Annotated in this window: 219 protein-coding genes, 2 tRNA genes and 1 riboswitch (2 of these 222 cut by a window edge); of the genes, 152 read left to right on the top strand and 69 right to left on the bottom strand. The window is 72.3% G+C overall.

Going from position 1 to position 225,666, the window contains the following annotated elements; all coding sequences use genetic code 11:
• On the top strand, window positions 1–697 hold the final stretch of the coding sequence (locus KM427_RS22350) for a molybdopterin-dependent oxidoreductase (RefSeq protein ID WP_215525345.1). It extends 872 nt beyond the left edge of the window; only the last 697 of its 1,569 coding nucleotides appear in the window; the start codon falls outside the window, past its left edge; it ends in the stop codon at window positions 695–697.
• Window positions 690–1,469 carry an SDR family NAD(P)-dependent oxidoreductase gene (locus KM427_RS22345; RefSeq protein ID WP_215525344.1) on the top strand — a complete coding sequence of 260 codons (780 nt, stop codon included), beginning with the start codon at window positions 690–692 and terminating at the stop codon, window positions 1,467–1,469. Before KM427_RS22350 ends, KM427_RS22345 begins: the two co-directional genes overlap by 8 nt.
• 105 nt (window positions 1,470–1,574) lie before the next feature.
• Here KM427_RS22345 and KM427_RS22340 read toward each other — a convergent pair whose 3' ends face one another.
• Window positions 1,575–2,786, bottom strand: a complete 1,212-nt coding sequence (locus KM427_RS22340; protein WP_215525343.1) for a C39 family peptidase — start codon at window positions 2,784–2,786, stop codon at window positions 1,575–1,577.
• 23 nt (window positions 2,787–2,809) lie between these two features.
• On the opposite strand from KM427_RS22340, the gene cysS reads away from it, so the two are divergent.
• The 3 genes from cysS to KM427_RS22325 are packed head-to-tail and all read left to right on the top strand — an operon-like array spanning window position 2,810 to window position 6,735.
• Complete coding sequence (cysS, locus tag KM427_RS22335) at window positions 2,810–4,195, top strand: cysteine--tRNA ligase (protein WP_502887142.1); 1,386 nt, start codon at window positions 2,810–2,812, stop codon at window positions 4,193–4,195.
• A gap of 21 nt (window positions 4,196–4,216) precedes the next feature.
• Window positions 4,217–5,161, top strand: a complete 945-nt coding sequence (rlmB, locus tag KM427_RS22330) for a 23S rRNA (guanosine(2251)-2'-O)-methyltransferase RlmB (protein WP_183591978.1) — start codon at window positions 4,217–4,219, stop codon at window positions 5,159–5,161.
• Between the two features lie 2 nt (window positions 5,162–5,163).
• A complete protein-coding gene (locus KM427_RS22325) occupies window positions 5,164–6,735 on the top strand; it encodes a metallophosphoesterase family protein (protein WP_215525341.1) in 1,572 nt (523 codons plus the stop codon).
• Window positions 6,736–6,744: 9 nt separating this feature from the next.
• On the opposite strand, the gene KM427_RS22320 is transcribed toward KM427_RS22325, so the two are convergent.
• Window positions 6,745–7,953: a DUF4032 domain-containing protein gene (locus KM427_RS22320; RefSeq protein ID WP_215525340.1), complete on the bottom strand. Its 1,209-nt coding sequence runs from the start codon at window positions 7,951–7,953 to the stop codon at window positions 6,745–6,747.
• Window positions 7,954–8,307: 354 nt separating this feature from the next.
• Window positions 8,308–8,757 (bottom strand): redox-sensitive transcriptional activator SoxR, encoded by a 450-nt coding sequence (soxR, locus tag KM427_RS22315; RefSeq protein ID WP_183591976.1) that lies wholly within the window; start codon window positions 8,755–8,757, stop codon window positions 8,308–8,310.
• A 144-nt stretch (window positions 8,758–8,901) separates the two neighbouring features.
• On the opposite strand from soxR, the gene KM427_RS22310 reads away from it, so the two are divergent.
• The 3 genes from KM427_RS22310 to KM427_RS22300 all read left to right on the top strand — a co-directional run bounded on the left by KM427_RS22310 (window position 8,902) and on the right by KM427_RS22300 (window position 10,204).
• Window positions 8,902–9,360, top strand: coding sequence for a nuclear transport factor 2 family protein (locus KM427_RS22310; protein ID WP_215525339.1), 459 nt, complete (start codon window positions 8,902–8,904; stop codon window positions 9,358–9,360).
• A 24-nt stretch (window positions 9,361–9,384) separates the two neighbouring features.
• Complete coding sequence (locus KM427_RS22305) at window positions 9,385–10,107, top strand: SDR family NAD(P)-dependent oxidoreductase (RefSeq protein WP_215525338.1); 723 nt, start codon at window positions 9,385–9,387, stop codon at window positions 10,105–10,107.
• Between the two features lie 24 nt (window positions 10,108–10,131).
• Window positions 10,132–10,204: transfer RNA gene (locus KM427_RS22300), tRNA-Thr, on the top strand.
• Between the two features lie 20 nt (window positions 10,205–10,224).
• On the opposite strand, the gene pdxY is transcribed toward KM427_RS22300, so the two are convergent.
• Window positions 10,225–11,076 (bottom strand): pyridoxal kinase PdxY, encoded by an 852-nt coding sequence (gene pdxY / locus KM427_RS22295; protein ID WP_215525337.1) that lies wholly within the window; start codon window positions 11,074–11,076, stop codon window positions 10,225–10,227.
• Between the two features lie 92 nt (window positions 11,077–11,168).
• Here pdxY and KM427_RS22290 point away from each other — a divergent pair, with 92 nt between their 5' ends.
• From KM427_RS22290 to KM427_RS22275, 4 genes are all read left to right on the top strand, one after another.
• On the top strand, window positions 11,169–12,794 hold the full coding sequence (locus tag KM427_RS22290; protein WP_215525336.1) for a GMC family oxidoreductase: 1,626 nt from the start codon (window positions 11,169–11,171) through the stop codon (window positions 12,792–12,794).
• An 18-nt stretch (window positions 12,795–12,812) separates the two neighbouring features.
• Window positions 12,813–14,372: a succinic semialdehyde dehydrogenase gene (locus KM427_RS22285; RefSeq protein ID WP_215525335.1), complete on the top strand. Its 1,560-nt coding sequence runs from the start codon at window positions 12,813–12,815 to the stop codon at window positions 14,370–14,372.
• An 18-nt stretch (window positions 14,373–14,390) separates the two neighbouring features.
• Window positions 14,391–14,876, top strand: coding sequence for a cupin domain-containing protein (locus tag KM427_RS22280; protein WP_215525334.1), 486 nt, complete (start codon window positions 14,391–14,393; stop codon window positions 14,874–14,876).
• 214 nt (window positions 14,877–15,090) lie between these two features.
• Complete coding sequence (locus KM427_RS22275; protein ID WP_252274762.1) at window positions 15,091–15,792, top strand: aldo/keto reductase; 702 nt, start codon at window positions 15,091–15,093, stop codon at window positions 15,790–15,792.
• Between the two features lie 361 nt (window positions 15,793–16,153).
• On the opposite strand, the gene KM427_RS22270 is transcribed toward KM427_RS22275, so the two are convergent.
• Genes KM427_RS22270 through KM427_RS22245 form a run of 6 tightly spaced genes read right to left on the bottom strand, consistent with a single transcriptional unit; the run spans window position 16,154 to window position 23,320 of the window.
• Window positions 16,154–16,933, bottom strand: coding sequence for a dioxygenase family protein (locus tag KM427_RS22270; protein WP_183591969.1), 780 nt, complete (start codon window positions 16,931–16,933; stop codon window positions 16,154–16,156).
• Window positions 16,934–16,961: 28 nt separating this feature from the next.
• A complete protein-coding gene (locus tag KM427_RS22265) occupies window positions 16,962–17,654 on the bottom strand; it encodes a uracil-DNA glycosylase (protein WP_215525332.1) in 693 nt (230 codons plus the stop codon).
• Between the two features lie 50 nt (window positions 17,655–17,704).
• The gene (locus KM427_RS22260) at window positions 17,705–19,165 is read right to left on the bottom strand and encodes a pyridoxal phosphate-dependent decarboxylase family protein (RefSeq protein ID WP_215525331.1); all 1,461 of its coding nucleotides are present in this window, start codon (window positions 19,163–19,165) and stop codon (window positions 17,705–17,707) included.
• Entirely contained in the window at window positions 19,162–20,535 is a 1,374-nt protein-coding gene (locus KM427_RS22255; protein WP_215525330.1) for an MFS transporter, read from the bottom strand. The genes KM427_RS22260 and KM427_RS22255 overlap by 4 nt, the downstream gene beginning before the upstream one ends.
• Window positions 20,536–20,554: 19 nt before the next feature.
• Window positions 20,555–21,835, bottom strand: coding sequence for an alpha/beta fold hydrolase (locus KM427_RS22250; protein WP_215525329.1), 1,281 nt, complete (start codon window positions 21,833–21,835; stop codon window positions 20,555–20,557).
• Between the two features lie 45 nt (window positions 21,836–21,880).
• Window positions 21,881–23,320 (bottom strand): alpha,alpha-trehalose-phosphate synthase (UDP-forming), encoded by a 1,440-nt coding sequence (locus tag KM427_RS22245; RefSeq protein ID WP_215525328.1) that lies wholly within the window; start codon window positions 23,318–23,320, stop codon window positions 21,881–21,883.
• Between the two features lie 101 nt (window positions 23,321–23,421).
• Here KM427_RS22245 and KM427_RS22240 point away from each other — a divergent pair, with 101 nt between their 5' ends.
• The 3 genes from KM427_RS22240 to KM427_RS22230 all read left to right on the top strand — a co-directional run bounded on the left by KM427_RS22240 (window position 23,422) and on the right by KM427_RS22230 (window position 26,708).
• Window positions 23,422–24,744, top strand: coding sequence for a sensor histidine kinase (locus tag KM427_RS22240; RefSeq protein ID WP_215525327.1), 1,323 nt, complete (start codon window positions 23,422–23,424; stop codon window positions 24,742–24,744).
• On the top strand, window positions 24,741–25,382 hold the full coding sequence (locus KM427_RS22235; protein ID WP_215525326.1) for a response regulator: 642 nt from the start codon (window positions 24,741–24,743) through the stop codon (window positions 25,380–25,382). The genes KM427_RS22240 and KM427_RS22235 overlap by 4 nt, the downstream gene beginning before the upstream one ends.
• Window positions 25,383–25,496: 114 nt before the next feature.
• On the top strand, window positions 25,497–26,708 hold the full coding sequence (locus tag KM427_RS22230; protein WP_215525325.1) for a hypothetical protein: 1,212 nt from the start codon (window positions 25,497–25,499) through the stop codon (window positions 26,706–26,708).
• A 13-nt stretch (window positions 26,709–26,721) separates the two neighbouring features.
• On the opposite strand, the gene KM427_RS22225 is transcribed toward KM427_RS22230, so the two are convergent.
• Window positions 26,722–27,771: a Gfo/Idh/MocA family protein gene (locus KM427_RS22225; protein ID WP_215525324.1), complete on the bottom strand. Its 1,050-nt coding sequence runs from the start codon at window positions 27,769–27,771 to the stop codon at window positions 26,722–26,724.
• Window positions 27,772–27,900: 129 nt separating this feature from the next.
• Here KM427_RS22225 and napA point away from each other — a divergent pair, with 129 nt between their 5' ends.
• The 7 genes from napA (at window position 27,901) to KM427_RS22190 (ending at window position 34,766) form a co-directional block, all read left to right on the top strand.
• On the top strand, window positions 27,901–28,197 hold the full coding sequence (napA, locus tag KM427_RS22220) for a nucleoid-associated protein NapA (protein ID WP_183591959.1): 297 nt from the start codon (window positions 27,901–27,903) through the stop codon (window positions 28,195–28,197).
• Window positions 28,198–28,200: 3 nt separating this feature from the next.
• Window positions 28,201–28,695: a LytR C-terminal domain-containing protein gene (locus KM427_RS22215; protein ID WP_183591958.1), complete on the top strand. Its 495-nt coding sequence runs from the start codon at window positions 28,201–28,203 to the stop codon at window positions 28,693–28,695.
• Window positions 28,696–28,746: 51 nt separating this feature from the next.
• Window positions 28,747–29,598, top strand: coding sequence for a trehalose-phosphatase (gene otsB, locus KM427_RS22210; protein WP_215525323.1), 852 nt, complete (start codon window positions 28,747–28,749; stop codon window positions 29,596–29,598).
• Between the two features lie 224 nt (window positions 29,599–29,822).
• Window positions 29,823–32,078 carry an endopeptidase La gene (gene lon / locus KM427_RS22205; protein WP_252275439.1) on the top strand — a complete coding sequence of 752 codons (2,256 nt, stop codon included), beginning with the start codon at window positions 29,823–29,825 and terminating at the stop codon, window positions 32,076–32,078.
• A 101-nt stretch (window positions 32,079–32,179) separates the two neighbouring features.
• A complete protein-coding gene (locus KM427_RS22200; protein WP_183591956.1) occupies window positions 32,180–32,935 on the top strand; it encodes a hypothetical protein in 756 nt (251 codons plus the stop codon).
• Between the two features lie 90 nt (window positions 32,936–33,025).
• Window positions 33,026–33,173, top strand: a riboswitch (SAM riboswitch).
• 9 nt (window positions 33,174–33,182) lie between these two features.
• Complete coding sequence (thrC, locus tag KM427_RS22195; protein WP_215525321.1) at window positions 33,183–34,463, top strand: threonine synthase; 1,281 nt, start codon at window positions 33,183–33,185, stop codon at window positions 34,461–34,463.
• Between the two features lie 27 nt (window positions 34,464–34,490).
• Window positions 34,491–34,766 (top strand): MoaD/ThiS family protein, encoded by a 276-nt coding sequence (locus tag KM427_RS22190; RefSeq protein ID WP_183591954.1) that lies wholly within the window; start codon window positions 34,491–34,493, stop codon window positions 34,764–34,766.
• Between the two features lie 74 nt (window positions 34,767–34,840).
• On the opposite strand, the gene KM427_RS22185 is transcribed toward KM427_RS22190, so the two are convergent.
• The 3 genes from KM427_RS22185 to KM427_RS22175 form a co-directional block, all read right to left on the bottom strand.
• Entirely contained in the window at window positions 34,841–35,902 is a 1,062-nt protein-coding gene (locus tag KM427_RS22185) for an RNA polymerase sigma factor (RefSeq protein ID WP_252274759.1), read from the bottom strand.
• Window positions 35,903–36,036: 134 nt separating this feature from the next.
• On the bottom strand, window positions 36,037–36,387 hold the full coding sequence (locus KM427_RS22180; RefSeq protein WP_252274757.1) for a YciI family protein: 351 nt from the start codon (window positions 36,385–36,387) through the stop codon (window positions 36,037–36,039).
• Window positions 36,384–36,749, bottom strand: coding sequence for a YciI family protein (locus KM427_RS22175; RefSeq protein ID WP_215525320.1), 366 nt, complete (start codon window positions 36,747–36,749; stop codon window positions 36,384–36,386). The genes KM427_RS22180 and KM427_RS22175 overlap by 4 nt, the downstream gene beginning before the upstream one ends.
• Before the next feature lie 114 nt (window positions 36,750–36,863).
• Between KM427_RS22175 and KM427_RS22170 the strand changes: the two genes are divergently transcribed.
• The 19 genes from KM427_RS22170 to KM427_RS22080 all read left to right on the top strand — a co-directional run bounded on the left by KM427_RS22170 (window position 36,864) and on the right by KM427_RS22080 (window position 56,454).
• Window positions 36,864–37,883, top strand: coding sequence for a LacI family DNA-binding transcriptional regulator (locus KM427_RS22170; RefSeq protein WP_215525319.1), 1,020 nt, complete (start codon window positions 36,864–36,866; stop codon window positions 37,881–37,883).
• Between the two features lie 39 nt (window positions 37,884–37,922).
• Complete coding sequence (locus KM427_RS22165) at window positions 37,923–38,789, top strand: ATP-grasp domain-containing protein (protein ID WP_215525318.1); 867 nt, start codon at window positions 37,923–37,925, stop codon at window positions 38,787–38,789.
• 370 nt (window positions 38,790–39,159) lie between these two features.
• Window positions 39,160–40,785, top strand: coding sequence for a chaperonin GroEL (groL, locus tag KM427_RS22160; RefSeq protein ID WP_183591950.1), 1,626 nt, complete (start codon window positions 39,160–39,162; stop codon window positions 40,783–40,785).
• 276 nt (window positions 40,786–41,061) lie between these two features.
• Window positions 41,062–41,610, top strand: a complete 549-nt coding sequence (locus KM427_RS22155) for a Uma2 family endonuclease (RefSeq protein WP_246390000.1) — start codon at window positions 41,062–41,064, stop codon at window positions 41,608–41,610.
• A gap of 33 nt (window positions 41,611–41,643) precedes the next feature.
• Complete coding sequence (locus tag KM427_RS22150; protein WP_215525317.1) at window positions 41,644–42,171, top strand: RNA polymerase sigma factor; 528 nt, start codon at window positions 41,644–41,646, stop codon at window positions 42,169–42,171.
• Window positions 42,168–42,803, top strand: a complete 636-nt coding sequence (locus KM427_RS22145) for a hypothetical protein (protein ID WP_183591947.1) — start codon at window positions 42,168–42,170, stop codon at window positions 42,801–42,803. Before KM427_RS22150 ends, KM427_RS22145 begins: the two co-directional genes overlap by 4 nt.
• A 26-nt stretch (window positions 42,804–42,829) precedes the next feature.
• Window positions 42,830–43,393 (top strand): nucleotidyltransferase family protein, encoded by a 564-nt coding sequence (locus KM427_RS22140; protein ID WP_183591946.1) that lies wholly within the window; start codon window positions 42,830–42,832, stop codon window positions 43,391–43,393.
• Between the two features lie 22 nt (window positions 43,394–43,415).
• A complete protein-coding gene (locus KM427_RS22135) occupies window positions 43,416–44,360 on the top strand; it encodes an endonuclease/exonuclease/phosphatase family protein (protein ID WP_215525316.1) in 945 nt (314 codons plus the stop codon).
• Window positions 44,361–44,428: 68 nt separating this feature from the next.
• Window positions 44,429–45,316, top strand: coding sequence for an AAA family ATPase (locus KM427_RS22130; protein WP_183591944.1), 888 nt, complete (start codon window positions 44,429–44,431; stop codon window positions 45,314–45,316).
• Window positions 45,313–46,455, top strand: a complete 1,143-nt coding sequence (locus KM427_RS22125) for a vWA domain-containing protein (RefSeq protein WP_183591943.1) — start codon at window positions 45,313–45,315, stop codon at window positions 46,453–46,455. Before KM427_RS22130 ends, KM427_RS22125 begins: the two co-directional genes overlap by 4 nt.
• A complete protein-coding gene (locus tag KM427_RS22120) occupies window positions 46,448–47,575 on the top strand; it encodes an XdhC family protein (RefSeq protein ID WP_183591942.1) in 1,128 nt (375 codons plus the stop codon). The genes KM427_RS22125 and KM427_RS22120 overlap by 8 nt, the downstream gene beginning before the upstream one ends.
• On the top strand, window positions 47,575–47,916 hold the full coding sequence (locus tag KM427_RS22115) for a cupin domain-containing protein (RefSeq protein WP_183592270.1): 342 nt from the start codon (window positions 47,575–47,577) through the stop codon (window positions 47,914–47,916). The genes KM427_RS22120 and KM427_RS22115 overlap by 1 nt, the downstream gene beginning before the upstream one ends.
• A 4-nt stretch (window positions 47,917–47,920) precedes the next feature.
• Window positions 47,921–48,976, top strand: a complete 1,056-nt coding sequence (locus tag KM427_RS22110; protein ID WP_215525315.1) for an alpha/beta hydrolase family protein — start codon at window positions 47,921–47,923, stop codon at window positions 48,974–48,976.
• 77 nt (window positions 48,977–49,053) lie between these two features.
• Window positions 49,054–50,280 (top strand): helix-turn-helix domain-containing protein, encoded by a 1,227-nt coding sequence (locus tag KM427_RS22105; protein WP_215525314.1) that lies wholly within the window; start codon window positions 49,054–49,056, stop codon window positions 50,278–50,280.
• Between the two features lie 115 nt (window positions 50,281–50,395).
• Entirely contained in the window at window positions 50,396–51,736 is a 1,341-nt protein-coding gene (locus KM427_RS22100) for an FAD/NAD(P)-binding protein (protein ID WP_215525313.1), read from the top strand.
• A 144-nt stretch (window positions 51,737–51,880) separates the two neighbouring features.
• Window positions 51,881–52,366 carry a (2Fe-2S)-binding protein gene (locus KM427_RS22095; RefSeq protein ID WP_221199540.1) on the top strand — a complete coding sequence of 162 codons (486 nt, stop codon included), beginning with the start codon at window positions 51,881–51,883 and terminating at the stop codon, window positions 52,364–52,366.
• Entirely contained in the window at window positions 52,363–54,819 is a 2,457-nt protein-coding gene (locus KM427_RS22090; RefSeq protein WP_215525312.1) for a xanthine dehydrogenase family protein molybdopterin-binding subunit, read from the top strand. The genes KM427_RS22095 and KM427_RS22090 overlap by 4 nt, the downstream gene beginning before the upstream one ends.
• The gene (locus KM427_RS22085) at window positions 54,816–55,670 is read left to right on the top strand and encodes an FAD binding domain-containing protein (protein ID WP_215525311.1); all 855 of its coding nucleotides are present in this window, start codon (window positions 54,816–54,818) and stop codon (window positions 55,668–55,670) included. The genes KM427_RS22090 and KM427_RS22085 overlap by 4 nt, the downstream gene beginning before the upstream one ends.
• A gap of 7 nt (window positions 55,671–55,677) precedes the next feature.
• The gene (locus KM427_RS22080) at window positions 55,678–56,454 is read left to right on the top strand and encodes an SRPBCC family protein (RefSeq protein WP_215525310.1); all 777 of its coding nucleotides are present in this window, start codon (window positions 55,678–55,680) and stop codon (window positions 56,452–56,454) included.
• Window positions 56,455–56,467: 13 nt separating this feature from the next.
• Here KM427_RS22080 and KM427_RS22075 read toward each other — a convergent pair whose 3' ends face one another.
• Complete coding sequence (locus KM427_RS22075; RefSeq protein ID WP_183591934.1) at window positions 56,468–57,808, bottom strand: MFS transporter; 1,341 nt, start codon at window positions 57,806–57,808, stop codon at window positions 56,468–56,470.
• 78 nt (window positions 57,809–57,886) lie between these two features.
• Here KM427_RS22075 and KM427_RS22070 point away from each other — a divergent pair, with 78 nt between their 5' ends.
• A complete protein-coding gene (locus KM427_RS22070; RefSeq protein ID WP_215525309.1) occupies window positions 57,887–59,635 on the top strand; it encodes a DUF2207 domain-containing protein in 1,749 nt (582 codons plus the stop codon).
• 38 nt (window positions 59,636–59,673) lie between these two features.
• Window positions 59,674–60,234 carry a LemA family protein gene (locus tag KM427_RS22065; RefSeq protein WP_183591932.1) on the top strand — a complete coding sequence of 187 codons (561 nt, stop codon included), beginning with the start codon at window positions 59,674–59,676 and terminating at the stop codon, window positions 60,232–60,234.
• Window positions 60,235–60,299: 65 nt separating this feature from the next.
• Here the strand turns inward: KM427_RS22065 and KM427_RS22060 are convergent, their stop codons facing one another.
• The gene (locus tag KM427_RS22060) at window positions 60,300–60,914 is read right to left on the bottom strand and encodes an alpha-ketoglutarate-dependent dioxygenase AlkB (RefSeq protein ID WP_215525308.1); all 615 of its coding nucleotides are present in this window, start codon (window positions 60,912–60,914) and stop codon (window positions 60,300–60,302) included.
• Between the two features lie 105 nt (window positions 60,915–61,019).
• Here KM427_RS22060 and KM427_RS22055 point away from each other — a divergent pair, with 105 nt between their 5' ends.
• The 3 genes from KM427_RS22055 (at window position 61,020) to KM427_RS22045 (ending at window position 65,151) form a co-directional block, all read left to right on the top strand.
• Window positions 61,020–61,793 (top strand): ABC transporter ATP-binding protein, encoded by a 774-nt coding sequence (locus tag KM427_RS22055; protein ID WP_183591930.1) that lies wholly within the window; start codon window positions 61,020–61,022, stop codon window positions 61,791–61,793.
• Window positions 61,790–64,354 (top strand): ABC transporter permease, encoded by a 2,565-nt coding sequence (locus KM427_RS22050; protein ID WP_215525307.1) that lies wholly within the window; start codon window positions 61,790–61,792, stop codon window positions 64,352–64,354. The genes KM427_RS22055 and KM427_RS22050 overlap by 4 nt, the downstream gene beginning before the upstream one ends.
• Window positions 64,355–64,431: 77 nt before the next feature.
• A complete protein-coding gene (locus tag KM427_RS22045; RefSeq protein WP_252274754.1) occupies window positions 64,432–65,151 on the top strand; it encodes a GntR family transcriptional regulator in 720 nt (239 codons plus the stop codon).
• 11 nt (window positions 65,152–65,162) lie between these two features.
• Here the strand turns inward: KM427_RS22045 and KM427_RS22040 are convergent, their stop codons facing one another.
• Complete coding sequence (locus KM427_RS22040; protein WP_183591928.1) at window positions 65,163–65,507, bottom strand: DUF8819 family protein; 345 nt, start codon at window positions 65,505–65,507, stop codon at window positions 65,163–65,165.
• Between the two features lie 84 nt (window positions 65,508–65,591).
• Between KM427_RS22040 and KM427_RS22035 the strand changes: the two genes are divergently transcribed.
• Together KM427_RS22035 and KM427_RS22030 are read left to right on the top strand one after the other, a co-directional pair.
• Window positions 65,592–66,311 (top strand): copper homeostasis protein CutC, encoded by a 720-nt coding sequence (locus KM427_RS22035; protein ID WP_183591927.1) that lies wholly within the window; start codon window positions 65,592–65,594, stop codon window positions 66,309–66,311.
• On the top strand, window positions 66,308–66,574 hold the full coding sequence (locus tag KM427_RS22030) for a DUF4031 domain-containing protein (RefSeq protein ID WP_183591926.1): 267 nt from the start codon (window positions 66,308–66,310) through the stop codon (window positions 66,572–66,574). The genes KM427_RS22035 and KM427_RS22030 overlap by 4 nt, the downstream gene beginning before the upstream one ends.
• Before the next feature lie 46 nt (window positions 66,575–66,620).
• Here the strand turns inward: KM427_RS22030 and KM427_RS22025 are convergent, their stop codons facing one another.
• Complete coding sequence (locus tag KM427_RS22025) at window positions 66,621–67,229, bottom strand: HD domain-containing protein (RefSeq protein WP_215525306.1); 609 nt, start codon at window positions 67,227–67,229, stop codon at window positions 66,621–66,623.
• An 81-nt stretch (window positions 67,230–67,310) separates the two neighbouring features.
• Here KM427_RS22025 and KM427_RS22020 point away from each other — a divergent pair, with 81 nt between their 5' ends.
• Complete coding sequence (locus KM427_RS22020) at window positions 67,311–67,682, top strand: nuclear transport factor 2 family protein (RefSeq protein ID WP_183591924.1); 372 nt, start codon at window positions 67,311–67,313, stop codon at window positions 67,680–67,682.
• 3 nt (window positions 67,683–67,685) lie between these two features.
• Here the strand turns inward: KM427_RS22020 and KM427_RS22015 are convergent, their stop codons facing one another.
• Window positions 67,686–68,942 (bottom strand): MSCRAMM family protein, encoded by a 1,257-nt coding sequence (locus KM427_RS22015; protein ID WP_215525305.1) that lies wholly within the window; start codon window positions 68,940–68,942, stop codon window positions 67,686–67,688.
• 1 nt (window position 68,943) lies between these two features.
• A complete protein-coding gene (locus KM427_RS22010) occupies window positions 68,944–69,813 on the bottom strand; it encodes an oxygenase MpaB family protein (RefSeq protein ID WP_183591922.1) in 870 nt (289 codons plus the stop codon).
• A 30-nt stretch (window positions 69,814–69,843) separates the two neighbouring features.
• Here KM427_RS22010 and KM427_RS22005 point away from each other — a divergent pair, with 30 nt between their 5' ends.
• On the top strand, window positions 69,844–71,436 hold the full coding sequence (locus tag KM427_RS22005) for an alpha/beta fold hydrolase (protein ID WP_215525304.1): 1,593 nt from the start codon (window positions 69,844–69,846) through the stop codon (window positions 71,434–71,436).
• A gap of 3 nt (window positions 71,437–71,439) precedes the next feature.
• On the opposite strand, the gene serA is transcribed toward KM427_RS22005, so the two are convergent.
• Window positions 71,440–72,639 carry a phosphoglycerate dehydrogenase gene (serA, locus tag KM427_RS22000; protein WP_215525303.1) on the bottom strand — a complete coding sequence of 400 codons (1,200 nt, stop codon included), beginning with the start codon at window positions 72,637–72,639 and terminating at the stop codon, window positions 71,440–71,442.
• 153 nt (window positions 72,640–72,792) lie between these two features.
• Here serA and KM427_RS21995 point away from each other — a divergent pair, with 153 nt between their 5' ends.
• A complete protein-coding gene (locus KM427_RS21995) occupies window positions 72,793–75,504 on the top strand; it encodes an alpha/beta hydrolase (RefSeq protein ID WP_215525302.1) in 2,712 nt (903 codons plus the stop codon).
• A gap of 1 nt (window position 75,505) precedes the next feature.
• Here KM427_RS21995 and KM427_RS21990 read toward each other — a convergent pair whose 3' ends face one another.
• A complete protein-coding gene (locus KM427_RS21990; RefSeq protein ID WP_215525301.1) occupies window positions 75,506–76,861 on the bottom strand; it encodes a TrpB-like pyridoxal phosphate-dependent enzyme in 1,356 nt (451 codons plus the stop codon).
• A 42-nt stretch (window positions 76,862–76,903) separates the two neighbouring features.
• Between KM427_RS21990 and KM427_RS21985 the strand changes: the two genes are divergently transcribed.
• The 3 genes from KM427_RS21985 (at window position 76,904) to KM427_RS21975 (ending at window position 80,142) form a co-directional block, all read left to right on the top strand.
• A complete protein-coding gene (locus KM427_RS21985) occupies window positions 76,904–77,557 on the top strand; it encodes an aspartate/glutamate racemase family protein (protein ID WP_215525300.1) in 654 nt (217 codons plus the stop codon).
• Between the two features lie 452 nt (window positions 77,558–78,009).
• On the top strand, window positions 78,010–79,404 hold the full coding sequence (locus KM427_RS21980; protein ID WP_215525299.1) for an HNH endonuclease: 1,395 nt from the start codon (window positions 78,010–78,012) through the stop codon (window positions 79,402–79,404).
• 9 nt (window positions 79,405–79,413) lie between these two features.
• The gene (locus tag KM427_RS21975; protein ID WP_215525298.1) at window positions 79,414–80,142 is read left to right on the top strand and encodes a hypothetical protein; all 729 of its coding nucleotides are present in this window, start codon (window positions 79,414–79,416) and stop codon (window positions 80,140–80,142) included.
• Between the two features lie 332 nt (window positions 80,143–80,474).
• Here KM427_RS21975 and cas6e read toward each other — a convergent pair whose 3' ends face one another.
• The 9 genes from cas6e to KM427_RS21930 all read right to left on the bottom strand — a co-directional run bounded on the left by cas6e (window position 80,475) and on the right by KM427_RS21930 (window position 90,309).
• A complete protein-coding gene (cas6e, locus tag KM427_RS21970) occupies window positions 80,475–81,125 on the bottom strand; it encodes a type I-E CRISPR-associated protein Cas6/Cse3/CasE (protein WP_183591915.1) in 651 nt (216 codons plus the stop codon).
• A complete protein-coding gene (gene cas5e, locus KM427_RS21965; protein ID WP_215525297.1) occupies window positions 81,125–81,829 on the bottom strand; it encodes a type I-E CRISPR-associated protein Cas5/CasD in 705 nt (234 codons plus the stop codon). Before cas5e ends, cas6e begins: the two co-directional genes overlap by 1 nt.
• A complete protein-coding gene (cas7e, locus tag KM427_RS21960) occupies window positions 81,826–82,956 on the bottom strand; it encodes a type I-E CRISPR-associated protein Cas7/Cse4/CasC (protein ID WP_215525296.1) in 1,131 nt (376 codons plus the stop codon). Before cas7e ends, cas5e begins: the two co-directional genes overlap by 4 nt.
• A complete protein-coding gene (gene casB / locus KM427_RS21955) occupies window positions 82,953–83,567 on the bottom strand; it encodes a type I-E CRISPR-associated protein Cse2/CasB (protein WP_215525295.1) in 615 nt (204 codons plus the stop codon). The genes cas7e and casB overlap by 4 nt, the downstream gene beginning before the upstream one ends.
• Complete coding sequence (gene casA, locus KM427_RS21950; protein WP_215525294.1) at window positions 83,564–85,174, bottom strand: type I-E CRISPR-associated protein Cse1/CasA; 1,611 nt, start codon at window positions 85,172–85,174, stop codon at window positions 83,564–83,566. The genes casB and casA overlap by 4 nt, the downstream gene beginning before the upstream one ends.
• Before the next feature lie 231 nt (window positions 85,175–85,405).
• Window positions 85,406–87,046 (bottom strand): DNA repair helicase XPB, encoded by a 1,641-nt coding sequence (locus tag KM427_RS21945; protein ID WP_215525293.1) that lies wholly within the window; start codon window positions 87,044–87,046, stop codon window positions 85,406–85,408.
• Between the two features lie 30 nt (window positions 87,047–87,076).
• A complete protein-coding gene (locus KM427_RS21940) occupies window positions 87,077–87,481 on the bottom strand; it encodes a VOC family protein (protein ID WP_215525292.1) in 405 nt (134 codons plus the stop codon).
• A 22-nt stretch (window positions 87,482–87,503) separates the two neighbouring features.
• The gene (locus tag KM427_RS21935) at window positions 87,504–88,028 is read right to left on the bottom strand and encodes a CGNR zinc finger domain-containing protein (RefSeq protein ID WP_215525291.1); all 525 of its coding nucleotides are present in this window, start codon (window positions 88,026–88,028) and stop codon (window positions 87,504–87,506) included.
• 7 nt (window positions 88,029–88,035) lie between these two features.
• On the bottom strand, window positions 88,036–90,309 hold the full coding sequence (locus KM427_RS21930) for a helicase C-terminal domain-containing protein (RefSeq protein WP_215525290.1): 2,274 nt from the start codon (window positions 90,307–90,309) through the stop codon (window positions 88,036–88,038).
• Between the two features lie 39 nt (window positions 90,310–90,348).
• On the opposite strand from KM427_RS21930, the gene KM427_RS21925 reads away from it, so the two are divergent.
• The 6 genes from KM427_RS21925 (at window position 90,349) to KM427_RS25770 (ending at window position 96,413) form a co-directional block, all read left to right on the top strand.
• Entirely contained in the window at window positions 90,349–91,311 is a 963-nt protein-coding gene (locus tag KM427_RS21925; RefSeq protein WP_215525289.1) for an FHA domain-containing protein, read from the top strand.
• Window positions 91,308–92,213, top strand: a complete 906-nt coding sequence (locus KM427_RS21920) for an RDD family protein (protein ID WP_215525288.1) — start codon at window positions 91,308–91,310, stop codon at window positions 92,211–92,213. Before KM427_RS21925 ends, KM427_RS21920 begins: the two co-directional genes overlap by 4 nt.
• A 46-nt stretch (window positions 92,214–92,259) precedes the next feature.
• A complete protein-coding gene (locus tag KM427_RS21915) occupies window positions 92,260–92,673 on the top strand; it encodes an SRPBCC family protein (RefSeq protein ID WP_183591904.1) in 414 nt (137 codons plus the stop codon).
• A 56-nt stretch (window positions 92,674–92,729) separates the two neighbouring features.
• Window positions 92,730–94,346, top strand: coding sequence for an AMP-binding protein (locus tag KM427_RS21910; protein WP_215525287.1), 1,617 nt, complete (start codon window positions 92,730–92,732; stop codon window positions 94,344–94,346).
• A 200-nt stretch (window positions 94,347–94,546) separates the two neighbouring features.
• The gene (larE, locus tag KM427_RS21905) at window positions 94,547–95,962 is read left to right on the top strand and encodes an ATP-dependent sacrificial sulfur transferase LarE (RefSeq protein ID WP_215525286.1); all 1,416 of its coding nucleotides are present in this window, start codon (window positions 94,547–94,549) and stop codon (window positions 95,960–95,962) included.
• Window positions 95,963–96,017: 55 nt separating this feature from the next.
• Entirely contained in the window at window positions 96,018–96,413 is a 396-nt protein-coding gene (locus KM427_RS25770) for a cold-shock protein (RefSeq protein WP_183591902.1), read from the top strand.
• Window positions 96,414–96,421: 8 nt separating this feature from the next.
• Here KM427_RS25770 and KM427_RS21895 read toward each other — a convergent pair whose 3' ends face one another.
• The gene (locus KM427_RS21895) at window positions 96,422–97,783 is read right to left on the bottom strand and encodes an MFS transporter (RefSeq protein WP_183591901.1); all 1,362 of its coding nucleotides are present in this window, start codon (window positions 97,781–97,783) and stop codon (window positions 96,422–96,424) included.
• Window positions 97,784–97,852: 69 nt separating this feature from the next.
• On the opposite strand from KM427_RS21895, the gene KM427_RS21890 reads away from it, so the two are divergent.
• On the top strand, window positions 97,853–98,629 hold the full coding sequence (locus tag KM427_RS21890) for a DUF3027 domain-containing protein (protein ID WP_252274752.1): 777 nt from the start codon (window positions 97,853–97,855) through the stop codon (window positions 98,627–98,629).
• 4 nt (window positions 98,630–98,633) lie between these two features.
• On the opposite strand, the gene KM427_RS21885 is transcribed toward KM427_RS21890, so the two are convergent.
• Window positions 98,634–98,903 (bottom strand): DUF2530 domain-containing protein, encoded by a 270-nt coding sequence (locus KM427_RS21885; protein WP_252274749.1) that lies wholly within the window; start codon window positions 98,901–98,903, stop codon window positions 98,634–98,636.
• 49 nt (window positions 98,904–98,952) lie between these two features.
• Here KM427_RS21885 and KM427_RS21880 point away from each other — a divergent pair, with 49 nt between their 5' ends.
• From KM427_RS21880 to trmB, 9 genes are all read left to right on the top strand, one after another.
• A complete protein-coding gene (locus KM427_RS21880; protein ID WP_252274747.1) occupies window positions 98,953–100,410 on the top strand; it encodes an NCS2 family permease in 1,458 nt (485 codons plus the stop codon).
• A gap of 375 nt (window positions 100,411–100,785) precedes the next feature.
• A complete protein-coding gene (locus KM427_RS21875) occupies window positions 100,786–101,235 on the top strand; it encodes a MarR family winged helix-turn-helix transcriptional regulator (RefSeq protein ID WP_246389997.1) in 450 nt (149 codons plus the stop codon).
• A 12-nt stretch (window positions 101,236–101,247) separates the two neighbouring features.
• Window positions 101,248–102,636 (top strand): MFS transporter, encoded by a 1,389-nt coding sequence (locus KM427_RS21870; protein WP_215525284.1) that lies wholly within the window; start codon window positions 101,248–101,250, stop codon window positions 102,634–102,636.
• Window positions 102,637–102,792: 156 nt separating this feature from the next.
• Complete coding sequence (gene rpsL / locus KM427_RS21865) at window positions 102,793–103,167, top strand: 30S ribosomal protein S12 (RefSeq protein ID WP_011757353.1); 375 nt, start codon at window positions 102,793–102,795, stop codon at window positions 103,165–103,167.
• A gap of 1 nt (window position 103,168) precedes the next feature.
• Entirely contained in the window at window positions 103,169–103,639 is a 471-nt protein-coding gene (gene rpsG, locus KM427_RS21860) for a 30S ribosomal protein S7 (RefSeq protein ID WP_183591896.1), read from the top strand.
• A gap of 135 nt (window positions 103,640–103,774) precedes the next feature.
• Window positions 103,775–105,835, top strand: coding sequence for an elongation factor G (gene fusA / locus KM427_RS21855; RefSeq protein ID WP_221199782.1), 2,061 nt, complete (start codon window positions 103,775–103,777; stop codon window positions 105,833–105,835).
• Between the two features lie 72 nt (window positions 105,836–105,907).
• The gene (tuf, locus tag KM427_RS21850; RefSeq protein WP_183591894.1) at window positions 105,908–107,101 is read left to right on the top strand and encodes an elongation factor Tu; all 1,194 of its coding nucleotides are present in this window, start codon (window positions 105,908–105,910) and stop codon (window positions 107,099–107,101) included.
• Between the two features lie 192 nt (window positions 107,102–107,293).
• The gene (gene ilvA / locus KM427_RS21845) at window positions 107,294–108,550 is read left to right on the top strand and encodes a threonine ammonia-lyase IlvA (RefSeq protein WP_215525283.1); all 1,257 of its coding nucleotides are present in this window, start codon (window positions 107,294–107,296) and stop codon (window positions 108,548–108,550) included.
• Window positions 108,551–108,566: 16 nt separating this feature from the next.
• A complete protein-coding gene (gene trmB, locus KM427_RS21840) occupies window positions 108,567–109,301 on the top strand; it encodes a tRNA (guanosine(46)-N7)-methyltransferase TrmB (protein ID WP_215525282.1) in 735 nt (244 codons plus the stop codon).
• Here trmB and KM427_RS21835 read toward each other — a convergent pair.
• Window positions 109,286–110,302: a LacI family DNA-binding transcriptional regulator gene (locus KM427_RS21835; protein ID WP_215525281.1), complete on the bottom strand. Its 1,017-nt coding sequence runs from the start codon at window positions 110,300–110,302 to the stop codon at window positions 109,286–109,288. The two genes, trmB and KM427_RS21835, sit on opposite strands and share 16 nt — an antisense overlap.
• Window positions 110,303–110,349: 47 nt before the next feature.
• On the opposite strand from KM427_RS21835, the gene KM427_RS21830 reads away from it, so the two are divergent.
• Window positions 110,350–111,753 carry a GH1 family beta-glucosidase gene (locus KM427_RS21830; RefSeq protein WP_215525280.1) on the top strand — a complete coding sequence of 468 codons (1,404 nt, stop codon included), beginning with the start codon at window positions 110,350–110,352 and terminating at the stop codon, window positions 111,751–111,753.
• On the opposite strand, the gene KM427_RS21825 is transcribed toward KM427_RS21830, so the two are convergent.
• From KM427_RS21825 to KM427_RS21810, 4 genes are all read right to left on the bottom strand, one after another.
• Window positions 111,743–112,699 (bottom strand): carbohydrate ABC transporter permease, encoded by a 957-nt coding sequence (locus KM427_RS21825; RefSeq protein WP_215525279.1) that lies wholly within the window; start codon window positions 112,697–112,699, stop codon window positions 111,743–111,745. The two genes, KM427_RS21830 and KM427_RS21825, sit on opposite strands and share 11 nt — an antisense overlap.
• On the bottom strand, window positions 112,696–113,664 hold the full coding sequence (locus KM427_RS21820; protein ID WP_215525278.1) for a carbohydrate ABC transporter permease: 969 nt from the start codon (window positions 113,662–113,664) through the stop codon (window positions 112,696–112,698). The genes KM427_RS21825 and KM427_RS21820 overlap by 4 nt, the downstream gene beginning before the upstream one ends.
• A gap of 94 nt (window positions 113,665–113,758) precedes the next feature.
• The gene (locus KM427_RS21815) at window positions 113,759–115,147 is read right to left on the bottom strand and encodes an ABC transporter substrate-binding protein (RefSeq protein ID WP_183591888.1); all 1,389 of its coding nucleotides are present in this window, start codon (window positions 115,145–115,147) and stop codon (window positions 113,759–113,761) included.
• A 225-nt stretch (window positions 115,148–115,372) separates the two neighbouring features.
• Window positions 115,373–116,182, bottom strand: coding sequence for an RDD family protein (locus KM427_RS21810; protein WP_183591887.1), 810 nt, complete (start codon window positions 116,180–116,182; stop codon window positions 115,373–115,375).
• 24 nt (window positions 116,183–116,206) lie between these two features.
• Here KM427_RS21810 and KM427_RS21805 point away from each other — a divergent pair, with 24 nt between their 5' ends.
• Window positions 116,207–117,202, top strand: a complete 996-nt coding sequence (locus KM427_RS21805; RefSeq protein WP_215525277.1) for a stage II sporulation protein M — start codon at window positions 116,207–116,209, stop codon at window positions 117,200–117,202.
• Between the two features lie 9 nt (window positions 117,203–117,211).
• On the opposite strand, the gene KM427_RS21800 is transcribed toward KM427_RS21805, so the two are convergent.
• The 7 genes from KM427_RS21800 to KM427_RS21770 are packed head-to-tail and all read right to left on the bottom strand — an operon-like array spanning window position 117,212 to window position 123,964.
• Complete coding sequence (locus tag KM427_RS21800) at window positions 117,212–118,498, bottom strand: DUF58 domain-containing protein (RefSeq protein WP_215525276.1); 1,287 nt, start codon at window positions 118,496–118,498, stop codon at window positions 117,212–117,214.
• Between the two features lie 10 nt (window positions 118,499–118,508).
• Window positions 118,509–119,486, bottom strand: coding sequence for an AAA family ATPase (locus KM427_RS21795; protein ID WP_215525275.1), 978 nt, complete (start codon window positions 119,484–119,486; stop codon window positions 118,509–118,511).
• The gene (locus KM427_RS21790) at window positions 119,483–120,580 is read right to left on the bottom strand and encodes a DUF4350 domain-containing protein (RefSeq protein ID WP_215525274.1); all 1,098 of its coding nucleotides are present in this window, start codon (window positions 120,578–120,580) and stop codon (window positions 119,483–119,485) included. The genes KM427_RS21795 and KM427_RS21790 overlap by 4 nt, the downstream gene beginning before the upstream one ends.
• Entirely contained in the window at window positions 120,577–121,200 is a 624-nt protein-coding gene (locus KM427_RS21785) for a DUF4129 domain-containing protein (RefSeq protein WP_215525273.1), read from the bottom strand. The genes KM427_RS21790 and KM427_RS21785 overlap by 4 nt, the downstream gene beginning before the upstream one ends.
• The gene (locus tag KM427_RS21780; protein ID WP_215525272.1) at window positions 121,197–122,309 is read right to left on the bottom strand and encodes a hypothetical protein; all 1,113 of its coding nucleotides are present in this window, start codon (window positions 122,307–122,309) and stop codon (window positions 121,197–121,199) included. Before KM427_RS21780 ends, KM427_RS21785 begins: the two co-directional genes overlap by 4 nt.
• Window positions 122,310–122,321: 12 nt before the next feature.
• Window positions 122,322–122,825, bottom strand: coding sequence for a carboxymuconolactone decarboxylase family protein (locus tag KM427_RS21775; protein WP_183591880.1), 504 nt, complete (start codon window positions 122,823–122,825; stop codon window positions 122,322–122,324).
• Window positions 122,822–123,964, bottom strand: coding sequence for an NAD(P)H-dependent amine dehydrogenase family protein (locus KM427_RS21770; protein WP_215525271.1), 1,143 nt, complete (start codon window positions 123,962–123,964; stop codon window positions 122,822–122,824). The genes KM427_RS21775 and KM427_RS21770 overlap by 4 nt, the downstream gene beginning before the upstream one ends.
• 587 nt (window positions 123,965–124,551) lie before the next feature.
• Between KM427_RS21770 and rpsJ the strand changes: the two genes are divergently transcribed.
• The 26 genes from rpsJ to KM427_RS21640 all read left to right on the top strand — a co-directional run bounded on the left by rpsJ (window position 124,552) and on the right by KM427_RS21640 (window position 139,311).
• Window positions 124,552–124,860 carry a 30S ribosomal protein S10 gene (gene rpsJ / locus KM427_RS21765; protein ID WP_008360994.1) on the top strand — a complete coding sequence of 103 codons (309 nt, stop codon included), beginning with the start codon at window positions 124,552–124,554 and terminating at the stop codon, window positions 124,858–124,860.
• A gap of 10 nt (window positions 124,861–124,870) precedes the next feature.
• On the top strand, window positions 124,871–125,545 hold the full coding sequence (rplC, locus tag KM427_RS21760) for a 50S ribosomal protein L3 (protein WP_183591878.1): 675 nt from the start codon (window positions 124,871–124,873) through the stop codon (window positions 125,543–125,545).
• 2 nt (window positions 125,546–125,547) lie between these two features.
• Window positions 125,548–126,162 (top strand): 50S ribosomal protein L4, encoded by a 615-nt coding sequence (rplD, locus tag KM427_RS21755; protein ID WP_183591877.1) that lies wholly within the window; start codon window positions 125,548–125,550, stop codon window positions 126,160–126,162.
• A complete protein-coding gene (gene rplW / locus KM427_RS21750) occupies window positions 126,159–126,464 on the top strand; it encodes a 50S ribosomal protein L23 (protein ID WP_183591876.1) in 306 nt (101 codons plus the stop codon). The genes rplD and rplW overlap by 4 nt, the downstream gene beginning before the upstream one ends.
• A 28-nt stretch (window positions 126,465–126,492) precedes the next feature.
• Window positions 126,493–127,329, top strand: coding sequence for a 50S ribosomal protein L2 (gene rplB, locus KM427_RS21745; protein ID WP_183591875.1), 837 nt, complete (start codon window positions 126,493–126,495; stop codon window positions 127,327–127,329).
• 5 nt (window positions 127,330–127,334) lie between these two features.
• A complete protein-coding gene (rpsS, locus tag KM427_RS21740; RefSeq protein WP_183591874.1) occupies window positions 127,335–127,616 on the top strand; it encodes a 30S ribosomal protein S19 in 282 nt (93 codons plus the stop codon).
• Window positions 127,613–128,050, top strand: coding sequence for a 50S ribosomal protein L22 (gene rplV, locus KM427_RS21735; protein ID WP_183591873.1), 438 nt, complete (start codon window positions 127,613–127,615; stop codon window positions 128,048–128,050). The genes rpsS and rplV overlap by 4 nt, the downstream gene beginning before the upstream one ends.
• Entirely contained in the window at window positions 128,050–128,886 is an 837-nt protein-coding gene (gene rpsC, locus KM427_RS21730; RefSeq protein WP_183591872.1) for a 30S ribosomal protein S3, read from the top strand. Before rplV ends, rpsC begins: the two co-directional genes overlap by 1 nt.
• Before the next feature lie 3 nt (window positions 128,887–128,889).
• Window positions 128,890–129,309, top strand: coding sequence for a 50S ribosomal protein L16 (gene rplP, locus KM427_RS21725; protein ID WP_183591871.1), 420 nt, complete (start codon window positions 128,890–128,892; stop codon window positions 129,307–129,309).
• Complete coding sequence (gene rpmC / locus KM427_RS21720; protein ID WP_183591870.1) at window positions 129,309–129,548, top strand: 50S ribosomal protein L29; 240 nt, start codon at window positions 129,309–129,311, stop codon at window positions 129,546–129,548. The genes rplP and rpmC overlap by 1 nt, the downstream gene beginning before the upstream one ends.
• Window positions 129,545–129,826, top strand: coding sequence for a 30S ribosomal protein S17 (gene rpsQ / locus KM427_RS21715; RefSeq protein ID WP_183591869.1), 282 nt, complete (start codon window positions 129,545–129,547; stop codon window positions 129,824–129,826). The genes rpmC and rpsQ overlap by 4 nt, the downstream gene beginning before the upstream one ends.
• Before the next feature lie 68 nt (window positions 129,827–129,894).
• On the top strand, window positions 129,895–130,263 hold the full coding sequence (gene rplN, locus KM427_RS21710) for a 50S ribosomal protein L14 (RefSeq protein ID WP_157341741.1): 369 nt from the start codon (window positions 129,895–129,897) through the stop codon (window positions 130,261–130,263).
• A 3-nt stretch (window positions 130,264–130,266) separates the two neighbouring features.
• Window positions 130,267–130,632 (top strand): 50S ribosomal protein L24, encoded by a 366-nt coding sequence (gene rplX / locus KM427_RS21705; RefSeq protein ID WP_215525270.1) that lies wholly within the window; start codon window positions 130,267–130,269, stop codon window positions 130,630–130,632.
• Window positions 130,632–131,222: a 50S ribosomal protein L5 gene (gene rplE, locus KM427_RS21700; RefSeq protein WP_183591868.1), complete on the top strand. Its 591-nt coding sequence runs from the start codon at window positions 130,632–130,634 to the stop codon at window positions 131,220–131,222. Before rplX ends, rplE begins: the two co-directional genes overlap by 1 nt.
• A 1-nt stretch (window position 131,223) precedes the next feature.
• A complete protein-coding gene (locus KM427_RS21695) occupies window positions 131,224–131,409 on the top strand; it encodes a type Z 30S ribosomal protein S14 (protein ID WP_011757321.1) in 186 nt (61 codons plus the stop codon).
• An 82-nt stretch (window positions 131,410–131,491) separates the two neighbouring features.
• On the top strand, window positions 131,492–131,899 hold the full coding sequence (gene rpsH, locus KM427_RS21690) for a 30S ribosomal protein S8 (RefSeq protein WP_183591866.1): 408 nt from the start codon (window positions 131,492–131,494) through the stop codon (window positions 131,897–131,899).
• 29 nt (window positions 131,900–131,928) lie between these two features.
• The gene (gene rplF, locus KM427_RS21685; RefSeq protein ID WP_183591865.1) at window positions 131,929–132,468 is read left to right on the top strand and encodes a 50S ribosomal protein L6; all 540 of its coding nucleotides are present in this window, start codon (window positions 131,929–131,931) and stop codon (window positions 132,466–132,468) included.
• A 2-nt stretch (window positions 132,469–132,470) separates the two neighbouring features.
• A complete protein-coding gene (rplR, locus tag KM427_RS21680; RefSeq protein WP_183591864.1) occupies window positions 132,471–132,854 on the top strand; it encodes a 50S ribosomal protein L18 in 384 nt (127 codons plus the stop codon).
• A gap of 33 nt (window positions 132,855–132,887) precedes the next feature.
• Window positions 132,888–133,505: a 30S ribosomal protein S5 gene (gene rpsE, locus KM427_RS21675; RefSeq protein ID WP_183591863.1), complete on the top strand. Its 618-nt coding sequence runs from the start codon at window positions 132,888–132,890 to the stop codon at window positions 133,503–133,505.
• On the top strand, window positions 133,505–133,687 hold the full coding sequence (gene rpmD / locus KM427_RS21670; protein ID WP_165228353.1) for a 50S ribosomal protein L30: 183 nt from the start codon (window positions 133,505–133,507) through the stop codon (window positions 133,685–133,687). Before rpsE ends, rpmD begins: the two co-directional genes overlap by 1 nt.
• A 1-nt stretch (window position 133,688) precedes the next feature.
• A complete protein-coding gene (rplO, locus tag KM427_RS21665) occupies window positions 133,689–134,129 on the top strand; it encodes a 50S ribosomal protein L15 (protein WP_183591862.1) in 441 nt (146 codons plus the stop codon).
• Window positions 134,130–134,313: 184 nt separating this feature from the next.
• Window positions 134,314–135,627, top strand: a complete 1,314-nt coding sequence (gene secY / locus KM427_RS21660; RefSeq protein ID WP_183592263.1) for a preprotein translocase subunit SecY — start codon at window positions 134,314–134,316, stop codon at window positions 135,625–135,627.
• On the top strand, window positions 135,628–136,203 hold the full coding sequence (locus tag KM427_RS21655; protein ID WP_183591861.1) for an adenylate kinase: 576 nt from the start codon (window positions 135,628–135,630) through the stop codon (window positions 136,201–136,203). It abuts the gene before it with no gap.
• 14 nt (window positions 136,204–136,217) lie between these two features.
• A complete protein-coding gene (gene map, locus KM427_RS21650; protein ID WP_502887141.1) occupies window positions 136,218–137,036 on the top strand; it encodes a type I methionyl aminopeptidase in 819 nt (272 codons plus the stop codon).
• A gap of 168 nt (window positions 137,037–137,204) precedes the next feature.
• On the top strand, window positions 137,205–138,236 hold the full coding sequence (locus KM427_RS21645; protein ID WP_252274744.1) for a TerC family protein: 1,032 nt from the start codon (window positions 137,205–137,207) through the stop codon (window positions 138,234–138,236).
• Between the two features lie 28 nt (window positions 138,237–138,264).
• The gene (locus KM427_RS21640; protein WP_252274742.1) at window positions 138,265–139,311 is read left to right on the top strand and encodes an LLM class flavin-dependent oxidoreductase; all 1,047 of its coding nucleotides are present in this window, start codon (window positions 138,265–138,267) and stop codon (window positions 139,309–139,311) included.
• 85 nt (window positions 139,312–139,396) lie between these two features.
• Here the strand turns inward: KM427_RS21640 and KM427_RS21635 are convergent, their stop codons facing one another.
• Entirely contained in the window at window positions 139,397–139,558 is a 162-nt protein-coding gene (locus KM427_RS21635) for a sigma factor (RefSeq protein ID WP_215525268.1), read from the bottom strand.
• A gap of 532 nt (window positions 139,559–140,090) precedes the next feature.
• Between KM427_RS21635 and infA the strand changes: the two genes are divergently transcribed.
• From infA to rplQ, 7 genes are all read left to right on the top strand, one after another.
• A complete protein-coding gene (gene infA, locus KM427_RS21630; RefSeq protein WP_011757309.1) occupies window positions 140,091–140,312 on the top strand; it encodes a translation initiation factor IF-1 in 222 nt (73 codons plus the stop codon).
• Window positions 140,313–140,368: 56 nt separating this feature from the next.
• Complete coding sequence (gene rpmJ, locus KM427_RS21625; protein WP_011757308.1) at window positions 140,369–140,482, top strand: 50S ribosomal protein L36; 114 nt, start codon at window positions 140,369–140,371, stop codon at window positions 140,480–140,482.
• 273 nt (window positions 140,483–140,755) lie between these two features.
• Entirely contained in the window at window positions 140,756–141,130 is a 375-nt protein-coding gene (gene rpsM / locus KM427_RS21620; RefSeq protein ID WP_183591858.1) for a 30S ribosomal protein S13, read from the top strand.
• 68 nt (window positions 141,131–141,198) lie between these two features.
• Window positions 141,199–141,606 (top strand): 30S ribosomal protein S11, encoded by a 408-nt coding sequence (gene rpsK, locus KM427_RS21615; RefSeq protein WP_028644819.1) that lies wholly within the window; start codon window positions 141,199–141,201, stop codon window positions 141,604–141,606.
• Between the two features lie 64 nt (window positions 141,607–141,670).
• Window positions 141,671–142,279, top strand: a complete 609-nt coding sequence (rpsD, locus tag KM427_RS21610) for a 30S ribosomal protein S4 (protein WP_183591857.1) — start codon at window positions 141,671–141,673, stop codon at window positions 142,277–142,279.
• 113 nt (window positions 142,280–142,392) lie between these two features.
• The gene (locus KM427_RS21605; protein WP_183591856.1) at window positions 142,393–143,409 is read left to right on the top strand and encodes a DNA-directed RNA polymerase subunit alpha; all 1,017 of its coding nucleotides are present in this window, start codon (window positions 142,393–142,395) and stop codon (window positions 143,407–143,409) included.
• 201 nt (window positions 143,410–143,610) lie between these two features.
• A complete protein-coding gene (gene rplQ, locus KM427_RS21600; protein ID WP_215525267.1) occupies window positions 143,611–144,180 on the top strand; it encodes a 50S ribosomal protein L17 in 570 nt (189 codons plus the stop codon).
• A 55-nt stretch (window positions 144,181–144,235) separates the two neighbouring features.
• On the opposite strand, the gene KM427_RS21595 is transcribed toward rplQ, so the two are convergent.
• Together KM427_RS21595 and KM427_RS21590 are read right to left on the bottom strand one after the other, a co-directional pair.
• The gene (locus KM427_RS21595) at window positions 144,236–145,129 is read right to left on the bottom strand and encodes a ketopantoate reductase family protein (RefSeq protein ID WP_215525266.1); all 894 of its coding nucleotides are present in this window, start codon (window positions 145,127–145,129) and stop codon (window positions 144,236–144,238) included.
• Window positions 145,130–145,135: 6 nt separating this feature from the next.
• A complete protein-coding gene (locus tag KM427_RS21590) occupies window positions 145,136–145,498 on the bottom strand; it encodes a GntR family transcriptional regulator (RefSeq protein WP_353846977.1) in 363 nt (120 codons plus the stop codon).
• 22 nt (window positions 145,499–145,520) lie between these two features.
• Here KM427_RS21590 and KM427_RS21585 point away from each other — a divergent pair, with 22 nt between their 5' ends.
• On the top strand, window positions 145,521–146,399 hold the full coding sequence (locus tag KM427_RS21585) for a carbohydrate kinase family protein (RefSeq protein WP_215525265.1): 879 nt from the start codon (window positions 145,521–145,523) through the stop codon (window positions 146,397–146,399).
• On the opposite strand, the gene KM427_RS21580 is transcribed toward KM427_RS21585, so the two are convergent.
• Window positions 146,396–148,057 (bottom strand): NAD(P)/FAD-dependent oxidoreductase, encoded by a 1,662-nt coding sequence (locus tag KM427_RS21580; protein WP_215525264.1) that lies wholly within the window; start codon window positions 148,055–148,057, stop codon window positions 146,396–146,398. The genes KM427_RS21585 and KM427_RS21580 overlap by 4 nt on opposite strands.
• Before the next feature lie 38 nt (window positions 148,058–148,095).
• Between KM427_RS21580 and truA the strand changes: the two genes are divergently transcribed.
• Both truA and KM427_RS21570 read left to right on the top strand, forming a co-directional pair.
• Window positions 148,096–148,902 carry a tRNA pseudouridine(38-40) synthase TruA gene (gene truA, locus KM427_RS21575; RefSeq protein ID WP_183591851.1) on the top strand — a complete coding sequence of 269 codons (807 nt, stop codon included), beginning with the start codon at window positions 148,096–148,098 and terminating at the stop codon, window positions 148,900–148,902.
• The gene (locus KM427_RS21570) at window positions 148,899–149,495 is read left to right on the top strand and encodes a class I SAM-dependent methyltransferase (RefSeq protein ID WP_215525263.1); all 597 of its coding nucleotides are present in this window, start codon (window positions 148,899–148,901) and stop codon (window positions 149,493–149,495) included. Before truA ends, KM427_RS21570 begins: the two co-directional genes overlap by 4 nt.
• Here KM427_RS21570 and KM427_RS21565 read toward each other — a convergent pair.
• Window positions 149,492–150,286, bottom strand: a complete 795-nt coding sequence (locus KM427_RS21565) for an SDR family oxidoreductase (RefSeq protein WP_183591849.1) — start codon at window positions 150,284–150,286, stop codon at window positions 149,492–149,494. The two genes, KM427_RS21570 and KM427_RS21565, sit on opposite strands and share 4 nt — an antisense overlap.
• Window positions 150,287–150,365: 79 nt before the next feature.
• Here KM427_RS21565 and KM427_RS21560 point away from each other — a divergent pair, with 79 nt between their 5' ends.
• From KM427_RS21560 to mgrA, 4 genes are all read left to right on the top strand, one after another.
• Window positions 150,366–150,980 carry a TetR/AcrR family transcriptional regulator gene (locus tag KM427_RS21560; RefSeq protein WP_183591848.1) on the top strand — a complete coding sequence of 205 codons (615 nt, stop codon included), beginning with the start codon at window positions 150,366–150,368 and terminating at the stop codon, window positions 150,978–150,980.
• A gap of 77 nt (window positions 150,981–151,057) precedes the next feature.
• Complete coding sequence (locus tag KM427_RS25765) at window positions 151,058–153,115, top strand: acyltransferase family protein (RefSeq protein WP_215525262.1); 2,058 nt, start codon at window positions 151,058–151,060, stop codon at window positions 153,113–153,115.
• Window positions 153,116–153,197: 82 nt separating this feature from the next.
• Window positions 153,198–155,249, top strand: a complete 2,052-nt coding sequence (locus KM427_RS21550; protein ID WP_215525261.1) for an acyltransferase family protein — start codon at window positions 153,198–153,200, stop codon at window positions 155,247–155,249.
• A 135-nt stretch (window positions 155,250–155,384) separates the two neighbouring features.
• The gene (gene mgrA, locus KM427_RS21545; RefSeq protein ID WP_215525260.1) at window positions 155,385–156,428 is read left to right on the top strand and encodes an L-glyceraldehyde 3-phosphate reductase; all 1,044 of its coding nucleotides are present in this window, start codon (window positions 155,385–155,387) and stop codon (window positions 156,426–156,428) included.
• An 18-nt stretch (window positions 156,429–156,446) separates the two neighbouring features.
• Here mgrA and KM427_RS21540 read toward each other — a convergent pair whose 3' ends face one another.
• Together KM427_RS21540 and KM427_RS21535 are read right to left on the bottom strand one after the other, a co-directional pair.
• A complete protein-coding gene (locus KM427_RS21540; protein WP_215525259.1) occupies window positions 156,447–158,342 on the bottom strand; it encodes an FG-GAP repeat domain-containing protein in 1,896 nt (631 codons plus the stop codon).
• A gap of 93 nt (window positions 158,343–158,435) precedes the next feature.
• Entirely contained in the window at window positions 158,436–159,425 is a 990-nt protein-coding gene (locus KM427_RS21535; RefSeq protein WP_215525258.1) for a phosphatase PAP2 family protein, read from the bottom strand.
• A gap of 91 nt (window positions 159,426–159,516) precedes the next feature.
• Here KM427_RS21535 and KM427_RS21530 point away from each other — a divergent pair, with 91 nt between their 5' ends.
• Complete coding sequence (locus tag KM427_RS21530) at window positions 159,517–161,202, top strand: ABC-F family ATP-binding cassette domain-containing protein (RefSeq protein ID WP_215525257.1); 1,686 nt, start codon at window positions 159,517–159,519, stop codon at window positions 161,200–161,202.
• A 5-nt stretch (window positions 161,203–161,207) separates the two neighbouring features.
• Window positions 161,208–162,221, top strand: a complete 1,014-nt coding sequence (locus tag KM427_RS21525; protein WP_353846989.1) for a GNAT family N-acetyltransferase — start codon at window positions 161,208–161,210, stop codon at window positions 162,219–162,221.
• A gap of 100 nt (window positions 162,222–162,321) precedes the next feature.
• Here the strand turns inward: KM427_RS21525 and KM427_RS21520 are convergent, their stop codons facing one another.
• Both KM427_RS21520 and KM427_RS21515 read right to left on the bottom strand, forming a co-directional pair.
• Window positions 162,322–163,653, bottom strand: coding sequence for a S1C family serine protease (locus tag KM427_RS21520; protein ID WP_215525255.1), 1,332 nt, complete (start codon window positions 163,651–163,653; stop codon window positions 162,322–162,324).
• A 74-nt stretch (window positions 163,654–163,727) separates the two neighbouring features.
• Entirely contained in the window at window positions 163,728–164,258 is a 531-nt protein-coding gene (locus tag KM427_RS21515; RefSeq protein ID WP_183591839.1) for a MarR family winged helix-turn-helix transcriptional regulator, read from the bottom strand.
• Between the two features lie 58 nt (window positions 164,259–164,316).
• On the opposite strand from KM427_RS21515, the gene KM427_RS21510 reads away from it, so the two are divergent.
• Together KM427_RS21510 and KM427_RS21505 are read left to right on the top strand one after the other, a co-directional pair.
• On the top strand, window positions 164,317–165,579 hold the full coding sequence (locus KM427_RS21510; RefSeq protein ID WP_252274740.1) for an MFS transporter: 1,263 nt from the start codon (window positions 164,317–164,319) through the stop codon (window positions 165,577–165,579).
• Window positions 165,580–165,616: 37 nt separating this feature from the next.
• Window positions 165,617–168,103, top strand: a complete 2,487-nt coding sequence (locus tag KM427_RS21505) for a choice-of-anchor A family protein (RefSeq protein WP_215525254.1) — start codon at window positions 165,617–165,619, stop codon at window positions 168,101–168,103.
• A gap of 9 nt (window positions 168,104–168,112) precedes the next feature.
• On the opposite strand, the gene KM427_RS21500 is transcribed toward KM427_RS21505, so the two are convergent.
• Window positions 168,113–168,739, bottom strand: coding sequence for an HAD family hydrolase (locus KM427_RS21500; RefSeq protein WP_215525253.1), 627 nt, complete (start codon window positions 168,737–168,739; stop codon window positions 168,113–168,115).
• Between the two features lie 136 nt (window positions 168,740–168,875).
• On the bottom strand, window positions 168,876–170,165 hold the full coding sequence (locus KM427_RS21495) for a citrate synthase (protein ID WP_215525252.1): 1,290 nt from the start codon (window positions 170,163–170,165) through the stop codon (window positions 168,876–168,878).
• 305 nt (window positions 170,166–170,470) lie between these two features.
• Here KM427_RS21495 and rplM point away from each other — a divergent pair, with 305 nt between their 5' ends.
• From rplM to KM427_RS21465, 6 genes are all read left to right on the top strand, one after another.
• The gene (gene rplM, locus KM427_RS21490; RefSeq protein ID WP_183591835.1) at window positions 170,471–170,914 is read left to right on the top strand and encodes a 50S ribosomal protein L13; all 444 of its coding nucleotides are present in this window, start codon (window positions 170,471–170,473) and stop codon (window positions 170,912–170,914) included.
• A 37-nt stretch (window positions 170,915–170,951) separates the two neighbouring features.
• The gene (gene rpsI, locus KM427_RS21485; protein WP_215525251.1) at window positions 170,952–171,449 is read left to right on the top strand and encodes a 30S ribosomal protein S9; all 498 of its coding nucleotides are present in this window, start codon (window positions 170,952–170,954) and stop codon (window positions 171,447–171,449) included.
• A gap of 23 nt (window positions 171,450–171,472) precedes the next feature.
• On the top strand, window positions 171,473–172,834 hold the full coding sequence (gene glmM, locus KM427_RS21480) for a phosphoglucosamine mutase (RefSeq protein ID WP_183591834.1): 1,362 nt from the start codon (window positions 171,473–171,475) through the stop codon (window positions 172,832–172,834).
• Between the two features lie 75 nt (window positions 172,835–172,909).
• Window positions 172,910–173,809, top strand: a complete 900-nt coding sequence (locus tag KM427_RS21475; RefSeq protein WP_215525250.1) for an ABC transporter ATP-binding protein — start codon at window positions 172,910–172,912, stop codon at window positions 173,807–173,809.
• Window positions 173,806–174,606, top strand: a complete 801-nt coding sequence (locus KM427_RS21470; RefSeq protein WP_183591832.1) for an ABC transporter permease — start codon at window positions 173,806–173,808, stop codon at window positions 174,604–174,606. Before KM427_RS21475 ends, KM427_RS21470 begins: the two co-directional genes overlap by 4 nt.
• A gap of 10 nt (window positions 174,607–174,616) precedes the next feature.
• Window positions 174,617–175,228 (top strand): DUF8017 domain-containing protein, encoded by a 612-nt coding sequence (locus KM427_RS21465; protein ID WP_215525249.1) that lies wholly within the window; start codon window positions 174,617–174,619, stop codon window positions 175,226–175,228.
• Here KM427_RS21465 and coaA read toward each other — a convergent pair.
• The gene (gene coaA, locus KM427_RS21460) at window positions 175,215–176,198 is read right to left on the bottom strand and encodes a type I pantothenate kinase (RefSeq protein ID WP_183591830.1); all 984 of its coding nucleotides are present in this window, start codon (window positions 176,196–176,198) and stop codon (window positions 175,215–175,217) included. The two genes, KM427_RS21465 and coaA, sit on opposite strands and share 14 nt — an antisense overlap.
• Window positions 176,199–176,264: 66 nt before the next feature.
• Between coaA and glmS the strand changes: the two genes are divergently transcribed.
• From glmS to tsaE, 6 genes are all read left to right on the top strand, one after another.
• Complete coding sequence (gene glmS / locus KM427_RS21455; protein ID WP_215525248.1) at window positions 176,265–178,109, top strand: glutamine--fructose-6-phosphate transaminase (isomerizing); 1,845 nt, start codon at window positions 176,265–176,267, stop codon at window positions 178,107–178,109.
• 7 nt (window positions 178,110–178,116) lie between these two features.
• The gene (locus KM427_RS21450; RefSeq protein ID WP_215525247.1) at window positions 178,117–178,467 is read left to right on the top strand and encodes a holo-ACP synthase; all 351 of its coding nucleotides are present in this window, start codon (window positions 178,117–178,119) and stop codon (window positions 178,465–178,467) included.
• Between the two features lie 78 nt (window positions 178,468–178,545).
• Complete coding sequence (locus KM427_RS21445) at window positions 178,546–179,925, top strand: NAD(P)H-hydrate dehydratase (RefSeq protein WP_215525246.1); 1,380 nt, start codon at window positions 178,546–178,548, stop codon at window positions 179,923–179,925.
• A gap of 17 nt (window positions 179,926–179,942) precedes the next feature.
• A complete protein-coding gene (gene alr, locus KM427_RS21440) occupies window positions 179,943–181,106 on the top strand; it encodes an alanine racemase (protein WP_215525245.1) in 1,164 nt (387 codons plus the stop codon).
• The gene (locus KM427_RS21435; RefSeq protein ID WP_183591825.1) at window positions 181,103–182,170 is read left to right on the top strand and encodes an alpha/beta fold hydrolase; all 1,068 of its coding nucleotides are present in this window, start codon (window positions 181,103–181,105) and stop codon (window positions 182,168–182,170) included. The genes alr and KM427_RS21435 overlap by 4 nt, the downstream gene beginning before the upstream one ends.
• A complete protein-coding gene (gene tsaE, locus KM427_RS21430) occupies window positions 182,167–183,087 on the top strand; it encodes a tRNA (adenosine(37)-N6)-threonylcarbamoyltransferase complex ATPase subunit type 1 TsaE (RefSeq protein WP_215525244.1) in 921 nt (306 codons plus the stop codon). The genes KM427_RS21435 and tsaE overlap by 4 nt, the downstream gene beginning before the upstream one ends.
• Here the strand turns inward: tsaE and KM427_RS21425 are convergent.
• Both KM427_RS21425 and KM427_RS21420 read right to left on the bottom strand, forming a co-directional pair.
• A complete protein-coding gene (locus KM427_RS21425; protein WP_215525243.1) occupies window positions 183,084–183,653 on the bottom strand; it encodes a hypothetical protein in 570 nt (189 codons plus the stop codon). The genes tsaE and KM427_RS21425 overlap by 4 nt on opposite strands.
• An 11-nt stretch (window positions 183,654–183,664) precedes the next feature.
• Window positions 183,665–184,765, bottom strand: coding sequence for an ATP-dependent DNA ligase (locus tag KM427_RS21420; RefSeq protein WP_215525242.1), 1,101 nt, complete (start codon window positions 184,763–184,765; stop codon window positions 183,665–183,667).
• A 180-nt stretch (window positions 184,766–184,945) separates the two neighbouring features.
• Between KM427_RS21420 and KM427_RS21415 the strand changes: the two genes are divergently transcribed.
• From KM427_RS21415 to KM427_RS21400, 4 genes are all read left to right on the top strand, one after another.
• Window positions 184,946–185,272: a GNAT family N-acetyltransferase gene (locus KM427_RS21415; protein ID WP_215525241.1), complete on the top strand. Its 327-nt coding sequence runs from the start codon at window positions 184,946–184,948 to the stop codon at window positions 185,270–185,272.
• A 286-nt stretch (window positions 185,273–185,558) separates the two neighbouring features.
• Window positions 185,559–185,637, top strand: a tRNA-Gln gene (locus KM427_RS21410).
• 1 nt (window position 185,638) lies between these two features.
• Window positions 185,639–187,117 (top strand): bifunctional UDP-N-acetylglucosamine diphosphorylase/glucosamine-1-phosphate N-acetyltransferase GlmU, encoded by a 1,479-nt coding sequence (gene glmU, locus KM427_RS21405; protein WP_252274738.1) that lies wholly within the window; start codon window positions 185,639–185,641, stop codon window positions 187,115–187,117.
• A 44-nt stretch (window positions 187,118–187,161) separates the two neighbouring features.
• Entirely contained in the window at window positions 187,162–188,133 is a 972-nt protein-coding gene (locus KM427_RS21400) for a ribose-phosphate diphosphokinase (RefSeq protein WP_183591810.1), read from the top strand.
• An 18-nt stretch (window positions 188,134–188,151) separates the two neighbouring features.
• On the opposite strand, the gene KM427_RS21395 is transcribed toward KM427_RS21400, so the two are convergent.
• The 4 genes from KM427_RS21395 to KM427_RS21380 form a co-directional block, all read right to left on the bottom strand.
• Window positions 188,152–188,775, bottom strand: a complete 624-nt coding sequence (locus tag KM427_RS21395) for a helix-turn-helix transcriptional regulator (RefSeq protein WP_215525240.1) — start codon at window positions 188,773–188,775, stop codon at window positions 188,152–188,154.
• Window positions 188,776–189,017: 242 nt separating this feature from the next.
• Entirely contained in the window at window positions 189,018–190,487 is a 1,470-nt protein-coding gene (locus KM427_RS21390; RefSeq protein ID WP_252274736.1) for an exopolysaccharide biosynthesis polyprenyl glycosylphosphotransferase, read from the bottom strand.
• A 245-nt stretch (window positions 190,488–190,732) separates the two neighbouring features.
• Entirely contained in the window at window positions 190,733–191,419 is a 687-nt protein-coding gene (locus KM427_RS21385; protein ID WP_183591807.1) for a response regulator transcription factor, read from the bottom strand.
• The gene (locus KM427_RS21380) at window positions 191,416–192,837 is read right to left on the bottom strand and encodes a sensor histidine kinase (RefSeq protein WP_215525239.1); all 1,422 of its coding nucleotides are present in this window, start codon (window positions 192,835–192,837) and stop codon (window positions 191,416–191,418) included. The genes KM427_RS21385 and KM427_RS21380 overlap by 4 nt, the downstream gene beginning before the upstream one ends.
• A gap of 438 nt (window positions 192,838–193,275) precedes the next feature.
• Between KM427_RS21380 and KM427_RS21375 the strand changes: the two genes are divergently transcribed.
• Window positions 193,276–193,941 (top strand): helix-turn-helix transcriptional regulator, encoded by a 666-nt coding sequence (locus KM427_RS21375; protein WP_215525238.1) that lies wholly within the window; start codon window positions 193,276–193,278, stop codon window positions 193,939–193,941.
• Here the strand turns inward: KM427_RS21375 and KM427_RS21370 are convergent.
• Together KM427_RS21370 and KM427_RS21365 are read right to left on the bottom strand one after the other, a co-directional pair.
• Window positions 193,927–194,697 (bottom strand): response regulator, encoded by a 771-nt coding sequence (locus KM427_RS21370; protein ID WP_252274733.1) that lies wholly within the window; start codon window positions 194,695–194,697, stop codon window positions 193,927–193,929. The two genes, KM427_RS21375 and KM427_RS21370, sit on opposite strands and share 15 nt — an antisense overlap.
• A 286-nt stretch (window positions 194,698–194,983) precedes the next feature.
• Window positions 194,984–195,616 (bottom strand): acyltransferase, encoded by a 633-nt coding sequence (locus tag KM427_RS21365; protein WP_183591804.1) that lies wholly within the window; start codon window positions 195,614–195,616, stop codon window positions 194,984–194,986.
• A gap of 318 nt (window positions 195,617–195,934) precedes the next feature.
• Here KM427_RS21365 and KM427_RS21360 point away from each other — a divergent pair, with 318 nt between their 5' ends.
• From KM427_RS21360 to KM427_RS21345, 4 genes are all read left to right on the top strand, one after another.
• Window positions 195,935–196,588, top strand: a complete 654-nt coding sequence (locus KM427_RS21360; RefSeq protein ID WP_215525237.1) for a 50S ribosomal protein L25/general stress protein Ctc — start codon at window positions 195,935–195,937, stop codon at window positions 196,586–196,588.
• A 50-nt stretch (window positions 196,589–196,638) separates the two neighbouring features.
• Window positions 196,639–197,235 carry an aminoacyl-tRNA hydrolase gene (gene pth / locus KM427_RS21355; protein WP_183591802.1) on the top strand — a complete coding sequence of 199 codons (597 nt, stop codon included), beginning with the start codon at window positions 196,639–196,641 and terminating at the stop codon, window positions 197,233–197,235.
• Between the two features lie 73 nt (window positions 197,236–197,308).
• The gene (locus tag KM427_RS21350) at window positions 197,309–198,097 is read left to right on the top strand and encodes a 3'(2'),5'-bisphosphate nucleotidase CysQ (protein WP_183591801.1); all 789 of its coding nucleotides are present in this window, start codon (window positions 197,309–197,311) and stop codon (window positions 198,095–198,097) included.
• Window positions 198,098–198,107: 10 nt separating this feature from the next.
• Entirely contained in the window at window positions 198,108–198,713 is a 606-nt protein-coding gene (locus KM427_RS21345; protein WP_183591800.1) for an HAD family hydrolase, read from the top strand.
• A 754-nt stretch (window positions 198,714–199,467) separates the two neighbouring features.
• Here KM427_RS21345 and KM427_RS21340 read toward each other — a convergent pair.
• A complete protein-coding gene (locus KM427_RS21340; RefSeq protein ID WP_215525236.1) occupies window positions 199,468–200,544 on the bottom strand; it encodes an LCP family protein in 1,077 nt (358 codons plus the stop codon).
• A gap of 197 nt (window positions 200,545–200,741) precedes the next feature.
• Between KM427_RS21340 and KM427_RS21335 the strand changes: the two genes are divergently transcribed.
• From KM427_RS21335 to KM427_RS21290, 10 genes are all read left to right on the top strand, one after another.
• Window positions 200,742–201,617, top strand: a complete 876-nt coding sequence (locus KM427_RS21335) for a glycosyltransferase (RefSeq protein ID WP_215525235.1) — start codon at window positions 200,742–200,744, stop codon at window positions 201,615–201,617.
• A 38-nt stretch (window positions 201,618–201,655) separates the two neighbouring features.
• Window positions 201,656–206,419, top strand: coding sequence for a DUF4082 domain-containing protein (locus KM427_RS21330; protein ID WP_215525234.1), 4,764 nt, complete (start codon window positions 201,656–201,658; stop codon window positions 206,417–206,419).
• Window positions 206,420–206,566: 147 nt separating this feature from the next.
• Window positions 206,567–207,637 carry a Gfo/Idh/MocA family protein gene (locus tag KM427_RS21325; protein ID WP_215525233.1) on the top strand — a complete coding sequence of 357 codons (1,071 nt, stop codon included), beginning with the start codon at window positions 206,567–206,569 and terminating at the stop codon, window positions 207,635–207,637.
• On the top strand, window positions 207,634–208,632 hold the full coding sequence (locus KM427_RS21320) for an NAD-dependent epimerase/dehydratase family protein (RefSeq protein ID WP_215525232.1): 999 nt from the start codon (window positions 207,634–207,636) through the stop codon (window positions 208,630–208,632). Before KM427_RS21325 ends, KM427_RS21320 begins: the two co-directional genes overlap by 4 nt.
• Window positions 208,629–209,771 (top strand): DegT/DnrJ/EryC1/StrS family aminotransferase, encoded by a 1,143-nt coding sequence (locus KM427_RS21315; RefSeq protein WP_215525231.1) that lies wholly within the window; start codon window positions 208,629–208,631, stop codon window positions 209,769–209,771. The genes KM427_RS21320 and KM427_RS21315 overlap by 4 nt, the downstream gene beginning before the upstream one ends.
• The gene (locus KM427_RS21310) at window positions 209,768–210,418 is read left to right on the top strand and encodes a NeuD/PglB/VioB family sugar acetyltransferase (protein ID WP_215525230.1); all 651 of its coding nucleotides are present in this window, start codon (window positions 209,768–209,770) and stop codon (window positions 210,416–210,418) included. Before KM427_RS21315 ends, KM427_RS21310 begins: the two co-directional genes overlap by 4 nt.
• Entirely contained in the window at window positions 210,415–211,524 is a 1,110-nt protein-coding gene (locus tag KM427_RS21305) for a DegT/DnrJ/EryC1/StrS family aminotransferase (RefSeq protein ID WP_215525229.1), read from the top strand. The genes KM427_RS21310 and KM427_RS21305 overlap by 4 nt, the downstream gene beginning before the upstream one ends.
• 1 nt (window position 211,525) lies before the next feature.
• The gene (locus KM427_RS21300; protein WP_215525228.1) at window positions 211,526–213,031 is read left to right on the top strand and encodes a lipopolysaccharide biosynthesis protein; all 1,506 of its coding nucleotides are present in this window, start codon (window positions 211,526–211,528) and stop codon (window positions 213,029–213,031) included.
• Window positions 213,028–215,463: a glycosyltransferase gene (locus KM427_RS21295; RefSeq protein ID WP_215525227.1), complete on the top strand. Its 2,436-nt coding sequence runs from the start codon at window positions 213,028–213,030 to the stop codon at window positions 215,461–215,463. Before KM427_RS21300 ends, KM427_RS21295 begins: the two co-directional genes overlap by 4 nt.
• Window positions 215,460–217,328: a hypothetical protein gene (locus KM427_RS21290; RefSeq protein WP_215525226.1), complete on the top strand. Its 1,869-nt coding sequence runs from the start codon at window positions 215,460–215,462 to the stop codon at window positions 217,326–217,328. The genes KM427_RS21295 and KM427_RS21290 overlap by 4 nt, the downstream gene beginning before the upstream one ends.
• Here the strand turns inward: KM427_RS21290 and KM427_RS21285 are convergent.
• The gene (locus KM427_RS21285; RefSeq protein WP_183591789.1) at window positions 217,241–218,140 is read right to left on the bottom strand and encodes a glycosyltransferase family 2 protein; all 900 of its coding nucleotides are present in this window, start codon (window positions 218,138–218,140) and stop codon (window positions 217,241–217,243) included. The two genes, KM427_RS21290 and KM427_RS21285, sit on opposite strands and share 88 nt — an antisense overlap.
• 59 nt (window positions 218,141–218,199) lie before the next feature.
• On the opposite strand from KM427_RS21285, the gene KM427_RS21280 reads away from it, so the two are divergent.
• The 5 genes from KM427_RS21280 (at window position 218,200) to KM427_RS21260 (ending at window position 224,188) form a co-directional block, all read left to right on the top strand.
• Window positions 218,200–219,468: a glycosyltransferase family 4 protein gene (locus tag KM427_RS21280; protein ID WP_215525225.1), complete on the top strand. Its 1,269-nt coding sequence runs from the start codon at window positions 218,200–218,202 to the stop codon at window positions 219,466–219,468.
• Complete coding sequence (locus KM427_RS21275) at window positions 219,459–220,244, top strand: hypothetical protein (RefSeq protein ID WP_183591787.1); 786 nt, start codon at window positions 219,459–219,461, stop codon at window positions 220,242–220,244. The genes KM427_RS21280 and KM427_RS21275 overlap by 10 nt, the downstream gene beginning before the upstream one ends.
• 1 nt (window position 220,245) lies before the next feature.
• Window positions 220,246–221,568 (top strand): O-antigen ligase family protein, encoded by a 1,323-nt coding sequence (locus tag KM427_RS21270; protein WP_183591786.1) that lies wholly within the window; start codon window positions 220,246–220,248, stop codon window positions 221,566–221,568.
• Window positions 221,565–222,221: a hypothetical protein gene (locus KM427_RS21265; RefSeq protein ID WP_215525224.1), complete on the top strand. Its 657-nt coding sequence runs from the start codon at window positions 221,565–221,567 to the stop codon at window positions 222,219–222,221. The genes KM427_RS21270 and KM427_RS21265 overlap by 4 nt, the downstream gene beginning before the upstream one ends.
• A gap of 275 nt (window positions 222,222–222,496) precedes the next feature.
• Window positions 222,497–224,188 carry a DUF4082 domain-containing protein gene (locus KM427_RS21260; RefSeq protein WP_183591784.1) on the top strand — a complete coding sequence of 564 codons (1,692 nt, stop codon included), beginning with the start codon at window positions 222,497–222,499 and terminating at the stop codon, window positions 224,186–224,188.
• A gap of 84 nt (window positions 224,189–224,272) precedes the next feature.
• On the opposite strand, the gene wecB is transcribed toward KM427_RS21260, so the two are convergent.
• Together wecB and wecC are read right to left on the bottom strand one after the other, a co-directional pair.
• Window positions 224,273–225,415 carry a non-hydrolyzing UDP-N-acetylglucosamine 2-epimerase gene (wecB, locus tag KM427_RS21255; RefSeq protein ID WP_183591783.1) on the bottom strand — a complete coding sequence of 381 codons (1,143 nt, stop codon included), beginning with the start codon at window positions 225,413–225,415 and terminating at the stop codon, window positions 224,273–224,275.
• Window positions 225,416–225,441: 26 nt separating this feature from the next.
• On the bottom strand, window positions 225,442–225,666 hold the final stretch of the coding sequence (wecC, locus tag KM427_RS21250; RefSeq protein ID WP_183591782.1) for a UDP-N-acetyl-D-mannosamine dehydrogenase. Its footprint extends 1,032 nt past the window's final position; 225 of the gene's 1,257 nt are visible here — the last part of the coding sequence; its start codon lies beyond the right edge, outside the window; it ends in the stop codon at window positions 225,442–225,444.

The following is a 225,666-nucleotide window of genomic DNA, read 5'->3' as shown; positions in this document are numbered from 1 at the left end:
CGGCGGCGACCTGATCGGCAACGCGTGGTGGAGCGGCGTCCGCATCGCCGACCTGCTGCGCGAGGCCGGGGTCCAGCCCGGTGCCGACGCGGTGCTGCAGACCTCCGACGACGGCTGGACCTGCGGTACGCCGCTCGCCGCGCTCACCGACGGCCGCGACGCGATGCTCGCCGTGGCGATGAACGGCCACCCGCTGCCGATCGACCACGGCTTCCCGGTGCGCACGATCGTGCCGGGCCTCTACGGCTACGTGTCCGCGTGCAAGTGGGTCGTGGACCTGGAGGTGACCAGGTTCGACGACATCGAGGCCTACTGGACCCAGCGTGGCTGGGCCGAGCAGGGCCCGGTCAAGATCGCCTCGCGCATCGACGTACCCGGCGACGGCGGCGAGATCGCGGCGTCCGGAGGCCGGGTCGGTGGCGTCGCGTGGGCCCAGCACGACGGCATCTCCGCCGTCGAGGTCTCGGTCGACGAAGGGCCCTGGCAGCGCGCCGAGCTCGGTCGGGTGCCGAGCGCCGACACCTGGGTGCAGTGGGCCGCGACGCTCGACGTCGAGCCGGGCGAGCACACCCTGGCGGTGCGGGCCCGCGACGCGCACGGCGAGGCGCAGACCGGCGAGGTGCACGACACCGTGCCCGACGGCGCGACCGGATGGCACACGATCAGCTTCGAGGCGAAGGAGTCGGTGGATGGGTGAGTTCAGCGATCGGCCCGGCGCGGCGCTCGTCGTCGGCGGGAGCGGCGGGCTCGGCCTCGCGATCGCGCGGATGCTGGCCAGCCGGGGCTCGCACGTCGCGGTGACCTACCGCTCCCGGCCCGAGGCTGGGGAGCAGGTCGTCGAGGCCGCGCGGGAGTGGGGCGTGCACGCGTCGGCGCACGCCCTCGACCTCGCCGCGCCGACGGCGGCCGCCGACGCCGCCGGGGTCGTCGACGCGGTGGCCGAGTCCCGGGGCGGCCTGCACACGCTGGTGTACGCCGCGGGGCCGCACATCCCGATGACCCACCTGTCGGCCGTCGCCCCGGCGACGATGGCCGAGCAGCTGGCCGCCGACGCGGCCGGATTCTTCGCCGTCGTACAGCCCGCGCTGCGGCACCTGCGTGAGAGCGAGGGCTCGATCGTCGCGGTGACGACCGCCGCCACGACGCGCTTCCCCGTGCGCGACGGGCTCTCCTCGGCGCCCAAGGCCGCGGTCGAGGCGATGGTGCGCGCGCTCGCGGTCGAGGAGGGCCGCTACGGCGTCCGGGTCAACGCCGTCGGACCCGGCATGCTCACCGACGGCATGGCCGCCCGCCTGATCGACTCCGGCGAGCTCTCCGAGGAGGCGCTCGGCGTCGCCCGCCGCAACATCCCGCTGCGCCGCTTCGGCACCGCCCACGACATCGCCGAGGCGGTCTGCTTCCTGGCCTCCGACCGCGCCGGGTTCGTCAGCGGGCAGAAGCTGGATGTGGATGGGGGTTACGGCGCCTAGGCTGCTTTGCGACTCCCCGGGTTTCGACGCGCTCCGCGCGAGTTCGCAAGCTCACTCGCGGTCGCTTGCTCAACCACCGGTAGCGGATCCGCCGGCGCGGTTCCGCTACCAGTTTCCTCGCGGGCTGACCGGCAGCGGGTGGGCGGAGTCGGCGATCACGTAGACGGTGCCGCCGGAGGCGGGGAGCCAGACGTTCTCGAACTCGCCGCGGTCGTAGGTACGCCGCACGGCGGCGTCGCTCGCGGCGGCCGGATCGTTGATGACCACGTCGCCGGTGTCGGTGAAGCCGCTGATCACCAGCAGGTGCCCGTTGGACGACGAGATCGGCGCCCCGGTCAGCTGACCGCGTCCGAAGGCGATCGACGCCACCAGCGGGATGCCCGCCTGGATGAAGAGCTCGGCCTCGCGCAGCGACCGCAGCCGGGTCACGAAGGCGCGGTCGACCAGCGTCGCGGCGTACGCCGTGTTGAACGGCCAGTTGCCGGTGCCCCGGTAGGCGTAGTCGTAGGTCATCCGGGCCGCGTGGTCGACCCACGGGTCGACGTGGTTCGCGGGCACCGAGGCGTACGCCGCGGCGTCCGGCAGCGCGCCGTAGTAGCCGAGCACCATCGACGTCGACGTGGGCGAGCACCACGCCTCGCCGCCCGCGCCGTACTCCGGGTAGTGGCCGCGATGGATCATCTGGGAGTACCCCGGCACGTCGAGCACGATCCCGCTCGCCGGACCCGGCTTCGAGGTCGGCACCGACGAGACGTCCGGCAGCCGGGACGCCACCGCGCCGACCGTGTCGACGAAGGGCGAGCGGGCCTGGCCCGCCCGCCGCACCAGCGTCACCCGCAGCTGGTACGCCGTGACGCCGCCGGGCACCGCCCACGTGTCGACGCTGACCGACCCGAGGTCGTCGCGCTGCGCGCCCTTGGTCGTACGCCGGAAGAACCGGTCGTGCTCGGCCCAGACGCCCAGCGTGTCCCAGCTCGACGTCGTCGTGCCGGTGCGGCCGCGCACGTCGATGCGGATCCGGCTGTCGCCCGGCGTCCGCGCGTCCCACGACGCGATCAGCCGGGTGAGCCGGAAGCCGGGCTCCGCCCAGGGCGACCGCCAGATGCCGGCACGGGTGCCCGGCGGCAGTGAGATCCGGCCGCCGGCGCCGACGCGCACCCCGACGAGGGTGCCGGAGCGCAGCTCCGTCGCGGTGTCCCACTGGGCGTAGTCGATCCGTCGCGCCGGCGCGCCCGAGGCGGGTGCGGCGGCGACGAGCGGCGCCACCAGGGCGCCGGCGAGGACGGTGGCCAGGATCGGCAATGTCGGGCGGCTCACCCACAAACCCTAGACTTCCCGGTGTGACCTTCAGGCTGTACGACACCGCGACCCGCGAAGTCCGTGACTTCGTTCCCCTCGAGGAGGGGAAAGTGGGCCTCTACGTCTGCGGCCTCACCGTGCAGTCCGAGCCGCACGTCGGCCACGTCCGCTCGGGCGTGAACTTCGACGTCCTGCAGCGCTGGCTGCGCCACCTCGGCTACGACGTGACCTTCATCCGCAACGTCACCGACATCGACGACAAGATCCTGACCAAGTCGGCCGACCAGGGCCTCGCCTGGTACGAGCTCGCCTACCGGATGAAGCGCGAGCTCGACCGGGCCTACGACGCGCTCAACGTCGCGCCGCCGACCTACGAGCCGGCCGCCACCGGCCACGTGCCCGAGATGATCGAGCTGATCCAGCTGCTGATCTCGAAGGGCCATGCGTACGCCGCCGCGGACGGCTCCGGCGACGTCTACTTCGACGTCCGCTCCTGGCCGCAGTACGGCGAGCTCACCCACCAGCGCATCGACGACATGGAGGCCGCCGAGGACGCCGACCCGCGCGGCAAGCGGGACCCACGCGACTTCGCGCTCTGGAAGGGCCGCAAGGACTCCGAGCCCGAGACCGCGTCGTGGCCGAGCCCATGGGGCCGCGGACGCCCGGGCTGGCACATCGAGTGCTCGGCGATGGCCGGCAAGTACCTCGGCTCCGCCTTCGACATCCACGGCGGCGGCGTCGACCTGCGCTTCCCGCACCACGAGAACGAGCAGGCCCAGTCGCGCGCGGCCGGCCAGCGGTTCGCGTCGTACTGGATGCACAACGCCTGGATCACCACCGCCGGCGAGAAGATGAGCAAGTCGCTCGGCAACTCGCTGACGATCCCCGCAGTGCTCCAGAAGTACCGGGGCATCGAGCTGCGCTACTACCTGGTGGCCGCCCACTACCGCAGCCACGTCGAGTTCAGCTTCGACGCGCTCGACGAGGCCGCCGCCGGCTTCCGCCGGATCGAGAGCTTCCTTGACCGCGCCGGCGACGTGGCGGCGGGCGAGCTGCCGGAGGCCTTCGTCGCGGCGATGAACGACGACCTGGGCACGCCCGCGGCCATCGCGGTCGTCTACGACACGGTGCGACAAGGAAATGCCGCGCTGGGCAACCGGGACGACGCGGCGCCGTACGCCGCGCAGGTGCGGGCGATGCTGGGCGTGCTCGGCCTCGACCCGGCCGACCCGGTCTGGGCCGGCGCCGCCGACGACCAGCGGCTCACCGACGCGGTCGACGCGCTCGTCGCCGGGCTGCTCGAGCAGCGCGCACAGGCCCGCGCCGCCAAGGACTTCGCGACCGCCGACGCGATCCGCGACCGGATCAAGGCGGCCGGCGTCGAGGTGGAGGACACCCCCGACGGACCGAAGTGGAGCCTGGCCTGATGACCGGTGGAAGGCACTGACGTGGCTGGCAATTCGCAGCGCAAGGGCGCGATCCGCAAGAGCAGCAAGGGCAACCCGACCGCGGGGTCGGGCGGCCGGGTGCGCCGCGGCCTCGAGGGCAAGGGGCCGACGCCGAAGGCCAAGGACCGGCCGTACCACGCCGCGCACAAGGCGGCGAAGCGTGCCGAGAAGGATCAGGCCCGTCGGCCCAAGCGGCGCACGTCGAGCGACGCCGAGTGGGTCGCCGGCCGCAACTCCGTCGTCGAGGCGCTGCGCGAGGGTGTGCCCGTCACCGCGCTCTACGTCGGCGAGGGTGCCGAGCGTGACGGCCGCATGCGCGAGGCGTTCCAACTCGCGGCCGACCGGGGCATCAAGCTGCTCGAGGTCTCCAGGTCCGAGCTCGACCGGATGACCGGCGGCGCGGTGCACCAAGGCCTCGCGGCGCGGATCCCGGCGTACGAGTACGCCCACGCCGACGACCTCCTCGACGCTGCCGCGGTCAACGCCGAGAAGCCGCTCATCGTCGCCCTCGACCAGGTGACCGACCCGCGCAACCTCGGCGCGGTCATCCGCAGCGCCGCCGGCTTCGGCGCCCACGGCGTACTCATCCCCGAGCGCCGCGCGGCCGGCATGACCGCCGCCGCCTGGAAGACCAGCGCCGGGGCCGCGGCCCGGATCCCGGTCGCGCAGACCGTCAACCTGGTGCGTCAGCTCAAGGCCTACCAGGAGGCGGGCTGTATGGTCGTCGGCCTCGCGGCCGACGGCGACGTCAGCCTGCCCGACCTCGACCTCGCCGACGGGCCGCTGGTCGTCGTGGTCGGCTCGGAGGGCAACGGCCTATCGCGCTTGGTCTCCGAGACCTGCGACCAGCTGGTGTCGATCCCGATGGCCAACCAGCTCGAGTCCCTGAACGCCGGCGTCGCGGCGTCCGTGGCGCTCTACGCGATCGCGGAGGCGCGTCGCTGACCGTGCCGGCGATCGGGCGACCAGCGCTCAGGGCCCTGGCCTACGCCGGGGCCTGGCTGATCTGTGCGGTCGTCGTCACCGCGGCGGTGTTCTTCACCAGCAGCCGGCAGGTCGAGCTGGCGAGCCACGACGCCGTCGTGCGCCCGACCCTGAGCGGCGAGGCGGTGCTGTTCACCGGACCGGTCTTCCCCGACGTACGCGTCCCGGGCATCGGGATGCTCGGCGTCGACATCCGCCTGGACAAGACCGACGTCACCTCCACCGACGAGCTGGTGCGCCGCTACGCCTACATCGCCAGCCAGCCGGAGGGCCAGATCGCGAAGGTCGCCGACGCGGTCGAGGGGATGCTGCTCAACGCGGCGCTGCGAGGCGCGATCATCGGCCTGCTGCCGATCGGCGTCTGGCTGCTCGTCGGCCGGGCCCGGCGCCGTGAGCTCGCCGACCGTGTCCACCTGCCGCAGGTGCTGATCGGGATCGGCGTCGTGGTCGTGCTGGGCGTGGGACTCCTCCAGCCGTGGACCGAGGGTGAGGCCGTCGAGGACGAGGACGGCGACTGGGTCTCGCTCCAGGACTTCCTCGGTCCGCAGGTGCCGCTGCCCGACGGCCTCGAGGAGGTCGAGGTGCGCGGCGACGTGACCACGGCGCAGACCCGGCGACTGGTCGAGAGCGCCATCGACACCTACGACAAGAGCAAGGTCTTCTACGCCGAGGCGGCCGAGGAGGCCGCGACGCTCGACCTGCGCCAGCCGCGCGAGGGCGACACGGTCGTCGCGTTCGTGTCCGACCGCCACGACAACATCGGCATGGACCGAGTGGCCCGGGCGATCGCCGACCGGGCCGGTGCGACCGCGGTGTACGACGGCGGCGACGACACCTCGTCCGGCAAGAGCTGGGAGGCGTTCTCCCTCGACTCGGTCTCCGAGGCGTTCAGCGGGCTCGACCGCTGGGCCGTCGCCGGCAACCACGACCACGGCGACTTCGTCCACGACTACCTGGCCGACCACGGCTGGACGATGCTCGACGGCGAGGTCGTCGAGGGGCCGGGCGGCACCACGCTCCTCGGCGTCGACGACCCGCGCTCGAGTGGGCTCGGGTCGTGGCGCGACGAGACCGGGTTGAGCTTCGACGAGGTCGAGCACCGACTGGCCGACGCCGCCTGCGACGCCGACGAGCGGCTCACCACGATGCTCGTCCACGACGCGAACCTGGGCCGCGAGGCCCTGGCCCGCGGCTGCGTCGACCTGGTGCTCGGCGGCCACCTGCACGTGCGCGGCGTGCCGACGCGCGTCGACGGACCCGACGGCGAGGTCGGCTACACCTACACGACCGGGACGACCGGCGGCGCGGCGTACGCGATCGCCATCGGCAGCAAGCCGCGCCGCGCCGCCGACGTCAGCCTGGTCACCTACCGCGACGGCCGGCCGGCCGGCATCCAGTGGGTCACGCTGCAGCCCAACGGCGTCTTCCAGATCGGCACCTACGTGCCGCTGCTGTACCCCGAGGCGGACGCCGACTCCGGCGCGGACCGGGGGCGGGACTCCGACGGCGGCTCGTCGGAGGCGCCCTCCGACTGACGTCCAGGCTCAGGTGTCCTCGGCGGTGACCTTCTCCTCGGGCTTGCCCATCAGCACGGTGTCGATGTAGTCGCGGGCGGTCTCGAAGATGCCGACCTCGTGGCCGGCCCGCTCGGAGAGGTACCAGCGGTGCACGAGGATCTCGTGGAAGATCTCGGCGGGCTCGAGCTTGCCGCGCGCCGCGGGTGGCACCATCGCCATGATCGGGTCGTAGATCTGGGTGAGCCAGCGGTTGGCGACCAGCGAGCGGTCCTCGCGACCGAGGCCGAGGTACGCCGTGTAGGCCGCGATGTCGTTGAGCATCCGGCGAGCCTGGCCGTCCTCGACGTTCAGGCCGGTGAGCGCCTGCAGCTCGCGCCGGTGGTGCCCCTCCTCGACGACCTTGGGTTGGATCTGCACCCGCTCGCCGTCCCAGTCGGTGACGATGTCGAGCTCGTCGACGTCGAAGCCGAGGTCGTTGAGCCGCTCCACGCGCTGCTCGATGCGCCACATCTCGTGCGTCGAGAACTCCTCGGCCTCGGTCAGCTCCGACCACAGCGCGTCGTACCGCTCCTGGAGCATCTCGACGATGTCGAGCGCCTGAACCTCGTGATCGAGGGAGTCGCTGGCCTGGAGGTCGAGCAGTTCGGCGAAGACGTTCTCGGTCGCCACGGTGATGTCGTACTCACGCAATCGGTCGGACAGGTGGGACTTGAGCTCGCCGGTCTCGGCGTCGACCAGGTACGCCGCGAAGCCGCCCGCGCTGCGGCGGAACAGCACGTTGGACAGCGACACGTCGCCCCAGTAGAAGCCGGCCAGGTGCAGCCGGACCAGGAGGACCACCATCGCGTCGACCAGCGACGGCAGGTTGTCGGCGGTCAGGCCGTGGGAGAACAGGCTGCGGTAGGGCAGCGAGAACTGCAGGTGTCGGGTGAGCAGCGCCGCGGGCAGCGGCTCGCCGCGCGCGTCGACGCGCCCGGTGACGACGCCCTGCGGCACGACGGCCGGCAGGCCCATCCGCTGGAGGTCGCGCAGCATCCGATACTCACGGAACGCGATCTCCTCGACCGTCTCCTTGACGGCGTAGGTGTTCTCGCCGAGTCGCACGATCCGCACCACGTGGCGGGAGAGGCCGCGGGGCAGCGGCACGACGTGCTCGGTCCACTCCTCCAGTGGCAGTGACCAGGGCAGGGTCAGCAGCGCCGGGTCGGCGCGGTTGGCGATGATGCGGAGCGCCATGTCGTTCAGGCTAAGCCTCGGGTGCTGCCGGGCGGCGGTGAGCAGGCAACCGTTTGCTCGGTCCGACCGGTTGCTGGGGCACCGCTGGGGTGGGTCGCTCGGTGTGGCGGTGAGCAGGCAACCAGTCCGGGTCGCGATTCGGTTGCTCACGCACCGCCGGCCCGGATCGCCGCGGCGTCCGGAGGCTAGGGGCCCGGTGCGTCGGCTCCGCGTCGTACGTCGTGCGGATCCACACCTGCGCCACGGGGTCGACCGGGTCGGTGCGCAGCCGGACGGTGACCACGGAGCCGGGTGCGGGCGCCTCGTCGTCGACGTACAGCGGGGAGCCGTCGTGGTGCGGCTCGCGCAGCAGGCTCATCGCGCCGCGCCACCGCCCGGCTCGAGGAAGACCGGGCCGGTGCCGTACTCGCCCGCTTCGTCGCCCGGGTTGCTGAGCGCGCAGGTGCGCAGGCTCAGGCAGCCGCAGCCGATGCAGCCGTCGAGCCGGTCGCGCAGCCGCTGGATCCGCTCGATCTGCTCGTCGAGCCGGGGCCGCCAGGCCTTGCTGAGCCGGTGCCAGTCCGACTTCGTGGGGGTTCGGCCGTCGGGCAGCGTCGCCAGCGCCTCGCCGATCTCGTCCAGGCTCAGCCCGACCCGCTGCGCCGTCCGGATGAACGCGATCCGGCGCAGCGTCGACTGCTCGTAGCGACGCTGGTTGCCCGCGGTGCGCACCGACGAGATCAGCCCGCGCGACTCGTAGAACCGGATCGCCGAGGTCGCCACCCCCGCGCGCTCGGCGAGGTGCCCGATGGTCAGCTGGGTCATGGCCTCCACCCTGGCCGGACTTCAAGCGTCATTCAAGTTCCGTTTTGGGATAGTCCGTCACGTTTCGGTTGCTCGATCGACGGATCGACGACCGAAACGTGACGGACTATCCCAAATAGAACGCGTTCTAGTAACGTCCTCCTCATGCAGCTGACCGATGGCGACCGCATCCGCGGCCTGCTCGCGACGTACTGCCGGCTCATCGACGCCGGCGACTTCGCCGGCGTGGGCGCCCTGATGGCCCATGCGGTGCTGAAGACCGAGGACGGCACGGTGATCGCGACCGGTGCGGCCGAGGTCGAGCGGTTGTACGCCGGGCTCGTGAAGCGCTACGACGACGGCACGCCGGGCACCCAGCACGTCGTCGCCAACGCGATCTTCGACGAGGCCGACGTCGACGGCTCGGTGACCGTCACCTCGACGTACCTCGTCTTCCAGGCGATCCCCGAGGTGCCGCTCCAGCCGATCCTCACCGGCACCTACGTCGACCGCTTCGAGCCGGTCCAGCTCGAGGGCGGCCAGGACGGCTGGCGCTTCGCCGAGCGCCGCTTCGGCATCGGGCGCTCGGGCGTCATCGAGCACCACCTCTCGATCACCCTCTGAACGCACCCTCCCGAAAGGCCGCAGATGAACCAGCCCGGCAACCGCGTCGTCGTCATCACCGGAGCCGCGTCCGGCATCGGGTACGCCACCGCGGAGCTCTTCCGCGACCTGGGCGACACCGTGTACGGCCTCGACATCAACCCGACGGTCCCCGACGGCGTGACCTACGTCGAGTGCAACGTCGGCGACCGGGCCGCCGTCGAGGCGGCGATCACCACCTGCGCCGCCGAGGGGCGCATCGACGTGCTCGCGAACGTCGCGGGCATCGTGCAGTTCGGCCGCATCGAGACCGTCACCGAGGCGGAGTGGGACCGCGTGCACGCGGTCGACCTCAAGGGCCCGTTCTTCCTGATCCAGGCCGCGCTGCCCCACTTGCGCGCCTGCACCGGCACGATCGTCAACGTCTCGTCGGTCGCCGGCAACGCGCCGCAGCCCTACGCCACGGCGTACGCCGCCGCCAAGGGCGGGCTCACCCAGTTGACCAGGTCGCTCGCGCTCGAGCTGTCGCCGGAGGGGATCCGCGTGAACGCGATCTGCCCCGGCACGGTGGACACCCCGATCGTCGAGCAGGTGTTCCACAAGATCACCGATGACCTCGACACTCGGGTCGCCGACCGGCTGATGATGATGCTCCCGGGTGGTGCGATCAAGCCCGCCGAGATCGGCGAGACCATCCTCTGGCTGGCCTCGCCGGCGGCCCGGATGATCACCGGCGCCGTGATCGCCCACGACGGCGGGATGAGCTGACTTGTCGACTAGCATGTGCGCGCTGCCGGTGTAGCTCAGTTGGTAGAGCGCCTCACTTGTAATGAGGATGTCGCGGGTTCGACTCCTGTCACCGGCTCTGTCTGCCGGCGTCCGTCGTCAGCGCAGCCGCCGCACCTCGAAGCTCATCGGCGGCTCGGCGATCGCGTCCTGCGCGGCGATCAGCTGGATCTCCCGGGTGCCGGCGGCGAGCGTCTCCTCGAGGATCGCGAACATCGAGGACGTCGTGCGCGCCAGCGCCTCGGCCGCCGAGCCGGTCGTGCGCAGGTGGGCGAGGTAGAGCGCCGCGGTGACGTCGCCGCACCCGTTGGGCAGGATCGGCAGCAGCGGGGTCTCGACCGCCCAGGCGCCCTCGTCGGACACGGCCACCACGTCGAGGCGGCCCTCCGGCACGTCTCCGTGCAGCACGCTGGTCACGAGTACGTCGCGGGGTCCGCGCGCCCGGACGTCGTCGACGGCGTCCAGGATCTCGGCGAGCGTGGTGGTCTCCCGGCCGGCGAGGAAGTCGAGCTCGAAGTGGTTGGGCGTGAGGATGTCGGCCTTCGGCACCACGGTGTCGCGCATGAACTCCGGGATGCCGGGGCGCACGAACATGCCCCGCCCGACGTCGCCCATCACCGGGTCGCAGCAGTAGACCGCGTCGGGGTTGAGCTCCTTCACCCGGGCGACGGTGTCGAGGATGATCCCGCCGACCGCCGGGTCGCCCTGGTAGCCGGACAGCACCGCGTCGGCCTCGCCGAGCACGCCGCGGTCGCCGATGCCGGCGATCACCTCGCGCACGTCGTCGGCGGCGAGCAGCGGCCCGCGCCAGGCGCCGTACCCCGTGTGGTTGGAGAAGTGCACGGTGACCACCGGCCAGACCTCGTGCCCGAGCCGCTGCAGCGGGAAGACCGCGGCGGAGTTGCCGACGTGGCCGTAGGCGACCGAGGACTGGATCGACAGGATCTTCACGGAGCGATCCTCCCGAGGCGGGGCCTGTACGAGCAAACTAGAACAAGTTACAGTGGCGGTTCACATTCTCTCGGTATGTAACAGGGGTGGCCGTGGCGCGGAAGCCGTCGTACGCAAGCGAAGCCGACTACGTCGTGGTCGGCTCGGGCAGCTCGGGAGCCGCGATCGCCGGCCGGCTGGCCGAGTCGGGCGCGAGCGTGATCGTGCTCGAGGCCGGCAAGAGCGACGAGCAGTACCTGGTCAAGAAGCCCGGCATGATCGGGCCGATGCACGCCGAGCCGAAGCTCAAGCGGCGCGTCGACTGGGGCCTCTACTCCACGCCGCAGAAGCACCTGCTCGACCGCACGATGCCGGTGCCGCGCGGCAGGGTCGTCGGCGGATCGAGCTCGATCAACGGCATGGTCTACGTGCGCGGCAACCGCGCCAACTACGACTCCTGGGCGGCCGAGGGCAACACCGGCTGGTCGGCCGACGAGGTCAACGCGGCGTACCGCCGGATGGAGGACTTCGAGGACGGCGCCAACGAGTTCCGCGGCGCCGGCGGCCCGATCAAGGTGACCCGCAACGCCGCGCCGCAGGACGGCACGCTGCAGTTCCTCCAGGCCACCTCCGACGCGCTCGGCGTGCCGGTGCTCGACGACTACAACGCCGCCTCGCAGGAGGGCGTGAGCCGGATGCAGCAGAACGCCGCCGGCGGGCTGCGCTACTCCGCCTCCCGCGGCTACCTCCACCATCTCGCACCCCGCACGCTGGAGCTGCAGACCGAGGTGCTGGTCCGCAAGGTCGTCATCGAGGGCGGCCGGGCGACCGGCGTCGAGGTCACCGACCGCGACGGCTCCCAGCGCACGGTCCGGGCCGGCAAGGAGGTCATCCTCTCGGCCGGGTTCGTCGGGTCGGCCCAGCTGCTGATGCTCTCCGGCGTCGGGCACGCCCAGCACCTGCGCGACCACGGCATCGACGTCGTCGCGGACCTGCCGGTCGGCGACAACCTGCACGACCACCTCTTCCACGCGCTGACCTTCCACGTCACGTCGACGAAGATGAAGGGCACCCCGGCGTACTTCGCCAAGGGCGTGCTGATGGAGGCGCTGCGTCCGGGCCGGACGTTCCTGGCCAACTCCGTCTTCGAGTCGGTCGCCTTCGTGCGGACGTCGCAGGCGACCGACGTACCGGACCTGCAGCTGCACCTGCTGCCGTGGGCCTACGTCTCGCCCAACCAGGACGCGCCGATCCGCCACGACGTCGACCCGCGGACCGCGATCACCATCCTCACTACGCTGATCTACCCGCGCAGCCGCGGCACGCTGCGGCTGGGGTCGGCCGACCCCACGGCCGCGCCGCTGATCGACTTCCAGTACCTCGCCGACCAGGCCGACCTCGACGTACTCACGGAGGGGTCGGAGATGGTGCGGGAGATCATGGGCGGTACGGCGTTCGGCGGGTCGGTCAAGGAGGAGATCCACCCCGGTGCCGGCGTCCGCGGCCCCGAGCTGCGACAGGCGATCCTCAACCGCGCGACGTCGGTCTACCACGGAGTCGGCACCTGCCGGATGGGCGTCGACGAGCTCGCGGTCGTCACGCCGGACCTCAGGGTCCGCGGCGTCGAGGGCCTGCGGGTCTGCGACGCCTCGATCATGCCGTCGATCACCGGCGGCAACACCAATGCACCCGCGATCATGATCGGTGAGCGCGGGGCCGACCTCGTGCTCGGCCGATGAAGGGGAGGGCCTGAGCCCATGACACTGCAGCGACCCGCATCCCTGACCGACGAGTTCCTGCAGGGGCTGGTCGCGCGCGTCCCGTCGAGCGGCGGCGCCAGCTGGAAGCTCACCGAGGTCTACACCGGCGAGCTGCTCGTCGAGCTGCCGCAGTCGACGCCGGCCGACATCGAGCGGGCCTTCGCGGCGGCGCGGGCGGCGCAGCGGGTGTGGGCGGCGTGGCCGTTGCGCAAGCGGCTCGCGGTATTCAAGCGAGCCCACGCGCTCTTCCTCGACCGGGCGCACACCACCACCGACCTGATCCAGGCCGAGAGCGGCAAGAACCGCCGGATGGCGATCGAGGAGACCTGCGACCCGGTGATGGTGATGAGCCACTACCTCAAGCGGGCCCCCCACCTGCTCAAGCCGGTCCGGCGCGGCGGCCCGATCCCGGTGCTCTCGACCTCCACCGAGATCCGCCAGCCCAAGGGCGTCATCGGCATCATCGCGCCCTGGAACTTCCCCTTCGCCACCGGCATCTCCGACTCGATCCCGGCGTTGATGGCCGGCAACGCGATCGTGCTCAAGCCGGACAACAAGACCGCCCTGTCGCCGCTCTACGGCATCCAGTTGCTCGAGCAGGCGGGGCTGCCGAAGGGCCTGTTTCAGGTGGTCTGCGGCGAGGGTCCCGACGTCGGGCCGACGCTGATCGACAACGCCAACTACGTGATGTTCACCGGCTCGACGGCGACCGGCCGGGTGATCGGCGAGCGGGCCGGGCGCAACCTGATCGGCTGCTGCCTCGAGCTGGGCGGCAAGAACCCCATGATCGTGCTCGAGGACGCGCAGCTCGACGAGGTCGTGCAGGGAGCGATCTTCGGGGCCTTCGGCAACACCGGCCAGATCTGCATGCACATCGAGCGGATGTACCTGCCCGAGTCGCGGTACGCCGAGTTCCGCGACGCGTTCGTCGCCGCGACCCGGCGGCTGGTGCTCGGCGCGGCGTACGACTTCGGTCCGGACATCGGCTCGCTGGTCTCGCCCGACCACATGGAGCGGGTGCGGTCGCACGTCGACGACGCGGTCGCCAAGGGCGCGACCGTGCTCACCGGTGGCCGGCCGCGCCCCGACCTCGGTCCGGCGTTCTTCGAGCCGACGATCCTCGAGGGCGTCACCCAGGACATGCTCGCCGGCGTCACCGAGACGTTCGGCCCGGTGGTCGCGCTGCACCGCTACCGGACCGTCGACGAGGCGGTGGCGCTCGCCAACGACACCGACTACGGCCTCAACGCCTCGGTGTGGGGCGGCGACCTGGCGGCGGCCTGCCAGGTGGGCCGGCGCATCCAGTCCGGCAACGTCAACGTCAACGACATCCTCGCCACGGCGTACGCCGCCAAGGGCACGCCGTCCGGCGGCGTGAAGCAGTCGGGCGTCGGCGCCCGGCACGGTGACCAGGGCCTGCTCAAGTACACCGACGTGCAGAACCTCGCCGTGCTCAAGAAGCAGGTGCTCGGTGCGCGGCCCGGTCAGGACTACGACGAGTACGTCAAGGGGATGCTCGGCGGGCTCAGGATGATGCGCAAGACCGGCATCCGCTGAACGTCGTACGTTGGTGGCATGTCGCTGCCGCGCCCCTACCCGCCCGACACCTACCACGGCGAGGGCGGTGAGGTGTCCGCGTGGATCCGTCGTGGCGACGAGCCGCCGGAGATCACCTACGGCAGTGGCGGCACGTGCGAGTACATCGCGACCGGCGACCGGACGGAGGGCCGGTTCGGGCTCTACCGCTGGACGTTCGGGGAGGCCGAGACCGGCCCCGACCCGCACTTCCACCGGTCGATCTCCGAGCAGTTCTACGTGCTGTCCGGCGAGGTGAGGCTGTACGACGGGCGGGCGTGGGTCACCGCGCGCTCCGGCGACTTCCTCTACGTGCCCGAGGGCGGGCTGCACGGCTTCCGGGGCGGCGGTGGGGCGTCGATGCTGCTGATGTTCGCTCCGGGCGGCCCGCGCGAGGACTATTTCGAGACGCTGGCCCGGGGCGAGGAGATGAGCGAGGAGCAGCGGGTGGCGTTCATGCTGCGACACGACACGTTCTGGGTGTGACTGCGCGGCTCCGCGGTGGTTGAGGAGGTCGCGCAGCGACCGTCTCGAAACCTCGATGGCTGGGTGCACTGCCAGGGTCAGCGCCGATTCTCGGCTGCGGGAGTTTCGACGCGCTCGCGCGACTTCGTGCCTCAGTCGCTTCGCTTGCTCAACCTGGCCGCGCCCACGCGTCGCGCTCGTGCCTCGCGCGCCGCTGCGCGGCTCAAAGTTCGGCATGGACATGCGGGGCGCCAACGGCGCCGACTTCGGCGCGCGAGGATCGCGGCGCTACGTGCGTCGCGCGGTCGAGGCGTCGCTGCGGCGGCTGCGGACCGACCACATCGATCTCTACCAGCTGCACCGGCCCGACGAGGTGACGCCGATCGAGGAGACGCTCTCGGTGCTGACCGACCTGGTCCGCGAGGGCAAGGTTCGCTACGTCGGCTGCTCCAACTTCGACGGCTGGCAGGTCGCCGACGCCGCCTGGACCGCCCGCACCGCCGGCCTCGAGGGCTTCGTGTCGGTGCAGAACCGCTACTCGCTGCTCGACCGCACCGTCGAGGCCGAGGTGCTGCCGGCGTGCGAGGCGTTCGGGCTCGGCGTCCTGCCGTTCTTCCCGCTGGAGTACGGCCTGCTCACCGGCAAGTACCGCCGCGGCGCCTCGGCGCCGGCCGGGTCCCGCGCCGCGCTCGACCCATCGCGGTCCTCGTGGCTGGCCAACGCCGACTGGGACCGGATCGAGGCCGTCGAGACGTACGCCGAGGCGCGCGGGCTCTCGACGCTCGACGTCGCGATCGCCGGCCTCGCGGCCCAGCCCGCCGTCGCCTCGGTGATCTCGGGAGCGACGTCGGGCGACCAGGTGCGGACGAACGCCGCCGCGCTGCGGTGGTCGCCCTCCGCCGACGACCTGGCCGAGCTGGACGAGATCACGGGCTGAGGGTCTTTCAGAATACCCGGTGAACCGGGGAAGCCGGCACTTCTCGGGGAATGCCCGAGAAGTGCAGGAACACCCGGTGCATCGGGTATTCCTGCGGATCTGCGGGTGGGGTGCCCGAGTCGAGGTGGGTCGTTCGGGGCGAGCGGGAGCTTCGTCGGCCGGCCGACGAAACTCCCGTCCGGACGACGAAGCTTCGTCGTCCCAGTGTGACTACGTCCTCCCGGCGAGACGCCCGCCATCGAGGTGCCGCCCGTCCGGATAGTCCGTCACGAAGTGGCTGTCGACCAGCGAAACGACAGCCAGAACGTGACGGACTATCGCCGACGGCGGGCCCCGCAGGCCGGACCGGACCGGGGCCTACTCAGGCGACCTGGAGCGACCGCTTCGACAGCCCCATCCAGAACCCGTCGATCACCTGGAGTCCGGGTGACTCGGGGTCGGTGGCCGCGCCGAGGGTGACGAAGAGCGGCGTGTAGTGCTCCACGGTCGGGTGCGCGTAGGGCATGCCCGGCGCCTTGGTGCGGTAGCGGGCGAGCTCGTCGACGTCGCCGCGGGCGAGGGCCTCGCCGGCCCAGGCATCGAAGTCGGTCGACCAGCCGGGTGCGGCCGCGTCGATGCGCCACTCGGTCAGGAAGGGCAGGCCGTGGGTGAGGAAGCCGGAGCCGATGATCAGCACGCCCTCGTCGCGCAGCGGTCGGAGCCGCTTGCCGAGCTCCATGAGCTTGACCGGGTCGTCGGTCGGCAGCGACATCTGGAGGACCGGGATGTCGGCACCGGGGTACATGATCCGCAGCGGCACCCACGCGCCGTGGTCGAGGCCGCGGCTGGCGTGCTGGTGCACCGGCTCGGAGGCCGGCATCATCGCGGCCACCCGGGTCGCGAGCGCCGTGGCGTCGGGGGTCTCGTAGGTCATCCGGTAGTACTTCGCGTCGAAGCCACCGAAGTCGTAGACCAGCGGGGCGCTGCTGGCCGACAGCATCACCGGGGCGGACTCCCAGTGGGCGCTGACGATCAGGATCGCCTTCGGGCGCGGTAGGTCCTGCGCCCAGGCGGCGAGCTGGCCCGACCACACGGGGTCGTCGAGCAGGGGCGGTGCGCCGTGCCCGATGTAGAGCGCCGGCATCCGGGTCGAGTCGTCCATGACACCCCCAATGATTCGAGATTCAACTTTATTCCATCGGGAGCGACCAGTCCACCGCCGTGCCGCCCTGCTCGGCCAGCAGTCCGTTGACCCGGCTGAACGGCCGCGAGCCGAAGAAGCCGCGGCTGGCCGAGAGCGGCGAGGGGTGCACCGACTCGACGTACGGGATCGGCGCCAGCATCGGCTTGAGTCCCTGCGCGTCGCGGCCCCACAGGATCGCTACGCACGGTCCGCCACGTCGGGCCAGCGCCTGGATCGCGCAGTCGGTCACCTGCTCCCAGCCCTTGCCGCGATGCGAAGCCGGGGTGCCCGGACGGACCGTGAGCGACCGGTTGAGCAGCATCACGCCCTGGTCGGCCCAGGCGGTGAGGTCGCCGTGCGGGGGCGTGTCGAGACCGAGGTCGAAGCGCAGCTCCTGGTAGATGTTCGTGAGGCTGCGCGGGATCGGCCGCACGTGGGCGTCGACGGCGAACGACAGCCCGATCGGGTGACCCGGCGTCGGGTACGGATCCTGGCCGACGATCAGCACTCGTACGTCGGCCAGGGGTCGCTGGAACGCCCGGAACACCCGGTCCCCGGCGGGCAGGTAGGCCCGGCCGGCGGCGATCTCCTCGCGCAGGAACCGGCCCATGCCCGCGATCTGCTCGTCGACCGGCGCGAGGGCCGCTGCCCAGTCCGGGGCCATCAGGCCCTTGTCGACGAGTCCGGCGAGCGCGCTCATGGCGGGAGGCTATCGGTGCGGCGGTCGCGCATCGACCGGCGCGAGAGGGGTCAGCCGCGGCTGGGCCGCTGCAGGCGGTCGAGGAACGCGACCAGCAGGGCCTCGCGCATCCGCGGTGAGGCCAGGTCGAGCATCGCGTTGACCTCGGCCATCCGCTCGGGGAGGGCGAGGTCCCCACCGCCCGCGAGGCCGGCCGCGGCCAGCAGCCCGTCGAAGTCGGCGTCGGTGAGGGTGTTCGGATCGAGGACCCCGATGAACGCCGCGACCTCCGGGTCGACCGTCACCGGTCCGGCCGCAACCGCCGCCGCCACCGAGTCGCTCAGGGCGGTGAGGAGGTCGTCGACCCCCGCGAGCGTCGCGGCGCTCACGGAGAGGTGGATGGTCGCGGGCTGGCCGGCGTAGGACAGCTGCGGCTGGACGTACCACCCGCGCGCACCCATCTCGTCGCAGACCGTGAACGGGTCGCAGGAGCCGTCGGTCACCAGTGCCACCAGCGTCGAGTCGGGAGGCGTCAGCACGCTCATCCCGGCGATGTCGGTGGCGCCTGCCACGATCGCGTCGACGGCTTCGAAGACCTCTCGGGAAAGGAGCTCGTAGCCCGTGTCACCCAGCGACCGCACCACCGCCCAGGCGCCCGCCAGGGGCCCGCCCGACTTCGTCGACTGCAGGGTCGAGTTCAGCATCGTGTAGCCCGGCCAGTCGGCGTAGGCGAAGTACTGCGGCCGCCGGTGCTCCGGAGTCCGGTGCAGCAGCAGCGACGTGCCCTTGGGTGCGTAGCCGTACTTGTGCAGGTCCGCCGAGATCGAGGTGACGCCCTCCACCGCGAACGTCCACGGCGGCACGTCCCTGCCCAGTCGCGCGGCGTACGGCAGCACCCAGCCGCCGATGCACGCGTCCACATGGCAGCGGATCCCGCGCGCAGCGGCCGCTGGCGCGATCTCCCGCACGGGGTCCACCACCCCGTGGGCGTACGACGGCGCGGACACGACCACCAGCACGGTCCGCTCCGGGTCGGCGTCCACGGCGGCCAGCATCGCCGCGGGGTCGGCGCGGTAGTCGGCGCCCACCGGAACCACGACCGCCTCCACGCCGAAGTAGTGCGCGGCCTTGAGGAAGGCCGCGTGCACGGTCGACGGCACCACCATCCGGGGCCGGTCGACATCGGGGCGGCTGTCGCGGGCGCCCTGCACGGCGAGCAGGCACGACTCGGTGCCGCCGGAGGTGACGGTGCCGACGACGGTCGCGGGTCCGTCGAGCAGATCGGCGGCGAAGCCGACGAGGTCGTTCTCCATCTGCAGCAGGCTGGGGAACGCCGTCGGGTCGAGCCCGTTGGAGCCGGCGTACGCCGCGACCGCCTCGCGGCCGATCCGGTCCACGTCGGCGAGCCCGGAGTCGTAGACGTAGGCGAGGGTGCGGCCGCCGTGCACGGGCAGGTCGGCGGCCTGCATGGCGCGGAGGCGGTCGAGCGCGTCGCTCGGGTGGTGTGCTGGGTGGCTTCCCGTGGTGCTCATGCGGACACGCTCTCATCGAGGGCGCCGCCGGGGCCGTCGGTGCCGTCCACGTCCTCGGCCTCGAGGGAGTAGCGCCGCAGCCAGAGCAGGCTGAGCACCACGAGCACGGCCGGCAGTAGCGAGAAGCCGAGCGTGATCGCGGTCAGCGCCGAGTCGGGCTGCGCGACGCCGCCGTCGGTCGACGACCGGTAGCCGCCGAGCGCGAGCACCAGAGCGAAGACGCCGGGGCCGAGCGCCAGGCCGAGCGTCTCGCCCGCGGTCCAGACGCCGGTGTAGACGCCGGCCCGGTTGGAGCCGGTGCGCCGGGCGTCGACCGCTGCCGCGTCCGGCAGCATGGCCAGCGGGAAGACCTGGCAGCCGGCGTAGCCCACGCCGATCAGCACGACGGCGCCGTAGACGACCGCCAGCGGCGCCGACTGCGCGGTGATCGTCAGCAGCGCGCCGGCGGCGAGGAAGACCGAGCTGGCGACGTACCCGCGCTTCTTGCCGATGCGGGTGCCGATCGCCGACCAGATCGGGGTCAGCAGCAGGGCCGGCCCGACGAAGAGGACGAAGAGGATGGTGGCCGCGCCGTCGCGCCCGAGCACGTCGGAGGCGAGGTAGTCGACGCCGGCCAGCATCGCGCCGACGGCCAGCGCCTGGATGACGAAGCAGGTCAGCAACCAGCGGAAGTCACGGGCTTCGGCGACGATGCGCAGCTGGTCGCGCAGGCTCCCGGCGCCCGGCTGAGGGGCGGTGACCGGGGCACGCCGGGTGCCGACGTACGCGCTGACGACGCCGACCGCGATCAGAGCCGCCATCACGAGACCCATGACGCGGTAGCCGTCGCGGCCGCCGACCGCGTCGCGGATCGCGGGCGCGGTCGCGCCGGCCAGCATGATCGTGAAGGCGAGGATCGCGACCCGCCACGTCATCAGCCGGGTGCGCTCGTCGTACGACGAGGTCATCTCGGCCGGCATCGCGACGAACGGGACCTGGAAGAACGCGTACGCCGTCGCGCAGGCGAGGAAGAACACCAGCACCCACGCCGCCTCCAGTCCGGTCGCCATCTCGGGCGCGGCGAAGAGGAGGGCGAACCCCGCCGCGAGCGCCAGCCCCGCGCGGAGCAGCCAGGGCCGCCGCGGCCCGCGCGGGTCGGTGGTGCGATCGCTGATCCGACCGGCGATCGGGTTCAGGATCACGTCCCACGCCTTCGGCAGGAACACGATGAACCCGGCGGCGATCGCGGCGATGCCGAGGCTGTCGGTGAGGTAGGGCAGGAGCATCAGCCCGGGCACGGTGCCGAACGCGCCCGTCGCGACCGATCCCGAACCGTAGCCGATCCGTACGCCACGCGGCAGGCTGATCCTCGACGACTCGCTCGCTGGCATGCCCGGAGGTTAGCCGGGCTCAGCGCCGCAGCGCGCGCGATCCGGACGAGGAGTGGCGCCGGCGCGGGTTCGTGCCGATGGCGCCCTCCGGCACGGCGGTGGGCTCGGCCGAAGCCTTCCTCGGTGCCGCCTTCTTGGCCGGGGTCTTCTTGGCCGGGGTCTTCTTGGTGGGGGCCTTCGGGGCCGACTTCTGGGGGGTCGCCTTCTTCGTGGCGCCGCGGCGGGTCGGCCGCCGCCGACCGTCCCACTGCTCGAACCACTCGTCGAGCGCGCGCCAGGTGGTCTCCCGGGCGGCCCGGCCGGCCAGCATGCCGAGGTGCCCGCCGGGCACGATCTCGAACCGCGCCTCCCGCGCTCCGGTCAGCAGCGGCAGCGCCGCCCGCACCGACTCCACCGGGGCGATCCCGTCGGTCGCGCCGGCGAACACCAGCGTCGGCGCCGTGATCGCCGCGAGCGAGACGGGGCGGTCGCCCAGCTCGACGGTGCCGGTGGCGAGCGCGTTGCCCACCGCGAAGCGGTGGTAGAGCTGGCCGAAGCTGCGGCCGGGGTAGGCCGTCATCGACGCGGCGAACCGGTCCACCGCCTCGACCTGGGCCAGCCAGTCGGCGTCGTCGAGGTGGACGGCGACCGCGATCGGCTTGGTCACCAGCCTCTGGAACGACCCGAGCTGGAACGCCCAGCGCACCAGCGGCGGCGCGCCGCCGAGCGCGCGGTAGGTGCGGCCGACGGCCGCCGGCCAGTCCGCTGCCGTCAGCAGCGGGCGGAGCGGGGCCACCATCGGCACCGACGTCGTGTCGACCGGGGAGCCGAGCACCGAGAGCGACGCGACCGGCAGGTCGCGGGCGTCGGCGGCGGCGAGCATCGCGAAGATCCCGCCGAGGCTCCAGCCGACGACGTGCACGGGGCGGCCGCCGGCGTGCTCCGACACCGCGCGGACGGCGGCCGGGACGATCTCCTGCGCCCAGTGCTCGAGGCCGAGGTCGGGGTCGGGGAAGGAGACGTCGCCGTACTCGACGAGGTACGTCGGACGCCCGTTCCCCACAAGGTGCTCGACCAGCGAGCAGCCGCGGCGCAGGTCGAAGCAGCCGGCGGGCGCGGCGAGCGGGGGCACCAGGAGCACCGGGTCGCCCCGCTTCGCTGCGACCGGGTCGGGCCGGTAGTGGTGGACCTCGCGGAGCGTGCCCTCGTCGACCAGCGCGCGAGGCATCGGCCGCAGGTCGGCCAGCCCGCCGTGGAGCAGCAGGTGGACGGCGTTCCCGGCCGCCGCGACCAGCTGGTCCGGCTTCGGCACCAGGTCCATGGCCCCGAACCTACCGGGCCCGCGTTGAGCTCAGGTGGCTCCGGGTCACGACCGCCGGGCCGGTCGGACGCTCTTGCCGTGCGAGGGCCGGACGGCCGCGAGCTCGGTGAGGAACTTGTCGGCCCAGGCCGCGACGTCGTGCTCCATCACCTGCTTGCGCATCGCCTTCATCCGTCGGGTCATCTCGCGACCATCGGCGCGGTAGGCGTCCAGCAGCGCGCTCTTCATGCCGTTGATGTCGTAGGGGTTGATCAGCCACGCCTGCCGCAGCTCGTCTGCGGCGCCGGCGAACTCCGAGAGCACCAGGGCGCCCTCGTTGTCGAAGCGGCAGGCGACGTACTCCTTGGCGACCAGGTTCATCCCGTCGCGCAGCGGCGTGACGACCATGATGTCGGCGGCCCGGAAGTACGCCGCCATCTCCTCGCGCGGGTACGACGCGTGCAGGTAGTGGATCGCGGGCCGGCCGATCTGCCCGTGGTCGCCGTTGATCCGGCCCACCAGGCGGTCGATGTCGTCGCGCAGGAGGCGGTACTGCTCGACCTGCTCCCGCGAGGGGGTCGCGACCTGCACGAACACGGCGTCCTCGACGTCGAAGTGCCCGTCGGCGACCAGCTCGGCGAACGCCCGCAGCCGGGCGTAGATGCCCTTCGTGTAGTCGAGGCGGTCGACCCCCAGGAAGATCTTGCGCGGATTGCCGAGCGCGTCGCGGATCTCGGTCGCGCGCCGCGCGACCTCCTCGGAGCGGGCCAGCTCCTCGTAGCCGGCGGAGTCGATCGAGATCGGGAAGGCCGCCGCGCGGACCGTCCGGCCGTCGGGCAGGTAGACGACGTCGCGATGGGTCTTGTGGCCGACCCGCTGACGCACGAGCCGGACGAAGTTCTGGGCGGCACCGCTGAGCTGGAAGCCGATCAGGTCCGCGCCCAGCAGGCCCTCGAGGATCTGCCGGCGCCACGGCAGCTGCTGGAAGAGCTCGGCCGGCGGGAACGGGATGTGCAGGTAGAACCCGATCCGCAGGTCGGGCCGCAGCTCACGGAGCATGGCCGGCACCAGCTGCAGCTGGTAGTCGTGCACCCACACCGTCGCGGCCTCGTTGGCGACCTCGGCGGCGCGCTCGGCGAAACGCCGGTTGATGGTGACGTAGCTGTCCCACCACTCCCGGTGGAACTCCGGCTTGGCGACGACGTCGTGGTAGAGCGGCCACAGCGTCGCGTTGGAGAAGCCCTCGTAGAACTCCTCGATCTCCTGGGGCGTCATCGAGATCGGCACCAGGTCGAGGCCCTCGGCCTCGAACGGCGCGGTGTCGCCGTCCGCGCCGCCCGGCCAGCCGATCCAGATGCCGTCGTTGGCCCGCAGCACCGGCTCGAGCGCGGACACCAGCCCGCCGGGAGAAGGTCGCCAGCCGGGGGAGCCGTCGGGGTTCTCGATGCGGTCCACGGGCAGTCGGTTGGCAACGATGACCAGGTCTGCTCCGCCAGAGGTGGACACGCCATCACCCTAGACGAGCCGGAAAGTGTCGGGCTGGCCCGACCATGGCTGTCGGGCTGGCAGGATCGTCCCGGAGCCCCGATGTTCCTAGCGTTGGACGCATGACGGAGACGCTGTACCCAGTCGACTACCCAGGCGAGGCGATGACGACCACGATGCCCGCCGTGACCGCGCCCGTGCGTCCACGCGGCGTGCGCCGGGTGCTGTACGAGAGCGGCTACGCCCTCTCGGCGTTCCCGATCGCGCTCGTGGGCTTCCTCGTCGTGGTCATCGACCTCGCGCTGGGGGTGGCGCTCGCCGTCTTCATCGGCGGCGTCCTGCTGATCTCGGTGGGCGTGATGGTCGCCCGCGGCTTCGCCCGCTTCGAGCGGATCCGGCTGCAGGGGATGCTCGGCCGGCCGGCGGCGACGCCGAGCTACCTGTGCCCCCGCCCGGGCGACGGGTTCTGGCGGCGGTCACTCACCCCGCTGCGCGACGCCCAGTCGTGGCTCGACGTGGTGTGGGCGCTCGTCGGCCTGCTGACCGGCACGCTCGCCTTCGCGATCGCGCTGGCGTGGTGGGCGGGCGCGGCCGGCGGGCTGACCTACTGGTTCTGGCAGCGCTGGATCCCCGAGTCCGACGGCGACCACGGACTCGCCTATTACCTCGGCCTCGGCGACGGACGTACGGCGGAGAGCTGGCTCAACCTCGCCCTGGGCGCGCTGCTGCTGCTGACCCTGCCCTGGGCGGTGCGGCTGGTGGTCACCATCCACGCCAGCCTGGCCTGGGTCCTGCTCAGCAGCCGGGCCGACCTCCAGAGCGAGGTCGCCCGGGTCGAGGGGGGCCGCGAGGCCGCGCGGATCGCGGAGGCCGAGTCGCTGCGCCGGCTCGAGCGCGACATCCATGACGGCCCGCAGCAGCGGCTGGTCCGGCTCACGATGGATCTCGGCCGCGCCAAGCGACAGGTCGCCGACGACCCGACCCGCGCCGCCGCGACCCTCGACGACGCGCTGGCCCAGGCCCGCGAGACCGTGGCCGAGCTGCGGTCGCTGAGCCGGGGCATCGCCCCGCCGCTGCTGGTCGACCGTGGCCTGGCCGCGGCGCTCGAGGAGATGCTGGCGCAGAGCAGCGTGCCGGTGCGGTCCCGGATCGACGTACCGGCGCAGCTGCCCCCGCACGTCGAGACGGCCGTCTACTTCGTGGTCGCCGAGGCGATGACCAACGTCGCCAAGCACAGCCAGGCGTCGTCGGCCGAGGTCACCGTCGTCAGCCACGGTGCCGAGGTGGAGGTGCGGGTCGAGGACGACGGCATCGGTGGCGCCCATCCCGCGAAGGGGCTTGGGCTGGCCGGGTTGCGCCAACGGCTCGCCGCGGTCGACGGCACCCTGGAGGTGACCTCGCTCGAGGGCGCGGGCACCGCCGTGGTGGCGAGGATCCCCGGATGAGGATCGTGGTCGCCGACGACTCGCTGCTGCTCCGCGAGGGCCTCCAGCTGCTGCTCGCCGAGGCCGGGCACGACGTGGTCGGCTCGGTGGCCGACGGACCGGCGTTCGTGGCCGCGATGGTGGAGCAGCGGCCCGATCTCGGCATCGTCGACGTACGGATGCCGCCCAGCCACACCGACGAGGGCCTCCGGGCGGCGGTCGCCGTACGCCGGTCGTGGCCCGAGGCCCGGCTGCTGGTGCTCTCGCAGTACGTCGAGGTGTCCTACGCCGACGAGCTGCTCGCCACCGGTGACGGTGGCGTCGGCTACCTGCTCAAGGACCGGGTCGGCGACCTCGACGACTTCCTCGGGGCGGTCCAGGCCGTGGCCGCCGGCGGCACCGCGCTCGACCCGCTGGTCGTGCGGCAGCTGATGGGACGCAACCGGGACCCGCTGGCCGACCTCACGCCGCGCGAGCGGGAGGTGCTCGCGCTGATGGCGGAGGGGAGGTCGAACGCCGCGATCGCCGAGGCGCTCTCGGTCACCCTGGCCGGCGTCGAGAAGCACACCCAGCGGATCTTCGCCAAGCTCGGCCTGTCACCGGACGACGACGGCGCGCACCGCCGGGTGGCCGCGGTGGTGCGCTTCCTCAACGCCTGAGCCGAGGGCCGCCGGCGGTGCCAGCGCACGCACGCTGAGCACGCCAACCGGTCGACAACTTCCAACGCCCGACGCTAGCCTCGCCGTCCCTGCTCTCGGACCCAGGAACGCGCAATGAACGTCGTCCTCGCCTCGTCCCGCCTGCTGCTCGCGCTCGGCCTGGCGGCACCGCTGGCCGCGGCCGAGATCGCCGCGACGGCTCCGGCCGCGAGCGCCGCCGACGTCGTGGTCGAGCGGGTCGCGGACCTCACCGCTCGCGACGGCGTGGGCGTCGGCACGGGCGTGGGCGCCCAGCGCCTGACCTCGGCGTCGGTGCGGGCAGACGTCCGCGGCGAACGCGTGCAGGCGACCGTGGTCCTCGACGCCGAGCCGACGGCGGCGACCGCCGCCACCGTGGTCGTCGCGTTCGGGCCCATCGAGGCCGGCATCTGCCAGCTGGACGACGTGCTCGACGCTGACCAGTACCAGTCGTCGACCACCGACCCGGCCGCGGGCTGGACGCGCAGCGGCCGCACGCTGACCCTCGACCTGGCCGCGGAGGAGGCGGGCTACCAGCCCTGGGACTGCGCGGGTGCGATCGTCGGCGTCGGCGACCAGGTGGTGTCCTTCCTCGGCGGCGACCTGACCCCGGTCTACCTGGGGCCGGAGCTGCGCATCCAGCCGGTCAAGGTCCTGGACCGGAAGGTGCGGGGCAGGCTCGGCCTGGTGCGCGGCCAGCGGCACCTGATCCGGGTCCCGGTGCGCGGCCTCAACCAGGCCGACGCCCACGGCGTCGTCGTCAGCGGCACGGGCCGCGGCCTGAAGGTCGGCAAGCAGCAGCTCGGGACGGTCTCGTCGTCGTACGCGCCGGAGGCGGTCCTCCCGGTGCGCGCGGCCGGCCGCCAGGGTCGCAAGGTCGGTCCGCTGCGCCTCACCGTCACCAGCGAGAACGGCGCCACCGTGCGCCGCACGGTGCCGGTGCGGCTGGTCAAGCCCCCGGCCAGACCCGCGCCCGGCCGCTACCGCTCCGCCGACGGCGCCGTCACGTTCACGATCACCGGTGGCCGGGCCGCACGCCTCAAGAGCTTCCGCATCGCCACGCGCACGCGGTGCCAGCCGCCGCTGGACTACGCGACGTACACCGACAACACCTACGGCTTCCCGACCGTGCGCGTCGGCGGGGGCGGGGTCGTCGACGCCAAGCGGGTCAAGCCGCTCTACTCGGTCGTCCTCCAGCTCAAGGCGGTCGGCAGCCGGGTGACGCAGGGCTCGTTCGGCTATGTCGGGCCGAAGGGCAGCTACTGCACCGCCAACGAGGGGTTCAGCGCCCGACGCGTGGGCCGCTGACGACCGGTCCTCGTCAGGCCGGCGGACCGCCGTCGAAGGCGACGCCGACCTGACGGCGGACGTCGTCCATCTGGCGCAGGATCGTCAACGTCTGCTCGTGCGGCACCAGCGGGCTCTCGCGCAGGCCGGCCCGCAGGCAGCGGCCGACCTCGACGATCTCGTGCGCGTAGCCGCGCCCGACGACCGGCTCGGCGCCGCCGATCTCGACCGGCGTGCCGGGCTCGAAGACCCAGTGCCCCGCGCCCTCGACCTGGACGTACGGCGTGAACGTCGCCCGCGCCGGGTGGTGGAAGTCGTCGAGCTCGACGCGACCCAGGTCGGTCGCGATCGCGGCGCGCCGCGACGACCACGACGTCATCGAGGCGGTCATCGTGGCGAGCGCGCCGTCGGCGTACCGCCCCGTCATCGAGACGTCGAGGTCGATGCCGCCCGCGCCGAGCGCGGCCGTCGCGCGCACCTCCTCGGCCGGGCCGAGCATCAGGTGCGCGAAGGTCAGCGGGTAGATGCCCATGTCGAGCAGCGCGGAGGCGCCCAGCGCCGGGTTGAGCATCCGGTCCTCCGGCGGCGCGTCCACGCGGAAGCCGAGCTCCGCGTGCAGGTGCCGCGGTCGCCCGAGCTCGCCCGACCGCAGTCGCTCGGCCAGCGTCCGGACCACCGGGTGACAGGCGGTCCACATCGCCTCCATCAGGAAGCGGTCGTGCTCGCGGGCCAGGCGCACCAGCTCCTCGGCGTCCGCCGTGTCGAGCGTGAGCGGCTTCTCGCACAGCACGTGCTTGCCGGCCTCGAACGCCAGTCGGGCGTTGTCGAGGTGCAGCGCGTGCGGGGTGGCGATATAGACGACGTCGACGGCCGGGTCGGCGACCAGCTCCTCGTAGGAGCCGTACGCCGTGCCGCCGTACTCGGCCGCGAACGCCCGCGCGCTCTCAAGCCGGCGGGAGCCGACGGCGGCGAGGCGGGCACCGGCCGCCAGGGCCAGGTCGGCGGCGAAGGTGTGCGCGATCTTGCCGGTGGCCAGGATGCCCCACCCGATCTCGCCCCCGGCACGTCCCGTGTCCTCGGCCATGGCTCGGACAGTAGCCGCTGACGACTCGCCGCCGCCCGAATCACATCGATGTGGTTCGCCGCCCTATAGTGAGGTGACCAGCATTGTCGACCCGAGCCGACACCGGCCGAATCTCCGGGGAGGAGCACCATGGACGCCGCCAACGTGGTCCACGGCGACACCGGCGACGCGACGCCGGACCTGAGCGAGCGCGATCAGGAGATCCTGGCCTTCGAGCGGCAGTGGTGGAAGTACGCCGGCGCCAAGGAGAGCGCGGTCCGGGAGAAGTTCGACATGTCGTCGACGCGCTACTACCAGGTGCTCAACGCCCTGATCGACCGACCGGAGGCCCTGGCCGCCGACCCGCTGCTCGTCCGACGGCTGCGCCGGCTCCGGGCCGCCCGCCAGCGCCAGCGCTCCGCGCGCCGGCTCGGCTTCGAGGTCTGAGCCGTGGTCCGGGCACGCAACCAGCGTGGGGCGGTCTTCCCCTCCCCGGTCGTGATCCTCAGCGTGCTGGCCGTCGCGATGGCCGGCATCGCCTACGTCGCCACCCGCGGCGGTGAGCCGACCGAGCGCGAGGTGACCCCGGTCGTCCAGGAGCAGCCGAGCGAGTCGCCCTCCCCGACGTACGAGCCGACGAAGAAGGCCAAGCCCCAGAAGCCGCCGGTGCAGCGCGGCAAGGTCTACGTCGAGGTCTACAACAACTCCGGCATCACCGGCTTGGCCGGTCGGGTCGCCGACCGCGCCACCGGCATCGGCTGGGCGGTCGTCGGGTCGGACAACTGGTACGGCACGATCCCCGCCACCACCGTCTACTACCCCCAGCAGCTGAAGCGGGCGGCGAAGACGCTGGCGCTCGACCTCGGCATCCAGCGCACCGCGCCGGCCGTCGACCCGATGCGGCGCGACCGGCTGACGCTGATCCTCACCGAGGCGCTGAGCTGACCCCCGAGGTCGGCCGCCCGGTCGCCGGCCGCCTCATGGTTGGCTGGGTCCATGGAGTTCACCTCCGCCGACGCTGAGCGACGGTATGCCGAGCTGGTGCGGGCGGCGTCGCGGGCGGTGGTCGGCCTCGACTTCGACGGCACGCTGGCGCCGATCGTCGACGACCCGGCGGCTGCGCACATCCACCCGGACGCCCCCGCCGTGCTCGCCGAGGTCGCGCAGGAGGTCGCCGCGGTCGCGGTGATCACCGGCCGCCCGGCCCGCCAGGTCCTCGACCTGGGCGGCCTCGAGGACGTCGGCACACGGCTCGCCGACGCCGGAGCGGACCTCTATGTGTTCGGGCAGTACGGCAACGAGCGCTGGTCGTCGGCGAACCGCCGGATCGTCTCGCCGCGCCCGCCCCGGGGTCTCGCGACCTTCGAGCGCGAGCTGCCCGGCCTGCTGCGCGGCAGCGACGCCGCGGACGCCCACGTCGAGGACAAGGGGCTCGCGGTCGCCGTGCACACCCGGCGGCTGCCCGACCCCGAGGCCGCCTTCCAGCGGCTGCTGCCCGCGATCGGCGACCTCGCCGATCGCTATCAGCTGGCCGTCGAGCCGGGGCGGCACGTGATCGAGGTCCGCTCGCCGGGCATGCACAAGGGTCTCGCCGTCCGCACCATCGCCGACGAGCTCGACGCCGGCGCGTTCCTCTTCGCCGGCGACGACCTGGGCGACCTCGAGGCCTTCGAGGCCGTCGCGGACCTGCGCGCCGCCGGCCTGCCCACCCTGCTGGTCTGCTCGGCCTCCACCGAGGAGAGTGCCCTCGTGCCCCTCTCCGACGTCGTGGTCGACGGCCCCGACGGCGTACTCGGCCTGCTGCGCCGGCTGGCCGCGGACGCCCGGTTGTCGCGCTCGGTGGGATAGTCCGTCACGTTTCGGTTGCCTCGCGGCCGGTTCGACAGCCGAAACGTGACGGACTATCCCACCCTCCTGTTCGCTGTGGACGAACAGGAGGGGGTCTCCGGAACACCGGGGAGCCCCCAGGAGTTGAGTCGCTACCACTCAATCTTCTGACAAGGGAGGGCGTTCACGTGACCGCCACCAGACTTCCCGTTCTCTTCGTGTCCGACCTCGTCGTGCTGCCGGGCATGGTCGTCCCGCTCGCGCTCGACGAGTCCTCCCAGGCGGCGATCGACGCGGCTCGCGCCGGCTCCGACAGCCAGGTGCTGGTCGCGCCGCGGCTCGAGGACCGCTACGCGTCGTACGGCGTGGTCGCGACGATCGACCGCGTCGGCCGCTTCTCCGGCGGCTCGCCCGCCGCGGTGCTCAAGGCCGGCTCCCGGGCCCGCATCGGCAGCGGCGTCACCGGCCCAGGCGCGGCGCTGTGGGTCGAGGCCGAGCCGGTCGACGACGTCGTGACCGACCGGGCCCGCGAGCTCGCGGAGGAGTACAAGCGGCTCGTCGTCGCGGTGCTCCAGCGCCGCGAGGCGTGGCAGGTCGTCGACCAGGTCCACCAGATGTCCGACCCGAGCGCGATCGCCGACTCCGCCGGCTACGCGCCGTACCTCTCCATGGACCGCAAGCGCGAGCTGCTCGAGAACCCCGACGTCGAGGCGCGGCTCGACACCCTGATCGGGTGGACCCGCGAGCACCTCGCCGAGGCCGAGCTGACCGACAAGATCGGCGAGGACGTGCGCGAGGGCATGGAGAAGCAGCAGCGGGAGTACCTGCTGCGTCAGCAGCTCGCCGCGATCCGCAAGGAGCTCGGCGAGGGCGAGCCGGAGGGCGCCGAGGACTACCGCTCCCGCGTCGAGACCGCCGACCTGCCCGAGCACGTGCGCACCGCCGCGCTCAAGGAGGTCGACAAGCTCGAGCGGTCCAGCGAGCAGAACCCCGAGGCGTCCTGGATCCGGACCTGGCTCGACACCGTCCTCGAGCTGCCGTGGGGCGTCACCACCGCGGACTCCACCGACATCGCCGCCGCCCGCGCGGTGCTCGACGCCGACCACCACGGCCTCGACGAGGTGAAGGAGCGGATCGTGGAGTACCTCGCCGTCCGCGCCCGCCGGGCCGAGCGCGGCCTGCAGGTGATCGGCGGTCGGGGCTCCGGCGCGGTGATCCTGCTCGCCGGACCTCCCGGCGTCGGCAAGACCTCGCTCGGTGAGTCGGTCGCCCGGACCCTCGGCCGGAAGTTCGTGCGGGTCGCCCTCGGCGGCGTTCGCGACGAGGCCGAGATCCGCGGCCACCGGCGCACGTACGTCGGCGCGCTCCCGGGCCGGATCGTCCGCGCCATCAAGGAGGCCGGCTCGATGAACCCGGTCGTGCTCCTCGACGAGGTCGACAAGGTCGGTGCGGACTACCGGGGCGACCCGGCGGCGGCGCTGCTCGAGGTGCTCGACCCGGCGCAGAACCACACCTTCCGCGACCACTACCTCGAGCTGGACCTCGACCTGTCCGACGTCGTCTTCATCGCGACCGCGAACGTCGTCGAGCAGATCCCGTCGGCCCTGCTGGACCGGATGGAGCTGGTCACGATCGACGGCTACACCGAGGACGACAAGGTCGCCATCGCCCGTGACTTCCTGCTGCCGAGGCAGCTGGAGCGGGCGGCGCTGACCCCCGACGAGGTGAGCATCTCCGACGCGGCGCTGCGCGAGCTCGCGGCCGACTACACCCGCGAGGCCGGCGTACGCCAGCTCGAGCGGCTGCTGGCCAAGGCGCTGCGCAAGGCGGCGACGAAGCTGGCGTCCGGTGAGACGCGGGTCGACATCGACGAGCCGGGCCTGAAGGACCTGGTCGGCCGGCCGCGCTTCACTCCGGAGTCGGCGGAGCGTACGTCGGTGCCGGGTGTGGCGACCGGCCTGGCCGTCACCGGGCTCGGCGGCGACGTCCTCTTCATCGAGGCGTCGGCGTCCGAGGGCACGGCCGGCCTCACCCTGACCGGCCAGCTCGGCGACGTGATGAAGGAGTCCGCGCAGATCGCGCTGTCCTTCGTGCACTCGCACGCGGCCGAGCTCGGCGTCGACCCGTCGTTCTTCGAGCGGGCGATCCACGTGCACGTGCCGGCCGGCGCGACGCCCAAGGACGGTCCGTCCGCGGGCATCACGATGGTCACCGCGCTCACCTCGCTGGCCACCGGGCGGCCGGTCCGCTCCGAGGTCGGCATGACCGGCGAGGTCACGCTCAACGGCCGGGTGCTCCCGATCGGCGGGCTGAAGCAGAAGCTGCTCGCCGCCCAGCGGGCCGGGCTGACGGAGGTGTTCGTGCCGCTGCGCAACGAGCCCGACCTCGACGACGTACCCGCCGACGTGCTCGAGTCGCTGACCGTGCACGTCGTGGGCGACGTGCTCGACGTCGTCCGGGGCGCGCTCGCCGCACCCCAGGCGGCTGCCTCGGCGGCGTAGGGCCCGTCGCCAAGGGGCGGTCCGCATGGCCCGGATGGGCGATGGCGGGCCGCCCCACGCCTTCGCGACCATCGGGCGTCAGGTCACGAAAGGACGAGTAGATGCCTGGAATCCTCACCCGAGCCGTACGAGAGCTCCTCAGCCCGGCGATGGTGGTCGCGCTGCTGGCGCTCGCGCTGTCGCTGGGCGGCACGGCGTACGCCGCGAAGCTGATCACCTCGAAGGAGATCAAGAACAACACGGTCAAGTCGGTCGACATCCGCAACGGTGGCGTCGCCGCCGTCGACATCAAGAAGGGTGCCATCGGCAGCGCGGAGCTCAAGGACGGTGGCGTGGGCAGCGCCGACATCGCCGACGGCGGCGTGGGCAGCGCCGAGATCGCGGACGGGGCGGTGGGGAGTGCGGACGTCGCGGACGGCTCGATCGGCCTCGACGACCTCAGCCCCGCCGTCAAGGCGGCGATCAGTCAGACCTGGGACCCGAGCCAGACGCTCGTGTCGGGGCGGACCGTGACCGGCTCGGTCTACTACAGCATCGACTCCTCCGCCGCCGGGCAGAGCCTGCACCAGGCCATCGCGCTCCCCGCACGCGCGCCGGTGGCGATCACCTCGGAGAACTTCGCGCCGGACGGATCGGTGCGGACCAGCGACGACGACCCCTCCTGCACGGGCACCTACAACGTGCCCACGGCGCCCGCCGGCAAGCTGTGCGCCTACTACTCGTCGAGCAACAACGTCGCCACGGTGTTGATCGCGCCGCTCCAGCCCGGCCGCGACAAGGGCTTCATCGTCCAGGCCGCAACGACGGCGAGCGGCATGACGTCGATCGACTTCAGCTGGGCCTACACGGCTCCGTAGCGAGCGCGGTCACGACGACCACCGGTCCCTCATGCCCAGCATGTGGGACCGGTGGTCGCATGTTGAGACACGGCAGGTAGTGTTCTCACCAGCTCATCCAGAGGGACTGAGGGATACGGCCCGAAGACGTCCCGGCAACCGCCACGAGCCTCCGCCCCCGGCAGACCAGCCGGTCGCGGTTCGTGGAAACGGTGCCAATTCCGCCCGGCGCGACCGTCGCAGCCGGGGAAGATGAGAAGGAGGAATCATGAGCGCCGCCGTCGTCGAGACCAGCACCACTGAGGGGCCAACCCTGCGCGAGGGCGCGTTCGGGAACGCGCAGGCCCTGTCCTGTCGCGAGTGCGGACACCAGGTCGAGCTCGGCCCCCACTACGCCTGTCCGGAGTGCTTCGGTCCGCTCGAGATCGCCTACGACTTCGGCACGGTCACCCGCGAGCAGATCGAGGCCGGCCCGCGCAACATCTGGCGCTACAAGGCGCTGCTGCCGGTGCCCACCGACATCGAGTCCAGCCCCAACACCGAGCCCGGCTTCACCCGCCTGCTCAAGGCCGACCACCTCGCCGCCGAGCTCGGCATCGCGAACCTGTGGGTCAAGGACGACTCCACGAACCCCACCAACTCCTTCAAGGACCGGGTGGTCGCCTGCGCGCTGAGCGCGGCCCGTGAGCTCGGCGCCAAGGTCTTCGCCTGCCCGAGCACCGGCAACCTCGCGAACGCCGTCGCCGCGGCGGGTGCCCGCGCCGGCATCAAGACCGTGGTCTTCATCCCGAGCAACCTCGAGCAGCCCAAGCAGGTCAACTCGGCCGTCTTCACCGAGTCGCTGGTCGCGGTCGACGGCAACTACGACGACGTCAACAAGCTGGCCTCCGAGATCGCCGGCGAGGAGGACGGCTGGGCGTTCGTCAACGTCAACGTCCGCCCCTTCTACGCCGAGGGCTCCAAGACGCTCGGCTACGAGATCGCCGAGCAGCTCGGCTGGCGGCTGCCCGACCAGATCGTGATCCCGGTCGCGAGCGGCTCCCAGCTGACCAAGGTGCACAAGGCCTTCCAGGAGCTGATCAAGCTCGGCCTGGTCGAGGACAAGCCGTACAAGGTCTTCGGCGCCCAGGCCACCGGCTGCTCGCCGGTCTCGATCGCCTACAAGGCCGGCGTCGACGCGATCCGCCCGGTCAAGCCCGACACCATCGCCAAGAGCCTGGCCATCGGCAACCCGGCCGACGGCATCTACGTGCTCGACATCTGCCGCGAGACCGGCGGTGCGGTCGAGGACGTCACCGACGACGAGGTGCGCGACGGCATCGTGCTGCTCGCCCGCACCGAGGGCATCTTCACCGAGACCGCGGGCGGCACCACCGTCGCGGTGCTGAAGAAGCTGGTCGAGACCGGGCGGCTCGACACCGCGCTCGAGACCGTCGTCATCAACACCGGCCACGGCCTCAAGACGCTCGACGCGGTCTCCGGCTCCGTCGGTCCGGCCGCCACCATCGCCCCGACGTACGCCGCCTTCGCCGCCACCGGCCTGGCCTGAACCGCATTCCTGAGGAAGTCTGATCACATGAGTGTCTCCGTCCGGATCCCGACCATCCTGCGCACCTACACCGGCGGGGAGTCCGAGGTCAGCGCCTCCGGCACCACCCTGGCCGAGGTCCTCGACGACCTCGACGCGAACTTCAGCGGCATCAAGGGCCGGATCCTCGACGAGTCCGGCGAGCTGCGCCGCTTCGTCAACGTCTACGTCGGCAACGACGACGTGCGGTTCCTCGACCACCTCGCCACGGCCACGCCCGACGGCACCCAGATCTCGGTGATCCCGGCGGTGGCCGGCGGCTGATCGCGCATGTAACGCCGGGTTATCCGCTCTTCCCACCAGGTTGCAGCATGGTGGGAAGAGTCAGTAACCCGGCGTTACAGCCGACGCCGCCGCTCGATCAGGTGCTCCCGCTCGGCCAGGTTCGCGCACCGGCCGATCGCCTCGTCGTACGCCGTGGCCGCCTCGGTCGTCCGGCCGGCCCGGGCGAGCAGCTCGGCGCGGGCGGCGGGGAGCCGGTGGCCGGGCAGGGAGAGTCCGTCGAGGGCGACGAGGCCGGCGGCCGGGCCGGCCAGCTCGGCGACCGCGACCGCGCGGTTGAGCCGCACGACGGGTGAGTCGCCGAGCGTGAGCAGCTCGTCGTAGCGCTGCACGATCCGGTCCCACGCGGTCGCGTCCGACGACGGCGCGATGGCGTGCTCGGCGGCGATCAGCGCCTGCAGCAGGTACGGCGAGCCCGGGGCGTCCACCCACGGCTGCAGCAGGTCGAGGGCCTCGGCGATCTCGTCGGACCGCCACCGCGACCGGTCCTGGTCGGGCAGCAGCACAAGCCGGCCGTCGGCGACGCGGGCGTCGCGGCGGGAGTGCTGGAGCAGCATCAGCGCGAGCAGCGCGTCCAGCTCGGCCCGCGCGAGCTCGGGCGGGAGGACCGCCCGCAGCACCCGCACCAGCCGGACCGCCTCGCCGGCCACCTCGGCGCGCAGCACGTCGGGCCCGGATCCGGGTGCGTAGCCGGCGGTGAACGCCAGGTAGGCGACGTCCGCGACCACCGCCACCCGCGGGCCGAGGTCGGCCGGCACCTCGAACGACGCCCCGGTGAGCCGCTTGCGCGCCCGGGTCAGCCGCGCCGCCATCGTCGCCCGGGGCACGAGGAAGAGCCGCGCGATGTCCTCGGTCGGCACGCCCAGCACCAGGCGCAGCGTCAGCGCGGCGGCCGACTCGGGCGGCAGCGACGGGTGGGCGCACAGCAGCACCAGTCGCAGCCGCTCGTCGACCACGCGCGAGCCGTCGTCGGCCATCACCCGCTGGGCCTCCTCCTGCAGCGACGACTCCACGGCGAGCAGCGGCAGCTTGCGCGCCGCGACCGCCTCGGCCCGCAGCCGGTCCACGATCCGCTGCCGCGCGGCGGTCAGCAGCCAGGCCGGCGGGTTGTCGGGCACGACGTCCCAGGTGCGGGCGGCCGCCTCGAACGCGTCGGCCAGTCCGTCCTCGGCGAGGTCGAGGCGTCGGTACTGTGCGACGAGCAGGGCCAGCAGCCGGCCCCACTCGTCGCGCAGCAGCCGCTCGATCGGGGTCAGATCGCGACCTCGGGGACCGGCCGGACCTCGACGGTGTACTCCCGCGGCAGCAGCGCGGCCAGCTCGACCGCGACGTCGATCGAGTCGACGTCGATGACGTAGAAGCCGCCGATCTGCTCGACGGTCTCGGCGAACGGACCGTCGGTCACCGGGCGGTGCGGCCCGGGCCGCACGGTGCGTGCGGCGCCCGGTCGCGACAGCGCCTCGCCGCCCACGACCGAACCGCGCCCGGCCACCGCCGCGTCGAACGCCTCGAAGTCGGCGACCACCCGCTGGCGCGTCGCCTCGTCGGCGGCGTCCCACTTGTCGAAGTGGCCCTCCTCGGCCATCAGCAGCACGAACCTCACGCCGGCTCCTCCGCATGCACGACCGTCGAGCGCACCTCGACGGCACCCTCGCCGTCCGCGAGGACACCGCAGACCTCGAGCAGGTCGTCGAGGTCGTCGCTGTCGACGACGTAGTAGCCGGTCAGCTGCTCCACGGTCTCGGCGTACGGCCCGTCGGTCACGGCGACACCGGAGTCGATACGCCGGACCACCTTGGCCGTGCTGGAGTGGGTCAGCTCGGCGCCACCGGTCACCGTGTGCCCGCGCTCGGCGAGCAGGCGGGCGAACTCGCCGTGCTTGGCGTACATGGCGGCCCGCTCCTCCTCGGTGGCGGCCGCCCAGGTGCTCTCGTCTCCCGGGAGCAGGACGACGTACGTGGTCATGGCAGATCCTCTCGTCTGTTGATGAGTCTGGCACTGCGATGACGGGTGACGGGTGGCCGAATCGACAGTCCGTCCGAACCCGGCGGCCGGGGATGGCCTCGGCATACTGACGCCATGACCCGACCACCGCGGACCCGCCCCACGCTGGAGGAGGTGGCCGCGCGTGCCGGAGTCGGCCGCGGCACGGCCTCGCGGGTGATCAACGGCGGCGAGAAGGTCTCCGAGCGGGCCCGCCTCGCCGTGGAGCAGGCGATCGCCGAGCTCGGCTACGTGCCGAACGCCGCCGCCCGCGCCCTCGTCACCCGGCGCACCGACGCGATCGCGCTGGTCATCGCGGAGTCGGAGGAGCGCGTCTTCGGGGAGCCGTTCTTCGCCGGCGTCATCCGCGGCATCGGCTCTGCGCTCGCCGCGGCGGACCGGCAGCTGGTGCTGCTGTTCGCCCAGGCCTCGCAGCGCCGCGGCGCGCTCGACGAGTACCTCACCCGCCAGCACGTCGACGGCGTCCTCCTGCTCTCGCTCCACGACGACGACGAGCTGCCCGAGCGGATCCGCGCGCACGGCGTACCCGTCGTGGTCGGCGGCCGGTCGGGAGCCGACGTCGCCACCGACTTCGTCGACGTCGACAACGTGCAGGGTGCCCGGCTCGCGGTCGAGCACCTGCTCGGCCTCGGCCGCCGTCACGTCGCCACCATCGCCGGGCCCGCCGACATGGTGGCCGGCCGCTTCCGCTACGAGGGGTACGCCGCCGCGCTGGCCGCGGCCGGGCGCGCGGTCGACCGGCGCCTGGTGGCGCGCGGCGACTTCGGCCAGGCCAGCGGCGAGCTGGCGATGCGCGAGCTGCTCGCCGGGGGCGAGGTCGACGCCGTCTTCTGCGCCAACGACCTGATGGCGGCCGGGGCGCTGCGGGCACTGGCCGCGGCGGGCCTGCGGGTGCCCGGGGACGTCGCGGTCGTCGGCTTCGAGGACGCCCCGATCGCACAGTCGACCACCCCGCCGCTCACGACCGTGCACCAGTCGCCGGAGGAGATGGGGCGCGAGATGGCCGCGATGGTCCTCGACGCCACCCGTGCTCCGGGGCCCCCGCTGCCGGGCCGGATGCTCCCCACGAGCCTGGTGGTCCGCGACAGCGCCTGACCGAGCGGGCGGCCCGCGAAGTCATCTAGTGTCCCCGTCATGACCGACCGGCCGCTCGTCCTGCTCGTCACCTGCTCGGGCCTGCCCGAGGGGGAGTACGGGCACGAGGCGCTCGACGCCGCGCTGCGCGAGCGCGGGCTCGACGCGCGCTGGGTCGTGTGGGACGACCTGGCCGTCGAGTGGTCCGACGCCGCGGTGATCGCGGTGCGCTCGACGTGGGACTACGACACCCGGGCCGGAGAGTTCCTCGGCTGGGCCTCCGGGCTGGGTCCGGCGCTGCTCAACGGCGCCCGGGTCTTCCGCTGGAACACCGACAAGCGCTACCTGCTCGACCTCCAGGAGGCCGGGCTGCCCGTCGTGCCGACCGCGGCCGCCGACACGGTCGAGGAGGTCCGGGCACTGGCGGCCCGGCACCAGGTCGCGGTCGTCAAGCCGCGGGTCGGCGCCGGCGGCCGCGGGCTCGAGCTGCTGCGGGAGCCGGCGGCCTGGGAGCCGGACGGGGCGGGGCACGGCCCCTGGGTCGTGCAGCCGCTGGTCGACTCGATCCACCACGACGGTGAGACGTCGGTCTTCGTGATCGCCGGGCGCGCCGTGAGCCAGGTCGACAAGCTGCCCGGAACCTCCGACATCCGGGTGCACGAGGAGTTCGGCGGTACGTCGCGGGCCGTGCCCCTCGCCCCGGACGCCGCCCTGCTGGCGACGGAGGCGGTCGCGACCGTCGCCGGCCTGCTGGGCGAGGAGATCGTCTACGGCCGGGTCGACATGATGCGCCACCGCGGCCGGCTGGTCGTCAGCGAGGTCGAGCTCACCGAGCCGGGCCTCTACCTCGACGTGCTGCCCGACAACGCGGCGCCGTTCGCCGACATGGTCGCGGAGCGGGCGGGCCGGCGTACCGCGGCCGGCTGAGGCGCGCGGCGCGGGCGCCCGTGCCTCGCCCATCAGCCCCAGCCCCGGCGCTCGTGCCTCGCGCCGCGGCTGCCCTTGGTTTCGACGCGCGGTCACGCCCTCGCAAGCTCGGGCGTGCGCTTGCTCAACCCGATCGGTCCCAGCCCGGGCGCTCGTGCCTCGCGCCCGGGCTGCCGATCGCCTTGCACTCGGCAGGGGCGAGTGCTAAACATGAGGCTGGCACTCTCGACCTGAGAGTGACAAACCGGAACGGCGACGTTGAGGTCCTCATGCCCGGCGAGAAATGGTTCGTCGGGGGCGGGGTCCGTCCGTCGCGGGCAACCCGCCGCTTCCGGATACGAACTTCCGATGCGAAGGAATCGCAGGAGTTATGCCGAAGCTGATTGCATTCGACGAGGAGGCCCGGCGCGGCCTCGAGCGTGGCATGAACACGCTCGCTGACGCCGTCAAGGTCACCCTCGGTCCCAAGGGCCGCAACGTCGTACTCGAGAAGAAGTGGGGCGCCCCCACGATCACCAACGACGGTGTGAGCATCGCCAAGGAGATCGAACTCGAGGACCCCTACGAGAAGATCGGCGCCGAGCTGGTCAAGGAGGTCGCCAAGAAGACCGACGACGTGGCCGGTGACGGCACCACCACGGCGACGGTCCTCGCGCAGGCGATGGTCCGCGAGGGTCTGCGCAACGTGGCCGCGGGTGCCAACCCGATGGGCCTCAAGCGCGGCATCGAGGCCGCCGTCTCCGCCGTGTCCGAGCAGCTGCTCGGCATGGCCAAGGACGTCGAGACCAAGGAGCAGATCGCGTCGACCGCGAGCATCTCCGCCGCTGACACCACCGTCGGCGAGATCATCGCCGAGGCGATGGACAAGGTCGGCAAGGAAGGCGTCATCACCGTCGAGGAGTCGAACACCTTCGGGCTCGACCTCGAGCTCACCGAGGGCATGCGCTTCGACAAGGGCTACATCTCGGCGTACTTCGTCACCGACCCGGAGCGCATGGAGACGGTCCTCGAGGACCCCTACATCCTGATCGCGAACCAGAAGGTCTCGTCGGTCAAGGACCTGCTCCCGCTGCTGGAGAAGGTCATGCAGTCGGGCAAGCCGCTGCTGATCCTGGCCGAGGACGTCGACGGCGAGGCGCTGTCCACGCTGGTCGTCAACAAGATCCGTGGCACCTTCAAGTCCGTCGCCGTCAAGGCCCCGGGCTTCGGTGACCGCCGCAAGGCCATGCTGCAGGACATCGCGATCCTGACCGGTGGCCAGGTCATCTCCGAGGAGGTCGGCCTGAAGCTGGAGTCGACCGGCATCGAGCTGCTCGGCCAGGCCCGCAAGGTCGTCATCACCAAGGACGAGACCACCATCGTCGAGGGTGCGGGCGACGCCGACCAGATCGCCGGTCGCGTCAACCAGATCCGCGCCGAGATCGAGAAGTCGGACTCCGACTACGACCGCGAGAAGCTCCAGGAGCGCCTCGCCAAGCTGGCCGGCGGCGTGGCCGTCATCAAGGTCGGCGCGGCCACCGAGGTCGAGCTCAAGGAGCGTAAGCACCGCATCGAGGACGCCGTTCGCAACGCGAAGGCGGCCGTCGAGGAGGGCATCGTCGCCGGCGGTGGCGTCGCCCTGGTGCAGGCGTCGGCGACGGCGTTCGACAAGCTCGACCTGTCGGGCGACGAGGCCGTCGGCGCCAACATCGTGCGCGTGGCGACCGAGGCTCCGCTCAAGCAGATCGCGGTCAACGCCGGTCTCGAGGGCGGCGTCGTGGCGGAGAAGGTGAAGGGCCTCGCGGCCGGTCACGGTCTCAACGCCGCCACCGGCGAGTACGTCGACATGATCGGCGAGGGCATCATCGACCCGGCCAAGGTGACCCGCAGCGCGCTGCAGAACGCCGCCTCCATCGCGGCGCTCTTCCTCACCACCGAGGCCGTCGTGGCCGACAAGCCGGAGAAGGCCGCCCCGATGGGCGACCCGACCGGCGGCATGGGCGGCATGGACTTCTGAGCACCCCTGACCCGGGCCAGCTTGCTGGCCCGGGTCAAGCCAGGTGCCAGGTTGAGGAGCGTCGGCAGGGATCGCGCGCCAGCGCGAGACCTGCGACGCGTCTCGAAACCCAGTCGCCGGCGCTGCCCGACAGCACGAAGCAACACCCGAACGGCCCCGGTCCCACGAGGACCGGGGCCGTTCGGCCGTCTCGCGGCCAGCCCGATACGCGGGGGCTACCCCGGGGATTCGTCCTCGGTCTTGAGCTCCATGCCTTCAGCGGGCACGATGACTCCCATGATTGCCGCGTCCGGGTTCCCGCCCAGCGGTCCGCTGACGGCCGCGGACCTGGGCACGATGCCCGATGACGGGCACGGCCACGAGCTCCTCGACGGCTCCCTGATCGTCACGCCCGTGCCCGCGGTGCCCCACCAGCGTGCCGTCGGCAACCTGTACCTGCGGCTGCGCGAGGCCTGCTCCGACGACCTGGAGGTGATGCTCACGCCCCTGGACATCGCCCTCTCCGAGATCACCGTGCTCCAGCCCGACCTGCTGGTCGCCCCACGCGACGCACTCGAGGGCGAGCAGATGGTGGGCCTGCCGGTGCTCGCGATCGAGGTGCTCTCGCCGGGCACCCGGCTGATCGACCTCATCCTCAAGCGCGCGGCGTTCGAGCGCGCCGGGGTGGCGTCGTACTGGGCGGTCGACCCCGACCGTCCGTCGATCACCGCGTGGCGGCTCGACGGCGACGAGTACGTCTCGGACGCGTCCGCCAAGGGCGACGAGTCGTTCCGCACCGATGCGCCGTTCCCGATCGAGCTCCGGCCGGAGGAGCTGGTGCGCTGAGCCGCGTTGTCACCCGTGTGTGAGGGTGGTGGCGTGGACGAGAGCCGGCGTGAGCGCTTCGAGGAGATCGCGCCCGGGCTCATCGAGCCGCTGCGGCGCTTTCTCGCGCGGCGTACCGACCCCGACACGGCCGACGACGTCCTGGCCGAGACGCTGCTGGTCTGCTGGCGGCGGGTCGCCGAGCTGCCGGACGCACCGCTCCCGTGGGCGTACGGCGTGGCGGCCAACTGCCTGCGCAACGCGGAGCGGTCCGCGCGCCGCCAGCGACGGGTGGCGGCCCGGGTCGCCGCGCTGGACCCGCCACGGCCGGTCGATGCCGAGCCCGACGGCGACCCGGAGCTGACCTCGGCACTGGCTCGCCTGCGCGCCGCCGACGCCGAGCTGCTGAGACTGTGGGCCTGGGAGCAGCTGACCCCGGCCGAGATCGCCACCGTGCTCGGCGTCTCGGCCAACGCGGCGAGCATCCGCCTCCACCGCGCCCGCGAGCGGCTGCGTGCGCAGCTGCGAAAGACCGGGGCGTCGTCCGGACATGAGGAGTCGAGAGAGGGGAGGACGCCGTGACCGGCACCCACGATCCGCGCGACGAGCTGCGGGCGCGGCTGCGCGCCGCCGACCCGGCGGCCACCCTCCCGCCCGACGACCCGGCCCGGGTCGCCCGACTCGTGGAGGACGTCATGAGCACCGAGCTGACCAGCGAGAACCGTGAGACCGGGACCCGCCAGCGCGGCCCCCTCACCTGGGCGGTCGCGGCGGCCGCCGTGCTGGTCATCGCCGGGGCCGGCCTCCTCGGCCTGCGCGCGCTGACCGGCGACGACCCGGCGCCGGTCGGCACCGAGCAGGCCGCCCCCTCCGTCACCCGGCTCGAGGTGCCCGAGAGCGCAGGGTCTGCCAAGTGCCTCGTCCCGAGCGCCGAGACCCTCGCCCACGCCGACACGGCGTTCGACGGCACCGTCACCGCGATCGACGGGGACCAGGTGACGCTGGCGCCGACCCGGTGGTACGTCGGCGACCCGACCGACGAGGTGCAGGTCACCGCGCCGAGCGAGCAGCTGCAGCGGGTCGCCTCGGCGGTCGACTTCGAGGAGGGCGGCCGCTACTTGGTCTCCGCCACCCAGGGCCAGGTCTCGCTGTGCGGCCTGTCCGCGGCGTACGACGACGACCTGGCGGCGATCTACCAACAGGCCTTCGGCTGAGCGACGGGGCACGACAGAATGCGTCCGTGACCGTCCACGGGATCCTGCTCGCCGCCGGCGCCGGGCGCCGGATGGGCCGACCCAAGGCGCTGGTGCGCGGTGCCGACGGCGAGCCGTGGTTGATCCGCGGCGCCCGGGTGCTGCGCGAGGGTGGCTGCGACCAGGTCGACGTGGTGCTGGGTGCGGCCGCCGAGGAGGCGCTGCCGCTGCTCGAGGGCACCGGCGCCGCGGCGGTGATCGCCGCCGACTGGGCACACGGCATGTCGGCGTCGCTGCGCGCCGGGCTGGCCTCGGTGCAGGGGACCGACGCCGTCGCCGCCGTCGTCACGCTCGTCGACCTGCCCGACGTGGGCGCCGACGTGGTCCGGCGGCTGCTCGAGGACGCGCCCGGGGCGGGCACGCTGCGCCGGGCGGCGTACGACGGACGGCCCGGGCACCCGGTCGTGCTCGGCCGGGACCACTGGGCGGCGATCGCCTCCGGCACCAGCGGCGACCGCGGCGCCCGCGACTACCTGGCGAGCCGCGCCGTCGAGCTCGTCGAGTGCGGCGACCTCGCGGGCGGCCGGGACGTCGACACGATTGAGACGTGATGTCCTGGGTAGGAGCGTCCTCATGCGCTCTCCCGTACTCGGAACGGTCCGCTCCATCCTCGCCACGGCGACGGCCGGTGCCCTGCTGCTGACGGGGCTGCCGACCGGCCAGGCCGCCGCACAGCCGCACCGGTCGCACCAGTCACACCAGCCGCCGCAGCACCACGCCGCGGCGGAGCGGGCCACGGTCGTCCGGGTCGGCACGTTCAACATCAACGCCGGGCTGCCGGTGGACCGGTGGCGCCAGGCGGTCTACGACTTCAGCCTGCTCGTCGACGTCGGCGGCCTCCAGGAGGCCGCCGGCAAGGACAAGGCGCATGCGCTCGAGACGATGCCGGGGGTCGGCAGCTACGTGTCGAAGCGGTTCCTCCAGGAGCCGGTCATCTGGAACCGGGACGCCTTCACGCTGCTCCGCGGCCGGTCCCCGAAGATCGCCGCCGGCCGGATGGTCGAGAGCAAGACCGGTCCCGGCCTGGTCCGGCAGCCGGCGACGCTGGCGACCGTGGTCCGGCTGCGCAGCCGGACCAGCGGCGAGACGGTCTCCGTCCTCAACGTGCACCTGCTCTCCGGTGCGGTGAACGCCGGCAAGCGGCTGCCGGGCGTGCCGCGCCGGTTCGGCATGTACCGCGACCAGGTGCGCAACCTCGGCAAGCTGGTGCGGAAGGAGAAGCGCTGGGCCGGTGGCCCGGTCTGGCTGGTCGGCGACTTCAACGTCAACTACGGGCGCGACAAGGCGGTGCGCAACAGGTCGCTCGCCTACGCGACGATGCGTCGCAAGGGTCTCGTGGCCTCGTGGGAGGCCCGCAAGGGCCAGCTGAAGCCCGGTCAGGGCTCGGGCTCGCGCGGCGGCGCCTACCTCGACGTGATCTGGTCGCAGCGCAAGGCCCGGTCGGTGACCGTGCGCCGCGACGAGCGGTTCCGCGTCTCCGACCACTACCCGGTCGTCTCGGCGTACGCCGCCCCCTGAGCCCCTCGATCGGCCGGCGATCGCCGGGGCCAACCCGCCGCCAACACCGGGCGGACTAGTCTCGGGATATGGAGCCGTCCACCCCCGCAGACATCGCCGAGCGCCTCGGCGCGACCGGCTACCTGTGCGACGACGCGCTCGCCACGGTCACCTTCCTCGCCCTGAAGATGCAGCGGCCGCTGCTGCTGGAGGGCGAGCCCGGCACCGGCAAGACCGCGCTCGCCGAGGCGATCGCCGAGAGCATGGACCTGCCGCTGGTGCGGCTCCAGTGCTACGAGGGCATCGACGCGACCCAGGCGCTCTACGACTGGGACTTCCCGCGCCAGATCCTGCACCTGCGCGCGCTCGAGGCGGCCGGCACCGGCGACGGCGGGGTCGGCAGCGTCGAGGAGACGGAGAAGAGCCTGTACGACGCGCGCTTCCTGCTCGCGCGGCCGGTGCTGCGGGCGCTCCAGGAGAGCCCGGCGGTGCTGCTGGTCGACGAGGTCGACCGCGCCGACGACGAGTTCGAGGCGTTCCTGCTCGAGGTGCTGTCGACCTACCAGGTCTCCATCCCCGAGCTCGGCACGGTGCGGGCCGCGACGCCGCCGATCGTGGTGCTCACCTCCAACCGCACCCGTGAGCTCCACGACGCGCTCAAGCGGCGCTGCCTCTACCACTGGATCGACCACCCCGGCCTGGAGCGCGAGGTGGAGATCGTCCGCTCCCGCGCCCCCGAGGTCTCCGCCGAGCTGGCCCGTCAGGTCGTGGCCGTGGTGCAGGACCTCCGCGGCCGCGGCGACCTCCAGAAGCCGCCCGGTGTCGCCGAGACCCTCGACTGGGCGCGGGCGCTGACCTACCTCGGGACCGCCGAGATCGACCTGGCCGCGGCGTCGGCGACGCTCGGCGCGCTGGTGAAGTACCGCGAGGACGCCGACCGGGTGCGACACGCGCTGGACCAGATGCTGCGGGCATGAACACCGACCGGGGTGGCGACGAGCCGTCGGTAGTCGGCGGAGACGTGGTCCTGCTGGCGTTCACCAGGGCGCTGCGGGCCGCCGGCGTGCCGGTGACCCACGACCGGGCGCACGGCTTCCTCGCGGCGGCCGCGCTGCTCGGCGTCGACGACCAGCGCGGGACGTACCTCGCCGGCCGGGCCACGCTGTGCGCCGGCCCTGACGACCTCGAGCGCTACGACCAGGTGTTCACGGCGTTCTTCGGCCGCGACGGGCTGCCCCGCCCGCGGCCCGCGCAGTCCGAGGGGGTCCCCGGCTTCTCGGGGCTGCCCGAGTCCGACGGGTCGGGTGCCGGCGAGACGGCCGAGGAGGAGCTCGTGCGCGCCCGGGCCAGCGACGCCGAGGTGCTGCGCCACCGCGACGTCGCGACCCTCTCGGCGGCGGAGAAGCACCGCCTCGCCGGCATGTTCGCCACCCTGCGCCCGCGCCCGCCGGTGCGGCGCACCGCCCGACACCAGCGCTGGCACCGCGGCCAGGTCGACGCGCCCCGCACCCTGCGCGCCTCGCTGCGCCGGATGGGCGAGCCGGCCGAGATCGAGTGGCGGCGCCGCGGCGTCCGGCCGCGCCGGGTGGTGCTGCTGGTCGACGTGTCCGGGTCGATGAGCGGGTACGCCGACGCGCTGCTGCGGCTCGCGCACCGCTTCACCCAGGTCGGGCTCGAGCGGCGCGGCGTGGTCGAGACGTTCACGGTCGGCACCCGGCTGACCCACCTGACCCGGGCGATGCGGATCCGCGACCCCGAGCGCGCGCTGGTCGCGGCGGGCGAGACCGTTCCGGACTGGTCCGGAGGCACCCGGTTGGGCGAGACGCTGCGCTTCTTCCTCGACCGCTGGGGCCAGCGCGGGATGGCCCGCGGCGCCGTGGTCGTGGTGTTCAGCGATGGATGGGAGCGGGGCGACCCGACCCTGCTCGGGGAGCAGATGGCGCGGCTGCGCCGGGTCGCCCACCGCGTCGTGTGGGTGAACCCGCACCGCGGCAAGGCCGGCTACGAGCCGGTCCAGCAGGGGGTGCTGGCGGCGCTGCCCCACTGTGACGACTTCGTCGCCGGCCACTCGCTGGCGGCGTTCGCCGAACTGTCGGAGGTGATCTCGCGTGCGTGACGTGCTGCCCGAGCTGATGTCCTGGTGGCGGGCCGGAGAGACGATCGGTGTCGGCACCGTCGTCGCGACCTTCCGGTCGGCGCCGCGGCCGCCGGGTGCCTCGATGCTGGTCGGTCCCGACGGGACCGCGGTCGGCTCGGTCTCCGGCGGCTGCGTCGAGGGTGCGGTCTACGACCTCGCCGAGTCGGTGGTCGACTCCGGCGAGCCCGTGCTGCAGCGCTACGGCGTCTCCGACGACGACGCGTTCGCGGTCGGGCTGACCTGTGGCGGCATCCTCGACGTGTACGTCGAGAAGGTCAGCCGCGAGACCTTCCCCGAGCTGGAGGAGATCGCCGCGGACATCGAGGCCGGCCGCCCGGTCGCGGTCGCGACGGTGATCGAGCATCCGGACCCGGCGTGGCTGGGCCGGCGGCTCGTGGTCCGACCCGACCAGCCGTGGGCGGGGTCGCTCGGCTCGGGCCGGGCCGACGACGCCGTCCACGACGACGCGCTGGGCCTGCTTGCGGCCGGCCACCACGCGACGCTGACCTACGGTCCCGACGGCGAGCGCCGGGGCGAGGGGATGCGGGTCTTCGTCTGGGCGTTCGCCCCGAAGCCGCGGATGCTGGTCTTCGGGGCGATCGACTTCGCCGCGGCGGTCGCGAGGGTCGGCAGCTTCCTGGGCTACCACGTGACCGTGTGCGACGCCCGCCCCGTCTTCGCCACGAACAGCCGGTTCCCCGACGCCGACGAGGTCGTTGTCGACTGGCCGCACCGCTACCTCGCCGCGGAGGTCGAGGCCGGCCGCATCGACGGCCGGACGGTGATCACGGTGCTGACGCACGACCCGAAGTTCGACGTACCCCTGTTGGAGGTGGCGCTGCGGCTGCCGGAGGTGGCCTACATCGGTGCGATGGGCTCGCGGCGTACCCACGACGACCGGCTGGCGCGGCTCCTCGAGGCCGGCCTCGAGGAGAAGGAGCTCGAGCGGCTGTCGAGCCCGATCGGCCTCGACCTCGGCGCGCGCACCCCGGAGGAGACCGCGATCAGCATCGCCGCCGAGATCATCGCGGGCCGCTGGGGCGGCACCGGCGAGCCGCTAGGGTCGCTCGAAGGACGGATCCACAAGGAGCTTGCGTGATGGACGGACACTCGCTGAACCAGCTGGCCGACGAGCACTTGGCGGCCGCGCGCGAGCACGGCAGCGGGCGCAGCGCCGTCACCGTGCACGGCGGCCGGGAGCACCATCTGCGGCAGACCCTGATCGCGCTCGCCGGCGGCCGGTCGCTCGGCGAGCACGAGAGTCCGGGCGAGGCGACGCTGCACGTGCTGCGCGGCCGGGTCCGGCTGCACGCCGGCCAGGACGAGACCTGGGAGGGCGGACCGGGCGACTACGTGCTGATCCCGCCGCAGCGCCACGACCTCGAGGCGATCGAGGACGCCGCGGTGCTGCTCACCGTGGCGACCAGGCTGACCCACTGAGCCCATGAGGCGGGCGGCCGCGGCACTGACCCTGGTGCTGCTGCCGGCCGCCGCGATCGGGTGCTCGGGCGAGGAGCCGGCCCCCGCGCCGGGTCCGCCCGCCACGACGTCGCCGGCTCGCCCGGGACCTGACCCTTCGGGCCCCACCCAGCCCCCCACCCCCGCCGAGCAGCACCCGACCCTGCCGCCGGCCACCGACACCCCGTCGCTGGCCAACCTGATGCGCGCGGACTTCGACGGCCGCGGCCTCCGGGTGCTGCGCACCGAGCTCCGCACCGACGCCTACACGCGCCAGCAGGTCGCCTACCGCAGCAACGGGACGCTGGTCTCCGGCGTACTCCTCCGGCCGCACGGCCGCGGCCCGTTCCCGGCCGTGGTCCTCAACCACGGCTACATCGAGCCATCGATCTACGTGACCGGGCAGGGGATGGCCCGCGAGCAGGACTGGCTGGCGCGGGCCGGGTTCGTGGTGCTGCACACCGACTACCGCGGCCACGCCGCGGGCGACCCGGCGACCGACCGGGAGCGCGAGCTGCGGCTGGCCTACGCCCGCGACAGCGTCAACGCCGTGCTCGCCCTCGAGCGGCTGCGGTACGTCGACGCCGATCGGACCGCGATGGTCGGCCGGTCGATGGGCGGCGGGGTCACCCTCAACGCGCTGGTCGCCGCGCCCGGGCTCGTCGACGCCGCCGTCATCTACGCCAGCGTGAGCTCGCGGTTCCTCGACAACCTGCGCCACTTCACGGCCGCCAACCGGCCCGAGGCGGTGCGGGCGCTCCACGCGGCGTACGGCACGCCGGAGCGCTCCCCGGACTTCTACCGCGGGCTCTCCTCGCGGACCTACTTCGACCGCATCACCGAGCCCGTGCTGATCCACCACGGCGAGGCTGACGCCACCTGCCCGCCGCGCTGGTCGCGCACCACCCATGCGCTGCTGCGGGAGGCGGGCGTCGCCAGCCGGCTGGTCACCTACCCCGGCGAGGACCACACGTTCTACGCACGCTTCGCGGACTCGATGGCGCGGACCACGCAGTTCCTCAGGCGCCACCTGGGTGGGTGAGGGCGCCCTTCGCCGTGTGACCTGGGTCACCGACCCGGTGCTACGTTGGCCGTCACCAGGGCGCAGCGGAGGGTCCGATGGCACGCACCGATCTGCAGGCCCGGCGGCTGGACGCCGTCCGTGCCTGGACGTCGTTCGTCGAGCACGGCGACGGTGCCGCGTCGCTGGTGCGGCCCGAGATCCTGAGCAGCTGGACCCGGTCGGGCGCGGTGGTGCGGCCGGACGTCGCCGAGGCGCCGCTGGCCGACGAGTCCGAGACCGCGGCGTACTGGCAGGGGTCGGCGCTCCAGACCGCCGTCGAGCGGGTGCAGGCCGAGCTGCGGCGTACCGCCGAGGACGGCGACCTCGTGATCGCGGTGACCGACCCGCAGACCCGGATCCTGTGGACGTACGGCGGCCGGGTGATGCGCCGCAAGGCGGAGACCGTGAACTTCGTGCCCGGCGGGCGCTGGGACGACGAGTCGGCCGGCACCAACGCGCTCGACCTGGCCAACCGGCTGTCGGCGCCGGCGATGGTGTTCAGCGCCGAGCACTACGCCTCCATGGTGCACAACTGGGTCTGCTGGGCCGCGCCGGTGCACGACCCCGCCACCGGCACCCAGCTCGGCGTGATCGACCTCTCGACCACCTGGGACCGCACGCACCCGATCGGCCTGGCCACCGCCCGGGTGATGGCCCGCCTGATCGAGGCGGCGATGCCGCTGACCCACCAGTACTCCGTGCGGCTCGGCGACGCCGACGAGCCGGGCCTGGTGATGCGGCTGCTCGGCACCGCCGAGAGCTGGCTCGACGGCCAGCGGCTGCTGCTCAACCGCCGGCAGACCGAGGTCCTCGCGCTGCTCGCCATGCACCCCGAGGGGTTATCGCTGGAGCACCTGCACGCGCTGGTCTACGGCGACCAGGCCGTGACGACCTCCACGCTCAAGGCCGAGGTGTCCCATCTACGCGCCTCCCTGGGCGGTCAGCTCGCCTCGCGCCCCTACCGGCTGACCATGCCGGTCTCGACCGACGTCGACCTGGTGCTCACCCTGCTCCGGCGCGGCCGGGTCACCGCGGCCGTCGAGGCGTACGGCGGCGACCTGCTGCCCGGCACCAACTCCCCGGCCCTGGCCGAGCTGGCCGAGCTGGTCGCGGTCGCCGTCCGCGAGGCGCTGCTCGCCGACCCCGACCCGGACGCCGTGCTGCGCTACGGCGAGCGTGCGCCCTACGACACCGAGGTCGTCGAGGTCTGCCTGGCCCGGCTTCCCGACGGCCACCCCGCGATCCCGCTGCTCAAGGGCCGGCTCGCCGCCGCGGCTCGATGAGCCGGGTTGGTCGCGGGGCGGGGTTGGTCGTGCGGCGAAACTCCTCCGGGCCGGCCTCCGTTCAGCCGAAGCTCGACGATGCCGCCAAATTAGAGTTGTTCTCTAGACTTACCTCATGACAGTCGTGGACCGTGCCCAGCCCGACCCCGCCGGCTCGGCCGACCGCCGGAGCCGGGTCGCGATCGTCGGCGGCGGCGCCAGCGGCGTGCTCACCGCGCTCCAGCTGCTCGCCGGCTCCGACGACTCGTCGCTGTCCGTCACGATCCACGAGGCCAGCGGGGTGCTCGGCCGCGGGATCGCCTACGGCACTTCCGACCCGCGCCACCTGCTCAACGTGCGCGCGCGGCACATGAGCGCCTTCGCCGACGTGCCCTCCGACCTGCTCGACTGGGCGCGGCGCGCCGGCCGCGATCCCGACCCGCAGGGCTTCCTGCCCCGGATGGAGTACGCCGCGTACCTCCAGGACACGCTCGCCGCGGCGGCCGACCACCGGCTCACCATCAGCGCCGGCCGCGTCGACGACATCGTGCGCACCGCGGCCGGCTTCGAGCTGCGCACCCGCGACCGGGTGGCCGCCTCGGACGCCGTCGTCCTGGCCTACGGCAACCAGAGGCCGCAGCCGCTCGCCGGACTCGCCGACCGGCCGGGCCTGATCGCGGACCCGTGGGACCTCGCCGCGATCCGCGCCCTGCCCGGCGACGCGAACGTCGTGATCGTCGGGACCGGTCTCACCGCCATCGACACCGTCATCACCCTGCTCGAGGACGAGCCGCGCCGTCGCGTCGTCGCGGTCAGCCGCCACGGCCTGCTGCCGGAGGCGCACATCGAGCAGCAGTCGACCGCGTGGATCAGCGACGTTCCCGAGGGCCCGCTGACCGCCGACGCGATCGCGGCGTTCGTGCGCGGTCAGGTCGAGGCGGCCCGCGCCCACGGCGTCGACTGGCGCAACGTCATCGACGGCCTGCGCCCGCAGACCCAGTCGATCTGGCGGCGGCTCGGTGCCGAGGAGCGTCGCAGGTTCCTCGCCGTCCACGCCCGGGACTGGGAGATCCGCCGGCACCGGATGGCGCCCGAGGTCGCGGACCGGATCCGCGGCTACCGCCGCGACGGTCGGCTCACCCTCGTCTCGGGCGGCCTCGGGGCCGTCGACCTCGACGTGGCCGACGCGGTCGTGAACTGCACGGGGCCGCTCGCCGACGTCAGCCGCAGCGACGACCCCCTGCTGCGGGCCCTGCAGGCCCGCGGCCTGGTCGCGCCCGACCCGCTGCGCCTCGGCCTGGACTCCACGGTCGCGGGCGCGGTCGTGGGTGCCGACGGCGTCGTGGTCGACGGCCTGTACGTCGTGGGCCCGCCCCGCAAGGGCACGCTCTGGGAGTCGACCGCGATCCCCGAGATCCGTGCCCAGGCCGCCGAGGTCGCCCGGCTGGTGCTGTCGAGGGTCGCCGTCTCCGCGTAGGGGTGGTTTCGAGGCTCGGGCCTGGCGGCCCTCACACCTCAACCACCGACAGGCCCGCACCACCTCAACCACCCAACCACCAGCCAACCCGGCCGCTCCTAGCGTGACCTGCACCACAGCAGGTGACGTCCCCGAGGAGTGTCCATGACCCGGATCAGCCTGACCGTCGACGGTGCCACGGTGGCCGACGACGTCGAACCACGCATGCTGCTCGTCCAGTACCTCCGCGAGCGGCTCGGCAAGACCGGCACGGTCATCGGCTGCGACACCAGCAACTGCGGGGCCTGCACCGTCCATCTCGACGGGCAGAGCGTGAAGTCCTGCAACGTGCTCGCCGTCCAGGCCGACGGGGCCACGGTCACCACCATCGAGGGGCTGGCGCAGAACGGCACCCTGCACCCGGTGCAGGAGGCCTTCCGCGAGTGCCACGGCCTGCAGTGCGGCTTCTGCACGCCGGGGATGATCATGCAGAGCGTCGACCTGCTCAACAACAACCCGAGCCCCTCCGAGGAGGAGATCCGGCTCGGCCTCGAGGGCAACCTGTGCCGCTGCACGGGCTACCACAACATCGTGCGCGCGGTGCAGCACGCCGCCGCCCAGGGCTCGAGCACTGCGGGGGCGACGTCGTGACCGCCACCGCCGTCGACCACGAGATCGGCCGCGACCGCCGTCGCAAGGAGGACCAGCGCCTCATCACCGGCCGCACCCGCTGGACCGACAACATCGTGCTGCCCGGCATGCTGCACCTCGCGATGGTGCGCAGCCCGTTCGCCCACGCGAACATCGCCAGCATCGACGCCAGCGAGGCCCAGCAGGCCCCCAACGTGATCGCCGTGCTCACCGGCGCCGACTTCGGCGACGAGCTCGGCGTCTGCATCAACGCCTGGCCGATCACGCCCGACCAGGTCACGCCCGTGCACTCGCCGATGCCGAGCGACCGGGTGTCCTTCGCCGGCGAGATCGTCGCGGTCGTGGTGGCTCGCAGTGCCGCCGAGGCGCGCGATGCCGCCGAGCTCGTCGAGGTGGAGTACGACGAGCTGCCGGCCGCGCTCGACCTCAAGGAGGCCGCCGCCGACAGTGTCCTGGCCCACCCCGACCTCGGCACCAACAAGTCCGCGCTCTGGGTCTTCGACTCCGGTGAGGCCGGCACCGGCGGCAACGTCGAGGACGCGATCGGCAAGGCCCGCGCCGACGGCATCGTGATCGAGCGGGAGTACCGCCAGCAGCGCCTGATCCCGGCGTTCATGGAGCCGCGCTCGGTCGTGGTCGACCCGACCGGCGAGCAGCTCGTGATGTACTCCGCCACCCAGATCCCGCACATCCTGCGCTTCGCGCTGGCGGCGACCACCGGCGTGCCGGAGTCGAAGATCCGGGTGATCGCGCCCGACGTCGGCGGCGGGTTCGGCGGCAAGCTGCAGGTCACGCCGGAGGAGTGGATCGCCTGGGCGGTCGGCCGGCGGGTCGGCAAGCCGGTGAAGTACACCGAGACCCGGTCGGAGTCGCTGATGAGCGGCCACCACGGTCGCGACCAGTGGCAGAAGCTGACCCTTGCGGCAGAGAAGGACGGCACCGTCACCGGCCTCAAGGTCGAGCTGCTCGCCGACCTCGGTGCGTACGTCGCGATCGTCGGCGGCGGCGTGCCGGTGCTCGGGGCGTTCATGTTCAACGCGATCTACAAGTTCCCGGCCTACCACTTCGCCTGCCAGACGGTGCTGACCAACAAGACCTGGACCGACGCCTACCGGGGCGCGGGCCGACCGGAGGCGACGTACGCCATCGAGCGGCTGATGGACGAGCTCGCCGCCGAGGTCGGGGTCGATCCGCTCGAGGTCCGCGAGAAGAACTGGATCAAGCACGAGGAGTTCCCCTTCACCACGGTGGCCGGGCTCGAGTACGACTCCGGCAACTACGAGGCCGCGACCGCGAAGGCGCGCCAGATGTTCGGGTACGACGAGCTGCGGGCCGAGCAGATGGCCCGCCGCGCGAGCGGCGACCCGGTGCAGCTCGGCATCGGGGTGTCGACGTTCACCGAGATGTGCGGCCTCGCGCCGTCGCGGGTGTTGGGCCAGCTCGACTACGGTGCCGGCGGCTGGGAGTACGCCAGCGTGCGGATGCTCGCGACCGGCAAGGTCGAGGTGACGACCGGGGCGTCCGCGCACGGGCAGGGCCACGAGACGGCGTTCAGCCAGATCGTCGCCGACCGGCTCGGCGTGGCGTTCGAGGACGTCGAGGTGCTGCACGGCGACACGGCGGTGGCCCACAAGGGGCTCGACACCTACGGGTCGCGCTCGCTCGCGGTCGGGGGCGAGGCGCTGGTGCGGGCCGCCGACAAGGTCGTCGAGAAGGCGAAGCCGATCGCGGCGCACCTGCTCGAGGCCTCGGTCGAGGACATCGACTTCGCCGGCGGGCGGTTCTCGGTGCGCGGCACCGACCAGGGCATGGCGATCGGGGAGATCGCGACCGCGGTCTTCGCCGCCCACAACCTGCCCGACGGCGTGGAGCCCTCGCTGGACTCCGATGCGACGTACGACCCGGTGAACTTCTCCTTCCCGCACGGCACCCACCTGTGCGCGATCGAGGTCGACACCGAGACGGGGGCGCTGAAGATGCGCAAGTACGTCTGCGTCGACGACGTCGGCAACATCATCAACCCGCTGATCGTGAGCGGCCAGGTGCACGGCGGTCTGGTGCAGGGCATCGCGCAGGCGCTGTGGGAGGAGGCGGTGTACGACGACAGCGGCACGCTCGTGTCGGGCTCGTTCGTCGACTACCTGCTGCCGACGGCGGCCGACACGATCAGCTTCGACATCGACCACACCACGTCGCCGGCGACCACGCACTCGCTGGGCGTCAAGGGCGTCGGCGAGGCGGGCACGATCGCCTCCACGCCGGCCGTCGTCAACGCGGTGGTGGACGCCCTGCGCCAGTACGGCGTGCACGACATCCAGATGCCCTGCACCCCCGAGCGAGTCTGGAGGGCGATCCAGGGCGGCGGTGCCGGAGGCTCGACCGAGGGTGCGGCGATGCCGCACTTCGACCCGTCAGAACCGGGTCAGGACTCCACGGAAGGAGCGGGCGCATGATCCCCGCCCAGTTCGACTACGTCGCCCCGGCCTCGGTCGAGGACGCCCTGGCCGCGCTCGCCGAGCACGGCGACGACGCCAAGATCATCGCCGGTGGGCAGAGCCTGCTGCCGGTGCTGCGGATGCGACTCAACGCGCCCGAGTGGATCATCGACCTCGGCCGGATCGAGTCGCTGCGCGGCGTACGCGACGACGGCGACTCGATCGTCATCGGCGCGATGACGCCGCACTCGGTGGTCGGCTCGGACCCGCTGGTGGCCGAGCACGCGACGCTGATCACCAGGGCGGTCGAGCATCTGGCCGATGCCCAGGTGCGGCACCGCGGCACGTTCGGCGGCGCGCTCGCGCACGCCGACCCGGCCGGCGACCTGGGGGCCCCGGTGCGGGCGCTCGGCGCGTCGTTCGTGATCCAGGGCCCGGGCGGCACCCGGACGGTGTCGGCCGACGACTTCTTCGTCGACCTCTTCGAGACCGCGATCGGCGACGACGAGATCCTCACCGAGGTCCGGGTGCCCAAGCACACCGGGTGGGGCGCGCACTACGAGAAGTTCGTGCGCGTCGCACACCAGTGGCCGATCGTGGCGGTCGCCGCGACGGTGCGCGTCGAGGGTGGCACGATTGCGGAGGCGCGGATCGGGCTCACCAACATGGGGTCGACGCCGCTCCGGGCGGCCGCGGTCGAGGCCGCCCTGGCCGGGCAGCCCGCGACGGAGGCCGCCGTACGCGCGGCGGCCGCCCACGCCGCCGAGGGCACCCACCCGCCGAGCGACCTGAACGGCGACGCCGACTACCGCCGGCACCTCGCCACCGTGATCGCGCGGCGGGCGGTGCTCGCCGCCGCAGGAGCATGATGGCCTGATGGATCTCACTCACCGGTTCACGGTCCCGACGTCGGTCGACGACACCTGGGCGCACTTCAACGACATCGCGTCGGTGGCGGAGTGCTTCCCGGGCGCGACGGTCACCTCCGTCGACGGAGACACCTTCTCGGGGTCGGTGAAGGTCAAGCTCGGGCCGATCGCGCTGGTCTACAACGGCTCGGGCACCTTCGTCGAGAAGGACGAGGCGGCGCACCGCTTCGTCGTCGACGCCAAGGGACGGGACAAGCGCGGCAACGGCACCGCCGGCGCCAAGGTCACCCTGACCATGACCCCGTCGGCGGTCGACGGCACCTCGACCGACGTCGAGGTCGTCACCGACCTCGCCATCACCGGCAAGCCCGCCCAGTTCGGGCGCGGGGTGATGCAGGACGTCTCGGACAAGCTGCTCGGTCAGTTCGTGGAGTGCCTGGAGCGGCGTCTCTCTGCGGAGTCCACGGGGGCCCCGCAGGAGCGGACTCCCACGTCCGAGCAGGTGGCCGAGGCGGCGCCTGCGCCCGCCTCGGCCACCCCTCCGGAGCCGGCCGCCGCCGACGACGCCGCCGAGATAGTCCGTCACGAGATGGCTGCCGGTCGGTCCGACGGACAACCGGAACGTGACGGACCGTCCCAGCAGCCCGCTCCGTCGCAGGCCGACGACGCCCTCGACCTGGGCTCGGCGGTGCTGCCGGTGCTGGCGCGCACCTACTGGAAGCAGGGCCTGGGGCTGCTGGCCGTCATCGGCCTCGTGATCTGGTGGATCTCCCGGCGCGACTGACGACGCGAGCGCGTCACTCCAGCGCGCTCGCCCGGGTCTTGGGCGTGGGCTCGGGTACGACGTCGGGGTCGGCCACCAGCTCGGCCTCTCGTACGCCGTTGACGTGGGCCGGCAGCTGCGGCTCGAGCCGGACGACGGCGAGCACCGCGAGCAGCACGCAGCCCAGCACGAGCGTGCCGATGTAGACGCTGTCGAGGTGGTGGCCGATCAGGAACCCGGCGATCGGCGGCGCGATGATCTGCGCGAGCTGGAAGGATGCCGAGCTCGCCGCGTTGTAGCGGCCCCGCAGGTGATCGGGCGCGAGGTCGTTGACCAGCGCGGGCACGGTCGGCTGCAGCAGCGTCTCGCCGAACGCGAACACCGAGGCGCTGGCGGCGACCAGCATGGTTGCTGCCCAGGTGCCCGAGACGGTGCCGGTCGCACCGAGCAGTAGCCAGGAGACGGCCCAGATCGCCGCCATCACCGCGATCACCCGGGTCCGCCGTCGGCCCTCGATGCGCCGGAGCACCACCAGCTGGAGCAGCACGATCACCAGGGTGTTGGCGGCGAACGCGAAGCCGAGGCCGCGGGTCGAGACCTCGCCCACCGCGCGGGCGTAGGCCGGCATGCCGGCGTTGAGCTGGGAGTAGCCGACGTACGACGACACGAAGCCGACCACGATCGTCGAGGCGACCGCGGGCCGGCGCAGCACCTCGAGGTACCCGACCTTGGCGGCGGTCTCGTCGTGGTGCTCGACCCGGCCCGCGACGTGGCGCAGCGGCACCGTCATCAGGAAGATCGCGGGCAGGTAGCTGGCCGCGTCGCCGAGGTAGATCGCCTGGAACGTCGGCAGGTGGTCGATCCGGACGAACGCGCCCGCGACCAGGCCGCCGATCCCGATGCCGAGGTTGAGCAGCGTGAAGTTCACGCCGAAGTAGCGCTGCCGGAGCTCGGAGGGGATCACCGTGGCGATGAACGCCTGGAAGCCCGGCCACGAGACGCCGAAGGCGAGGCCGGTCAGCAGCAGTGCCATCGCCGCGATCGCCGGGGTCGACGCGAAGGCGAGCACGACGTTGCCCGCGACCTGGAGGGACAGCGCGCCGATCAGGATGCGCCGGGCGCCCCAGCGGTCGATCGCCGCCCCGCCCGGACCCACGACGAGGAAGCCGATCAGCGGGGGCAGCGCGAGCAGCAGACCGGCGTCGCTGAGCGCGAAGCCGCGCACCTCGTGCAGGTAGACGATGTTGAACGGCAGCACCAGGCCGGTGCCGATGAACTCGAACACGACCACCGAGAGGAGCAGCTTGCCCTCGCGCGGGAGGTCGTGCCAGAAGGAGCGGAGGGTGAGGCGGCTGGGCGCGGCGGTGCTGGACATCGGGGGGAGTGTTTCAAGGGAGGAGCGCCGTGAGCGAATCGTTATCAAGGAGGGCGTGGACCCCCTAGGCTCCGCGTCATGAAGCGCGTCGTCGGTGGCCTCGTCGGCCTGGTCGTCGTGGTCCTCGTCCTGCTCGCGCCGGCGCTGTTCTACGGCCTCGACCTCGGCAGCGGGGACGTCGACGAGCCGACGACGATCACCTCCTACGTCGCCGACTTCGACGTCGCCGAGAACGGCGACCTGAGCGTCGCGGAGCGCCTCACGGTCGACGTCCCGGTCTACGGCCGCCACGGCATCTTCCGCTACTTCGACACCCACGACGCCAGCGCTCCGCACGCGCGACGGGAGCCGGAGGACATCGAGGTGACCATGGACGGCGAGGACGTCCCGGTCGAGCTCCTCTCCGAGCGCCGCGGTCGTTACGTCAACGCCAGGATCGGCGACCCGAACGCCACGCTGCCGGTCGGCGAGCACGTCTTCGAGATCCGCTACCGGATCGCGGGCGTACTGGAGGAGGGCACCACCGGACAGCCGACGCAGTTCTACTGGAACCTGATCCCCGGCGGCTGGCAGCAGCCGATCGAGAGGTCCCGGCTGACCGTGCGGCTCCCGGCGCCGGCCCAGGACGTGCGGTGCGCGGTGGGAGCGGGCGCCGGCACCGGCTGCACCGCGAAGGGGGAGGGGACCCGCGAGCTCGTCGTCCGCACCCGGCAGCTCGCACCCAACACCCCCGTCACCCTCAAGGCGGGTCTCGACCTGCCCACGCCCCCGGCCGGCACCACCCTGCCGTGGCGCGGCGGGCTCGACCCGATCCTCGGCACCAGCGTGCCGGTGCTGGCCGTCGTGCTGCTCCTCGCCGCGGGCGCGGGCGCGCTCGGCTACGTCCTGGTCCGCGGCACCCGCGAGACCGACCCGCAGCTCCCGCTGATGTACGCGCCGCCCGAGGGGATCGGGCCGGCGCAGGCGGCGTACCTGGTCACCGAGGACGTCGATCAGGAGCAGTACGTCGCCACCTTGATGTACGCCGCCGAGCGGGGTGCGATCGAGCTCGACCGGTCCGGCGACGACTGGACGATCACGGACAAGGGCGGCGCCGCGGGCTGGGCCGGCCTCGACCCGGTCACCACCGGAGTCGCGCACCTGCTCAGCGGGCCGGGCACGTCCTTCGTCGCCTCCAGCCGCGACGTGCAGGCCGGCAAGCGGCTGAAGTCCGAGATCGCGTCGTTCGAGAAGAGCACCCGCTCCTGGGCCAGCGGCGCCGGGCTGATGGTCGGCAGCGGCCTCGGCGGCATCGGCGGGCTGATCATCGGCGCCTGCGGCATCGCCGTGCTCGCCGTCGCGATCTGGAACCCCTTCGACATGACCGCGATCGGGCTGGTCCCCGGCCTCTTCGCGGTTTTCGGCGCCGGGCTGGCCGCCACCGGCGCCGGCACCAAGCGCACCCGCGCCGGCCGCGACCTGTGGTCGCGGGCGGGGGGCTTCCGCCGGATCCTGTCGACCCCCTCGGCCCAGGACCGGTTCGACTTCTCCGGCCGCGAGGAGCTCTACACCGCCTACATCCCCTGGGCCGTCGCCTTCGGCTGCGCCGACGAGTGGGCGGCCAAGTACCGCACCGAGATGGGATCGGAGCCGCCGGTCCCGTCCTACCTCGGCCACGCCTACGCCGGTGCCTCGGTGGGCTCGGCGGTGTCGTCGATGGTCGACGACTTCGAGACCACCGTCAGCTCCGCGATCTCCGCCTACGAGGCCACCCAGAAGTCGTCGTCCTCGGGCGGCGGCTTCTCCGGCGGTGGCGGAGGCGGCGGCGGTGGCGGCGGCTCGTGGTGACCGCCATCCTGATCCCGACCCGTCCCGAGGAGTCCTGAATGCTCATCGCCATCATCGTCGTCGTCATCGTCGTCGCCCTGATCGGCTTCGTCGTCGTCGGCTTCAACAAGCTGCGCACCACCGACATCGGCGCCCAGGAGGCGCTGGGCGGCATCGACGTGCAGCTCACCCGCCGCGCCGACCTGATCCCCAACCTGGTCGAGACCGTCAAGGGGTACGCCGCGCACGAGAAGGGCGTCCTCGAGGAGGTCACCGCCGCGCGGGCCGGCGTCCAGGCAGCCGCGAAGGGCGACGACCCGGAGGCCAAGGCAGCCGCCGACGCCGCGCTGACCCAGGCGCTGGTCCGGGTCGACGCGGTCGCCGAGGCCTACCCCGACCTCAAGGCGAACCAGAACTTCCTCGAGCTCCAGCGACAGCTGGCCGACACCGAGAACCAGATCTCCTTCGCCCGCCAGTACTACAACGACGCGGTCGCCACGCTGAACAAGCTCACCCAGACCATCCCCTGGATGTTCCTCACCGGCATCGCCAACGTGCACCAGCGCAGGTTCTACGACGCCCCCGACGGGCAGGAGCAGGCGCCCACGGTCAGCTTCTGAGCCGTCGGCCCGGCGGGTTTCGAGGCTCGGGCCTGGCGGCCCTCGCACCTCAACCACCGCACCGCTCAGAACACGTTCAGTGGCCGGAACTGCACGGAGACCCGGGGCCCGGCGTGAGCCACCTTGGGCACCGCGTGCTCCCAGGTGCGCTGGCAGGAGCCGCCCATCACGAGCAGGTCGCCGTGGCCCATCTCGACCGAGATCGAGGATCCGCCGGCCCGGGGTCGCAGCGCCAGCCGGCGCGGGTCGCCGAGCGAGACGATCGCCACCATCGTGTCGTGGGTCCGGCCGCGGCCGATCGTGTCGCCGTGCCAGGCGACGCTGTCGCGGCCGTCGCGGTAGTAGCAGCAGCCGGCGGTCACGAACGGCTCGCCGAGCTCGGGCCGGTAGTGCGCCGACAGCGCCCCGCGGGCCCGCGCCAGGTTCGGGTGGGGGAGCGGCTCGCCCGCGGCGTACGTGTGCAGCAGCCGGGGTACGTCGACCTCACGGTCGTACATCTGCCGCCGTTCGGCCCGCCAGGGCACGTCGTGCACCAGGGTCGTGAACACCTCGTCGGGCGCGGGGAGCCAGGTGCGGCAGACGTCGATCCAGGCGCCGCCGGTGAGCGGCCGGCGCTCGACGCGGTCGAACGTCGGCGCCTCGACGGCCGGCGCCTCGAACAGCGATCCCTGGAAGTCCATGCTCCGAGCATACGTCGCGTTCGAACAGGTGTTCTAGTCGCTCGTCGGGGTGAGTTCGGGGTGATACCGGTAGCGCCCGGGCGCCCGGCACGGGAGGGTTGACCCATGACCGAGGTCTCCACCTTCTCGCCCCCGGCGGGCACCGTCCCGGCCGCCCGCGTCCGGGGCCTCACCAAGACCTACGGCACCGGCCAGGCCCTGGTCCGTGCGCTCGACGACGTGACGCTCGACATCGCCGCCGGCGAGTTCACCGCCGTGATGGGTCCCAGCGGCTCGGGGAAGTCGACGCTGATGCACTGCTGCGCGGCGCTCGACACCGCCGACTCCGGTGAGGTGTGGATCGGCGACCAGGACATCACCCGGCTCAAGGACAAGGCGCTGACCCGGCTGCGCCGCGACGAGATCGGCTTCGTCTTCCAGTCGTTCAACCTGGTGCCGACGCTGACCGCCGAGGAGAACATCAAGCTCCCGATGGCGATCGCCGGACGCCGCCTCGACCAGGCCTGGTACGACAGCGTTGTCGCGACCGTCGACCTCGGCGACCGGCTGGGCCACAAGCCCAACGAGCTCTCCGGCGGTCAGCAGCAGCGGGTGGCGGTCGCGCGGGCCCTGGCCAGCCGGCCGCGGATCGTCTTCGCCGACGAGCCGACCGGCAACCTCGACTCCCGGTCGGGGGCGGAGGTGCTCGAGCTGCTGCGCCACGCCGTCGACGACCACGGCCAGACCGTCGTGATGGTCACCCACGACCCGGTCGCCGCGGCGTACACCGACCGCGTCGTCTTCCTCGCCGACGGCCGGGTCGTCGACGAGCTGCGGGACCCGACCCGCGAGCAGGTGCTCGACGTGATGAACCGGATGGCCGAGCAGACGCCGTCATGATCCGGGCCGCCCTCAAGAGCCTGCTGGGGCGCAAGGTGCGCCTCCTGATGAGCACGTTCGCGATCGTGCTCGGCGTCGCGTTCGTCGCCGGCTCCCTGATCTTCAGCGACACGCTCAACCGCAGCTTCACCGCGCTGTTCGCCTCCACGGTCGGCGACGTCGTGGTCCGGCCCGTGGGCGGCACCACCGCCGACGGGGCGCCCTCGACGGTGACGCTGCCGGCGAGCCTGCTCGACCGGCTCCGCGACGTGGACGGCGCTGCGCGCGTCGACGGCAACGTCAACGCGTTCGGCGTCTTCGTGATCAGCGACCGGGGCAAGGTCGTGAGCGGCTTCGGGCCGCCGGCGATCGGCGGCAACTGGTCCGACGCTCCCGCCGGACACGGGCTGCAGGGCCTGGCCGTCGTCGAGGGCCACGAGCCGCACGGCCCGGACGAGGTCGTGCTCGACGAGCGCACCGCCGAGCGGGCGGGGTACGCCGTCGGCGACCGGGTCGTGATCATCCCGTCGACGGCCGTCCAACCCGAGCCCGGCGCCGACTTCGACTCGCTGCGACTGACCCCGGCGCTCGTCGGCATCGCGGGCTTCCCGAGCGGCGGATCGCTCAACGGCGCGACGTACGCCGCCTTCGACACCGCGACCGCCCAGGACCTCTTCCTCGGCGGCGAGGACGCCTACACCGACGTCTGGGTGACCGCCGCCGACGGCGTGTCCCAGGAGCAGCTGCGCGACGCCGTCGCCGAGGTGCTGCCCGACGGCGTCGAGGCGGTCACCGGCGACGACGCCGCCGACGAGTCCGCCTCCGACCTGCTCGAGGCGGTGTCGTTCCTGACGACGTTCCTGCTGATCTTCGCGGGCATCTCGCTGGTCGTCGGCGCGTTCCTGATCGTCAACACCTTCTCGATGCTGGTCGCCCAGCGCAGCCGCGAGCTCGCGCTGCTGCGTGCGCTCGGGGCCTCGAAGCGCCAGGTGATCTGGTCGGTGCAGCTCGAGGCGTTCGTGCTCGGCGTCATCGGCGCGACCCTCGGCCTCGGCCTCGGGGTGCTGCTCGCGATGGGCATCCGCGCGCTGTTCTCGAACTTCGGCCTCGACCTCGCCGGCCAGCCGCTGATCTTCGCGCCGCGCACGTTCGTCGCGGCGTACGTCGTGGGCGTCGTCGTGACGATGGCCGCGGCGTGGCTGCCCGCCCGCCGCACCGGCCGGATCGCCCCGGTGCAGGCCCTGCGCGACGACGTCGCGCTGCCGGAGTCGTCGCTGCGGCGCCGGCTCTGGATCGGCCTCGCGCTGATCGTCGTCGGCCTGGCGGTGCTGTGGCTGGGGCTGTTCAGCGACCTGCCGCACGGTGGCTGGCAGACCGGCGGCGGCATCCTCGCGATCCTCCTCGGCGTCGCGGCGGCGAGCCCGGTCATCTCGCGGCCGGTCCTGGCCGTGGCGCAGGCCGTGTTCGCGCGGCTCTTCGGGACCGTCGGCAACCTCGCCGGCCAGAACTCCCTGCGTAACCCGCGGCGTACCGCCGCCACCGCCTCGGCGCTGATGATCGGACTCGCGCTCGCCTGCACGATGGCGATCGTGGGCGACTCCGCCAAGGCCAGCGTCGACCGGTCGGTCGAGGAGAACTTCGTCGGCGACTTCGTGGTCAGCAACGTGATCGGCACCGGCTTCACCCCGGCGATCGGCGACCGGATGGAGCGGGTCGACGGGGTCCAGCGGGTGGTGCGGGAGCGCTTCGACGCCGGTGAGCGCGACGGCGAGCGGCAGGGCGTGTCGGCGGTCGAGTCCGCGGACGTCGGGTCGCTGGAGCTCGACATCACCGACGGCGACCAGAGCGGGCTGTCCGCCGGGTCGGTGCTGGTGCAGCGCAGCTGGGCCGACGACGAGGACCTCGGGGTCGGCGACGAGCTGACCTTCGAGATGCCGGCGGGCGAGCGGACCTACACGGTCGGCGGCGTCTTCGAGGACAACCCGGTGATCGTCTGGCCGGTGCTGCTCACGCTCGACGACTTCGTCGACGCCGGCTTCCCCGAGACCGACAACGTGCTGATCGTCTTCACCGACGACTCGCCCGGCATCCAGGACCGCCTCGACGAGGTGGTCGCCGACCTGCCGGTGGTGACGGTCAAGGACCAGGCGGGCTTCGCGCAGGAGCAGCGGGCGCCGATCGACCAGTTCGTGCGGATCATCTTCGCCCTGCTCGGCCTGGCGCTGGTGATCGCGGTGCTCGGCATCGTCAACACCCTCGCCCTCTCGGTCATCGAGCGGACCCGCGAGGTGGGCCTGCTGCGCGCGATCGGGCTCAGCCGCAGCCAGCTGCGCCGGATGATCACGCTGGAGGCCGTGGTGATCGCGGTGCTCGGCGCCCTGCTCGGCCTGCTGCTGGGCGTCGGCTTCGGGGTCGCACTCATGTACGCCGTACGCGACCAGGGCCTTGAGGTGATCAGCGTCCCGTTCGGCCAGCTGGCCGTGTTCCTGGTGCTCTCGGTGGTCATCGGGGTGCTGGCCGCGGTGTTCCCCGCCCGCCGGGCGGCCCGCCTCGACGTGCTCCGCGCGATCGCCACGGAGTGACGAGGATTTCACCTCAGCCGCGCACGTAACCGGCCGATCCGGGGACGCGGAGAGCTCTCACTGCCTACAGTGCAAGCGTGGACGAGCTGCTGGTGACCGAGGGGCGTGCCCTGAAACACGTCCAGGTGCGTGAGTACGTGCGCGCCCTCGTCGCGGGAGCGGCACCCGGTTCACCCGCACCGTCGGAGCGCGAGCTGGTGCACCGTTTCGGGGTCGCCCGGATGACGGTGAGGCAGGCGATGGACGCCCTCGTGGTCGAGGGGCTGCTCGAGCGCATTCCCGGGCGGGGCACCTTCGTGGCCCGCCCGCGACGTACGGCGAGCACGCTGACGAGCTTCTCCGAGGAGATGGCCCGACGGGGGCTGCTCGCGGAGTCGCAGACGCTGCTGGCCCGGCGCGAGCAGGCCGGGCCCGGGGTCGCCCGGGCCCTGAACCTGACCGAGGGCGACGCCGTGATCCACTGGCGCCGGCTGCGCCGGGCCGACGGCCAGCCGATGTGCCTCGAGGACGCCTACCTCAACGAGGTGCTGATCCCCGGCTTCCTGCAGAGCGGGATGCCCACCAGCCTGTACGACGCGCTCGAGTCGCGCGGCCTGCGCCCGACCTGGGCCGAGGACTCCATCACCGCCGACGTGGTGTCGGAGGAGGAGGCGGAGCACCTGGCGCTGTCTCCCGGCGACCCGGTGCTGCGGCACTCGCGGCGCGGTCTCGCCGGTGAGAAGGTCGTCGAGGTGTCGCGCACCGTCTACCGCGCCGACCGCTACACGATGTGGCTCCAGGTCGGCGCCGAGGGCTGATCCGGCCCCCGTCACAGCCCCCCGAGCGGCGCGACGACGTCGCCGCTCTCCTCGCAGACCCACACCGGGTCGGGACCGCCCAGGTCCGGCTGGATGTAGAGCATGTGCAGTGGTGCGCCGTTCCCGCAGTCGTGGCACAGCGGCCAGCGGCCCACGGACTCGAAGAGCGCGTCCTGCACGTCCTGGGCGACCAGCCCGGCGACGTACTGCTCGCCCTCCGGCCACTGCTCGGCCCACCACCGACGCTGGGCGACCGCCTCCTCGAGGGCCGAGACCGCGGTCGCGGTGGCATGGTCGCGCGCTTGGAGGTCGGCCAGGACCCGGGCCCGCGCGTCGAACAGCAGGGCGTTGTCCATTCCCCCATCATGCCCCGCACCGGAAAGGCGGACCGGTCAGCGCGGCTCCCGCGCTGAGGTCCCCGTCGCTCCTACCATCGACACATGGGACCGGTCCTGCTCGAGGTCGCCGTCCTCGATCCGCGCGACGTCCGCGGGGCGGAGGAGGGTGGCGCCGACCGTCTGCTCCTCGCCACCGCGGAGGGGATGTCCCCCGAGCCCGCCCTCGTCTCGGCCGTCTGCCGCGAGACCGAGCTGCCCGTCCACGTCGTGCTGCGGCTCAACGACACGTGGAGCACCACCGGCGGTGAGCTGACCCGCCTGGTCGGGCTCGGCGAGGACTACGTCGGCTCGGGTGCCGCCGGCTTCTCGTTCGGCTTCCTCGACGCCGACCTCGAGGTCGACACGGAGGTCTGCGGCTACCTCGTCGCGCAGCTCCCGCGGCTGCCCTGGACCTTCGGCCGTGCCGTCGACGACACCCTCGACCTGCGTCGCTCGTGGCGCCGGCTGACGGGCCCGTCCGGCCCCTCCGGGCTGGTCGGCGTGCGGTCCGCGGGCTCGCCGCGCGGCCTCGACGCGGGGTACGACGAGCTGCTCGCCCTCGCCTCCGGCGATCCGGTCGTGGCCCGCACCCTGCTGCCCGGCGGCGGGCTGGTCGCCGAGCAGGTGCCGTGGTTGGTGCGCGCCGGCGTCCGGCAGTTCCACCTCGACGCCCAGGCCCGGCCCGGCGGCTCCTGGCGGGCGTACGTCGACGCCGGCCACGTCCGCTCCTGGCGGCTGCTCCTCGACGACGCCGCCGAGCGGATCGCCCGCAGCGCCGGATGATCCTCATCGACCCGCCCAACGCGGCCGGGCACGGGCGGCTGTGGTCGCACCTGGCCAGCGACACCTCCTACGACGAGCTGCACATCTTCGCCGCCACCCTCGGCATCCCGCCCCGTGGCTTCGACCGCGACCACTACGACGTGCCCGCCGACTGGTACGCCGACGTGGTCGCCGCCGGCGCGGTCCCGGTCACCTCGCGCGAGCTGGTCGCCCGCCTGACCGCCGCGGGCCTGCGCAGGCGGAAGGGCCGGCCGTCGGGATAGCCACAGACGTTGTGGTCGTTCCGAGCGTGCGGGAACGACCACACTGTCACTGGGTATCGCTCGCCAGCGCCACCAGCTCGCGGTCGACGTTGGCCCGGGCGGGGTCCTCCCAGGCGGCGCGGGCGTGGGGGGTCTGGAAGAGGTGCGGTTTGGCGAGCAGGTCGCGCAGGACGGCCGAGCGGCCGGCGGCGAAGTCGGCGTCGGGCACGTGGGCGTACTCCTCGCGGATCGCCGCGGCGTACTCGGCGTACCGCTCCGGGGGTGCGGCGAGGATCGCGAGGTCGGCGTCGGAGAGCGCGCACCCGTTGCGGTCGCCGTCCTCGGGCCGGTGGTGCTCGGTCATCAGGACCAGCCGCACCACCTCGTCGACGACGGCCCGGTCGACCCACGCGGGCAGCGCCCGCGCGGCCCAGTCGGCGGAGCGTCGCTCGGCGTCGGGCCGCCCGTCGTAGACGCCGTCGTGGAACCACGCCGCCAGCGCGACCGCCGTGCGGTCGAACGCCGTGCCGTGCGCCGCCAGCTCGTCGAGCCGCCCCAGCACCTCCGCCAGGTGTCGGGTGTCGTGGTAGCGCCGGCCGGGCTCGGCGTACGCCGCCAGGATCTCGGCGCCCAGCGGCCGGGCGTCGGGCAGCGGCCAGTCGAGGAGGAGGTCCACGCCGTGCATTCAAGACCCCGGAGTTGAGCTGCCGCTACAGTGGTCGCCAACAAGAACGTGTTCTAGTTTCAAGGAGGCCCCGTGGCCGCGAGTGTGGACCGGATCCGCGAGGTCGTCGAGACGTACGTGCGGCTCGTCGGCTCCGGCACGTCGGACGAGATCGTCGCCCTGTACGCCGAGGACGCTACCGTCGAGGACCCGGTCGGCACCGACGTGCGCTCCGGGTCCGCGATCAAGGAGTTCTACTCCACCCTCGACGGGCTGGAGCAGGAGTCGCGGCTGCTGGCGCTGCGGATCGCCGGCGGCGAGGCGGTCTTCCACTTCGAGATCGTCACCCGGGCCGACGGCGCGACGTACACGCTCGCGCCGATCGACGTGATGACCTTCGACGACGAGGGCCGGATCACCGGCATGCGCGCCTACTGGGGCGACGCCGACATGGTGATCGGCTGAGCGTCAGTCGCAGGGGGCGGCCTGCCCCGGCGTCCGGCCGACGCCGATGGCGCCGAGCGACGTCTCCTTGCCCTGTGTCACGGAGACGCCCGGCAGCGAGGTCGGGTCGAACCGGCAGTAGGACACGGTCTGCGCCCACCCCCCGCTGAGCGGGTCCGGGTTGATGACCACGGTCAGGTTGCGCTGGGTGGCCAGCTGGCCGTCGAGGGTGAACGCCCCGGCGTCCGAGGCCTTCGTCTCGTCCAGCTTGGTGCCGTAGGCGTCGTAGAGCTGCACCTGCGCGCCCGGCAGGGGGTACGCCGGCGCACCCGCGTCGACGGCGCGGCCGGTGATCCAGCCGCCGCGCCTGGTGACCTTGTAGGTGCCGATCGAGGCGCGGTGGGAGCGGACGTTGGCCTTCTGGATGCGCCCCTGGCTCGCCAGCCAGTTGCCGGCACCGTCGAACTTGAGCCGGTAGCGGCCGGGGTAGACGCCCTTGAACACCGCCGTGCCGCCGCGGGCGGTCGCGGTCCACCACTGGCCGGTCTTCGCGCTGGTCACGGTGACGGTGGTCCGGCCGCCGAGCGCTGACCCGTCGGGTGTGTAGAGCAGCACCCGCAGCGAGCCCGACCGCTGCCGCAGCCGGATCCGGACGTCCTTGCCCCTCCCCGTCCGGACCTTCCCGACCCAGGTGCTCTTGCCCACCCAGTTCTTCTTCTTGTCCCACGCGAACACCGACCACGTGCCCTCGGGCAGCCCGCCGATCGCGAACTGGCCGCGGCCGTTGGCGGTGGTGTCGAAGGACTGGTCCCGGCCGTCGGGCAGCGTGCGGGCGACGGCGACGCGCGCCTTCCCGCCAGGTCCGGACCCGGTGGTGACCCGGCCGGTGACGAAGGCGCCGTGCTTCATCGTGACGTCCTTGACCGTCGGCTTGCGGGCGCTGACGGTGACCTTCACGTCGGTGGGCGCGTACTTGTCCGTGCGCCACGAGGGGCGCTGGTCGACGAACTGGAGCCAGTAGGTGCCCGGCGCCAGGTTCAGCGCGTACGAGCCGCCGTTCGCGTTCTTCTGCCCGAGGTACTGCCAGTCCTTGGTGAACCAGAGCACGCGCACGTTCGGGGCCTTGTGCTTGCCGAGGCCGGGGAAGTTGATGAATCCGGCCACGGGCCGGGTGTCGGCCGGCGCGGCGCCGACGCGCGCGGGTGCGACCAGCACGAGCGCCGAGGCGAGGAGTGCGGCGAGGACCAGCACGGCGGACCGCGAGCGGGCGTGAGCGAGCATGTCAGTCATCGTAGGTGTGCGCCCGTGGCGCCATCGCCCACCGGATCGTGCCGGTCGCGGCGCCGCCGAGGGCGCGCACGACCGTGCGCTCCGAGATCGGGAGCCACGGCAGCCGCAGCGGCAGGCGGGTCCAGCGCGGCATCAGGCCGACGGCGGCGGCCGCGATCGCGGCGTACGGCGGCCGCGCGACCAGCGGCAGCGGCGGCCGGAGCAGCAGGTAGCCGACGGTGGCGCGGGCCTCGGGGGTGCCGCGCAGCTCGGGGCGGTACGCCGCGAGCCGGGCCGCCAGCTCGGCCTCGGTGCTCGGTGGGTCGACGACCCCGAGCCGGGCGGCCACGAGCGCGGTCTGCGCGACGTACTCGTCCCGCTCCGCACCGGTCAGCGGGTCGCGGCCGTAGACGGTGTGCGCCCGCAGGAAGCTGTCGATCTCGGCGACGTGCACCCAGCCGAGCAGGTGCGGGTCGGAGGCGGCGTACGGCGTGCCGTCGGGCATCGTGCCGGTGATCCGCTCGTGGATGCGACGCACGGCACCGACGGCCTGCTCGGCGTCGTCGGCCGTGCCGAAGGTCGTCACGGCGATGAAGCGGCTGGTGCGGGCGAGCCGGCCCCAGGCGTCGTCGCGGTAGTCGGAGTGCTCGACGACGCCGCGCATCGCCGCCGGGTGCAGGGTCTGCAGCAGCAGCGCCCGGAGCCCGCCGACGAACATCGACGCGTCGCCGTGCACCCGCGCGATCGGGCTGTCCGCCTCGAACCAGCGCGGCCCCGGGCGACCGTGGATGCGCGCGGCGTGCCGTCCGCCGTCGGGTCCCGCGACCCGCAGGAAGAGCTGCTGCCCGATCCGGTCCCGCACCGTCGGCACGACGCTTGCCATACGACGACCCTACGGGTTCTGATCTACCCCATGCGCTCGAAGACGGTGGCGGCCGCGGCCGCCGGGACCCTGGCCGCAGCACTGGCGACGATCGTGCCCGCGACGGTGCCGGCGGCGGTGGGCGGGACCGCCGCTCCGGCCGCCTTCCAGGTGCAGCCGGTCGCCTGGGGCCGCTGCGCGGACAAGAGCCTGCGCTCGGCCGGGGCCGAGTGCGGCACGCTCACGGTCCCGCTCGACCACGCCGACCCGGCCGGCCCGACCATCGGGCTGGCGGTCGCGCGGGTGCGGCACACCAAGCAGCCCTACCGCGGCGCGGTCTTCACCAACCCCGGCGGCCCCGGCAGCGACGGCACCTGGGTCGCGTCGTACGGCCAGTACGTGCCGCGCCAGGTCGGCCTGACCTACGACTGGTACGGCATCGACCCGCGCGGCACCGGCGCGAGCGACCCGATCCTCACCTGCGACAGCTCGTACTTCGGCTGGGACCGGCCCGACTACGTGCCGGCCACCGCGAAGACGATGAAGCAGTGGCGGACGAGGACCGAGCGGTACGCCCAGGACTGCGGCAAGGCGAAGGCGCGCCGGCTGCTCGACCATGTCCGCACCACCGACACGGCGGCCGACTTCGACCTGCTGCGCCAGGCGATCGGGCTCGAGAAGGTCACGATCTTCGGCTTCTCCTACGGCACCTACCTCGCGCAGGTCTACGCGACGCTCTTCCCGGGTCACGTGCAGGCGCTGGTGATGGACGGCGTGGTCGACCCCGACCGGGTCTTCTACCGGTCGAACCTCGACCAGGACCCGGCGTTCCAGAAGTCCTTCGACGCCTTCCTGACCTGGGTCGCGAAGTACCCGAGGACCTACCACCTCGGCGCCAGCCGCACGGCGGTCGAGAAGCGCTACCGGCAGCTCCGCCAGCAGCTCGCCCGGAAGCCTGCCGGCGGCAAGGTCGGGCCCGACGAGCTCGACGACGCCCTGCTCAACGCGGGCTACTTCAACGGCTACTACCCGTACGTCGCCGACGCGTTCGCGGCGCTGGCCAACAAGGGCCGGGCGGCCGGCATCAAGGCGCTCTACCGCAGCTCCAACCCGACCGGGAAGGCCGCCGACAACGGCTACGCGATGTACCTCGCCACCGAGTGCACCGACGCCATCTGGCCCACGGCGTGGCAGACCTGGCGCAAGGACAGCGAGCGCCTGCACCGGAAGGCGCCGTTCCTCACCTGGGCCAACAACTGGTTCAACGCCCCCTGCCGCACCTGGCCGGTCAAGGGCACCCAGCGCGTGCAGGTGACCGGAGCCGGCCTCGACGGCGTGCCGATCCTGCTGCTCAGCGAGACCCACGACGCGGCGACGCCGTACGCCGGCGCGCTCGCGGTCCGCCGGATCTTCCCGGGCGCGTCGCTGGTCGCCGGCGTCGGCGGCTACTCCCACGCGGTGTCGCTGTCGGGCGTCGCGTGCACCGACAACGCGATCGCCGACGTGCTGGCGAGCGGGGCGCTGCCCCGGCGCAAGGCCGGCAACGGCGCCGACAAGGAGTGCCGGCCGCTGGCCGCCCCGAAGCCGCCGAAGAAGGGCGCCCGGGTGGCCCCGCCGCCCCACCGCACCTGGTGGGGCCGCTGAGCCTCAGGCGTCCCAGGTGCGCAGCCAGATGGTGTGCTCCGACTGCGCGAGCTTGGCGAGCGCCTCGGCGGGCAGCGGGTCGAGGGTGTCGGTGACGACGTAGCCCTGCTCGCCGCGGGTGGAGAGGTACTGCGCGTTGATGTTGTCGCCGCCCTCGGCGAGGATCCGGTTCACGTGGGCGAGCACGCCCGGCACGTTCACGTGCAGGTAGCCGACCCGGTGGCCGACCTGCAGCTGCGGCGCCTGCACCGCCGGGAGGTTCACCGACAGCTCGGTGCGGCCCTCCTGGGCGAAGCCCGCGAGCTTGCCCGCGACGAAGTAGCCGATCTCCTCCTGCGCCTCCTGCGTGGAGCCGCCGACGTGCGGGGTGAGGATCACGTTGTCGAGGCCGCGCAGCACCGACTCGAACGGGTCGCCCTGGGCCTTCGGCTCGACCGGGAAGACGTCGAGCGCCGCACCGGCGATGTGGCCCGAGAGGATGTTCTCGCGCAGCGCGGCGTCGTCGACGACCATGCCGCGGGCGGCGTTGATGAACAGGCTGCGGGGCTTCATCTTCGCGAACTGCTCGGCACCGAACATGCCCGCGTTGCCCGGCCGTCCGTCGACGTGGAGGCTCACGACGTCGGCCTCGGCGAGCAGGTCGTCGAGCGTCCTCATCCGCCGGGCGTTGCCGTGCGCGAGCCGGTCGGCGGTGTCGAAGAAGATCACCCGCAGGCCCATCGACTCGGCCAGGTTGGACAGCTGGGTGCCGATGTTGCCGTAGCCGACGATGCCGAGGGTGCGGCCGCGGATCTCGTGGCTGCCCTTGGCCGACTTGTCCCAGACGCCGGCGTGCATCCGCTCGGTCTTCTCCGCGAGCCGGCGGGCCAGCACGATGATCTCGCCGATCACGAGCTCGACGACGCTGCGGGTGTTGGAGTAGGGCGCGTTGAACACCGCGATGCCGCGCTCGGCGGCCGCGGCCAGGTCGACCTGGTTGGTGCCGATGCAGAAGCAACCGACCGCGACCAGGTCGGACGCGGCCTCGAGCACGGCCGGGGTCAGGTGGGTGTTGGAGCGGATGCCGAGCAGGTGGACCCCCGGGAGGGTCTTGATGAGATCCTCCTCGGAGAGGGAGCTGCTCCGCAGCTCGACCTCGAAGCCGCGGCCTTCGAGGATCTCGACGGCGACCGGGTGGATGTTCTCGAGCAGGAGCGCCTTCACGATTGTCCAGCGTAGGCGCGTGTCCCGTCCGAGCCGAACTGGCGCCACTGGGTGGACGATCCGGCCGGCCGCTCGCCCCCTGTGATCCGACCGTGATCGCGTGTCTCGACGGTTCTCGGGCGCCCGTCGGCGGCGCCGGGCATGATTCGCCGCATGCCTCGTCGTACCAAGGCGGCCGTCGCCGCCCTCGCCCTCGCGCTCGCCGCCACCGTCGTGACCGCCGGCAGTGCCGGCTCCCTGCCCCGCGACGGGGCGCGGCCGGCCGCCGAGGCTGGCGGGGCCGGCACCGGCGCCTGGGATGTGCGCCAGCTCGCTCCGGGGCGCTACGTCGTGACGTGGACCTCACCGGGCAGCCTGCCGGTCACCTCCGATCGCCCGACCGTCGTCGGGCCGGAGGGCTGGGCGATCGGGACCACGACGGTCGCCGCCGACGGCCGCACCGTGCGCGCTCGGGTCGATGCGACGATGCGACCCGACCCGGCCCGGCTCGACGTCGTGCTGTCCGGCGCCCGGCTCGACGAGGGCGACTCCCAGCGCCCCCGCCAGGTCGCCGGCCAGCCCGACCCCGCGCTCGCCCTGCCGGGCATCCGCACCCTCGACACGGACCCGGGGACCCCGGGTCCGTACGCCGTGACGAGCAGCGACTACACGCTCGCGCCCGTGGCCGTGCGGGGCATGGCCGAGCCGATCGAGATGGTCGGCCACGTGGTCGAGCCGTCGGCCGAGGCCGCCACCGGGCCGCGGCCGCTGGTGCTGTTCCTGCACGGCCGGCACAGCTACTGCTACGACCCGTCCGACGAGCAGCAGTGGTCGGACACCTGGCCGTGCCGGGCGCCGTTCCGCGAGATCCCGAGCCAGCTGGGCTACGACTACCTCCAGCGGGTGCTGGCCTCGCAGGGCTACGCGACGGTGTCGGTGCGGGTCAACGGCATCAACGCGCAGGACGGCATGCTCGACGACGGCGGCGCCGACGCGCGCGCCCGCATCGTGCAGGCCCACCTCGACCACTGGGCCGGACTGGCGGCCGCCCGCCGGGTCGATCTGGGGCGCGTCGTGCTGGTCGGCCACAGCCGGGGTGGGGAGGGCGTCAACCGCGCCGCGATCCGGATCCCGCTGAGCGCCCCCTACCGCATCGCCGGGCAGGTGCTGATCGCGCCGACGGACTTCGCGTCGCAGACCGCGCCGTACGTGCCGACCGTGACCCTGCTGCCCTACTGCGACGGCGACGTGAGCGACCTCCAGGGCCAGCGGTTCACCGACGTCGCCCGCGACCTGGCCAGCGACGACACGGCGTTCCGCAGCAGCGTGCTGATGATGGGCGCCAACCACAACTACTTCAACACCGAGTGGACCCCCGCGACCGCGCAGGCACCCTCCGACGACGACTGGTACGGCGCGGCCGACCAGACCTGTGGGCGCCGCGACCCCCAGCGCCTCAGCGGCGCCGGGCAGCGCGCGGCCGCGACGGTGTACGTCGCGGGCGCGGTGCACCTCTTCGCGAAGGACGACCAGCGGGTGCTGCCGCTCTTCGACGGATCGCGGGCCCGGGTGACCTCGCAGGGCCGGGCCCAGACCCTCAGCCACGCGATCGGCGGCGGCCGGGTGCTGCGCACCCCGGCCGGCTCGACCGCGCTCGCGCTGCCCGACGGCGCCACCACCCGCTTCTGCCAGGGCACCCTCGCCGGCAACCGGGTCTCGTCGTGCGGCTCCGGCATCGGCATGGTCGCCGCCGCGCCGATGTGGCTGCAGCCGGGCGAGGCGGCGCCGGCCCGGAGCTTCTTCGAGATGGCGTGGACGGCGGCCGGGCAGTCCGGTGGCCTGCTGCTGCGCAGCCCGCTCGACCTCTCCGAGCGCCGGCTCGAGCTCCGCACGATCGTCGACAACCGCAGCGGCGCGAGCCTGCGGGTGCGGCTCACCGACGCCGCCGGCGCCAGCGCCGTGCTCGACCCCGTCGGTGGGCCCGCACTGCCCGGCCTCGGCACGTCCTCCGAGATCCGCAAGCTGTGGGCGCAGACCGTCGTCGTCGACCCCGCCGGCGCGGGCCTCGACCTGACCCGGATCGCCCGCGTCGACCTGGTCGGCGCCAGCGGTCGCGGCCGGGTGTGGGTGGCCGACCTCGCGGCCGCACCGGCCGGCCTGTCCGCCGTACCCGCCCGGCGGCTGCCGACCGTCGACGTCGCCGCGGTGCGGATCAAGGAGGGCGCGGGTGGCGCCACGGTGGCGCGGGTGCCCTTCCGGATCAACGGCACGCTCACCGAGCCCGCCCGCCTGGTCGTCTCGACCGTGGGCCAGTCGGTGCGCGACGTGCAGCGCTTCACCGTCGACCTGGCTCCGGGCCAGACCGGCGGCTTCATCCCGGTCGCCTACGACGCCGACACGCGTGCCGACTACCCGACGCTGGTCACCCAGGTGGTGGCGTGGGGGAGCCGCAACGTGATCACCGACCGCTACGCCGGCAAGCTCACCATCGTCGACGACGACCCGCGGCCGCGGGTCACCATCGAGCGGGTCTCGGCCCGGGTCGCCGAGGGCGAGCCCGCGCAGTGGCAGGTCCGGCTCTCGCGCCGGGTCGACTACGACGTCTCCGTCACCGGCAAGGTCGTGCGCGGCCCCGGCCCGTGGGTGCAGGTGGGCGACATCGCCAAGCGCTGGACCGACCAGTACGTCGGGCCGGTTAACCCGAGGCGGCCGCTGTGGCGCGCCCACGCGTCGACGTACGACTCGATCGCCCCCGGCGCGCGGACGCTGCTCGTCACGATCCCGACCCGGGCCGACCGCGAGGCGGAGCCGCCCGAGGCGCTGACGCTGCGGCTCCAGGCCGAGCGCCGGACGGTGCGCAGCACCGTCCGGCTCGTCTCGCCCTAGCTCAGACCACCGGCACCTCGGCCAGGGCGGCGTCCAGCGCCTCCTGGGAGAGCGGGTCGTCCTCGAGGCGACCGGAGAGGAAGCTGTCGTAGGCGCCGAGCTCGAGGAGCCCGTGGCCGGAGAGGCCGATCACGATGACCTTCTCCTCGCCCGACTCCGCGGCGGCGAGCGCCTCGCGCCGGGCCTGCGCCAGCGCGTGCGACGACTCCGGCGCGGCCACGATGCCCTGGGTGCGGGCGAACTCCAGCGCGCTCTCGAAGCACTCCGACTGGTGCAGCGCGGTCGCCTCGATCAGGCCCTCGTGGACGGCGTGCGAGACCAGCGGCGCCATGCCGTGGTAGCGCAGGCCGCCTGCGTGGATCGGCGACGGGACGAAGTCGTGGCCGAGCGTGTACATCTTCATCAGCGGCGTCAGGCCAGCGGTGTCGCCGAAGTCGTAGCGGTACTCGCCACGGGTCAGCGTCGGGCACGAGGTCGGCTCGACGGCGAGGATCCGCGGGCTCTGGGTGCCCGCGAGCTTCTCGCGCAGGAAGGGGAAGGAGAGGCCCGCGAAGTTGGAGCCGCCGCCCGCGCAGCCGATCACCACGTCGGCGCCGCTCTCGCCGGCCTTGGCCAGCTGGCGCAGCGCCTCCTCGCCGATCACCGTCTGGTGCAGCAGCACGTGGTTGAGCACGGAGCCCAGGGCGTACTTGGTGTTCTCGTCCTGGGCCGCCAGCTCGACGGCCTCGGAGATCGCGATGCCCAGCGAGCCCGGGTGGTTCTCCGGGAACGCCTTGCCCGAGTCCGTCATCCGGCTCGGGGAGCGGTGCACCGTGCCGCCGAAGACCTCGATCAGCGTGCGGCGCTGGGGCTTGGTGTCGTACGACGCCCCGACCTGCCACACCTCGCACTCCATCCCGAAGAGCGAGCACGCGTAGGACAGCGCCGTACCCCACTGGCCGGCCCCGGTCTCGGTCGTCAGCCGGGTCACGCCGTTCAGGGAGTTGTAGTAGACCTGCGGCACCGAGGTGTTGGTCTTGTGCGAGCCGGCGGGCGAGACGCCCTCGTACTTGTAGTAGATCCGGGCCGGCGTCCCGAGCTTCTGCTCCCAGCGGCGCGCGCGGAAGAGCGGGCTCGGCCGGTACTGGCGGTAGACCTCGCGGACCGGCTCGGGGATCTCGACGTACCGCTCGGTCGTGACCTCCTGCATGATCAGCTCGATCGGGAAGAGCGGGGCGAGGTCGTCGGGCCCGACCGGCTCGCGCGTGCCCGGGTGCAGCGGCGGGGGAGGCGGCGTCGGGAGGTCGGCCACCAGGTTGTACCAGTGGGTGACCTGCTCGGACTCGTCGAGGGTGAACATGACCTGGTCGTCGCTCATGCTCGGTCACGCTAGCGGTCCGCGACCGGTCAGGATGTCCCTATGTCGAAGGTTGGATTCCTGCACACCGCCGAGGTGCACGTCGGCACCTTCGACGCGCTGGTCGGCACCGCCGCGACGACGGTGCACGTGGTCGAGCCCGCGCTGCTCGAGCGGGCCCGCCGCGACGGTCCCACCCGAGACGTCGAGTCGGGCGTGCGGGCCGCACTCGCCGGGCTGGCCGACGCCGGGGCGTCGGTGGTGGTGTGCACCTGCTCGACCCTGGGTCCGCTCGCCGAGGGCGCGGCCGGCCTGCCCGTCCCGGTGCTCCGCGTCGACCGGCCGATGGCCCGCCATGCCGTCGGCCTCGGCCCCCGGATCGCGGTGGTCGCCGCCGTCGAGTCGACGCTGGTCCCGACCCGCGAGCTGCTCGTCGACGAGGCCGCCCGCGCCGGCGTCACCCCGGTGCTCACCGAGGTGTGCGTGCCGGCGGCCTGGGCGCGGTTCGAGGCGGGCGACACGAGTGCCTACCTGGCGGCGATCGCGGACGCCGCGCGCTCGGCCGCCTCCGGTCCGCCTCCGGTCGACGTCGTCGTGCTGGCCCAGGCGAGCATGGCCGGCGCCGTCGACCTGCTCCACGACCCGCCCGTCCCGGTCCTCGCCAGCCCGAGGCTCGCGGTCGACGCAGCCCTGCAGGCGGCCGGCGTCGGTGGTTGAGGAAGGCGCGCCCACGGTGGTTGAGGAAGGCGCGCCCACGGTGGTTGAGGAAGGCGCGCCCACGGTGGTTGAGGAAGGCGCGCCCACGGTGGTTGAGGAAGGCGCACCCACGGTGGTTGAGGAAGGCGCGCTAGCGCCTGTCTCGAAACCACCCGCCGGTGTCGGGGGAGTGTCGGCGTCCTCCCGCGGACCCGTTCGGCGCCTATCGGGAGGACGCCGACCTGTGGTCGGGACTGGGTCGCGTTTGTGGCGGTTTCGAGACGGTTGCTAGCGCAACCTCCTCAACCACCGTCCTCGGAACTGGTCGCGTCGGGGGCACGGTGGTTGAGGAAGGCGCGCCCACGGTGGTTGAGGAAGGCGCGCTAGCGCCTGTCTCGAAACCACCACGAACCTGGGCGAAACTCGCCGCCCAACCCCTTGTGTGATCGAACAGTCGTTCGATACAATGAGGTATGGCGCTGATCTCGGACACCCACCTCGACCCCACGGTCGACCCCACGGTCGACCCCGGTGCCATGCCCGAGATGCCCGAGATGCCCGAGATGCCCGAGATACCCGAGATGCCCGATGTGTCGGGGATGAGCGAGGCGGAGCTGGTGGACGCGATCCGCGCCCTCGAGGACACCAAGGCGAGGGCCTGCGCGGTCCAGGCGCGGTTGACCCGGGTGCTGGATGCGCGGGTGAGGGCCCGGCACGCCGACCAGGGGGTGCCGGCGGCACGGCGGGGGCGGGACGTGCCCGGTCTGGTGGCCTACGCCCGCCGGGAGTCCCCCGCGCGGGGCACGCGGTTGTTGGGGTTCGCGCACGCCCTGGCCGAGCTCCCCTCGACGGAGGCCGCGCTGGCGGCCGGGGTGGTGTCGGAGTGGCGGGCGATCCTGATCGCCCGCGAGACCGCCTGCCTCCAACCCGGACACCGGGCGATCGTCGATGAGCAGCTCGCCGCCCCCGGTCCCGACGGCGCCTATCGGTTCGAGGGGTGGGGCGACCGACGACTCGTCGCGCAGACCCGGGCGCTGGTCGCCGGCCTGGACCCGGCCGCGGTGGTCGACCGCCGCGCGAAGGCGGAGGCCGACCGGCACGTGAGCCTGCGGCCCGCGCCGGACACGATGGCCCGGCTTTCGGTGCTGCTGCCGGTCGCTCAGGGTGTCGCGGCCTACGCCACCCTGACCCGGGCCGCCGACCAGGCTCGTGCCCAAGGCGACTCCCGCAGCCGGGGTCAGGTGATGACCGACACCCTCGTCGAGCTCGTCACCGGACAGGCCACGGCGGAGGCGGTCCCGGTCACGGTCAACCTGACCGTCTCCGACCACACCCTCCTCGCCGGCGGACACGAGCCCGCCTGGCTGACCGGCTACGGCCCCCTGACCGCCGACCACGCCCGCGACCTCGCCGCCACCGCCCAGGCACAGACGGCGCAGGTGGCGCTGCGGCGGCTCTACGTGGCCCCCGAGACCGGCACCCTCGTCGCGATGGAGACCCGCGCCCGGGCGTTCCCGAAGGCCCTCGGCCTGTTCCTTGACCTGCGCGACCAGACCTGTCGTACCCCCTGGTGCAACGCCCCCGTGCGCCACCACGACCACATCACCGACCACGCCGACGGCGGACCCACCTCCGCGGTCAACGGCCAAGGCCTGTGCGAGCAGTGCAACCACACCAAACAAGCCCCCGGCTGGCGCGCCAGACCACTGGCCGGCCCGCCCGATCAGCACGTCGTCGAGACCACCCTGCCCACCGGACACGTCATCCGATCGGCAGCACCACGCGCACCCACCCCCAGCCGCGTCGTACCCCTGGGCCACAGCGGACTCCACCTCATCCACCACCAGCTCAACTGGCACGCCGCATAGCCTGCTCCGGTGACTCCGGACCGCGACTCCTTCCTTGCCCTCGCGCGCAGCTCGCCGTGGCGATGGACGACGCTGCACTTCGTGCACCGCCCCGGCTATCCGGGCGCCTGTGAGGCATGGGTACGACGTCCCGGTGACCTGCTGGTGCGCGAAGCCGATGGTCGCGAGCAGCGCGTGTCCGGCCTGCCGTACACGCGAGGCGACCTGGTGGCGGTCTCCGCCGAGCCGGGGGCTGTTCCGCCGGCGCCGCCGCAGCCGATGCTCCCGCACCTCGCCGCGCCGGTGCTGCGGCCGGACGGGCTGGTCGCCGAGCGACCTCCCTCGTGGCAGGTGGACTACGACGACCCGATGTACGGCAACTACGGCTGGGTGGCGATGCTCGACCCGGTCGAGCTGAGCGACCACGTCGACGTGGCGAACCTGCGCGTCGACGAGGTCGCCGGGCGTCCCGTCTGGCGAGCCGACCTGCGCGCGCTGCCCGGCTATCAGCCCCGCTGCGGCGGCAACTGCTGCGAGCTGCTCTACAGCGAGGCGGGGCTGATGTCCGACTTCGAGGGGCCGGACGAGGTTCCGGAGAAGTGGCGTGGACGTTCCTATCCCGACCACTACGACGTCGCCCTCGACGTGCAAACCGGGATCGTCGTGCGCTGCCTGCCTGTCGGCGGCTCCGACGATGCGTCGTGGCTCGAGAACGACATCGTCGACGTCGACACCGACCTCGACGACCTCTTCGCCTAGGCCGGCCTGCTCGATCCCCGCTCAGCAGGGAGCATTCGCCGTCTCGATCGTCGAGTCCGCCGAATATCGGCTCATCCCCGCTGGCGCGAGGAGCGCACGTCCATAGTCCAACATGTTGGGTGAATCTTGTCATGTCAACGCGCGGGTCCTGGGCCGACGGCCTCGTTCATGACGAGTGAACAGGCCGGCGCATCCCCGCAGCCGCGGGGAGTACTTCATGGTCGACGACAGATCGCGGCGCCGACGGGTTCATCCCCGCGCGTGCGGGGAGCGAGGCCGGTCTCCGGGCATCCCAGCAGGAAGCCAGGGGGCATCCTCGCCTGAGATCGGCCTCACGGCGGCGCCAGGGTCAGCAACCCGCAGCCGTAGGCCTTGGCCCGTCCGAGGCCATGGCCGAGCGAGTGCTTCAGCGCGTCAACGTCCGTGACCTCCAGAGCGCCATCGAAGGTGGCGACCGAGACGGTCACGGTGCGCTCGGTGCCGTCCGTACGCCGTGCGAAGCTGAGTCGCCGACGCGAGGTGACGTCGGCGGAGGTCGTAGTGAATCCCCAGCCCGACGAACGATCGGTCAGCCACTGCTCCTGCTGGTCGACCGTGACGTGACCGAGGCGCTTGCCACGCTGGCCGGGGATGGCCACGTTGTGGACGGGGTTCGCCGTCAGCCGGAACCGCCACTGCTGCCCGACGGCCAGCCGGTCGAGCAGTCGATCCAGGGTGGCGGTCTGCCAGGTCGACTCCGACACGGGCCAGCCGGCCTGCTCGACGACGGCGGTCAGGTCGGGCCGCGCCGGGCTGCTGATGTAGAGGAGCGTGTGTGCCCGGGGGTCCGCGTCCACCCGCCACAGCACGCGTCCGCCGCCGGTCTCGACCTCGGAGTCCGGCGGGAAGGAGCCCAGGACCGCCGCGTGCATGCGCTGCGGCGACGAGAGCAACTGCCGCGTGCCGCGCCGAGCCGGGTTGAGGAACATCCGGGTGAGGTACATCAGGCCCCTCCGAGGGCGGCCATGAAGTCGGGCTCGTCGCGACCCAGGTCGTTCGCCATCTCGACGGGGGCGAGGCGGAGTACGTCGCGCCAGCCGTACTCCCGGCGTACCGGATCGAAGCTGAGCGGCACATCGCGCGTCGTCTCCGCGTCGGGAGTGCCGGGCGGAGCATCGACCAGCAGGTCCAGGTGGACCGTCCTGCCCTGCCGGCTGCGGTACCACGGGCGGGCCAGCCAGGGCTCGGAGCGAAGCGCCTCGTCGAGGGTGGTGTCCCGCAGGCCCAGCGACACCTCGGCGTCCGCGGGCGGGCAGGCACGTCGGCCGAGGTAGAGCGGGAAGGTCGGCGTCCGGAGCGCTTGATCCAGGCCGTGCAGGAGCACGGCGTCGCCCTCGACGCCCGCGACGAACGCCGCGTCGGCCAGGTAGTAGCGATAGGAGAGCGGCATCGGCGCCGGCTTGCGGCCGGTACGCCGGATCGCGGTCTGGAAGTCGCGCACGAGCCGGCCGCGCTGGTCGACGCGGACCCCGAACCGCAGGGCGGCGAGGTCCTCGATCGGGTCGGTGCGTCGGCGGCCCTGCGCGGCCGCGAGCAGCCCGATCACGCCGCTCTTCGTCGGCTCGCGGCGGGTGTGCCGGCGCACGAACCGGCTGGTGTCGCCCCACGCCTGCAGCGGTCCGTCCAGCCGGATCAGGAGCGCGGTCACGAGGAACCCCCGAGCGCCTCGACGGCGTGGTCGCGCAGCCTGGCGCCGAGCGTCTCGAGGTCGACGGGCTCGCCCACGCCGGTGAGCGCGTTGCCGGCGTCGGTCGTGCCGGCGACGACGAAGCCGGCGACCGGGGTGCCGGCGAGCTGCTCGACCTCGCCCGCTCGTCGAGCCAGTGCGCGCGCGGACAGCGTCGAGATCGCGGCCGTGTCGTCGGGCCTGATCGGCAGTTCGAACGCCCCGACGAGGTTGACCGGACGACGGTCCCGCACCTGGGCGACGACCGCGTCGGGGAGGGTGCTGTGCGCGAAGCTGTTCTGCTTGCCGGTCGGCAGGCTGACGACGAACGACCTCGCGAACGCCTCGACGGCGCGGCCGGCGACCTGGGCGTCGCCGAGGTTCTCCATCAGCTGGGTGAGATCGATGGTGGCGTAGCGGTAGAGGGTGCTGGAGTTGAACTCGATCACGCCGATCATCCCGGCGCCGGCGTCCTCGTCGTCCTTGCTGGTCTTGTCGTCGACGGCGGTGTAGTAGTCGTACTCCGGCTCGACGACGTGGGTGCTGATCGCGTGGGCCACCTGCACCGAGGCGTCGACGTTCAACGACGTGTCGTCGGCGACCATGCGTCCGAAGAGCGCGACCTCGATGCCATGGTCGCTGTCGATGGCCGTCTTGGCCGCGGCCTTGTCCACCCCGTCGTCGCCGGCATCGACCGCGAGCCGGGCGAGTCGGTCCAGCTGCTGGTTGCTGACGAACAGCAGGTACTCCGAGAGGTCGAACGGACTGGCCGCCGCATCCTTCTTCGTGCGGGCGGCCTTGAACTTCACGCCGGCGGCGGTCATCACGCCCTTCGCGTGCGCGATGGCGCCGGCCTGGGTGAGGCTGTCGTCGAGCTTGCGGATGCGTTCCACGAGCTCCTCGATGATCCGGCGGGTGCGCACGCCCCGCTCGTCCGGCGACAGGTAGCAGCCGAAGTCGTTGCGGGTCGCCCGCTTCCACGCCTGCGAGCTCACCCGGGCCCGCGGGACGCCTCCGAAGATCGCGGTCTTGGGCCGGCCGGTGTCGTCGCGGTTCATGTTGCTCGACGGGACCGTCTGCAGGACGTGGATGTCGATGAACGTGCTCATGCGGGGTCTCCTGGTGTCGGCTGGGTCTCGGGGGACCGAGGTCGGTAGAAGTCACGGCTCCAACGCATCCGCACACCGCGCAGTCCGGCGGGGCTGTGCGCCGCCGCGAGGTCGCGGGCGAGCCGTGCGTAGTCCAGCGGTACGTCGTGCGTCCGGAGCAACGAGACGAAGCTGCGAAGGTGCTCGAGGAGCGGTACGACGGACGTCGCCCGGATCATGACCTGCAGCCGCCGCTCGACCCCCTGCGGGTTCGTGCGCGTGCGCAGCACCCCCGCGGCTCGGCCGACCGCATACTGCCCGCCACGCCGATGAGCGGCGGCGGAGCGACGCGACTGCTGGTGGAACGCGTAGAGCGCCAGCGACGCCGCGACCGCCAGTTCGGCGGGTGACGGCCCGTCCCCGCGGCCGGCCAGTTCGGTCGGGAAGCCGCGCTCGAACAGCTCGAAGGACTCGGGCGCCACCTCGCCACCATGCGGGAATGTCCGCCGGAGCCGAGCCAGGGTGGCGACGGCGTCGGCCCGGTCCGCTGAGTAGTCGTGCCACAGGCGCATCACCTGGCCGTGCACGAACTCCTCCAACGGGTCGTCGACCGCAGCGGTCTGCGTCGTCATGACACAGCTCCTTCCAGGGACGGGTGGGCGAGTGGCAGCGCCTTCTTGACATCGATGTGGAACCAGCTGGCCGCGGTCGCGCCGTTGATCGGTCGGCCGCTGTCGTCGGTGCGACCGGCCCAGGCTGTCGGGGCGGCCCCGTCCAACAGCTCGTGGCCCAGCGTGGAGACCACCTGACGGACGCGGATCTGCCAGGCCGTGCGTGCGTCGTTCCGCGAGGTGTCGGCCCGCAGTCCGGCGATCCACCGGCGGAAGTCCGGGTCGAGAGCGGCGTAGCCCTGCTCGCGCGCATCGTCGCGGCTGACGCCGGCCAGCTCCCGGCCGCCGCCGGAGGCGCGCACGAGGTCGGCCGCCAGCTGGCCCAGAGCCCGGACGGCGGCGTCGGCGTCGTCCACGCCCGCCACGGCGATGCCGGTGAGGTCCTCGTCGGTCAGCACCGCCAGGCGGAGGTTCAGCGCGTCGTCGGCGATGTCGGCGATGACGGCGCTCTGCACGCCGTACTCCATGCCGATCGTGTGCAGCCGGAGTGGGTGGTCGGCTGCCAGATGACCCGCCGACCGGAGCTCTGCGAGCCATTCGAGCCAGCCGCCGGCGCGCGTGCGAGCCGCGCTGTCGTCCCGCGCGAGCAGCGCGGAGAGGCCGCGCCACACCGCCCGATCGGGTCGGTGTGTCCGCGGCATGTACACCGGAGTGGGGCTCTGGGTGGTCTTGGTCTGCGCCTCGCTGAAGCGCCAGCTCGTCATCGGCTCGGTCTCGACCAGGCCGCGCGCGTGCAGGGGATCGCCGTTCGCGATGAGTACGCCGGTCGCGCGCTGGCCGTCGTGCCCGAGCCGGATCCGGCGGCTCTGCCAGGTGAGCAGGTCCGCCGGCCCGGCCGGGAGCTCGTGGCCGACCTCGACGCCCGGTCCCTGTGGTGGTCGCTCCCAGACCGGGAGGTCGACCTCGGCCGGAGGCAGCGTGCGCATCCCCTGCAGGTTGAGCATCAGCGTCTCGAAGAGGCTGCGCCCCTCGGCGACGACCAGGCCGAGCCACCCGCACCAGGCGATGCCGATCGGGTAGCCCTTGCCGTTCTTCACCCGCTCGTCGCCGACGGCGCCGGACTTGATGCCGCTCGCGTCGTACGCCTGGCAGTGCACGATCCACCGGGCGGCCTCGGCGAAGGACATCGACCGCAGCTCGTCACCTGCTCGCGTCGTGAAGTACTGGTGGCCGGCCGGGATGTCGGGGATCAGCCGTGCGAGCTCGGTCAGCTCGCCCTTCGCCGTGCGCAGCTCGGCCACCTGGTAGAACGGCGTGGTCGGGTGGAGCAGGTCGAACCGGTCCCGATGGCCGTTGAGGTAGTCCCGCACGCGATCGATGTCGAAGCGACCGGCGTCCCAGAGCCGTGCCCACTCCCGCGGTGAGCGGACCTCCGGATAGCTGCGACGGAGCACGGCCAGCAGCAGCCGCTGCATGGCAGCGTCCTGGGTCGGGACCTCGCCGGCGAGCCCGGCGAGGTCCGGCGCCGTGCCGAGCACGTCGGCGAGCGCGTGGTCGGCGACGGAGCCGTCCAGTGCCCGCGCCCGGATCCAGGGCCGGGTCACCAGATCGAATCCCGCTGACGTCACCCGGCGAGCGTCACGTACCGTGAGTCCGCGGGCAAGGTTCTGTGGCGGGTTCTCTCCTTTTCTGTTCAAGACTTGTGATCGCGCAAACAAGAACCGATCGACCCCGCGTCCGCAGGGAGCATGTCCACGCTCGGCGGACGTTGTCCCCGTTTCGCGGATCAACCCCGCTGGCGCGGGGCTGACACAGCGTATCGGCGCATCTCAGGACCCCGGTCGCCCGCGGAGCGACGATCACGCCCCGACGTCCTCCGCATCGACGATCCGGTACGCGTACCCCTGCTCGGCGAGGAAGCGCTGCCGGTTCGCGGCGAAGTCGGCGTCGACGGTGTCGCGGGAGACGATCGTGTAGAAGTGCGCGGTCTTGCCCTCCGACTTCGGGCGCAGCAGCCGGCCGAGGCGCTGGGCCTCCTCCTGTCGCGAGCCGAACGAGCCGGAGACCTGGATCGCGACCTCGGCGGAGGGCAGGTCGATCGAGAAGTTCGCGACCTTGGAGACCACCAGCAGCCCGACCTCGCCGGACCGGAAGGCGTCGAAGAGCCGCTGCCGCTCGCGAACCGTCGTCTCGCCCTTGATCACGGGGGCGTCCAGGGCGGCGGCGAGCTCGTCGAGCTGGTCGATGTACTGCCCGATCACCAGCGTCGGCTGGCCCGGATGGGAGCGCACCAGTGACTCCACGACCGAGATCTTGTGGTGCGTGCACGACGCGAGCCGGTAGCGCTCCTCGGGCTCGGCGGTCGCGTAGGCCAGGCGCTCGCTGGTCGGCAGGGTCACCCGCACCTCGACGCAGTCGGCCGGCGCGATCCAGCCCTGCGACTCGATGTCCTTCCACGGGGCGTCGTACCGCTTCGGCCCGATCAGCGAGAACACGTCGCCCTCGCGGCCGTCCTCGCGCACCAGCGTCGCGGTCAGGCCGAGCCGGCGCCGCGCCTGCAGGTCGGCGGTCATCCGGAAGATCGGCGCAGGCAGCAGGTGCACCTCGTCGTACACGATCAGGCCCCAGTCGCGCGCGTCGAGCAGCTCGAGGTGCGGGTAGACGCCCTTCCGCTTGGTCGTCAGCACCTGGTACGTCGCGATGGTGACCGGCCGGATCTCCTTGACCGCGCCGGAGTACTCGCCGATCTCGTCCTCCGTGAGCGAGGTACGCCGCACCAACTCGTCCTTCCACTGCCGCGCGGAGACCGTGTTGGTGACCAGGATCAGCGTGGTCGCCTGTGCCTCGGCCATCGCCGCAGCGCCGACCAGGGTCTTGCCGGCGCCGCAGGGGAGCACGACCACGCCGGAGCCGCCGTGCCAGAAGGACTCCGCCGCCTCGCGCTGGTAGGTGCGCAGCGACCAGTCGACCTCCGAGAGGGCGATCGGGTGCGCCTCGCCGTCGACGTAGCCCGCGAAGTCCTCGGCCGGCCAGCCCAGCTTGAGCAGTGCCTGCTTGAGGTTGCCGCGCTCGGAGCCGTGCACGACCACGCTGTCGTCGTCGATGCGGGCGCCGAGCATGCCCGCGATCTTCTTGGCGCGCAGCACCTCCTCGAGCACCGGTCGGTCGGTCGACGACAGCACCAGCCCGTGGGTGGGGTGCTTCTCCAGGCGCAGCCGCCCGTAGCGGGCCATCGTCTCGGCGACGTCGACGAGCAGCGCGTGCGGGACGGCGTACCGGCTGTAGGTCAGCAGGGTGTCGACGACCTGCTCGGCGTCGTGGCCGGCGGCGCGGGCGTTCCAGAGGCCGAGCGGCGTGAGCCGGTAGGTGTGCACGTGCTCGGGCGACCGCTCGAGCTCCGCGAACGGCGCGATCGCCTTGCGGCAGTCGTCGGCCAGCTCGTGGTCGACCTCGAGGAGGAGCGTCTTGTCGGACTGGACGATCAGGGGACCATCGTGCACTCAGGAGATCCTACGGAACCGGCGAAGGATTCAGCTGTACAGGCAGAACGGGTGGCCGTCGGGGTCGAGCATCACCCGCACGTTGTCCTGGGGCTGGAACTCGGCCGGCGTCGCCCCGAGCTCGACCGCATGCTGGTAGGCGGACGCGAGATCCTGCACCTCGAAGTCCAGGTGCAGCTGCTGTTGCGGCCGTTCCGCCGTCGAGGGCCAGGTCGGCCGGACGTGCTGCTCGCTGAGGTGGAACCCGAGGTACGCCACGCCGTCGGGTGCCCGCAGTGTCACCCAGTCGGGGGCGTCGTCGGCGACCTCCCACTCCAGCAGGGTTGCGTAGAACCGGGCCAGTGCCCCGGGCGCCGGGGAGTCCAGGACCACGCCCCAGTAGTCCTTGCGGGCGTCGCGGTCCGGGTTGGTGTCGTGCGTGATCCGTCCTCTCATGGACCGACGCTACGTCGGACGGCTAGGTCTGCGCGACGGCCCGCCGGCGGGCGCGGTACGCCGCGACGTTGGCCCGCGACGAGCACCGGTCGGAGCAGTAGCGCCGCGACCGGTTGGGCGAGGCGTCCACGAAGACGTTGGTGCACGGCGCCGACGAGCAGACCCCGAGCCGGTCCGCCCCGAGGTCGCACACGAGCATGGCGAGGCCGAGGATCGACTCGCCGACGAGCTGCTCGGCGACGCCGACCCCGGTCGCGACGTGCAGGTGCAGGCCCTGGCCGTCGTGGTCGGAGAGCTGCGGGGTGATGGGGTGCCGGGCGAGCAGCGCGTTCAGTCCGTCGGTGACCCCGGCGACGTCGCCGGCGGTGCCCGCGTCGAAGACGGGCCGCAGCTCGCGCTGGAGGCGGCGCAGCAGTATGCAGTCGCGGTCGGTCGCGCGCTCCTGGAGCCGCGGCCGGTCGTGGAGGCACGCCGTCAGGCCGCCGACCTCCGACAGGTCGGCGTTGAGCAGCGAGGCCGCGGCCTCGGCGTACCGGATGAAGTCCACGTTTCAATCATACGGCGCTGCGGGGCACCTCCCGGACCGTCGTGATCCGGTGTACGGCGAAGGTGCGGATGTCGTCGCTGCGGTGGTCGTACGCCGTGAGCGTCCCGCCGTCGAGCGACTCCGGCTCGATGAGACGGTCGGTGCTCGCGCCCTGGTTGTCGACGTACCCGATCACCACCGCCGCCCGGGTCTCGATCGCCTCCCGCAGCGCCGCCATCGAGCCGCTCGGCGAGAGCCGGTCGGCCGGTGCGGCCGGTCGGGTCGACTCGGCGCGGTCGCCCGCGCGGATCGCGCTCACGACCTGGCCCGCGTGCGCGGACTCGCGGACGGCGCGCTGCGCCCGGCCGCGGTACTCCTTCGGGGTCCGGGCCCGGAGCAGGTCGGGGCGCGCGACGTGCACGGTGCCGTCGGGCGACTCGACGACGGGTGCGATCCCGAGGTCGCGCAGGCGCGGCAGCAGCACGTCGATCGGGGTGTCGCTGACCACCACGGTCGGCGCCAGTCGGCGCAGCCCGAGGGAGGCGGCCTTCGGGTGGTGCAGCAGCTCGGTCAGCGCGGCCTCGTCGTCGGTCCGCAGGAACGCCTCGGCGTGCCCCACCCGCACCGTGCCGAACGTGCGGGCGGTGTCGTCGACGAGGTAGGTCAGCGGCTGGGGGACCGGCGTCCGCGACACCGACGCGACGAACTCGTGCACCTCGACGGCCGTCCAGCCGGTGTCGAGCGCGCGGCGTACCGACCCCGGTGTGAAGCGGTAGACGGTGGCGCCGCCGCGCGACTCCACGTCGGCGACCAGCTGCAGCCTCCGTGCCAGCTGCGACTCGAGCGGTCCGGGCGCGACCGCGGTCAGGTCGGCCTGGAGCAGCACGTGGTCGACCGGATCGGGCAGCAGCCCGGCGAGGGCGGCGGTGGCCTCGGACCGGTCGCCGGCGAGCAGCGGACGGGCGTACGACGCGAGCCCGCCCAGGGCCGCGAGGCCGAGCGCGGTCGCCTCGTCGACCGCCCACACCACCTGGTCGGCGCGGGTGCGGGGACGCCGAGGGCGCCGCCACTCCACCCGCTGCACGAGCGACGGCACGCCGGTGCCGGACGCCAGCACGGTGCCGGGCGGCAGCTCCGCCAGCACGTCGAGCGTCAGCCCTCGGGTCTCGGCCTGGTGGATGCCGGCGAGCTCGGGGGCCAGGGCGTTCCACACCTTGCCCGCGGTGTCGCGGGAGCCGACCAGCCCCGGCAGCCGCGGGCTCTCGAGCCAGGCGACGACCAGCGCGAGCCAGCGCTCGGCGGTCGGCTTGGCCGTCCAGGTGTCGAACGCGTCGGTCGGGATCCACCGCGGGTCGCCGTTCGGCCCGGCGGCGGTCGAGAGCAGCCCGGCCGCCTGCGCGACCTCGACGAGCAACGCCGCCGCGGGCTCATCGACGTGCAGGTCCGTCGCCAGCGCGCGCAGGTCGCGCACGCCCAGCCCGCCGCTGCGCAGCGCCGCCGGCGGGTGCGAGCCCCACTGGTCGAGCAGCAGCTCCACGCGACGCACGGCCTCGAACGCCGCGCCCGCGGCGGCCCGGTCCACCAGCGCCGGGTCGCGCTCGGAGGTCGCGAGCGCGGGCGGCTCGCCGACGTCGTACGTCGTGGTGCGGCCGCCGCGCAGCGCGCGGCCGACCTCGCCGGGCAGCACGACGGAGCCGCCGCTGCGGGGGACCAGCAGGCGGTGGGCGAGCAGCTCCTCGGCGGGGTTGGCCGCCTCCTCGGGCAGCACGGTCTGGCGCGCGTTGCCGGAGGTGGCGGTGCCGCCCGAGTCGAGGACGTGTTCCAGGAGCTGTCGGGCCTGGGGCGAGAGCCGGTCCAGACGGCGCTCGATCTCGGCGGCCGGAAGCGGGTCGGTGGAGACCGGCCGGAGCCCGCTTACCCCGGGGGAGCCCGGCGTCAGCGCCTCCGCCACGGTGCTGAGCGCGCGCAGGCCCTGCGGACTCTCCCAGGCCAGCGCCAGATCGACCAGCCGGGCGCTCGCCGTCCGCACGTCCTCCGGCGCCGCCGCCACGGCGTCCACCAGCTCCTCGACGCTGGTTTGACCCAGGACGACGAGGGCATCAAGCACACAGAGCTCGAACCGGTTCAGCTGGTCGAGCGCGCGCAGGACGGAGGACCGGGTGGCCGCACGAGACGCGAGCTGGCCGGAGTCGTGAGGGGCGGGAGTGGCGAGATCGGGTCGTTCGTGGAGCAGACGGGAGAGCCGCTCGTCCGGCCAGCCGCGGAGCTGGTCGGCGAGGGTGCGGTACGCCGTCGTGGACATCCCTCCCACGCTACCGGGCCGGCCGCAGGGGCCGAGCCGGTGAGCGGCGTCGACGCGATGACCTGGTCGTTCGTCCGGGGCGACTGGTTCGGGGTCTTCGGCCCGCGTGCGATCGTCGCGCTGCCGCCGGCCGAGCGGACCCGGGCGGCCGCGCTCTGGGAGCTGGTCGACGCGGGGGCGGGCTTCGACGAGACGCTCGACGCGCTGGTCTCCGGCGGGCTGCGCGCGCTGTCCGGCTTCGTGCTGATCGGCGAGGACGACGGCGCGACCCGGGTGCTGGTCCGCGGCGCCGTCCGCGCCCACCTGGCCAGCGGCGACGAGGTCGTCCACGTCGAGGGCGAGCCCGGGCTCACCTGGGTCGAGCGCCGGGTGCCGGGCGTGGCCCGGATCCGGATCGAGGTCGGCCCGGCGCCGGACGCCGCGGCCGAGCCGGTCGACGGCGGGCTGATCGACACGGGCCTGGTCCGGATCGCCGGCGCCGAGCACCCGCCGGCGCAGCCGGAGCCGCCGCTCGCGACGCAGCCGGTGGCGGTGGTCGGGGACGACCACGACGGGCTGACCCGGCACCCCGTCGCCGACCCCGTCGAGCTGCTCCGGCCGACCGGGCCGGGCATCCCCGGCCAGCCGCCCGCACCGCCGGTGACCGCCCGCCCGGTGGCCCGACTGGTGCTGCCCGACGGCGAGACCGTCGACGTCGACCGCGCGGTGCTGATCGGCCGGGCACCCGAGCCGGCCCGGTCGACGACCGACGACGCGCCGCGGCTGGTCTCGGTCGTCAGTCCGCACCAGGAGGTCTCCGCCACCCACCTCGAGATCCGCCCCGGCTCCGGGGCCGACCACGGCGCGGCGGTGGCCACCGACCTCGGCTCCACCAACGGCACCGTGGTCGTCCAGCCCGGCCTCCCGCCGGAGGACCTGCGTCCGGGCGTCACCGTCCAGCTCGTCCCCGGAGCGCTCGTCGATCTGGGCGACGGGGTCAGCATCCGGGTCGTCGGGACATGACCGGGTCGCCCGCGGCCGATCTCGACCGCCGGCTCTACGCGTTCGCGGTCGACCGCGGGCTCGCGTGGGCGGTCGCCGCCGCGGCGGCCGTCCTCCTCGTGCGCGCGCTCGGACCCGACCGCGTCCGGCTCGCGGTGGTCGCGGCCCTGGCCGTGGCGCTGCTGGTCGGCGGCGTCCTGGCCGTGGTCCTCGGCCGGACCGGGTCCACCCCGGGCAACGCGCTCGCCGCGACCCGGGTGGTCGCCGAGGGCAGCGGTACGCCGATCGGCGTACCTGCCGCCCTGCTCCGCCAGCTGGTGCTGGGCCTCGCGGCGCTCCCGACCCTCGGGTTCGGGGTCGCCACGCTCGCCGCGACGGCGGCGACGGACCCCTCCGGGCGACGGCGCGGCTGGCACGACCGCCTGGTCGGCTCGGTCGTCGTCGACGTCCGGCCCGAGCCACCGGAACCACCGCGGGTCGAGGCCGGGCCCGAGCACGTCGTCAACCTCACCGCGCTCCGCCTGGTGCCGGTGCCGGTCGGGCCGCCGGCTCCGCGGCGGGCCGCACCCGAGGCGGAGGTGCCGATGCCGCCGCGCTGGCGGATCGGCTTCGACTCCGGCGAGACGGTCGTGGTCGAGGGCCTCGTGCTCGTGGGTCGCCGGCCCGAGCCGCGGGCCGGCGAGCAGGTCGGTCGCCTGGTGCCGCTGCCGTCGGAGGACATGTCGCTCTCCAAGACCCACGCCCAGCTCCAGGTCGCCGCCGACGGCGCCCTCGTCGTGATGGACCGCGGCTCGACCACCGGCTCGATCCTGATCCGCCAGGGCGTGCCGCGCGGGCTGCCGTCCGGCCGGGCGGCGACCCTCGTCGACGGCGACCGGGTCCGCTTCGGCGACCGGGAGATGAGCGTGGCCCGAGACCGATGAGCCGGCCCCTCCCCGCGAGCCCCGAAACGTTCTACATTGACTTGTCATGACCTTCGAGTACGAGCACTCCGTCACCACGACTGCGAGCCCGGCCGAGGTCTGGGCGCTCTGGAGCGATGTGGGCAGTTGGCATCGCTGGGATCCGGCGGTCGAGCGGGTGGCGCTGGAGGGCCACTTCGCCGAGGGTGCCGCCGGCACGATCTGTCTCTCGGGCGGCGTCGAGGCGTCGTTCATGCTCGAGATCGTCGAGCCGCAGGCCCGTTATCTCGACCGGCTCACCATCGGCGACCTCGTCGTCCGCGTCGACCACCAGGTGAGCGCCGTCGACGACGGGCGCTCCGAGGTGCTGGTCCGGACGACGGTCGAGGGGAACGGCGCCGTCGACCTCGGCCCGATGGTCACCGGCGACACCTCGAAGGCGCTCGAGGCCCTGGTCGGTCTGGCCGAGAAGCGATCCTGACGACCCGCGGCCCGCAGGCAACGCCGAGCCAACGTCGCCCGGCGTAGGTTCGCGTCATGGAGTCCTACGCCGCCGGAGACCCCCACCCGCCGCTGCTCGAGGAGACCATCGGCGCCAACTTCGAGCGCACCGTCGCCGCCCATCCCGCCGGCGAGGCCCTGGTCGAGGTCGCGAGCGGTCGGCGCTGGACCTGGTCGGAGCTGGACCGCGACGTCGACGACGTCGCCCGCGGCCTGGTCGCGGCCGGGCTCGAGAAGGGCGACCGGCTCGGCGTGTGGGCGCCCAACTGCGCCGAGTGGACGATCGTGCAGTACGCCACGGCCAAGCTCGGCGTGATCCTGGTCAACGTCAACCCGGCGTACCGCACCCACGAGTTCTCGTACGCCGTCAACCAGTCCGGGTTGCGGATGCTGGTCGCGGCGTCGAGCTTCAAGACCAGCGACTACCGCGCGATGGTCGAGGAGACCGCCGACCAGACCCCGACCCTGCAGCGGGTCGTCTATCTCGACACCGACGACTGGGCGCAGCTGGTCGAGTCCGGCCGGGTGCTGCCCGAGGGCGTCGTGGCCGAGCGGCTGGCCGCGACCGCGCCCGACGACCCGATCAACATCCAGTACACGTCGGGCACCACCGGGTATCCCAAGGGTGCGACGCTCAGCCACCGCAACATCCTCAACAACGGCTACGTCACCACCGAGCTGATCAGCTTCACCGAGCAGGACCGGCTGTGCATCCCGGTGCCCTTCTACCACTGCTTCGGCATGGTGATGGGCAACCTCGGCTGCACCAGCCACGGCGCGACGATGGTGATCCCGGCGCCCGGCTTCGACCCGCAGATCACGCTGCGCACGATCGCGGCCGAGCGCTGCACCGGCGTGTACGGCGTGCCGACGATGTTCATCGCGATGCAGAACCACCCCACGTTCGCCGACCACGACCTCTCGTCGCTGCGCACGGGCATCATGGCCGGATCGATCTGCCCGGTCGAGGTGATGAAGCGCTGCGTCGAGGAGATGCACATGGCGGAGGTGTCGATCGCCTACGGCATGACCGAGACCAGCCCCGTGTCCTGCCAGACCCGCGTCGACGACGACCTCGAGCGGCGTACCGCCACCATCGGCCGGGTCCACCCGCACGTCGAGATCAAGGTCGTGGACCCGGTCTCCGGTGCGACCCTCGAGCGCGGCGAGCCGGGCGAGCTGTGCACCCGCGGCTACTCCGTGATGCTGGGCTACTGGCAGGACGAGGAGAGGACCCATCAGGCGATCGACGCCGACGGCTGGATGCACACCGGCGACCTGGCGGTGATGCGCGACGACGGCTACTGCAACATCGTCGGCCGGATCAAGGACATGGTCATCCGCGGCGGCGAGAACGTCTACCCGCGCGAGATCGAGGAGTTCCTCTACCAGCACCCCGACGTCGAGGACGTCCAGGTGATCGGCGTCCCCGACGAGAAGTACGGCGAGGAGCTCTGCGCCTGGATCAAGCTCAAGGACGGCGCCGCCCCGCTCGACGCCGCCGCCGTCCGCGCCTACGCCACCGGCAAGCTCGCCCACTACAAGATCCCGCGCTACGTGCTGCTCGTCGAGGAGTTCCCGATGACGGTGACCGGCAAGATCCGCAAGGTGCAGATGCGGGAGGAGTCCGCGCAGCAGCTCGGCCTCGGCTGACCCGGGGTGGTTTCGAGCCGGTCGCCGCGCAACCTCCTCAGCTGCCCCCACGGTGGTCGCGAGACCGTCGCTGCGCAACCTCCTCAGCTGCCCCCACGGTGGTCTTGAGACCGTCGCTGCGCAACCTCCTCAGCTGCCCCCACGGTGGTTGAGGAAGGCGCGCTAGCGCCTGTCTCGAAACCACCTCCTAGGCTGGACTCATGCCCGATCAGATCGTCGTGGGATTCGACCTCGACATGACGCTGATCGACACCGCGCCGGGCTTCTGCGACGTGCTCGCCGTGCTGGGCGCCGAGCTCGGTGTCGACTTCCCGGTGGCGGAGATGACCAGCAAGCTCGGTCCGCCGCTCGACCTGCTGTTCGAGCCCTACCTCGAAGCCGACGCGATCGCCGCCGCCGGGGACCGGTTCCGGGCGCTCTACCCCGACCACGCGATCACGGGCACGCCGGCGCTCGGTGGTGCGCACGAGGCGCTCGCCGCGGTACGCCGCCACGGTGGCCGGGTCGTGGTGGTCACCGGCAAGTACGCCCCCAACGCCCAGCTGCACCTCGACCACCTCGCGCTCGACCACGACCTGCTGGAGGGCTGGGTGTGGGGCGTCGGCAAGGCCGACGTGCTGCGCCGCGAGGGCGCGATGGTCTACGTCGGCGACCACGTGCACGACGTCGAGGGCGCGCTGGCCGCCGGCGTGCTCAGCGTCTCGGTGCTCACCGGCGGCTGCACCCGCGCGGAGCTGGAGGCCGCCGGCACCCACGCGGTGCTGGACAGCCTCGCCGACTTCCCGGCCTGGCTCGACGAGCATCTGCTCGGCCTTCGGCTGGCGGCGCTCGAGGCCGACCTCCGCGCGCGCGGGTCGGTGCTGGTCGCCTACAGCGGGGGAGCCGACAGCGCCTTCCTGCTGGCCGCCGCGGTCCGGGCCCTGGGCGCCGACAACGTCGCCGCCGCGACCGGCTACTCCCACTCGCTGCCGATGTCCGAGCGCGACCCCGCGCGCGAGTTCGCGGCCGGCCTGGGCGTCGAGGTGCTCACCCCGCGCACCCGCGAGATCGAGCGCGAGGGCTACCGCGCCAACGGCGCCGACCGCTGCTACTTCTGCAAGGCCGAGCTGCTCGACGTGCTGACGCCGATCGCGGCCGAGCACCATTTCGCCCACGTGGCCACCGGCACCAACGCCGACGACGCGGTTGCCGGCTTCCGCCCCGGTATCCGCGCCGCCGACGAGCGCGGCGCGATCGCTCCGCTGCGCGACGCGGGGCTGACCAAGGCCCAGATCCGGGCCGCCTCGCGCGCCTGGGGGCTGCCCACCTGGGACAAGCCCGCCGCCGCCTGCCTCTCCTCCCGGATCGCCTACGGCGTGGAGGTCACCCCGCACCGGCTCGGCCGCGTGGAGCGGGCCGAGGTGGCCGTCCGTGCGGCGCTCGCCGACCGCGGGCTGGTCAATCTCCGGGTCCGCGACCTCGGCGACCGCGCCTCCGTCGAGATCGACGCCGCGCTGCTGCCGCTCGACCCGGCGACCCGGGCGGGAGTCCTCGACGCCGTCCGCGGATCGGGGTTCGGCGAGGCGGTGGTCGACCGCCGCGGATTCCGTTCGGGTTCGATGAACGAGGCCCTATAGGCTGTGCCGTCCGGCACAGCCGGCGTATCGGTACGAGCAAGAAGAGGTCAGATCCGTGCCCACTGGCAAGGTGAAGTGGTTCGACGCCGAGAAGGGCTTCGGCTTCCTGTCGCAGGAGGACGGGCCCGATGTCTACGTGCGTGCCGAGGCGCTGCCCGAGGGCATCACCTCGCTGAAGGCCGGCACCCGGGTCGAGTTCGGCATCGCCCAGGGCCGCCGCGGCGACCAGGCGCTCCAGGTCCGGATCCTCGACCGCCAGCAGTCGGTCGCCCGCGGCCAGCGCGAGGCCAAGCGCAAGAAGCCCGAGGAGATGGTCCCGATCGTCGAGGACCTGATCCGGCTGCTCGACGGCGTCGGCGAGGCCTACCGCCACGGCCGGCACCCCGACCCGCGTACGGCGCGGCCGGTCGCCAAGCTGCTCCGCGGCCTGGCCGACGAGCTCGAGGCCTAGGACGCCGGTCAGTTCCCGGTGCGCACCACGCGCGACGACCGCTTCGGGTGTCGCGTGAACACGAAGACCCCCCACGCGGCGAGCACGGCGATCGCCACCCCCAGGCCCAGCCGGGGCGGGTCGATCGGCATCGCGATGCCGACGAAGCCCCCGATCACCCACGCCAGCTGCAGGGTGGTGTCGCTGCGCGCGAACGCGCTGGCCTGCACCCGGTGGGGCACGTCGCGCTGGATGGTCGCGTCGAGGGAGAACTTCGCCAGCGCCTGGCCGAGTCCGGCCACCAGGCCGAGCAGCGCCAGCGCGAGCACGCCGTAGAAGAGGAAGCCGAACACCACGACCGCGATGTCGGCGACCAGCACGGCCGAGACGGTGATCGCCGGGTTGATCTTCTTCAGCACGGACGCGGCGACGACGCCCAGGAAGTTGCCGGTCGCGGCGCCGCCGACGACGAGCGCGGTGAGGAGCTCGACGCTCCACCCGTCGATCGGGTTCTGCCGCAGCTGGAAGGCCATGAACATGATCAGGAAGCCCGACATCCACCGCGGCCCGCAGTTGGCGCGCAGCGCGTAGGCCACCGCCGGCGGGATCCGCACGCTGCCGGTGCGGGCCTTGTCCGCGTCGCCGCGCAGCAGCAGGTCGCCCTCACCCTCGCTGGAGTCGACCCGCTTCGGCAGCCGGATCGCGCCGATGGTGGCGGCCACGAAGAGCAGGAAGGCGTAGCGCAGCACCCACTCCGGGCCCGCGAGCGAGGCCAGGCCCGCGATCGGCGCCGAGACGGCCACGCCGACGATGCCGGACATCGACACGCGCCCGTTGGCCTTGACCAGCGTGAAGTCCTGCGGGAGCAGTCGAGGCACGGCGGCGGCCCGCGTCACGCCGTACGCCTTGGACGCGACCAGCACCCCGAGCGCGGCGGGGAACAGCCACGCCGACTCGGTCACGACCGCGCCCGCGAGCACCCAGCACAGGAACGCCCGGATCGCCATCGTCGCGCCGACCGCCCAGCGCCGGCCGTGGGCGAACCGGTCGAGGAACGGCCCGATCAGCGGCGCCACGATCGCGAACGGCAGCATCGTGAGCCCGAGGAAGAGCGCGACCTGCCCGCGCGCCTCGCCCGACGGCACCGTGAAGAACAGCGTGCCGGCCAGGGCGATCGCGACCGCCGCGTCGCCGGCGGTGTTGAAGAAGTGCATCTGGATGAGCCGGGACAGCCCCGACTCGCCCGCGCCCTGTGCGTCGGCCGCCCGCTTCGCCGTGCGCATCGTGGCGCGGCCGGCCCGGCCGGCGCCCCGTGCGGTGGCGCCGAGTCCACGAGCGACCCGGGAGCCGCGCTGCTCGTCGGTCGACGAGTCGGGGTGCGGGGCGTTCATGCCCCCATCCTGCCCGGTGCTACCAGCCCCGACCTGACATCGACATCGCCCATGGGCCATGATTTCGTTGTGATCACCGTCGCTCGCCCCAAGCCCGACTCCGCCACCGTGGCGGCCGTCGACGCGGCCAGGGCCGCCCTCGAGGCGGAGGTCGGCGCCGCCGACGTGGGCGCGCACCTCGGCCACGTGGTCGAGGGTGACCGCGTGGTCACCCACCTGTTCGCCTGCGAGCGGTCTGGGTACGTCGGCTGGCAGTGGTCGGTCACGCTCGTCCGGGCCAGCCGGCAGAAGGACGTCACGGTCGACGAGGTCGTCCTGGTGCCCGGCGAGGGCGCGATCGTCGCGCCGTCCTGGGTGCCCTACCGCGAGCGGATCAAGCCGGGCGACCTCTCGCCCGGCGACCTGCTCCCGGTCGACGACGACGACCCGCGGCTGGTCCCGACGTACTCCTACGGCGACGACCCGCTCGACGCCGACGACAAGGCGCAGATCCGCCAGGTCGCCCAGGACCTCGGCCTCGGCCGGGTCCGCACGCTCTCCCCGGAGGGTCGCGAGCTGGCCGCGCAGCGGTGGTACGACGGCGACAGCGGCCCCGACGCGCCGCTGGCCCGGTCCGCCCCGGACCACTGCACGACGTGCGGGTTCCTGCTCCGCATCGCCGGGCCGCTGTCGGAGACCTTCGGCGTGTGCGCCAACGGCGACGCCAACGACGACGGCCGGATCGTCACCTTCGACCACGGCTGCGGCGCCCACTCCGAGGTGCGGCTCGCCAAGAAGCACGAGCCGAAGCCGCTGCCCGAGCCGGTGTTCGACACGCTGACCCCGACCGAGATCGAGAGCTTCTAGGCCACTAGTCCCGTCGCTTGCGCCGGCGGCGACAGTACTCCAGCCCGATCAGGCCGAGGCCGAGACCGGCCATGCAGGTCCACAGCCACCACAGCCGGCCGGACTCCTCCAGCCGTCCGTAGAACGGCAGCAGGGCCACGAACGCGACCAGCCAGAGCGCCGAGCCCACCTCGACCGTCCGCACCCCGTCGACGTCCATCGGCTCGACGTCGGCGATGAAGTAGGTGCGGTTGCCGATCTCGTGCTGCATCGGCTGGTCGTCCTGCGGCTCCACGGCGGACACGGTAGTCGACCGTCCGCAGGGTCTGCGATGCTTGCCCTCCGTGAGCAACCAGACCACGACAGCCTCGGGTGGCGTCGACCGCTTCTTCAAGATCTCCGAGCGTGGCTCGACCGTCGGCCGCGAGGTCCGCGGCGGCATCGTCACGTTCTTCACGATGGCCTACATCATCGTGCTCAACCCACTGATCCTCGGGTTCGCCCTGGACTCCGACGGTGAGGTGCTCGGCGGCGGGACCGTCCCCAACCTGGCGATGATCGCGGCCGGCACGTCGCTGGTCGCCGGGCTGATGACGATCCTGATGGGCGTCGTCGCCAACTATCCGATGGCGCTGGCCACCGGCCTCGGGCTGAACGCGTTCGTGGCGTTCTCCATCGCCAGCCAGATGACCTGGGCCGACGCGATGGGCCTGGTGGTGATCGAGGGCATGGTGATCCTCGTGCTGGTGCTCACCGGCTTCCGGGAGGCGGTCTTCCACGCCGTACCGGCGCAGCTGAAGATCGCGATCTCGGTCGGCATCGGCCTCTTCATCGCGCTGATCGGCTTCGTCGACGCCGGCTTCGTGCACCGCATCCCCGACGCCGCCAACACGACCGTCCCGGTCCAGCTCGGTGCCACCGGGCAGCTCGCCGGCTGGCCGGTGCTGGTGTTCGCGATCGGCCTCGCCCTCGTCATCGTGCTGTGGGTGACCCGCGTCCGGGGCGCGATCCTGATCTCGATCGTGGCGACCACGATCCTCGCGATCGTGGTCGAGGCGATCGCCGACCTCGGCTCCTCGCAGGACAACCCGAAGGGCTGGAGCCTCAACGTGCCCGCGTGGCCCGACAAGGTCTTCGACACCCCCGACTTCGGCACGCTCGGCGAGTTCAGCCTGCTCGGCTCGTTCGAGAGCGTCGGCGTCGTGACCGCGCTGCTGCTGGTCTTCACGCTGCTGCTCGCCGACTTCTTCGACACCATGGGCACGATGACCGCGATCGGCGCCGAGGGCGGCCTCCTCCAGGAGGACGGCACCCCGCCGAACACCCGGCGGATCCTCGTGGTCGACTCGATCGCTGCGGCCGCCGGTGGTGCCGCGGGCGTCTCGTCGAACACGTCGTACATCGAGTCGGCCTCCGGCGTCGGCGAAGGTGCCCGGACCGGCCTGGCGTCGGTGGTGACCGGCGTGCTGTTCCTGATCTCGATCTTCGCCGCGCCGCTGGTGAACATCATCCCGTCCGAGGCGGCCGTCCCGGCCCTGGTCCTGGTCGGCTTCCTGATGATGCAGCAGGTCAAGGGCATCGACTGGGACGACCTCGAGATCGCGATCCCGGCCTTCCTCACGATCGTGCTGATGCCGTTCACGTACTCCATCACCGTCGGCATCGGCGCCGGCTTCCTCGCCTACGTGCTGATCAAGATCGCCCGCGGCAAGGTGTCCGGGATCCACCCGCTCCTGTGGGTGATCTCCGCCCTCTTCCTCGTCTACTTCTGCATCGACCCGATCACCAACTGGCTCAGCTAGTGGTTGAGGTGCTCCGAGCGAGGAACGAGCGAGGAGCCTCGAAACCCGGTGAGCTCGGAGTGGTCGGCAACCACTGACGGTCCGGGCAGGCAGGGGCGGACGCGGTGGTGGTTTCGAGGCTCAGGCGCTAGCGCGCCTTCGCGCCTCAACCACCGGGCTGGCTGGCGCTAGCGCGCCTTCGCGCCTCAACCACCGGGCTGGCTGGCGCTAGCGCGCCTTCGCGCCTCAACCACCGGGCTGGCTGGCGCTAGCGCGCCTTCGCGCCTCAACCACCGGGCTGGCTGGCGTCTAGCGCGCCTTCGCACCCCAACCACCGTGATCGGCGCCACCACACGGCCGGAATAGTTAGCAAGGGTAATGAGTTACGCTAACGATATGCCTACCGTGGAGAAGGTCGCGCGCAGCGACGCCGGGCTCGCAGCAGAGCTCCGGCTGTCGGTGATGCGGCTGCGTCGCCGGCTCGCCGGCGAGCGACACCCCGACAACGAGCTGAGCATCAACCAGATGGGGGTGCTCGGCGTACTCGCCCGCCGGGGCGCGCTGACCGTCGGCGAGCTCGCCGTCGCGGAGCGGGTGCAGCCGCCGTCGATGACCCGCACCGTCAACTGTCTCGAGGAGAGCGGGGACGTCGTCAAGCGGCCCCACGAGACCGACCGCCGCCAGATCGTGGTCGAGCTCTCCGAGCAGGGCCGCGGCCGGGTCCTCGCCGACCGCGACCGCCGCGACGCGTGGCTCGCCCAACGCCTCCGGGAGCTCAGTCCCGACGAGCGCGCCGTGCTCCGCCAGGCCGCCCCGATCCTCGACAAGCTCGCCCTGAAGGACTGACACCGACACCGAATGAGCCCCACCTTCCGCGCCCTCCGCATCCCGAACTACCGGCTGTACTTCGCCGGCAGCGTCGTCTCGAACGTCGGCACCTGGATGCAGCGAGTGGCCCAGGACTGGCTGGTGCTCCACCTCCCGGGCAACAGCGGTACCGAGCTCGGCATCACCACCGGGCTCCAGTTCCTCCCGGTGCTGCTGCTGAGCCCGTACGCCGGGGTCGTCGCCGACCGGGTCCCGAAGCGCCGGCTGCTCCAGGTAACCCAGGCGACGATGGCCCTCGCCTCCCTGCTGCTCGGCCTGGTCGCCGTCCTCGGGGTGGCGCAGACCTGGATGGTCTACGTCATCGCGTTCGTCTTCGGCATCGGCGCGGCCTTCGACGCGCCCGCCCGCCAGTCCTTCGTGTCCGAGATGGTCGGGCCCGACGACCTCACCAACGCGGTCGGCCTGAACTCGGCCGCCTTCAACGCCGCCCGGGTGCTCGGCCCGGCGCTGGCCGGCCTGATGATCGGCGCGCTCGGTGGCGGTGCGGAGGCCACCGGCTGGGTCATCCTCGTCAACGCGGTGTCTTACCTGGCGGTGATCGGCCAGCTCCAGCGGATGAACACCGCACGGCTGACCTCGCCCGAGCTGCGGGGGCGCTCGCCCGGCATGCTGATCGAGGGCGTGCGCTACGTCCGCAGCCAGCCGAAGATGGTGATGATCCTGATCATCGTGTTCTTCGCGGGCACCTTCGGCATGAACTTCCAGATCACCTCGGCGCTGATGGCCACCGACGTGTTCGACAAGGGTGCGGGGGAGTACGGCATCCTCGGCTCGGCCCTCGCGGTCGGCTCGCTGACCGGCGCACTGATGGCCGCGCGCCGGGTGCGGATCCCGTTGCGGCTGCTGGTCGGTGCGGCGCTCGCCTTCGGCGTGGCCGAGATCGTCGCCGGGCTGCTGCCGACGTACCTCGCGTTCGCGCTCTTCTGCCCCCTGATCGGGTTCTTCACCCTGACCATGCTCAACTCCGCGAACGCGACCATGCAGCTGGAGTCGCCGCCGGAGATCCGGGGCCGGGTGATGGCCTTCTACTTCACGATCGTGATGGGCGGTACGCCGATCGGCGCGCCGATCATCGGCTGGATCGGCCAGCACCTCGGCGCCCGCTGGACCTTCATCCTCGGCGGCGTGCTCACCATGGCCGGCGTGCTCCTGGCCGTGGCGGTCTACGCCCGCATGTCGGGTGGCCTGCGTACCGTTTTGACCGGGGTTGGGCACCCGAGTAACCTTTTTCCTCGTGTCTGGGACAACCAGGCCGTTGCGCGTGCCCGGAATCAGCGCGAGCTGACCCAGTCCGGGGGACAGGCCCCCGACGCGGGTACGGAAAGCCCCCTCGGCGAGACCCTCTCCAGGTCCCGCTGAGGAGTGGGGAAGGGCGACACGCCCGACCTCGGGGGTGAGTGCGGCGGGTTGAGCTTGCACCATCCCAGGTCACGGGCGGGTCGTGAGACCGGCCGAGAACGATCCGCGTGGGCAAGGCGCCCGCGTGTGGGAGCGAACAAGAAGGGGAACCACCCGGTGCCCACCATTCAGCAGCTGGTCCGCAAGGGCCGCCAGGACAAGGTGTCGAAGAACAAGACGCCTGCCCTGAAGGGGTCTCCGCAGCGCCGTGGCGTCTGCACCCGTGTCTACACCACCACCCCGAAGAAGCCGAACTCCGCCCTCCGCAAGGTCGCCCGTGTGCGCCTGTCGAGCGGCGTCGAGGTCACGGCGTACATCCCGGGCGTGGGCCACAACCTCCAGGAGCACTCGATCGTGCTCGTCCGCGGCGGCCGGGTGAAGGACCTTCCCGGTGTCCGCTACAAGATCATCCGCGGCACGCTGGACACCCAGGGCGTGAAGAACCGCAAGCAGGCTCGCAGCCGCTACGGCGCCAAGAAGGAGAAGAGCTGACATGCCGCGCAAGGGTCCCGCGCCGAAGCGGCCGATCGACGTCGACCCGGTCTACGGGTCGCAGCTGGTCACCCAGCTCGTCTCCAAGGTGCTGCAGGACGGCAAGAAGCAGGTCGCGCAGCGCATCGTCTACACCGCCCTCGAGGGCTGCCGCGAGAAGACCGGCACCGACCCGGTCGTCACGCTCAAGCGTGCGCTCGACAACGTGAAGCCGACCATCGAGGTCAAGTCCCGCCGTGTCGGTGGTGCGACCTACCAGGTCCCGATCGAGGTCAAGGGCACGCGCGGCACCACGCTCGCGCTGCGCTGGCTCGTCGGCTACGCCGCCGACCGTCGTGAGAAGACGATGCACGAGCGCCTCATGAACGAGATCCTCGACGCCTCCAACGGCCTCGGTGCCGCGGTGAAGAAGCGCGAGGACACCCACAAGATGGCCGAGTCCAACAAGGCCTTCGCTCACTACCGCTGGTGACCACGGGCGCGGGCCGGCTCCGCTCCGAGCAGGGCCGCCCGCGCTCCACACCGCTATTCCTACTCTCTAAGGAACGCTGACACAGTGGCTGTCGACATCACCACGGACCTCACCAAGGTCCGCAACATCGGCATCATGGCGCACATCGATGCCGGTAAGACCACCACCACCGAGCGCATCCTGTTCTACACCGGTATCAACTACAAGATCGGCGACACCCACGAGGGTTCGGCGACCATGGACTGGATGGAGCAGGAGCAGGAGCGTGGCATCACGATCACCTCCGCTGCCACCACCTGCTGGTGGAAGGACCACCAGATCAACATCATCGACACCCCGGGTCACGTGGACTTCACCGCCGAGGTCGAGCGCTCGCTGCGCGTCCTCGACGGTGCGGTCGCGGTGTTCGACGGGGTCGCCGGTGTCGAGCCGCAGACCATGACCGTCTGGCGTCAGGCGAACAAGTACGCCGTGCCGCGGATGTGCTTCGTCAACAAGCTCGACCGCACCGGCGCGGACTTCCTGCGCTGCGTCGACATGATGGTCGAGCGCCTGAACTCCACCCCGCTGGTCCTCCAGCTCCCGATCGGCGCGGAGGCCGACTTCCTCGGCGTCGTCGACCTGGTCGGCATGCGCGCGCTGACCTGGCGCGGCGAGACCAAGATGGGCGAGGACTACGAGGTCGAGGAGATCCCGGCCGAGCTGGCCGAGCAGGCCGCGGAGTACCGCGAGAAGCTGCTCGAGACCCTTGCCGAGGCCGACGACGCCGTCATGGAGAAGTACCTCGAGGGCGAGGAGCTCTCGGTCGAGGAGCTCGAGGCGGCGATCCGTCGCGCCACGCTGGCCGACAAGCTGAACCCGGTCCTGTGCGGCACGGCGTTCAAGAACAAGGGCGTGCAGCCGCTGCTCGACGCGGTCGTCAAGTTCCTGCCGTCGCCGCTGGACATCGACGCGATCATCGGCCACAAGGTGGGTGACGAGGAGACGGAGATCTCCCGCAAGCCTGCCGACGACGAGCCGTTCTCGGGTCTGGCCTACAAGATCGCCTCCGACCCGCACCTCGGCAAGCTGATCTACGTCCGCGTCTACTCCGGCAAGCTCGAGGCCGGCGCGACCGTGCTGAACTCGGTCAGCGGCAAGAAGGAGCGGATCGGCAAGGTCTACCAGATGCACGCCAACAAGCGTGAGGAGATCGCGTCGGTCGGCGCCGGCCAGATCGTCGCGGTCATGGGTCTGAAGGACACCAAGACCGGTCACACGCTCTGCGACCAGCAGAACCCCGTCGTGCTGGAGTCGATGACCTTCCCGGCACCGGTGATCGAGGTCGCGATCGAGCCCAAGACCAAGAGCGACCAGGAGAAGCTGGGCACCGCGATCCAGCGTCTCTCCGACGAGGACCCGACCTTCACGGTCAAGACCGACGAGGAGACCGGCCAGACCATCATCGCCGGCATGGGCGAGCTCCACCTGGAGATCCTGGTCGACCGGATGAAGCGCGAGTTCCGGGTCGAGGCCACCGTCGGCAAGCCGCAGGTCGCCTACCGCGAGACCATCCGCCGCAAGGTGGAGAACCACACCTACACGCACAAGAAGCAGACCGGTGGTTCGGGTCAGTTCGCGAAGGTCGTCATCTCGATCGAGCCCAGCATCGACCCCGAAACCGGGACCGGCGCGGGCTACGAGTTCGTGAACAACGTGACGGGTGGCCGCGTGCCGCGCGAGTACATCCCGTCGGTCGACCAGGGTGGCCAGGACGCCATGGAGTTCGGCGTGCTCGCCGGCTACCCGATGGTGGACGTGAAGTTCAGCCTCGAGGACGGCGCCTACCACGACGTCGACTCGTCCGAGCTGGCCTTCAAGATCGCCGGAAACCAGGCCTTCAAGGAGGCCGCGCGTCAGGCGAAGCCCGTGCTGCTCGAGCCGATGTTCGCCGTCGAGGTGACCACGCCGGAGACCTTCCTCGGCACCGTCATCGGCGACATCAACAGCCGCCGCGGGCAGATCCAATCGCAGGAGGAGCGGCACGGTGACATGGTCATCAACGCCCTCGTGCCGCTGTCCGAGATGTTCGGGTACGTTGGCGACCTGAGGTCCAAGACCTCCGGCCAGGCTTCGTACTCGATGGAGTTCGACTCGTACGCCGAGGTTCCCACGAACATCGCCGACGAGATCATCAAGAAGGTTCGCGGCGAGTAATCGCGTCGGACCCTCGGCAGTAACACCCAGCAAGTACGAGTCAAGTAACACACCAACCAGGAGGAGCCCACAGTGGCTAAGGCGAAGTTCGAGCGGACCAAGCCGCACGTCAACATCGGCACCATTGGTCACATCGACCACGGCAAGACGACGCTCACGGCGGCGATCACCAAGGTGCTGCACGACAAGTACCCGGACCTCAACGAGGCCTCGGCCTTCGAGGACGTCGACAAGGCTCCCGAGGAGCGCCAGCGCGGTATCACGATCTCGATCTCGCACGTCGAGTACCAGACCGAGGCGCGCCACTACGCGCACGTCGACTGCCCGGGTCACGCCGACTACATCAAGAACATGATCACCGGCGCCGCTCAGATGGACGGCGCGATCCTCGTGGTCGCGGCGACCGACGGCCCGATGCCGCAGACCCGTGAGCACGTGCTGCTCGCCCGCCAGGTCGGCGTGCCCGCCCTGGTCGTCGCGCTCAACAAGTGCGACATGGTCGACGACGAGGAGCTCATCGAGCTCGTCGAGATGGAGGTGCGCGAGCTCCTCTCCGAGTACGAGTTCCCGGGCGACGACATCCCGGTCGTGCGCGTGGCGGCCTTCCCGGCCCTCAACGGCGACGCCAAGTGGGGCGAGTCGATCCTCGAGCTCATGAACGCGGTCGACGAGTACATCCCGACCCCGGAGCGCGAGACCGACAAGCCGTTCCTGATGCCCGTCGAGGACGTCTTCACGATCACCGGTCGTGGCACCGTCATCACCGGCCGGATCGAGCGCGGCATCGTCAAGGTCGGCGAGGAGGTCGAGATCGTCGGCATCCGTCCCGACGCGCAGAAGACCACCGTCACCGGTGTCGAGATGTTCCGCAAGCTGCTCGACGAGGGCCAGGCGGGCGAGAACGTCGGCCTGCTCCTCCGTGGCACCAAGCGCGAGGACGTCGAGCGCGGCATGGTCGTGATCAAGCCGGGCACGACCACCCCGCACACCAACTTCGAGGCTTCGGTCTACATCCTCTCGAAGGAGGAGGGCGGCCGCCACACGCCGTTCTTCAACAACTACCGTCCGCAGTTCTACTTCCGGACCACGGACGTGACGGGCGTCGTGACGCTGCCCGAGGGCACCGAGATGGTCATGCCGGGTGACAACACCGAGATGTCGGTCGAGCTCATCCAGCCCATCGCGATGGACGAGGGTCTGCGCTTCGCGATCCGCGAGGGTGGCCGCACCGTCGGCGCCGGCCGGGTCACCAAGATCACCCAGTGACCTGACAAAGCACCGAAGGGGTCCCGCAGCCGTCAGGCTGTGGGACCCCTTCTGCTTTGTCATCACAGGAGCCGAGTCGGCGGTACTTTCTCCGTGGCGCGAAGCGCCCGCAGCGGAAAGTAGCGCCGACTCGGCGACCCCACAGCGGACCGCGAGTCGACGTGCCGGCGCTACCCCCTAGGGTCGTGTCCCGTGAGCAACGAGCGACTTGACGCCGCCGCGGTCGAGGCCGCGGCCGAGGTGCTGCGGCCCGTCGTACGCCGCACCGAGCTCGAGCACAGCGACCGGCTGAGCGAGGAGGTCGGCGCGACGGTGCTGCTCAAGCGCGAGAACCGCCAGCTCACCCGGTCCTACAAGGTGCGCGGCGCCTATCACCTGATCAGCGGCCTGACCGACGCCGAGCGCGCCCGCGGGGTCGTCTGCGCGAGCGCGGGCAACCACGGCCAGGGGCTGGCGTGGAGCTGCGCCCGGCTCGGCGTGCAGGGGCGGGTCTACGTGCCGGGCAACACGCCCCGACAGAAGCGGCAGCGCATCCTCGCGCTCGGCCAGGGGCGGGTCGAGCTGGTCGTGGAGGGCAGCACGTACGACGCGGCCGGCGCGGCCGCCCACGCCGACTCCGAGCGCACGGGCGCGGTCTACGTGCCGCCGTTCGACGACCCGCGCACGATCGCCGGCCAGGGCACGATCGCGCCGGAGCTGGTCGAGCAGGCACCCCGGCCCCTGCACACCGTCGTGGTCCCGGTCGGTGGCGGCGGGCTGATCGCCGGCCTGGCCGTGTGGCTGCGCGAGCGGTGCCCGGAGGTCCGCATCGTCGGCGTCGAGCCGCAGGGCGCGGCGAGCATGACCGCGGCGCTCGCGGCCGGCGGTCCGGTGGCGCTGGAGCAGGTCGACACCTTCGTCGACGGCGCGGCCGTCGGCCGGGTCGGTGACCTGACGTACCCGCTGGTGCGCGACCTCGTCGACGAGGTGATCACGGTCGACGCCGGCGCGGTCTGCACCGAGATGCTCGACCTCTACCAGGTCGAGGGCATCATCGCCGAGCCCGCGGGGGCGCTGGCGAGCACCGCCGCCCGCGAGCTGGCGGGCTCGTTCCCGGCGGACGCCGTGATCGCGTGCATCGTCTCCGGCGGCAACAACGACGTCAGCCGCTACGGCGAGATCCTGGAGCGGTCGCTGCTGCACCAGGGACTGCGCCACTACTTCCTGGTGTCGTTCCCGCAGGAACCGGGTGCGCTGCGGCACTTCCTCGACGACGTACTCGGCGAGGGCGAGGACATCGTGGTCTTCGACTACGTGAAGAAGAACAACCGCGAGACCGGCCCGGCGCTGGTCGGCATCGAGCTCGAGGCCGCCGCCGGGCTGGCCGGGCTGCTGGACCGGATGGCGGCCAGCCCGCTGACCATCGAGCGGGTGCCGCCCGGCTCGCCGCTGTTCACGTTCCTGATGTGAGGGCCGCGACCGAGAGATGAGCCAGACGCCTGACGACGGAGTGCGGCCGGCGCGCCCGCACCACAAGCTGACCGAGGACGGCCGGCGGCTGCGCGAGGTGCTGACCTACGCGCGCCGCGGCAGCCGTTTCACCCCCCGCCAGGCGCAGGCCTGGGAGGCGTACGCCGACCGGTGGTGGGTGCCCGACGAGGCGGTCGACGCGCCCGGCTTCTCGCTCGCGGGCCTCTTCGGTCGGCAGGCGCCGCTGATCGTCGAGATCGGCTCCGGCATCGGGGAGTCCACGGTCGAGCTCGCGCGGACCCGCCCGGACCACGACGTCGTCGCGTTCGAGGTGTGGCTCCCCGGCGTCGCCGACACTCTCGGGCGGATCGGCGAGGCCGGGCTCACCAACGTGCGCCTGCTCAGCGTCGACGCCGTGTGGTCGATGGAGCACCTGGTCGCGCGGGACAGCCTCGCCGGGCTGTGGGTCTTCTTCCCGGACCCCTGGCACAAGACGCGGCACCACAAGCGCAGGCTGGTCACCCCGACCTTCGGTCGGCTCGCCGCGAGCCGGCTCGGGTCGGGCGCCGAGTGGCGGCTGGCCACCGACTGGGCCGACTACGCCGAGCAGATGGTCGAGGTGCTCGACGCCGAGCCGCTGCTGCGCGGCGGCGTCGTCGAGCGGTGGGCCGAGCGGCCGGTCACGAAGTTCGAGCGCAAGGGGCTCGCCGCCGGCCGCGCGATCACGGATCTGCGCTACGTGCGGGTCTGACCGGGCCGCGACGTCGTACGACGCACGACGAGCTCGGTCGGCAGGATCACCTGCTCCGGCGTCCAGTCGTCGTCGGTCAGCGCCGCGAGCACCTGGGTCGCCGCCACCCGGCCCTGCTCGTGGACGGGCTGGGCGACGGTGGTGAGGTCGAAGTACCTGGCCATCTCGTGGTCGTCGACCCCGACGACCGAGACGTCCTCGGGGACCCGCAGCCCGATCTCGCGGGCGGCCCGGAGCGCGCCGATCGCCATCTCGTCGGAGGCCGCGAAGATCGCGGTCGGCCGGTCCGGCCGGGCGAGCAGCCGCAGGGCGGCCGCCTGGCCGCCGGCCGCGGTGAACTCGCCGTCCTCCTCGAGTCCGGGCGGCTGCTCGAGCCCCGCGCGATCGAGGGTGCGGCGGTAGCCGGCGAGCCGGGCCGAGGGCGCGGTGAAGTCGAGGACGCCCGAGGTGGCGCCGCCGATGTAGGCGATCCGCTCGTGGCCGAGGTCGACCAGGTGCCGGGTCGCCGTCGTGGCGGCCTCCTCGTCGTCGATGCGCACGGTCGCCCAGCCGGGGAGGTCGGCCCCGACGATCGTCACCGGCCGGCCGAGCCGGCTGAGCCGGTCGCGCTCGCCGGGGCTCGGCTTGAGGCTGAGCACCAGTACCGCGTCGACCCGCTTCATCAGCAGGCTGGTCTCGAACACCCGGTGCCGGGCGGAGGGGTCGCCGGCGAGGTTGTAGAGGAGCAGGTCGTAGCCGCGCTCGCGCAGTACCTCCTCGGCGCCCTGGACCACGGCGGCGAAGAACCACTGGGTGACCCGGGGCACGATGACGGCGACCGTGCGGGTCTGGCCGCTGGCCAGTCCGGCGGCGCTGGGGGAGGGCACGTAGCCCAGCCGCTGCGCCGACTCCAGCACTCGGCCGCGGGTCGTCTCGGACACGCCCCGCAGCCCGCGCAACGCGCGCGAGACGGTCGCCGTGGACATCTCCACGTCGCGCGCCACGTCCCGGATGCCGGTCATTGTGGGAACGCTCCCACTTTCCCGGTAAACGCACTACCGTGGGGCCCATGACCCAGCACCTGCCCGCCGGGCCGACCCTGGCCTTCGGCGCCGCGACCGCGGCGTACCAGATCGAGGGCGCCGCGCGCGAGGACGGCCGCGGCACCTCGATCTGGGACACCTTCGCGGCCCGTCCGGGCGCGATCCGCGACGGGCGGGACGGCTCGGTGGCCTGTGACTCCTACCATCGCTTCGAGGAGGACCTCGACCTGGTCGCGGGCCTCGGCGCGGGCTGGTACCGCTTCTCGGTGGCCTGGCCCCGCATCGTGCCGGCGGGCACCGGCGCCGTCGAACCGCGCGGGCTCGACTACTACGACCGGCTCGTCGACGCCGCGCTGGCCCGGGGAGTCCGGCCGACCGCCACGCTCTACCACTGGGACCTGCCGCAGCCCCTCGAGGACCGCGGCGGCTGGCTGGAGCGGAGCACGGCCGAGGCGTTCGCCGACTACGCGATGGTCGTGCACGACCGGCTCGGCGACCGGGTGCGGGTCTGGGCGACCCACAACGAGCCGTGGTGCGCGGCCTACCTCGGCTACGCCGCCGGCATCCACGCGCCCGGCCGCCGGGAGGGCGGCGCCGGCCACCGGGCGGCCCACCACCTCAACCTCGGCCACGGCCTGGCCGCGGCCCGCCTGCACGACGCGGGTGTGACCGACCTCGGCATCGTGCACAACCTGGCGCCGTTCTGGCCCGAGTCGCCCGCGGCCGCGGGTGCCGCCGACGAGCTCGACGCCGTCCGCAACCGGATCTGGATCGGGCCGCTCGCCGAGGGCGCGTACGACGAGGGGCTGCTCCGGGTCGCGCCCGAGCTCGCCGACCCGGCGCTGGTACGCGACGGCGACCTCGCGCTGGTGCGCGGCTCCGCCGACTGGATCGGCGTCAACTACTACACGCCGTTCCGGCCGGCGCTCGCCGACCCGGGCCTCGACGTACACCCCGAGATCGAGGCCTACCCCGGGGTCACGCCGGTCTCGTTCGTGGTGCGCGAGCCCCGCACCGACATCGGGTGGGAGGTCGACGCCGCGGGCCTCGAGGCGGTCCTCGTGCAGACCCACGAGCGCACCGGACTGCCGATCGTCGTGACCGAGAACGGCGCTGCCTGTGCCGACGACGCGGTGGTGGCCGGCCCGGACGGCCGGCCGATGGTCGACGACGGTGATCGCATCGACTACCTGCGCGAGCATCTCGCCGCCACCGAGGCGGCGCGCGGGGCCGGGGCCGACGTGCGCGGCTACTTCGTGTGGACGCTGCTCGACAACTTCGAGTGGGCAGAGGGCTACACGAAGACCTTCGGCATCGTGCACCTCGACCCCTCCACCCTGACCAGGACGCCCAAGGCGTCCTACCACTGGCTCGCCGAGCACATCGCTTCCGCTCCGTCCGAGACCGGCCGCCGACCCGTCAGCCCTTGACGCTCCCGGCAAGCAGGCCACGCACGAAGTATCGCTGGAGGGTCAGGAACACGACGAGGGGGATGGCCAGGGAGATGAAGGCGCCGGACGCCAGCAGCTGCCAGTCCTGCCCCTTCTCGCCGACCAGGCTGACCAGCTGCACCGTGAGCGGAGTGACCTCCGGCGAACTGAACACCAGCGCGACCAGCAGGTCGTTCCAGACCCACAGGAACTGGAAGATCGCGAAGGCCGCGATCGCGGGCATCATCAGCGGGAGCATGATGCGGGTGAAGATCTGCACGTGGGCGGCCCCGTCGACGCGCGCGGACTCGATGAGCTCCCCGGGGATCTGGCGCATGAAGTTGTGCAACAGGTAGATCGCCAGCGGCAGCGCGAAGATCGTGTGGGAGAGCCACAGCTCGTACAGCCCACCGGCCGGTGCGTCCCGGCCGGCCAGCGGCATCAGGTTGAACGGCGGGTCGACGTAGAGGCTGAGCAGCGGCACGAGGGTGACCTGGATCGGCACGATCTGCAGCGCGAAGATCGCCACGAAGAGCACGTCGCGGCCGCGGAAGTCCATCCACGCGAACGCGTACGCCGCGAGGGTGGCGAGGCTGATCGGGATCAGCACCGCCGGGATCGTGATCACGATGGAGTTGATCAGGTTCGTGCTCAGGCCCTCGCCGCTGGCCCCGCCGTTGAGGGCGTCGCTGTAGTTCTTCAGCGTGAACGCCGGGTCGGTGAAGATGTTCCACCAGCCGTTGGACTTGACGTCCTCCTCGGGGCGGAACGACGAGACCAGCAGGCCGAAGGTCGGCACGGTCCACAGGACCGCGATGACCAGGGCGATCACGGACGCGAGCCGCCCGGACAGACCCTCCTTGGCGGCCGCGGCGGCGGAGCGCGGCCGGCCGCCCGGGCTGCCGGTGGCCTGGGGTGCGATCGTGTCGAGCTCGGTCGCGGTCATCGTGCCTCCAGCTTCCGCATCTGTCGGATGTTGTAGATGACGACCGGGATCACCAGGGCGAAGATGACCACCGCGATCGCGGTGGCGATCCCCTGGTTCCCTGCGATGAAGTTCTGGCGGTAGAACTCGTAGGCCAGCACGCTGGTATTGAAGTTGCCCCCGGTCGCGGTCTGCACGATGTCGAAGACCTTGAGCGTCGCGATGGTGATCGTGGTCAGGACGACGATGAGTGAGGGCCGGATGCTCGGCACCGTGATGAAGCGGAACATCTTCCAGCCGCCGACGCCGTCGAGCCGGGCGGCCTCGACGATGTCGTCGGGGATCGCCTTGATCGAGGCCGACAGGATCGTCATCGCGAAGCCCGCCTGGATCCAGATCAGGATCACGATGAGGAAGAAGGTGTTCCAGGGGTCGTTGAGCAGGAAGTTGTACGGGTCGACGTGCAGCCAGACGAGGATCTGGTTCAGCAGCCCGATCTGGTCCGCCTCGCCGGAGCGGTAGGCGTAGACGAACTTCCAGATGATCGAGGCGGCGACCATGGAGATCGCGATCGGCAGGAACATCAGGGCCTTGGCGATCCGCTCGAACCGGATCCGGTCGACCAGCACCGCGTAGACCAGGCCGATCCCGGTGGAGACGATCGGGGTCAGGATCACCCACAGCAGCGTGTTCCGCAGCACCGTCAGCTGCTGCTTGTCGGTGAAGAGCTTCTTGTAGTTGTCGAGGCCGACCCAGGGCGGATCGAAGCTGGAGGCGCCGTGCAGGGACTGCCAGACGGTCACGATCGCCGGGTAGAGCAGCCCGATGCAGATCAGCAGCACCGAGGGGCCGAGGAAGGCGGCCGTCTGGACGCGCTCACCCGCCCGCGACCGCAGCCGCTGGGTGAGCAGCAGGATCGCGCCGATCACCACGTAGAAGATGGCGACGGCGATCACCATCTGGACGAACTTGTCGGACGTGCTCACCCTGCCTCCTGTCTCTGCGGCTGTCTCTGCGGCCGTCTCGTGCGACGAAGCGCTGGGACGAGCGAGCCCGCCCGTCCCAGCGCCGCGTGGTCGATCAGGAGCTCGGCCAGGAGTTCTCGATGTTGGTGAGGGCGTCCTTCGTGCTCTCACCGGTGACCCAGGCGGTCATCTCCTTCCAGAAGGAGCCGGCGCCGACGGCGCTGGGCATCTGGTCGGATCCGTCGAAGCGGAAGGTCGCGTCGGGGTCCTGGAAGATCTCCGCGGAGAGCTTGTCGATCGGGCTGCTCAGGTTGGCCTCGTCCAGACCCGTGTTGGCGCTGACCCAGCCGCCACCCGGCGTGCTCTTGGCCTTCTCGTTGGCCCACACGTCGGTCGACAGGTAGGTCTGGAACGCCGCGACCTCGGGCCGGTCGTCGAAGGCGGCGACGAACTCGCCGGCGCCGAGCACCGGCTTGCCGAAGTCCTCGTTGGTCACCGGGAGGTAGAAGGCGAACACGTCGCCGTCCTCGGTCACCTTGGTGCCCTCGGGCCACTGGGCGGCGTAGAAGCTCGCCATCCGGTGCAGGGCGCACTGGTCCTTGAGGATCGGCTGGCCGGCGTCCTGGAACGCCGTCGTCGCGATCGAGTCGACGTCGCCGAAGCCGCCGTTGACGTACTTGGGGTCCTTGAGAATGGCGCCGACCTTGTCGAGCGCCTCGGCCACGGCGTCGTCGTTGAACGCGATGTCGTGGTTGACCCACTGGTCGTAGACGTCGGGTCCGGCGTCGCGCAGGAGCACGTCCTCGAGCCAGTCGGTGGCCGGCCAGCCGGTGGCGTCGCCGGACTCGATGCCGGCGCACCAGGGCTTGATGCCGGTCGCGGCGATGTCACCGGTCAGCGACATCAGGTCGTCCCAGGTCTCCGGGACCTCCCAGCCGTTCTTCTGGAACATCGAGGGGGAGTACCACACGAAGGACTTCACGCTGGCGCCCAGCGGGGCGGCGTAGAAGGTGTCGTCGACGGTGCCGTAGCCCTTCCAGTCCTCGCCGAAGAACTCGTCGACGTTGTCGGCGACCTGCGACGGGGCCTCGACGACCTGACCCGAGTCGACCACGGTCTTGAGCAGGCCGGGCTGGGGGATGTAGGCGATGTCGGGGGCGTTGTTGGCCTTCACCCGGACGACGAGCTGGGTCTCGAACTGGTCGGAGCCTTCGTACTTGACCGAGGCGCCGGTGCAGGTCGTGAACAGCTTGTAGGAGTTCTCCTGGGCCTCCTGCTCGGGCGGGAGGATCGAGGTGTAGACCGAGACCGACTTGCCGCTCAGGTCGCCGAAGTCGGCGAGCTGCTCGAGTCCCGAGCACTCGGACTTGCCGTCACCCGGCCAGGTGCCGCTGGCTTCACTGCTGCCGCCGTCGTCGTCACTCGCGCAGCTCGCGAGGACGAGTCCCGCACTCGCCAGGGCGGCGGCAGCTGCCAGGCCACGGCGCATGTTGCGTGATCGCATTCGTGCATTCCTCTCTGGATTGTCAGCAGGTCCGTCCAGGTCCGCGCGCCTCGAAACCCGCTCCGTGGGCAACGATGCAAACGTTTACGCGCGTGCCCCGTCAAGGGACCCCGGTCACGATTCTGTAACGCAGGTCACATTTCAATGGGAACGCTCCCACTGCCGGATGATAGCCCCACCGCCGGTGTTCGTGCCGGACGATCTCCACCTCGTCCTGACCCCGGGTCAGCCGCGGGCGGCCAGCCGGCGTCGCAGCTCGGCCTCACGGGCCAGCCGCCGGGTGTCGCGCTCGCGCCGCGCGGCGACCACCGCCGCGAGGTAGGCCTCGGGCGGGGTCCCGGGCGGCGGGGGCGGCGAGACGTGCCGGCTGACGGCGGAGGCGAGCCGTTCGCCGAGGGCGGCGCGCGAGCGCGGGTCGATCTCCTGGGAGCGGCCGAGGTACTGCCGCACCGCGATCGCGAGCCCGGTCGGCAGCGCGGCCATGTCGGCCTGTGCCGCCCACGCCGCGAGCGGGGGCGGCATCGGTACCGGCTGGGGGAGGGTGAGTCGGATCCGGTCGCGGACGACGTACGTCCCGGCGGCGTAGTCGCCCAGGCGCTTGCCGCGCGGGCTGAGCAGGGCGCAGAAGAAGGCGGGGCTGCCGAAGAAGAGGTAGATCTCGACCACGCCGACCAGCGCGCGCACGAACGCGTGGTGGAAGGAGATGGGTCCCGCGTCGTCGCGCACCGCGCGCAGCCCCATCGCGAGCTTGCCCAGGGACCTGCCCCGGGTCAGCGTCTCGATCGTGGTCGGGAAGACGATCCAGGCCACGATGATCGACGCGAGCATCGCCACCTGTGCCAGCGCCTCGTCGGCGCGCAGCGCCGCGATCGCCAGGCCGAGCACCAGCGCCACCAACAGCACCGAGGCGGCCACGACGTCGATGAGCCCCGAGACGATCCGGGCGCCGATGCTCGCCGGAGGTAGGTCGAGCGCGACCGCCTCGCCGGTGACGAGGTCGTCGGTCGTGAGCGTCGCGAACTCGGGGGCGGCCATCGCCGGTGAGTCTAGGCTCCGGGCATGGACCTCGACGCGTACGTCGCGGCGCACCTCGCCGAGTGGCGTCGGCTGGAGGAGCTCACCCGGCGGCGCCGGCTGTCGGGTCCCGAGGCCGACGAGCTGGTCGAGCGCTACCAGCAGGTGGCCACCCATCTCTCGGTGGTGCGCACCTCCGCGCCGGACGCGACGCTGATCGCCTACCTGTCCTCGCTGCTGTCGCGGGCGCGCAACCGGGCGACCGGCACCCGCACCGGCACCTGGGCCGGGGTCCGGCGGTTCTTCGTCGGCCGCTTCCCCGGCGCGCTCTACCGGCTGCGCTGGTGGTGGCTCGGCACGCTCGCGGCCAACGTCGTGGTCACCGGCGTGATGATCCTCTGGCTGCTCGGGCACCCCGACGTCGAGCAGAGCCTGCTCTCGCCCGAGGACGTCGAGCAGCTGGTCAGCCACGACTTCGAGGACTACTACAGCGAGTACGCCGCGAGTCACTTCGCCGCGCAGGTCTGGGTCAACAACGCGTGGGTCTCGGCGCTCTGCATCGCGCTCGGCGTACTCGGGCTGCCGGTGGTCTGGCTGCTCTTCCAGAACATCGCCAACCTGGCGATCATCGGCTCGATCATGATCCGCCACGACCACGCCGGGCACTTCTGGGGACTGATCCTCCCGCACGGTCTGCTGGAGCTCACCGCCGTCTTCGTGGCCGGCGGCATGGGCCTGAAGCTGTTCTGGTCGTGGGTGGAGCCGGGTGAGCTCACCCGCACGCAGTCGCTGGCCCGCGAGGGCCGCACGGCCGGCACCGTCGCCCTCGGCCTGGTCGCGGTGCTCCTGGTCAGCGGGGTCATCGAGGCCTTCGTGACCCCGTCCGGACTGCCCACGTGGGCCCGGGTCGGCATCGGGATCCTGGCCGAGGCGGTCTTCTTCGCCTACGTCTTCGTGCTCGGCCGACAGGCCACCTGGCGCGGTGAAACCGGAGACCTCGACGCGGTACTTCTCGAGGACCGGGTCGCCACCCAGGCCTGACTCAACCGTTCAGAGGAGGCCGCGCGCCTTGAGCGACAGGTAGTGGTCGGCGAGCACGGGCGGTAGGTCGTCGGCGTCGAGGACGTCGACGCCGAGGGCACGGAGCAGGCCGGCGGTGTGCCGGCGGCGGCCGATGGCCCGCTCGGCGGCCGCGGCGTCGTAGACCTCGTCGAGGCCGGTGCGGTCCGCCGCGAGGCGCTCGAGCTCGGGGTCGCGCACCGACGCGAGCACCACCCGGTGGTGGCGGGTCAGGGTGGGCAGCACGGGCAGCAGGCCCTCCTCGACGGCCGCCGGCTCGAGGGGCGTGAGCAGCACCAGCAGTGCCCGCTGCCGGCCGAGGCCGGTCACGGCGCCGGCCAGGGCGTCCCAGTCGGCCTCGGCGATCACCGGCTCGAGGTCGGCCATCGCCTCCTGGAGCCGCGCGGCGATGTCGCGCGCCCCGGCGAAGCGGAGCCGGCTGCGCACCCGCCGGTCGCCGGCCACGACGTCGACCCGGTCGCCGGCGCGCGAGGCGAGCGACGCCAGCAGCAGCGCGGCGTCCATCGCGGAGTCGAGCCGGGGTACGTCGCCGATCCGGCCGGCCGACGTACGCGAGGTGTCGAGCACCAGTACGACGCGGCGGTCGCGCTCGGGCTGCCAGGTCCGCACCACCACGTTGCGGCTGCGGGCGCTGGCCCGCCAGTCGATGGCACGGACGTCGTCGCCGCGCACGTACTCCCGCAGCGAGTCGAACTCCGTGCCCTGGCCGCGCACCCGCACCGCGGCCCGGCCGTCGAGATCGCGCAGCCGGGCCAGCCGGCTCGGCAGGTGCTTGCGCGACTCGAAGGGCGGCAGGGCCCGCACCGTGCCGTCGAGCGGCCGGGTGGCCTGCCGCGACGCGAGGCCGAGCGGACCCTGGAGCCGGACGGTGACACCGAGCGCGCGCAGGTCGCCCCGGCGGCGGGGCAGCAGCGGCGTCGGCAGCGGCACCCGGTCGCCGGGGCCGAGCGCGATGCGGTGCCGGTTGGCGCGCGCGCCGGCGGTCGGCTGCCAGGAGTCGCGGACGACGCCGCGCAGCCGGCGACGCGAGTCGTTGGTGGCGACCAGCACGCTGGTGGCCGGGTCGCCGAGCCGCACCGAGCCGACCGGCCGGCGCTCCAGCGGCAGCGACGACGGGGCGGGTGCGAGCAGCACGTCGAGCCCCACCAGCAGGCCGACGGCGAGCGTCCACAGCCAGGTGGTGCTGGTCTCCGGTCGCAGCAGCACCGCCACCACCCCCAGCAGGAGCAGCAGCGGGACGCGTCCGGAGATCGCCATGGCTCGGGTCCTACCGCGGCACCGGGACGGAGGCGAGCGCCGACGCGAGCACCTGGGCGACCTGGACACCCTCGAGCTCGGCCTCGGGACGCAGTCCGAGCCGGTGCACGAGCGTGGCGTGGGCGAGCGCCTTCACGTCGTCCGGGGTCACGAAGTCGCGTCCGGTCAGCCAGGCCCACGCGCGCGCCGACCGCAGCAGCGCGGTCGCGCCGCGGGGGCTGACGCCCAGGCTGAGCGACGGCGACTCGCGGGTCGCCCGGGCGATGTCGACTATGTAGCCGGCCACGTCGGGGCTGACCTGCACCCGGTCGACCGCGGCCCGGCCGGCCGTGATGTCGGCGGCGTCCGCCACCGGCCGTACGCCGGCGCCGGCCACGTCGCGCGGGTCGAAGCCGTTCGCGTGCCGGCGCAGGATCTCCAGCTCGGCGGCCCGGTCGGGCACCGGCAGCACCACCTTGAGCAGGAACCGGTCGAGCTGGGCCTCGGGTAGCGGGTAGGTCCCTTCGTACTCGACCGGGTTCTGGGTCGCCGCGACCAGGAAGGGCCGCGGCAGCGGCCGCGAGACGCCGTCGACGGACACCTGGCCCTCCTCCATCGCCTCGAGGAGCGCGGACTGGGTCTTCGGCGGGGTCCGGTTGATCTCGTCGGCGAGCAGCAGGTTGGTGAAGATCGGCCCCTCGCGGAAGGACAGCTCACCCTGCCGACTGTCGATGACCATCGACCCGGTGATGTCGCCGGGCATCAGGTCGGGGGTGAACTGCACCCGCCGGGTGTCGACGGACAGGGCACCGGCCAGGGTGCGCACCAGCAGCGTCTTCGCGACCCCGGGCACTCCCTCCATCAGCACGTGACCGCCGCAGAGCAGCGCGACCAGCAGGCCCGAGACGGCGGCGTCCTGGCCGACGACGGCCTTGGCGACCTCGGTGCGGACGGCGGCCAGCCGCTCGCGCGCCTCGGCACCGCTCGCGGGGGTGGGGGACTCGCTCATGGGCGGCGTACCTCTCTGTCGAGCTCGGCCAGCCGGTCGGCCAGCGTGATCAGGTCGTGGTCGGTGGCGGGTGGCGGGGCGTGCGGTCCGAGGAGGGCGTCGATCTCCGCCTGGGGGCGGCCGGTGTGCCGCGCGAGGTCGCGCACGAGCGCGACCGGATCGGGCCCCGAGCCGAGGCGCAGCCGCTCGGCGGTGCGCACCCGGGCCGCGGCCCGCAGCACCTCGGCGGCGTGCGCCCGGTCGCCGGCCCTGCGGTAGAGCCGGCCCCGGCTGCGGGTGGTCTCGATCGCCTTGACCGTCACCGGCAGCGGCTCGACCGCGAGCGGGCCGAGCCGGCGCGACCGCCACAGCAGCAGGGCGAGGGTCGCGACGGCGACCAGCAGCAGCCCCGGGCGCAGCCAGTCGGGCAGCAGCGACGAGAGGCTGACGCCGTCGCCGGCGCGGAGGTCCTCGAGCGAGGGCACGTACCAGACCAGCCGGTCCGACCCGCCGAGCAGCCGCAGGGCGAGGGCGGCGTTGTCGGCGCGCAGCACCTGGTCGTTGCTCAGCGCCTGGCCCGCACCGAGCAGCACCAGGCCCGGCCGCGGCTCCGCCAGCAGAGCGGCGCCGTCGCCGGTCGGGAAGCAGCCCGGGCCGGGGTAGGCGAGCGCCAGGTCGACGGCGACGGCGAGGTCGGCGTACGCCGGGTCGGCGCAGTCGGCAACGATCGCGCGGTCGGGCGCGATCCGGGTCGGCGCCGGCACACCGAGCACGTCGGCCAGGCCGGGCTCGGCCTCGACGAGCACCACGCGGGCCCCGCCCGCGTGGTCGAGCAGCCGTTCGGCGGTGCTCGTCCCGAGTCGGTCGGTCGAGGTGACGACGACGGTGGTGTCCGGCCCGGTCTCGGTGCGCTCCAGGTGGTCCGCGTCGCGGGCGACGGTGACGTCGACCCCCTGATCCTCGAGCACCCGCGCCAGCGCGCGCCCGCCGGCGGGGTCGGGGTTGTCCGGGTCGAGGAAGCCGGACCGGTGTCCGCCGCCTCCGATCAGCAGCACGACCACGACGGCGGCGACCAGTCCGACGCCGATCGCGAGTGTCGCCCGGTGCCTGCTCATCGGCGTACCCCCGCGAGGGCGTCGTCGAGCGCGAGCACCTCGACGGCCTGCTCCGGGGTGGCGGGACGCCCGCCGTAGAGCACGGCGTCGAACCGGGTCGCGCTGCCCTCGACCCGGGCGCCCAGGTCGGGGTACGCCGCGGCGAGGGCCACCGCCACCTCGTGCGCGGTCGCCCCGGGCCGGTCGTCGAGCCGGCCGCGCTCGACCTGTCGCACGGTCAGCGCGCGGAAGCCGTCGACCAGCGCGTCGGCCGGGCGCCCCGCGGCGAGCGCGTGCTCGGCCGCGGCGCGCAGTTGGGCGGCCGTGAGCGTCCGGTCCGCGACGACGGGGCCCGGCCCGCTCGCCGCCCGCGGTGCCCGACGGGCACGCGAGACCAGCCAGGCGAGCGCGAGGCCGAGCGCCAGGAACGCCGCGATCGCCAGGAACGTCGACAGCGGCGGCGCGTCGGCCGCGGCGTCGATCGTGCCGCCGAGCAGCCGGTCGAGCCAGTCCAGGAGCCGCTCGAGCACGTTGCGCTCGTGGTACTCCGGATGCAGCAGCTCGCGTCCGAGCAGCGACCGCGCCTCGTCCCCGGACGGGTCGAGCGGCGGCTCCGCGAGCAGGGCCAGCGCGCGGCTCACGGTGCGGTGATCCCCGCCTGCGTCATCAGCTCGATGTCGTAGGCCTCCTTGCGGATCCGCTGGTCGAGGTACTGCAGCGAGGCCACCGCGGCCGTGAACGGTGCGACGAAGGCGGTCGAGACGACCGTGCCGAGTGCGTTGACCACCACCATGAGTAGGAGGGCGACCTCGGGATCGCTGATCGCGACGCTGAGCACCGAGCCGACGATCGCGAACGGCACGGTCAGGATCTGCGCGGCGACCGAGGTGACCACCAGCGTCAGCAGGCCGATGCCGAACGTGCGCCAGAACTGGCGCCGGGTCAGCGCGTAGGCGCGGCCGAGGCCGGCGAACACGCCGGTCCGCTCGACCATCAGCGCCGGTACGGCGAGGTAGGTGAGCCGGATCCACAGCCAGCAGCCGAGCGCGACCACCGCCGGCCCGGTCACGACGAACCAGGCGAGCGGGAGCTCCCAGGACGACGTGGCCACCAGGACGACGACCGACATCAGGACGTACCCGAGCAGGAGGACCAGCCAGAGCAGCCCGATCAGCAGGGTGATCCCGACCAGCCGCCAGCGGCTGCCCCGGGTGGTCGCCCAGGCCTCGCCGAGGGTGAGCCGCCGGCCGATCGCCGCGGCCGCGGTGACGTGGGCGATCATCCCGGTCACGAAGATCAGCCCGACGTACTGGAGCGCCGATCCGAGCCCGAGCGCCCCGAGCGCGGTCAGGCTGCCGAGCTCGTCGGCGGTGTCGCCGCCCGACGACTCGGCGGACAGGCCGACTGCCAGCGTGACCACGGCGGTGACCAGCACCGGCAGCGCCATCGCGACCGCGGCGACCAGCACCGAGGAGCCGACGGTCGCCCGCGGGTTGAAGCGGATGATCCGGAACGCCGCGTCGTACAGGTCACCGAGTCCGAGCGGTCGCAGCGGCATCGCGCCGGGCTTGTGCGCGGCACCGAGCATCCCCGGCGCCCAGCCGGGGGAGCCACCGGGCGGCCCGGCCGGTGGGGGACCGCCGGGAGCGGGGCCCCAGAGCGGCGGAGGGGACTCCGATGGCGGCTGCCACCCCGGCGGGGGTGGGTCGCCGGGGCCGCCCGGCGACGGGTACCACGGGCTGCCCGACATGGGCCCATCCTGTCAGTGGCCGCCCTGCTGCGGGACCGCGTTGCTGGGCAGCACGCAGGCCGCGTCTAGTCCGAGCACGTGGTTGAGGCGGCCGAAGGCCAGCCACGAGCCGAGGCACATCGAGAGCTCGACGATCTCGCGGTCGCTGTAGTGGGCCTTCATCCGGGTCCAGAACCCGTCGTCCAGCCCGTGGTGGTCGACGGCGTACCGCTCGGCGTACTCCGCTGCCAGCCGGGTCCGGTCGTCGAAGTCGCCGGTGGTCCGCCAGTGGGTGACGGCGTCGGCGAAGGTGTCCTCGACGCGGACGCCGTCGCGCTCGGTGCGCCAGTCCTGGCAGAAGAGGCAGCCGTTGATCTGCGCGATCCGCAGCCGCGCAGCCTCGAACTCCCGCAGCCCGAGTGTCGTGTGCTCGTAGACGCTGGTGGCGAACGCCGAGGCGGGGATGCCGATCCCCGGCACCATCTCGCCCCACACGTAGAGGATCGGGTCCTTGTCCTCGGGCAGGTCGACGATCATGCTGTGCTCCTTCCGGTTCCGGCGATGCGGCCGCTCGCCGGCGTGAGGGGTACGTCGAGCCCGTCGTACAGACCGGGCGCGGCGCTGGTCAACCACGGGATCGCGTTGACGAGTCGGTTCGCGGCCGTCGCGTTGCCCCCGGCGGCCCGGTTGCCGCCCTCGTCGGTGGCCTCCAGGCTCAGCTCGATGCGGGGCCGGCCCTCGATGACCACGCGGTGCGCGCCCGCGCCGCCGTCGGGCGGCACCGGCCAGTCCGGGGCGCAGCCGGGGTCGATCCGGGTGACGTGCTCGACGACGATCCGCGGCACCCCCGCGACGACGCCCTGCACTTCGAAGCGCAGCGCGCCCTGGGTCCCGGCCTCGAAGAGCCCCATCGCGTTGGTCGCGCCGGCGTCGAGCGCCCGCCGGTCGACGGTCTCGCGGATCTCGTCGAGCGGCACCCCGAGCGCCCGCGCGATCATCCGCACCTGACCGCCCCAGACCATCGTCGGGACGCCGGCCGCCACCATCGGCGGCACCTGGTCCATCGGCTCGCCCATGCCGACGAGGTGCCGCACCGAGTCGGGCTGGTCGTAGGTCGAGTAGTCGAAGATCTCCTGGCAGCGGACCTCGTCGACGGTCCCCGCCACGGCGCTGAGCAGGACCGGCAGCACGTCGTTGCCCCAGCCCGGGTCGACTCCGCTGGCGAAGAGCGCGCTCGACCCCGACCGGGCCGCGGCCAGCAGGGGCGCGGTCAGCTCGGCGGGCGCGTGCCGCGGGTCGTAGAGGGCGTAGAGCGCCGGGGTCACCACGACCGCGCCGCCGCTCAGGCAGCGGGCGACGTCGGCGAGCGCGGCCTCGGGCCGCAGATCGCCCGAGGCCATGTAGGCGACGGCGCCGGCACCGTCGAGCGCGCCCAGCGCGGCGCCCGCCTCCGTGGTGGCGAGTACGCCGAGCGCCCGGTCGAGGCCGGCCAGCTCCCCGGCGTCGCGGCCGGCCTTGCCGGGGGAGGAGGTCACCACGCCGGCCAGCCCCAGGCCCGGGTGGGCGGCCACGGCGCGGATCGCCGCGCGGCCCATGTTCCCGGTGCCCCACACGATCACCGGTACGGTGGGGACCTGGCCCGGAGGCGGGAAGTAGAACGTGTTCTCGTCGCCCATGGCTGGACGATAGCCGAGTCGCCGGGTTTCGAGACGCGTCACGGTCCCGCGCTGGCGCGCGGTCCCCGTCGACGCTCCTCAACCTCGCCGGCTGGGCCCTCCCTCCTCGCAGGCTCGGAGCGAGGGACCGGGTTTCGAGACGTGTCACGGGTCCCGCGCTGGCGCGCGGCCCCCGTCGACGCTCCTCAACCTCGCCGGCTGGGCCCTCCCTCCTCGCAGGCTCGGAGCGAGGGGCCGGCGAATTGGCTTGGTGCGGGATCTTCTGCCAAGATAGTCCGGTTGCTTCGGCGGGTTGCCGGGGTGCACTGCACATCTTGACTTCTGAATCGCGTCTCCTCAGGGATAGCTCAGTGGTCTGCGTGTGTGGCCGCACCGAACCTGGAGACCCGATCTGCTCGACGAAACCGTCGGGCGCCACCAACAAAACGAATGCGAGACCCGGTCTCGTGTTGTGCCTCAACAGCGCGACACGCCCGACCGCGGGGGTCGGAGCAGGAGCGGTGGGGAGCACGGGCGGGACCTACTCAAGCCCGAGGACGTTCCGGAACACGCACGCGGCACAGAACCAGTGAGGACGAGAGAGACCTATGGCGGGACAGAAGATCCGCATCAGGCTCAAGGCCTATGACCACGAGGTGATCGACACCTCGGCGCGCAAGATCGTGGACACCGTCACCCGTACGGGTGCCAAGGTCGCCGGCCCGGTGCCGCTGCCGACCGAGAAGAACGTGTACTGCGTCATCCGCTCGCCCCACAAGTACAAGGACTCCCGCGAGCACTTCGAGATGCGCACCCACAAGCGCCTCATCGACATCATCGACCCCACGCCGAAGACCGTCGACTCGCTCATGCGGCTCGACCTGCCCGCCGGCGTCGACATCGAGATCAAGCTCTGAGGTCGAGAACATGAGTACTTTCGAACGCAATGTGAAGGGCCTGCTGGGCACCAAGCTCGGCATGACCCAGGTCTGGGACGAGAACAACCGCGTCGTCCCCGTGACCGTGATCGACGCCGGCGCGAACGTCGTCACGCTGGTCCGCACGCCCGACACCGACGGCTACAACGCCATCCAGGTCGGCTACGGCGAGATCGACGGTCGCAAGGTGACCAAGCCACAGGCCGGCCAGTTCGCCAAGGCGGGCACCACGCCGCGTCGCCACCTGGTCGAGATCCGCACCGCCCTCGCGACCGAGTTCACGGTCGGCCAGGAGCTGCCCGTCGACACCTTCGCCGCCGGCGAGGAGATCGACGTGACCGGCACCAGCAAGGGCAAGGGCTTCGCCGGCACGATGAAGCGGCACGGCTTCGCCGGTGTCTCCGCGTCGCACGGTGCGCACCGCAACCACCGCAAGCCGGGCTCGATCGGCGCCTGCGCCACCCCCGGCCGCGTGTTCAAGGGTGTGCGGATGGCGGGCCGGATGGGCTCCGACACGGTCACCACCCAGAACGTCACCGTCCACGCGGTCGACGTCGAGAAGGGCCTGGTCCTGCTCAAGGGCGCCGTCCCCGGCCCCAAGGGCAGCCTCGTGGTCCTCCGCTCGGCCGCCAAGAACTCCCTCACTTCTGGCAAGGAGGTCTGAGCATGGCTAGCGTGAAGAAGGCGAAGGTCGACCTGCCCGCCGAGATCTTCGACGTCGAGGTCAACGTCCCGCTGATCCACCAGGTCGTCGTGGCCCAGCAGGCCGCCGCCCGCCAGGGCACCCACGCCACCAAGACCCGCGGCGAGGTCCGCGGCGGTGGCCGCAAGCCCTACAAGCAGAAGGGCACCGGCCGCGCCCGCCAGGGCTCGACCCGCGCCCCGCAGTTCGCCGGCGGTGGCACCGTCCACGGCCCGCAGCCGCGCAAGTACGACCAGCGCACGCCCAAGAAGATGAAGGCGGCCGCCCTGCGCGGTGCCCTCTCCGACCGGGCCCGCAACGACCGGATCCACGTCGTCGAGTCGCTGATCGCCGCCGAGGTGCCGTCGACCAAGGCCGCGCTGGCCGCGCTGTCGACCGTCTCGGAGCGCAGCAACTTCCTCGTGGTGCTGGAGCGCACCGACTCGGTCACCTGGCTCTCGCTGCGCAACGCGCCCGAGGTGCACATCGTGGCCGTCGACCAGCTCAACACCTACGACGTGCTGGCCGCCGACGACGTCGTCTTCACCCAGGGTGCGTTCGACGCCTTCGTGAACAAGACCGAGGAGGCTGCGAAGTGAGCACCCTGCACAAGGACCACCGCGACATCCTGCTCGCACCGGTCGTGTCCGAGAAGAGCTACGGCCTGCTCGACGCGAACAAGTACACCTTCCTGGTGCACCCCGACGCGAACAAGACCGAGATCAAGATCGCGGTCGAGAAGGTGTTCAACGTCAAGGTGACGTCGGTCAACACGCTCAACCGGCCGGGCAAGACCCGGCGGACCCGCAACGGCCTGGGCAAGCGCAAGGACACCAAGCGCGCGATCGTCAGCCTCGCCGAGGGCCACCGGATCGACATCTTCGGAGGCCCGGTCTCCTGACCGGCGCGGACTAGAGGACTGAAGAGACATGGCAATCCGCAAGTACAAGCCGACCACCCCGGGTCGCCGGGGCGCGTCGGTCGCCGACTTCGTCGAGATCACCCGGACCACTCCGGAGAAGTCGCTGACGCGTCCGCTGCCCAAGAAGGGCGGCCGCAACAACCAGGGCCGGATCACCACCCGGCACCAGGGTGGCGGTCACAAGCGCGCCTACCGCATCATCGACTTCCGTCGCTACGACAAGGACGGCGTCCCGGCCAAGGTCGCGCACATCGAGTACGACCCCAACCGCACCGCGCGCATCGCGCTGCTGCACTACGCCGACGGCGAGAAGCGCTACATCATCGCGCCGAAGGACCTGACGCAGGGCACGCGCGTGGAGTCGGGGCCGAACGCCGACATCAAGCCCGGCAACAACCTGCCGCTGCGCAACATCCCGGTCGGCACGACCATCCACTGCGTGGAGCTGCGGCCGGGTGGCGGCGCGAAGATCGCCCGTTCGGCCGGCATCTCCGCCCAGCTGGTCGCCCGTGAGGGAAGTCGCGCGACGCTGCGCATGCCGTCCGGCGAGATGCGCTTCGTCGACGTGCGCTGCCGCGCCACGGTCGGCGAGGTCGGCAACGCCGAGCAGTCGAACATCAACTGGGGCAAGGCCGGCCGGATGCGGTGGAAGGGCAAGCGCCCGACCGTCCGTGGTGTCGTCATGAACCCGGTCGACCACCCGCACGGTGGTGGTGAGGGCAAGACCTCCGGTGGTCGCCACCCGGTCTCGCCCTGGGGCAAGCCCGAGGGTCGTACGCGCAAGCGCAAGGCCTCCGACTCCCAGATCATCCGCCGTCGCAAGTCCGGCAAGGGTAGGAAGTAACTGACATGCCTCGCAGCCTGAAGAAGGGCCCCTTCGTCGACGACCACCTGCAGAAGAAGGTGGACGCGGAGAACGAGAAGGGCACCCACAACGTCATCAAGACCTGGTCGCGCCGCTCGATGATCGTGCCGGACATGATCGGCCACACGATCGCCGTCCACGACGGTCGCAAGCACGTGCCGGTGTTCGTGACCGACTCGATGGTCGGCCACAAGCTCGGGGAGTTCGCTCCCACCCGCACCTACCGCGGGCACGTCAAGGAAGACAGGAAGGGACGCCGGCGATGAGCGCAGGAGACCGCCAGCGCGTCAGCGCGCGCCGCGAGTCGCTGCTCGGCGACCAGCCGGGTGCGTTCGCCAGCGCCCGCTACACGCGGATCACCCCGATGAAGGCCCGCCGTGTCGTCGACATGGTCCGCGGTCTGCCCGTCGAGGACGCGCAGTCGCTGCTGCAGTTCGCGCCGCAGGCCGCCTCCGAGACCGTCCTGAAGGTGCTGGAGAGCGCCGTCGCGAACGCCGAGACCACCGAGGGCCTCGACGCGAACGACCTGGTCATCTCCATCGCGCAGGTCGACGAGGGTCCGACCATGAAGCGGTGGCGTCCGCGTGCGCAGGGTCGTGCGACCCGCATCAACAAGCGCACCAGCCACATCACCCTGGTCGTCCAGCCGGCCGACGTGGTGGAGCAGAAGGCGACCGCCAAGAAGAGGAAGAGTGCCTGATGGGCCAGAAGATCAACCCGAACGGCTTCCGTCTGGGCATCTCGACGGACCACAAGAGCCGTTGGTACGCCGACAAGCTGTACAAGTCGTACGTCGGCGAGGACGTCGCCATCCGCAAGCTGCTCTCCAAGGGCATGGAGCGGGCCGGCATCGCGAAGGTCGAGATCGAGCGCACCCGTGACCGCGTCCGGGTGGACATCCACACCGCGCGTCCGGGCATCGTCATCGGTCGCCGTGGCGCCGAGGCCGACCGGATCCGCGGCGAGCTCGAGAAGCTCACCGGCAAGCAGGTCCAGCTGAACATCCTCGAGGTCAAGAACCCCGAGATCGACGCGCAGCTGGTCGCCCAGGGCGTGGCCGAGCAGCTGTCGGGCCGCGTGCAGTTCCGGCGCGCCATGCGCAAGGCGATGCAGACCTCGATGCGCTCCGGTGCCAAGGGCATCCGGATCCAGTGCTCCGGCCGCCTCAACGGCGCCGAGATGTCGCGCACCGAGTTCTACCGCGAGGGCCGGGTGCCGCTGCACACCCTCCGTGCCGACATCGACTACGGCTTCTACGAGGCCCGCACGACCTTCGGCCGGATCGGCGTCAAGGTCTGGATCTACAAGGGCGAGGTCGCCGGCACCCGTGCCGAGCGTCAGGCCCAGGCCGCCGCCCGCGCGGGCGTCCCCGGTCGCAGCGGTCGCCCCTCGCGGGGCGGCGACCGTCCGAACCGGGGCTCGCGCGGCGACCGTCCGTCGCGCGCGGACCGCGCCGGCGGCGCACCCGCCGAGGCCCCCGCCGAGGCTGCCGCCCCGGCTCCCGCCTCGAACGACGCAGCACCGCAGGAGGGCTGACCCATGTTGATGCCCCGTCGTGTCAAGCACCGCAAGCAGCACCACCCGAAGCGGACCGGTGCGGCCAAGGGCGGCACCCGTCTCGCCTTCGGCGACTTCGGCATCCAGGCGGTCGAGGGTCACTACGTGACCAACCGCCAGATCGAGTCGGCTCGTATCGCGATGACCCGTCACATCAAGCGTGGCGGCAAGGTCTGGATCAACATCTACCCGGACCGCCCGCTCACCAAGAAGCCCGCCGAGACCCGGATGGGCTCCGGCAAGGGCTCGCCCGAGTGGTGGGTCGCGAACGTGAAGCCGGGTCGGGTCATGTTCGAACTCTCTGGTGTGGATGAGGGAACCGCTCGCGAGGCGATGCGCCGCGCGATGCACAAGCTCCCGATGAAGTGCCGCTTCGTCTCCCGTGAGGCAGGTGAATTCTGATGGCGACCAAGGCTCACGAGCTCGACGAGCTGAACGCCGTGGACCTCGAGTCGAAGCTGCGCGAGGCCAAGGAGGAGCTGTTCAACCTCCGCTTCCAGGCGGCCACCGGCCAGCTGGAGAGCCACGGCCGGCTCCGCACGGTCAAGAAGGACATCGCCCGGATCTACACCGTGGTGCGCGAGCGCGAGCTCGGCATCCGGCCGACGCCGGGTCAGGACAACGAGGATGGTGACGCATGAGCGAGCAGGCTCCGGCGAACGCTGGTGAGCGGAATGCCCGCAAGGTCCGGGAGGGCCTGGTCGTCAGCGACAAGATGGACAAGACCGTGGTCGTGTCCGTCGAGGACCGCGTCAAGCACGCGCTGTACGGCAAGGTCATGCGGCGCACCAGCAAGCTGAAGGCGCACGACGAGAAGAACGAGTGCGGCATCGGCGACCGCGTGCTCCTCATGGAGACCCGTCCGCTGTCGGCCACCAAGCGTTGGCGCGTCGTCGAGATCCTCGAGCGCGCCAAGTAATCCACCCGTTCGGCCAGGCTCACTGCCCGCTGAGGCGATGAGAACCGGCACGACAACCAGGAGAAGAAATGATTCAGCAGGAGTCGCGACTCAAGGTCGCCGACAACACCGGTGCGAAGGAGATCCTCTGCATCCGTGTTCTCGGTGGCTCGGGTCGCCGCTACGCCGGCATCGGCGACGTCATCGTCGCCACCGTGAAGGACGCGATCCCCGGTGGCAACGTGAAGAAGGGTGACGTGGTCAAGGCCGTGATCGTGCGCACCGTCAAGGAGCGTCGCCGCCCCGACGGTTCCTACATCCGCTTCGACGAGAACGCCGCCGTCATCCTCAAGTCGGACGGCGAGCCGCGAGGCACCCGCATCTTCGGCCCCGTGGGCCGCGAGCTGCGCGAGAAGAAGTTCATGAAGATCATCTCGCTGGCACCGGAGGTGCTCTGACTCATGGGCAAGAACAGCGTGAACATCAAGAAGGGCGACACCGTGAAGGTGATCGCCGGCAAGGACAAGGGTGCCGAGGGCAAGGTCATCCAGGTGCTCCGTGAGGAGCAGCGGGTGATCGTCGAGGGTGTCAACCGCGTCAAGCGGCACACCAAGGCCGTCAACCAGGGCGGCCGGGCCGGCAACACCGGCGGCATCATCACCACCGAGGCCCCGATCCACGTCTCCAACGTGATGCTGGTCGAGGGCGACGGCGTCACCCGGATCGGCTTCCGCCGCGACGAGGTCACCAAGCGTCGGCCGGACGGCTCGACCTACCAGGCCGAGCGCAGCGTCCGCATCTCGCGCAAGACCGGCAAGGAAATCTGATGACCGAGACACTGAACGAGACCACGTCGGCCTCGGCTGCGGTCCCTCCGCGCCTGAAGACCCGCTACCGCGAGGAGATCCTCCCCGCGCTCAAGGCGGAGTTCGAGATCCAGAACGTCATGCAGGTGCCCGGCCTGACCAAGATCGTGGTCAACATGGGCGTCGGCGAGGCGGCCCGTGACTCGAAGCTGATCGAGGGCGCGGTGCGCGACCTCACCGCGATCACCGGTCAGAAGCCGCTCGTGACCAAGGCCCGCAAGTCCATCGCGCAGTTCAAGCTGCGTGAGGGCATGCCGATCGGTGCGCACGCGACGCTGCGCGGCGACCGGATGTGGGAGTTCCTGGACCGCCTGCTGTCGTTGGCGCTGCCCCGGATCCGCGACTTCCGAGGCCTGAACCCGAACCAGTTCGACGGGCGTGGCAACTACACCTTCGGTCTCACCGAGCAGGTCATGTTCCACGAGATCAACCAGGACAAGGTCGACCGGTCCCGCGGCATGGACATCACGATCGTCACCACTGCCACCAACGACGAGCAGGGTCGCGCGCTGCTCAAGCAGCTCGGATTCCCGTTCAAGGAGAGCAACTGACATGGCGAAGACCGCTCTGAAGGTCAAGGCCGCTCGCAAGCCGAAGTTCGCGGTGCGCGGCTACACCCGGTGCCAGCGCTGCGGCCGTCCGAAGGCCGTCTACCGCAAGTTCGGCCTGTGCCGCATCTGCCTGCGGGAGATGGCGCACCGCGGCGAGCTGCCCGGCGTCACCAAGTCCTCCTGGTAATCACCTCTAGCACGTTGAAGGTCGGCCGTCCCGCCCTGCAGTCGCGGAGCACGGTCGAAACCACGGCGAGAAAGAACCCATCATGACGATGACTGACCCGATCGCAGACATGCTGACCCGTCTGCGCAACGCCAACCAGGCGTACCACGACGCGGTGTCGATGCCCTACAGCAAGCTGAAGGCCGGCGTCGCGGAGATCCTTCGGCAGGAGGGCTACATCACCTCCTTCGACGTGAAGGACCCGGCCGAGGGCGAGGTCGGCAAGACGCTGACCATCACCCTCAAGTACGGCCGCAACCGGGAGCGCTCCATCGCGGGCGTCCGCCGGATCAGCAAGCCGGGCCTGCGGGTCTACGCCAAGCACACGGGCCTCCCGAAGGTGCTCGGCGGCCTGGGTGTCGCGATCATCTCGACGAGCCAGGGCCTGCTGACCGACCGCCAGGCCAACCAGAAGGGCGTGGGTGGGGAAGTCCTCGCCTACGTCTGGTGACGACGAGAACTGCGAAGGAGTAGAAGAGCATGTCGCGCATTGGCAAGCTTCCGATCGCGGTCCCGTCGAGCGTGGACGTCGCGATCGACGGCGCGCTGGTGACCGTCAAGGGCCCCAAGGGCACCCTGACCCACACCGTGGCCGCGCCGATCACCATCGAGAAGAACGACGGCGTCCTCGACGTCAGGCGGCCTGACGACCACCGGGACAGCAAGGCCCTGCACGGCCTGACCCGGACTCTGGTCAACAACATGGTCGTCGGCGTGACCGAGGGCTACGAGAAGAAGCTCGAGATCGTGGGCGTGGGCTACCGCGTCCTGTCGAAGGGTCCGACCCAGCTGGAGTTCCAGCTCGGCTACTCGCACTCGATCACCTTCAACGCACCCGAGGGCATCACCTTCACGGTGGAGGGCCCGACCAAGCTCGGCGTCCAGGGCATCGACAAGCAGCTCGTCGGTGAGGTCGCCGCCAACATCCGCAAGCTGCGCAAGCCCGAGCCGTACAAGGGCAAGGGCGTTCGCTACGCGGGTGAGCACATCCGCCGCAAGGTCGGAAAGGCTGGTAAGTGACCATGGCGATCTCGCTTTCGAACAACAAGCACACCGCGGCGCGCACCAAGTCGCGCCTGCGTCGCCAGGTCCGGGGCCGCAAGAAGGTCAACGGCACCGCCGACCGGCCGCGGCTGGTGGTCACCCGCTCGTCGAAGCACATCACCGTCCAGGTCGTCGACGACCTGGTGGGCAAGACCCTCGCGTCGGCGTCCACCATGGAGGCGGACCTGCGCGGCTTCGACGGCGACAAGACCGCGAAGGCCAAGAAGGTCGGCGAGCTCGTCGCCGAGCGGGCCACCTCGGCCGGCGTCTCGGACGTCGTGTTCGACCGGGCCGGCAACAAGTACCACGGCCGCATCGCGGCCCTGGCCGACGGCGCCCGCAGCGGCGGCCTGACCTTCTGATCGCGAAGACTTAGAGAGAAGAGGAACAGTCTCATGAGCGGAGCCCAGCGCGGACAGCGCGGTGGCGAGCGCCGGGGCGGGCGGGACGACCGTCGCGGCCAGGGCGCTGACAAGACCGCCTACATCGAGCGCGTCGTCGCGATCAACCGTGTCGCCAAGGTCGTGAAGGGTGGTCGTCGCTTCAGCTTCACCGCCCTCGTGGTCGTCGGCGACGGCGACGGCCTGGTCGGTGTCGGCTACGGCAAGGCCAAGGAGGTCCCGGCCGCGATCGCCAAGGGTGTCGAGGAGGCGAAGAAGCACTTCTTCCGCGTCCCCCGCATCCAGGGCACCATCCCGCACCCGGTGCAGGGTGAGAAGGCCGCCGGCGTCGTCCTCCTGCGTCCGGCCGCGCCCGGTACCGGCGTCATCGCCGGTGGCCCGGTGCGTGCGGTGCTGGAGTGCGCCGGCATCCACGACGTGCTGAGCAAGTCGCTCGGCTCGTCGAACCAGATCAACATCGTGCACGCGACGGTCGAGGCCCTGCGGATGCTCGAGCAGCCGGAGGCCGTGGCCGCTCGTCGTGGCCTGCCGGTCGAGCAGGTCACCCCGGCGGCGCTGCTGAAGGCCCGGGTCGAGGTTCCGGCGGGGGTCTCGGAGGAGGTGACCTCCTGATGGCGCAGCTGAAGGTCCAGCAGAAGAAGTCCACGATCGGCTGCAAGGCCAACCAGCGCGAGACCCTGCGCACGCTCGGTCTCAAGCGGATCGGCGACGTGGTCGTCAAGGAGGACCGCCCGGAGATCCGTGGCATGGTCCACACCGTCCGTCACCTGGTGACGGTCGAGGAGGTCGACTGACATGACGCTCAAGCTGCACCACCTGCGTCCTGCCCCGGGTGCCAAGACCGCCAAGACCCGGGTGGGTCGCGGTGAGGCCTCCAAGGGCAAGACCGCGGGCCGCGGTACCAAGGGCACCAAGGCTCGCTACCAGGTCCCGGTCGCCTTCGAGGGTGGCCAGATGCCGATCCACATGCGGCTGCCGAAGCTCAAGGGCTTCAAGAACCCCTTCAAGGTGGAGTTCCAGGTCGTCAACCTCGGCCGGATCAACGAGCTCTTCCCCGAGGGCGGCGCCATCGGTGTCGACGACCTCGTGGCCAAGGGCGCGGTCCGCGACGGTCACCCCGTCAAGGTCCTCGGCCAGGGCAAGCTGTCCGTCGCCGTCCAGGTGAGCGCCAACGCGTTCTCTGGGTCGGCGAAGGAGAAGATCGAGGCGGCCGGCGGCTCGGCGACCGTCGTCTGATCGGTTTGACCACCAGCATTATGGGCGCGGCGGTCCTGCACCTCGCAGGACCGTCCGCGCCCGATGTGTCTGCCGAGGTGTATTCAGACGTACGGCCGAGCGGTGTCCAGCCGCCTGTTAGGCTGCCCCGGGTCCTCGCGGTGCGATCGCCTGGGCCGCTTCGTGCTTGGAGAAAGAGGATGTCGTGCTGATCGCGTTCGCGAACGCTTTCCGGACCCCGGACCTGCGGCGCAAGCTGCTGTTCGTCCTGATGATCATCGCGGTCTTCCGGTTGGGTTCCCAGATCCCGACGCCGGGTGTGGACGTCGGCAACGTCCAGGCCTGTGTGGACATCGCTCAAGAGGGCGACAGTGCCGGGCTCTACAACCTGGTGAACCTGTTCTCCGGCGGGGCGCTGCTCCAGCTGACGGTCTTCGCGCTGGGCATCATGCCCTACATCACCGCGAGCATCATCCTGCAGCTGCTCGTCGTGGTGATCCCGCGGCTCGAGGCCCTCAAGAAGGAGGGTCAGTCCGGCCAGACCAAGATCACGCAGTACACCCGGTACCTCACGCTCGGCCTCGCGGTCCTGCAGGCCACCGGCATCGTCGCGCTGGCCCGGTCGGGCAACCTGCTGCAGGGCTGTGACCCGACGGTCTACCCGCTGCTGCACGACGACGGCACCGCCACCTTCCTGGTGATGGTCGTGACCATGACCGCCGGCACCGCCATCATCATGTGGCTCGGCGAGCTGATCACCGAGCGCGGCGTCGGCAACGGCATGTCGCTGCTGATCTTCACCCAGATCATCGCCGGGTTCCCGTCGTCGATGTGGGCGGTCCAGCAGTCCAAGGGCTGGTGGGTCTTCGGCGTCGTGATGATCATCGGCCTCATCGTCGTCGCGGCGGTCACCTTCGTCGAGCAGGCGCAGCGCCGGATCCCGGTGCAGTACGCCCGCCGGATGGTCGGCCGGAAGATGTTCGGCGGCAGCTCGACGTACATCCCCCTCAAGGTGAACCAGGCCGGCGTCATCCCGGTCATCTTCGCCTCGTCGCTGCTCTACCTGCCGGCGATGATCGTGCAGTTCAACCAGAACTCCAGTTCGGCGGTCCTGGACTGGGTCAACGCCCACCTGGTCCGCGGCGACCACCCGATCTACATGATCGTGTTCTTCCTGCTCATCGTGTTCTTCACCTACTTCTACGTCTCGATCACCTTCAACCCGCAGGAGGTCGCAGACAACATGAAGAAGTACGGCGGCTTCATCCCCGGGATCCGGGCGGGCAAGCCGACCGAGGAGTACCTCTCCTACGTCCTGTCCCGCATCACGCTGCCCGGAGCGCTCTACCTGGGCCTGATCTCCCTGATCCCGCTGATCGCGTTCGCCATGATCGAGGCCAACCAGAACTTCCCGTTCGGTGGCACCAGCATCCTGATCATGGTCGGCGTCGCCCTCGACACCGTGAAGCAGATCGAGAGCCAGCTCCAGCAGCGCAACTACGAAGGGTTCCTCCGCTAAATGAGGCTGATCATCATGGGGCCCCCGGGCGCTGGGAAGGGCACCCAGGCCCGATTCATCGCCGAGCACTTCAAGATCCCCGCGATCTCGACCGGAGACATCTTCCGCGCCAACGTCTCCGAGGGCACCGAGCTCGGCATCGAGGCGAAGCGGTACATGGACGCCGGGGAGTACGTCCCCGACGAGGTGACCAACCTGATGGTCCGCAACCGGATCGACGACGCCGACGCCGTCTCCGGGTTCCTGCTCGACGGCTACCCGCGCACGCTCGCCCAGGTCGAGGAGCTCGACGGGATGATCAAGTTCACCGGGCACCGCCTCGACGCGGTCGTGTGCCTGACGGTGGACCAGGACGAGATCGTCTCCCGCCTGCTCCAGCGCGCCCAGGTCGAGGGCCGTGCCGACGACACCGAGGACGTGATCCGGCGTCGTCAGCAGGTCTACCTCGAGCAGACCGCCCCGCTGATCGAGGTCTACAAGGCCCGCGGCATCGTGCACGAGATCGACGGCCTCGGTGAGGTCGACGAGGTCACGCAGCGGATCTTCACCGCACTCGACGTCGTCCCCGAAAGCTGACCCCGGGGCATCTGATGGGCCTGCGGGACCGCGGCGTCGAGATCAAGACGCCGGAGCAGATCGACGGCATGCGCCGGGCCGGCCTCGTGGTCGGCCGCACGCTCGAGCTGCTGCGCGGCCACGTGCGGGCGGGCGTCTCCACCGGGGAGCTCGACGGCATCGCCGAGGACAGCATCCGTTCGGCGGGCGCGAGCCCGTCGTTCCTCGGCTACCACGGCTTCCCGGCCTCGATCTGCGCGTCGGTCAACGACGAGATCGTGCACGGCATCCCCGGCGAGCGGGTGCTCGCTGACGGTGACGTCATCTCGATCGACTGCGGCGCCATCGTCGACGGGTGGCACGGCGACGCCGCGATCACGGTGCCGGTCGGCGAGGTGACCCCCGAGCTGACCGAGCTGCTGCGGGTCACCGAGGAGTCGATGTGGCGGGGGATCGCGGCCGCCCACCTGGGCGGCCGCGTCACCGACATCTCGCACGCCATCGAGCGGCACGTGCGCTCGCAGGGCCGCTACGGCATCGTCGAGGACTACACCGGCCATGGCATCGGGTCCGCGATGCACCAGCCGCCCGACGTGCCCAACTACGGTCGCGCGGGCAAGGGCCCCCGTCTGGTCGAGGGCCTCGCGCTGGCCGTCGAGCCGATGGTCACCCTCGGCACCGCCGAGACCGACCTGCTCGCCGACGACTGGACCGCCGTCACGGCCGACGGCAGCCGGGCGGCGCATTTCGAGCACACGTTCACGCTGACCGCCACGGGCACGTGGGTGCTCACCGCCCTCGACGGCGGCGAGGCCGCGCTGACCGCGCTCGGGGTCAGGTTCGGCGGACGCTGAGTCCGGGTACTCGCCCTCCATGTGACAGGATTGGCCGCGCAGTGGGGAGTATCCCTTCGCTGCGGGTTCGTCAGCACGAGGCGGTGACCGCCTCCGGGCCCGTGGGCCGCCGCGATGGTGGGAGAGACCTCTGACGGTTTCCCGTCCCCCGACCTGCAGGAGCCTTCGTTGGAGATCACGACCCTCGAGTGGGCCATCACCATCATCGCCACGTGCGCGGTGCTGTTGTTCGACGTCATCGTCATCGCGCGCAACCCGCACGAGCCGTCCTTCCGTGAGTGCGCGATCGCACTGAGCGTCTACATCGGCGCGGCGGTCGCCTTCGGCGCCTGGATCTGGATCTCCCATGGCCACGACATGGGCATCGAGTTCTACACCGGCTGGCTGACGGAGTACTCGCTGTCGATCGACAACCTCTTCGTCTTCATCATCCTGATGGCGGCGCTTCGGGTGCCACGCGAATACCAGCAGGAAGCGCTGATGGTCGGCATCATCCTGGCGCTGGTCTTCCGCGGCATCTTCATCGCGCTCGGCTACCAGCTGATCAACAACTTCAGCTGGGTCTTCTACATCTTCGGCGCGTTCCTGGTCTACACGGCGTACGGCCTGGTCAAGAGCTATCGGAGCCACGAGGACGAGCACCCGGAGGAGAACCGGATCGTCCGGTTCGCCCAGACCCACCTCAACGTGGGCGACGAGTACCACGGCCTCAAGCTCTGGTACCGCAAGAACGGCGCGCGCCTGGTCTCGCCGATGCTGATCGTGATCATCGCGCTGGGCACCACCGACCTGCTCTTCGCGCTCGACTCGATCCCGGCGATCTTCGGCATCACCCAGGAGCCGTACCTGGTCTTCACCGCGAACGTCTTCGCCCTGATGGGGCTGCGCCAGCTCTACTTCCTGCTCGGTGGCCTGCTCAAGAAGCTGGTCTACCTCTCGCTGGGCCTGGCGTTCATCCTGGCCTTCATCGGGATCAAGCTCGTCCTGCACGCGCTGCACGAGAACGAGCTGCCGTTCATCAACGACGGCGAGCACGTCTCGGTGCCGGACATCTCCTCGCTCTTCAGCCTGGGCGTGATCGTGGTGACCCTGGTGGTCACCGGCGTCGCCAGCATCATGGCCTCGCGGCGGATGTCGGAGCCGGAGATCGAGGAGCACACGGGCAACCTGCGGGCGCCCGGCGCAGACGGCACGGAATAGCCGGCCCCGGCGCGCGGGTTGCCCCGAGGTGAGCACCCGTGACCTGTCCCTGTCGGTCCTCGACCTGGTGCCGGTGCGCACCGACCAGGCGACGCCGGACGCGGTCGCGGCCTCGCTGGCGCTCGCGCGGGTCGCCGACGCGCGCGGCTACGAGCGCTACTGGCTGGCCGAGCACCACAACATGCCCGCGGTGGCGGCGACCAACCCGCCGGTGCTGATCGGTCTGGTCGCCGGGGCCACGGAGCGGATCCGGGTGGGCTCGGGCGGGGTGATGCTGCCCAACCACGCACCGCTCGTCGTCGCCGAGCAGTTCGCCCTCCTCGAGGCCGCCTTCCCCGGTCGCATCGACCTCGGCATCGGACGGGCGCCGGGCAGCGACCCGGTCACGTCGTACGCCCTGCGGCACGGGGGCGGAGGAGTCAGTGACGAGGCGGTCTCCCGGTTCCCCGAGTACGTCGACAACGTGCTCGCGATGATGGAGCCCGCCGGCGTCGGCCTCGGCATCCAGGGCCGCACCTACCCGCTGAAGGCCACCCCGCTGGCCCGCAGCGTGCCGACGATCTGGCTGCTCGGCTCCTCGGACTACTCGGCCCGGCTGGCGGCCGAGAAGGGGATGCCCTACGTCTTCGCGCACCACTTCTCCGGCAGCGGCACCGCCGAGGCGCTCGCGCTCTACCGCGACGGGTTCCGGCCCTCGCCCGAACTCGCCGAGCCGAGGACCTTCCTGACCGTCAACGCGGTCGTGGCCGAGACCGACGAGGAGGCCCGCCGGCTGGCGCTGCCGCAGCTCCAGGCGATGCTGGCGCTGCGCACCGGCGGCGAGCTCCGGCCGCAGCGGCTGGTCGAGGAGGCCGAGAAGGTCGAGCTGCCGCCCGCGCACCTGGACCTGATGGACGCGATGGCGCGGCGCTGGATCATCGGGACCCCCGACACCGCGCGGGCCCGGATCGAGGAGCTCGCCACGACGTACGCCGTCGACGAGGTGATGGTGCACCCGGTCGCGGGTGCCTTCACCGGTACCGAGGCCGGCCGCAGCCCCGCGCGCGAGCGCACGCTGGAGCTGCTGGCCGGCTGACGCGGGTCAGGAGTAGGTCAGGAGTAGAGGTCGTCGACGGTGCGGAGGACGGTGCCGGCGGCGGCGAGGAGTTCGACCGGCAGGGTCAGATCACCGCCTCGAGGCGGCGCCAGGCGATCGCGAACGTCTCGGCCACCACGTCGTCGGCCTCCGTGGGCCCGCAGTGGCGCACGGCGTAGGCGTAGACCCGCGGTGCGCACTCGTCGTACACGGCCGCCAGGCGGTCCCGGGCCTCGGTCTCGCTCACCGCAGCATCCTCATGACAGGTAATGCCCGGGGGGAGCAACGGTGCCACATCGGCATTGGGTTTCGAGACGTGTCGTTGGGCCACTCGCTGGCGCTCGTGTCCCAACCGACACTCCTCAACCTCCCCGGCTGATCGCTCCGTCTCGAGCAAGCTCGAGACGGAGCGGCCGGCATTGGGTTTCGAGACGTGTCGTTGGGCCACTCGCTGGCGCTCGTGTCCCAACCGACACTCCTCAACCTCCCCGGCTGATCGCTCCGTCTCGAGCAAGCTCGAGACGGAGCGGCCGGTGAAATTCGTGTTTCCGCGCCGGTTCCGACTAGACTGGTGCGTCGGCCCAACGTGGGTCTGTTTCGTGGTGCCTCGCGGCTGCCCGGATCACCTGAGTGGATCACTCCTCGAGTGGCTCACCCCTGTGCCCGGGATGAGGTCCCCCGAGCGGCTCTACGAGGTCCACCGCCCACCCCTTGCGTCACGGGGCGGGCGGGCGGTTCCCGGGTCACGGTAGACACCAGATCAACAGATTGTGGAGGACATGCCGAAGAAAGAAGGCGTGATCGAGATCGAGGGCACCGTCGTGGAGGCCCTTCCGAACGCGATGTTCCGCGTGGAGCTGAGCAACGGTCACAAGGTTCTCGCCCACATCAGCGGCAAGATGCGCCAGCACTACATCCGGATCCTCCCCGAGGACCGGGTCGTGGTGGAGCTCTCGCCGTACGACCTCACGCGGGGTCGGATCGTCTACCGGTACAAGTGAGCGAGCTCGCGAGCTCGCCGTCGAAATAGTCAGCCGATACCGGAAAGGGCCTGACAGTGAAGGTCAAGCCGAGCGTCAAGCCGATCTGTGACAAGTGCAAGGTGATCCGTCGCCACGGACGCGTCATGGTCATCTGCGAGAACCCGCGTCACAAGCAGCGTCAAGGCTGAAGCCACGCGCGACGAAGGAGCGCGAGGCGTCTCAGCCGCAGATTGAGCAAGCCCTCCGGCCGAGCTTGCGAGGCCGGAACGGGCGCGTCGAAGTCCCGCAAGACGGAAGACGGGCCCGACCACAACTGAAAACCAAACGTGATCGCTTAGCGGTCTCGACAGGCTCGACCACCGAGATCGCGAACCACCTCCGGAGCAGTGGCCGGAGCGTCGTCCGAGGCGGACGCCGGCGCGTCACGACTGACACCACCGCGCAACCCGAAAGGCCACCACATGGCACGCCTCGTTGGTGTGGACCTCCCGCGCGACAAGCGCATCGAGGTCGCACTCACCTACATCTACGGCATCGGCCGTACCCGCGCCCAGCAGCTCCTGGCCGCCACCGGGGTCAACCCCGACCTGCGCGTCCACGAGCTCGGCGATGAGGAGCTGGTCAAGCTCCGTGACGAGATCGAAGCCAACTTCAAGATCGAGGGTGACCTCCGTCGCGAGGTCCAGGCCGATATCCGTCGCAAGATCGAGATCGGCAGCTACCAGGGTCGCCGTCACCGTCAGGGCCTCCCGGTCCGCGGTCAGCGCACCAAGACCAACGCCCGCACCCGCAAGGGTCCGAAGCGCACGGTTGCCGGCAAGAAGAAGGCGAAGTGATCCGGCGCTGACGCGCTGATCCTCGTCGTTCACAGAGCTTCCAGACCAGAAACCTCAGGAGTTACTGCATGCCTCCCAAGAGCCGCACCGCGGCCGGCGCCAAGAAGGTGCGCCGCAAGGAGAAGAAGAACGTCGCCGTGGGCGAGGCCCACATCAAGAGCACGTTCAACAACACGATCGTCACGATCACCGACCCGACCGGTGCGGTGATCTCGTGGGCCTCGGCCGGCACCGTCGGCTTCAAGGGCTCGCGCAAGTCCACCCCGTTCGCCGCGCAGATGGCCGCCGAGGCCGCCGGTCGCCGCGCGATGGAGCACGGCATGAAGAAGATCGACGTCTTCGTGAAGGGCCCGGGCTCGGGCCGCGAGACGGCGATCCGTTCGCTGGGTGCGATCGGCCTCGAGGTCGGCACCATCCAGGACGTCACGCCCACGCCCCACAACGGCTGCCGGCCGCCGAAGCGCCGCCGCGTCTGAGGTTTCGAGACGGCGCCAGCGCGCCTGCTCAACCACCGGATTTCGAACAGGAGACTTGTAGAAGATGGCCCGTTACACCGGCCCCATGACCCGGAAGTCGCGCCGCCTCGGCGTCGACCTCGTCGGTGGCGACTCGTCCTTCGAGCGCCGTCCCTACCCGCCCGGCCAGCACGGCCGTGGCCGCATCAAGGAGAGCGAGTACCTCCTCCAGCTTCGTGAGAAGCAGAAGGCTCGCTTCACCTACGGCGTGATGGAGAAGCAGTTCCACAACTACTACTCCGAGGCGTCCCGCCGTGCCGGCAAGACCGGTGACAACCTGCTCCAGCTGCTCGAGTGCCGCCTGGACAACGTCGTCTACCGGGCCGGGTTCGCCCGCACCCGCCGGCACGCCCGTCAGCTGGTCGTGCACGGTCACTTCAAGGTGAACGGCAAGAAGGTCGACATCCCGTCCTACCAGGTCGCCGCGCACGACGTCATCGACGTCCGTGAGAAGTCGCTCGAGATGACCCCGTTCATCGTGGCTCGTGAGACCCACGGCGAGCGCGTCGTCCCGGCGTGGCTCGAGGCGATCCCGTCGCGGATGCGGATCCTCGTCCACCAGCTCCCGGTCCGGGCCCAGATCGACATCCCGGTCCAGGAGCAGCTCATCGTCGAGTTCTACTCGAAGAAGTGACCATGGTCGGCGCCGCGGAGACCGCGAGGAGTCGCGGCGCCGTCCTCACCTTCCGTCGACCCTGAAGTTCGGGCCCGTCAAATAGCGGGTGGGCCCGGAAAGGAAAGAAACAAGTGCTCATCGCACAGCGCCCCACTCTGTCGGAAGAGACCGTCGACGAGTTCCGTTCGCGGTTCGTCATCGAGCCCCTGGAGCCGGGCTTCGGCTACACGCTCGGCAACTCGCTGCGTCGTACCCTGCTCAGCTCGATCCCCGGTGCCTCGGTCACGAGCATCAAGATCGACAGCGTCCTCCACGAGTTCTCGACCATTGAGGGCGTCAAGGAAGACGTCACCGAGATCATCCTCAACCTCAAGGGCCTGGTCGTCTCCTCGGAGCACGACGAGCCCGTCACCATGTACCTGCGCAAGTCGGGTGCCGGTGACGTCACGGCCGCGGACATCGCGCCGCCGGCCGGCGTCGAGGTGCACAACCCGGACCTGAAGATCGCCACGCTGTCCGACAAGGGCAAGCTCGAGATGGAGCTGGTCGTCGAGCGCGGCCGCGGCTACGTCTCCGCCGTCCAGAACAAGGGCGCGGACAACGAGATCGGCCGGATGCCGGTCGACTCGATCTACAGCCCGGTCCTCAAGGTGACCTACAAGGTCGAGGCCACCCGTGTTGAGCAGCGCACCGACTTCGACAAGCTCGTCATCGACGTCGAGACCAAGCCGTCGATTCGTCCCCGTGACGCGATCGCCTCGGCCGGCAAGACGCTGGTCGAGCTCTTCGGCCTGGCCCGCGAGCTGAACGTCGAGGCCGAGGGCATCGACATCGGCCCGTCGCCGGTCGACGAGCAGCTGGCCGCCGACCTCGCCCTCCCGGTCGAGGACCTGCAGCTGACCGTCCGCTCGTACAACTGCCTCAAGCGCGAGGGCATCCACACCGTGGGTGAGCTCATCAGCCGCTCGGAGCAGGACCTGCTCGACATCCGCAACTTCGGCGCGAAGTCGATCGACGAGGTCAAGGCCAAGCTGGTCGAGATGGGCCTGTCCCTCAAGGACAGCGCGCCCGGCTTCGACCCGCACGCCGCCCTCGCGGCGTACGGCGACGATGACGACGATGCCTTCGTCGAGGACGAGCAGTACTGATGGAATTGCGCGAGCGTGTCGCCTTCGGCGCCACGCTGCCGCGCCGCAGTTGACGCAGTCTGTGGTTCCGGTCGCCTGGCGGCCTGAGGGTCGTGCTTCGGGTGACCGGGACGCGGATTGCTGGACAAGTGAAAATCGATCGCCATCCTGGGCGGTCGTCTACCCCGGTACCTCGTACGGCCGGAGAGAAAAGAGAGAGCAATGCCCAAGCCCACCAAGGGTCCCCGCCTCGGCGGCAGCCCGGCCCACCAGCGCCTGATCCTGTCGAACCTGGCCACCCAGCTGTTCGAGCACGGCCGGATCACGACGACCGAGTCGCGGGCCCGCGCGCTGCGGCCGTACGCCGAGAAGCTGATCACCAAGGCCAAGAAGGGTGACCTGCACAACCGTCGCGAGGTCCTCAAGACCATCCGCGACAAGTCGGTCGTGCACGCGCTGTTCACCGAGATCGCGCCGACCTTCGCCGAGCGGCCCGGCGGCTACACCCGGATCACCAAGATCGGGCCGCGCAAGGGCGACAACGCCCCGCTGGCGGTCATCGAGCTGGTGACCGAGGCCTACCAGCCGTCGGCCCCCAAGGCGAAGAAGGCCGCTCCGGCCGCTGCTGCCCCCGCCCCGGTCGAGGAGGCTCCGGTCGAGGAGGCCGTCGCCGAGGACGTCGTCGCCGAGGACGCTCTCGTCGAGAACGTCGCGGAGGAGGTCGTGGCCGAGGAGGCGGCCGAGGAAGCTCCGGCCGCCGAGGAGACCGCCGAGGACGAGGACAAGGCCTGACCCAGGTCTCGCACGTCGGCACGACGACCCGCCAGCGGCTGCTGGCGGGTCGTCGTCATTTCAGGCACTCGCGGAGCACCCGGTCGCATGCCGGGGTCGGCACCCCGTGCAGCCGCCCGAGCAGCACGAGCTCGCCGACCCGGTGGTGGATCTCGGTGGGGAGCCCCCGGGCCAGGCTCTGCGCGAGCGAGTTGCCGTGGAAGCCGGCGATGTCCGGTCGGGGCTGCAGGAGGTCGCCCCGGCGCTCGTCGTCCTCGGCCGCCGTGACCGCGCTGATCCCGGCGGCGACCAGGACGGCCTCGCCCTCCGCGGTCACCTGGTCGGCGAGCCCTGGCGCCTCGTCGCGTGGGAACAGCGTCGGCACGTCGCCGGCGGCGTTGGTGAGGAGCTTGCGGTACTTCCACGCCATGATGTCCGGCCGCGGTCGCGACTCGAAGCCGGCCAGGCCGAGGTCGGCCGCGATCGCCTCGGCGGTCGCGTCCACGCCGTGCGGGTACCGGCCCAGGTCGAGGATCCCCGGCGTCGGCCCGCACTTCTGCACCACCACGCCCGGGTCGAGGTGCAGGGCGGGCAGCATCACGCACACGGCGTACGTCGCGGCGAACCGGCGCAGGACCTCCGGCTCGTTGGCGACGCCGTTCTGGGCACACGCGACCACCGTGCTCGGCGGGGCGTGACGCACGAGGTCGTCCAGGGCGGCCGCGGTCTGGTGCGACTTCACGGTCAGCAGCACCACCGTCTCCGCGCTCCAGTGGACCTGGGCGACGGAGGAGACGACGGGTGCCTCGATGCGATGACGTCCCTCGGGCGCGTCGAGCACCAGGCCGTGCTCGCGGAGGCGGACGAAGTGCTCACCGCGCGCGACCAGGGTGACCGGCACCCCGGCGAGGTGGAGGCGGCCGCCGATGACGCCGCCGACCGCGCCCGCGCCGTAGACCACGAACCGCATGTCGCGTCACCAGGCCCGCTCGACGAGATGGACCGCCTCGGGGAGGGTGAGGCCGAGCCGCCGGGCGGCGGCGACGTACGCCGCCGCGGCGTCGCGGGCATCGGCCCCGGAGCCGGCGGCGCTGGCCGCGACGAACGTGCCCCGCCGGCCCTCGGTGGCGATCACGCCGTCGGCCTCCAGCGCCCGGTAGGCCTTGGCGACGGTGTTGACCGCGAGCCCGATCTCGGCCGCCAGGGCACGCACGGTCGGGAGGCGGGTGCCGGCGGGCAGGTCGCCGGAGGCGGCGCGCGTCGCGATCTGGGCGCGGAGCTGCTCGAAGGGCGGCACCGGCGAGTCGGCGTCGAGCGGGTGGACCACCATCTCGGTCATGACCGCATGGTAGAGACGTCCCATGTGCAGGGACGCCCTCGTGATCGGTGAAGCGCTCGTCGACATCGTGCACGCCGCCGACGGCACGACCGTCGAGCACGCCGGGGGCAGCGCGGCGAACGTCGCGGTGGCGCTGGCCCGCCTGGGCCGGCCGGTCCGGTTCGCGACCGCCTGGTCCGACGATGCTCGGGGCCGGATGCTGGCCGAGCACCTGGCCCGGGCCGGCGTGGAGCTGGCCACCGACCCGGTCGTCCTGGAGCGCACGGCCACCGCGTCGGCGACCATCGGCGCGGACGGGGCCGCGTCGTACGACTTCGACCTGGAGTGGCGGCTCGGCCCGGTCGAACCGGGGCAACCGGTCGCGGTGCACGTGTGCTCGATCGGGGTCGTGCTCGAGCCCGGCGCCGGCCAGGTGCTCGAGCTGCTCGGCGGCCTGCGCGGCACCACGACGATCAGCTACGACGTCAACGCGCGACCCGCCATCACCGGCACCGGTCCCGACGTGGTGGCGCGGGTCGAGCGGATGGCGGCGGCCGCCGACCTGGTGAAGGCCTCCGACGAGGACCTCGCGACGCTCTACCCGGCCCTCGACGTCGACGCCGCCGCGCGCCACCTCCTCGCCCTCGGCCCGACCGCGGTCGTGGTGACCCGGGGCGGCGAGGGCGCGACCTGGGTCGACGCGACGCGGGCCGTCGAGGTCGCGTCGCTGCCGGTCGAGGTCGCCGACACGATCGGGGCGGGCGACACGTTCGGTGCCGCTCTGGTCGACGCCCTGTGGGGTCGCCCGCTCGACGGCCTGTCCACCTCGGAGGTCGAGGAGGTGCTCGCGCACGCCGCCCGCGCGGCGGCGGTCACGGTCTCGCGACCCGGCGCGGACCCGCCGTACCGCTCGGAGCTCTAGGGCGCCGGCGCCAGGAACGCGTGGACCAGCGGCACGACGGAGGCGCCCTCGCCGCTGGCGGACGCGACCCGCTTCATCGAGCCCGAGCGGACGTCGCCCGCGGCGAAGATGCCGGGGACCGTGGTGGCGAGGTTCTCCGGCGGCAGGTCGTCGACCCACCGGTCGCGGGGCACGTCGCGCCCGGTGAGCACGAAGCCGTGGTCGTCGCGGGCGATCTGCTGCGGGATCCAGTCGCAGTGCGGCTCCGCACCGAGCAGCAGGAAGAGCCCGTACGCCGGCACCCGCTCCCGCTCGCCGGTGCGCACGTCCTCCAGGCCCAGCCACTCCAGGCGGCCGTCGCCGCCGCCGTCGACGACCCGGCTGCAGGTGCGCACCGTGATCCGCGGGTTGTACCGGATCTCCCCGATCAGGTACGACGACATCGTCTCGGCCAGGTCCGGCCGGCGCACCAGGATCGTCACGGAGCGGGCGAACCGGGCCAGGTGCACCGCGGCCTGGCCGGCGGAGTTGCCGCCGCCCACGACGTACACGTCCTGGCCCTCCATCTCCCGCGCGGCCGTCATCGCCGCGCCGTAGTGGACGCCGGAGCCGACCAGCTCCTCGACCGGGTCGACCCGCAGCTTGCGGTAGGCCACCCCGCTGGAGATCACCACCGCGCGGGCCCGCACCTCGCCGCTGTCGGTGCACAGCACGTGGGGCTCGCCGTCGAGGCCCGGGCGCAGCTCGTCGACCACCTGCCCGGTGTAGAACCGGGCCCCGAAGCGGAGCGCCTGGTTGCGGGCCCGCTGGGCCAGGCGCATGCCGGAGATGCCGCGCGGGAAGCCCAGGTAGTTGCGGATCATGGAGCTGGTGCCGGCCTGGCCGCCGATCGCCTCGGCCTCGAGGATCACCGTCGACAGGCCCTCCGACGCGGCGTACACGGCGGCGGCGAGGCCGGCCGGGCCACCGCCGACCACCGCGACGTCGACGACGTGGTCGAGGTCGATCTCGGTGGGCGTGCCGTAGATGTTGATCGCGACGTCGCGGACGCTCGTCGCGTGGATGACCTGGCGGTTGACCGCGCAGACCAGCGGGTACGCCGGCTCGCCGTCCCACTGCGCGAGCACGTAGCGGCCGGCGTCGCTGTCGGGCGGCCAGACCCGGCTCGGCATGCCCATCCGGTCGAGGAAGTCGCGGATCGCCAGGGTCAGCCCGTCGCGGACCGGGGAGATGATCTTGACCGCCACGACCTCCGGGTCGGGCACCGTCGAGCCCCAGTCGGAGAGCAGGTCGGTGATCGCGTGGTGGAACTCCTCGTCGCGGGTGCCGCGCGGCATCAGCAGGAACGCGTCGTACTTGCCCTTGGCCATGCCGGCGCGCAGGCCGGGCGCGTCCCGGACGAAGCGGTCCCAGTGGGCGGCGATGACCCGGCGTGCGGTCGGCACCTTCTCGCGGAGCTTGTGGAAGCAGTGCAGCACGTCGGCGTCGGGCAGCACCGACTCGCTCGCGAACATCGCGACCGTGCCGCCCTCGGCGAGCACGTCGTGGGTGACCAGGAGCGCCTCGCGGCACGACCGCGCGACGCGGACGTCGTACTCCGCGACGTAGCGTGCGAAGCCGGCGCGCATCTCGTCGGGGTGGTCCTCCGAGATGAGCACGATGGCGGGGACGGCGCTCACGACAACGAGCGTAGGCCCGGCTCATAGGATTGTCTGTCGTGCGCCTCCGCCTCGACCTCGCCTACGACGGCACCGACTTCCACGGCTGGGCCGCCCAGCCGCGACTGCGGACCGTGCAGGGCGAGCTGACCGCCGCGCTGGCGACCGCGCTGCGGCTGCCGGCGGTCGACGTGGTCTGCGCCGGCCGCACCGACGCCGGCGTGCACGCCCGCGGGCAGGTCGTGCACCTGGACGTCGCGGAGCCGCCGGAGCTCGGGTCCCTGGTGCGGCGGCTGAACGGCATCCTGCCCGCCGACGTGCGGGTGCGTCGCGCGGCCGAGGCCGCGCCGGCGTTCGACGCCCGCTTCGGCGCGCTGTGGCGGCGCTACGCCTACCGGATCGCCGACACCCCGGCCGCCGTCGACCCGCTCACCCGGTCGCACGTGCTGGCCTGGCCGCGACCGCTCGACGAGGCCGCGATGAACGCCGCGTCGCTGCTGCTCGTGGGGCGGCACGACTTCGCCTCGTTCTGCAAGCAGCGCGAGGGCGCGACGACGATCCGGACCCTGGAGGAGCTGTCGTGGCGGCGTGACGACGGCGTCCTGGTCGGCACCGTGCGCGCGGACGCCTTCTGCCACAGCATGGTCCGGTCGCTGGTCGGCTGCCTGATCGCGATCGGCGAGGGACGCCGGCCCGTCGACTGGGCCGACGAGATCCTGCGCGCGGCGGTGCGCAGCTCGTCGGTCGCGGTCGTGCACGCCCACGGCCTCACGCTCGAGGAGGTCGGCTACCCGCCCGACGACGAGCTCGAGTCGCGGGTGCACCAGACGATGGCCCGCCGCCGCCCCGAGGAGATCGACGGATGACCGACCACTACTTCAGCGCCGACCCCTCGGTGCCGTTCGAGCGCGAGACCTTCACCTGCTCGGTCTGGGGCCACGAGCTCACGCTGGTGAGCGGCTCCGGCGTCTTCAGCCGCGGCCACCTCGACCACGCGACCGGGGTGCTCTTCCGCGAGACCGAGCCGCCGGTGCAGGGCCGGTTCCTCGACCTGGGCTGCGGGTACGGCGTGATCGGGCTGGCGATCGCCGCCGCCGTACCGCTCGCCTCGGTCACGGCGATCGACGTCAACGACCGCGCGATCGCGCTCGCCAACGAGAACGCCCGGGCGATGGGCGTCGCCGGCCGCTTCGTCGCGTGCCGCCCCGAGCAGGTGCCGACGGGGGACGAGTACGACGAGATCTGGTCGAACCCGCCGATCCGGATCGGCAAGGAGGCCCTGCACGACCTGCTGCTCACCTGGCTGCCCCGCCTGGCGCCGGGTGGCCGTGCGGTGATGGTGGTCGGCAAGAACCTCGGCGCTGACTCGCTGCAGCGCTGGCTCGACGACCAGGGCTGGCCGACCGCCCGGCTCGCCAGCGCCAAGGGGTTCCGGATCCTGGAGACGCGGCGGGCCTAGCTCGTGGCTTGGTCGACCTTCTGCTGCAGCCGGCGCATCCCGGCCAGCCAGCGGTCGGTGTCGGTCGCCCGCGCGGCGTAGTAGGCCGCCACCTCGGGGTGGGGGAGCACCAGGAACCGGCCCTCCCCGATGGCGGCCACGGCGGCGTCGGCGACCTGCTCGGGCTCGAGCGCGCTGTCGCGCGAGAGCAGGTCCTGGAGCGGGCCGGCGTCCTCGAGCATCTGGGTCCTCACGCCCTGCGGGCAGATCGCGTGCACGTCGACGCCTCGGGCACCGTAGGTGACCGAGAGCCACTCGGCGAAGCCGACCGCGGCGTGCTTGGTCACGGCGTACGGCGCGCTGCCGATCATCGTCAGCAGCCCGGCGGCCGACGCAGTGACCACGAAGCGGCCGCCCCGCCCGTCCCCGAGCCAGCGCGGCACGAGCTCGCGGGCGGCGCGGACGTGGGCCAGCACGTTCACGTCGACGATCTTGTCCCACGCGTCGTCCGGCGTCTGGAGGCTGTCGGGCCCGACCGCTCCGTCGATGCCGGCGTTGGCGAAGAAGACGTCGATCCGGCCGAGCGCGTCGGTGGCGCCGTCGACCAGTGCGCGCACGCCCTCGGCCGTGGCGACGTCGCCGGGCAGGGCGGTGCCGCCGACCTCGCCGGCGACCGCGCGCGCGGTGTCGGCGTCCAGGTCGTTGACCACGACCCGCGCCCCCTCGGCGGCCATCCGCACGGCGAGCGCGCGGCCGATGCCGCGCCCGGCACCGGTCACGACGACCCCGCGGCCCTCGATCAGCGGGTGCATCCCGGTCCTCCCGTCACGCCGCCTCCACCCGGTCGGGTCCTGCTTGTCCTTGACTAAGCGCTTGCTTACCATCTCCTCCATGAGCGCGTCCACCCCCATCCCGGCGCCGGACGGTGACGCCCGCACCCGGCTGGCCCGGGCGGCGCTCGACGCGTTCGCGGCGCGCGGCTTCCACGGCACGACGACCCGCGACATCTCGACGGCGGCGGGCATGAGTCCGGCGGCGCTCTACGTGCACCACCGCTCCAAGGAGGAGCTGCTCTTCGGGCTCTCCCGCGACGGGCACGAGCGGGTGCTGGAGCTGGTGCGCGCCTCGGTCGCGCGCTCCGTCGACCCGGTGCGGCAGCTGGGCGATCTGGTCGAGGACTTCGTGCGCGACCACGCCGTCGCGCACACCGGCGCCCGGGTCGTCAACTACGAGCTGGCGGCGCTCAGCGAGGAGCATCGCGCCCAGATCCTCGAGATCCGGCACCAGATCGACCTGGTGGTCCGCGAGGTCATCGACCGCGGCGTCGCCAGCGGCGCCTTCGCGACGCCCGACCCGCGGATGACCGCCTCGGCCGTGCTCTCCCTCGGCATCGACGTCGCCCGGTGGTACCGCGACGAGGGCCGGTGGTCCCCCGAGGAGGTGGCGGCGCACTACCGGCTGTTGGCCTTGCGGATGGCGGGGGCGAACGCGCCCGGACCGGCCTGAGCCGAGGCCGCCCGGGCCCGTCTGGTGCGGTTGGGTCGGCTGGGGTTTCTGGGACGGCTGGCTACGGTGGGGCAGCGATGACCTGGAGATACCGCCCCGAGCTCGACGGCCTTCGCTTCCTGGCCGTCTACACGATCATCCTCTACCACGCCCAGTCCGGCTGGGTCCCGGGCGGCTTCGTGTCGCTGGACCTGTTCTTCGTGCTGTCGGGCTTCCTCGTGCTGAACGTCGTGCTCGCCGAGATCGACGAACGCGGACGGCTGAGCCTGCTCGGCTTCTACGCGCGCCGGGTCCGGCGGCTGCTGCCCGCGGCCGTGCTCGCGATCGTGCTGATCAGCCTGGTCTTCGTGCTGACCGCGTCGCTGCCCGAGCGGCTGCCGCTGGTGCGCGACGCCCAGTCCGCGCTCCTCTACGTCGCGAACTGGCACTTCATCGCGGCCGCCAACGACTACTTCGCGACCGGCACCGACAAGAGCCCCTTCCTGCACTTCTGGTCGCTCTCGCTCGAGGAGCAGTTCTACTTCGTGTTCCCGCTGCTGGTCGTGCTCATGGTGCGGCTGGGCTGGCAGCACCGGAAGCGCTTCCTCGCCGTGCTGGTCGCGCTGATGCTGGCGTCGCTCGCGGCGCAGATCGCCTTCGCGCGGGTCGACGTCAACCGGGCCTACTACGGCACCGACACCCGCCTCTACCAGCTGCTCGCCGGCGCGGTCCTGGCCCTGGCCGTGCGCCACTACTGGCGCCCGCCGCCCGCCGGCTCGGAGAGCGGGCCCGGGTCGTCGCGACGCTGGAGCCTGCTCGGGCTGGCCGGCATCGGCTCGCTGCTCGTGCTCGTCATCGGCGTTCCCGACGTGTCGGTCTCGACCCGCGGCATCCTGGCCACGGTCGCCTCGGTGGCCGCGATCCTCGGGCTGTACGCCGCGCCGCTCTCGTGGCCGGCGCGGCTGCTGGGCGGGCAGGTGCCGGCGTACCTCGGCCAGATCTCCTACGGCACCTACCTCTACCACTGGCCGGTCATCCTGGTGCTCCTCCAGTTCCTCGACGTCCGCCCGTCCGTGCTCGCCCTGCTCACCGCCGGCATCGCGAGCGGCCTCGCGGCGCTGTCGTTCCAGGTGTTCGAGTCGCCGATCCGGCGATCGAGATGGCTCTCGCCCCGCCGCCGGACCACGGTGGTCAGCGGTCTCGCCGTCTCGGTGGCGATCGCCGTGGTGGTCGTGCCTCCGGTGCTCCGCAGCGAGCGGACCCCCGCGGTGCAGGCCGTCGGCGGCCCGCTCGCCGTCGACTCGTCCCCGGAGCTGCGGTCCGCGCTGGAGCGACGGGTGCCGGACCTCGACTACGAGAAGGTGGCGGCGGACCGCGGCCCGGCCGACACCTGGTGCACGCCCGACGACCTGGACGGGTGCCTGCTGGTCCCGGGCGAGGGCCGGCACGTGGTGCTGGTGGGCGACAGCCAGGCGCGGATGCTCGCCCCGGCGTTCCGGCGGCTCGCCGAGAAGCGCGGCTTCCGGCTCTCCATCGACATCGTGTCCTCGTGTCCGTGGCAGGACGGCCTCTACAACGCGTGGGCCTCGGACCAGAACCAGGAGCAGTGCCACGAGGCCCGCGACGACTTCTATCGCGAGACGCTGCCCCAGATGGAGCCCGACCTGGTCGTCGTGGCGTCGCTCGCGCGCAGTGCCGACCGCTGGCAGGGCCATGTCGTCGACCGCGACGGCGAGGCCGGCGACCTGCACCAGATGCAGCTGGAGGCGACCGAGCGCACCGCCGACCTGGTGCGCGACGCCGGTGCACCCCTGGTGATGGTGCACAGCATCATCGGCGCGGGCGGCTACGACGGCGAGGGCCGGCACCCGCTCGACTGCCTGGCCCGCGCGACGACGCTCGGCGACTGCGTGGTGCCGCACCCGGTCGAGCGGCCGACGGTGGACAGCTTCTACGACACGGTCGCCGCGCCGCGCGCCGACGTCGCGACGATCGATCTCAACCCGGTCGTCTGCCCGGATGCGCCGAGCTGCCTGCCGATGCTCGGCGGCGCCGTGGTCTGGCGCGACCAGAACCACCTCACGGGCACGCTGACGACCCGCGTCCGAGGCCAGATCTGGCGAGCGATCGAGGACACCGGGCTGCTCGAGGAGTAGGCCCCGGCCCGGTGTGACGTCGGTTGCGTCGGCCCGCGCGAAGTCGTGACCGTGAGCAGCCGGCGGCTACTGTGGCGCAGCGATGACCTGGAGATACCGCCCCGAGATCGACGGCCTGCGCACGGTCGCGGTGTACCTCGTCCTCCTCTACCACTCCGGCGCGGGCTGGGCGGCCGGCGGCTTCATCGGCGTCGACCTCTTCTTCGTGCTCTCGGGCTTCCTCGTGCTGAACGTGATGCTGGCCGAGGTCGACGAGCACGGCCGGTTGAGCCTCGGCGGCTTCTATGCCCGCCGGATCCGCCGGCTGCTGCCTGCCGCGGTGCTGGTGATCGTGGTGACCAGCCTGGTGTTCGTGCTGACGGCGTCGCTGCCCGAGCGGCTGCCGCTGGTGCGCGACGCGCAGTCCGCGCTCCTCTACGTGTCGAACTGGCACTTCATCTCCGCCGCCAGCGACTACTTCGCGACCGACACCGACAAGAGTCCCTTCCTGCACTTCTGGTCGCTGTCGATCGAGGAGCAGTTCTACTTCGTGTTCCCGCTGCTGGTCGCGCTGATGGTCAAGCTCGGCAAGCACCGCGGCCGGCTCTTCCTCGCGGTGCTGCTCACCCTCGGTGCGGCGTCCCTGGTGGCCCAGATCGCCTATGCCCAGGTCGACGTCAACCGGGCCTACTACGGCACCGACACCCGCCTGTACCAGCTGCTCGCGGGCGCGGCGCTGGCCGTCGCGTTCCGGGAGTTCGGCCGCGCCGGGCCGGGCTCCGGCGACCGGCGCTGGTCGCCCGCGCTCGGCACCGTCGTCGGCGGACTCGGCGTGGCGGGGCTGCTGCTCCTCTCCAGCGGCCTCCTCGACCTGTCGATCTCTGCGCGCGGCATCGCCGCCGCCGCGGCGTCGGTCGCCGCGATCGCCGGTGTGTACGCCGTGCCGGGCTCGCCGCTCGCGCGGCTGTTGGGCCGACCGACCCCGGCGTACCTCGGCAAGATCTCCTACGGCACCTACCTGTGGCACTGGCCCGTGATCCTGGTGCTCGGCCAGCTCTTCGACGTCGACGCCTGGGTGCTTGCGCTCCTGGCCGGTGCCATCGCGACCGGACTGGCCGCGCTCTCGTTCCAGGTCTACGAGACGCCGATCCGGCGGTCGCCGCGGTTGGCCCCGCGCCGTTGGGCCAGCGTGGTCGGCGGCCTGGCGCTGTCGGTGCTGGTCGCGCTGGTCGTCGTCCCGCCGGTGCTCGAGAGCGACCGCGCGCCCGCCGTGCAGGCCGGCGCGCAGGCCGGCACCGCGGTGCCGGCCTCGGTCTCGGCCGAGCTGGAGGAGCCGGTGCCCGACATCGACTTCCGAGCAGTGTCCGACGACCGCGGTCCCGACGACCAGTGGTGCACCCCCGACGCCGTCGAGGACTGCCTGATGACCCCCGGCGACGGACGGACCGTGGTGCTCGTCGGCGACAGCCAGGCGCGGATGCTCGCCCCGGCCTTCGAGCGGATGGCCGAGGAGCACGGCTTCCGGCTGTACGTCGACATCGTGTCGTCGTGTCCGTGGCAGGACGGCCTCTACAACGCGTGGGCCTCGGCGCAGAACCAGGCCCAGTGTCACGAGGCCCGCGACGACTTCTATCGCGAGACGCTGCCCCAGATGGAGCCCGACCTCGTGGTCACGACGTCGCTCGCGCGCAGTGCCGACCGCTGGCAGGGCCACGTGGTCGACCGCGACGGCGAGGCCGGCGACCTGCACCAGATGCAGCTGGAGGCGACCGAGCGCACCGCCGACCTGGTGCGCGACGCCGGTGCACCCCTGGTGATGGTGCACAGCATCATGGGCACCGGTGGCTTCGACAGCGAAGGTCCCGACCCGCTCGACTGCCTGGCCCGCGCGTCGACGCTCGGCGACTGTGTGGTCGTGCCCCCGCTGGAGCGACCGACCGTCGACAGCTTCTACGACACGGTCGCCACCAGCCGCGACGACGCCGCGGCCATCGACGTGAACCCGATCGTGTGCCCCGACGCTCCGGTCTGCCTGCCCGTGCTCGACGACGTGGTCGTCTGGCGCAACGTCGACCACCTCACCGGCGACATCGGCGTCGCACGGAGCGAGGAGATCTGGGCCGCGATCGAGGACACGGGGCTCCTGTCGGACTGAGGCCCCGCCGCCGCGTCGTACCTGACCAGAGTGCTGTGGATCCGCAGATTTCACGACACTCAGGTCAGGTACGACGGTGACTCGCGGGTCGCACCTCGATCACCGGGCGAGCGGTGGGCTGGCAGGATCGGGGCCATGAGCTACCAGGCCGCCGACAACCGCTACGAGACCGATGCGACCGGGATGGAGTACCGCTACACGGGGCGGAGCGGACTCCGGCTCCCGGCGATCTCACTCGGGCTGTGGCAGAACTTCGGGACCGACCGGCCGGAGGAGACCCAGCGGGCGATCGTGCGCCGGGCGTTCGACCGCGGGGTGACGCACTTCGACCTCGCGAACAACTACGGACCGCCGTACGGCCGCGCTGAGGAGAACTTCGGTCGCTACCTCGCAGACGACCTCAGGCCCTACCGCGACGAGCTGGTGATCTCGACGAAGGCGGGCTACGACATGTGGCCGGGTCCGTACGGCCAGGGCGGCGGCTCCCGCAAGTACCTGCTCGCCTCGCTCGACCAGTCGCTGAGCCGGATGGGCCTCGACTACGTCGACATCTTCTACAGCCACCGCTTCGACCCCGAGACGCCGTTGGAGGAGACGATCGGTGCCCTCGACCACGCCGTGCGGCAGGGCAAGGCGCTGTACGTCGGCATCTCGTCGTACTCGGCCGCCCAGACCCGCGAGGCCGCGTCGATCGCGCGCGAGCTCGGGACGCCGCTGCTGATCCACCAGCCGTCGTACTCCATGCTCAACCGCTGGATCGAGCGCGACCTGCTCGACGAGCTCGAGGCGCAGGGGATGGGGTGCATCGTGTTCACCGCGCTCGCCCAGGGCCTGCTCACCGACCGGTACCTCGACGGCGTGCCCGCCGACTCGCGCGCCGCCCGCGACGGGTCCTCGATCGGCGACACCCACCTCGACGAGTCGACGCTGCAGCACGTGCGCCGGCTCAACGAGATCGCGCAGGCGCGTGGCCAGAAGCTCGCCCAGCTCGCCCTCCAGTGGGCGCTGCGCGACGCTCGGGTCACCTCGGCAGTGATCGGGGCGAGCTCCGTCGCGCAGCTCGACACCAACCTCGACGCGCTCTCCGGCCCGCCGCTGACCGAGGAGGAGCTGCGGCTGATCGACGAGGACGCCGTCGAGGCGGGGATCAACCTGTGGGTCACCGAGTCCGACGAGTGAGCCGGCCGGGCACCGACCTCAGCGGACGGTGACGCGGGCCGTGCCTCTGGCCCGGGCGTCCCGCAGCGTGCTGGTCACCGTGGTCCCGGTGTAGGTCACGACCAGCCGGCCCCGCTTCTTCGCGCGGAACGAGAGCCGGGCCTGCTGCACGCCCTTCTTCGCCGTGGGCCCGAGCCGGAGCTTGCCGATCTTGACGGTCCTGCCGCGGGCGGGGTCGAAGACGACGGTGACGGTACGCCGCGGCCCGCCGGGCGCCGCGGCGAGCCGGACCTTCCACGTGGCCCGCGTGCCGGCCGGCACGACGCGCCTGCCCGGGGTGACCCGCAGCGAGCTCGCGACAGTCCGGACGGTCGGGCCGGGCACGGTGGGGACCGGGCTCGGCGGCGCGCTCGGGACGGGGGGCGTCGTGGGTGGCGCCGTGGGTGTCGGCGCCGGGTCCCGGGTCCAGATCGCCAGCGTGCTCTGGTCGAAGGAGCTGAACACCAGCTCGTTGGTGCCGTTGCCGTTCAGGTCGACCACCACGGCGCCGCCGGCCTGCCCGAAGTGCTCGTCGGGCCCGGTCAGCCGATGGAGCGTGGTGTCGCCCTCGTCGTTCTCGACCCACCAGAGCCGGCGGTCGCCGTCGCCGGAGACCAGCAGGTCCACGTCGCGGTCGCCGTCGATGTCGCCGTACCCGAAGACGCCGGGGGCGCCCTGGCCGTAGCCGTAGCGCGCGGTGATCTGGTCGCTGAAGGTCTGGTAGGTGGCGTGGTACGGCGACGGGCACGCCGGCCCCGGGGTGGCGGGGTCGGACAGCGTGGTGAGGCCCCAGTTGCCGGTCGGGTCGGTGCCCGGGTCGAACTCGATGACCTGCTCGGGCACCGGCAGGATCGACCCGAACGTGCAGCGGTTGACGTGGTTGGTGCCGATCCACGACAGCGTGCCGGGGCCGCGGAAGTCCGGCACCGGGCGGATCTGGAAGCCCATGCCGACGCCGCGGCCGGCCGGGCTGTCGGCCAGGGTCGCGATGGTGTGGAGGGTGAAGTCGCTCTCGGTCAGCACGCCGTCGTCGTCCTGGTTCTCCAGCCACAGGAAGGTCGAGCCGGTCGCCGAGTTGAAGGTGCGGAAGTACTGCGAGGTGATGATGTCGAGGTCGTCGTCGCCGTCGACGTCGTGGACCACGGGCTGGCTGCCCCCGAGGTCGGTGGCGAGCACGACCGGGTCGTCGAAGGTCAGGTCCTCGTTGCCCTTGAAGAAGTGCGTCTCGACGGCGTCGTCGGTCAGCTCGCCGGCGATCCGACCCTCCTCGGCGACGCTGAGGATGTCCCTGACGCCGTCCCCGTCGAGGTCGACGTACTGCACGCCGTGGTACGACGCGGCCCGGCCCGACACGATGGTGTGCTCGGCGAAGGGGACGCCGGGTCCCCGGTTCTCCCACCAGGTGATGGCGCCGGTCGAGCCCAGCCAGGCCGGCGCCGCCGGATCGGTGCCGAAGAAGTAGCCGGACGGCACGATGATGTCGTTGTCGCCGTCCCCGTCGACGTCGTCGATGGTGGTGGCGTTGGGGAAGACGATGCCGGCGTCCGCGTCGAAGACCGTGACCTTGGTCCAGGTGTCGAGGCTCGCCCCGGGCCGGTAGATCTGGAGGGTCCCGCCGCCGACGGGGCGGCCGCCGCCGTCGAGGGCGCCGTAGCCGCTGGTCACGATGTCCTGCTCGCCGGCGTAGATCTGGCCGACCGAGGTGAAGCTGGCCCCGCTGACGGTGCTGTCGACGTCCACCCGTCGGAAGGCCGGAGGCCCGCCGGCGCTCTCCTCGGCGTTCGCCGGCAGGACGGCGACCACCGCCGGCACGGCCGCGACGCACGCGACGGAGAGGGCCGCCACGAGCGGGCGGCGACGGGGTCGGGGGTGCGGCCGGTGGTGGCTGTCGGTCACGGCGAGGTCCTTCGGCTCAGGGCGGGAGGGTGCTCACCGTGACACTTTCTCGAACAATATGAAATATATTCTACGAAGTTTCTCGGATCCCGGCTACTCGACGTCGCTCGGGGCCGGCGCCTCCGCGGGCCGCTGGCGACTGTTCTCCCAGAGCTGGCATCCGATCAGCACCGCGGCCGCGAGCAGCGCGCCCGCGACCACGTCGATGACGTAGTGCTCGGCGTAGTAGACGAGGGCAGTGCACATCGCGAGGGGGTAGAGCGCGAGCAGCCAGCGCCAGTGCGACCGCAGGCGCTGGATGCCGTAGCCGGCGATCAGGAAGGTGATGCCGGCGTGCAGCGACGGCATCGCCGCGACCGGGTTGCCGACGCCGTGCAGGATCAGGTCGACCCGGTCCAGGCCGATGTCGGACCAGCCGCGCCCGGTGATGCGGGTGACCTGGGCGCCGAGCCGGCCCTCCTCCGAGGCCATCCACGGCGGCGCCATCGGGTAGAGGATGTAGACGGCGAGGGCGCCGAAGTTGATCGCCAGGTAGCGCCGCATCCAGCGGACCCAGGCCGGGCGGTTGCGCACCCAGAGCACCGCCGCGATCGTCAGGCCGGTGACGAAGTGGGTCGCGTAGACCGTCGTGAAGAAGAGGTCGTACCAGCGCGGCTCGCTGTCGCGCAGGCACGGGTCCCCGCACCACGCCTCCTGGAGCCGCTGCGTCGGCGTCTGCCCGCCACCGAGCCACTCGTCGACGTGGATGGGCATCATCACGTGGACGGGCAGGCCGAGCTCGTCGGTCAGGCCGCGGCTGAAGAAGTAGATGACCAGTCCGACGACCGGCAGCCACCAGTCCTTGAGGAAGTTGAGGTGGTAGCGCGGGCGCGCCTCGATGTTCCACGCCACGGTGCCGAGCCACAGCCAGAGGAAGACCTGGACGGTGTCGTTGGGGATGCCCAGGGTCAGCGACCAGGTCGTCAGCGCCGCGGCGTACGCCGTCATCGCCAGGGCGCGGACCTTGCGTCGGGTGCGGGGGTGGGGGACCGGCCGGAGGGTGGTGGCGACGCGGGTCTCGTCGATCTCCACGCCCTGGCCCATGCGGGGATTCTAGAGAGCCCGACCGACGGCCATGCCGAGCACCGGCAAAACCAGGTGCCACGGTCGGGCGGATCGCGGACAATCCTGGGTCGTGGGACACGTGGACGTGGCGGGCGTGAGGTACGAGCTGCCGGACGGGCGGGTGCTGCTCGACGACGTCTCATTCCGGGTCGGCGAGGGTGCCAAGGTGGCGCTGGTCGGGGCGAACGGCGCGGGCAAGACGACGCTGTTGCGCATCATCACCGGCGAGCTCGCGCCGCACGCCGGCGTGGTGACCCGCTCCGGCGGCCTCGGGGTGATGCGGCAGATGGTCGGCGCCGGGCTCGGCGCGGATCCCACGGTCGCCGACCTGCTGCGCAGCGTCGCCCCGCCGCGGATCCGGGCGGCCGCCGAGGAGGTCGACGCCTGCGAGCGGGCGCTGATGGACGTCGACGACGAGAAGACCCAGATGCGCTACGCCGGCGCCCTCGCGGAGTACGCCGACGCGGGTGGCTACGACCTCGAGGTCACCTGGGACGTGTGCACGATGGCCGGGCTCGGCGTCCCCTACGAGCGGGCGAAGTACCGCGAGCTGAGCACGCTCTCCGGCGGTGAGCAGAAGCGCCTGGTGCTGGAGTACCTCCTCCGCGGTCCCGACGAGGTGCTGCTGCTCGACGAGCCGGACAACTACCTCGACGTACCCGGCAAGATCTGGCTCGAGGGGCGGATCCGCGAGTCGGACAAGACGATCCTGATGATCAGCCACGACCGCGAGCTGCTGAACAACACCGCCACCCGCGTCGTGACCGTCGAGCTCGGCAGTGCGGGCAACCTGGTCTGGACGCACCCGGGCGGCTTCGCGTCGTACCACGAGGCCCGCCGCGCCCGGTTCGAGCGCTTCGAGGAGCTGCGCAAGCGCTGGGACGAGGAGCACGCCAAGCTGCGCGCGCAGATGCTGATGTACAAGCAGAAGGCGGCGTACAACGCCGACATGGCCAGCCGCTACCAGGCCGCGCAGACCCGGCTGCGCCGGTTCGAGGAGGCGGGACCGCCCACCGAGCAGCCGCGCGAGCAGCAGGTGACGATGCGCCTCAAGGGCGGCCGCACCGGCAAGCGCGCGGTCGTCTGCGAGCGGCTCGAGTTGACCGGCCTGATGCGGCCCTTCGACCTCGAGGTCTGGTACGGCGAGCGGGTGGCGGTGCTCGGGTCCAACGGCTCGGGCAAGTCCCACTTCCTGCGGTTGCTCGCCGCCGGCGGCACTCGGCCCGACAAGGAGCACGAGCCCGTCGGCGATGTCGAGATCACGCCCGTGCAGCACCGCGGGATGGCGCGGCTCGGCGCGCGGGTGCGGCCCGGCTGGTTCGTGCAGACCCACGAGCACCCCGAGCTGATCGGCCGGACGCTGCTGGAGATCCTGCACCGCGGCAACGAGCACCGGGACGGCATGGGCCGTGAGCAGGCCAGCCGGGTGCTGGACCGCTACGAGCTCGCGCATGCGGGTGAGCAACGCTTCGAGTCGCTCAGCGGCGGGCAGCAGGCGCGCTTCCAAATCCTGCTGCTCGAGCTGTCCGGGGCGACGCTGCTGCTCCTCGACGAGCCGACCGACAACCTCGACGTGCAGTCCGCGGAGGCGCTCGAGGACGGCCTGGGGGCGTTCGAGGGCACCGTGCTCGCGGTGACCCACGACCGGTGGTTCGCCCGCGGCTTCGACCGGTTCCTCGTGTACGGCGCCGACGGCGGCGTCTACGAGTCCGACGAGCCGGTGTGGGACGAGACCCGGGTGGAGCGCGCCCGGTGAGCCGGATGCGGATCGTCGAGGTCGACGCCGGTGATCCGGCCAGCTTCGACCCGTGGCACCGGGCGTACGCCGCCGCGGAGCTCGCGATCGGCCCCGACGTGGCCTCGCCGTGGCAGCTCGAGGAGGTGCGGGCGATAATGCTGCACCAGGGCAGCCGAGCCTGGACCGCGGGATGGAGCGGCCTCGTCGACGGCCGGGTCGTCTGCTCGGGCTGGCTGCGCACGCCGCTGCTCGATAACACCGATCGGGCCGAGCTGATGGTGCACACCGTGCCGGACGCGCGTCGGCGCGGGCATGCGACGGCGATGCTCGAGCACCTCGAGGCGGTGGCGCGGGAGCGCGGCCGCAGCATCCTCGGCGCAGAGGCGTCCTGGCCGTACGCCGTCGGTGCCGAGGGGCACAGCGAGCCGGGGCCGGCGTTCGCGTACGCCCGCGGCTACGACCTGGCCCTCGGGGACGTGAAGCGCCTCCTCCGGCTGCCCGTCGGCGAGGAGCTGCTCGATGGCCTGGCCGCGGCGGCCGCGCCACACCATGTCGGCTACGTCCTGCGCTCCTGGGTCGGTCCGGTCCCCGACGACCTGCTCGTGGGCTGGGCGCGCCTGGTGGCGTCCCTGGCGATCGAGGCGCCGACCGGCGAGCTGTCGGTCGAGGCGGAGTCCGCGGACCCGGCCGTCGTCCGCGAGGACGAGGCGCTGCTCGCGAAGCAGGGCCGCACGAAGTACAACACCGTCGCCGTCGCACCCGACGGCGACGTGGTCGCCTACACCGACGTCGTGACGACCGTCCACGAGCCGGGCCGCGCCTACCAGTGGGGCACGCTGGTCCGCCGCGATGCTCGCGGGCACCGGCTGGGCATCGCCGTGAAGGTCGCGAACCTGCGGCTGCTCCAGGCCCAGGCGCGGGACATCACGCTGCTCACGACGTACAACGCCGAGGTGAACCGGCAGATGATCGAGGTCAACGAGCGGCTCGGGTTCACGCCGGTGGCCCGACTGGGAGAGTTCCAGAAGCGGCTCTGAACCGACGAGAAGGGGCCCCACCGGCCGACGGGAGACGGACCTGCTGGCCGGTGGGGCCCTGCACCCTCCCGGGTCTCGGGCGCGGGAGGGAGTCGGGGGGTCAGGAGTCGGACGTGTTGGCGTCCGAGTCGAGCGTGAGCGTCGCGGTCTTCTGGTCGCCGTCGTGGGTGAAGGTGACGGTGACCTTGTCACCGGGTCGGTAGGACCGGATGGTGGCGACCAGGGAGTCGGCACCGGTGATCAGGTGGTCGTCGACCTTCGTGATCACGTCGCCCTTGGCGATGCCCGCGTCGGCCGCGGTGGAGCCGTTGCTGACGGTCTGAACCTCGGCACCCTGCACGACCTCGGCGCCGTTCTGGTTCGCGACGTCGCTCACCGAGATGCCGAGCCGGGCATGGGTCGGGGTCTCGCCGTTGCGCATCTGGTCGACGATCGGGAGGACCTCGTCGATCGGGATCGCGAAGCCGAGACCGATCGAGCCGGACTCGCCACCGGAGCTGGCGGTGCGGATCGAGGAGTTGATGCCGACGACGTTGCCGTTCATGTCGACCAGTGCGCCGCCGCTGTTGCCGGGGTTGATCGCGGCGTCGGTCTGGATCGCCGGGTACGTCGTGCTGGTGCCCTCGCTGTCGCTGCCGACGTCGACCGGCCGGTTCAGCGCACTCACGATGCCGCTGGTGACCGTCGAGTCGAGGCCGAACGGCGAGCCGATCGCGACCACGCTCTCGCCGACCTTGAGGTCGCTGGACTTGCCGATGGTCGCGGGCGTGAGGCCCGAGACGCCCTCGGCCTTGATCACCGCGGTGTCGGTGAGCGGGTCGGTGCCGACGATGGTGGCCTTGGCCGACGAGCCGTCGTTGAAGAAGACGGTCATCGCGCCGCCGTTGCCCGCGATCGACGCCACGTGGTTGTTGGTGAGGATCTCGCCGTCGGAGCTGAGGATGATGCCCGATCCGGAGCCGGAGCCCTGGCTGCCGCTCACGTCGATCTTGACGACGGAGGGGAGGACCTTCGCGGCCACCTGCTCGACGGACCCGGAGGCGGCCGGGGTGTCGGGGGTGTCGACGACCTGGGAGGTGGTCGTGTGCTGGCCGCCGCCGGTCGAGCCGTTGCCGTCGTCGAGGGCGCTCCACGCGGCCGCCCCGCCGAGGCCGGCGCCGGCGCCCACCACGAGCGCGGTCGTGACGACCGCGGCGGCCAGGCCGGCCCGTCGCGGGCGACGCTGGACCGGGAGCGTGGCCGTCTGCTGCGCGGCCGGGTCGGCGGCGTAGGAGTCGGCGGCGTACGGGTCCGCGGCGTACGGGTTGGTCGGCGGCGCCTCCGGGGGCGGTCCCTGCGGAACCGGGTACGAGAAGTACGGGTTCTGCTGCTGCGGGCCCTGGGGCTGGCCCTGCTGGCCCGGCTGCGGGGTGGTGGGCTGCTCGTCGGTCATGCGTCCACTGTGTGGGTCTCGCCTGTGACCAACCTGAGACGGCGCTGGGCGGCCTCGAAGAACTCCGGGGTGGGTCAGCCGTTGTCGTCGGGTGGCTCGGTGGCCAGGGTCATCTTCTTCAGCAGCGCCGCCAGGATGCTGCGCTCGTCGGCGGTCAGGGCGTGCACGACCTCGTCCTCGGCGCGGCCGCGCAGGTTCATGGCGCGGCGCCAGATCGCCGCGCCGCTGCGGGTGATCTCGATCGAGACCCGGCGACGGTCGTCGGCGTCGGCACGGCGCTGGACCCAGCCGGCCCTCTCGAGCGCATCCAGCCGTCCGGTCATGCCGGCGTTGCTGATGCCCAGGTCCGCGGCCAGCGCCGACGGGCTGGCATGACCCGGGGTGTCGCGGATCATCAGCTGGTGCAGGGTGTCGTACTCGAAGTCCTGGAGGCCGACCTCGGCGAGCGCCTGCTGGCTGGTGATCTTGAAGTGCCGCTTCAGTCGCTCGATGCGCACCACGATCGCCTCGACGTCGTCCTCGAACGTCACGTCGATCCAGTGGTCCCGCCACCGGGCGACGTGGCGGTCGGCCCAGTCCTCGCGGTCCTGCCCCGTGTCGCTCACGGGGTAGATGCTATCTATTTCGTTGGCGAATAGTTCGCTGGCGAAGTAATCTGCGCCGGTGACCACGCTGACCGCCCTGCGCCATCGCGACTTCCGGATGCTCGTGGCGGGCACGACGACCAGCGCGCTGGGCAACGCGATCACCCCGATCGCCCTGGCGTTCGCCGTGCTCGACCTCGGCGGCTCGGCGTCCGAGCTCGGCCTCGTGGTCGCGGCCTTCGCGCTGGCCGAGGTCGTCACGACGCTGTTCGGTGGCGTGCTGGGCGACCGGCTGCCCCGCAAGGTGATGATGGAGGGCTCCGCCGCCGGCAGCGCGCTCACCCAGCTGCTCATCGCCGCCTCGCTGATCGCGGGCTTCGCCACGATCCCGATGATCGGGGTGATCGGTGCGCTCAACGGGTGCCTGGCCGCGCTCAGCCAGCCCTCGTCGCGGGCGATGACCCGGCTCACGGTGCCGGAGGCCGACCTCGGCTCCGCGGTCGCCGTCCGGGCGCTGCTCCAGACCTCGGCCAGCACGGTCGGGTTCGCCCTGGGCGGCGTCCTCGTGGCCGTCGTCGGGTCGGGCTGGGCGATCGGTGTCGACGCGGTGACCTACACCATCGCGGCGATCTGCTTCTCCCGGCTGCGGGTCGAGCAGGCGGCGCCCGAGGGGGAGCGGAGCTCGATGCTCGCCGACCTCGGTGAGGGCGCGCGCGAGGTCTTCGCGCACACCTGGCTGTGGCTGCTGATCGGTCAGGCACTGCTCTATCACCTGTTCTACGGCGGCGCCCAGAGCGTGCTCGGGCCGATCGTCGTCGGCGGCGAGTTCGGCCGCTCGGCGTGGGGCCTGGCCATGGGCACCCTGATGGCCGGCTTCGTCGTCGGCGGCGTGGTCTGCCTGCGCTGGCGGCCCCGCCGCGGCCTGTTCGTCGGGACGGCGCTGCTGAGCCTCACCGCGCTCTTCCCGCTCGCGATGGCGCTCTCCGACCAGCTCTGGGTGGTGCTGCTCGGCGCCTTCCTGCACGGCTTCGGGCTCCAGATCTTCGACGTCTCCTGGGACCTCTCGATCCAGCAGAACGTCGACCCCGACAAGCTCGCCCGTGTCTACTCCTTCGACGTGGTGGGCTCGTTCGTGGCCCGCCCGGCGGGGATGGCGCTCACCGGGCCGATCGCGACCGTGGTCGGATTCCAGGAGTGGCTGGTGGTGGTGGGCTGCGTGATGGGCGGCTCCGCGCTGCTGTCGCTGGCCTCGCGTGACGTGCGCCATCTCGTGCGACAGGACCTGGTCCAGTCCGCGGAGCCCGGATCCGGTGACCCGGAGGCGAGCCCCGCCGCCGTGTGAGACGCTGCCGGCACACGAACTTGCTGGGGGGTAAATCGTGTTCGGCAGCACGCTGCGTCCGCGCGCCCTGCGCGCACCTGTTCTCGCTCTCGCCGTCCTGATGTCCGGCGGCCTGGCCGCCGTGACGCCCGGAACGGCCGCCGCGACCGGGATCACCTGCACCTCGGGCGTCGCGACGTCCAACGCGCTCGGGCCGGCGACCGGCTGGACCGAGTTCGTCGAGACCGACGGCTCCCGCGGCGCCGAGTCGGAGGGTGCGATCGCGTACGGCGGCAACCTGCCGACCGCGATGACCGTCGGCACGCACCTGACGGGGTACGCCGCGAGTGCCCCGGCGCTGGTCGTCGCCGGCACGCACGGGCAGTGGTTCAACCTGTCCCGCGGCAGCGCCTACGTCTCGCCCCAGAGCGGGGTCAACTTCAACGGCGGCGGCCACTACCTGCCCGGCAACCCGGTCGACTTCGGCGCGGCGTTCACCGAGCTGCGCGCGCTCTCGACGTCGTGGGGAGCGGCGCCCGCCACCGGCACCGTCACCACCGGCACCGTCGGCGGCAACAGCGGCGCCCTGGTCCTCACCGGCACCAGCGGCTCGCTCAACGTCTTCACGCTCAGCCCGGCCCAGGCGGCCCAGCTCGCGGGCGGCGCCCACGTCGGGTACGACGTACCGAGCGGCGCGGTCACGATCGTCAACGTGCCGGGCACGTCGGTCGGCGTCGCCGGCCAGGCCTGGATCGGCAGCGGGTCGAGCTGGAGCCAGGCCAGTGACGGCAACGTGAAGGGCGTCTACAACGGCATCGTCTGGAACTTCCCGGACGCGACCTCCGTGACCCTCGACTACGGCTCGGCGTGGGTCGGGCACCTGCTGGCGCCGCAGGCGGCGGTGCAGGTCGTCGGCGGCGGCCACAACATCGGCCAGGTGATCGCGAGGTCGTTCGTCTCCAGCCGCGAGACGCACCTCAACCTGTTCCCGAGCCAGGCGTGCGTGCCGACGCCGCCCGACACGCCGGGCACCTCCGACGTGACGATCACGAAGTCGGCGTCGACGACGAACCCGCACGGCGGCGACACGGTCGTCTACACGCTGACCGCGACCAACGTCGGCAACACGGTCGCGACCGGCGTCGTGATCCGCGACGAGCTCCCGGCGGGCGTCACGTTCGTGTCGGCCTCGGCGCCGTGCGCCCAGGCCGCCGGCGTCGTCACCTGCCAGGTGGGCAGCCTCGCTCCCGGAGCCTCGGTGACGAAGAAGATCACGGTGACGGCCACCCCGATCGCCGGTGCGGGCCCGGGCCCGCACTCGCAGGCGACCCACTGGCTCACGCCGTACAAGGCGGAGGCGCAGGTCGACCTCGAAGCCGGTCAGCAGCGCACGGTGACCCTCGGCTGCGCGCCCGGCGACTACCTCAGCGACGGCCAGTTCCGCGTGGACCACGTCGACCAGGGCACCGGCACGATCCGCGACGTGCGGGTCCTGGCCTCCCGGAGCGACAGCGCGTCGACGTGGAAGGGCGTGATCCGCAACGACGCGACCGGCCGCGCCCAGGCGAAGGCCTTCATCGTCTGCCTGCCGCAGCGGACCGAGGCGAACGGACACCGGCACGGGCTGTCGGAGGACGCCGCGGTGCCGTCGCTCACGCAGTCGTACGCCGTGGGCCGGCACTCGGCCACGCTGACCTGCCCCACCGGCACGGTGCCGATCGCCCCAGGCTTCGACCTCTCCTCGGCGAGCGCCGAGCTGGTCGGCTCGGAGTACTCCACGGCCGCACCGCGGAAGTGGACCTTCACCCTCGACGTGACCGCGCCCGTCACCGCGACGTACACGGCCCGCTGCCTGCGCACCACGGTGGACCCGGTCAACGGGCACACCCACGAGTTGCGCTTCACCCACGTGGTGCAGACCGTGTCGGTCCCCGGCCACACCGCGCCCGAGGGCACCGAGTACCAGGTGATCTGCCCCGACGACGCCAAGGGCGTGGTCGCGACGTTCGACCTGCCGCCGGGGGTCCGTCACGTCGGCAACGATCCGCGGCTGAAGGCCCGTGCCTTCCGGCTCTTCAACGACACCGGCACGGCGCAGCAGGCCACGATCGACCTGGTCTGCCTGCACGACCGCACGGGCAGCGGGCAGAGCGGGTCGCCCGACCCGGTCGAGGTGGTCAACACCGCCACCGTGTCGTCGGCGTCGGTCGACGCCAACCCGGCCAACAACGCCGCGGCCGCCACCGTCACCGTGCGGCCCGGGTCCGCCACGGCGGGCGCCAGCGGCTTCCTGCGCGTCGGCCGCGGCAAGGCGAAGATGAGCGTCGTGTCGGCGCTGCCGGGCAAGGCCAAGGTCAGGGTCAAGGCGCGGGGAGCCGTGGTCGCCCAGGGCAAGGTGAAGCTGCGCCCGGGCCGGTCGGTGGTCGCCAGGCTGAAGCTCACCAAGGCAGCCAAGCGCACGATCGTGCGGGCCGGGAAGGTGCGGGTCGTGGTCGACCCGGCGCGCGGCAAGCGGGTGCAGAAGGTCGTGAAGGTCCGGCGCTAGGCCGTTTGATCAGGCCGTGGGTCGGACCGGCAGGCCGCGCTCGCGCAGCGCCGCCCGGAGGTCGTCGGCGCCGGTGAACAGCACGCCGTCCATGCCGAGCGCGTCCGCCGCGTCGACGTTCGACCGCTTGTCGTCGACGAAGACGAGCCGGCCGAGCGGGAGTCCGCTGACCTCGGCGACGGCCGCGTAGGCGCGCGGGTCGGGCTTGGCGGCCCTGATCGCGCCCGACACCACGACGTCGTCGAGCAGCCGCAGCACCCCGAAGCGCTCCCGTGCGTACGGGAAGAGCTCGGCGGACCAGTTGGTCAGGCCGTAGAGCGGGACGCCCGCGTCGTGCAGCTCGCGCACGATCGCGACCGTGTCGGGCAGCTCGGCGAGCGAGGTCGGGAAGTGGGCCAGGTAGGCCTCGGCGTGGGACGCCCAGTGCGGGTGGGTACGGCGGACCTCGGCGATGCCGTCGGCCAGCGACCGGCCGGCGTCCTGGTGGTGGTTCCAGGCCATGAAGTCGAAGTCGTCGGCCTCGATGAACCGGCGGGCCTCGGCGACGCCGAGCCCCTGCGCGACCGCCGCGGCCGGATCCCAGTCGATGAGGACGTTGCCGAGGTCGAAGACGACAGCGGCCGGGAGCCCGGTCATGTGACCTGGCTCCCGGCCGGGACTGCTGTCTCTGGTCATGCTGGTCGGTCTCGAATCGCGGTCACGGCTTCGCAAGCTCAGCCGTGCGCTCGCTCGACCTGGCCCGGACTCGTCGGAGAGCTGGGCTTCGCTCCGCTCAGCTCCAGCGCTCCGACGCGGGCACAAAGTCCAGCGTGCGGTCGCCGGTGTAGATCTGCTTGGGGCGGGCGATCTTCTGCTCCTTGTCCTGCACGAGCTCGGACCACTGGGCCAGCCAGCCCGGCGTCCGGCCGATCGCGAACAGGACGGTGAACATCTCCGGCGGGAACTGGAAGGCCTCGTAGATCAGGCCGGAGTAGAAGTCCACGTTGGGGTAGAGCTTGCGCTTGACGAAGTACTCGTCCTCGAGCGCGATCTTCTCGAGCTCCTGGGCGATCTCGAGGAGGGGGTTGACCCCGGTGACCTCGAAGACGTCGTCGCAGGCCTTCTTGATGATCGTGGCGCGCGGGTCGTAGTTCTTGTAGACCCGGTGGCCGAAGCCCATCAGCCGCTCGTTGCCCTCCTTCACGCCCTTGATGAAGTCGGGGATGTTCTCCTTGGAGCCGATGCGCTTGAGCATCCGGAGCACGGCCTCGTTGGCGCCGCCGTGCAGCGGGCCGTAGAGCGCGCCGATGCCGGCCGCCACCGCGGAGTAGGGGTCGACCTGCGAGGAGCCGACCGAGCGGACCGCGTTGGTGGAGCAGTTCTGCTCGTGGTCGGCGTGCAGGATGAAGAGGACGTCGAGGGCCTTGACCAGGCGCTCGTCGGCGCCGAACTTCGACTCGCTCATCTTGAAGAGCATCGAGAGGAAGTTGGCGGTGTAGCCGAGGTCGTTGTCGGGGTAGACGTACGGCTTGCCCTGCGCGTGGCGGAACGACCAGGCGCCCAGGGTCGGCATCTTCGCGATCATCCGCACCATCTGGATATGGCGGTTCTCGGCGTCGCTGATGTTGCGCGCGTCGGGGTAGAACGTGGACAGGGCCCCCACCGACGCCATCAGCATCCCCATCGGGTGCGCGTCGTAGCGGAAGCCCTGCATGAACGTCCTGACGTTCTCGTGTACGAACGTGTGGTACGTGATCTCATGCGCCCACGCCTCGTACTCTGCCTTCGTCGGCAGCGAGCCGTGGATGAGGAGATAGGCCACCTCGAGGAAGCTGGACTTCTCCGCCAGCTGCTCGATCGGATAGCCCCGGTATTCCAGGATCCCCTTCTCTCCGTCGATATAGGTGACGGAGCTGCGGCAAGACGCGGTGTTCACGAAGCCGGGGTCGTACACGGCGAGGCCGGGTGCGTCCTCCCCGGCCTTGATCTGGCCCAGATCCGCGGCCTTGATGGCGCCGTCGGTGATCGGGACCTCGTACTCCTGCCCGGTGCGGTTGTCACGGACGGTGAGAGAATCAGTCACCCGCTCAACTTAGTCGGCGGTGTGGCGGGGTGCGAACCCGGAGTCCGCACTACAGACTGTGACATTGTTCCGGCCACGTCCCGGCCGCGTTTTGACCCGCCGCGAGCGACGCCCGTAAACTTGCCAGTCGCGCCTCCTGCCGCGCCCGGACACCAGCCACGGAGTCCGAGTGCAGATCCGGACGGCAACCCGCTCCTCATCGCGAGCCGCGGGTCCGAGCCGGGCAGTGTTCGTCAGAGGGCGTCGCAGCACCACCCACGGGGCGACAGGGTCCCGGGGGACCTACGAACGAAGGAAGTTCCTCCGTGCGCACGTACAGCCCGAAGCCAGGCGACATCACGCGTGAGTGGCTCGTCATCGACGCCACCGACGTGGTCCTCGGCAAGCTCGCCGCCCAGACCGCCAACCTCCTGCGCGGCAAGCACAAGCCGATCTTCGCTCCGAACGCCGACACCGGCGACTTCGTCATCATCGTGAACGCCGAGAAGGTTGCCCTCTCCGGCAACAAGGCGACCACGAAGATGGCCTACCGCCACTCCGGCTACCCGGGCGGTCTCTCGGCCACCCCGATCGGCGAGGTCCTCGAGAAGGACGCCCGCAAGGCCATCGAGAAGGCCGTGTGGGGCATGCTCCCGAAGAACAAGCTCGGCCGGCAGATGCTGAAGAAGCTGAAGGTCTACTCCGGGCCCAACCACCCGCACCAGGCCCAGAAGGCCGTTCCGTTCGAGATCAAGCAGATCTCCCAGTAATCGTCTGTCTGTCGAGAAAGTCTGAGTGAGGAACATCGTGGCTGACACCACCGAGGTCGAGGAGACCTACGAGGTCAACGAGCAGGGCATCGCCTACAGCTCCGAGAGCGCCCCGTCCGCAGACGCGCCGCAGCGTCCCGCAACCATCGCCCCCGCCGGGGCCACCGGTCGCCGCAAGGAGGCCGTGGCCCGGGTCCGCATCGTCCCCGGCACCGGCGAGTGGACGATCAACGGCCGGACGCTCGACTCCTACTTCCCCAACAAGCTGCACCAGCAGGTCGTCAACGAGCCGTTCGCGGCGCTGCAGCTCGAGGGCCGGTTCGACGTCATCGCCCGCATCCACGGCGGCGGCATCACCGGTCAGGCCGGTGCGCTCCGCCTGGGCGTGGCCCGGGCCCTGAACGCCGTCGACGTCGACGCGAACCGCCCGACGCTGAAGAAGGCCGGCATGCTCACCCGTGACGCCCGCGTCATCGAGCGCAAGAAGGCCGGTCTGAAGAAGGCCCGTAAGGCACCCCAGTACTCCAAGCGCTGACGTCTGCCGGGATCCTTCAGCAGATGCCGCGCATCTTCGGCACGGACGGGGTCCGGGGTCTGGCCAACGGTCAACTGACCGCGGAGCTGGCCCTGGACCTGTCCGTCGCCGCCGCCCGTGTCCTGGCCACCCGGGGCGAGTTCGCGGACTCCCTGAGGTCCCGGGGCCGCCCGCTCGCCGTGGTGGGCCGGGACACGCGCATCTCCGGCCAGTTCCTCGAGCACTCGGTGGTGGCCGGGCTCGCCTCCGCCGGTGTCGACGTGCTGCGGCTGCGGGTGCTGCCGACGCCGGCGGTCGCCTACCTGACCCAGGCGCTGGGCGCCGACCTCGGCGTCGTCATCAGCGCCTCGCACAACCCGATGCCCGACAACGGCATCAAGTTCCTCGCCCACGGGGGCGTCAAGCTCGACGACGCCGTGGAGCGGGAGATCGAGCAGCACCTCGACGACCCGTGGGAGCGCCCCCTCGGCGGAGCGGTCGGGCGGGTCACGCCGTACGCCACCCCCGTCGAGGAGTACGTCGCCCACCTCGTCGGCACGCTCGCGAAGCCGCTCGACGGGCTCAAGGTCGTGCTCGACTGCGCCCACGGAGCGGCCCACGAGGCGGGTCCGCTCGCGCTGCGCGCCGCCGGCGCCGAGGTGATCGCGATCAACGCCGAGCCCGACGGCCTCAACATCAACGACGGCTGCGGCTCCACCCACCTCGAGCCGCTGCGGGCCGCGGTGCTCGAGCACGGCGCCGACGCCGGCTTCGCGCTCGACGGGGACGCCGACCGTTGCCTGGCCGTCGACCACGAGGGCAACGACGTCGACGGCGACCAGATCCTCGCGATCCTCGCGCTGGGCATGGCCGAGACCGGTCACCTGCCGAAGAACACCGTCGTGGCCACGGTGATGAGCAACCTGGGCTTCGTGCAGGCGATGCGCGCGGCCGGCATCGGCGTGCGCCAGACCAAGGTCGGCGACCGGTACGTGCTCGAGGCGATGCGGGTCTCCGGCTACGGACTCGGCGGCGAGCAGTCGGGGCACGTGATCATGAGCGAGTACGCCACGACGGGCGACGGCATCCTCACCGCGCTGCACGTGCTGGAGCGGATGGCCGCCACCGGCCAGACCCTCCGCGACCTCGCCGGAGTCGTGACCCGGCTGCCGCAGGTGCTCGTCAACGTCCCGGACGTCGACAAGGCGCGCGCCGACGACGACCCGGTGGTGGCCGCCGCGGTCGCCGAGGAGGAGGCCGTGCTCGGCGACGGCGGCCGGATCCTGCTGCGCCCCTCCGGCACCGAGCCGTTGGTGCGCGTGATGGTCGAGGCCCCGACGGTCGAGGAGGCCGAGGGCGTGGCGCAGCGGCTGGCCGACGTGGTGAAGCGCGAGCTCAGCCTGTAGGGCGCGGCGCCGGATCGGGAGACGCACCCCAGGCGCTGCCGGCCGCCCGCAGCCGACCAGATAGGAATGGGTCCCATGAGGGACGCTCCTACGCTGGCCGTCGAAGGCCTCGGCAAGACCTTCGGCGCCGTGCGCGCCGTCGACGACCTGACCTTCTCGGTGCGACCGGGGGCCGTGACCGGCTTCCTCGGCCCCAACGGCGCCGGCAAGACCACGACGCTGCGGATGCTGCTCGGGCTGACCCGCCCCTCGCAGGGGCGCGCGCTCGTCGGCGACCGGACGTACGCCGAGCAGCCGGTGCCCGCGTCGCTCGTCGGCGCCGCCCTCGAGGCGTCGAGCTTCCACCCGGGCCGTTCGGGCATCGGTCACCTCGAGGTGTTCGCCGGCCAGGCCGGCGCCGATCGGGCGCGGTGCCGCGAGCTGATCGAGTTCGTCGGGCTCGGCCACGCCGCCCAGCGCCGGGTCGGCGGATACTCGATGGGCATGCGGCAACGGCTCGGGCTCGCGACCGCGCTGCTCGCCGACCCGCCCGCGATCGTGCTCGACGAGCCGGCGAACGGGCTCGACCCCGAGGGCATCCGCTGGATGCGCGGCCTGCTGCGCGCCTTCGCGGCGGAGGGCCGCACGGTGCTGGTCTCCAGCCACGTGCTCTCGGAGGTGCAGCACACCGTCGACGACGTGGTGATCATCGCCCGCGGCCGGCTCGTGCACGCCTCCTCGTTGGCCGAGCTGAGCGCGCTCGCCGCGCCGCAGACCTACGTCGAGTCGCCGACGGCCGATGCGCTGGCCCGGCTCTGCGGCGACCGGGGCTGGACCGCCCGGCCGGACGGCGCCGGCCTGGTGGTCGCCGACGTGCCCGCGGCCGAGATCGGCGCCGCGGCGTACGCCGCGGGCATCGAGCTGCACCAGCTGGCGAGCCGGGGGGTCGGCCTCGAGGACGTCTTCCTGCAGCTGACGGAGGGTGGTGCCCGATGAGGGCCGCCGTCGTCGCGGAGTACCGCAAGCTGGTCAGCACCCGCCTGTGGTGGGTGCTGCTGATCGCGCTGGTGGGCTACCTCGCCTTCGTGGGTGGGGTCCTGACCTTCTCGATCGTGTTCTCGCCCGACGATCCGGACACCGCGATGCCGAGCGGCGCCGAGGCGGCCGCGGGCGTCTACGGCCTCGTGAACGCCATCGGCTACGTCTTCCCGCTGGTGATCGGCAGCCTGATGATCACCACGGAGTTCCGCTACCAGACGATCACGCAGTCGCTGCTGGTCGAGCCGCGTCGTACCGTCCTGCTCGGCGGCAAGCTCGCCGTCGCCGTCCCGCTCGGCCTGCTGTACGGCGCGGTCGGCATGACGGCGCTGGTCGCGGTGAGCGCGCCGCTGCTGGCCCTGAAGGGCGACGGGGCGTTCCTCACCGACCCCGACGTGCTGGCGGTCATCCTGCTCGGCGTCGTGGTCACGGCGCTGTGGACCGTGATCGGCGTCGGCTTCGGCTCGGTGCTGCCCAACCAGGTGGCGGCGGTGGTGGTGCTCCTCGCGTTCACCCAGTTCGTGGAGCCGATCGCCCGGGTCGCCCTGGGCGCCTTCGACGCGACCTCGTCGGTCGCGAGGTTCCTGCCGGGCGCCGCCGCCGACGGGCTGATCGGGGCGAGCCTGATCGGCGAGATGAGCGGCGGTTCCTCGGAGCTGCTGCCGCGCTGGGCGGCGCTGCTCGTGCTGCTCGGGTACGCCGCCGTGCTGGCGCTGGTGGGGAGGATGACGACCCTGCGCCGCGACATCGGGTAGAACCCTCCGCATGACCCGCACCCGGCTCGCCGTCGTCCTCGGCGTGGTCGCGGCCCTCGCCGTGCTGACGACGACGGGCGCGGTGGCGACGTACCTGCGCGCCGACGAGGGCGGCAGGGCGGTCCCGGCCGCGCCGCTGCGGGTCGAGGACCCGGGCAGCGGCGCGTGGCTCGAGGTGCCGGCCGCCGGCTGGCGCGTGCGACCGGCGGACCGGCGCATCTACTACGAGGACGGCGAGGGGCGGACGGTCGCCGAGGTCCGCGGACCGGCGGTCTTCCGCGAGAGCTACTGCGAGGCGGAGCCCAGGGGCTCCTACCGGGCCTTCGCCGGCTTCACCCGGCAGCCCTGGGGCGCGTGGCTCGACGGGCTGACCGGCGGAGACGGCGCCTGGTCGACCGGGGCCACCCGCGAGGACGTGACGCTCGCCGACGGCACCCGCGCCCGGGTGCGCCGGACCGGGTTGCTGGCGGCGGCCGGCGGGCGGTGCCCGGCGTCCGGGATCGTGCTCGCGATGGTCCGGGTGGGCGAGGTGCGGGCGGTGGTGGTCGCGGACGCGCCGGAGGCGGACTCGCTGGAGCCGGACGAGGTGGTCCGGATCCTGGCGACCCTCAGAGCTTCCTGAGCCGTACGTAGCGGACCGAGTGGTCGCGGTCCTTGCGCAGCACGAGCGTGGCCCGGGAGCGGGTCGGCAGGATGTTCTGCGAGAGGTTGGGCCCGTTGATCGTGTCCCAGATCCGCTGCGACTCGGCGACCGCCTCGTCGTGGGAGAGCGCGGCGTACTTGGAGAAGTAGGACTCGGGGTCGCGGAAGGCGGTCTCGCGCAGCCGCAGGAAGCGCTCGCTGTACCAGTCGCGGATGTGGCCGGTGCCGGCGTCGACGTAGACGGAGAAGTCGAAGAAGTCGCTCAAGGTCAGTCCCGCGCGGCCGTCCTCGCGCACCCGTGCGGGCTGGAGGACGTTGAGCCCTTCGATGATGACGATGTCGGGGCGCTTGACGACGACCTTCTCGCCGGGCAGCACGTCGTAGGTGAGGTGGGAGTAGACCGGCGCCTCGACCTCGTCGCGGCCGGACTTGATGTCGACGACGAAGCGCAGCAGCGCCCGGCGGTCGTAGGACTCCGGGAAGCCTTTGCGCTCGAGCAGGCCGCGGCGCCGGAGCTCGGCGTTGGGGTAGAGGAAGCCGTCGGTGGTGACCAGCGCGACGTTCGGGTGCTCGGGCCAGTGCGCGAGCATCTGCTGGAGCACGCGGGCGGTGGTCGACTTGCCGACCGCGACCGAGCCGGCCAGCCCGATGACGAACGGCGTGCGCGGCGGCTGACCCTGCCGCAGGAACTCCTCCTGGCGGCGGTAGAGCCGGCCCGCGGCCTCGACGTACAGGCTGAGCAGCTTGGACAGCGGCAGGTAGATCTGCTGCACCTCGTCGAGGTCGAGCTGGTCGCCCAACCCCCGCAGCCGACGGATCTCCTCGGCGGTGAGCGGGTTCTCGACCTCGCCGGCCAGCGCGGCCCACGCGGACCGGTCGAGCTCGATGTACGGCGACGACTCCCGGGTGGTCTCGTCGGAGGTGCCGTGCTGCCCGCCGTGGGAAGACATGCCGGAGATTGTTGCAGCCGGCCCACCGACGCGGAGCCGGGGTGCCCGCTGGATACGATGACGGTCATGTGCGGCATCGTCGGGTACGTCGGGGAGAGGCGCGCCCAGGATGTCGTCATCGAGGGGCTGCGCCGGCTCGAGTACCGCGGCTACGACTCGGCCGGGATCGCCCTCGTGGCCACCGGCACGATCGCGTCGGACAAGCGGGCGGGCAAGCTGGCGAACCTCGAGAAGGCGATCGCCGACCGGCCGCTCCCGCCGGCCACCGTGGGCATCGGGCACACCCGGTGGGCCACGCACGGTGCGCCCAACGACGTGAACGCCCACCCGCACAGCGGTGCGCAGCGGCGGGTCGCGCTGGTGCACAACGGCATCATCGAGAACTTCGCGGAGCTGCGGGTCGGCATCGAGGCCGACGACGTCGCGCTGCTCTCCGAGACCGACACCGAGGTCGCCGCCCAGCTGCTGGAGGCCGAGGTGCTGACCGGTGCCGACCTGACCACCGCGATGCTGCGGTTGGTCAACCGGCTCGAGGGCGCCTTCACCCTGGTCGCCGTCGACGCGCTCGACCCGTCGCGGGTGGTGGCCGCCCGCCGCAACTCGCCGCTCGTCGTCGGGATCGGCGACGGGGAGAACTTCCTCGGCTCGGACGTCGCGGCGTTCATCGAGCACACCCGGGAGGCGATGGAGCTCGGCCAGGACCAGGTCGTCACGATCACGCGGTCCGGCGTCTCGGTGCGCAACTTCGACGGCAGCTCCGCGGAGGGGCGGCGCTACCACGTCGACTGGGACCTGTCGGCCGCGGAGAAGGACGGTCACGACTGGTTCATGCGCAAGGAGATCCACGAGCAGCCGCGGGCCGTGGCCGACTCGCTGCTCGGACGGCGTACGCCGGAGGGCCGGCTGCACCTCGACGAGATGCGGCTCTCCGACCAGGAGCTGCGCGACGTCGACAAGGTCATCATCATCGCGTGCGGCACGTCGTTCTACGCCGGCATGGTCGCGAAGTACGCCATCGAGCACTGGACCCGGGTGCCGGTCGAGGTCGAGCTGGCCTCGGAGTTCCGCTACCGCGACCCGATCCTCGACTACTCGACGCTCGTCGTGGCGATCAGCCAGTCGGGGGAGACCGCCGACACCCTGCAGGCGATCCGCCACGCGCGCACCCAGCGCTCGAAGGTGCTGGCGATCTGCAACACCAACGGCTCGACGATCCCGCGCGAGTCCGACGCGGTGATCTACACCCACGCGGGCCCGGAGATCGGCGTCGCGTCGACCAAGGGCTTCCTGACCCAGCTGGTCGCATGCTACCTGCTCGCGCTCTACCTCGCGCAGGTCAAGGGCACCCGCTACGGCGACGAGATCGACGAGGTGATGCGCCAGCTCGAGGCGATGCCCGACCACATCGCGACGGTGCTCGCGTCGGCCGACGCGATCTACGCGATGGCGGCCGAGCACGTCGACACCAGGTCGGTGCTCTTCCTCGGCCGGCACGCCGGCTACCCGGTCGCGCTCGAGGGGGCGCTGAAGCTCAAGGAGCTCGCCTACATCCACGCGGAGGGCTTCGCGGCCGGTGAGCTGAAGCACGGTCCGATCGCGCTGGTCGAGTCCGGACTCCCGGTGCTCTGCGTGGTGCCGCCGGCCGGCCGCGACCAGCTGCGGGACAAGATGGTGAGCGGCATCCAGGAGGTCCGGGCCCGCGGGGCGCGCACGATCTGCCTGGTCGAGGACGGCGACGACGCGATCACGCCGTACGCCGACACGGTGATCCGGCTGCCGAAGGTGCCGGTGCTGCTGCAGCCGCTCGTGGCCGTCGTACCGCTCCAGCTCTTCGCCTGCGAGCTCGCGACGCGGATGGGCCACGACGTCGACCAGCCGCGCAACCTCGCGAAGTCGGTGACGGTCGAGTGACGCGCCCATGATCATCGGGGTCGGGATCGACGTGGTCGACGTCGAGCGCTTCGGGGAGTCGCTGACCCGGACGCCCGGCCTGTCGGCGCGGCTCTTCACGCCCAGCGAGGCGGCCCGGCCGCTCGCCTCGCTGGCGGCCCGGTTCGCCGCCAAGGAGGCGCTCGCGAAGGCCCTCGGCGCCCCGGTCGGGCTGCACTGGCACGACGCCGAGGTCGTCTCGGAGTCGTCGGGTCGCCCGCTGATGGAGCTGCGCGGCTCGGTCCGCGCCCGCGCCGACGAGCTCGGGGTCGGATCCGTGCACGTCTCGCTGTCCCACGACGCCGGCATCGCCTCGGCCGTGGTGGTGCTGGAGGGCTGAGGCCCGGGACGTCATACGGTCGGTGTGTCCACTTGCTCCATCCGTATGACGTCCGGTGATGGCCGCTAGCGTGAGGGCATGAGGCGGGCGCACACGGTCGAGCAGGTGCGAGCGGCCGAGCGGGAGCTGATGGCCCGACTGCCCGAGGGGGCACTGATGCAGCGGGCCGCGACCGGGCTGGCGTACGCCGTGGTCGACCTGCTCGGCTCGGCGTACGGGCGGCGGGTGCTGCTGCTGGTCGGGTCGGGCGACAACGGGGGAGACGCGCTGTACGCCGGGGCGCTGCTCGCCCGGCGGGGCGCGGCGGTCCAGGCCTGGCTGCTGTCCGACCACGCGCACGAGGGCGGGGTGGCGGCGCTGAGAGAGGCCGGCGGGTGCGTGGTCGACGGGAGCCCGGCACGACCCGAGGTGGTGGTCGACGGGATCGTCGGGATCGGGGGGCGACCGGGGCTGCGGCCCGAGGCCGCGGCGGCGCTCGAGGCGGTACGGGGCGTGCCGGTGGTCGCGGTCGACACCCCGAGCGGCGTCGACGTCGACACCGGCGAGCTCGACGGGGCGCACGTGACCGCGGACGTGACGGTCACCTTCGGCACCCACAAGGTGGCGCACCTCGTCGACCCGGCGAGCCGGTATTGCGGGGCGGTGCATCTCGTCGACCTCGGGCTCGACCTGGCCGAGCCGGCCGTCGAGGCGCTGCAGCCGGAGGACGTCGCGGCGCTGCTGCCGCGGCCGGCGGCCGACGCGCAGAAGTACACGCGCGGCGTGGTCGGCGTCCGCGCCGGCAGCGCGCTCTACCCCGGCGCCGCGCTGCTGTCCGTCGCCGGCGCCGCGAGCGGGCTGGCGGGGATGGTGCGGTACGTCGGCCCGGCCGAGGTCGCCGACCGGGTGCGCCAGTGGCATCCCGAGGTCGTCGGCGAGGGCCGGGTCCAGGCCTGGGTGGTCGGCTCCGGCGGCGGCGAGAGTGCCGGCGATGAGCTCCGGGCGGCCCGATCCGACCGGGTCCCGACCGTGGTCGACGCCGATGCGCTGGCCCATGTCGACGGGCCACAGCCGGCCGACACCGTGCTCACCCCGCACGCCGGCGAGCTCGCGGCGATGACCGGCGCCGAGCGCGCGGACGTCGAGGCCCGGCCGCTCCACCACGCGCGCGGCGCGGCCGCGGCGTACGGCTGCACGGTGCTGCTCAAGGGCCGCCGCACGCTGATCGCCGAGCCCGACGGCCGGGTCCGCGTCACCACCACCGGCACGCCCTGGCTGGCGACCGCCGGGGCGGGCGACGTGCTCGGCGGGCTGGTGGGCGCGCTGCTGGCCGCCGGACTCACGGCGTACGACGCCGCGTCCGTCGGATCCTGGCTGCACGGCGCCGCCGCGACACTCGCCGGGCGCGACGGACCGCTGGTCGCGAGCGACGTCGCGGCGGCGATCCCCGCGGCCGTGCGGAGCCTGCCGAGGGCGTGATGGGAGAATGGCAGGCCATGACTCCGCTGCCGGCCCCCGCCCGAGCCGAGATCGTCGTCGATCTCGGCGCGATCCGGCACAACGTCCGCCGGCTGCGCGAGCTCGCGGGCGTCGCGATGATGACCGTCGTCAAGGCCGACGGCTACGGTCACGGCCTGGCCGAGGCCGCCGGTGCGGCCCGCGAGGCGGGCGCCGAGTGGCTCGGGGTCGCCACCATCGACGAGGCGCTCGCGCTGCGCGCGGCCGGCGACACCGGTCGGATCCTGTGCTGGCTGACGGTGCCGAGCGAGGACCTCGCGCCCGTGGTCGCGGCCGACATCGACGTCACCGCCTACACGCTCGCCGAGCTCGACGCGATCCGGGCCGCGGTCGCCGACGCCGGCCGCCCGACGCGGCTCCAGCTCAAGATCGACACCGGCCTGTCGCGCGGCGGCGCCCCGATGGACGCCTGGCCCGACCTCGTCGCGGCCGCGCGGCGCGGTGAGCAGGACGGCGCCTGGACGGTCACCGGGATCTGGTCCCATCTCGCCGCCAGCGACGAGCCCGACCACCCGGCCAACGACGCCCAGGAGGCGGTCTTCCACGAGGCGCTGGCCATCGCCGCGACGGCCGGCCTGCGGCCCGAGGTCCGCCATCTCGCCAACTCGGCGGCGGCGATCCTGCGGCCGTCCTCCCGGTTCGACCTGGTGCGGGTCGGCATCGCGTCGTACGGACTCGACCCCGCCCCCGGGCACACCCCCGATCTCGGCCTGCGCCCCGCGATGACCGCACGCGCCACGCTGGCGCTGAGCAAGCCGCTCGCGGCCGGCGCCTCGGTCTCCTACGGCCACATCTGGACCGCCGACCGGGCGACCACCGTCGGCCTGGTGCCGGTCGGGTACGCCGACGGCGTACCGCGCCACGCGAGCAACGTCGCCGAGGTTCAGGTCGCCGGCCGGCGGCGCCCGATCCGGGGCCGGATCTGCATGGACCAGTTCGTCGTGGACCTCGACGGCGAGCTGCCCGCACCCGGCGCGGACGTGCTGCTCTTCGGCGACGGCGGCCACGGCGAGCCGACCGCCCAGGACTGGGCCGAGGCGGCCGACACCATCTCCTACGAGATCGTCTCCCGGATCGGGGGCCGGATGACCCGGAGGTACGTCGACTCCAGCCCGCGGTTCCGGGAGGACCACGAGTCATGAGCATGCGCGGACGCGTGATCGGAGCGGTCACGGTCGGTGCCGTCGGCCTGGCCGCCGCCGGCGCCGGCATCGGCGTGAACCGGCAGCGCCGCCGGATCGTCGGCAGGTCGCCGTCCGACGCGCCGGCCTTCGGGTCGCTGCGGGCGGAGCCCGTGACGGTCGTCGCCGACGACGGCACGCCGCTGCACGTCGAGGTCGACGAGCCCGACGCGGCGCCCTCCGGGCGGGGCGGTCCGCCGTTGACCGTGATCTTCGCTCACGGCTACGCGCTCGAGATGGACTGCTGGCACTTCCAGCGCGAGCACTACCGCGGGCGGGTCCGCGCGGTCTTCTACGACCAGCGCTCGCACGGCCGCTCCGGTCGCTCGCCCGTCGGCAACGCCACGATCGAGCAGCTCGGCCGCGACCTGCTCACCGTCATGGACGCCGTCGCTCCGGAGGGCCCGGTGGTGCTCGTCGGTCACTCGATGGGCGGCATGACGATCGTCGCGCTCGCGGAGCAGCACCCGGAGCTGTTCGGCGACCGGGTGGTCGGCGCCGCGCTGATCTCGACCACGGCCGGGGGGCTCGAGCCCAGCCGCATCCTGTTCCCGATGGTGCCGGCGTGGGGGAGCGCCACCGCGGTCGGCCGCACCGTCTCCGCGCTGGGCCGCTCCCACAAGGTGGTCGACGGCGCCCGCCGGGCCGGCAAGGACGTCGCGCTGGTCGCCACCGCCGGGCTCGCGTTCGGCGACGAGGTGCCCGGCAGCTACGTCGCCTTCGTCGACAAGATGCTGTCGGCGACGCCGTTCGAGGTCGTGGCGGAGTTCTTCCCCGGCTTCTCGGCGCTGGACAAGTTCGACTGCGTCGAGGTACTCGCGAAGGTGCCGACCGCCGTGATCTGCGGCACCCAGGACAAGCTCACCTCGATCGGACACAGCCGCAAGCTCCACTCTCGGATCGACGGCTCGACCCTGCTCGAGTGCCACGGCGCCGGGCACATGGTGATCATGGAGCGCCACGACGAGGTGAACGGCGAGCTCGACCGGCTGCTCGCCGCGACCGGAGCCGAGGACGCGCGGTGACGGTCGAGATCACCCGCGTCGGCCCGGAGTCGGCGGAGCACGTGCTCGCCGTGGTCCGTGCGGCCTTCGCGGTGCGCCCGCCGCTCGACCCGCCCGCGGCGGCGCTGGCGGAGACCGAGGAGACCATCGCCAAGCGGCTCGCCGGCGGCGGTGGCCTGCTCGCCACCCTCGACGGCCGGCCCGTGGGCGCCCTGGTGCTCGACCCGGTCGGCAGCACGACGTACCTGCGCCGCTTCGGGGTGGTCCCCGACGCCCAGCGCCACGGCATCGCCGCCGCGCTGATCGAGGCGGCGGTCGAGGCCGCCGAGGGCTCCGCGGACCTGACCGTGGTCGCGCGCGAGGAGTTGCCGCAGACCGTGCGGTTCTGGGAGCGGCAGGGCTTCCGCGAGATCCGGCGCGAGTCCCCGAACGTCGAGCTGCGGCGGCCGCTGCGCACCCACGTCTTCCAGGTGCCGGACGCCGACTCCATGCGCGCCCTCGGGCGGGCCCTCGCGGCGCAGCTCGGCCCTGGCGACCTGGTCGTGCTCTCCGGCGAGCTGGGCGCGGGCAAGACGACGCTCACCCAGGGTCTGGGAGCCGGGCTGGGGGTGCGCGGCGACGTCACGTCGCCGACGTTCGTGATCGCGCGGGTCCACCCGTCGCTGGTCGGCGGCCCCGACCTGGTGCACGTCGACGCCTACCGGCTCGGCGGGCTCGACGAGCTCGACGACCTCGACCTCGACACCTCCCTCGACGACGCCGTCACCGTCGTCGAGTGGGGTGAGGGTCTCGCCGAGGGCCTCTCGGAGTCACGGCTGGAGGTCGCGATCGTGCGGGGCGACGCGCCGCACGACGGGCTCGACCCGCGGCGCGTCGAACTCACCCCGGTCGGCCCACGCTGGCACGCGCTGTCCTCGCCCGCGCTGGGTTCGACCTAGAAGCCGGTGATGCCCTCTTGGCCGTAGCCCTCCGCCTGCTCGTCGAAGTTCTCGTGCTCGAGCAGGTGCAGGATCGGTACGCCGAGCTTGCGCCGGGCCTTCGACGTCCAGTCGAGGTGGAAGAACTCGGCCACGACGTGCGGCCGGGTCAGGATGATCGCCTCGCGGCCGTCGACGGCGGCGACCTTGGCGGCGAGCGCGTCGATCGGCGGGTCGCCGACGACCTCGCCCCGGGCGACGGCGCCGCTGCGGCGCAGCGCCTGGAGCGTCTGCTCGAGCTCGGTGTGCGACCGGTCCTCGCAGTCCTTGCGGACCGCGTCGAGGTCGACCTCGCTCATCGGCATCGTCGGCGACGCGAGCATGTCGCCCGCGGTGAGGGAGCCCATCGCCGACTCGATGCGCGCCGCGGCGTCCTCCAGGGGCAACAGCACGTGGTAGGTCACCGGCTCGTCGAGACCCTCGTGGAGCGAGTGCACCTGGGCGGCATCCTGGTCGCTCAGCGCCTGCTCGATCAGGAGGACGACGTCGTAGTCCCCGCGGGTCGTCTCCGCTGCGTTCTCAGACATCTCGGCCTTCCTCAGTCGATACCGAGAATCCTAGCCAGGTCGTAGCTGACCGGCTCCTCCAACTGCTCGTAGCCGCACGACTCGGGGTCGCGGTCGGTGCGCCAGCGCCGGAACTGGGCCGTGTGCCGGAACCGGCGGCCCTCCATGTGGTCGTAGGCCACCTCCAGCACCCGCTCGGGCCGCAGCGGCGTGAACGAGAGGTCCTTGCCCTGGCTCCAGCGGCTCTGCGTGCCGGGGACCCGGTCGGGATTGGCGGTCAGGAACTCCTGCCAGTGGCCCCACGGGTGCTCCTCGATCGGCACGACCAGCGGCTGGAGCTCCTCGATCAGCTCGGCGCGCCGGGCCGCGGTGAAGCTCGCGCTCACCCCGACGTGCTGCAGCTGGCCGTCGCGGTAGAGCCCGAGCAGCAGGCTGCCGAGCAGCGGCTTCTCGGGAGTACTGGTCTTGTGCTCGCGGTAGCCGGCGACGACCACGTCGGCGGTGCGCTCGTGCTTGATCTTGAGCATCGTGCGGGCGTTCTGCTGGTACGCCGCGTCCAGCGGCTTGGCGACCACGCCGTCGAGGCCCGCCCCCTCGAACTGCTCGAACCACTCCTGGGCCTCGGCCGGGTCGGTCGTCGTCCGGGTGAGGTAGCAGGGGCCGTCGAGCCCGGCCAGCGCCTCCTCGAGCGCCGCTCGGCGCTCCGCGAACGGCCGCTCGGCGTACGACTCGTCCCCGAGCGCGAGCAGGTCGAAGGCGACGTACGACGCGGGCGTCTGCTCGGCCAGCAGGTCGATCCGGGACTTGGCGGGGTGGATGCGCTCCTGGAGCACCTCGAACTCCAGCCGCTCGCCCACGGAGACGAAGATCTCCCCGTCGAGCACGCACCGCTGCGGCAGCTGCTCGCGCATCGCGGCCACGACCTCGGGGAAGTAGCGGGTCAGCGGCTTGGTGTTGCGGCTGGCCAGCTCGACCTCGTCGCCGTCCTTGAAGACGATGCAGCGGAAGCCGTCCCACTTCGGCTCGAAGCTCAGCGCGCCGGCCTCTCCCTGGAACTTCTTGGCGAGGTCGGGGATGCCCTTGACCGACTTCGCGAGCATCGGCTGCACGGGCGGCATCACGGGGAGGTCCACGCTCAGGACTCTAGTGCCGCGGGGCGACCGTCTGACGAGCAACTGACGCACTGACCTACCGTCGTCTCCCGCGCCGGAGGGCGACTCACGCACCTGACGAGGCTGCTCCCCTCCGGCGGATCCGCGACACTCAGGTCAGGTACGACGAAAACCTGGCGTCACCCCGTGAGCGCCTGGTGCATGGCACAGCTCGCGATCGGCGATGCTCCGGCGCGACTGCGAAGGGGCGCCGGACGGTACCCCCAGCCGGTCGCCCTGCTCGCCCGGTTGGGAGTGGATCTCACGCACGAACGCAAGGGGCTGGGTGCTGGGCTCCTGACGGATGTCGTCGCTCGAGTCGCCGCGCTCTCGGACGAGATCGGCTGTCGCGGCCTCGTGGTCCACGCCGAGTCGCAGACCGCCCACGACTGCTACCTCCATCTGGTTCCGGAGTTCGAGCAGAGCCCGACGGATGAGTTGCACTTGGTATCGATGCTGAAGGACATCAAGCGCACGCTCGGGCTCTGATGCGGTGGACATGGCGCATTCGAAGCAGGACGCACGCACCTGACGACGGTGTTCCCGATCCGCGGATCCGCGACACTCAGGTCAGGTACGACGAAAACCCGGCGTCACGTGGCCACCGCCGTGTCGCTGCCCCACCATGGTGACCCGTAACCTAGGGCAGTCAATCCCCGGTTGGTCTGCCGGGCGGAGCTGCCAGCCCCGCCAGGCGGGCCGGTGGGGAGTGATCCCCGGTTGGTCTGCCGGGCGGAGCTGCCAGCCCCGCCAGGCGGGTCCGCAGGGTTTGCAATCCCCGGTTGGTCTGCCGGCAGGGCCCGCCTGACTTTGAATCAGGATTAGCGACGTAGGTTCGACTCCTACCCGGGGAGCGTGAGTGCAGAGCAGCAGGCTGGGCAGGGGACGGGACTGACGGTCATCGTGCTGGCCGCGGGTGGCGGCACCCGGATGAAGTCCAAGACCATGAAGGTGCTGCACCCCATCGCGGGGCGCACCATGATCGGTCACGTCCTGACGGCGGCACAGGCGCTGGACCCCCAGCGGGTGGTGGCGGTGGTCGGGCACCAGCGCGAGGCCGTGAGCGCGCACATCAGCGCGAGCTTCCCCGACGTGGTGCTGGCCGTGCAGGAGGAGCAGCTCGGCACCGGCCACGCCGTCCGCATGGCCGTGGAGGCGGCCGGCGCGAGCGCCGGCACCGTGCTGGTGGCGTACGGCGACACGCCCCTGCTCAGCGGGGAGTCGCTGCGGGCGTTCGCGGCCGAGCACGAGGCGGCCGAGCGCGCGGTGAGCATCCTCAGCGGCATCGTCGACGACCCGTTCGGCTACGGCCGCGTGCTGCGCAACGCCGAGGGCGACGTCGAGGCGATCGTCGAGGAGAAGGACGCCAGCGCGGAGCAGCGCGAGGTCCGCGAGATCAACTCCGGCATCCTGGCCTTCGACGCGGGCTTCCTGACCACCGCGCTCCCACGCATCGGCAACGACAACGCCAAGGGCGAGTACTACCTCACCGACACGATCGCGATCGCTCGCGAGGACGGCCTGACCGTCGGCGCGTATCCCGTCGACGACGTGATGCAGACCGAGGGCGTCAACGACCGGGTCCAGCTGGCCCGGATGGGCGCGGAGCTCAACCGGCGCATCGTCGAGCGGTGGATGCGCGAGGGCGTGACCGTGATGGACCCCGCGACCACGTGGATCGACGCCGACGTCGTGCTCGCGGGCGACGTGACGATCCTGCCCGGCACCCAGCTGCTCGGCGCGACCGTCGTCGGTGAGGATGCCGTCGTCGGCCCCGACACGACGCTCAAGGACTGCGAGATCGGCCCTCGCGCGCGGGTCGTGCGCACCCACGGAGAGCTCGCCGTGATCGGTGCCGAGGCCAACGTCGGGCCGTTCTCCTACCTGCGCCCGGGCACCACGCTGGGCACGGGCGGCAAGATCGGCGGCTTCGTCGAGACCAAGAACGCCGTGATCGGCGACGGCGCGAAGGTGCCGCACCTGTCGTACGTCGGGGACGCCGAGATCGGCGAGGGCACCAACATCGGCGCGGGCACGATCTTCGCCAACTACGACGGGGTGGACAAGCACCGCACGAAGGTCGGTCGGCACGCTCGGACGTCGTCCAACAACACCTTCGTCGCGCCCGTCGAGATCGGCGACGGCGCGGCGACCGGGGCCGGCACCGTCGTGCGTCAGGACGTCCCGCCGGGCGCCCTGGCGGTCTCCGCCGGTCCGCAGCGCAACATCGAGGAGTGGGCGCTGCACAAGCGGGCGGGCACGGCCCAGGCCCGGGCCGCGGAGGACGCGCTGGGTGCCCGACGAGACGACGACGGCGGCGTGGCAGAATCCTGAGTGAACACTCTCCGGCGACCGAGGAGCGGCACACCGTGACCGGAATGAAGAAGACCACCGAGAAGAACCTGATGGTCTTCAGCGGCCGGGCCCACCCGGAGCTCTCGGAGGAGGTCGCGAGGCTGCTGGGCACCGAGCTGGTGCCGACCGCGGCGTACGAGTTCGCGAACTCGGAGATCTACGTGCGCTACGAGGAGTCGGTCCGGGGCTGCGACGCCTTCGTGCTCCAGAGCCACACGGCGCCGATCAACGAGTGGATCATGGAGCACCTGATCATGGTCGACGCCCTCAAGCGGGCGAGCGCCAAGCGGATCACGGTGGTCATGCCGTTCTACGGGTACGCCCGGCAGGACAAGAAGCACCGCGGCCGCGAGCCGATCTCGGCGCGGCTGATGGCCGACCTCTTCAAGACCGCCGGTGCGGACCGGCTGATCGCCGTCGACCTGCACGCCGACCAGATCCAGGGATACTTCGACGGGCCGGTCGACCACCTGATGGCGCTGCCGATCCTGACCGACTACGTCAAGGAGAAGTACGGCGACCAGTCGCTCGCCGTGGTCTCGCCCGATGCGGGCCGGATCAAGGTGGCCGAGCGCTGGTCGGCCAAGCTCGGCGGGGCCCCGCTGGCGTTCATCCACAAGACTCGCCGTACCGATCGCCCCAACGAGACGGTGGCCAACCGGGTCGTCGGCGAGGTCGCCGGCAAGATGTGCGTCCTGACCGACGACATGATCGACACCGGCGGCACGATCGTGAAGGCCGCCGAGGCGCTGATGAACGACGGCGCCGCGGGCGTGATCATCGCGGCGACCCACGCGATCCTCTCCGACCCGGCCGTCGACCGGCTGAAGAACTGCCCGGCCGTCGAGGTGATCGTGACCAACACGCTGCCGATCCCGCCCGAGCGCGAGTTCGACAAGCTGACGATCCTCTCGATCGCCCCCCTGGTGGCGCGCGCGATCCGCGAGGTGTTCGAGGACGGCTCGGTCACCTCGATGTTCGACGGGCACGCCTGAGCGGTCACTCCCTGCCGTCTAGGCCGCCGGCACCGCCGTGGTGGCCGGGGTCCATCCGACCCGCCAGGCCAGGGCGACGGCGGCCAGCTGCGAGCCGGCCTCCAGCTTGGCGAGCAGGGCGCGGATCTGGCTGCGCACCGTCTCCACGGACACCACGTGGGCCTGGGCGATCTCGGCGACCGAGCTGCCGTGCATGAGGCGCCACAGGATGCGGGCCTCCGCAGGGGTGAGCCGGCCGAGGTTGCGTCGCGCGCGCCGTTCGGCCGTGAGCGCGCGGTCCGGGACCGGCGCGTGGGTCGCCGGGTGCGGCGCCGCCCCCGGCGTACGTGCGACCCGGTCGACGAGCTCGCGGACCTCGGCGACCCCGCCGGACCCCAGCACCGCGACCGCGCCCGCCCCGACCAGCTCCGCCGACTCCGCCCGGTCACCCGGCTGGCTGACGACGACCACACGCTGGCCCCGGGCGGCGAGGTCGGCGACCAGGTCGTGCGCGTCGACGGCATCGGCGGCGACGATCACCACCAGCTCGGCCTTCGCGCGCAGCACCGCGTCGCGGGCGCCGCTCATCGATGCGCAGGTCTCCAGCGGGATGGGCACGATCCGTGCCGCCGGCGCCAGGGAGCGACCGATGGTCTCCACCACCAGCCTGAACCGGCCCGTCACCACCACCCGTGGTCGACCGTGATGGCTCCTATGTTGTCCCGTCGCTGTCATGTGATCCCCCGATCGGCTGAGGATGAGTGCCCGACCCCGGGGCGAGACCCCCAGGCCGGACATCGCCCAGTCGTCCTACCCGGACTAGTCCTTGGCTAGCACGGGTGTCAAGGGCGTGCCGGCCGGTTGGCCGGACGTTCTCGGTGCGGTCTAGACAGGTCCGGTCCGGATCAGTATGCCCCGCGATGGCCGAGCACGGCTCCCGCCGTGCGGGCCAGGATCCGGAGGTCGAGGGTCCACGACCAGTTGTCGACGTAGTGGAGATCGAGGCGGACCGACTCCTCCCAGCTGAGGTCGGAGCGGCCCGACACCTGCCACAGCCCGGTCAGCCCGGGCAGCACCGCCAGCCGCCGCCGCGGGTCCAGCTCGTACCGCGCCACCTCGGCGGGGAGCGCTGGACGGGGGCCCACCAGGGACATCTCGCCGCGCAGCACGTTGATCAGCTGCGGCAGCTCGTCGAGCGAGTACTTCCGCAGGATCCTGCCGATGCGGGTGATCCGGGGGTCCTCGCGCATCTTGAACAGCACGCCGTCGCACTCGTTGTGCTGCTCCAGCGTCTCGAGCAGCCGGTCGGCGTCGGTGCGCATGGTGCGGAACTTGTACATGGTGAACGGCGTTCCGCGGTGCCCGGTGCGGCGCTGCGTGTACAGCGCGCCGCCGGGGGAGTCCCAGCGGATCGCCAGCGCGATGCCGAGCAGCACCGGGAGCAGCACGAGCAGCGCGGCGCCGGCCAGCGCCCGGTCCACCGCGTGCTTGACGGCCCGAGCCGTGCTGGGGCCCGTGGCGGGCCGCACCCGGGCCAGGCCCAGGACGCCGGCGGGCACGTGCTGGACCCGGTGCGGGGCCACGTCGAGCAGCCCGGTGCCGACGAACACCTCCAGGCCGGCCTCTTGGGCGCTCCAGCAGGTACGGCGTACGGCGGCCGGGTCCAGCGACCGGCCGGGCAGCACGATGACCGCGCGCGCCGCGGTCGCTCGCGCGGCGTCGACCACGGCGTCTGCGCCCAGCCACAGCGGGACCGAGCAGAGCTCGAGGTCCATCGCGTCGGAGAGAGCGACCGGGTCGTCGGGGGCGACGCACAGGGAGGTCACGTGCCACCGGCTGCGCCGCTCGCGGCGCAGCTCGGTCATCAGGGCGCCGATGTCGGCGAGGTCGCCTGCGACCGCCACGGCAAGCGGCCGGGTGCCGGCGACGAGGCGCGGCACCGCTGCGGCCAGCGCCAGCGCCGCGGTCAGGCCGACCTGGCCGGCCGCGGGCAGCTGCGGGGCGAGCACGTCGCCCGCGACCCAGAAGGCCAGGCCGAGGACGACCCCGGCCCGGAGCACCGCCTTGAGGCCCGCGGGCCGGTCGGCCGCGGTCCAGGCGCCCGACCCGGCGAGGGCGAGGCACCAGGCGAGCAGGATCTCGACAGCGAGCCGCGGCTCGGCGGCCGTCGCGGTGACCTCGGCGAGCACCAGGAGGACCGAGAGGACCAGGGCGCCGGTGGCCAGGTCGAGGAGCGGCACCAGCGGTCGCAGGCTGCGCGCGGTCCTGCCGGTCGCGGCACCCGTCGCGTCGGTGGTCGCGTCACCCCGGATCCCGACCCAAGCCCCTGGCTCCGCGCGGTGCGCATCGGGCACCGCCGTCGTCAGTGATGTCACCGTCGTCTCCCCCCACGGCCTGCGGTCCGACCTGCCGGGCACCCTCTCCCCGAGCGTTGAACGGTGGTGCAGGCCTTGTGCCAGAGAACCTAGGAACTGGGCGCTCCCGTGACATGCCCGAAATGAGGCAACCTGAGCGGTCGTCGGCCGTCACTGGTCCGAACCGGACCGAACCGGACCGAATGAACCGGCCGGCGAGGCCGCCCCTGAGCAGGGCGGTCGGCAGGCGGCGAGCAGCGGCGCGGTCAGCGGCGCGGTGGCTGCCAGCCGGCGGTGTTGGCGATGCCGACGGCGGCGAGCTGGGAGGAGACCTCCAGCTTCGACAGGATCGCCTTGACCTGGGTGCGCACGGTGGCCTCGGAGACGAAGCTGCTGCTCGCGATGTCGCGCACGGTGCGGCCCTGCATGAGCTCGCCCAGCACGGCCTCCTCGCGCGGGGTCAGCAGCGCGAGTCGGCGCTGCAGGGCGACCCGTTCGAGGCCCTGCTCGTGCCAGTGGCTGATCAGCGCCTCGCGCTCCTCCCGGTCGATGACGGGGAGGCCCTGGTTGATGCGGCGGACGGTCGACAGGATCTCGTTGAGCGGCTGCGACTTGCTCAGCACCTTGCGAGCCCCGTGCCGGAGGCACTCGCCCCACCGGGCCCGGTCGTTGGAGGCGGTCACGACGACGACGTTGACGCCGGCCTTGACCATCGGCGTGATCAGGCGGACGCCGTCGCCGACACCGCCGAGGTCGAGGTCGAGCAGGACGATGCGCGGTCGCATCCGGACGACGGATGCGAGCACGGCCTGGGCGCCGCCCTCCTCGGGGATCGGGAAGCGCTGGACGTCGTACCCCTCGAGGTTGAGCGCGAGCTCGAGCGACTCGGCGAAGAGCGTGTGGTCCTCGATGATGAGGAGCTTGAGCTGGCTGCGCGGTGCGGGGCCGGTCACCGGTGGGAGTCCTGAGCTGCGGAGAGGGGAGCGGCCTTGAGCGAGAGGACGAACCGGGCACCGGCGTCGGGTGCCGGGTCGAGGTCGAGGTGACCGCCGAGCTGCTCGGCCAGCAGTCGGGCGGTGGCCAGGCCGACACCCTCTCCGGGCGAGCTGGAGCTGCGGGTGCCCCAGGTGAAGAGCCGTGGCCGCACCTCGGGGTCGACGCCGGGACCGCTGTCGGCGACCGATACCTCGACGTCGTCGCCGACCATGCTGGCCTCCAGTCGAACAGGCCCGCCGGCGTGCCGGCGGGCGTTCGAGAGCAGGACGTTGACGATCTCGGCGACGTCGTCGGGGCGGGCGATGACGACGTGGCCGCTCGGGCGCCATCGGATCGGCAGCCCGTCGGCCTCGTGCCGGACCACCACGGGTCGCAGCGCGAGGTCGAGCTCGGTGGGTCCGGGAGCGATCAGTGACCGGTCGTCGACGAGTCGGTCGAGCCGGCGCAGCTCGGCGGCGAGCATGTCGTGGAGCTGCTCGCGCCGGGCCACGCTGATCTCCGCGCGATGGAGCAGCTCGGTGGCGGTCGCGATCCCGGCCAGCGTGCTGCGGATCTCGTGCAGCCGGGCCTGGTCGGTGTGCAGACCCTGCTCCGCGACCTCGAGCTGTCCGCGCAGGATGCGCAGCGCCGACGCCTCGTCGAGGATCGCGAACCTGGCCCGGCCGGCCGCGGTGGCGAGCAGCATGGCGGCACCGACCGCGTTGGACAGGGCGCCGACGAACAGGAGCGACGGCGGTGTCCCGGCCGCCATCGCGGAGCCCTGGCCGATCGCCAGGAACACGGCGGCGATCGCGATGCGGTGCCGCAGGTCGGCCGCGAGGACGCGGGCGCGCAGGATCCGCACGGCGGTCCAGATCCCGACGGCGCCGAGCCCCGCGAACGCGGCGACGGAGACGATGGCCGAGGGCGTCGGCAAGGGCAGCTCGAGCAGGGCCATCCGGGTGAGGATCAGCGCGAGCCCGAAGAGCATGCCGACGGCAAGCGGGTCGTAGCGCACGGGCAGCCGGTCTCCGGAGACCACCATGGTCACGAGCGCGACGGTGACGGCGATCTGGAACAGGGCGGCCCAGGTCGACTGCGCGGGCCCGGTGACGTCGTCGCCGGAGATGCGCATCAGCCAGCTGAGCTCCTGGAGAGCGAACGTGGCGGTCGCCGTCACCAGCCAGGCCATCGCCTGGTCCTGGGCTATGTGCCAGTGGATGTAGAAGAAGACGGCCGCGCAGAGCACGGCCACCGAGGACGCGAACATGAACAGGTTGGCCGTCGCCTCGATCGCGTCGGCTCCCGCTCGTGCGTCCCCGACCGTCAGCGCGGCCACGATCAGGACTGCCCCGCAGGCCGCGGCGGCAGAGCGGACGGCTCCGTCGTGTGTCACCGTGCCCTCCCCAACCCGTGGGCCTGCGACGAGGCGGGTCCCCCGGAAATCCTGCCGGCCCCCCGGCCGGCGTCCCCCCACAGCGGATCCCCGCTGTGCCATGTCCGGACTGCGTGGTTCCAGACTGCGTCAATATCGCGTGCGGCGGGTGAGGATCTCGACCGGCTTCGCGATGTATCCCCCAGATTGGGGATGGGAATGGGCCGCGTTCGACCGCCCCTCGTGCCCGAGTACGCCGGGGAGGGCGCCCTGCCGTTCCACTGTGTCCCCACGAGCGGGCTCACCGCATGCCGAATGCAGGGGACTTTGTCGCCCAGCGGCGGCGAGCGCCCGTCGCTCCGGTCACGATGGCCGGCGATGCTGCCGACCACTTCCGCCCCCCTGAGCGAGTCGGCCGGGTCGCCTCCGCCCGCGGAGCCGGATCCGCCCGTCGCAGTCGTGCTCGCCTCCGACCTGCGTCTGGTCGTCGAGGCGGTCGCCGCGGCGCTGTCGAGCCGGGGCCTCCGGGTCGCCGTCCTGACCTGGCCGCGGGGGCCTCGGGTCGAGCCCGTACAACGGCAGCTCGAAGCCGCCGTGGCGGACGTGGCGGTCCTCTTGTACGACGTCGACATGTCGCTCAGGATGACGGAGGCGAGCGCCTTGATCCGGAGCTGGTCTGGACCGTGGCTGGTACTCACCGGATCGTCCCCCGGTCCGGCGTGGGGTGGCCTTAAAATCGCCGGCGCCGCGGCGGTCCGACCGAGCAACATGCCCCTGGCGGAGGTCGAGATGCTGATCCGTCGACTGGCCGCGGGCGAGGCGGACCCGGAGGCGACGGCGCTCGCCGACCATGTCGCATCGTGGCGCGCCGTGCAGGCGCGGCACGGGGAGCTGCAGCGGCGGCTCGACAGCCTGGCGCCCCGCGAGCTGCAGGTCCTGATGCTGCTGCAGGAGGGGGTGCGGGTCCAGGGGATCGCCCGTCGGCTCGGGCTCTCCGAGACGACGGTGCGCAGTCAGGTGCGAGCGGTGCTGCGCAAGCTCGGCGTCCGGTCCCAGCTCCGGGCCGTGGCGATGCTGCACGCGATCGCCAGGTCGGTCGACGATCCGGCGTCAGTCGACGGGTGACTGCCAGCCCACCTGGTGGGCCAGCCCGACGGCGGCCAGCTGCGAGGAGACGCCGAGCTTGGCGAGGATCGACTTCACCTGGGTGCGGACGGTCGCCTCGGAGACGAACGAGCGGGCCGCGATCTCGCGCACGGTGCGGCCGTGGGTGAGGTTGCCGAGCACCTCGGCCTCGCGGACGGTCAGCCGGTCCAACCGCGCGCGGATGTGCTGGTGCTGGGCCCGGCGCTCGTGCCACACCCGGAGCAGCTCGTCCCGCTCGCCGGGTGCGAGCACCTGCAGGCCCGCGTCGATGCGGCGCAGGACCGCGAGGATCTCGTTCAGCTGGGCCGTCTTGCTGATCGTCTTGCGTGCGCCCTGAGCGAGGCACTGTCCCCAGCGGGCCCGGTCGGGGTCGGCGGTCACGACGATCACCGAGCAGCCGCTCTGGACCAAGGGCGGGATCAGGCGGGCGCCGTCGCCGAACTGACCGAGGTCGAGGTCGAGCAGCACGATGCCGGGCTGGCTCCGGGAGACCTGCGCCAGCAGGTTCGCCGAGCGGCCCGGGCTGGTCGGCACCTCGGCCCGGCGTACGTCGTAGCCGGCGCGCGAGAGCGCGAGCTCCAGTGACTCGGCGAAGAGCGGGTGGTCGTCGATCAGCAGCACGCGCTGGCGGCGCAGGCCGCGGCCGCTGGGTGTCGCCGCGCCGTTCGTGCAGGCGGCGGAGCCCCGGACGATGGTGTCGGTCGGTGGCCGGATGTCGGTCTCGTGCGCTGTCACGAAGGCAACGCTGCGGACCGGCGAGGGCCGGTGGAGCCGAAGCCACCTGCGGATACCCCATCTTCGGGACGCGGCCTCCTCGGGAGGGGCAGCCGGGGCCCCAAGGTCCGCCAGCCGGTCGCCATCCGACGTCGCCCATGGGGTGACGGCGTCGACTGCCGGGCGCCCGCATCATCGGGGGTGGGGGCGAGCTCCGCGCAGGTGGGTGGATGGGCCGACCGGCTGGCGAACCAGCTCGGGGTAGTCCTTCGTCGAGTATCAGCGCCGCCGGGTGCGCGGGTCATCATCAATACTCGGCGCGGTGGGATTCGTCGATGACCTGCTCCTCCAGCCGGCCGCGCCATTCGACGTAGCGGCGCTGGGTCACCGGGCAGCAGTAGGTGTTGCGACCGACGTTCTCGAGCGGCACTCCGGCATGTCCGACCCAACGGATCCGGCGCGCGGGCACGCCGACCACCAGCGCGAAGTCGGGCACGTCGTTGGTGACCACCGCCCCGGCGGCGACCATGGCCCACCGGCCGATGCTCACCGGAGCGACGCAGATCGCGCCGGCCCCGATCGACGCGCCCGCGCCGACGTGGACGCCGACGGGCTGCCAGTCGGCCGCCGTCTTGAGCACGCCCTCGGGCGTGACCGCCCGCGGGAAGGAGTCGTTGGTGAGCACGGCCGCCGGCCCGATGAAGGCGCCGCTCTCGACGAACGCAGGCTCGTAGACCAGCGCGTGGTTCTGGATCTTGCACCGGTCCCCGATCACCACTCCCGGGCCGATGTAGGCCCCGCGGCCCACGATGCAGTCCCTGCCCACTGTCGCGTGCTCGCGCACCTGGGCCAGATGCCACACGATCGTGCCGGCGCCGATGGTGGCGTCGGGGTCGATGTCGGCGGTGTCCTGGACCCGGGTGACTGGGGACGTCGTCATGTCGCCATGAGACGGCACGATCGAGCTAGTTGTGGACGGGGGCCGTCCCGCTCCCCAATAGTCGGGACCGACGACCTCCGGCCCCGTCCCCACGATCGGGTAGCCCCCGCTCCAGGCAACCCGCGCCATGTCGGATTTCCGATCCGCAGCGGGTCGCGGCTAGGCTGCTCAGGTTGCCTCGGCGAGGGAGTCCGTGAACGCGGGCACCGTGATCGACAGGGCTGGCTGGGCCTCCGGGTTCGCCTCCGACCTCTGTCGTGCCGAGGCCCCGAGACGCAAGCACCAGCACAGCCGGACGTACGAGGAGTAGCAGTCGCGATGAGCGAGAAGATCAAGGCCGAGGCCCGCACCGAGTTCGGCAAGGGCGCCGCCCGGCGCATCCGCCGCGAGGATAAGGTGCCCGCCGTCATCTACGAGCACGGCAACGTGCCGATCCACGTGACCCTGCCGGGCCACGAGACCATGATGGCGCTCAAGAACGGCGGCGCGAACGCGCTGCTCGAGCTCGACATCGACGGCAAGACCCAGCTGGCCCTGACCAAGCAGGTGCAGATCGACCCGATCAAGCGCCACCTCGAGCACGTCGACTTCATCGCCGTGAAGAAGGGCGAGAAGGTCACCGTCGACGTGCCCGTGCACCTGGTCGGCGAGGCGGTGCGGGAGACGCTGGTCGTCACCGAGAACGCCACTGTCCAGCTCGAGGCCGAGGCCACCCACATCCCCGAGTACATCGAGGTCGACATCGAGGGCGCCCAGGTCGGCACCCAGATCCACGCCTCCGACCTCACCCTCCCGGCGGGCAGCGCGCTGCTGACCGACCCGGAGACGCTCATCGTCAACGTGACCCAGCAGGTCTCCGCCGAGGCCCTCGAGGCCGACCTGGAGGCCGCCGAGGCCGAGGCCGGCATCGAGCGCGAGGAGGCCGAGGCTCCCGCCGCCGCTGCTGAGGGCGAGGCCGCGTCGGAGGGGTGACCCTCCGCTCGCTGCTGAACCACCTGTTCCACGGAAAGGGCCGGGACCCCATGTCCGACTCCACGCCTGTGTGGCTGGTCGTCGGGCTGGGGAATCCCGGCCCTTCCTATGCCGGTCACCGGCACAATGTGGGCTACCTCGTCGTCGACGAGCTCGCCCAGCGCATGGGTGCGCCGTTCCGCGCCCACAAGTCCGGCCGCGCCGAGGTCGTCGAGGGTCGCCTCGGCGCCCCCGGTACGCCGGGGCCGCGGGTCGTGCTGATGAAGGCGCGCTGCTACATGAACGAGTCGGGTGGGCCGGTCAAGCAGCTCGCCGGCTTCTACAAGGTCCCGCCGGAGCGGATCGTCGCGATCCACGACGAGCTCGACATCCCGTTCGACACGATGCGGACCAAGCTCGGCGGTGGCGACAACGGCCACAACGGGCTGCGCTCGATGCGCTCCTCGCTGGGCACCGGTGACTTCCACCGGGTTCGGGTGGGCATCGGACGCCCTCCGGGTCGCCAGGACGTCGCCGACTTCGTGCTGTCCAACTACTCCTCCACCGAGCGGAAGGTCCTGCCCTTCCAGGTCGACAAGGCCGCCGACGCCGTCGAGTCGCTCGTGACCGAGGGGCTCGAGCGGACCCAGCAGCGCTTCAACTCCTGACCCCCGGGTGGTCCGCCTCAGGAGGGTGTCAGCACCCGCCGGAGGCGGACGACCCGTTCAGTAGGGTGGCGGCGTGACGTTCGAACCCGGTACCCCGCCCGCCGCAGCCGCCACCGACGACCACGTCCTCGCGACCTGGCTCGCCACGACTGCGGGGGAGCGACTGCTCCAGGTCCGCGGCGAGGGGCTCGAGGGCCGGGAGCTGAAGGACGCCGGCGACCGGGCGGCCCACGAGCTGCTGATGCAGCTGCTGGCCGAGCACCGGCCCGGCGACTCGGTGCTGTCCGAGGAGGGCAAGGACGACAAGGCCCGGCTGAGCAGCGAGCGGGTCTGGATCGTCGACCCGCTCGACGGCACCCGCGAGTTCTCCGAGGTGCCGCGCGACGACTGGGCGGTGCACGTCGCGCTGTGGCAGGACGGCGACCTGGTCGCCGGCGCCGTCGCGCAGCCCGCCCTCGGCGAGACCTTCAACACCGGTACGCCGCCGGTCGTGCCGCCCTCGACCGCCGAGCGTCCCCGGATCGCGGTCTCGCGCAGCCGGCCGCCGGAGTTCGTGCACGCGCTGGCGAAGGAGATCGACGCCGAGCTGGTGCCGATGGGCTCGGCCGGCGTCAAGGTGATCTCGGTGGCCCGCGACCTCACCGACGCCTACGTGCACGCCGGTGGCCAGTACGAGTGGGACTCCGCCGCTCCGGTGGCCGTCGCCCGGGCCGCCGGCCTGTTCACCTCGCGCATCGACGGCTCGCCGCTGGAGTACAACCAGGACGACGTCTACCTGCCCGACCTCATCGTGTGCCGCCCCGAGCTGGCCGAGCGGATCGTCGCGTTCGTCAAGGAGCACGGCGTCACCTCCGCGGGCTGACCGAGCGCCGGTGATCCGCCACCTGCTGCTCGACGCCGACGGCGTCGTGCAGACCATCCCCGGAGGCTGGGAGGAGCCCGCGCGCCGGATCCTCGGCGACCGCTCACCCGAGATCCTCGAGGGTCTCCTCGTCGGGGAGCTCCCAGCGCTGCGGGGCGAGGGTGACTTCCTGCCCGAGCTGCGGCGCGCGTTCGAGCGGCACGGCGTCGAGGGCGACCCCGACGAGCTGTACGCCGCCCTGTGGAACCGCATCGAGGTCTCCACCGAGATGGTCGACCTGGTGGGCCGGCTGCGCGGCACGGGCTACGGCGTGCACCTCGGCACCAACCAGCACCGACAGCGGGCGGCGTACCTGCGCACCGAGCTGGGGTACGACGAGATCTTCGACGTCAGCTGCTACTCCTGCGAGCTCGGTGCGGTGAAGCCCGAGGCGGCGTACTTCGAGCGCGCCCTGGCGCTGATCGACGCGCCCGCGGCGGAGGTGCTGTTCGTGGACGACAACGGCGCGAACGTCGAGGGTGCCCGCGTGGTCGGTCTCGCCGCCGAGCAGTGGAGGCTCGACGACGGTCTACCGCTGTTGCTGGAGCTGCTGGGCCGGCACGGCGTGGAGGTCTAGTCGCGGGTGGTTTCGAGACAGGCGCTGGCGCGCCTTCCTCAACCACCGGGCCCGGCGACGGTGGTTGAGGAGGTTGTGCTAGCAACCGTCTCGAAACCCACGCACCCGACGCGGCCTGGTTCCGACGATCGCGCCCGGGGGACAGGTGGTTTCGAGACAGGCGCTAGCGCGCCTTCCTCAACCACCGGGCCCGGCGACGGTGGTTGAGGAGGTTGCGCTAGCAACCGTCTCGAAACCTACGCACCCGACGCGGCTTGGTTCCGACGATCGCGCCCGGGGGGCAGGTGGTTTCGAGACAGGCGCTAGCGCGCCTTCCTCAACCACCGGGCCCGGCGACGGTGGTTGAGGAGGTTGCGCTAGCAACCGTCTCGAAACCCATGCACCCGACGCGGCCTGGTTCCGACGATCGCGCCCGGGAGGCAGGTGGTTTCGAGACAGGCGCTAGCGCGCCTTCCTCAACCACCGGGCCCGGCGACGGTGGTTGAGGAGGTTGCGCTAGCAACCGTCTCGAAACCTACGCACCCAGCGCGGCCTGGTTCCGACGATCGCGCCCGGGGGACAGGTGGTTTCGAGACAGGCGCTAGCGCGCCTTCCTCAACCACCGTGACCCGACGAGGACGGTGGTTGAGGAGGTTGCGCTAGCAACCGTCTCGAAACCTACGCACCCAGCGCGGCCCGGTTCCGACGATCGCGCCCGGGAGGCAGGTGGTTTCGAGACAGGCGCTAGCGCGCCTTCCTCAACCACCGTGGTGGGTCAGCTCACGACCGAGGGGGTGAGGCGCTGGCGGTGGCGGGATGCCCAGTCGTCGACCTCGTCGGTGATCACGGCGCCCCACAGGGCGCGGGCGGCGCGCCGGTCGGCGTACACGACGCTCTGGCCGCGCTCGGTGCCGAAGCCCGCGACCGGCATCGTCAGGTAGGTGAGGCCGGCGGACCGGAAGTCCCGCATCGAGACGACGAGCCGGAGCATGTCCCGGGTGGACCAGCCGTCGTCGACGGACAGGTGCCGGGTGACGGTGTCGAGGAAGTCGTAGAGCATCCGCGGGTCGCTCCGCATCTCCTGCTGCATGCTCTCCTGCATCAGCGTGCGCAGCACCACCTGCTGCCGGGCGACCCGGTCCAGGTCGCCCTTCGGCAGGCCGTAGCGCTGCCCGACGTAGTCGAGCGCCTGCGCGCCGTCGAGGTGATGGACGCCGGCGGTCCAGGTGACGTCGCGCGCGGAGTCGACGACGGTCTCGGGCACCGTCACGTCGATGCCGCCGACCGTGTCGATCAGCGCCTCGAAGCCGGCCCAGTCGACGACGGCGAGGTGGTCGATCCGGACGTCGGTCAGGTACTCGACGGTCTGGATCGCCAGCGACGGCCCGGAGAACGAGAAGGCGGCGTTGATCTTGTTCATGCCGTAGCCCGGCACGTTCACCCAGGTGTCCCGGGGGATGGAGATGATCGAGGCGCCGCGCCGGTCGGCGTCGATGTGCAGGATCATCAGCGCGTCGCTGCGCTGGGCGCCCGGGATCCACTCCGCGGCCCGGGCGTTGGTGCCCGTCGTGGGTACGTCGGAGCGACGGTCGGTGCCGATGACGAGGATGTTGACGGCGTCCCCGGCCGGACCCGGCGCGCGGTCCGGTCGATCGGCCAGGCCGTCGAAGACCCCCGGGATCCGGGTGACGTTGCCCGACAGCCGGTGCTCCAGGTAGAGCGCGGCACCGACGGGGACCATCGCGAGCACGGCCAGGCAGGCGATCACGCCGACCAGGGCCCGGGTGAGCCGCCGCCGGCGGCGCGGCGGCGTCTCCTCCGGCTCGCCACCGAGATCCTGCAGGAGGCTCATGGGCCCATCGACGCATCGCGAGCCCCGTGAGAAGCCGTCGAGACGCCGACTTACCCAACCTGGGAGGGCCGATACCCAATAGGCGGGAAGATGACGCCGCTCTGCCGGACGGGTCTCCCGACGGCTGGATGCTCGGTGCCTGGACCGGGGTCTGCCGACGACCCCGGTGACGACCTCGGGCGAAGGCGGGCGGTCGAATGGGCGAGGCGGTGCGCGAGCCGGGGTGCCGAGCGGGGCACCCGGCGGCCAGCGTCGTCATCCCCGCGCACGACGAGGCGCAGGTGATCGAGCGCACCCTGCGCGGCCTGCTCGACCGGACGGCCGCCGGCCGCCTCGACGTCGTCGTGGTCTGCAACGGGTGCACCGACGACACCGCCGACGTGGCCCGCCGCTTCGACGGCGTCCGGGTGATCGAGGTGCCGGAGCCGTCGAAGCAGCGCGCGATGGAGGCCGGCAACCAGGCGGCCACGGCCTACCCGCGCGTGCACCTCGACGCCGACGTGACGATCTCCGGAGCCGACCTGCTGATCCTGGCGCGTGCGGTGAGCGGCGGCGTGCACGCGGCCGCGCCGACCCGGGTGCTGCCGCTGCGGCAGTCATCGTGGATCGTCCGCGGCTACTACCGCGTCTGGGAGCAGCTGCCCCAGGTGCGCGACGGCCTCTTCGGCCGCGGCGTCATCGCCCTCTCGGAGGAGGGCCAGCGTCGGGTGGACGCCCTGCCGCGGGTGCTGAGCGACGACCTGGCGGCCTCCGAGGCGTTCGCCGACTCCGAACGCCGCGTCGTCGACGACGCGTTCGCGGTGGTCCACCCACCGCGGACCACGGCCGACCTGCTGCGGCGACGCGTGCGCGTCGTGACCGGCAACGCGCAGGCGACCGATCTCGGGATCCGGCACCGGTCGTCGGTGACGACGCCGTCGGTGCTGATCCGGATGGCGGTCCGCGACCCGCGGGTCGGCGTGCGGGTCCCCCTGTTCCTCGGGATCGGGCTCGTGGCCCGCTGGAGGTCGCGCCGCGCCGTGCGCGCGGGCGACTTCACCACCTGGTTGCGCGACGAGAGCTCGCGGGCCTAGCCCGTCGAGCCCCACAGAAGACGAAAGCGGAGAACGCCATGGCGAAGAGGTCGACCCGTCCCCCCATCCGCGGCCGGGTGCCGCGGCGTGTCGCCGCGCTGGTCGTGCTGGTGCTGGGCCTGGCGGGCCTGACCGCGGTCACGACCACCAACGCCAGTGCGGCGATCGACCCGTGCGGGCCCAGCGGGAACAAGATCTCCTGCGAGAACAGCAAGCCGGGCACCGACCCGTCGGTGTGGGACGTCGAAGGTGCCGGCGACGAGTCGATCCAGGGATTCGCGACCGACATCAGCGTCAACGTCGGCCAGCGCATCGACTTCAAGGTCGACACCGACGCCTCGGCGTACACGATCACGATCTACCGCCTCGGCTACTACGGCGGCGACGGTGCCCGCGAGATCACCACGGTGCCGGTCACCGCGACGCTGCCGCAGCACCAGCCGCAGTGCATCACCGACGTCTCCACCGAGCTCTACGACTGCGGGAACTGGGCGGTCTCCGCCTCCTGGAACGTGCCGTCGACCGCCGTGTCGGGTGTTTACATCGCCCGTCTGCACCGGGCCGACCGCAACGACTCCAGTCACATCACGTTCATCGTCCGCGACGACTCCAGCCACTCCGACGTGGTCTTCCAGACCTCCGACCCGACCTGGCAGGCCTACAACCTGTACGGCGGCTCGGACTTCTACCGCGGCGCCGCCAACGGTCGCTCCTACAAGGTCAGCTACAACCGGCCGGTCATGACCCGCGACGGGATCGGCGGCCGCGACTTCTTCTTCGCCAACGAGTACCCGCTCGTCCGGTTCCTCGAGCGCAACGGCTACGACGTGAGCTACCTGGCCGGCGTCGACACCGACCGCTACGGCTCGCTGATCAGGAACCACAAGGTGTTCCTGTCGGTCGGGCACGACGAGTACTGGAGCAAGGCGCAGCGCGCGAACGTCGAGGCCGCCCGGGACGCCGGCGTGAACCTCCAGTTCCTCAGTGGGAACGAGGTCTACTGGAAGACCAGGTACGAGCCGTCGGCCGACGCCTCGCACACGGCGTACCGCACCCTGGTCAGCTACAAGGAGACCTGGTCCAACGCGAAGATCGACCCGTCGACCGAGTGGACCGGCACCTGGCGCGACCCGCGGTTCGCCCCGAAGTCGGCGGGCGGGGGCGTGCCGGAGAACAGCCTCACTGGCACGATCTACACGTCGAACTACACCGACCTGCCGATCACGGTGAGCGCGCAGGAAGGCAAGAACCGACTGTGGCGCGGCACGAGCCTCGCGTCGATGTCGAGCGGCAGCGCCGCTCTGGCCCCGCACACGGTCGGCTACGAGTCCGACGAGGACCTCGACAACGGGGCCCGGCCACCGGGCCTGATCCGGCTGTCGACGACGACCGGCCCCACGGACGAGTACCTGCAGGACTTCGGCAACACCGTGGCGCCGGGGACGACGACCCACAACATGACGATGTACCGCGCGGCGAGCGGCGCACTGGTGTTCGGCGCCGGCACCGTCCAGTGGACGTGGGGCCTGGACGCCGAGCACGACTCGCCGTTCGCCCCCGAGCCGGCCGACCCGCGGATGCAGCAGGCTCAGGTGAACCTGCTGGCCGACATGTCGGCCCAGCCGACGACCCTGCAGTCGGGGCTGGTGTCGGCCACGAAGTCCACCGACACCACGGGTCCGACCGTGACCGTCAACGCCCCGGCCGCGAACTCGACCCAGGGCAACGGCACGTCCGTGACGGTCACGGGCACCGCCACCGACGCCGGCGGCGGCGTGGTGGCCGGGGTCGAGGTCTCGACCGACGCCGGCGCCACCTGGCACGCGGCGACCGGCCGGGCCAGCTTCACCTACACCTACACCCAGCACGGCCGGGGCGCCGAGAGCGTCCGGGTCCGGGCCATGGACGACAGCGCCAACATCGGTGCGACGGTCTCGCGCACGGTGAACGTCACCTGCCCCTGCAGCGTGTTCGGCAACCGGGTGCCGCAGACACCGGCGTCGAGTGACGCGTCCGCGGCCGAGCTCGGCCTGCGGTTCTCGCCGACCAACGACGGCTTCGTCACCGGCGTGCGGTTCTACAAGGGCACGGGCAACACCGGCACCCACGTGGGCTCCCTGTGGTCGAGCAGCGGCCAGAAGCTCGCGAGCGTGACCTTCCAGAACGAGTCGGCGACCGGCTGGCAGTCGGCCACCTTCTCCTCGGCCGTGCCCGTCACCGCGGGTCAGACCTACGTCGTGTCCTACACCGTGCCCAACGGCCGCTACGCCGTGCAGCCCTGGGACTTCGCGTCCACGGGCGTCGACGCCTCGCCGCTGATGGTCGCGGGCGGGTACGGCGCCACCCCGGCCGGGGTCTTCGGCAACGCGGGCACGTTCCCGAACAGCAGCTACCAGAACTCCAACTACTTCGTCGACGTCCTGTACACCGCCTCCGACGAGTCCCCGCTCACGGCCACCAACCAGTGGCCGCTGCCGGGTTCGTCCTCGGTGCCGCGGTCGACGGCCGTCAGCGCGCAGTTCTCGAAGCCGCTGACCCAGGGGTCGGCCGGCCTGGTCCTCAAGGACGCCAACGGGGCGACGGTCGCCGGGAGCTCGGCGTACGACGCGACCACGAGGACCATCACGTTCACTCCGACGGCGGCGCTCGCCGGATTCGTGACCTACACGGCGACCCTCTCGGGCACCGACACCCAGGGCAACGCGGTGAGCAGCGGCAAGACCTGGTCGTTCCGGACCGCCAAGCCGCCGGCGACGCCAGGTGTGTGCCCGTGCTCGCTCTTCGACGAGGACACGGTGCCGACCCTGCTGCAGGACGCCGACACCGTGCCGGTCACCCTCGGCGTGCGGTTCAGCCCCGACGTCACCGGCACCGTCACGGGCGTGCGGTTCTACAAGGGCGTGAACAACACCGGCACGCACGCCGGGTCGCTCTGGTCCGCGAGCGGCACCCTGCTGGCGCAGGGGACGTTCTCCGGCGAGTCGACCACAGGCTGGCAGACGCTGACGTTCGCCCAGCCGGTCGCGGTCACCAAGAACACCGAGTACGTCGCGTCGTACCGCACCGAGGTGGGTCGCTACTCGGCGACGCCCAACGCGTTCGCGGCCGCGAACCTGTCGCGCTCGCCGTTGATCGTGACGTCGTCCGCCGGCGCCTACACCTACGGCTCGGGCTTCCCGTCGTCGACGTCCCCGTCGAGCTACCTGGTCGACGTCGTGTTCGAGAAGGGTGCCCCGACGCTGACGGTCACCGGCCAGGACCCGGCCCCCGGTGCCCTGTCGGTGCCCCGGCAGACGCCGATCACGGTCTCCTTCTCGTCGGCGATCGGCGCCGGCTACACGATGGCCGTCAAGCAGGGCAGCACCGCGATCGCCGGGTCGACGGCCCTGAGCTCGGACGGCAAGACGCTCACGTTCACCCCGGCCGCGGCGCTGCCGGCGAGCGCGGACATCACGGTCACCGTGAGCGGCGTGACGTCGATCGAGGGCGCCGCCCTGGCGACGCAGTCGTGGACGTTCCGTACCCGTGACGCCGACTCCATCTCGAACCAGACGCTCTTCGGCGACGTGGTGCCCGGTGTCCTCTCGGCCAGCGAGGGCTCGGCCGTCGAGCTCGGGACCGCGTTCACGCCGTCGAAGGACGGCACCGTGACGGCGGTGCGCTTCTACAAGGGCACCGGCAACGGCGGCACGCACGTCGGCTCGCTGTGGACGTCGAGCGGCACCAAGCTCGCCTCGGTCACGTTCGGCAACGAGACCGCCAGCGGATGGCAGCAGGCCACGCTCTCGACGCCGCTCGCCGTGTCAGCGGGGACGACGTACGTCGTGTCCTACCTGGCGCCGCAGGGCCACTACTCCTACACCAGCGGGTTCTTCGGGTCGCCGTACACCGCGGGCGACCTGACGGCGCCGGCGACGTCGAACGGGCGCTACCTCTACGGGGCGGCCGGCGGCTTCCCGACGTTCAGCTGGGGTGCGTCGAACTACTTCGTCGACGTGGTCTTCCAGCGCACCGTCGCGCCGCTCGCGATCGTGGACCGCTCGCCGGCACCGGCGGCGACCGACGTGCCGCGCAGCGCCCAGCCGTCGATCCGGGTCTCGGCGCCGCTGGCGCCGGGCTGGGCGATGACCGTCAAGCAGGGCACGACGCCGATCGCCGGGACGACCTCGCTCTCGGGCGACGGCCAGACCATCACGTTCGCGCCGGCCGCGCAGCTGCCCGCGGACGCGGATCTGACCATCGGCGTCACGGGGCTGGCGGGGACCGGCGGGGCGACGCTCGCCGACCAGTCGTGGACGTTCCACACCGAGGCGGGAGCGAGTGCGCTCAGCTCGTTGTTCTCCGGGACGACGCCGTCGATCGCGTCGATCGACGACAACGGCCCGGTCGAGCTCGGCGTCGCGTTCGTGCCGTCGGTGGCCGGGTCGGTCACCGCGATCAGGTTCTACAAGGGCGCCGGCAACACCGGGACCCACACGGGCTCGCTGTGGTCGGCCTCGGGCACCCGTCTGGCCACCGTGACCTTCACGGGCGAGACGAGCTCGGGCTGGCAGACGGCCGCGCTCTCGACGCCGGTCGCACTGACCGCGGGGACGACGTACGTCGTGTCCTACTTCGCGCCCAACGGCCACTACTCGGCGACCCCGGCGTTCTTCAACAGCCCTTACAGCGCCGGGGTCCTGAGCGCCCCGGCGGGCAGCAACGGACGCTACGTCTACGGGGCGAGCGGCGGGTTCCCGACGGGCTGGTGGAACTCCACGAACTACTTCGTGGACGTGGTGTTCCGCAGCGCCCAGAGCTGACCCACGCGGACCCTCCCCAAGTTGGGGTAAAGGCGCTCGGTCTCGGACGTCGGGCCGAGCGCCAGCCCATGGAATGACGGTGGAAGGGCGACCGATTCGGGGGCGCCGTCGCCGGCGGTGAGCCGGCTCACGATGGATGGGGGATCCATGAGTTCAGAGCGCCTCGGCGTCGCAGTGGTGGGTGCCGGCTACTGGGGGCCGAACCTGATCCGGAACTTCCGCGGCAGCGTGGACTGGGACCTGGTCGCGGTGTGCGATCTCGACACCGATCGGGCCCGCGGCGTGGTCGGAGAGCGCAGCGGCGTGGAGATCACCGCCTCGCTCGACGAGGTGCTGGCCCGCGACGACGTCGACGCGGTCGCGATCGCGACCCCGGCCCGCACCCACCGCGCCATCGCCACGGCGGCGCTCCAGGCCGGCAAGCATGTGCTGGTCGAGAAGCCGCTGGCCGACAGCGTCGCGGCGGGCCGCGAGATGGTCGACCTGGCCCGCAGCCAGGGCCTGGTGCTGATGGCCGACCACACCTACTGCTACACGCCGGTGGTCCAGCGGATCGCCGAGCTGGTCGCCGAGGGCGCGCTGGGCGAGATCCTCTTCGTCGACTCGGTGCGGATCAACCTCGGCCTGGTGCAGCCCGACGTCGACGTCTTCTGGGACCTGGCGCCCCACGACCTGTCGGTGCTCGACCGGATCCTGCCCGACGGGCTGCGCCCGCTCGGCGTCGCGGCGCAGGGCGCGGACCCGGTCGGCGCCGGCAAGGCCTGCGTCGGCTACCTCTCGCTCCCGCTCCCGGGCGGCGCGCTGGCACACGTGCACGTCAACTGGCTCAGCCCCACGAAGATCCGGCAGATGGTCATCGGCGGCAGCGAGCGGACGCTGGTCTGGGACGACCTGAACCCCCAGCAGCGCCTAAGCGTCTTCGACCGCGGCGTGGACCTGGTCCAGCAGAGCGTCGACAGCGCCGACCGGCGTACGGCGTCGATCGCGTACCGCCTGGGCGACACCTGGGCGCCGGCGCTGCCGGAGCGCGAGGCGCTCTCCGAGATGGTCGCCGAGCTCGCCCGGAGCATCCGCGAGCGACGCGCACCCCAGACCGACGGAGGCGCCGGCCTGCGCGTGCTCTCCGTGCTCGAGGCGGCGGCGACCAGCCTGCGCGCCCGCGGCGCCCTCGTCGACGTCATGTCCACCGACCAGCCCGAACTGGAGATCATCCGATGACCGACCTCAACGGAGCCCACGTCCTCGTCACCGGAGGTGCCGGGACGATCGGGTCCACCCTCGTCGACCAGCTCGTCGACGCCGGCGCCGCCCGCATCGACGTGCTCGACAACCTCGTCCGCGGCTCGGCCACCAACCTCGAGCCGGCCCTGGCGACCGGCCGGGTGAGCCTGGTCGAGGGCGACATCCGCAACCGGGACCTGGTCTACGACCTGACGCGCCGCAAGGACGTGGTCTTCCACCAGGCCGCGCTGCGGATCACCCAGTGCGCCGAGGAGCCGCGGCTCGCGCTCCAGGTGCTCGTCGACGGCACGTTCAACGTGATCGAGGCCGCCGCCGACGCGCGGGTCGCGAAGGTCGTCGCGGCGTCCTCCGCCTCGGTCTACGGGATGGCGGAGAAGTTCCCGACGCGGGAGCGGCACCACCACCACAACAACGACACGTTCTACGGGGCGGCCAAGTCCTTCAACGAGGGCATGCTCCGCAGCTTCCGGGCGATGCGCGGGCTCGACTACGTCGCACTGCGCTACTTCAACGTCTACGGCCCGCGGATGGACGTCTTCGGGCTCTACACCGAGGTCCTGGTGCGCTGGATGGAGCGGATCGCCGACGGGCAGCCGCCGCTGATCTTCGGTGACGGCCGGCAGACGATGGACTTCGTCTTCACCCGCGACATCGCGCGGGCCAACGTGCTGGCCGCGACGAGCGAGGTGACCGAGGGGCACTACAACGTCGCGAGCGGCACCGAGACCAGCCTGCTCGAACTGGCGACCACGCTGCTGCGGGTGATGGGCTCCGACCTCTCGGTGGAGCACGGCCCCGAGCGGGCGGTCAACGGCGTCGTACGCCGCCTCGCCGACACCCGGGCGGCCCGGCGCGACCTCGGCTTCGTGGCCTCGGTGGGTCTCGAGGAGGGCCTGCGGGAGCTGGTCGAGTGGTGGCGTCCGCTGCGCTCGCAGGTCGGTGGCGGCCGCCCGAAGGTCGTGACCTGGTGACCCGGATCAACGTGATGCAGCCGTGGCTCGGCGACGAGGAGGTCGACGCGGTGACCGAGGTCATCGAGTCGGGCTGGGTGGCGCAGGGGCCGCGGGTGGCCGAGTTCGAGCGCGCGTTCGCGCAGTTCCAGGAGGTCGAGTTCGCCGTCGCGACGTCGAGCTGCACGACCGCGCTGCACCTGGCCCTGGTCGTGGCCGGGATCGGCCGCGGCGACGACGTCGTGGTGCCGTCCTTCTCCTTCATCGCCACCGCCAACGCACCGACGTACGTCGGCGCACGGCCGGTGTTCGCCGACGTGGACCCGAGCACGGGCAACGTGACGGCCGAGACGCTGGCCGCGGTGCTCACGCCCACCACCCGGGCCGTCATCGTCGTCCACCAGGGCGGCGTCCCGGCCGACCTCGCGCCGATCCACCGACTCTGCGCGCCGCGCGGGATCGTGGTCGTCGAGGACGCCGCGTGCGCGGCCGGATCGACCTACCGGGGTCGTCCGGTGGGCGCCACGGCCGACATCGCCACCTGGTCGTTCCACCCGCGCAAGCTGCTCACCACCGGCGAGGGCGGGATGATCACGACCGACCGGCCCGACTGGGCCGCCCGCGCCCGGCACCTGCGGGAGCACGCCATGAGCGCGTCCGCGGCCGCCCGGCACGCGACGGTCCTCGCCCCGCCGGAGGTCTACACCGAGGTCGGCTTCAACTTCCGGATGACCGACCTCCAGGCGGCCCTCGGGCTGGTGCAACTCGGCCGGCTGCCCGCGGTCGTGGCCCGGCGCCGCGAGATCGCTGCGGCGTACCGCAAGGTGATTGCGGAGATCGACGGCCTGCGCGCCGTCGACGACCCGCCGTGGGGGACCAGCAACTTCCAGTCGTTCTGGGTCGAGGTCGAGCCGGGCTACCCGGTCGACCGCGAGGGCCTGATGGAGCGCCTCGCGGCGGCCGAGATCTCGGCCCGCCGCGGGATCATGGCCGCGCACCGGCAGCCGGCGTACGCCGGCCGCCACTTCGACGGCGTGCCGCTCCCGGTGACGGAGCGGCTGACCGACCACACGGTGATCCTGCCGGTCTTCCATCAGCTGTCCGACTCCGAGCAGGCGCGCGTGCTCGACGTCCTGGTCGACGCCGGGCGGCGACCATGAGGCCGCTCGTGCTGGTGGCGGCCGGCGGCCTCGCCCGCGAGGTCGTCGAGGCCGTGCGCGCCACCCGGTCGGGCCGCGACCTGCGGGTCGTCGACGACGACCCCGCCCGGCGCGGTGACGCGCTCCACGGCGCGCCGGTCGTCGGCGGCACCGAGACCGTCGCGGCGCTCGGCGATGTCGAGGTCGTCGTCTGCGCCGGACACGGTGCCGTCCGCCGCCGCCTCGTCGACCGGCTGCTGGCGTCCGGTGTCGACCGCCGGCAGTTCGCGACGATCGTCCACCCGGCCGTGTCCGTCCCGGTCAACTGCCGCATCGGCGCCGGGAGCGTGCTGTTGGCCGGCGTCGTGCTCACCTCCGACGTCGTCGTCGGCGAGCACGTGGTGGTGATGCCGAACGTGACGCTGACCCACGACGTCGTCGTCGACGACTACGCGACGCTGTGCGCCGGCGTCAGCCTCGGTGGCGGGGTCCGGGTCGGCCCCGCCGCCTACCTGGGCATGAACGCCGCCGTCCGCCAGGGCCTCCGCGTCGGCGCCGGCGCGACGCTCGGCATGGCCGCCGCCCTGATCAAGGACCTTCCCGCGGGCGAGACCTGGACCGGTGTCCCCGCCCGCAACGCCACCGCAACCATGAGGCAGGCTTCATGACCATCCCCTTGGTGGACCTCGCGTCGCAGCACGCCGAGATCGCCGATGAGATCCGTCCCGCGCTGGAGCGGGTGTTCGCCACGACCGCCTTCGTCGGCGGGCCGGAGGTGGCCGCCTTCGAGCGCGAGTACGCCGAGTACGTCGGCGCCGCGCACTGCGTCGGGGTCGCCAACGGCACCGACGCGATCGAGCTCGCCCTGCGCGCCGTCGGCGTCGGGCCCGGGGACGAGGTGCTGCTGCCCGCCAACACGTTCATCGCGACCGCGGAGGCGGTCTCCCACGTCGGCGCCACCCCGGTGCTCGTCGACGTCGACGAGGAGCACCTGCTCATCGACCCGGCACGGGTGGAGGGGGCGATCACCGACCGCACGAAGGCGATCCTCCCGGTGCACCTCTTCGGGCAGACGGCGTTCGTGGAGGAGCTGCAGCGGCTCGCCGACGCGGCCGGCGTCGTCCTCATCGAGGACGCCGCCCAGGCCCAGGGCGCGCGCCGCTGGGGCCGCCCGGCCGGGTCGCTCGGCCGTCTCGCGGCCACCAGCTTCTACCCCGGCAAGAACCTCGGCGCGGCCGGCGACGCCGGGGCCGTGACGACCGACGACCCGGAGCTCGCGGAGCGGGTGCGGATCACGGCCGCGCACGGGTCGCCGAGCAAGTACGTCCACGACGTCGTCGGCCGCAACTCGCGGCTGGACGCCGTGCAGGCCGTCTACCTGCGCGCCAAGCTCGCCCGCCTGGAGAAGTGGAACCAGCTCCGGCGCGAGGCCGCGACGCGGTACGACGAGCTCCTCGCGCCGTTCGACGGGATCCGACGGCCGCGGCCGGCCGCCGGCAACGAGGACGTCTGGCATCTCTACGTCGTCCGCGTCGACGAGCGCGACCGGGTCCTCGACACCCTGGCCGCGGACGGGATCGGGGTCGGCATCCACTACCCGACCCCGGTGCACCTGACGCGTGCCTACTCCCACCTCGGTCTCGGGCCGGGCAGCTTCCCGGTCGCCGAGGCGGCCGCGCACCGGATCCTCTCGCTGCCGATGTTCCCCCACCTGAGCATGGACCAGCAGGAGCGGGTCGCCGACGCGCTCGCCCGAGCCGTGGCGGTCGCCTGACATGACCGACGCCGTCGCCCACCAGCCCCCGGGGCCCGAGCGGGCCGGCCCCTCGGCGGGTCGCGCGCTCACCTGGAGTGTGGCGAACACGCTGGCGGGCCGGCTCGGCACGGTGGCCATCGGGATCGTGCTCGCGCGCATCCTCGGGCCGGAGGAGTTCGGCACGTTCGCCGTGGCGTTCGTGGCCCTGGTCGCGATCCTGAGCTTCAACGAGCTGGGCGTGAGCCTGGCGATCGTGCGCTGGCGCGACGACCCGGCCGCGATCGCGCCGACCGTCGCGACGATCTCGGTGCTGTCCAGCGCGGTGCTGACCGCGGCCGTCTGGTTCGCCGCCCCGGCGTTCACGACCGCCATGGGCGACCCCGGGGCGACCGGCGTGGTGCGCGCGCTCGGCTTCTGCGTGCTGATCAACGGGCTGGTGGCCACGCCGGCGGCCCTGCTCCAGCGCACCTTCCGGCAGGACCAGCGGCTGGTCGCGGACCAGGTCAACGTCTGGGTCGGGGCGTTCGTGTCGGTCGGCCTCGCGCTGCTCGGCGGCGGCGCGATGGCGCTCGCGCTCGGGCGCCTGGCCGGCGCCGGCACGTCGGCGCTGCTCTTCTGGCACTACTCGCCGCTGCCCCTGCGGTTCGGCGTCGAGCGCCGGTACGTCCGGCCGCTGCTCCGCTTCGGCCTGCCGCTCGCCGGGGCGAGCGTGATCGTCTTCCTGGTCGGCTTCGTCGACCAGCTCGCGGTCGGTCGGGTGCTCGGGCCGGTGCAGCTGGGCTTCTACGTGCTCGCGGTCAACCTCGCCAGCTGGCCGGTGACCGTGCTCTCCCAGCCGCTGCGCAGCGTCGCGCCTGCGATGTTCGCCCGCCTGCAGGACGACCCGGCGCGGATGCACCGGGACTTCCAGGCGGTCCTCCGGCCGCTGTGCGTGGTCGCGCTGCCCATGTGCGTGGTGCTCGCCGTCACCGCGCCGGACGTCGTCTCGCTGGTGTACGGCGCGCAGTGGGCGCCGGCGGCCGAGCCGCTGCGCTGGCTCGCGGTGGCCGCCGCCGCGCGGATCTTCTTCGAGCTCGCCTACGACTACCTCGTCGTGCTCGGCCGGTCGCGCCAGATCCTGATGCTCCAGGTCGTCTGGGTGATCGTGCTGGCGCCGACGGTCGTTCTCGCGGTCCGGGAGTGGGGGATCGCAGGGGCGGGTGCGGCGCTCGTGGGCGTGGCAGCGGTGGTCAGCCTGCCGCTGTACGTCCGCGAGCTCGGTCGGGCCGGCATCGCCGGCCGCGGGATGGCGGTTGCCGCGGGCCCGGGCCTCCTCGGAGCCCTCGTCGTCGGTCTCGCGGCGGCCGCGATCGACTGGCTCGTCGGGCCGGCGCTCGTCGTACTCGTGCTCTCGGGGCTGTGCCTGCTCGGGGTCACCGCCGGGCTGCTCTGGCTCAACCGCTCGGCCCTGCGGGTGTTCCGGACCGCACCGCCCGCTGCCGCCCAGGCCGGCACCGCCGGTGCCGTTGCGGGGGCGACGTCGTGAGGATCCTCACCTACCCCCACGACCTGGCCCTCGGCGGCAGCCAGCTCAACGCGATCGAGCTCTCCGCGGCGCTGCGCGACCGCGGCCACGAGGTGGTGGTCTACGGGCGGCCGGGCGCGCTGGTGGACACGGTGCGGTCCCTCGGACTCGAGTTCCTGACGGCGCCCGACCCGGGGCGCCGGCCCTCGCCGCGGGTCGCCCGCGACCTGGCCGGGCTGGTCCGCGAACGCCGGATCGACGTGCTGCACGGCTACGAGTGGCCGCCGGGCCTCGAGTGCAACCTCGCGGGCCGGCTGTCCGGCGCCCTCTCCATGACCACGGTCATGTCGATGTCGGTGGCGCCGTTCCTGCCCCGCTCGATGCCGGTCGTGGTCGGCACCGAGCAGATCGCGGACGCCGAGCGCCGCGCCGGCCGGCACCGCGTCCGCGTCCTGGAGCCCCCGGTCGACGTCGTCGCGAACCGGCCCGACGACGCGCTCGGGCGGGACTTCCGGGTCCGGCAGGGGATCGGCGACGACTTCACCGTCGTGTGCGTCAGTCGGCTCGCCCACCAGCTGAAGCTCGAGGGCATCCTCACCGCGATCGACGCCGTGGGCCGGCTCGCCGCCGCGGCACCGGTCCGGCTGGTCGTGGTCGGCGACGGCCCGGCCCGGGCGGAGGTGGAGCGACGGGCCGACCTGGTGAACGTGCGCACCGGCCGGCCGGTGGTGGTGCTGACCGGAGCGATCGACGACCCGCGCCCGGCGTACGCCGCCGCCGACGTCGTGCTCGGCATGGGCGGGTCCGCGCTGCGGGCGGCAGCGTTCGGCAAGCCGCTGGTGGTGCAGGGCGAGGGCGGCTTCTTCCGCCTCCTCACCCCGGAGTCGCTCCCCGACTTCCTGTGGACCGGTTGGTACGGCTACGGCGGCGCCGACCGGCCGCCGGTCGACCTGCTCGCGGACCTCCTCGCGGGGCTCGCCGTCGACGAGCCTCGGCGCCGCGACCTGGGGCGGTTCAGCCGCGCGGTGGTCGAGCAGCGGTTCGCGCTGACCGAGGCGGCGGCCCGGCAGGAGGCGATCTACGACGCCGCCCTCCGCGAGCGGCGCCGGGGCGCCGACCGGGCCTGGACGACGCTCGCCGCCGACGGCGCCGCGGCCGGCCGGTTCGCCGACTACCACCTGCGCCGGCGCCTGGCCCGCCTCCGCGGCCGCCGGGCCGCCGACGACTTCAACGCCCAGCCGCTCGCGCGGCGCGCCGACGGGTCCGGCGAGCGGCGGCCCGAGCCCGGTCGAGACGGCGCCGCGCTCCTCTACTTCGCGGGTGCACCGTGGAGCGCGGTGACCGGCACCGACAAGCACCTGGCCGGCGAGCTGGCCCGCACCCGGGACGTGATCTGGATCGACCCGCCGATGTCCTGGCGGGCCCGCCGGCGCCGCGGCCTCCAGGTCCCGCTCGTGACCGAGCCGATCCCGGGGCTGGTGCGGGTCAGCACCTCGTGCGTCCCGGGAGTCAGCCGACCGGTCCTGCGCCGGCTGACGCGGCTGCACGCCGACCTCGACGCCCGGCGGGTGGTCCGCGACCGCGGGGTCGCGATCGCCGGCGTCGTCGTGAGCGACCCCGAGCAGCGCTTCCCGCGATGGGTCGACGCCCCGCGGGTCTACTTCGAGACCGATGACTTCGTCGCGGGCGCCGAGCTGCTGGGCCGGAGCGCCGGCTACGCACGTGCCTGCCGCCGGCGCAACGTCGCCGACTGCGACGTCGTCGTCGCCGTCACCCAGGACCTCGTCGACGTGCTCGCCGCCGGCCGGCGGCCCGGGCTGGTGCTGCCCAACGGCACCGACGCCGAGCACTACGGCGACGTGGCGCGGATCGTGGCTGCTCCCGAGGTGTTGCTGGCCGGGCCGATCGCCGGTGTCGTCGGGCAGCTCAACGAGCGGCTCGACCTGGGGAGCCTCGACGCCGTCGCGGCCACCGGTGCCAGCCTGCTCCTCGTCGGCCCGCGCTACGAGGAGTGCCCGGAGACACGGGCGCGCCTGGACGCGCTGATCGCCCGGCCCAACGTGCAGTGGATCGACCGGCAGCCGTTCGAGCGGCTGCCGGAGTTCATGGCGGCGCTCGCCGTCGGGCTCACGCCGTACGCCGTCACCGACTTCAACCGCGCCAGCTTCCCGCTCAAGACGCTGGAGTACCTCGCCGCCGGCCGGCCCGCGGTGTCGACCGACCTGCCGGCCGCCCGGGCGCTCGAGACCGACCTCGTCGAGCTGGTCACCACCCCGCAGGAGTTCGCCAGCCGCACGCTCGCCCTGCTGTCGGCACCGCCCGACGAGGCGCTCGTGGCCCGCCGGCAGGCGTTCGCCCGGCAGCACAGCTGGGCGGAGCGGGCCCGGCGCCTGGAGCAGATCGTGGCGCTCGCCGGCTCCGGTCCCGGCACCGATCGAGAGGGAGACCGATGACGCACCTGGCCACGCTCGCCGGCGACGTGCCGGGGTTCGCCGCCTTCACCACGGCCGGGCCCGGCGCCGCACACCTGCTCGCCGAGCGGGTGCGGGCGGCGCGCGGCGGGTGGCTCGTCGACCTCGACGACCGCTCGGCGGCCGTGGTCTGGGGCGGTCCGGAGCGCAGCCCGGACTCGAGCCCGACCGAGACCTGGCAGGTCGTGCTCGGCGCCACCGCGCGCACCGACGAGCGCGCCCTGACGCGCGCCGACGTACGCCGCCTGCTCGGCGCCGGCGACGCCGGCTCGCTGCTGGCCGAGGTGATCCCGCCGTTCGCCGCCGCGGGCTGGCGCCCCGACGACGGCTGCGTCACGGCCGTCGTGGACTGGCTCGGCTTCCGACACGTCTACCTCGCCACCGGACCCGGCTGGTCGGGGGTCTCGTCCTCGGCCGCGGTGCTCGGCGGCTGCGTGGGCGACGGGCTGGACCGCACCGCCGTGCTGGTGCAGTCGCAGCTGGGCTGGCAGACCGGAGGGCGCAGCCTGCACTCCGGCGTGCGCAAGGTCGGCGCCGGCTCCCGCGTGGCGCTGCGTTCGGGCGGGGTCCGCGAGACGGTGGTCGTGCCGTCGGCGGCCCGGGCCGCGCCGACGGACGGCCCGCCCGAGCGCGCCGCCGCGGACACGGTCGCGGAGGTGGTGGCCCGGTTCCTCGACGACCACGACGACGCCCTGCTCCAGCTCACCGGCGGCCTGGACTCCCGGATCCTGCTCGGTGCGATCCCGCGGTCGCGGCGGCCGCGGGTCGAGGCCCTGACGCTCGCCGTGCCCGGCTCGCCCGACGCCGAGATCGCTGGCCGGCTGTCCCGGGCCGAGGGCATGCGGCACCGCGTGATCGACCTCGACGGGCTGGCCGACCTCGACCCGGGAGAGGCCCATGCGCTGACCGCGGCCGCGTCGAGGCGGGTCGAGGGCATGGCCGACCCGCTCGCCCTCGCCTCTCTGCTCTGGGCCGAGCGGGGGATCGGCGGGCGCCCGCGGCTGGCCGGGCTGGGCGGTGAGGTCGCCCGTGGCTTCTACTACTTCGGACCGGCCGTCCGCCTGCGGGTCCGCCCGCTGTTGTCGACCGGGCTCGCGCGCTGGCGGATGTTCCCGAACGAGTCCGTCGAGGCGGACGCGCTGCTGCCCGAGCTCGGCTCGGTCGCGCCGGAGATCGCCGCCGCCGAGGTGCACCGCGAGCTCGCGGCTGCGCACCGGTCGTGGTGGCCCGCGACCGACGAGTTCTACCTGTGGCAGCGGATGCAGCGCTGGGCGGGGACGCTCGCCTCGGCGACGGCGTACGACCGGAGCACGGTCAACCCGATGCTGAGCCGGCGCTTCATCGACCTGGCCCGGTGTCTCGGGCCGGGGGAGAAGCGCTCCATGCGCTACCTCGGCCGGATCCTCCTGGAGACCGACCCCGCGCTGGCCGACATCGAGCTCGACGGCCGCCCGACGCCGCGCACCTATGCCGAGCCCACGTGGGCGAACTCCTGGCGGCTGGGCCGGGTGCAGGCCCAGAAGGTGGTCGGGAAGGCGCGGCAGCGGACGTCGCGGACGACCCGGCCGCCGGCCGGTGGGGAGATCATGGCGGCGAAGGTGCTCGCGCACTGGCGCGCCGACCCGGCGGACCTCTCGCTGCTGGCCGGGATCCTCCGCCCGGACTGGCTCGACCAGGTCGTCGCCGGTGACCGGACTCCCGTCCCGTCCACCGTGGCCCTGATGGTCAACCTCAGCCAGGCCGCGCGCGGAGCGATGGATCAGGCGGGCACCAGCGTGTCCCCGCAGTGGGCCTCGGCGGGCCGCGTGCTCGGCCGCAGCAGCGCACGGATGGCGGTGCGGGACTGATGATGACCGCGAACCGCCCAGCTCGCCTCCGACAGGATCGTCAGCAGGTAGTAGCAGAGACCCGCCGCCGCGCCGGATCGACGCCGGTAGAGCCGCACCCGGTTGAGGATCTGGAGCGTGTGGGTGAAGTCGTTCTGCCCGGACGCCCCGCCGATGTGCATCGCGGTCGCGGACGGCTCGTACCACGTGAGCCAGCCGCGGTCGCGGGCCCGCAGGCAGTAGTCCGTCTCCTCGGAGTAGAGGAAGAACGACTCGTCCCACTCGCCCACGTCGTCGAGGCAGTCGCGGCGGATCGCGAGGATGGCGCCGAGCGCCCAGTCGACCGGACCGGGCCGCTCGTAGGCGCGCGGCTCGTGGACGTACTCCGAGAGCGCCGGCACCCGGGTGCGGCTGAGCCCGAGCGCGCGAGCCAGCGTGGGGGTGCGGCGCAGCGACAGGTGCAGGCTGCCGTCCTCGGAGTGGACCCGCGGGGCGGTGATCCCGACGCCGGGTCGCTGCAGCGGCTCGAGCAGCCGGCGTACCGATCCCGGGTCGAGGCGCACGTCGGGGTTCAGCACCAGGACCGCCGGCGCGGGGGCCGCGTGGCGCACGCCGGCGTTGATGCCGGCGGCGTAGCCGTGGTTGGGCGCCCGCACGACCCGGCAGTCGTCGCGGGCGTCGAGGAGCTCGGCCGTCGCGTCGGTGGAGGAGTTGTCCACCACGACGACGTCGGCGCTCAGCCCGTCGAGGCCGGCGGGCAGGCTGTCGAGGAGGTCGAGCACCACGCCGGCGCTGTTGTAGGTCACCACGATGACGGCCACGTCGGGCTGCATGCCATGAGGATAGGTGCCCGAGGGGCCGGTGCGCCGGGCGTTGCGCGGAGGTGGCGGTCATGAGGCTGCTGCTCGTCGCGCCGACCGTCGACCCCGACGACGTCGGCGAGTCGTGGGTCGCCTGGCAGTGGGCGCAGCACCTGAGCTCTCGACACGAGGTGACGCTGCTGACCTACCGCAAGCGCGGGCATGCGAGCGTCGTGGACCGGCTGCCGGCGGCGCGGGTCGTCGAGTGGGTCGAGCCGCCGGTGCTCGGCTCGGCCGAGCGGCTCAACAGCCTGATGAAGCCCGGCTACGTCCCGTTCCACGTCCGCGCGCGGCGCTGGATCCACCGGGCGACGGCCCGCGGCGAGCGCTTCGACGTCGGTCACCAGCCGTTGCCGGTCGCGATGCGCTACCCGTCGCCGCTGCGCGGCTCCGGCATCCCGTACGTGCTCGGGCCGGTCGGCGGCGGACTCCAGTCGCCGCCCGCCTTCGAGTCGGAGGACACCGCGCCGTGGTACCTGGCGCTGCGTCGCCTCGACCCGTGGCGGCTGCGGCACGACCCGCTGCTGCGCGCGACGTACGAGGAGGCGGCGTGCGTGCTGGGCATCGCGTCGTACGTCGGCGACGCGCTGAGCGGGCTGCGGGTCCGCCGCCTGGAGATCCTCTCCGAGACCGGGCTCGAGGAGCTGCCGCGGGCCTCCCGCCCGGCCCACCGGGCGGGGCCGCTGCGGCTGATCTTCGTGGGCCGGCTGATCCGCACCAAGGGCGCCCGCGACGCGATCGCGGCGATGGGGCACCTGCGCGACCTCGACGTGGTCCTCGACGTGGTCGGCGACGGGTTCGACCGGGCCGAGTGTGAGCGGCTCGCCGGGGTGCTCGGCGTGGCCGACCGCGTGGTGTTCCACGGCGCCCAGCCACGCGAGCGGGTCGACGCGCTCTACGGCGCCGCCGACGTGTTCGTCTTCCCGAGCTTCCGCGAGCCCGGCGGGAACGTCGTGTTCGAGGCGATGGGCCACGGGCTGCCGCTCGTCGTGAGCGACCGCGGCGGGCCGGGGAGCGCGGTGGACGACACGTGCGGCATCCGGGTGCCGCCCACCGAACCGGAGCGCTATGCGGCCGACCTCGCCGCGGCGGTCCGGCGGCTCGACGCCGACCCGGCGCTGCGCCGCCGCATGGGTGCGGCCGCGCGGGTCCGGGTGGCCACCGTCGGGCTCTGGTCGGCGAAGGTCGACGCCGCGGACCGGATCTACGACGAGGTCGTCGCCGACCACCTGCGCACGGCGCGTGCCGTGCCACCTGACGTGTCACCTGCCGATCGGATCGAGGGAGAGCCATGTACCTGACGGAGCTGGCGCAGAGCCTGAAGAGGCGCTGGTACCTGCTGTTGGCGGTGACGGTGCTGGCCGTGATCGCGACGACGTTCATCGTCTCGCGGCTCCCGGCCACCTACCGCGCGAACGCCAGCATCGTGCTGGTGCCGCCGGAGACGACACTCGGCGACACCGGCAACCCCTACCTCTTCCTCGGCGGCCTCGAGCAGAGCGTCGACGTGCTGAGCCGGGACCTCGGCTCCGAGCAGGTGCGTGAGCAGATGGCCCAGCAGGGAGGCTCCGCGGCGTCGTACACGGTGACGCCGGACTACACCACGAGCGCCCCGATCGTCCTGGTGACCACCGAGGCGAGCTCGGCGGCCGCCGCCGACGCGATGCTCGACGCCGTCGTCGACCAGGTGCCGGTCAGCCTGGCCCGGCTCCAGACAGCCCTCGCGGTCAGCGGGTCGGCCCAGATCACCACCCAGCTGATCGCGCGGAGCGAGAAGCCGGAGACCGTCATGTCGGGCCGCTACCGGGCCATGGTCATGGTCGGCGGCGCCCTCATGGTCGCCGGCGTGCTCTTCGTCGCCATGGTCGACGGGCTGCTGCGCCGACGCCGGCTGCGCGCCGAAGCCGCCGCCGACGGCGAGGACGAGGCTCCGACGGGGGAGGGGCGACTACCGACGTTCTGGCCGCGCCAGCGCGGCGCCGGTCCGACCGACCCCCCGGAGCCGCCCTCGACCGAGGCCGACGCCCCGGAGCCGGCCTCGCTCGACAAGCGCCGGAAGACGGGAACGGACGGCTGAGGTGACCTCGACCGTCACTGTCGGCGACGCCGGTCGGGTCCGGATCGGCCTGCTTCCGGGGCGCGGTGACGCCGTCACCGTGCTGACGATCTACGCGGTCGCCCTGATCGCGATCCCGTCGCGCCTCGTGATCGGCCCGCTCGGCGGGGCCGGCTCGCCGGCGACCGTCGTCGGCCTGGGCTGCGCCCTGTGGTGGCTCTTCGCGCAGCTCGCCCGGCCGACGCCGAACACCGCCGGCCGGCAGCCGGTGCGCGCCTGCCTGATCGGCTTCGTCCTGACGGTGCTGGCCGCCTTCGTCGCCGCCTGCGTCCGGCCCATCGACCCGATCGAGTTCAGCTCGGCGACGCTCGCGCTGGTGCTGCTCGGCGGCTGGGCCGGCGTGCTGCTCGTCGCGAACGACGGGATCCCCGACCTCGATCGGCTGCTCGTGCTCGTCCGCCGGCTCGTGGCGCTGGGTGCGGCGATGGCGGCGCTCGGCATCACCCAGTTCCTGACCCACCAGCCGCTCGTCGACCGGATCTCGATCCCCGGGCTGGTCGCGAACCATGCCGGGTTCGGCCTGACGATGCGTGAGGGCTTCACCCGGCCGGCCGGCACCGCCACCCACCCGATCGAGTACGGCGCCGTCGTGACGATGCTGCTGCCGCTGGCACTCGCCCTGGCGATGGGCGACCACGGGCGTTCGGCCGTGCGTCGCTGGACGCCGGTGGCCCTGATCGCGATCTGCGTTCCGCTCTCCATCTCCCGCTCCGCGCTGCTGGCCTGTGCCGTGGGGACCATCGTCGTCCTGGTGTCCTGGCCGCCGCGGGCCCGTCGGGCCGCGTTCGGGGTCAGCATCGTCGGCTCCGTGGCGGTGTATCTCCTGATCCCCGGCATGCTCGGCAGCCTGCTCGGCCTGTTCACCGGCATCGGCGGCGACAGCAGTGCGCAGTCGCGCACCGGCTCGTACGCGATCGCCGCCGACTTCGTCTCCCGGGCACCGCTCTTCGGCCGCGGGTTCCAGACCTTCCTGCCGTCGTACCGGATCCTCGACAACCAGTACCTCGGCCTGCTCATCGAGGTCGGTGTCGTCGGTCTGACGGCCTTCCTCCTGCTCGTCGTCACCGGGCTGCGCGCCGCCCGCGTGACCCGGGTCCGCGGCGGGTCGCCGACCCTGAGCCAGCTCGGGCAGGGGCTGCTCGGCGCGGTCGCCGCCGGCGCGGTCACGCTCGCGCTGTTCGACGCCCTGAGCTTCCCGATGTCCGCCGGCACCTTCTTCCTCCTGCTCGGCATAGCCGGCGCGGCGCGGCGTCTCGTGCTCGCCGAGGAGAGGCCACGACCGTGATGACCGTCTGGGACCTGCTGGTCGCGTCGGCACGTCGCTGGTACGTCGTGCTGGCGGGGCTGGCCCTGACTGCGGGCGTCCTGCTGCTGGTGCACCAGACCCCGGGCGTCTACGCGACGCAGACCAACGTGCTCTTCCTGGCACCCGTGACGCCGAACAGCCCGAACACGATCAGCTCGCCGACCTCCGGCGTCATCTCCACGGCAGGACTGGTGGAGCGGATCGTCAACAAGGGCGTCGAGAAGTCGCCCACGAGCGGCTCGGTCGCGTTGGCCGGGCAGGGTGTCGACGACGGCTACTCGGTCGAGCTCCCCAACGCCGGCGGTCAGTGGGCCTCGAACTTCAACCGGCCCGTCCTCCAGGTCCAGGTCACCGGCCCCAGCGCGGAGCGGGTCCGCAGCGAGCTCCGGCGCCTGGTCGAGCAGATCCGGGCGGTCGCCCGGGAGATCCAGGTCGAGGCCGGGGTCGGGCAGGGCATGCTGATCACCACCCAGGTGTCTCCCGAGGACCCGGGGATCGGCTACCACCAGGGGCACCGGCCGATGGCTCTCGCGGTGACCGCCCTGCTCGGACTGGTGCTGACGGGGCTGGCGGTGTGGGCCGTCGACAGGCTCCCCGGGTGGCGCGCCGTCCGGCGGGCCCGGCGAGTGTGACGGCGTCGTCCGACGCACCATCAATATTGGGGAATTTGCAGGTCAGCGCGTTGATCGGGATTACTCCCGATGCGCCGCGGGGATCGTCTGCGACGACCTGAACACCAAGGTCAGAGCCCGTTTCCGGGGTCTCCGGGATCGCCCGGACCGGTCGGACACCGCCCTCGGCGGTGGTCCGGGCCGGCTTGCCTCGGGCGACGCCCGTGTGGGTCACTGCCCTGCGGAAATGGGCGGGCCTGAGTCGGCCCCCATCCCCCACCACGAAGGAATCCCCCATGGAACGCCAGATGCTGAATCCGGGCAGCCCCGATCGTCGACGCGCACCGACCGCCCCACGGCGGCGGAAGCTCGCGGCCGTGGGGCTGTCGGGCGTGGTCGTCCTCGGAGGTGCCGTCACGCTGGCCAACGCCCAGAGCGCCAGCGGGGTGACGGCTCCCCGGGAGAGCGCCCCCTCCTCAGCCTCGTCCCCAGCCTCCTCTCCAGCCTCCTCAGGCTCCGCCCGGGCGGCCGCGCCGGTCGGGCTGCTGCGATCGGCGAAGCCCGCCCAGCTCGCCCGGGTGCGGTCCGTCGACGCCCCGCGCCCGGTCCGGGTCGGGATGCGCTTCAAGGCGAAGGTCCGCGGCGCCGCGCTCGGCGTCCGCGTGTACCAGCCGGTCAAGCGGAAGTCCGCGACGCCGCGCTCGGCGCAGCTGTGGTCGCCCACGGGCAAGCGGCTGGCCGCGGCCCGGATCAAGGGCTCGGCCGGCGAGGGCTGGAAGACGGTCCGCTTCGCGAAGCCGGTGCGGCTGCGCGCCGGCGCCTTCTACACGGTCTCGGCCTTCTCCCCGAGCGGCACCTACGCGCGGACCGACAGCGGCTTCCGGAGCGGGGTCGCCACCCGCTACCTCGCCGCACCGGCGAAGATGAACGGCGTCTTCAACCACGCCCTCGGCGCCCCGGCCCGACGCGGCGCCGGCCACCCGAACTACTGGGTCGACGTGGTCTTCCGCCCCGGCGCCACGGCCGGGGGCGGAGGCGGCACCGGCGGGACGACGACGCCGCCGACGCCGGCCGGCCCCCGCCCCGACGGGTGCGCGCCGGTGCCGAGCGCCTGCGGCTACCCCGACGCGACGAACACCGGACCCGCGTCGGTCAACGGGCTCACCCAGGTGCCCGAGGCCGCGACCTCCGGCGCCGGCTGGAAGTGGAACCCCACCTACAAGTCGATCTTCGTGAGCGGCACGGGCGCGGTGCTCGACCGCCTCGACGTGCACGGCGCCGTCGTCATCGACGCGCCGAACGTCACGGTCTCGAACTCGCGCATCGCCAGCTGCGGCGGCAGCGACGACAGCGACGTCGTGGCGATCCGCTACAAGTCCTCGGACGCGTCGTACCAGGGCTCCGGCGCCCGCGTCGTGAACAACGAGATCATCGGCACCCCCGCCGGCTGTGACCGCCGTGCGCGGTCGGGCGTGCGCGACATCTACGGCGCTGCGCCCAACGTCCTGGTGAAGGGCAACGACATCTCGGGCACCGGCAACGGCATCACCATCGAGCACGAGGGCGTCGTCGAGGACAACTGGATCCACGACCTCGGCCACGTCGCCGGTGACCACCACTCCGGAATCTCCAACCACGGCGGCGCCGCCGGCGTGGTCGTGCGGCACAACACCGTGCTGCTGCACGGGCAGAAGTTCGCCGGTGGCGGCGGCGTCTCGGGTGCGCTGACGGTCTACAGCGACTTCGGCCACGCCCAGAACGTCACGCTGCAGGACAACCTGATCTCCGGTGGGTCCTACGTCGTCTACGGCGGTGCCAGCGGGGACCAGTCGGCGCAGTGGCCGACCCCGACGAACATCAAGATCCTGTCCAACCGGTTCGTCTGCGGTGACTGGCTCTACGGCGCGTACATGGCCTTCGAGCGCGGCGGTGCGGGCAACGAGCTCGCCGACAACTACTGCGACCAGGACGGTCGCGCCGTCCGCTGACAGGGAACGACCGATAGTCGAGACGGTGGGTCGGGAGCCAGCCCTGGCGGCTCCCGACCCACCGCTCGTTGCACCCCGCACGGCCTACGTCGTGGCCGCCCAGTCGGCGCGACGCGGGCCGAGCCCGAAGAAGTGCTCGACCGCGGCGACGATGCGCCCCGAGGCGAGCCCGTCGCCGTACGGGTTCACGGCGTGGGCCATGGCGGCGTACGCCGTGGGGTCGGTCAGCAGCGTCGACACCTCGCGCACGATGCGGTCCTCGTCGGTCCCGACGAGCCGCACGGTGCCCGCGTCGACGGCCTCGGGCCGCTCGGTGTTGTCGCGCAGCACCAGCACCGGCTTGCCGAGGCTGGGTGCCTCCTCCTGCACGCCGCCGCTGTCGGTGAGCATGATCGAGGAAGCGTTCATGGCGTGTGCGAAGTCGCCGTAGGACAGCGGCTCGGTGATCGTGACGTTGTCGAAGCCGTGCAGTGGTGGCAGCAGCACCTCGCGGACCACCGGGTTGAGGTGGGCCGGCAGCAGGAACCGGACGTCGGGGAACTCCTTGGCGAGCCGCGCGATCGCCGCCGCGGTGCGCGACATCGGCTCGCCCCACGACTCGCGGCGGTGGCTGGTCACCAGGACCGCCGGACCGCCGTCCAGCACGCGGAGCGCCGGGTCCTCGACCGGGACGCCCCGGGCCAGCACGGCCAGGAGCGCGTCGATGACGGTGTTGCCGGTGACGACGATGTCCGCGGGGTCGGTGCCGTCGGCGAGCAGGTTGGCCCGCGACAGCGGCGTCGGTGCGAAGTGCAGCGACGCGAGCTGGGTGGTGAGCCGCCGGTTCATCTCCTCGGGGAACGGGTTGTAGCGGTCGTCGGTGCGCAGCCCGGCCTCGACGTGCAGGACCGGCACCTTCTCGTAGAAGGCGGCCAGCCCGGCGACGAACGCCGTGGTCGTGTCGCCCTGCACCACGACCGCGTCGGGCCGGTGCTCGCGGATCGCCTCGGTGACCCCGGACATCACCCGGGCTGTGAGGTCGTGCAGCTGCTGGCGCGGCTGGATGACGTCGAGGTCGAGGTCGGGCCGGATCCCGAAGAGCCCGTTGACCTGGTCGAGCATCGTGCGGTGCTGTCCGGTCACCACCGTGACGACCCGCAGGCCCGGGGCCGCGGCGAGGTCGGTGACGACCGGTGCGAGCTTGATCGCCTCCGGACGGGTCCCGTAGACCACCATGACCGTGCGCATGTCCCTGCTCCTGACCGTGCCCATGACTACCGCCACAGTCCGCGGGTGTCGTAGACGACCTTGCCGGCCAGCCGCGACCGGCTCAGCGACTTGAAGTGGTCGTGGTCCACCAGCAGCACCACGATGTCGGCGGCGGCGATCGCGTCGCACGCCGGCTCGAGGCGGACGTTCGGATGCGCCGCGAGCTGCTGCGGCAGCACGTGCGTGAGCGGCTCGGCGACCCGGATGTCGAGGCCGGGCTGGGCCTCCGC

It is taken from the genome of Nocardioides sp. LMS-CY (assembly GCF_018732145.1).
GTDB lineage: Bacteria > Actinomycetota > Actinomycetes > Propionibacteriales > Nocardioidaceae > Nocardioides > Nocardioides soli.
Note: the sequence above shows the minus strand (reverse complement) of the source record. Positions and strands in the feature narration are given on the sequence as shown.

Bases quoted from the DNA above. Each gene is read 5' to 3' on its own strand.
- KM427_RS21525 (WP_353846989.1), top strand. From the start codon at position 161,208: ATGCGGATCGTCGAGGTCGACGCCGGTGATCCGGCCAGCTTCGACCCG.
- rpsD (WP_183591857.1), top strand. From the start codon at position 141,671: ATGGCCCGTTACACCGGCCCCATGACCCGGAAGTCGCGCCGCCTCGGC.
- infA (WP_011757309.1), top strand. From the start codon at position 140,091: ATGCCGAAGAAAGAAGGCGTGATCGAGATCGAGGGCACCGTCGTGGAG.
- rpsC (WP_183591872.1), top strand. From the start codon at position 128,050: ATGGGCCAGAAGATCAACCCGAACGGCTTCCGTCTGGGCATCTCGACG.
- KM427_RS21585 (WP_215525265.1), top strand. From the start codon at position 145,521: ATGTGCAGGGACGCCCTCGTGATCGGTGAAGCGCTCGTCGACATCGTG.
- wecB (WP_183591783.1), bottom strand. From the start codon at position 225,415: ATGCGCACGGTCATGGTGGTCTACGGGACCCGTCCGGAGGCGATCAAG.
- KM427_RS22130 (WP_183591944.1), top strand. From the start codon at position 44,429: ATGGAGCCGTCCACCCCCGCAGACATCGCCGAGCGCCTCGGCGCGACC.
- trmB (WP_215525282.1), top strand. From the start codon at position 108,567: ATGAGCCAGACGCCTGACGACGGAGTGCGGCCGGCGCGCCCGCACCAC.
- KM427_RS21795 (WP_215525275.1), bottom strand. From the start codon at position 119,486: ATGAGCGAGTCCCCCACCCCCGCGAGCGGTGCCGAGGCGCGCGAGCGG.
- mgrA (WP_215525260.1), top strand. From the start codon at position 155,385: ATGAGCTACCAGGCCGCCGACAACCGCTACGAGACCGATGCGACCGGG.
- KM427_RS21985 (WP_215525300.1), top strand. From the start codon at position 76,904: ATGTCGAAGGTTGGATTCCTGCACACCGCCGAGGTGCACGTCGGCACC.
- rplO (WP_183591862.1), top strand. From the start codon at position 133,689: ATGACGCTCAAGCTGCACCACCTGCGTCCTGCCCCGGGTGCCAAGACC.
- lon (WP_252275439.1), top strand. From the start codon at position 29,823: ATGGTCGTCCCGCTCGCGCTCGACGAGTCCTCCCAGGCGGCGATCGAC.
- KM427_RS21560 (WP_183591848.1), top strand. From the start codon at position 150,366: ATGAGCGCGTCCACCCCCATCCCGGCGCCGGACGGTGACGCCCGCACC.
- rplN (WP_157341741.1), top strand. From the start codon at position 129,895: ATGATTCAGCAGGAGTCGCGACTCAAGGTCGCCGACAACACCGGTGCG.
- KM427_RS21565 (WP_183591849.1), bottom strand. From the start codon at position 150,286: ATGCACCCGCTGATCGAGGGCCGCGGGGTCGTCGTGACCGGTGCCGGG.
- KM427_RS22065 (WP_183591932.1), top strand. From the start codon at position 59,674: ATGCTCATCGCCATCATCGTCGTCGTCATCGTCGTCGCCCTGATCGGC.
- cas7e (WP_215525296.1), bottom strand. From the start codon at position 82,956: ATGAGCACGTTCATCGACATCCACGTCCTGCAGACGGTCCCGTCGAGC.
- KM427_RS21930 (WP_215525290.1), bottom strand. From the start codon at position 90,309: ATGTCCACGACGGCGTACCGCACCCTCGCCGACCAGCTCCGCGGCTGG.
- rplB (WP_183591875.1), top strand. From the start codon at position 126,493: ATGGCAATCCGCAAGTACAAGCCGACCACCCCGGGTCGCCGGGGCGCG.
- KM427_RS21915 (WP_183591904.1), top strand. From the start codon at position 92,260: ATGACCTTCGAGTACGAGCACTCCGTCACCACGACTGCGAGCCCGGCC.
- KM427_RS22190 (WP_183591954.1), top strand. From the start codon at position 34,491: ATGAGTGTCTCCGTCCGGATCCCGACCATCCTGCGCACCTACACCGGC.
- KM427_RS21475 (WP_215525250.1), top strand. From the start codon at position 172,910: ATGAGGGACGCTCCTACGCTGGCCGTCGAAGGCCTCGGCAAGACCTTC.
- KM427_RS22240 (WP_215525327.1), top strand. From the start codon at position 23,422: ATGACGGAGACGCTGTACCCAGTCGACTACCCAGGCGAGGCGATGACG.
- KM427_RS21520 (WP_215525255.1), bottom strand. From the start codon at position 163,653: ATGACCGACGAGCAGCCCACCACCCCGCAGCCGGGCCAGCAGGGCCAG.
- KM427_RS22125 (WP_183591943.1), top strand. From the start codon at position 45,313: ATGAACACCGACCGGGGTGGCGACGAGCCGTCGGTAGTCGGCGGAGAC.
- rpsM (WP_183591858.1), top strand. From the start codon at position 140,756: ATGGCACGCCTCGTTGGTGTGGACCTCCCGCGCGACAAGCGCATCGAG.
- KM427_RS22270 (WP_183591969.1), bottom strand. From the start codon at position 16,933: ATGGACGACTCGACCCGGATGCCGGCGCTCTACATCGGGCACGGCGCA.
- fusA (WP_221199782.1), top strand. From the start codon at position 103,775: ATGGCGCACATCGATGCCGGTAAGACCACCACCACCGAGCGCATCCTG.
- KM427_RS21835 (WP_215525281.1), bottom strand. From the start codon at position 110,302: ATGACCGGCATCCGGGACGTGGCGCGCGACGTGGAGATGTCCACGGCG.
- KM427_RS22070 (WP_215525309.1), top strand. From the start codon at position 57,887: ATGAAGCGCGTCGTCGGTGGCCTCGTCGGCCTGGTCGTCGTGGTCCTC.
- KM427_RS21790 (WP_215525274.1), bottom strand. From the start codon at position 120,580: ATGAGCAGGCACCGGGCGACACTCGCGATCGGCGTCGGACTGGTCGCC.
- KM427_RS21550 (WP_215525261.1), top strand. From the start codon at position 153,198: ATGACCTGGAGATACCGCCCCGAGATCGACGGCCTGCGCACGGTCGCG.
- KM427_RS21590 (WP_353846977.1), bottom strand. From the start codon at position 145,498: ATGACCGAGATGGTGGTCCACCCGCTCGACGCCGACTCGCCGGTGCCG.
- KM427_RS22010 (WP_183591922.1), bottom strand. From the start codon at position 69,813: ATGGCAAGCGTCGTGCCGACGGTGCGGGACCGGATCGGGCAGCAGCTC.
- KM427_RS21275 (WP_183591787.1), top strand. From the start codon at position 219,459: ATGTACCTGACGGAGCTGGCGCAGAGCCTGAAGAGGCGCTGGTACCTG.
- KM427_RS22135 (WP_215525316.1), top strand. From the start codon at position 43,416: ATGCGCTCTCCCGTACTCGGAACGGTCCGCTCCATCCTCGCCACGGCG.
- soxR (WP_183591976.1), bottom strand. From the start codon at position 8,757: ATGACCCAGCTGACCATCGGGCACCTCGCCGAGCGCGCGGGGGTGGCG.
- KM427_RS21310 (WP_215525230.1), top strand. From the start codon at position 209,768: ATGAGGCCGCTCGTGCTGGTGGCGGCCGGCGGCCTCGCCCGCGAGGTC.
- KM427_RS21415 (WP_215525241.1), top strand. From the start codon at position 184,946: ATGGCACAGCTCGCGATCGGCGATGCTCCGGCGCGACTGCGAAGGGGC.
- KM427_RS22085 (WP_215525311.1), top strand. From the start codon at position 54,816: ATGATCCCCGCCCAGTTCGACTACGTCGCCCCGGCCTCGGTCGAGGAC.
- KM427_RS22105 (WP_215525314.1), top strand. From the start codon at position 49,054: ATGGCACGCACCGATCTGCAGGCCCGGCGGCTGGACGCCGTCCGTGCC.
- KM427_RS21920 (WP_215525288.1), top strand. From the start codon at position 91,308: ATGACCGGGTCGCCCGCGGCCGATCTCGACCGCCGGCTCTACGCGTTC.
- rpmD (WP_165228353.1), top strand. From the start codon at position 133,505: ATGGCGCAGCTGAAGGTCCAGCAGAAGAAGTCCACGATCGGCTGCAAG.
- KM427_RS21465 (WP_215525249.1), top strand. From the start codon at position 174,617: ATGACCCGCACCCGGCTCGCCGTCGTCCTCGGCGTGGTCGCGGCCCTC.
- pth (WP_183591802.1), top strand. From the start codon at position 196,639: ATGTCCGACTCCACGCCTGTGTGGCTGGTCGTCGGGCTGGGGAATCCC.
- KM427_RS21995 (WP_215525302.1), top strand. From the start codon at position 72,793: ATGCCTCGTCGTACCAAGGCGGCCGTCGCCGCCCTCGCCCTCGCGCTC.
- thrC (WP_215525321.1), top strand. From the start codon at position 33,183: ATGAGCGCCGCCGTCGTCGAGACCAGCACCACTGAGGGGCCAACCCTG.
- KM427_RS22225 (WP_215525324.1), bottom strand. From the start codon at position 27,771: ATGGCCGAGGACACGGGACGTGCCGGGGGCGAGATCGGGTGGGGCATC.
- KM427_RS22005 (WP_215525304.1), top strand. From the start codon at position 69,844: ATGCGCTCGAAGACGGTGGCGGCCGCGGCCGCCGGGACCCTGGCCGCA.
- glmS (WP_215525248.1), top strand. From the start codon at position 176,265: ATGTGCGGCATCGTCGGGTACGTCGGGGAGAGGCGCGCCCAGGATGTC.
- rplF (WP_183591865.1), top strand. From the start codon at position 131,929: ATGTCGCGCATTGGCAAGCTTCCGATCGCGGTCCCGTCGAGCGTGGAC.
- rpsS (WP_183591874.1), top strand. From the start codon at position 127,335: ATGCCTCGCAGCCTGAAGAAGGGCCCCTTCGTCGACGACCACCTGCAG.
- casB (WP_215525295.1), bottom strand. From the start codon at position 83,567: ATGACGACGCAGACCGCTGCGGTCGACGACCCGTTGGAGGAGTTCGTG.
- KM427_RS21330 (WP_215525234.1), top strand. From the start codon at position 201,656: ATGGCGAAGAGGTCGACCCGTCCCCCCATCCGCGGCCGGGTGCCGCGG.
- KM427_RS22055 (WP_183591930.1), top strand. From the start codon at position 61,020: ATGACCGAGGTCTCCACCTTCTCGCCCCCGGCGGGCACCGTCCCGGCC.
- KM427_RS21780 (WP_215525272.1), bottom strand. From the start codon at position 122,309: ATGTCGGGCAGCCCGTGGTACCCGTCGCCGGGCGGCCCCGGCGACCCA.
- KM427_RS21775 (WP_183591880.1), bottom strand. From the start codon at position 122,825: ATGATCGTCGACCTGCCCGAGGACAAGGACCCGATCCTCTACGTGTGG.
- KM427_RS21305 (WP_215525229.1), top strand. From the start codon at position 210,415: ATGACCATCCCCTTGGTGGACCTCGCGTCGCAGCACGCCGAGATCGCC.
- rpsH (WP_183591866.1), top strand. From the start codon at position 131,492: ATGACGATGACTGACCCGATCGCAGACATGCTGACCCGTCTGCGCAAC.
- KM427_RS22040 (WP_183591928.1), bottom strand. From the start codon at position 65,507: ATGGACAACGCCCTGCTGTTCGACGCGCGGGCCCGGGTCCTGGCCGAC.
- KM427_RS21695 (WP_011757321.1), top strand. From the start codon at position 131,224: ATGGCGAAGACCGCTCTGAAGGTCAAGGCCGCTCGCAAGCCGAAGTTC.
- KM427_RS22035 (WP_183591927.1), top strand. From the start codon at position 65,592: ATGGGACCGGTCCTGCTCGAGGTCGCCGTCCTCGATCCGCGCGACGTC.
- KM427_RS21290 (WP_215525226.1), top strand. From the start codon at position 215,460: ATGACGCACCTGGCCACGCTCGCCGGCGACGTGCCGGGGTTCGCCGCC.
- KM427_RS21365 (WP_183591804.1), bottom strand. From the start codon at position 195,616: ATGACGACGTCCCCAGTCACCCGGGTCCAGGACACCGCCGACATCGAC.
- KM427_RS22165 (WP_215525318.1), top strand. From the start codon at position 37,923: ATGACCGACCGGCCGCTCGTCCTGCTCGTCACCTGCTCGGGCCTGCCC.
- KM427_RS22320 (WP_215525340.1), bottom strand. From the start codon at position 7,953: ATGGCGCTCCGCATCATCGCCAACCGCGCCGACCCGGCGCTGCTGACC.
- rpsJ (WP_008360994.1), top strand. From the start codon at position 124,552: ATGGCGGGACAGAAGATCCGCATCAGGCTCAAGGCCTATGACCACGAG.
- KM427_RS21800 (WP_215525276.1), bottom strand. From the start codon at position 118,498: ATGGCGATCTCCGGACGCGTCCCGCTGCTGCTCCTGCTGGGGGTGGTG.
- rpsK (WP_028644819.1), top strand. From the start codon at position 141,199: ATGCCTCCCAAGAGCCGCACCGCGGCCGGCGCCAAGAAGGTGCGCCGC.
- KM427_RS21770 (WP_215525271.1), bottom strand. From the start codon at position 123,964: ATGGGCGACGAGAACACGTTCTACTTCCCGCCTCCGGGCCAGGTCCCC.
- KM427_RS21535 (WP_215525258.1), bottom strand. From the start codon at position 159,425: ATGGGCCAGGGCGTGGAGATCGACGAGACCCGCGTCGCCACCACCCTC.
- KM427_RS21655 (WP_183591861.1), top strand. From the start codon at position 135,628: ATGAGGCTGATCATCATGGGGCCCCCGGGCGCTGGGAAGGGCACCCAG.
- KM427_RS21340 (WP_215525236.1), bottom strand. From the start codon at position 200,544: ATGAGCCTCCTGCAGGATCTCGGTGGCGAGCCGGAGGAGACGCCGCCG.
- KM427_RS21570 (WP_215525263.1), top strand. From the start codon at position 148,899: ATGACCGACCACTACTTCAGCGCCGACCCCTCGGTGCCGTTCGAGCGC.
- KM427_RS22265 (WP_215525332.1), bottom strand. From the start codon at position 17,654: ATGAGCGCGCTCGCCGGACTCGTCGACAAGGGCCTGATGGCCCCGGAC.
- KM427_RS21595 (WP_215525266.1), bottom strand. From the start codon at position 145,129: ATGCGGTTCGTGGTCTACGGCGCGGGCGCGGTCGGCGGCGTCATCGGC.
- KM427_RS22345 (WP_215525344.1), top strand. From the start codon at position 690: ATGGGTGAGTTCAGCGATCGGCCCGGCGCGGCGCTCGTCGTCGGCGGG.
- napA (WP_183591959.1), top strand. From the start codon at position 27,901: ATGGACGCCGCCAACGTGGTCCACGGCGACACCGGCGACGCGACGCCG.
- KM427_RS21285 (WP_183591789.1), bottom strand. From the start codon at position 218,140: ATGCAGCCCGACGTGGCCGTCATCGTGGTGACCTACAACAGCGCCGGC.
- coaA (WP_183591830.1), bottom strand. From the start codon at position 176,198: ATGTCTTCCCACGGCGGGCAGCACGGCACCTCCGACGAGACCACCCGG.
- glmM (WP_183591834.1), top strand. From the start codon at position 171,473: ATGCCGCGCATCTTCGGCACGGACGGGGTCCGGGGTCTGGCCAACGGT.
- rplD (WP_183591877.1), top strand. From the start codon at position 125,548: ATGGCTAGCGTGAAGAAGGCGAAGGTCGACCTGCCCGCCGAGATCTTC.
- rplQ (WP_215525267.1), top strand. From the start codon at position 143,611: ATGCCCAAGCCCACCAAGGGTCCCCGCCTCGGCGGCAGCCCGGCCCAC.
- otsB (WP_215525323.1), top strand. From the start codon at position 28,747: ATGGAGTTCACCTCCGCCGACGCTGAGCGACGGTATGCCGAGCTGGTG.
- KM427_RS22100 (WP_215525313.1), top strand. From the start codon at position 50,396: ATGACAGTCGTGGACCGTGCCCAGCCCGACCCCGCCGGCTCGGCCGAC.
- KM427_RS21990 (WP_215525301.1), bottom strand. From the start codon at position 76,861: ATGAGCGACGACCAGGTCATGTTCACCCTCGACGAGTCCGAGCAGGTC.
- KM427_RS22170 (WP_215525319.1), top strand. From the start codon at position 36,864: ATGACCCGACCACCGCGGACCCGCCCCACGCTGGAGGAGGTGGCCGCG.
- KM427_RS21910 (WP_215525287.1), top strand. From the start codon at position 92,730: ATGGAGTCCTACGCCGCCGGAGACCCCCACCCGCCGCTGCTCGAGGAG.
- KM427_RS21435 (WP_183591825.1), top strand. From the start codon at position 181,103: ATGAGCATGCGCGGACGCGTGATCGGAGCGGTCACGGTCGGTGCCGTC.
- KM427_RS22115 (WP_183592270.1), top strand. From the start codon at position 47,575: ATGGACGGACACTCGCTGAACCAGCTGGCCGACGAGCACTTGGCGGCC.
- KM427_RS22275 (WP_252274762.1), top strand. From the start codon at position 15,091: ATGGACATGCGGGGCGCCAACGGCGCCGACTTCGGCGCGCGAGGATCG.
- rpsQ (WP_183591869.1), top strand. From the start codon at position 129,545: ATGAGCGAGCAGGCTCCGGCGAACGCTGGTGAGCGGAATGCCCGCAAG.
- KM427_RS22285 (WP_215525335.1), top strand. From the start codon at position 12,813: ATGACACTGCAGCGACCCGCATCCCTGACCGACGAGTTCCTGCAGGGG.
- rplP (WP_183591871.1), top strand. From the start codon at position 128,890: ATGTTGATGCCCCGTCGTGTCAAGCACCGCAAGCAGCACCACCCGAAG.
- KM427_RS21260 (WP_183591784.1), top strand. From the start codon at position 222,497: ATGGAACGCCAGATGCTGAATCCGGGCAGCCCCGATCGTCGACGCGCA.
- rpsG (WP_183591896.1), top strand. From the start codon at position 103,169: ATGCCGCGCAAGGGTCCCGCGCCGAAGCGGCCGATCGACGTCGACCCG.
- KM427_RS22260 (WP_215525331.1), bottom strand. From the start codon at position 19,165: ATGAGCACCACGGGAAGCCACCCAGCACACCACCCGAGCGACGCGCTC.
- KM427_RS21805 (WP_215525277.1), top strand. From the start codon at position 116,207: ATGGACCTCGACGCGTACGTCGCGGCGCACCTCGCCGAGTGGCGTCGG.
- KM427_RS22255 (WP_215525330.1), bottom strand. From the start codon at position 20,535: ATGCCAGCGAGCGAGTCGTCGAGGATCAGCCTGCCGCGTGGCGTACGG.
- KM427_RS21335 (WP_215525235.1), top strand. From the start codon at position 200,742: ATGGGCGAGGCGGTGCGCGAGCCGGGGTGCCGAGCGGGGCACCCGGCG.
- KM427_RS21825 (WP_215525279.1), bottom strand. From the start codon at position 112,699: ATGACCGCGACCGAGCTCGACACGATCGCACCCCAGGCCACCGGCAGC.
- KM427_RS21320 (WP_215525232.1), top strand. From the start codon at position 207,634: ATGACCGACCTCAACGGAGCCCACGTCCTCGTCACCGGAGGTGCCGGG.
- KM427_RS22080 (WP_215525310.1), top strand. From the start codon at position 55,678: ATGGATCTCACTCACCGGTTCACGGTCCCGACGTCGGTCGACGACACC.
- KM427_RS21325 (WP_215525233.1), top strand. From the start codon at position 206,567: ATGAGTTCAGAGCGCCTCGGCGTCGCAGTGGTGGGTGCCGGCTACTGG.
- KM427_RS22235 (WP_215525326.1), top strand. From the start codon at position 24,741: ATGAGGATCGTGGTCGCCGACGACTCGCTGCTGCTCCGCGAGGGCCTC.
- larE (WP_215525286.1), top strand. From the start codon at position 94,547: ATGCCCGATCAGATCGTCGTGGGATTCGACCTCGACATGACGCTGATC.
- KM427_RS21980 (WP_215525299.1), top strand. From the start codon at position 78,010: ATGGCGCTGATCTCGGACACCCACCTCGACCCCACGGTCGACCCCACG.
- KM427_RS22155 (WP_246390000.1), top strand. From the start codon at position 41,062: ATGATTGCCGCGTCCGGGTTCCCGCCCAGCGGTCCGCTGACGGCCGCG.
- KM427_RS22015 (WP_215525305.1), bottom strand. From the start codon at position 68,942: ATGCTCGCTCACGCCCGCTCGCGGTCCGCCGTGCTGGTCCTCGCCGCA.
- rplV (WP_183591873.1), top strand. From the start codon at position 127,613: ATGAGCGCAGGAGACCGCCAGCGCGTCAGCGCGCGCCGCGAGTCGCTG.
- KM427_RS22075 (WP_183591934.1), bottom strand. From the start codon at position 57,808: ATGTCCAGCACCGCCGCGCCCAGCCGCCTCACCCTCCGCTCCTTCTGG.
- KM427_RS22305 (WP_215525338.1), top strand. From the start codon at position 9,385: ATGAACCAGCCCGGCAACCGCGTCGTCGTCATCACCGGAGCCGCGTCC.
- KM427_RS22110 (WP_215525315.1), top strand. From the start codon at position 47,921: ATGAGGCGGGCGGCCGCGGCACTGACCCTGGTGCTGCTGCCGGCCGCC.
- KM427_RS21300 (WP_215525228.1), top strand. From the start codon at position 211,526: ATGACCGACGCCGTCGCCCACCAGCCCCCGGGGCCCGAGCGGGCCGGC.
- KM427_RS21895 (WP_183591901.1), bottom strand. From the start codon at position 97,783: ATGAACGCCCCGCACCCCGACTCGTCGACCGACGAGCAGCGCGGCTCC.
- KM427_RS22095 (WP_221199540.1), top strand. From the start codon at position 51,881: ATGACCCGGATCAGCCTGACCGTCGACGGTGCCACGGTGGCCGACGAC.
- rpsE (WP_183591863.1), top strand. From the start codon at position 132,888: ATGAGCGGAGCCCAGCGCGGACAGCGCGGTGGCGAGCGCCGGGGCGGG.
- KM427_RS21450 (WP_215525247.1), top strand. From the start codon at position 178,117: ATGATCATCGGGGTCGGGATCGACGTGGTCGACGTCGAGCGCTTCGGG.
- KM427_RS22250 (WP_215525329.1), bottom strand. From the start codon at position 21,835: ATGGACCTGGTGCCGAAGCCGGACCAGCTGGTCGCGGCGGCCGGGAAC.
- KM427_RS21870 (WP_215525284.1), top strand. From the start codon at position 101,248: ATGAGCCCCACCTTCCGCGCCCTCCGCATCCCGAACTACCGGCTGTAC.
- KM427_RS21445 (WP_215525246.1), top strand. From the start codon at position 178,546: ATGAGGCGGGCGCACACGGTCGAGCAGGTGCGAGCGGCCGAGCGGGAG.
- rplR (WP_183591864.1), top strand. From the start codon at position 132,471: ATGGCGATCTCGCTTTCGAACAACAAGCACACCGCGGCGCGCACCAAG.
- KM427_RS21280 (WP_215525225.1), top strand. From the start codon at position 218,200: ATGAGGCTGCTGCTCGTCGCGCCGACCGTCGACCCCGACGACGTCGGC.
- KM427_RS21875 (WP_246389997.1), top strand. From the start codon at position 100,786: ATGCCTACCGTGGAGAAGGTCGCGCGCAGCGACGCCGGGCTCGCAGCA.
- KM427_RS22230 (WP_215525325.1), top strand. From the start codon at position 25,497: ATGAACGTCGTCCTCGCCTCGTCCCGCCTGCTGCTCGCGCTCGGCCTG.
- KM427_RS22050 (WP_215525307.1), top strand. From the start codon at position 61,790: ATGATCCGGGCCGCCCTCAAGAGCCTGCTGGGGCGCAAGGTGCGCCTC.
- KM427_RS22030 (WP_183591926.1), top strand. From the start codon at position 66,308: ATGATCCTCATCGACCCGCCCAACGCGGCCGGGCACGGGCGGCTGTGG.
- groL (WP_183591950.1), top strand. From the start codon at position 39,160: ATGCCGAAGCTGATTGCATTCGACGAGGAGGCCCGGCGCGGCCTCGAG.
- alr (WP_215525245.1), top strand. From the start codon at position 179,943: ATGACTCCGCTGCCGGCCCCCGCCCGAGCCGAGATCGTCGTCGATCTC.
- KM427_RS21830 (WP_215525280.1), top strand. From the start codon at position 110,350: ATGACCCAGCACCTGCCCGCCGGGCCGACCCTGGCCTTCGGCGCCGCG.
- cas6e (WP_183591915.1), bottom strand. From the start codon at position 81,125: ATGTACCTCACCCGGATGTTCCTCAACCCGGCTCGGCGCGGCACGCGG.
- KM427_RS21815 (WP_183591888.1), bottom strand. From the start codon at position 115,147: ATGCGATCACGCAACATGCGCCGTGGCCTGGCAGCTGCCGCCGCCCTG.
- rpmC (WP_183591870.1), top strand. From the start codon at position 129,309: ATGGCGACCAAGGCTCACGAGCTCGACGAGCTGAACGCCGTGGACCTC.
- KM427_RS21810 (WP_183591887.1), bottom strand. From the start codon at position 116,182: ATGGCCGCCCCCGAGTTCGCGACGCTCACGACCGACGACCTCGTCACC.
- KM427_RS22175 (WP_215525320.1), bottom strand. From the start codon at position 36,749: ATGACCACGTACGTCGTCCTGCTCCCGGGAGACGAGAGCACCTGGGCG.
- KM427_RS25765 (WP_215525262.1), top strand. From the start codon at position 151,058: ATGACCTGGAGATACCGCCCCGAGCTCGACGGCCTTCGCTTCCTGGCC.
- KM427_RS22200 (WP_183591956.1), top strand. From the start codon at position 32,180: ATGCCTGGAATCCTCACCCGAGCCGTACGAGAGCTCCTCAGCCCGGCG.
- KM427_RS21400 (WP_183591810.1), top strand. From the start codon at position 187,162: ATGAAGAAGACCACCGAGAAGAACCTGATGGTCTTCAGCGGCCGGGCC.
- KM427_RS22060 (WP_215525308.1), bottom strand. From the start codon at position 60,914: ATGGACTTCCAGGGATCGCTGTTCGAGGCGCCGGCCGTCGAGGCGCCG.
- rplX (WP_215525270.1), top strand. From the start codon at position 130,267: ATGGGCAAGAACAGCGTGAACATCAAGAAGGGCGACACCGTGAAGGTG.
- rplC (WP_183591878.1), top strand. From the start codon at position 124,871: ATGAGTACTTTCGAACGCAATGTGAAGGGCCTGCTGGGCACCAAGCTC.
- KM427_RS21425 (WP_215525243.1), bottom strand. From the start codon at position 183,653: ATGTCTGAGAACGCAGCGGAGACGACCCGCGGGGACTACGACGTCGTC.
- KM427_RS21500 (WP_215525253.1), bottom strand. From the start codon at position 168,739: ATGACCGGGCTCCCGGCCGCTGTCGTCTTCGACCTCGGCAACGTCCTC.
- KM427_RS21360 (WP_215525237.1), top strand. From the start codon at position 195,935: ATGAGCGAGAAGATCAAGGCCGAGGCCCGCACCGAGTTCGGCAAGGGC.
- KM427_RS22310 (WP_215525339.1), top strand. From the start codon at position 8,902: ATGCAGCTGACCGATGGCGACCGCATCCGCGGCCTGCTCGCGACGTAC.
- map (WP_502887141.1), top strand. From the start codon at position 136,218: ATGGGCCTGCGGGACCGCGGCGTCGAGATCAAGACGCCGGAGCAGATC.
- KM427_RS21940 (WP_215525292.1), bottom strand. From the start codon at position 87,481: ATGAGAGGACGGATCACGCACGACACCAACCCGGACCGCGACGCCCGC.
- rplE (WP_183591868.1), top strand. From the start codon at position 130,632: ATGACCGAGACACTGAACGAGACCACGTCGGCCTCGGCTGCGGTCCCT.
- KM427_RS22280 (WP_215525334.1), top strand. From the start codon at position 14,391: ATGTCGCTGCCGCGCCCCTACCCGCCCGACACCTACCACGGCGAGGGC.
- KM427_RS21470 (WP_183591832.1), top strand. From the start codon at position 173,806: ATGAGGGCCGCCGTCGTCGCGGAGTACCGCAAGCTGGTCAGCACCCGC.